We start from the raw sequence: 230,686 nt of genomic DNA, 5'->3' as shown, positions 1-230,686 counted from the left end.
CGTCCCGCACGGGGACGACCTTGCGGAGCAGCCGCAGGGCGAAGCTCTTGCCGGGGTCGAACGTCTCCTCGTCGCCCTTGAGGAGCTTGTAGGTGCTGTAGAAGAGGACCGCGGCGAAGGCGAACAGCACCGCGGTGAAGCGGCTGACGACGGCGACGCCGAGGGAGAGGAAGATCCCGCGGAAGATCAGGGCACCCATCACGCCGAAGAACAGCACACGGTGTTGGTAGGCGCGGGGCACCTTGAAGTAGGCGAAGATCACCGCGAAGACGAAGAGGTTGTCCACCGACAGGCTCTTCTCCAGCAGCCATGCGGTGGTGTACTCGGTGCCGGCTGTTGTACCGAGGACGAGGAAGACGACGCCGGCGAAAACCAGAGCGAGACCCACCCAGAGCCCGCTCCAGGCGGCAGCTTCCTTGAAACCGATGACGTGCGCGGTGCGGTGGGCCAGCAAGTCGACCGCCAGCGACACCACCACCGTCGCGGCGAACGCTCCCCACAGCCAGAGCGGGACCTCAAGCACGCCGGTCACCCTCTCCGCGGCCCGCGCCGATACGCAGACCCTCATACAGGAGTCTGCGGCATCTCACCGCACCGGTCGACTCAGGCCGTCCAGCGCGGTGGCCGGTCGGCGTTCCCCGCGCTCGAGCCCCGTTGAGGGAACTGGATCCGAGTACGTCCAACGCCGAGCCGGGCACAGAGGACCTGTTTGCAGCCCTCGCCGCGCTTCTTAGAAGTCATCTCATTTGGCTGACTCGGTAGGCTGTAGCTCGTGGGGATCGTTGAGCGGCTGGTGCCGGATGAGTTGTGGGATTTGTTCCAGCGAGTGGTGCCAGAGGCTCCCTCGCGGCCTCAAGGAGGTGGCCGACGCCGCCATGGTGACCGGGAAGTGCTGGCCGTGATCGTGTTCGTGGCGACGTCAGGCTGCACGTGGCAGCAGTTGCCGTCCGCGTCGTTCGGGCCGTCGGGAGCGACGGCCCATCGGCGCTTTGCCGAGTGGACGAAGGCCAGGGTGTGGGCCAAGCTCCACCGCCTGGTCCTCGACGAGCTCGGCGCTCGCGGCGAGTTGGACTGGACCCGCTGCGCGATCGACTCCGTGAACATGCGGGCCCTGAAAGGGGGACCTGACGGGTCCGAATCCTGTCGACCGGGGCAAGTACGGGTCGAAGATCCACCTCATCACCGAGCGGACCGGTCTGCCCTTGTCTGTCGGAATCTCGGGGGCGAACCTGCACGACAGCCAGGCCCTGATCCCTCTGGTGAAGGGCATACCGCCAATCCGTTCCCGCCGTGGACGCCGACGTCGCAGGCCGGGCAAGCTCCACGCCGACAAGGGCTACGACTACTCCCACCTGCGTCGATGGTTACGCCAACGTGGCATCACCCACCGCATCGCCCGAAAGGGCATCGAGAGTTCGCAGCGACTGGGCCGCCACCGCTGGACCATCGAACGCACCATGGCCTGGCTCGCCGGCTGCCGCCGCCTCCACCGACGCTACGAGCGCAAAGCCGACCACTTCCTGGCCTTCACCAGCATCGCCTGCACCCTCATCTGCTACCGCAGACTCGCCAAATGAGATGACTTCTTATCCGCTGGTCCACGCCGCTCATGGTGCGTGGGCCCGGCGATGACCGTTTCCGCACCGAGTGGTTCGTCGTCGCCCTCCCCGCCCTGCTCCGCAGCAGGATGGCCGCGGATGCGTCATCGACGATGGGGGGCGAGTCGACGGCCGACCGTTCCAGGTGCGGGCGACCGGCTCGGACGTAGAGGTCAGCCCGCATGACGGCCGAGATCACGTGCCCATGGGAGCTCCGCGCACGCGGAGTTCAAGGCGCCCGACCCTACGATGCGGCTGTTGTGCTGACTCGGTTGTGGGACCTCTGGAGCCCTCACGGTGATTTGCTTCAGCACGTACTGTGAAAAAAGAGCGTCAATCCAGGAATCAGCGGGGAGTGTACTTCTCTTCGAGAAGCCATGATTCGTGATTGATTTCGGGTTCGACTCCCCTAGGTTCATTGGGCGGTCGGGTGGCGGGGAGCCAGGCCCCGCCACCCGACCATTGGACTTGGTTCGCCATCCAGACTCCATCGGCGTGAGCGGTGTTCCCTGTCGTGTTCCCATCGGAACAGGACAGGGGGTTCAGGCCGCTCCGGCGCGTTTCGTGAGCGCGGTGTGCATGCAAGCGGACGGAGGCACTGCGCTGCTTATCGAGCCAGGCGTACGTCTCGCATCGGATAGCGGACGGCGCCGCCGTCGAGCTTGATGTAAGCCGGGCCCTTGCCGTAATTCCGCCAGTTGCGCAGCGTCATGTCCGACACTGCGAGCAGCTCGGCTAGCTGCGAAGGTGCCAGCAATTGCCAAATTGTCGCGTGTTCGGTCACAGGTGTGGACCCGCCCAATCCAAGAGCCTCCAGAGGTGTCTGTATATCCTTTTGAAGGAGATCGTTTGAGTGGCTGCCTTCGAAAAAGACATAGTGGGTTGTGTCGGTGTACGTGTGGCAGGATTTTCGGGCGAGGAAGCCTGATAACCCCAGGACGGAGCCGTCGCGCGAGCTCGGCTTCCATGCCCTGCGCCACACCTGTGCCGGCGTCCAGCTCGAAGCCGGCGAGTCGATCGTCTCCCTCGCCCGCTGGCTTGGGCACGCCGACCCTGGCTTTACTCTGCGTACATACACGCACTTCATGCCCGACGCAGGCACGCGAGGTCGCGCCGCCATGGATGCTTGGTTCAGCGGGGAGGCGAACTCCCTGGAAACCCCCTGACGGTCATGCGGGGGTGTGAGGGGCAGGAAACGTGCAGGTCATTGCGGGTATGGAGCGGAATTCATGCGGTTGACGGTCTTCTGGGAGCGGATGGCGGATCACTTCGGTCAGGGATACGCCGACACCTTCGCGCGCGACCATGTGATGGCGGACCTCGGCGGGCGGACGGTGCACGAGGCGCTGGACGCCGGCTGGGAGGCCAAGGACGTGTGGCGTGTGGTGTGCGCCGTCATGAACGTTCCGGGGGAGAAGCGCTGACCGGTCACGAAGATCACCGGACGGCAGCCGGTTGTCGGTGGCGTGGGCGACACTTGCTCCGTGGCACGCACTGACGAGACCGGGCAGCTCGCCCGGCACGGATCCCCCTTCGGCACGACGCCGCCCATCCAGCCTCCGGGCGAGGGCGCCGCCGGGCCGAGCAGTCGCATGCCGCGCTGGCTGCCGCGGGCCATGGTGCTCGCGCTGGCGCTCGTCGGCGCGTTCCAACTGGGCAGCTGGGCCTTTCACCAGCTCACCGGGCTGCTGATCAACATCCTCATCGCATTCTTCCTGGCCCTGGCCATCGAGCCGGCGGTGAGCTGGATGGCCTCGCGTGGCATGCGTCGGGGCCTGGCCACCGGCATCGTCTTCCTCGCCGTGATCACCGTGTCCGCCGGGTTCGTGACGCTGCTGGGGTCGATGCTGGCGGGCCAGATCATCAAGATCGTCGAGGACTTCCCGAACTACCTCGACTCCGTCATCAACTGGATCAACACACACTTCAACACCGAGCTGCGCCGCGTGGACATCCAGGAAGGCCTGCTCCGTTCCGACTGGCTGCGCAACTACGTGCAGAACAGCGCCACCGGCGTCCTGGACGTGTCCGCCCAGGTCCTCGGCGGTCTCTTCCAGCTGCTGACGATCACGCTGTTCTCGTTCTACTTCGCCGCGGACGGCCCACGACTGCGCCGCGCGCTGTGCTCCGTACTGCCGCCCGCCAGGCAGGCCGAGGTGCTGCGCGCGTGGGAGATCGCCGTCATCAAGACCGGCGGCTACATCTACTCGCGCGGCCTGATGGCGCTCATCTCGGGCATAGCCCACTACATCCTGCTGGCGAGCGTGGACGTGCCGTACGCGCCCGTGCTCGCCGTGTGGGTCGGCCTGGTCTCGCAGTTCATCCCCACCATCGGCACGTATCTCGCGGGCGCCCTGCCCATGCTGATCGCCTTCGCGGTCGATCCCTGGTACGCGCTGTGGGTGCTGATCTTCGTCGTGGTCTATCAGCAGTTCGAGAACTATGTGCTGCAGCCCAAGCTGACCGCGAAGACCGTCGACATCCATCCCGCGGTCGCCTTCGGATCGGTCATCGCGGGCACCGCCCTCCTCGGCGCGGTGGGCGCCCTGGTCGCGATCCCGGCGATTGCCACGCTGCAGGCGTTCCTCGGTGCCTACGTGAAGCGGTACGACGTCACGGACGACCCGCGCGTCCACGGGCACCGGGGACGGGGCACAGGCGGCAGGCTGTTCACGCGCGCGCATGAGGTGTGGGCACGACGGCCGGGGAAGCGACCCCCGGCCGAGAAGGGGAGCTCCGGGGAGGGCTCCTCCGCCTGAGCCCGGCTGCGGGTGACGGAATCCGGGGTTGCAGGGGGGATGCGGTGGTGGGTCGCCGTGTCTCAGCTCGTCGGTCGCAGCGCTTCTGCTCGTTCTGTTGCTGGGGCTCGGGCACGAATGTGCCCGCTGGGCTGCCCGGTGCTCCGAGTGCCGGGGTCTCGTGCGTGAACGCCGCACTCGACCATCACCTTCGAGGACACGGGACACGTAGCCTCGAAGGTGCCCCGTGGTGCGCTTGACACGAAAATCGAACATCCATTCTCATGGAGGTTCCGGCGGGGCGCTCGGCGGGCAGTTCGCCACGGTTTCGATGGAGATGCGCCCGAGTTATCCACAGGCCGGACGGGCGTCGGGGCGCATTGTCAGTGGCAGGCGTTAGCGTCTTTGACGTGAAGCGATCGACTCAAGCAAACCGGGTGGAACCCATGGCAGGAACCGACCGCGAGAAGGCGCTCGACGCCGCGCTCGCACAGATTGAACGGCAATTCGGCAAGGGCGCGGTCATGCGCATGGGCGAGCGGCCGAACGAGCCCATCGAGGTCATCCCCACCGGGTCGACCGCACTCGACGTCGCCCTCGGCGTCGGCGGCCTGCCGCGTGGCCGTGTGGTGGAGGTGTACGGTCCGGAGTCCTCCGGTAAGACGACCCTGACCCTGCACGCGGTGGCGAACGCCCAGAAGGCCGGCGGCCAAGTCGCCTTCGTGGACGCGGAGCACGCCCTCGACCCCGAGTACGCGAAGAAGCTCGGCGTCGACATCGACAACCTGATCCTGTCCCAGCCGGACAACGGCGAGCAGGCGCTGGAGATCGTGGACATGCTGGTCCGCTCCGGCGCCCTCGACCTCATCGTCATCGACTCCGTCGCGGCGCTCGTCCCGCGCGCGGAGATCGAGGGCGAGATGGGCGACAGCCACGTCGGTCTGCAGGCGCGTCTGATGAGCCAGGCCCTGCGGAAGATCACCAGTGCGCTCAACCAGTCCAAGACCACCGCGATCTTCATCAACCAGCTCCGCGAGAAGATCGGCGTGATGTTCGGCTCCCCGGAGACCACGACCGGTGGCCGGGCGCTGAAGTTCTACGCCTCGGTGCGTATCGACATCCGTCGCATCGAGACCCTGAAGGACGGCACGGAGGCGGTCGGTAACCGCACCCGCTGCAAGGTCGTCAAGAACAAGGTCGCGCCGCCCTTCAAGCAGGCCGAGTTCGACATCCTCTACGGCCATGGCATCAGCCGTGAGGGCGGCCTGATCGACATGGGCGTGGAGCACGGCTTCGTCCGCAAGGCCGGCGCCTGGTACACGTACGAAGGCGACCAGCTCGGCCAGGGCAAGGAGAACGCCCGCAACTTCCTCAAGGACAACCCCGACCTGGCCAACGAGATCGAGAAGAAGATCAAGGAGAAGCTGGGCGTCGGCGTGCGTCCCCAGGAGCCGGCCGCCGAGCCGGGCGCGGACGCCGCGGTCTCCGCCACCCCCGACGACGCCGCGAAGACGGTGCCGGCGGCGGCCAAGGCGGCCAAGACCAAGGCCGTGGCAGCCAAGAGCTGACCCGTGACACGACGCACGGACTGGGCCGAGTACGCCGCCTACCCGGACGCTCCGCGTGAGCGGGCGAGAGGCGGCGACAGGGCCTCCTCCGGGACGGGCGGTCACGCCTACGGAGGGGACGCGGCCCATGACATGGACGGGGGGAACGACGGCATGGCGCCGTACGGCACGAGCGGGTCGTACGGGAGCTACGGGGGGCGCCGCAATGAGTCGGCCCCGGCGTATGGCGACGAGTCGGGCCTGAGGTACGGCAATGATCCGGGCCTGGCGTACGGCGATGCTCCGGGGCATGGCGCGGTGGACGGCGAAGCGTGGCCGGAGGGCGCAGGAGCGCCCGGCGGCGGCTCGCGCCGTAGCCGTGGTGGGGCCCGGGGCGCGGATGGCTCGGGCGGCTCACGCGGGCGTCGTCGGCGCGGCCACACAGACCAGTCCGGTGAGGACGGAGGCGCCTCTTCCTCGTCGAGGGCCGAGAAGGGGGCGCCCCCGGGGGACCCGGTGGAGCAGGCGCGGGCGATCTGTCTGCGTCTGCTCACCGGGACCCCGCGTACGCGCAAGCAACTCGCGGACGCCCTGCGCAAGCGGGAGATCCCGGACGACGCTGCCGAGGAGGTGCTGTCGCGGTTCGAGGAGGTCGGTCTCATCAACGACAGTGCGTTCGCGGACGCCTGGGTGGAGTCCCGGCACCACGGCCGGGGACTGGCTCGACGTGCGCTTGCCCAGGAACTGCGCACCAAGGGCGTCGACTCCACGCTGATCGACGCGGCCGTCGCCCAGCTCGATTCCGAGCAGGAGGAGACGACCGCACGCGAACTCGTCGCCCGCAAACTGCGCTCCACCCGTGGCCTCGACCGCGACAAACGCCTGCGCCGCCTCGCGGGCATGCTCGCCCGCAAGGGCTACCCCGAGGGCATGGCCCTGCGGGTGGTCCGACAGGCCCTGGAGGAAGAGGGGGAGGACACGGAGTTTCTCGGGGACGAGGGGTTCTGATCCCGGCGGCCTGCGGCCACGGCACCGTATAGGCGCTGGGTGGGCGAATAGGCCCTGAGGTGGGCGAGGGAGCCAGGAGCCGGGAGTCGGGAGCCAGGAGTCGGGGGCCGGGAATGCAGGATTCCGGCCCCGGACACGGTGGACGCGCGGGGGCGCCCATCGCGTTTGGGGCCGGGCAGTGATCACGCGGGCCTGTTGAGGCCGTCCGAGGTGGTCGACAAGGTCGTGAGTGAAGGGCGCGGCCCCGCTTCACTGCCCGCGAGCAACTGCTGGGCTAAGCCCCCGCTCCCGCCCCCGGCGTCACCGGAAGCCCCTCCGCCCGCCAAGCCTGGAACCCCCCGACCAGATCGGTCGCCCGGTGCAGCCCAAGTCGCCGTAGTGACTCGACCGCCAGGCTCGATGCGTAGCCCTCGTTGCAGATGACCACGGCCCGCAGGCCGTGACTCGTTGCCTCGGGGGCGCGATGGCTGCCCTGCGGGTCGAGCCGCCACTCGAGTTCGTTGCGCTCGACGACGAGGGCGCCGGGGATCAGTCCGTCCCGCTCGCGCAGGGCCGCGTACCGGATGTCGACCAGCAGAGCCTCACCGGCCTGGGCGGCCTCGTACGCCTCCCGTGGCTCGATCCGCGTGTACCCCGCGCGCACCCGCTCCAGCAGTTCGTCGATGCCGACCGGCCGGTCGGCATCGCCCTCCACGCCGCCCACGCCCACCTTCGACTCACTCCCGCCGACCGGCGGCTCACTCACGCCGCTCACCTTCGACTCGCCCCGCCGACCGACGGCTCCTCGGTCGACTGCTCCTCGCTCACGCCGTTCACACCGCTCGCCGTCAACTCACCCCCGCCGACCGGCCGTTGCCTCAAGCCGTACACCGAAGGATCCTCCGCTCCGCTCACTGCCAGTCCTCCGGACGCTCCACCTGCTCCAGGCGCAGGATCGGTCCGCTCCGGCTGAAGCGGCGGATCCGTGGCAGGGGCGGGTAGTAGACGTGAACGGAGATCGCATGCCGGTCGGCCGACTCGTTGAGGACCTCGTGCACATGGTGGCGGCCGAAGGAGCGGCCCTTTCCCGCCGGCAGCCGGCGTTCCCGGTCCACGTCGTCCGTCAGTTCCAACGTCTTCCAGCCGTCGGCGGGCAGCCGGACGGCGAGTGCGTTCTCCTTGAGCTCACCGGCCGCCGTAACGAAGGCCCCGACCGAGTCGGCGTGGTCGTGCCAGCCGGTGCCCGTCCCGGGCGGCCAGCCGATCAGCCAGGCCTCGCTGCCGCCGGGGCCCTCGAGCCGTACCCAGGTACGGCCCTCGGGGTCGAGCGGGAGCGAGGCGATCAAGTCGGCGTCGGCGGCAGTACGCCGTACGAAGTCGAAAAGGTCCGCCTGCGTCGGCGTGGAAACCGGCGTGGAGGTGGAGAGGGCCGCGGAAACCTGTTGAGAAGCGGCAACGGCGGCAGGGAATACAGACACGGGGACCGTCCTGATGAGAGTTCGCCAAGAGCGCGCGACAGCAGAGGCGACAAGGCGGCAGGCGTGGCGCGCGCGGAAGAAAAGGGGTGCGAGTTCAGCAGGACGGGCGACACACGCAGCCCGCATAGCGGACGAGGTCCATATGGACCCTCCGCCACAGGCGCACACAGGTGTCGGTCATGGTCGGGAGTACACCATGACGGTGCGAACCGGTCAACTCACTGTCACTATGCGGACCGCAGAGTGACAGTGAGTGTGCTGCCAGGGGAGTTCCCAGGTGGGTCCCCCGGTGAATTCCCACGCGGATTCCCAGGTGAGGACGGCCTCCGTACGACGGCATCAGCGGCATCAGCGTGAGCCGGCCGCAGCCCCGGCCTCCTCCGCCGTCGCCCCGGCCTGTGCCTTGACCGGGCCGCCCAGTGCTGCCTCGGCCGCCGCGTACAGCTCGGCCGGCCGCACCCCGCTCAACGCCGTCACCAGGTGCCCGTCGGGCCGCACCAGCAGGACCGAATGCGCCGCCGCCCCCGGATAGCTCTCCGCGACCAGCAACTCGGCCGGATACGGCAGTGCCGTCACCGCGGCGGCCAGCCGGGGCATGATCCCGGCGGTGGCCCAGTGCTTGCGGTCCCACACGCCCGTGCCCGGCGCGATCAGCACGACCAGCAGCGCGCCGCGCCCGAGCCGGTCCCGCAGTTGCACGAAGGAGCCGTCCTCCGCGGTGACCCGCACGTCCATGACCGGCGCCCCGCGCGGCGTGTCCACGGGGACCTCGCCCTCCAGGGACCGGGGCGCGAGCGGGGAGTCGGCGTACGTCCTCGGCGCACCGATCGCTCCCTGCCCGAGGTGGCCGTCCATCAGCAGCGCGTCATGGCCCCGGGCGGTGCCGGGGACGACCGCGCGCAGCCCTCCGCCACCGCGCAGCAGCGGCAGCGCCTGGTCGGCGGCGCGCAGCCGGGCGGCGACGGCCGCGCGCCGCTCCGCCTGGTAGCTGTCGAGCAGCGCCTCGTGCGGCCCGTGGTGCCAGGCCGGTGCCAGCTTCCAGGCGAGGTTGTCGGCGTCCCGCAGCCCCTCGTCCAGTCCGTGCGTGCCGAGCGTGCCGAGGCAGTGCGCCGCGTCCCCGGCGAGAAAGACGCGGCCCACGCGCCAGCGGCGGGCCAGGCGGTGGTGGACCGTGTGAACCCCGGTGTCGAGGAGTTCGTACGGCGGTGTCGTCCCGCCGGTCCATCCGGCGAGCGTCTCCCGGACGCGGGCCACCAGCATCTCGGGCGTGACCAGGTCCTTGCCCGGCGGCAGCAGCCAGTCGAGGCGCCACACCCCGTCCGGGAGCGGCCGTCCGGTGACCTCCCCGCCCGAAGGACCGGACGTCCGCCACGGCGGCATCCGATGGAGCAACGCTTTACCGTCCCAGGGAAGTTCCGCGCGCAGCGCGGCCACGGCGTGTCGCTCCACCGCTGTACGGCCGGGAAAGCGGATGTCCTCCAGCTTTCGTACGGTCGAGCGCTGGCCGTCGCAGCCCACCAGGTAACTGCCCCGCCACCAGGTGCCCTTGGGGCCGCGAGTGTGGGCGGTGACGCCCGAGGGCTCCTGCTCGATCGCGTCCAGGCGGCTGTCCACGACGACCTTGACGAGCCGTTCGCCGGTGAGGGCCGCGCGCAGGGCGTTGGTCAGCACGTGCTGGGGGATGTGCAGGGGGGCGGGGTTCCTGACGCTCCCAGGGCCCGTGAGGCCCCCAGGGTTCGTGACGTCCTCGCCCTCTTCCCTGGCGGCGTCGAACCTGACCTCGCGCATCACCTGCTTGCGCCGCATCGCCCGCCATCCGGCCCAGCGCGCCCCGGCCTCGGCGACCGGCACACCCGTGAGGCGCTCCATGAGGGCGGTGGTGTCCTCGCGCAGGACGGCGGTGCGGGCGAGGCGGGGTTCGTCCTTGCCGGGGCCCTCGTCGAGTACGACGGACGGCACCTCCTGACGGGCCAGCGCCAGGGCGAGCGTGAGCCCGACGGGCCCCGCTCCGACGATGATCACCGGATCCACGGCGCGGCGCCCCCTGCCCGCAGCGGTGTCCCGAAAGACGCAAGTGAACAGAAAGTTGGAGCAGGGTGCACGATCACAGAACGTATGCAACCCATTGCCGGTGCTTGCGTCAAGTGACGGAGGGCAGTGGCGATCATGCCACTGCCCTCCGTGTCGCTCATGTCACTTGACGGATCGTCAGGTGATGCCTCCGCCGGGAGCCGCGCCGCCGGCGCCCGTCCCGTAGGTGCCGCCCGTCGCCGCCGGGTTCAGCTCCTCCATGTCCTCGGCGCTGAGCACCGCGCCCGTGCTCTTCTTGCTGCGCCGCAGCCGCTTCTCCAGCCAGCTCGCGAAGCTGGTGAGGATGAAGTTGAGCACGATGTAGATGATCGCCACCACGACGAAGCTGGCGATGGGGTTGCCGTAGGCGGCCGCCAGGGTGGCGCGCGTGCTGAGCAGCTCGGTGAACCCGATCATCACGCCGCCCAGGGCGGTGTCCTTCACGATGACCACGAGCTGGCTGACGATGGCCGGCAACATGGCGGTGACGGCCTGCGGCAGCAGGATGATCCGCATCGTCTGGCTCTTGCGCAGGCCGATCGCCTTGGCGGCCTCCGACTGCCCCTTGGGCAGGGCGAGGATGCCGGCCCGGACGACCTCGGCGAGGACGCACGCGTTGTAGAGCACCAGGCCGGTGACGACCGCGTAGAGCTGCCGCTGTTCAGTGGTGAGGTTCGCCCAGCGGTCGTAGGCCTCGTTGGCGAACAGCATCAGCAGCAGGACCGGGATGGCCCGGAAGAACTCGACCACCCAGGCGGCCGGAAGCCGCACCCACAGATGGTCGGAGAGGCGTGAGATGCCGAAGACCGCGCCGAGCGGAAGGGCGATCACCATGGCCAGCGCTGCGGCCTTGAGCGTGTCGGCCAGACCCGGCAACAGGTAGGTCGTCCAGGCCTGGGACTCGGTGAACGGCTTCCACAGGGCCCACTCCAGCTGGTTCTTCTCGTTCATGGCGTCATAGACGAACCACACGAGGAGGGCCAGCAGGGCGAAGAAGGCCACCGAGATGAGCACATTGCGCCGCTTGGCGCGAGGGCCCGGGGCGTCATAGAGAACGGAGCTCATCGCTTCACCGCCAGTCGCTTGCTCAGCCAGCCGAGGACGAGGCCGGTGGGCAGGGTCAGTACCACGAAACCGAAGGCGAAGACGGCGCCGATGAGCAGCACCTGAGCCTCGTTCTCGATCATCTTCTTCATCAGGTAGGCGGCTTCGGCCACGCCGATCGCGGCCGCCACCGTGGTGTTCTTGGTCAGGGCGATCAACACGTTGGCCAGCGGGCCGATGACCGCACGGAAGGCCTGCGGCAGGATGATCAGCCGGAGGGTTTGACTGAAGGTCAGCCCGATGGCGCGGGCCGCCTCGGCCTGGCCGAGCGGCACGGTGTTGATGCCGGAACGAATCGCCTCGCAGACGAAGGCCGCGGTGTAGGCGACAAGACCGAGGATCGCCAGGCGGAAGCCCTGGACCTTGAAGTCGGTGGCGCCCATCGTCACGCCGAAGACATCGGCGAGGCCGAGCGAGGTGAAGATGATGATGACCGTCAGGGGGATGTTCCGGACGATGTTCACATAGGCCGTGCCGAACCCACGCATGAGCGGGACCGGACTGACCCGCATCGCGGCCAGAAGGGTTCCCCAGATCAGGGAACCGAGGCCGGAGATGACGGTGAGTTTCACCGTCATCCCGAAGGCACCCAACAGGGTTGGGTTGTCATAGTCAGAAAGAAAGTCGAACACGATCTCCCGCGCTTCCGGGTGGGTGGCGTATGTGGATAGCGCGGCGCGCCGCCGCCCTGATCGCGGTGGACGGCGGCGCGCCGGTGGATCCTTGCGCTACTGGACGATGACGCCGATCTTCGGCGCGGGCTCGTTCTTGTATTTGGCCGGACCGAAGTTGTCCTTGACCGCCTTGTCCCAGGCCTTCGAGCTGACCATCTTCTCGAGGGCGGCGTTGATCTTGTTCAGGGTCTCGGTGTCACCCTTCTGCACACCGATGCCATAGTTCTCGTTGCTCAGCTTGAGGCCGGCGAGCTTGAACTGGCCCTTGTACTGCTCCTGCGAGGCGAAGCCGGCGAGGATCGAGTCGTCCGTGGTCAGGGCGTCCACGGCACCGCTCTGCAGCGAGGAGATGCACTCCGAGTAGCCGCTCCGCTCCTGCAGATTGGCCTTCGGGGCGAAGTCGTCTTGGACGTTCTGCGCCGAGGTGGAGCCGACGACCGAGCACAGGTTCTTGCCATTGAGGTCGGTAGCCTCGGTGATGTCCGAGTCCGCCTTGACCAGCAGGTCCTGGTGGGCCAGCAGGTACGGTCCGGCGAAGTCGACCGACTTCTTGCGCTCGTCGGTGATCGAGTACGTGGCCGCGATGAACTTCACGTCACCGCGCTTGAGCGCGTTCTCGCGGTCCGGCGTCTTGGTCTCGACGAACTCGATCTGGTCGGCGTCGTAGCCCAGCTCCTTCGCCACGTACGTCGCCACGTCGACATCGAAGCCGGAGAAGGTGCCGTCCGGCTCCTTCAGGCCAAGACCCGGCTGGTCGTACTTGATGCCGATCTTGATCTTGTCGCCCCCACCGGAGCCCGAGCCGCCCTCGTTGTCCCCGTCACCGCCACCACAAGCAGTAGCAGTGATCGAGAGTACGAGCGCAGCGGCGGCCGCCGCGGAGACCTTGCGGAGCTTCATGGTGAACATCCTTTGCGTGATGATAGAGATGCGTGCCGTCAGGAACGGCGGGTGACGCAGGTCGTCGGGTGCGCGAAGCGGTCCATCAGTGGTGCAGGACCGCACCCCGTCAGTGGTGCAGGATCTTGGACAGGAAGTCCTTTGCGCGATCGCTGCGCGGGTTGCTGAAGAACTGATCCGGCACAGCTTCTTCGACGATCTTGCCGTCCGCCATGAACACCACCCGGTTGGCGGCCGAACGGGCGAAGCCCATCTCGTGGGTGACGACGATCATGGTCATGCCGTCGCGGGCGAGCTGCTGCATGACCTCGAGTACCTCGTTGATCATCTCCGGGTCGAGAGCCGACGTCGGCTCGTCGAAGAGCATGACCTTGGGGTCCATGGCCAGCGCACGGGCGATGGCCACACGCTGCTGCTGGCCGCCGGAGAGCTGTGCGGGGTACTTGTCCGCCTGGCTGGCCACTCCCACCCGGTCGAGCAGGGAGCGGGCCTTCTCCTCGGCCTTCTTCTTGTCAATCTTGCGGACCTTGATCTGGCCCAGCATCACGTTCTCGAGCACGGTCTTGTGCGCGAAAAGGTTGAAGGACTGGAAGACCATTCCGACGTCGGCACGCAGCTTGGCCAGCGCCTTGCCCTCCGCGGGCAGGGGCTTGCCGTCGATCGCGATCGTGCCGGAGTCGATCGTCTCCAGGCGGTTGATGGTGCGGCACAGGGTGGACTTCCCGGACCCGGAGGGTCCGATGACCACGACGACCTCGCCGCGGGCGATCGTCAGGTCGATGTCCTGGAGCACGTGCAACGCGCCGAAGTGCTTGTTCACGTTCTTCAGGACGACCAGCTCGCCGGTCGCGGCCACATCTTCCTTGGCCACCGATACTTCGGTCATCGCTCTCAGGCTCCGTCCTCCTCGGTTTCGGAGGACAGTAATAACCGTATCCGACCTGCGTCATTAGTTCTGAGGGGAATCTGAGCATCACGATCCGATAGCAATCGGACACGTGTCGTAGCACTTGAGACCTGGGCGCGTACCGGCTGGATAACGGAAGCTGTGCGCGACCGGAACCCACTTGACGGCGTCGTCGTCCATCAGCGTGACTGCCATGGTGCACGCGCGCGTGTGCACCCACTGTGTACCTACCTGAATCGTACGGCCGATGAACCAAAGGAGGCCGGGGTGAGACTGCTCCTCGTCGAGGACGACAACCACGTCGCCGCCGCGCTGTCCGCGGTGCTGGCGCGACACGGTTTCGACGTCACGCACGCGCGCAGCGGCGAGGAGGCCCTCCAGGCGCTCGTCCCCGAGGGCAACGGCTTCGGCGTCGTCCTTCTCGACCTCGGCCTGCCCGACCAGGACGGATACGAGGTCTGCGGCAAGATCCGCAAGCGCACCAGCACTCCGGTGATCATGGTCACCGCGCGCTCCGACGTCCGCTCCCGCATCCACGGCCTCAACCTCGGGGCCGACGACTATGTGGTGAAGCCGTACGACACCGGAGAGCTGCTCGCCCGGATCCACGCCGTCAGCCGGCGCAACGTGCCGGAGGACGCCGGGGCGGGCGGCGACGGCGTGCTGCGCCTGGGCGCCGTACACATCGAACTGCCCACCCGCCAGGTCAGCGTCGACGGTTCGGTGGTCCAACTGACCCGCAAGGAGTTCGATCTCCTCGCCCTGCTCGCCCAGCGCCCCGGAGTGGTCTTCCGCCGCGAGCAGATCATCAGCGAGGTGTGGCGCACGAGTTGGGAGGGGACCGGGCGCACCCTTGAGGTGCATGTGGCGTCCCTGCGCGCCAAGCTGCGCATGCCGGCGCTGATCGAGACCGTACGCGGCGTCGGCTACCGACTCGTCGCCCCGGCCTCGTAGCGGGCAAGGGTGCGCACTCGTCTCCTCCCGCTACTCATCGTCCTGATGGCGGCCGTGCTGCTCGCCCTGGGCGTCCCGCTCGCCGTCAGCCTGGCCGCGGCCCAGCAGCAGAAGGTGGTCGTCGACCGGATCGACGACACGGCGTACTTCGCGGCCATCGCACGGCCCGCTGCCGACACCACCTCCGGGTCCCGTGACGAGCGGCGCATCCTGAGCCGGGAACTCGAGAGCTACGACGACGTCTACGGCATCCGGGCCGGCGTGTTCCTGCCTAACGCCACGTCCTTGGCCAAGGGGCCGAAGACCTGGCACCTCCCCGCGACCGGCGAAGTGCGCGACGCCTTCGAGGAGTCGCTGCTCAGCCGGCGCAGCCACGACCCCAAGCAGGTGTGGCCCTGGCAGCGAGGCCGCCTCGTCATCGCCTCACCGGTCATCCGGGACGGTGACGTCGTCGCGGTCGTCGTCACCGACTCGCCGACCGGGCAGATGCGTTCGCGGATCCTGTACGGCTGGCTGATCATCGGCTCGGGTCTGACGGCCGCGATGCTGGTGGCCGTCGGGGCCGCGCTCCGGCTCACCGGCTGGGTGCTCAGGCCGGTTCGGGTGCTGGACGCCACCACACACGCCATCGCCAGCGGTCGCCTGAAGTCACGGGTCGCGGTGGCCAGCGGTCCGCCGGAACTTCGGCGGCTGGCCCGGGCGTTCAACGAGATGGCGGACAACGTCGAGGACGTGCTGGAGCAGCAGCGCGCCTTCGTCGCCGACGCCTCGCACCAGCTGCGCAATCCCCTCGCGGCGCTGCTGCTGCGCATCGAACTGCTCGCCTTCGAACTTCCCGAGGGCAATGCGGAGATCGCTTCGGTGCAGGCCGAGGGCAAGCGCCTGGCGCAGGTCCTGGACGACCTGCTCGACCTGGCCCTGGCCGAGCACACCGAGGCCGATCTCCGGCTCACCGACGTGGGCGCGCTGGCCGCCGAGCGTGTCGCGGCCTGGTCGCCGACGGCCGAGGCGAAGGGCGTACGGCTGGTGGGGGACTGCCCGCCCACCACCGCCTGGGCCGACCCGGTGGCCCTGTCCAGCGCCCTGGACGCGGTGATCGACAACGCGGTCAAGTTCACGCCGAAGGACGAGCGGGTCGAGGTGACCGTCACCTCCAACGGCAGTACGTCGACGATCGTCGTGACCGACAACGGCCCCGGCCTCACCGACGAGGAACTCGCCCGCATCGGCGACCGCTTCTGGCGCAGCGGCCGGCACCAGAACATCAAGGGCTCGGGTCTGGGGCTGTCGATCTCGCGCGTGCTGCTCGCGGCGGGCGGGGGCTCCATCTCGTACGGCCGTCATGAGCCGCAGGGGTTGCGGGTGACGGTGACGGTGCCCAGGTCGGGACCGACGTCCTGACGCCGGTCGGCAGGGTTCGGTTCGTACGGCGGGGGCGTTCCTACGGTTTGACCGAGCGGTAGTAGTTCCGGGCGCCGTCGTGCAGGGGCAGGGGGTCGGTGTAGATCGCCGTGCGCAGGTCGACCAGTTGCGCGGAGTGGACGTGGGCGCCGATGCCGTCGCGGCTCTTGATCACCGTACGGGTGAGCCATTCGGTGAGGCGGGGGTCCATGTCCTTGCGGGTGATCAGCAGGTTGGAGACGGCGATCGTCGGCACCGTGTCCCCGTTCTGGATGGTGGGGTAGGCCGACTCCGGCATGTTGGTCGCGCGGTAGAACTGGGCCGCGTCGCCCTGCGCGTGCACCTTGGCGACGAGGTCGGCGTCGATCGGCACGAACCGGAACGCGGAGGTCTCGGCGATGTCCTCCAGCCCGTCCGTCGGCACCCCGCTCGACCAGAAGAACGCGTCGAGCTCGTGCCCCAGCCGCTTGGGCCCGGTGTCGATGCCGTCCGAGCGGGGCGTGATGTCCTTCTCCGGGTCGATGCCGGCGGCCTCGAGCACGCGCGTGGCGATCAGCCGCACACCGGAGTTGGGCAGCCCTATGGCTACCCGCTTGCCTTTCAGGTCCGCCACGGAGCGGATGTCCGAGTCGGGCGGGACGACGAGCTGTACGTAGTCGTCGTACAGGCGTGCGACACCGCGCAGTCGGTCGGTGACGCGCTGGTTGCCGATCTTGAACGTGTCCACCGCGTCGGCGGCGGCGATCGTGAAGTCGGCCTGACCCGTCGCCACGCGCTCGACGTTCTCCTGTGACCCGTCACTCGTCAGCAGCCGTACCTTCAGCTGCGGCATGTCCTTGGCCAGCTCGTTGCGCAGGCGCGCACCGTACTCCTGATAGACCCCCGCGCGCGTGCCCGTACTGAAGGTGATCGTCCCGCTCGGTGGCTCCTCGCCCAGGGGCAGCAGCCACCACAGCAGCAACCCGAGGGCGACGAACCCGGCGGCCGAGCCCTCCAGGGCCCGGCGCCTGCTGATGCGGGAGAGTGCCTTGGACATGGCCGCGATCCTGCCAGCCTACATGTGGTCCTGACCAGGGCAGGGGTCACAGGGGAGTGGGGGAGAGGGGGAGGGGGCGGCGGCTGCCGGAGCCGGGCGCATCCGCGAGGAGGACTGTCGGACCCGGTCGCTACAGTCGCGGTATGAGTTCGTCGCCCGCTGACCTGGTCCGTGCCTTTCACCTCGCCTTCGGGCTCGACGCCCGCAGTACACCGACCGAGGTCTCCCCGGAACTCGCCGCACACCGTGGCGAGCTGCTCGCCGAGGAGGCCGCGGAGGTCGCCGAGGTCTCCGTCACCGGACCGCTCGACAGACTCGCGCACGAGCTGGCGGACGTCGTCTATGTCGCGTACGGCACGGCCCTGGTGCACGGCATCGACCTCGACGCCGTACTGGACGAGATCCACCGCTCCAACATGACCAAGCTGGGCCCCGACGGCCAGGTCGCCCGACGGGCCGACGGCAAGGTGCTCAAGGGTGAGCACTACGAGGCGCCGGATGTGTCGGGTGTGCTGCGCCGCCAGGGGTGGGTGGTCGACGGGGCGTGACCGCCCGGGGGTGAGGGGTAGCGGGGGCTCGCCGACGAGCCGGTCTCCTCGCCGGTGTGGTTCAGGGCAGGATGACCGTCTTGCCGCGGGAGCCGCCGGCGCGGGCGCGGGCCACGGCGGTGGGGGCGTCGGCCAGGGGGACCTCGGCGTCGATCGTGATCCGGAGCTTCCCGGCGTCGGCAAGGGCGGCGAGTGACTCCAGCTCTGCCCGGCTGGGGTCGTTGACGAGGTTGATGCCGTGGATCTCGCGGGCGGCCAGCGCGTCCGGGTCGGCGGCCCGGTTGGTGCTGATGAGCCTGCCGCCGGGCTTGAGCAGGCCGGCCAGGGCGTCGATGTCGCCGCCGGGCTGGGTGACCAGGTCGAGGACGGCGTCGATGCCGTCGGGGTGGGCGGCGAGGACCTGCTCGGCCGTGGGTGCGGCGGCGAAGTCGATGACCCGGTCGGCGCCGAGTTCGCGGAGGTGGCCCGCTATGTCGCCGGTGCCGGTGGCCAGTACGTGGGCCCCCTGGAGGGCGGCGAACTGGATCGCGGACTGGCCCACGCCACCGGATGCCCCGTTGACGAGGATCACGTGGCCGGTGTCGAGGCGGGCGGCCTCGATGGCCTGGTAGGCGGTGACACCGGCCGTGGGCAGCGCGGCCGCGACGGCGAACGGCAGGTCGTCGGGCATGCGGGCGATCGTGCCGTCCTCGTAGGCCAGGACGTACTCGGCGTAGGAGCCCCGACCGTACGGGAGGTTCATGAACTGGCCGTAGACGGTGTCGCCGGGCCGGAAGCGGTTCACTCCGGGGCCGATGCGTTCGACCACGCCGGCGCCGTCCGAGCCCATGACGAGGGGAAAGTCGTGTTCGACCACGCCCTTGAGGGCTCCGGCGGCGACCTTCCAGTCGAACGGGTTGAGCGAGGCGGCGTGCAGGCGGACCAGCAGCTCACCCGGGCCCGGTTCCGGTACGGGCAGGTCGGTGACGAGTGGCTCGGCCCCGAAGTCGGTGATGACGACGGCCTTCATCGCGGTGCCTTTCTCCTGTCTCCCGGGTGTGTCGTCAGTCCTGAGCGGGCTCGTCCCACATGACGGTCAGTTCGTTGCGGTGGCCGAAGCGTTCGAGGTGGCTGCCCACGACGTGCTGGATGGCGGCGAGCGCGGTCGTGTCGGGTGCGGTGACCCGAATCAGCAGGTGGTCGTCCAGGGCTTCGAGTACGACGTCGGTGTGCTCGAAAGTGAGGCGGTGCCCGCCGTCGGGTGTCTCCTCGACCGGGATCTTCCGGCCGAAGTGCGAGGCGAGCTGCTTGGCGTAGCGCGGGGCGGCGTCGGTGGTGACGTGGGCGAGGGAAGAAGGCACGGGAGAACTCCAGAACTCCAGGGGATGGGTGCCGAGGGGGTGCCGACGGGCCGGTCAGCCGGCCGGCGCGGCCAGGCCCACCGGTTCGGGCAGGGCGATGGTGTGGTGGGTGTGCTGGGCCTTGGCGTGCAGGTAGCGGACGTTGCTGTCGGTGGCGAAGACGCCGGTGGGCCGGACGAAGCGCACGGGGATGCCCAGGTCGCGCAACTGCCCGGCCTTGTCGGGGTTGTTGGTGAGCAGGTCCAGCTCGTCGATGCCGAGGGCGGTCAGCATCTGGGCGGCGGCGGTGTAGTCGCGGCCGTCCTCGGGCAGGCCGAGCGCGGTGTTGGCCTCGTAGGTGTCCAGGCCCGCCTCTTGCAGGGCGTAGGCGTCCAGCTTGTTGTAGAGGCCGATGCCGCGGCCCTCCTGGCGGAGGTAGAGCAGGACGCCGCCGGTGGTGGCGATGCGCTCCACGGCCTCGCGCAGCTGCGGACCGCAGTCGCAGCGGGCCGAGCCGAACACGTCCCCGGTCAGGCACTCGGAGTGCAGCCGCACCAGCGGTGCGGGCGCCGCCGTGGGATCGCCGAGGGTGAGTGCCACGTGCTCCTTGCCGTCGGCCAGGCCGTGGAACGTGACTGCCTCGGCGGTGACCTCGTAACCGTCGGCGAAGCGCAGCGGGATGGTGACGCGGGTGCGTACCGAAGCGGCGGCGAGGCGGGTGCGACCTGTGTGGCTCGCGGGACCTGCATGACCCACGGGGCCCGCATGACCTGCGGGACCGGCGTGACCTGTGTGGCCTGCGGAAGTGGCGACGTCCACGAGTACTCCTTCGACGGCTGGACGGACCGGAAGGTTCAAATTTGAACCGCGATGCCTCGACGATAGCGTGAAGTTTCAAATTTTTAACAACGCCGCCTGTGTTGCGCCAGTCACATCGCACCGACGGGGGCCGCGCCGCCCGCCTCCGCGAGCAGCACATGTTCGAATTTGAACCACCGCGATAACCTGGACACATGGCCGCACCGCAGTGGTTGAACGAGGAAGAGCTGCGCGCCTGGTACGCCTTCGTGGCCGCCGGTGCGCTCATCAATCGCCGTCTGGATCAACAGCTCAAGGACGACGTGGGGATCACGCACCTTCAGTACGAGATCCTGGTGCGCCTCAACGCGGCCCCGGACCGGGAGATGCGCATGAGCGCGCTCGCCGATGCGCTCCTCAACACCAAGAGTGGTCTGACGTACCAGATCACCCAGCTGGAAAAGGCCGGGCTGGTGATCCGACGCTCCTGCCCCAGCGACCCGCGCGCGGTCTACGCCGTCCTCACCGACGCGGGCACGCGCATGCTGGAGCGGGCGGCCCCGGGCCATGTCGCACAGGTGCGCAGGCTACTCATCGACGTCCTGACGCCACAGCAGCTCGCGACCATCGCCGACGGCCTGACCGAGGTGACTCACCGCATACAGAACAGCGAAGCCGGCCCCGCGCGATAGCCCTCTCCCGCCGACCTGTCCGTCCTGCCGAGAGCCGGAACCGCGGACTGATCAAGCCTGGGCCGCGGCCGCCGTGTCCACGGCTACGCCGTCGGCCCGGTTGGCTCGCTGTGCCTGCTGCATCCGCCATCCGTACCGGGTGAGGCCGCGCGGCTTGTAGATCGACAGGGCCGTGTTCGTGAGCAGGACGACGACGGCGGCAGCGGCGTCGAACACGAGCTGGTCCCTCATCCCGCCGAGGTCGCCGCCGGACAGGCTCGTCCGCGCGGCCGTGTCCGCCACGTGGTCGACCACCTGCATGTGCAGCAGGAGGAGGAGGGTGGCCACGACGGTCAGCGCGAGTTTCGCCAGCACCCAGTAATGGCGGGACAACCCCCAGGTGGTGCCGAGGGACTGGACGAGGCCGGTCAGCAGCGAGGCGAACGCCAGCGGGACGATCACGTACCAGCCCCTGACATCCGAGGGCTGCTGGCCGAGGGGGCGCAGGCGCGCGAGGTGCGGGACGACGTCTCGCCGGACGAGCTGGCGCGCTATTGCCTGCACGCCCTCGCCGGAGCCGGAGCGCTGGCGTCCAAGGCCGCGGTGCGGCGGCTCGTCACGGTGACCCTGGCCGGGTTGCGTCCGCAGGGCTGACGTCTCGTCCGATGCGCTGTGCCCGGTCCCGGCATCGGGCTCCAGGCGTATGTCCAGCGCGAGCGGGGGCGCGAGCCGTCCCCCGGGCCCCGGGGGCGGCGTGGCGGTCGCCGCAGGGCGCCGAAGCGGGCACCCCTGCTCGGCAACCACCTCGGCTACGCCGCAACGTTCGTCGGCGCCGGCTTGATCAGCGGCGCCGGCGTGCACCACCCGCTGGACCCCGCCCGTCACACCGTCATCGCGGTCATCGGAGCGGTGGTCTCACGGCCACTGACAGCTGGCCACCTTCGCGGAGCGGCGCGCGGCCCAGGAAGGCGGATCAGTGTGATGCGCCCTCAAGCAGGTCGGTTCCATGTCCGGACAGCAGCGGTGGGGCGTCGCGTCTCGGTTCCGTCCACGCCGATCGGTCGGCTTCCGCGGATTCGTCTCTCACCTTTCGCCTACGCACCGACGGTTCCGTGACATGTTGGATTGACGTGGGCGACCGCAGGGGGACTGCATCCGTGCGCCCGTCAGTGTCCGCCACTCGATTCGACGGCGAGACGCTTGCGAAAGGTCTTGCCGCCGTCCTTCGACTCATACACGCCGCTCTGGGTGGCGGCCAGGATGTGCCCGGCGCCGACCGCGGTGAGCGCCTGGGGCCGGCCGCCCGGCACGCTGGAGACCTTCTTCCAGGTGGCGCCGCTGTCGCTGCTGCGGTTGAGGCCGCCGGCGGGGTCGATGCCGTAGAGGGCGTCCTCAACCTTCCAGGAGAGGAACGCCAGCACCGGCTCCTTGCCGTCGGCGAACGTCCTGCCGCCGTCGGTGCTGCGGGCGACGCCCTCGGTGGTGGTGGCGAGGAGAAGGCCGGGGTCGTTCGGGCTGACGGCGATGTCGAGTGCCTCGAGGGTCGCCCCGTTCTTCCAGGCGGTGCCGTTCTTGGTGGTGCGCATCAGGGCGTTGGTGGCGTCGTACCCGTAGACCGTGCCGTGCGCGTAGTCCAGCGCGTGGAAGTCGGATTCGCCGGACAGGGACAGCGACGTCCAGGTCTGGCCGGCGTCGGTGCTCCTGATCAGCCCTTTGTTGCCGCCGGAGGTGGGGTGGCCGCTGGCGTAGAAGGTCTTGTCCTCGGCCACGGTGAAGCCCATGAAGTCGTCCTTGTTGTCGCCGACGAGTTGGGGCTCTCCTTTGGCGTCGGGGGTGTAGAGGCCCTCGTGGGTGGCGACGTACAGGCGCTGGTCGGAGGGGTCCAGGCCGAGGCCGTGGATATGGCTCACCGTTGTTGCGGAGGAGGTGGATGGGTTCGCGCCGGCTGTGTCATCGGAGCAGGCGGCCAGGGGCAGGGCGAGAGTCAGGGCAGCGGCGGTCGCGGCGCCATGGCGCTTGTGCATGGTTCCTCGGAGTCATCGGGCGCGCGTCGGCGCGGGAGGCCGTGCGGGTGCGGTCGAGGGGATGGGCAGCGGGCCGGCCGCCCCGGGCTCCGCGGCGAGCGTGCCGCGGAGCCCGGGGCGGCCCGGTGAGTGACCTGGCTCAGAGTCGGTCGAGGATGCTCTGGAGCTGCTTGACCTCGGCGGACTGGCCCTTGACGATGTCGCCGGCCATCTTCTTGGCGTCGGCGTTCTTGCCGTTCTTCTGCTCGTCCTTGGCCATGGTGATCGCGCCGTTGTGGTGCTCGATCATCATCTCCGCGAACATCTTGTCGAACTCGGTGCCCTTCATGGCCTTGAGTTCTTCCATGTCCGCGTCGGACATCATGCCGTCGCCACCGTGACCCGTTCCGTGGTCCATGCCGGGCACGGACTCCATGGCGGTCGGCTTGTTCCAGGACTCCAGCCAGCCCTTCATCGTCTTGATCTCCGGGTCCTGGGCCTGCTCGATCTTCCCGGCGAGGTCCTTGATCTCCGAGTCGGAGGCGCGGCCGTCGGCGAGCTTGGCCATCTCCAGGGCCTGCTCGTGGTGGGGGATCATCATCTGCGCGAACGTGACGTCCGCGTCGTTGAAGTCCCCGGCCTTGGCCCCGGCCTCGGCGGTCGCCGTCGCCGTCGCTGTCGCCGACGACGAGTCACTGCCGTGCTCCATGCCGCTCATGCCGTCGCCACCGCAGGCAGAGAGCAGCAGGGCTCCCGTCGCGACGACACCGACGGCCGCGATGCGGCGGGCGGACTTGCGGCGCAGGGCACGCGTGAAGGCAGTCATGGTCGATTTCACCTCAAGTGTCTGGTTCTTCTGGCTGTTTGTGGGTGTACGAGACAGCGGGATCGCGCGTGGTGCGCGCCCGCGAGGGTGTCTCGGCCTACAGCCGAAGAACCGACAACTGGGTGAGATCGGGGCCGCGGGGCGGAGGGTCGGGGTGCCGTACGGCGGCGACCTGGGCACGGAGGTTCGCCGGCCAGTCGGGGTGGCGGGCGAGCGCCGAACGGACGAGCGCGGTGAGCAACCATGCGGCGAGCAGGACGGCCACGCAGAGGGAGAGCATGTCCATCGCCATGGCGGGCATGTCGGTGGACGGTGAGTGCTCGGGGGCGGCCGCGTGCTCCGATTCCGCCGAGGCCACGGGAGCGGCAGGCCCCTGCGTCGCGGAGTCCGCATGGGCCGCCGACGCCGACACGTGGGAGGCCGGGCCCATCTCAGCGGCATGCGAGTCAGTGGGATGCCCGACGGTGTGCATGACGAACACGCCGAGCGCGAGCACAACGACGATCAGCAGGTGCCCGAGGGCGCCTCCTGTTCGTACGTACCGGCTCACGGTCACTCCCAAGACCTCCGTCGCGAGCCGCCGTGGCCCGTCGCTCCTCGACCTTACCGAAGGGGGAGGAGGCCATGCCGTGCGCGGCGAACTTCCACTGCCCTACTAGGCCGTTTCTTTCGGATCACCTTGCTGGCCAGATGACGATGGCGCCGCGGTGATCCGAAAGAAGCACCCTACGAGTCGTTCCAGATCCCGGTGGATTCTCCGCTGCGGGCGAGGCACAATCCCCGGGGAACCGGGGCGAGGGGGAGCTTGTTTGGACGTGTTCGCGTGTGCCGAGTGCGGCACGGAGCTGACGGCGCCGGTGTTCCGGGTCGCCCTCCCGGTCCACACCCACCACGGGGGGTGGGAGGAACTCCACCCTCCGCTGATGGAGCCCGCGACGTACGCCGTCGACCCCCAGCCCACCGGACCGCCCTGGCGGCTGTGGAAGGAGGTCGGAGCGGACGCGGCTGCTGGGCAGGGCGTGTTCGCGCCGGTGTACTCCGTCTCCTTCGGGGCACGGAACAGGATCGTCATCGCCCCCGGCGACTCCCGGTCCATGATCCTGATCCCCGACAAGTGCGAAGGGTACTGCCAGGGTGTGGATGGCCGGGCCGGCCCCAACCTGGCGTGCGAGGGGTGCGGGCGGGCCGTGGCAACCCGCATGGACGACTGCGGAATGTGGCAGACGGTGTGGCTTGAGCCCGACGCGGTCGTACGCCGCCCCTCGGGACTCTCGGCCGGCCCGCCTCCCGACTGGGACGATCTGGAACGCGCTGAGCATCGCGTCCCACCCGTCGAACCCGACGGGTCGTGGAGCCGTCGCTGGGAGGCGGCGGTCGGAGTCGCACTGGCCCATCTCGTGGCGGTCACCGAGGACGGCCCGGTAAACCTCCCCGTCGGTCCCGTCGCCGAATTGCTCGGCCACGCCGTCGGCCGGTATCTCCCCGCCGGGCCCGGGGCCCGGTCCGTGGGGCTAGCCGGCCCGGGGATCCACCTGCCCCGACCTCGTCCCGACGTCCTTCTCGTCCCCCGCCACCCCCTCACGGGGGCGCCCTGGCGTCCGCCGGGCGATGAGGGGACTGTGGTGCCGCTGGACAGCGGGGTCTGGGCGTACCTCGCCCACCCGGGCGAGACCTCGCCGATGCCCGCGACCGGGGTCCTCCCGGAGGGCGTCCTGCGCGACGACTACCCCCCGACGCCGCGCCCCTGGTGCCCGCTGACCCCCCACCACCGCGCCTTCGAGGACACTCTGGTCCGGCTACCCGCAGTACGCCTCCCCCGGCTCCGCAGGTATCGCGACGCGTACCGCCAGGCCGTTTCGCCTCCATCAGCGGGCTGACCAGAGGAAGATGCCCGCGACGTGGAGGCCGGCCAGGTAGATGGTGGCGGTCTTGTAGATGGTGGCGGTCTTTTCGTAGCGGGTGGTGATCCCTCGCCATTGCTTGAGGCGGTTGATGCACCGCTCGACCGTGTTGCGCTTCTTGTACGCCTCACGGTCGAAAGCGGGAGGGCGCCCGCCCCGGCTGCCTCGCCGCAAGCGGTGGGTGTTCTGATCCGCCCGGATCGGGATGCCCGCCCAGACACGACGGCTGCGCAGGTGCTCGCGGATCGCGCGCGACGAATAAGCCTTGTCCGCCAGGACCACATCCGGCCGGGTGCGGGGCCTGCCCCCGTCGACGGGGCACACGCAGACGTGCCATCACCTCGGTGAAGGCGGGCGCGTCGCCGGCCTGCCCGCCGGTCAGGACGAACGCCAGCGGGCGGCAGCGGCCGTCGGCCGCCAGGTGGATCTTCGTGGTCAGCCCTCCGCGGGACCGACCGATGGCATGGTCGGCCGGCTCGCCTGCCGGGGCCCCTTTTTCAACGATCGGATGAACCGAACGAAATGGCCTAGTGGTGCACGTCTGCTGCCTGCTGGGGGGGGGCTTCGCCGAGCAGCTCGTGCTGAAGGAAGCGGACGCCCTACGCTCGGCCGTACGAGCGACGAGGGAGCGGAGCGAGGGATGACCGCGGCCGTGGTGCTGGCCGGCCGGATACGCGGCCCAGGTGGGCGGCGTGGTGCCTGCGCTGCGGCGGCCGTCGCCGCGGTGGGCGGGATCGTGACGCTGCTGGTGATGCGTACGGAGAAGTCGGTCGCCCTCCGGTGAGCCCGTCGGCGTTGACGGAGGAACCTCGGTCGCGCAGACGCGGCGGCTCCAGGGGAACCGACTGCCGGGGAGTCGAGCACCCGGAGGTGGGCAGGCCGCGATGAGAGTGGGGAAACGGCCCGGGCGCAGCCGGTTCGTGACGCCGAACCGGCCTGGCATGCCCAACCGACACCGAAGACTGCCTAGGGGGTGTGAGCCCTGCGCGGTCGCACCGTCAGCACGCGGAGTGTGGCGGTGCGAAGGTGGGCCGCCGCCTCGGCCACGCTCATGCGGCCGGCCCCGACTTCGTCGCCGGCGGCGTGTCCCAGGGCGACAACCGCCGCGACCAGCCAAGCGGCGGGCGGGTCGGGGTCGAACTCCCCCGCGGTTTGCCCCTTCTGGATCAACCGGGTCAGTCGGGCCGCGACGGGCTCGTGCCGCGCGCGGTCGGCTTCGGCATGTGCGGGGGCGGTGCCGAGCTGGAGCAGCACGGGATGTCGCTCGAACAGCCGCCACCCGATCTCCTGCAGCCGCAGGAGTGCTTCGAGGGCAGGCCCGTCCTCGACCTCCGCCGCGTCCATCGCCGCCATGGCTTCTTGCGTGACGCGGTCGGCCACGGCCTCCAGCAGTGCGTCGCGGGTGCCGAAGTGGGCGTAGATGGTCTGGCGGGTGACGCCGGCTGCTGTGGCGATGGCGGCCATGCCCGCGTCGGGCCGCTCGGCGAGCAGTCGGACCGCGGCGTCGAGTACGGCCTCCCTGCTCCGTTCGGCGTCGGCCCGACGGCGACGCCGAACGGCCGGGGTGCCGTCGGGGCCTTCTGAAGCAGACAACTCTTACAACCTTGTCAAAGTTACTTGGCGCGCATATCTTACAGAGATGTAAGAGATAGTAGCGGGGTGCGGCCCTGCCCGCCTGCCTGGCCGGAGCGACATGCAACCTCTGGAAACCAAGACACCCCAGCAGTTCGTCGCCGACTTCTTCACCTCCTTCACCGAGGCTGTCGTCCGCGGCTCGGAGGACCCCGCCGACCTCATGGCGAGGTTCTACACCCGGGACGTCGTACAGATCGCCGACGGCGTACGACTCGACTGGGACCGGCTCGCCGCCCACCTGCGCCCCGTGCGCAGGAATCTGACCTGGTTCCGGTTCGAGGTGCACGAGGCGCTGGCGGACGGCAACCGGATCGCGGCCCGGTTCACGATCCACGCCCGGATGCGTAAGAGCGGGCTGGTCACCACGCAGGTGCACATGTTCGCGGACTTCACCACCGAGGGCTTGCTGCGGCGGGCCGAGCAGCTCAGCAGGACCCTCGACCCATCCGAACCACAGCGCGGGGGGTAGTGCAGATGCGTGTCCGATTCGCCGTCCGACTCGCCCAGGGGATTGCCCTGTTGTCCACCGGCGCCCTCGCGGGCGCCTTCGGCTACGGAGCGGCCAACCTGGTTCCCACGTTCAACGCCGTACCGCTCGAGACGAGGCTGTCCTTCCACACCGAGCTGATGCAGATGAACGGCATCACCATGCAGGCGGCCATGGGGATGTCGGCGCTCAGCGCCATGACGCTCGCCATCATGACCCGCGGCACCACACGGCGGCTCGCCGGCGGAGCGGCACTGCTGGCGCTGACGTCCTTCCTGATCACCCGGCTCGGCAATGTCCCCATCAACGGCCGGATCAAGAAGTGGGCCGCTACCTCGGCTCCCCCCGACCACGCGGAGATCCTCGCTCGCTGGGAAGCCTTCAACTACGCACGCACAGGCGCCGCGTTCGCCGCTTTCATCCTGCTGATCCTCCTCACCAGTGAGGCAGCCCGTACCCGACGCCGGAGAAGCTCCGGTCCGACACGGCACCGGAATGTGACCGCCCCTTCGGTAGCCCCCCCATCGCAGCGCCGAGCGCGAGGAGGCCGCCGCGACGGTGAGCGCGAGTGATAAGCGCATCCGATGTCGCGTACGAAGCCCAGGCTTCAGGTGATCCGGCTTGCCGAAGGCCTCGTCGTGGTCAGTGACTTGGGAGGTGAGCAGCTCGGAGTGCAGCTGTGGGCCGAGCAGGTCGCGCACCGGTCCGTCCTCGCTGGTGAGGCGTGTGCTCCGTGTCCAGGGCCCCGGCGGGGATCCGCGAACCACGCCTTCGACAGCGAGTACGGCATCACCAGGGTGCCGCCGCGCCAGGGGCGGCTGCGCCCCGCATCGGCCCATCCGCCGCCCAGTCGGACGACTTCGCGGCCGTCCCGCCAGACCGACAGCCCCGCTCATGTTTCCCGGCCGTCGTCCACCAGGCGTTGAAAAAGAGACCTGACGCACGGCGTCATATCCGTCCTCGACGAACCCTTCGACCTGCGTCGCGCCCGCGGGTAACGGGACGCAACGCAGTAGGGCCCTGCCTTCCGGCAGGGCCCTACTGACCAACTGGGATGTCGACGCGCCTACTTGAAGGAACGCAGGCGCAGGCTGTTCGTCACGACGAACACCGAGGAGAACGCCATCGCGGCGCCCGCGATCATCGGGTTGAGCAGGCCGGCCGCGGCCAGCGGCAGGGCGGCGACGTTGTAGCCGAACGCCCAGAAGAGGTTGCCCTTGATGGTGGCCAGCGTCCGGCGGGAGAGGCGGATCGCGTCGGCCGCCACCCGCAGGTCGCCCCGTACGAGGGTCAGGTCGCCCGCCTCGATGGCCGCGTCCGTGCCGGTGCCCATCGCCAGTCCCAGGTCGGCGGTGGCCAGGGCGGCCGCGTCGTTGACGCCGTCGCCGACCATCGCGACCGAACGGCCCTCGGCCCGCAGCCGCTTGATCACGTCCACCTTGTCCTGGGGGAGGACCTCGGCGATGACCTCGTCGATGCCGACCGCCCGTGCCACGGACTCGGCGACGAGCCGGTTGTCGCCGGTCAGGAGGACGGGCGTGAGGCCCAGCCGCCGCAGCTCGGCGACGGCTTCGGCGCTGGTCTCCTTGATCGCGTCGGCCACCGTGATGACGCCGCGTGCCTTGCCGTCCCAGGCGACGGCGACCGCCGTACGCCCCTCGGCCTCCGCCGCGGCCTTGGCCTCGGCCAGCTCCCGTGGCAGTTCGATGGCCCACTCGGCGAGTAGCTGCTCGCGTCCGACGAGTACGGCGTGGCCGTCGACGGCGCCCTGGACGCCGAGGCCGGCGACGTTCTCGAAGTTCTCCGGCACCGGCAAGCCGCCGGCCCGCTCGCTCGCACCGGCGGCGATCGCCTGGGCGATCGGATGCTCGGAGGCGTGCTCCAGCGAGCCCGCCAACCGCAGCAGTTCAGCCTCGTCGACTCCCTCGGCGACGTACACGTCCTGGAGGGCCATCCGACCCGTGGTGACGGTGCCGGTCTTGTCCAGGACGACCGTGTCGACGCGGCGCGTGGACTCCAGGACCTCTGGGCCCTTGATGAGGATGCCGAGTTGGGCTCCGCGTCCGGTGCCGACCATGAGAGCGGTCGGGGTGGCGAGGCCCAGGGCGCACGGGCAGGCGATGATCAGGACGGCGACGGCGGCGGTGAACGCGGCGGTGGCGTCGCCGGTGGCGCCGAGCCAGCCGCCGAGGGTGGCGACGGCGATGAGGAGGACGGCCGGGACGAAGACGGCGGAGATCCGGTCGGCGAGGCGCTGCACCTCGGCCTTGCCGTTCTGCGCGTCCTCGACGAGCTTCGCCATGTGGGCGAGCTGGGTGTCGGCGCCGACCCGGGTGGCCTCGACGACCAGTCGGCCACCGGCGTTCACCGTGGCACCGGTGACCGCGTCCCCGACGCTCACGTCGACCGGTACGGACTCGCCGGTCAGCATGGAGGCGTCGACAGCGGAGGAGCCCTCGACGACGGTCCCGTCGGTGGCGACCTTCTCTCCAGGCCGTACGACGAACCGGTCGCCCACCGCCAACTGCCCGACCGGTATGCGGACTTCCTTGCCGCCGCGCAGCACGGAGACGTCCTTCGCGCCGAGCTCCATCAGTGCCCGCAGCGCCGCGCCCGCCTTGCGCTTGGACTTCGCCTCCAGATACCGCCCGGCCAGGATGAACGCGGTCACACCGGCCGCGGCTTCCAGGTAGATGGCGGAGGAGCCGTCCGTACGGGAGACGGTGAACTCGAAGCCGTGCCGCATGCCCGGCATGCCGGCGTGCCCGAAGAACAGCGCCCAGAGCGACCAGCCGAGTGCGGCGAGCGTGCCGATGGACACCAGCGTGTCCATGGTCGCGGCGCCGTGCCGGGCGTTGGTGAACGCGGCCTTGTGGAAGGGCAGCGCCCCCCAGACGACGACCGGGGCCGCCAGAGTCAGCGACAGCCACTGCCAGTTGTCGAACTGAAGGGCCGGAACCATTGCCATCAGTACGACGGGCACGGACAGGGTCAGCGACACGAACAGCCGCTGCCGCAGGGAGAGCAACTCGCCGTCCGCTGTCGCGGGGGTCTCGGCGGCCCGCTCCTCGGCGGCCGGTGGCGGCGGCTCCTCGGCGGTGTAGCCGGTCTTCTCGACGGTGGCGATGAGGTCCGTGACCTCGATGTCCTCCGGGTACGAGATCTTCGCCTTCTCGGTGGCGTAGTTGACGGTCGCGGTGACGCCGTCCATCCGGTTGAGCTTCTTCTCGATGCGGGCGGCGCAGGAGGCGCACGTCATGCCGCCGATGGAGAGCTCGACCTCGGAGGCGGGTGCGGGCTCCGCACCGCCGAGTGTCTTCTCGGGAGCCGTGCTGGTCATGCGTATCTCCTGGGAGAGGCCGGGACGCGCGGCGTCCGTATCAGCGGAGCGGTGCGTCCCGGCGGGGGAGGGAAACTCGCGTTGCTCGACCCGGGGCGGGTGCCCCGGCAGGGCCCTCAGGCCCGGCCGACGAGCTCGTAGCCGGCCTCGTCGACGGCGGCGCGGACGGCCTCCTCGTCGAGCGGGGTGGCGGAGGCGACGGTGACCTCGCCGGTCTTGGCCACGGCCGTCACCGCCGTGACGCCCTCCAGGGCGGAGATCTCCTGGCTGACTGCGCCTTCGCAGTGGCCGCAGGTCATGCCCGAAACCTTGTAGACGGTCGTGATGCCAGTGTCCTGCGCCTCGGCCGCGGCGCCCGAACCGCAGGAGCCGTCGGAGGAGCAGCAGGATCCGGAGGTGGTCTGGGTGGTCATGGGTGCTCCCTCAGGGTGTGGATGCGCGGGTCTGCCGTCGAGAGGGGGGAGTCTTCCGCAACCTCTCTCGACGATGCTAACACTATACCCCCCAGGGGTATTCCTGCCCCTGTGATGACCCCCACATCCGAACGGGCCCCGTGAGTACGTGCGCGCAGCGTCCGCGCGGCGTTGGGAACGGGCTGACGGCGCCGGCCTCCAGGAGGGCGTCGGCGCCGCCCCGCTGTCCCCCTCCGTCCTGTCGATCGTCACGACCACCTTCCACGGCGGTGGAGCGCAACAAGGCCCTCGACGTGTGGGCGGCGATCGGCGGGTCAGGTGCCGCCGCCGGGGTGCTGCTCGACGGGGTGCTCACCGACGGGCCGGGCTGGCAGTGGGTCTTCTACGTCAACGTGCCCGTCGGTCTCCTCGTCCTTGCCGCCGTCCCCACGGTCGTGGGGGCCCGTGCCCCGCGGCCCGTCCGGGTCGACGCCCCGGTGCCGACTCGGGATGGACAGCTCCGGCCACGCAGCTGCCGCTGGCCGGCGCGGCGGTGGCGTACGTCCTGTTCGCCGTCGCCGAGCGGGCGAGCCTGGCCCCGCTGATGGATCTGCGCATGTTCACCCGGCGCCCCGTCCTCGCCGGGGCGTTCCTGATGCTGATGGCCACCGCCCTGCTGATCGCCTTCTTCTTCCTCGGGTCCGTCAACCTCCAGCACCTGCGCGACCTCAACCCGCTGAAGACCGGCCTGTTCATCCTCCCGGTGGCCGTCGCCACCGGCATCGGCGCGCACCAGGGCTCCCGCCTCGTAGGCAGGATCGGCAACCGTGCAACGGCCGTCGCCGGCATGGTGATCGCGGCCGCAGGGACCGTGCCGCTGACCGGGCTGTCGGACACCGGCAGCCTGTACGCCGTTCTGCTGCCGGGCTTCTCGGTCGCCTCCCTCGGCATCGGCGCGGTCTTCGTCACCGCCACCACCACCGCGCTCGCCATGGTCGAACACCGGGAGGCGGGGCCGGCGTCGGTGTCGGTGTCGGTGTCGTCAAACCCTTCCACGCGGTGGGCGGTTCCCTCGGCGTCGCGGTCGTCTCCCCGTCGCGGCCTCCGGCATCGAGCGCGGTACGGTCGGCGGCTTCACCGACGCGTTCATGGCGTGCGCGGTGGCACCCGCCGTCAGCGCGGCGGTGGCCCCGGTGCTCGTACCGCGCGGCAAGCCGCAGATGACCGGCGGACCGCACGTGCGCTGAACCGACGCTCACCGCCCGGCACGCCGACCGGGCAACGATTCCGGATGTGCGTGAGGGCCGCCGGATCGCCGTTCCGACGGCCCTGTCGGTGCGGCCGGCTGGTCAGCCGAGGGCCTGGATGAGGTCGTTGCACGCCTGCTCGCAGGAGCGGCAGGCTTCCGCGCACAGGCGGCAGTGCTCGTGCGTGTCGGCATGCGCGGAGCATTCGTCGGCGCAGGCTTTGCAGGCGGTGGCGCACGCGGTGAGGATCGCGCGGGTGACGTTCGCGTCGTAGCCGGTGTGCCGGGACAGCACGGACGCGGTGGCGTTGCAGACGTCCGCGCAGTCCATGTCGGTGCGGATGCACTTGGTGAGTTCACCGACCATGCCCTCGGACAGGCAGGCGTCCGCACACGCCGTACACGCCTGGGCGCAGGCGAGGCACTCCTCGATACAGCGCGTGAGCTTGTCGCGGTCCACCTGGCCCAGGTCGGCAGGGTAGGTGGCAAGCATGTCCTTGACCGTGGTCATCACCGGTCGCCTCCTTCGGGTCGATGCCGGACGGGCGGCGGGCCGGGACGGCCGCGCCTCTCCCTCTCCCGGCCCCTGCCGGGTTGGCCCGGCCCGGTGACGCAAACGCGGTCGGGGCACCCCTGTTCCGCCAGGGGAGCCCCGACCGCGTGGGCCTGTGCGTTCGGTTCGTCAGTGGTAGGCGTGGACGACGGCGTGGCCCTTGCCGCGGCCGATCATCCACTTGTTGATCGGCGTGGTGACCAGGAAGGCGACCCCGAACCCGCCCAGCAGCGCCCCCCAGAACAGCCCGTCGGACAGATGGGCGTCCATCGCACCCGGGGTGAGGGCGATGATCGCGTTGTCGACGAACTCCATCACGGCGATCGACACGGTGTCGGCGGCCAGTGCGACCTTGATCGCGGACTTGAGGCCCAGACCGGCCCGGACCACCGCGAACAGGGTGAACGAGTAGCCGAAGAGGAACGCCAGGCTGATCGCCAGCACCATGGTGGGTACGTTGCCCCACAGCAGCGCGGTGCCGATGACCATGCCGAGGATCTCACCGATGGCGCACCCGGTCAGGCAGTGCAGCGTCGCCTTCACCGCCGTGCCCCAGGACGCCCCCGCATGGGCGCCGTGGGGAGCCGTATGACCGGCGTGACCATGACTTTCGTGCGTGGTGTGGTCCATGACCTTCATCCCCTGTTTCCGTCCGGTGCGGTGGCCCGTTCTCGGCGGCCACATCGACAACCCTATACCCCTAGGGGGTATTCCTCCAGTGGGGTTGGGTCCTGGGCGAGACCAGATTCCGAGGGTGGCCTCGCATTCCTCCGGGACGAGGTTGAACCCGTCCACTTCGCTGGACGCGGGCCACGACCAGCCCGCCACAGCCGCTCGCAGACGCTGTGCCGGCAGCGCCATGCACCGGGCACGAGGGCCGGACCTGTGACCTTCGGGAACCGCCTACCCTTGACCCATGACCAGCAGCAGCGACCGGAGCCCGGCAGTGGACGTTCAAGGATCCAAGAGTTACGAAATCCGCACCTACGGGTGCCAGATGAACGTCCACGATTCCGAGCGATTGTCCGGGCTGCTCGAAGACGCCGGTTACGTACGCGCACCCGAGGGCTCGAACGGCGACGCGGACGTCGTCGTCTTCAACACCTGCGCGGTCCGCGAGAACGCCGACAACAAGCTGTACGGCAACCTCGGCCACCTCGCCCCGATGAAGACCAAGCGGCCCGGCATGCAGATCGCGGTCGGCGGCTGCCTCGCGCAGAAGGACCGCGACACCATCGTGAAGCGGGCGCCCTGGGTGGACGTCGTCTTCGGCACGCACAACATCGGCAAGCTGCCCGTCCTGCTGGAACGCGCGCGCGTGCAGGAGGAGGCGCAGGTCGAGATCGCCGAGTCGCTGGAGGCGTTCCCGTCGACGCTGCCGACCCGTCGCGAGAGCGCCTACGCGGCCTGGGTGTCGATCTCCGTCGGCTGCAACAACACCTGCACCTTCTGCATCGTCCCGGCCCTGCGCGGCAAGGAGAAGGACCGCCGCACCGGCGACATCCTCGCCGAGATCGAGGCCCTGGTCGCCGAGGGCGTCAGCGAGATCACGCTGCTCGGCCAGAACGTCAACGCGTACGGCTCCGACATCGGCGACCGCGAGGCGTTCAGCAAGCTGCTGCGGGCCTGCGGGAACATCGAGGGCCTGGAGCGCGTCCGCTTCACCTCCCCGCACCCGCGCGACTTCACCGACGACGTCATCGCCGCCATGGCCGAGACGCCGAACGTGATGCCGCAGCTGCACATGCCGCTCCAGTCCGGCTCGGACACGGTCCTGAAGGCGATGCGCCGCTCCTACCGCCAGGAGCGCTACCTCGGGATCATCGAGAAGGTCCGCGCCGCCATCCCGCACGCCGCGATCACCACCGACATCATCGTGGGCTTCCCCGGCGAGACCGAGGAGGACTTCGAGCAGACCCTGCACGTCGTCCGCGAGGCCCGCTTCGCCCAGGCCTTCACCTTCCAGTACTCCAAGCGGCCCGGCACCCCGGCGGCCACCATGGAGAACCAGATCCCCAAGCAGGTCGTCCAGGCGCGCTACGAGCGTCTCGTCGCCCTCCAGGAGGAGATCTCCTGGGAGGAGAACAAGAAGCAGATCGGCCGCAAGCTGGACCTGATGGTCGCCGAGGGCGAGGGCCGCAAGGACGGCACCACCCACCGCCTCTCCGGCCGCGCCCCCGACAACCGCCTGGTCCACTTCACCAAGCCGGAGCAGGAGGTCCGCCCCGGCGACGTGGTGACGGTCGAGATCACGTACGCCGCCCCGCACCACCTTCTCGCCGAGGGTGCCGTCCTCGACGTCCGCCGCACGCGCGCGGGCGACGCCTGGGAGAAGCGGAACGCTGCCGAGCAGCCCAAGCCGGCCGGTGTCCTGCTCGGCCTTCCCAAGGTGGGCGTGCCGGACCCGCTGCCGGTGGTCACCGGGGGCTGCGCCGTCGACTGACCGAACCGTGAGGGGGCGCAGGCATGGCTCATTGGGTGGTCGTCGAGGAGTTGCCGGACAGGTTCCGGCCGATCGCGCGTTTCGAAGGCACCCGTGAGGAGGCGCGGCGCAAGCTGTACGAGACGGCGTGCACGCACAAGTTCACCGAGGGGCTGCAACAGCGTCGTCGCGAGGTCTACCGCGTGGACGACGACACGTACTACGTGGAGGTCAAGGGCGGGCTGGGCACGTACCGCCTGCGGTACTCGCTCGCGGAGCGCGTGTGGAATACGGACGCCCCATGACCCGCGGACGCCGTCCCGGGCCGTCCCGGGGCGCCGCAGTAGGCTGCCGATCATGCTTGTCGCCGCCGCCGTCTGTCCTTGCCCGCCGCTCCTCGTCCCCGAGCTCGCCGCGGGCGCCGCACCCGAGCTGGATGCCGCGCGTGCTGCCTGCACGGACGTGCTCGGCGTGCTCGCGGCCGCCCGGCCGGACCGGCTCGTGGTCGTGGGGCCCGGCGAGGAGAGCGGGCACGCGGCGTATCCGCAAGGGGCCTGGGGTTCCTTCCGCGGCTTCGGCGTGGACATCGACGTACGGCTGGGCAGGGCCGAGGACGACGCGGCCGCTCCGGCGCCGTCGGAACGCCGGCTTCCGTCCTCGCTGGCCGTCGCCGCGTGGCTGCTGGAGCGGACCCGGTGGTCGGACGCTCCGATCGAGGGACTCGGAGTGGGGGAACCTCTGGAGGCCGAGCGGTGTATTGAAATCGGAAGGGACATCGCTGCCCGGGCCGAGCGGGTGGCACTGCTGGTGATGGGCGACGCCAGCGCCTGCCGCACGCTCAAGGCTCCCGGCTACCTCGACGAGCGGGCGGCCCCCTTCGACGCGTCCGTCGCGCGTGCGCTGGGCAAGGCGGACGTGGCGGCGCTCAAGACGCTGGACACCGAACTCGCGCGTGACCTGATGGCCTCGGGCCGGGCCCCGTGGCAGGTCCTCGCGGGAGCTGCCGAGGAGGCGGACCTTTCGGGCGCCCTGCTGTACGAGGACGCGCCGTACGGGGTGGGGTACCTGGTCGCGACCTGGTCGTAGGGCACGCCGACCCCAAACGGCGGACGGCCGGGAGCCCGCAAGCTCCACGGCCGTCCGTCGATGTGCCGTTCAGGTGGTCGGCGGGGGTGCGTCCGGCGGCGGCGTACTGCTGCCCGTCGCCGTGTCGTCGCCCTTGTGCGCGAGTCGGTCCACGGCGCCCTTGGCCTTGTCCGTGCCCGTGTGGATCTTGTCGCTGTACTTGCCCTTGGTCCTCTCGTCGACGACCTTCGCAGCCTTGTCGAGGCCGTGTTGGACCTTTTCCTCGTGCCGCTGCGCGAAGTCGGAGACCTTGTCCTTGGCCGGGGCGAGTTTGGCTTTCAAATTGTGCATCAGACCCATGCTTCACCTTCCCGCGCGGGGCAGTTACGTGCGGGCGCCCTCGTCGGCCTCACGATCGGCCGCCTCGTCGGCGGACTGCTGCTTGGGGATCTCGACGCCTTCGTCGGTATCGGCCTCGACAGGCTCCGCCGCCGTCGACCGGGCCCCGTCCTCGGCCCCGTCCTCGACCTGGACCTCGGCCGACCCCTTCGCCTCTGCCGCCTCCTCCGCCGCGGGTTCGGCCGTTGGTGTGCCGGCCTGCGCCTCGGCGGTTGACGCCTCCTCCGTAGCCTTCGACCTCCGGAGAAGTCGTGCGAAAACGCCCATATCCACTCCATACGTTACTCGTGCGGGCGAAATCCCGCGTCGTCCGGTGCGCCCGTTTGCGTCGCCCGGTCGCCGCCCCCGCGAAACCGGCGGCGAAAACCTCGCAACTGGCAACGACCCCGCGCGCGTGCCGTCACGTAACTCGTTCGAGGCCACCCCCTGAGGTTTGCGAGACTGGGTCGGTGAGCAGCGCATCCTCCGCCCCCCGAGTCATCGCCGTCGTCGGACCGACCGCGGCCGGAAAGTCCGATCTGGGCGTGTTCCTGGCCCAGCGACTCGGCGGTGAGGTCGTCAACGCCGACTCCATGCAGCTCTACCGAGGGATGGACATCGGCACCGCCAAGCTGACGCTCGAGGAGCGCGCCGATGTCCCGCACCACCTGCTGGACATCTGGGACGTGACGGTCACGGCGTCCGTCGCCGAGTACCAGCGGCTCGCGCGCGAGCGGATCGACGCCCTGCTGGCCGAGGGGCGCTGGCCGATCCTGGTCGGCGGCTCGGGGCTGTACGTCCGTGGAGCCGTCGACAACCTGGAGTTCCCCGGCACCGACCCCGAGGTCAGGGCCCGGCTGGAGGAGGAGCTCGCGCTGCGCGGCTCCGGCGCGCTGCACGCCCGCCTGGCCGCCGCCGACCCCGAGGCCGCGCAGGCCATCCTGCCCAGCAACGGGCGCCGTATCGTCCGGGCCCTCGAGGTGATCGAAATCACCGGGCAGCCCTTCACCGCCAACCTCCCCGGCCACGACTCGGTCTACGACACGGTCCAGATCGGCGTCGACGTGGCCCGCCCCGAGCTCGACGAGCGCATCGCGCGCCGGGTCGACCGGATGTGGGACGCCGGCCTGGTGGAGGAGGTCCGCGCGCTGGAAGCGCAAGGGTTGCGAGAGGGGCGTACGGCCTCGCGTGCGCTCGGCTACCAGCAGGTACTCGCGGCGCTCGCCGGAGAGTGCACCCTCGAAGAGGCGCGCGCCGAGACCGTACGTGCCACCAAGCGCTTCGCGCGCCGCCAGGATTCATGGTTCAGGCGCGACCCGCGGGTGCACTGGTTGAGTGGGGCTGCGGCGGATCTCACAGAACTTCCGCATCTCGCGCTGGCGTTGGTCGAACGACCGGTTACAGCCTGATCACGTGATGGCATCGGGACGCTCCGGCCGCCGTCCGGGCCTCCGGCGCCATGCCATCATCGAGCTTCGATCGACCAAGTGGAGTCCGAGTTGGGAGGGCGCGTGGCGATGGAGGCCGGCCCTCGCGACACCGCACAAAGCACCGAGAACGTCACCACCGACAGGGGCGAACCGGAGCAGGACGGCGACCGTCTGAGCCCCGACGGTCCCGACGAAGCGGAAGGTGGCGTCACCGACGACGGCCCCGAGCCCGAGGAGATGTACGCCAGCGGCCCGGAGGTCGAGGTCGAGCTGCGCCCGCAGCGCCGACTGCGTATCTGGCAGCTCGCGCCCATCGTGTCCCTCGCCGCGGTCGGCTCCCTGATGTTCGCGTTCCCGCTGGCCTTCGACTTCGGCGACAGCGGGGCCGTGATCGCCATGCTGGGGCTGCTGATCTGTTCCTGCGCGGCCGGCTGGGGCATGATGGCCGCCCGCCGGGTGGGCTACACCTGGCCGGGTCTGCCGCCGCGGGGCGCCGGACGCAGGCCCGACTGGCGGGTCGTAGGCGCCTACGTCCTGCTCGTGGCCGCGGTGGTCGTGCTCGCCGTGTGGCGCGTGGCCCGGCTGCGCTGACCTCCACGTGCGCGTGGATCGGCGTACGACCACGCGCGCGCGTGGTCTGGCGTGGGACCCCGCGACCCCGCACGTGCATGGCTTGTCGTACCGACCCCTTACGATCGAGGAATGAGCACGCGGATCGCCTTCCTCAAGGGGCACGGCACCGAGAACGACTTCGTGATCGTCCCGGACCCCGAGAACGCCATCGACCTGCCCCCGGCCGCCGTCGCCGCGCTGTGCGACCGCCGCGCGGGCATCGGCGGTGACGGGCTGCTGCATGTGGTGCGGTCCGCGGCGCACCCCGAGGCCCAGGACATGGCGGCCGAGGCCGAGTGGTTCATGGACTACCGCAACGGCGACGGCTCGATCGCGGAGATGTGCGGCAACGGCGTGCGCGTGTTCGCGCGCTACCTCCAGCGCGCCGGACACGTCGCCGAGGGCGACCTCGCCGTCGCCACGCGCGGGGGCGTGAAGACGGTGCACATCGCCAAGGACGGTGACGTCACGGTCGGCATGGGCAAGGCGCGGCTCCCCGAAGGGGACGTCACGGTCAGCGTCGGCGAGCGCAGCTGGCCCGCGCGCAACGTGAACATGGGCAACCCGCACGCCGTCGCCTTCGTGGACGACCTCGCGCACGCCGGTGACCTGTACTCTCCGCCGCCGTTCAGCCCTGCCGCCGCCTACCCGGACGGCGTCAACGTCGAGTTCGTGGTCGACCGCGGGCCCGGGCATGTCGCCCTGCGCGTGCACGAGCGCGGTGCCGGCGAGACCCGTTCGTGCGGCACGGGCGCGTGTGCCGTCGCCGTGGCCGCCGCGCGGCGGGACGGCGCCGACCCGGCGGTCACCGGTGCCCCCGCGACGTACACCGTCGATGTGCCGGGCGGCACCCTGGTGATCACCGAGCGGCCGGACGGCGAGATCGAGATGACCGGCCCCGCGGTGATCGTCGCCGAGGGTGAGATCGACGCGGACTGGCTGGAAAACGCGGCCAGTTGAGGGGTAGGGGCGGCTTGGGGCGGCTTGGTATCCCAGCCCCGACCGCTCCGGCGCCTGTCAGCTGCCCCTTCCGGGGGACGGCCGCATTCGAAAACATGGCCGGTCGTCTGCCAGGTGGCGGAAAATCGTAAACCTGTGAACCCTCGCTCGAATGGGTGATCCGTTTCACGCTCGGCGAGAGGCGGTCAGCCGCACGTGATGGGCTCGGTAGCATCAAGCACCGGCCCGGACGGGGGAGATGTCGCCATCCCCTGAGCCGTGTCCGCCATGGGGCACCCCGTCCGCCGGTCCACGCAGCCGGAGGTGCCCATGAGTGCGGAGGCAACGAATTCCGCGACGCCAGGCCCGGTAGCAGGCCCTGTGACGCCCGCGGTGTCCCGCAGGAAGGCCCGCGCCCGGATCGATCTGCGCCGCCTCGGCCGGGCCGCGCTGCTCGGCCCCGCCGCACGCGGCCGGCTGCCCGACGCCATCAGCCATGTCGTCGACGCCCACCGCGCCCACCACCCCGACGCCGATCTCGAACCACTGCGCCGCGCCTATGTGCTGGCCGAGTCCTCGCACCGCGGCCAGATGCGCAAGAGCGGTGAGCCGTACATCACGCACCCGCTCGCGGTGACCCTGATCCTCGCCGAACTCGGCGCCGAGACCACGACCTTGACGGCCTCTCTGCTCCACGACACCGTCGAGGACACGGACGTGACGCTCGATCAGGTCGGCGAGCAGTTCGGCGCGGAGGTCCGCTTCCTCGTCGACGGCGTGACCAAGCTGGAGAAGGTCGACTACGGCGCCGCCGCCGAGCCCGAGACCTTCCGCAAGATGCTCGTCGCCACCGGCAACGACGTCCGGGTGATGTCGATCAAACTCGCCGACCGGCTGCACAACATGCGCACCCTCGGTGTGATGCGCCCCGAGAAACAGGCCCGCATCGCCAAGGTGACCCGCGACGTCCTCATCCCGCTCGCCGAACGGCTCGGCGTCCAGGCGCTCAAGACCGAACTGGAAGACCTGGTCTTCGCGATCCTGCACCCCGACGAGTACAAGCACACCCGGGAGTTGATCGTCGACAACGCCTCCCGCGCCGACGATCCGCTCGCCGAGACGGCCGACGCGGTGCGCAAGGTCCTGCGCGAAGCCGGCATCCAGGCCGAAGTGCTCATCCGGCCACGGCACTTCGTCTCCGTGCACCGGGTGTCCCGCAAACGCGGCAGGCTGCGCGGCGCCGACTTCGGACGGCTGCTGGTGCTGGTGAACGAGGACGCGGACTGCTACGGCGTCCTGGGCGAACTGCACACCTGTATGACGCCCGTCGTCTCGGAGTTCAAGGACTTCATCGCCGTCCCCAAGTTCAACCTGTACCAGTCGCTGCACACCGCCGTCGCCCGCGAGGACGGCCAGGTCACCGAAGTCCTCATCCGGACCCACCAGATGCACAAGGTCGCCGAGGCCGGTGTCGTCGCGCTCGGCAATCCCTACGCTCCTCCTTCGGAGGAGCAGGTCGCCGCCAGCGACGGTGAGCGCGCCGACCCCACGCGTCCCGGCTGGCTGTCCCGGCTCCTCGACTGGCAGGAGGCCGCGCCCGACCCGGACACCTTCTGGTCGACGCTCCGCGAGGACCTCGCCCAGGACCGCGAGATCACCGTCTTCCGGCCCGACGGCGGCACCCTGGGCCTGCCCGAGGGCGCGACCTGTGTGGACGCGGCGTACGCGCAGTACGGCGAGGACGCGCACGCGTGCATCGGTGCCCGGGTCAACGGACGCCTGGCGACGCTCAGCACGGTTCTGCGGGACGGGGACACCGTCCAGCTCCTCATGGGCCAGGATCCGGCCTCGGAGCCCTCCAGGGAGTGGCTGGAGCACGCCCACACGCCCGCCGCCCGGATCGCCATCCAGCGGTGGCTGGCCGCCCATCCGTCGCAGGGCGATGCTCCCGGGGCGGAGGAGACCCGGGTGCTTTTCCGGCCCACGGCGGACGGATCGGCGGGTCAGGAGGCCGGCGCGGAGGGGCAGGCCGTCCGCCCTGCCGTCGAGGGCCCGGCCGGCCGTTCCGCCAACGCCGACGTCCTGGTCGACCAGCCGGGCGCGACCGTACGCCTCGCCGGCTGCTGCACCCCCGTACCGCCCGACGAGGTCACCGGATTCTCCGTGCGTGGGGGAGTGGTGACCGTCCACCGCGTCGAGTGCGCCGCCGTGGGCCGTATGAAGGGCGCGGGGCGCGCGGAGGTGGGCGTGCGCTGGGGTGACACCACCGAGTGCCGGGTCACGCTGGTCGCCGAATCGTTCGTCCGCCCGCACCTGCTGGCCGACCTCACGGAAGCGATGGCCCTGGAGGGCGCCGAAATCGTCTCGGCGACGGTCGAGCCACCGAGCCAGCAGCGCGTGCGCCACACCTACACGGTCCAGCTACCGGACGCGGCGCTGCTCCCGGGGCTGATGCGGGCGATGCGCAATGTGGGGGGCGTGTATGACGTGAGCAGGGCGCAGCCACAGACGCAGGGAGCGTGAGGCTGGGCGGGGCGCGCAGCACAGGAAGCCCTCACACCAACGCCTTCCAGCAACGACCGCACCCCCAGCGCCCCCGCCAGCACCCACCCGAGACCCCCGTTCGAGTGTGCCGGTCGCGCGTCGTCGACGTCCCGCACGCGCGCGCTGATAGCCGTGGTCCATGCTGCTCACCCCCCGCACCGAGGCCCAGCGACCAGTCCCTGGCGCTCCTCGCCCCCGTCCCCGCACCCGTCGGCGTCTCAAGGCCCCCGCGCTGTTCGCCCTCGCCCTCTCCTCCTGCCTGCTCGCCGCGAGCGCCCCTGCCGAACCCCTGGGTGTCGGCGACCGCCTCTTCCCGCACCTGGGCAACCCCGGCTACGACGTGGCGTCGTACGACCTCTCCTTCACCTATCCCGGCACCAACGCCAAGCCACTCAAGGCCGTCACCACGATCAACGCCTGGGCGACCACGGATCTGGAACGCTTCAATCTGGACTTCGCCCACGGCAAGGTCGAGTCCGTCGAGGTCGACGGGGAGCCCGCGTCGTTCAGCAGTGCCGGTGAGGATCTCGTGATCACGCCCGAGGAGCCGTTGTCCGAGGGCAGCTGGATGCAGGTCACCGTGCGGCACACCAGCGATCCCAAGTACGGCAAGAGCCGGGACGGCGGCTGGGTACGGACGGCTGACGGCCTCGCCATGGCCAACCAGGCCGACGCCGCCCATGTCGTGTTCCCGTGCAACGACCACCCCTCCGACAAGGCGATGTTCACCATCCGGGTCACCGCGCCCAACGGCTACACCGCCGTCGCCAACGGTCTGCGGACCGACGTGGACCGGTCGGGCAGGACGACGACCTGGACGTATCGCACGCGCCACCCCATGGCCACCGAACTCGCCCAGGTGTCCGTCGGCCGTTCCACGGTGCTGCACCGCACCGGCCCGCACGGACTGCCCGTACGGGACGTCGTGCCCACCAAGGACCGCGAGCGACTCGAACCGTGGCTGAAGAAGACCCCCGGCCAGATCGCCTGGATGGAGCGGAAGGTCGGGCGGTATCCCTTCGAGACGTACGGCCTGCTCATGGCCGAGGCCGCCACCGGCTTCGAACTCGAGACCCAGACGCTCTCGCTCTTCGAGAAGGAGCTCTTCACCGAGTCGGCCTACCCGAAGTGGTACATCGAGTCGATCATGGTGCATGAGCTGGCGCACCAGTGGTTCGGCGACAGCGTCAGCCCGCGCACCTGGTCCGACCTGTGGCTCAGCGAAGGGCACGCCACCTGGTACGAGGCCCTCTTCGCGGCGGAGAAGACCGGCCGGCCGCTGGAGGCACGGATGAAGGCCGCGTACGCCGCCTCCGACCGCTGGCGCGCGGCCGGCGGACCCCCGGCCGCCCCCAAGGCCGGCGCCCCCGGCAAGAAGAACGGCATCTTCCGGCCGAACGTCTATGACGGCGCGGCACTGGTCCTGTACGCCCTCCGCCAGGAGATCGGCGCCTCGGCCTTCGAGCGTCTGGAACGTACCTGGGTGAGCCGCCACCAGGACGGTTCCGCCACGACGGCGGACTTCGTCGCGCTCGCGGAGGAGATCTCCGGACGCCACCTCGACGGGTTCCTGCATGCCTGGCTGTACGGGAAGAAGACCCCGCCGATGCCCGGGCAGCCGGAGTGGAAGGCCGTGGACCCCGACAAGGCGCCCGCGAAGAAGAGCACCGCGAAGCCTGCGGCGAAGAAGCCCACCGCTAAGAAGCTCACCGCGAAGAAGGCCACTGCGAAGAAGCCGAGCCTCAAGAAGGCGACCGTCAACAAGGTGACCGTCAACAAGGTGACCGTCAACAAGGCGATCGCGAAATAAGGCGGTGACGAGACGGCCCGTGCCGTGCGACCATTTTCGGGTCGGCGCGGCACGGGTCGCGGGAATCTCCCGGGGCACTGGTGCGTTGAGAGCAGTGAAGGCGCCGCAAACGGCTTCCCCATCGACGTAAGGACCCAATGACCTCCTCTTCTTCCTTTTCCCAGGACACGCAGCGCTTCGTGCACACCTATCCCGAAGGTCTTCGGGCCGATGCCCTGATGGAAGAGGACGTCGCCTGGAGCCACGAGATCGACGGAGAGCGGGACGGCGACCAGTTCGACCGCTCCGAGCGCGCGGCTCTGCGCCGTGTGGCGGGCCTCTCCACCGAGCTCGAGGACGTCACCGAGGTCGAGTACCGCCAGCTCCGCCTGGAGCGGGTCGTGCTCGTCGGCGTCTGGACCACGGGGACCGTGCAGGACTCGGAGAACTCCCTCGCGGAGCTCGCCGCCCTCGCGGAGACCGCGGGCGCGCTCGTGCTCGACGGCGTGATCCAGCGCCGCGACAAGCCCGACGCGGCCACCTACATCGGCTCCGGCAAGGCCGAGGAGCTGCGGGACATCGTGCTCGAGACGGGCGCCGACACCGTCATCTGCGACGGTGAGCTCAGCCCGGGCCAGCTCATCCATCTCGAAGACGTCGTCAAGGTCAAGGTCATCGACCGTACGGCCCTGATCCTCGACATCTTCGCCCAGCACGCCAAGTCCCGAGAGGGCAAGGCGCAGGTCGCGCTCGCGCAGATGCAGTACATGCTGCCGAGGCTGCGAGGCTGGGGTCAGTCGCTGTCCCGGCAGATGGGCGGCGGCAAGGGCGGCGGCCTCGCCACCCGTGGTCCCGGTGAGACCAAGATCGAGACGGACCGGCGACGGATCCGCGAGAAGATGGCGAAGATGCGCCGGGAGATCGCGGAGATGAAGACCGGCCGCGAGATCAAGCGCCAGGAGCGCAAGCGCCACAAGGTGCCGTCGGTCGCCATCGCGGGCTACACCAACGCCGGCAAGTCCTCCCTGCTCAACCGCCTCACGGGCGCGGGCGTGCTGGTCGAGAACGCCCTGTTCGCGACCCTCGACCCGACCGTGCGCCGGGCCGAGACCCCGGGCGGACGGCTGTACACGCTGGCCGACACGGTCGGCTTCGTACGGCACCTGCCGCACCACTTGGTCGAGGCGTTCCGCTCCACCATGGAGGAGGTCGGCGAGTCCGACCTGATCCTGCACGTGGTGGACGGCTCGCACCCGAACCCGGAGGAGCAGCTGGCCGCCGTGCGCGAGGTGATCAGGGACGTCGGCGCGACCGACGTACCGGAGATCGTCGTGATCAACAAGGCGGACGCGGCCGACCCGCTGACGCTGCAGCGGCTCATGCGGATCGAGAAGCGTTCCATCGCCGTGTCGGCCCGCACCGGCAAGGGCATCGACGAACTGCTCGCGCTGATCGACGACGAGCTGCCCCGCCCGTCCGTCGAGATCGAGGCGCTCGTGCCGTACACCCACGGCAAGCTGGTCGCCCGCGCCCACACCGAGGGCGAGGTGATCTCCGAGGAGCACACCCCGGAGGGCACGTTGCTCAAGGCGCTGGTGCACGAGGAGCTGGCGGCGGATCTCGCGCCGTACGTTCCGGCGGCGACCGCCTGAGCTGCCGTAGGCCGGCCGCCTGAGCCGTCGTTCGTGACGGAAAGGCGGCCCGAGTCGCCGTGGAAACGCCGAAGGCCCGTCCCCCTCTCGCAGGGTGGGCGGGCCTTCCGTACGTGTCGGTGGGCGTGTGTCACCGGCCGCCGTATGTCTTGCTCATGTGCTGGTACACCGACTCGGCGCCCGCGCCCAGCTGCGGGCCCGCGAGCCAGGTGTTGTCCTGCGGGCCGATCGACGTGTTCGACACGAGCGTGGTCTCGCCGTTCACCACGCGGAACCAGCCGCCGCCCGACGAACCGCCCGTCATGGTGCAGCCGATGCGGTACATCGTCGGCAGAGCCGGGCTCAGCGACAAGCGACCCGGACGGTCGAGGCACTTGAACATCTGCAGGCCGTTGTACGGCGGTGCCGCCGGGTAGCCCCAGGCGCCCATCGTGGCGACCTCGCTCGCGGGCGGAGCGGAGAAGTCGACGTCAAGGGCGCCGGTGGTCTCCTCCAGGGACTTCGCGCCGGCCTCCGGCGACACATGCAGCACGGCGTAGTCGTACGCGGCACCCGCGCCGCCTGTGTCCGAGCCGCCCTGGATCCACTCGTTCGACGTCGAGGCCCAGTCGGCCCACCAGTTGCCGTAGGGAGCGATCTCGGTGGCCGTCGCGTTGCCCAGCTGTGCCTCGGACTTGCCGAGGTCGTTGTAGGCCGGGACGAAGACGAGGTTGCGGTACCAGCCGCCGCTCTTGCCGGCGTGCACACAGTGGCCGGCCGTCCAGACGAGGTTGGACTTGCCGGGGTGGTTGACGTCCTTGACGACCGTGCCGGAGCAGACGGCCGGGCCGTCCGGGGTGTCGAAGAAGACCTTGCCGACGGGTGCCGCGTTCTCGTGGTACGGCGTCTTCTCGGCCGTGGCCCGCACGGGCGCCGGCTCGGGCTCGCTCACGCCCTGGTCGGCCGAGGCGTCCTGCGTGGTGACCGTCTTGTTGGCCTCCTTCGCGGACTGCATCCGGTCAGGCTTCCAGAGGCCCTCGATCACCGGGTTGACGAAGTCCTTGGCCTCGCTGAGCCACTGGTCCTTGTCCCAGTTCTTCCAGGCCCCGTCCTTCCATTGGTCGAGGTCGATCCCGTGTTCCTTGAGCTTGTCCGCGAGCTCGGCCGGGAGCTGGATCTTGCCGTCACCGGCGGCGGCGTCGGCGGCCTGCGAGGCGGCGGCCTCGGCCTGGTCGCTCGCCGAGTCCGCGGTCGAGCCGCCACAGGCGGTCGCGGTCAGCGCCAGCGCGGCGACGAGCCCGGTGGCGGCGAGGACGGAGCGCCGCCCGCGGCGTGGCACTGCGGGCGTAGGTGTGGAACGCATGGTGCGATGACCCCCGTTGAAGCGTGTTGCTGCTGTGGCGCCTTGATGGCGGGCGCGTGTCGCGGAGGGGTGGTGCGCTCATGGGCGCGAGCCCCTCGGACTCGACACCCCACTATGCCCGGGGAGTTGAGGTCGAACGGCGGTGGGGCGGTGAAGGTTTCTCCCCACCGCCCCACTGCCCCACCTCAGCCGGTGCCTACGCCGCAGCCACCGACCGGCGTCCGGTGAACGTCACCGACCGGCGTCCGGTGAACGTCACCGACCGGCGTCCGGTGAACGTCACTGACCGGCGAACTTCTCGCTCACGTCGTCGTATACGCCCTTGGCTCCCTCACCCAGCCGCGGACCCGCAAGCCAGCCCGAATCCACCGGGCCGATCGAAGTGTTGGAGACCAGCGCGGGCTTGCCGTCCGAGCCCGTCGCGACCCAGCCGCCACCGGACGAACCGCCGGTCATGGTGCAGCCGATGCGGTACATCGTCGGGGTCGACTTGTTGAGCGACAGCCGACCAGGCTTGTCCTGGCACTGGAACAGCTTCTGGCCGTCGAACGGCGCGGCGGCCGGGTAACCGATCGCCTTGAGGCTGTCCATTTGCGGGACCGCGGGGGCGTTGAAGTCCACCGGGAGGGCCGAACCGACCGTCTCCTCCAGGGACTTGCCGCTGCCGCCCTCCTCCGGCTTCACATGGAGCACGGCGAAGTCGTACGGGGCGCCGTCCCCGCCGGTCGGGCCGCCCTGCGCGATCCACTGGTCCGAGGTCTGCGCCCAGTCGGCCCACCACACGCCGTACGGAGCGACCTCCTCCTTGGTCGCGCTCTCCAGCTCCGCCGTCGCCTTGCCCGCGTTGTTGTACGACGGCACGAAGGCGATGTTGCGGTACCAGCCGCCGCTCTTGCCCGCGTGCACACAGTGGCCCGCGGTCCACACCATGTTGGACTTGCCGGGGTTGGCCGGGTCCTGCACGACCGTCGCCGAGCAGACCATCGTGCCTTCGGGGGAGTCGAAGAACACCTTGCCCGCCTCGGGGGCGTTGACGTGGTACGCAGGCGGCACGGCCCGCGCGTCCACCGGCTCCGGCGTCGGGTCGGTCACCCCCTGGTCACCGGAGAGGTCGCTGTCGTCGACACCCCGGTCCGGGTCCTCGGCCTCCCGCATGCGGTCCGGGTCCCACAGGCCCTCGATGATCGGGTTGATGTAGTCCTTGGCCTCGCGGAGCCAGTCGTCCCTGTCCCAGTTCTTCCAGGCGCCGCCCTTCCACTTGTCGATGTCGATCCCGTGCTCTTTGAGCTTGTCCTTGATGTCGTCCGGGATCGTGATCTTGCCTTCACCTCCGGCCGCCGCGGACGCGGTGGCCTCCCCGCCCGCCTCGGCGTCGCCCGACTCACAGGCCGTGACGGTGAGGGCCAGCGCCGCGGCGAGCGCGACCACGGGCAGCGGGGAGGTGCGGCGGGCAGTCGGCCGGGGCCGGCGCGCGCTCCCTCCTCGGCGAGCGGTGAACGACGGCCGTATCGATCGCATGAGCTGACTCCCCCTGAGGTGACGGTACTTGGTGCGGCGGCCGTGAACTCCCGCTGATCGCTTGTCGATCGCTTGCTGACGCTTGCGAACGCCGGCGAACTCTTGCTGGTCGGGCGTGATGTCACGGCGCGTTGGGACGGCATCACACACTATGCGGTCGCTGTGGGGGAGTGCTGGCGGGTCGGCAACGGTTTCGCTACGGGCTGTCTGATCTGGCAATTCATCCGGGGAGGTGCCTGCCTCCGGGTCCGCCTTCCCGCCAGGGCCTGGCCGGGCTGCTGGATGGCATGGGCGCGCGCTCCGTGGTGAGGTGATGCCGAGAGGTGGAGTCACGGGTGACGGGAGCGGCTTGGGCATGGTGGGCATGGACGAGTTCGTCGGACGGCTGAACCCCGACATGTGTGTGGTCACGGCTGCGGCGGGCGGCGAACGGGCCGGCTGTCTGGTCGGATTCGCCTCGCAGTGCTCCATCCGGCCGGTGCGGTTCGTGGTGTGGCTCTCGGAGGTCAACCACACCTTTCGGGTGGCACGGTCCGCGCAGGTCCTGGCCGTGCACCTGCTGGCTCGCGATCAGCGTGCCCTGGCGGAGCTGTTCGGCGGGCGCACGGGCGACCGGGAGGACAAGCTCCGGCACGTCCGCTGGCGGGAGGGGTACGGCGGGGCCGTCATTCTTCAGGACGCGCCGGCGTGGTTCGTCGGCCGGATCGTCACGCGCGTCGGCGGCGGTGACCACATCGGCTTCGTCCTCGACCCGGTCGAGTGGGGCGAGCGCGAGGCGTACGACGGGCCGCTGCTGCGCCTTGACGACGCCCGCACCATCTCGCCCGGTCATCCGGTGGACTGACCGAGTCGGTGGGATTCGAACGCCGGGTAGCGCACTGGGAAAGGCTCGCCGGCTGGGAGAGCCGTCCAGCCAAGCCCCGACGACAAGCCGGCCCAACTGGTCGAACTCTGCTGCGGTCCCCGGGTCGAGGAGCAACGAACTACTCTGCAGGAGTGACGACTCGGTAGCCGACCCCGTGCACCGTCTCGATGAGCGCAGGCATGCGAAGCTTGGCGCGCAGGGACGCGATGTGCGTTCCCAGGGTGTTTCCGCCCCCCTCCCCGCCGGTGCGCCACACTTCGCCCATGATCTGTTCTCGGGTGACGACCACACCGGGGCGCCGCGCGAGCAGGGCGAGGAGGTCGAATTCCTTGGGAGTCAGATGGATGAACGAGTGGTCCAAGCTGACCTGACGCGTCGGCAGATCGATGATCACGGGGCCGAGATACAGCACGGTTCTGACCCGTTCCGCGACGTCCTTGGCGACGGTGCGTCGGCTGACGGCGTGGATGCGTGCGAGTAGCTCTCCTGTGTCGTACGGCTTCACCACGTAGTCGGCGGCGCCGAGGTTGAGGCCGTGGATGAGGGAACGTACGTCTCCGCGCGCGGTGACCATGATGATCGGGGTGTCGGTGCGCTTGCGGATCTCGCCACAGACCTCGTAGCCGTCCATGTCGGGCAACCCCAGGTCGAGGAGGACGAGGTCGAAGCCGGCGCCCTTCGAGGCGAGCGCATCCAGGGCCGCTCCGCCACTTCGGGCGTTCGTGACCGTGAAACCGTGCCGTACAAGGACCGCGGACAGAGTGGCGACCTGGTGGCTGTCGTCCTCGACGAGCAGCAGTCTCAAACCAGCCTCCGGTTCATGGGCCGTAGGGCCTCGGTGCGTCCGAACCCCGTCCTCGCGTGTGCGCGTGCGTGCGCCAGGGGCAGTCACGCTGATGAACTGGTGCGCCGTCAAGAGGGTTCCGGCAAGGCACGATCGTGATGCTCGGTTTCCCTTCAGATGTAATGACGCCGGTCGGCGCGGCGGCGGGCCGCCGTCGCGTCAGGTGCGCGTGACGCCAGCGGCGGGCGAGAGTGCCGCCGGCGACGTCGTGCACGTGGTCGCCGACCGTTTCCGCGGCTTCGCCGGCAACGCCGGCGTGATCACACTCGGCGCGCTGCGGCGCGTGCCGGCATCGACGCGGCCCGCCGCCGACTCGACGGGCCGGGCTCCCGCCGCGTGGCGAGCGGCGCCTCCAAGGACGCAACCGGCAGCTGCCTGACCATGGACGGCGGCCAGACCGCGTTCACGGGCGGCTCGGCCATGACCGACATGCTCCGACTCGGCCGGGTCAGCAGCAGCGAGTCACGCGGTGGGCCGGTCGAGAAGACGTACGGCGAAGTCGAGCGCGCGGTCTGCCCGCTCCCGGTCCCCGGAGACGAGGAGGTCGAGCTGGAGGCCCCGTACCTGGGCGAGCAGGAGCGTGGCCAGGGCGGTGCTGTCCTCCGGAGACCAGCCGTCCCGACCGAGGCGGTCGGCCAGGACGGCGATCCAGTCCTCGACGACCGACTCCACGAGATCCCGGTCCCGGTCGGGCTTCCAGCCGTAGTGGCCGACGAGTTCGAAAAGCAGCAGGAACTGGCGCTGCTGCTTCGGCTCGCACAGCCGCTTCCACCCGGCTTTGACGAGTTCGGCCGTCGAGCGCGCTCCGCTGAGTTCCGTGTCCGAGGCCCACTGCGCGGCCAGGTCCGTCCGGATGTTCTCCAGGACGGCCATGATCAGCCCGTCCTTCGAGGAGAAGTGCCGCAGCAGCGTCGCATGGGTGACCCCGAGCGCCTGGGCCACCGGCCGCAAGGACAGGTCGGTGACGCCGTGCTCGAGGACATACTCGGTCGCCGCGGCCAGCAGCTCCGGGCGCCGGTGCTGGAAGCGCAAGCTGCGTCCGTCGACGCGGGGAGAACTCATCGGACCTTCTCCTGCTCTGCCTCTTGCTCTGCGGGACGGAAAATTAAGCGTACCACTCGGTTATCCTAACCGGCTGGTACTGCTACTTTTTCAGTGCCCCGAGGCAGGATCGCCCGTTTCGACCGAAGGACGACCGTGACTGACCAGCAGCAACTGACCATGGCTGACCTCGGCCTCTTCACCGGCGCGCCGCAGCACGACCACTTCTGCCGGATGAAGGACCTCCTCAGCGCCCGCGAGATGGCCCCGGCCGCGCAGCCGTATGTCTGGCCGGAGGGGGAGGCGATCGACCTGCCGGAGACGTACGTCTTCGACGGCACCCCGCGGTCGGGCAAGGGGTTCCTGGCCGACACGGACACGGCGGCCCTGCTCGTGCTCGTCGACGGAGTCGTCCGGCACGAGAGCTACTACCTGACCGGCGGCCCGGACGTGCAGTGGCTGTCCATGTCGGTGGCCAAGAGCTTCGTCTCCGCGCTCGTCGGTATCGCGGTGGCGGAGGGACACATCGCCGGAGTCGACGAGCCGATCAGCTCCTACGTACCGGTGCGGCCCGGCTCGGCGTACGACGGCGTATCCATCAGGGACGTCCTCCAGATGTCGTCCGGCGCCCGCTGGAACGAGGACTACAGCGACGTGACCTCTGACGTCTTCCGGCTCAGCGCCGCCACGATGGGCGTCGGCGGCACTCTCGACGACTTCGTCGCCCGCATGGTCCGCGAGAGCGAGCCCAGCACGGTCTGCCGTTACAACTCCGGCGAGACCCAGGCGCTGGGTGCCCTGGTGGCCCGGGCCACCGGCCGCCCGGTCGCCGAGTACATGCGGGAGAAGCTCTGTGAGCCGCTGGGCATGACGTCGGCGGGATACTGGCTGCTCGACCCCGCCGGGACGGAGTTCGCCTTCGGCGGGCTCAATCTGACCGCCCGCGACTACGCCAGGATCGGCGAGCTGTACCGGGGCGGCGGCAGGTGGCAGGGCCGGCAGATCGTCCCGGCCGAGTGGGTGCGCGACTCCGTCACCGTGACCGCGCCGCACCTGAAGCCCGGTCGGCCCGTGATCGGCGGGCAGCACCCCGGCCTGGGCTACGGCTACCAGTGGTGGATCCCTGACGGGGACCGCGGCGAGTTCACCGCGATCGGCGTGTACAACCAGTTCGTCCACGTCGATCCGGCGGCCCGCACCACCATCGTGAAGCTGTCCGCCAACCGCAGGTACGGGACCTCTGCCGAGGAGTCCACCAACCGCGAGAGGGAGACCATCGCCTTCCTGCGCGCGATCGCCCGGCACGACGACCGCTGACCCCGCGGCTCTCTCCGACGCGCAACCGTCGCGCGCCGACCACGCGCCGTACGTGCACCCTCTGCACCCTTTCCTCCGAGCCGGGGTGCACCCGGCCCGCGTTGGGAGAGGGGAAGGTCACATGGACGGGTGCGGGACCGAGGCGGGGCGTGCATGCCCGTCCTGGTCCTGCTGGAGGTGTTCGTCCCGCAGGGGGACTATGACCGGTTGTGGGACACGGGCGGCCCGTCGGTGTTCCCGGCCGTCAAGATTCCCTGGATCGTGGCGTTCAGCCTGGGGGCGGTCCTGCTCACGGAGCTTCGCCCCGGCGGCGACGAACGGGACCGGAAGCGGTTCGTACGACGCCGACGGACGATCACCGTGCTGGCCGCGCTGGGCGTGGCGTGCTTCACCACCTGGATGGGCGGTGACGGGTGGCGGTCGTGCTGGCACTGGGTCAGCCCCGCCGGCCGTGAAGTGGTCTGGCGGGGAACCGCGATTCAAGAGGGCTATCAGGTGGCTTTCGGGCTCACCACGGCGCTGCTCTTCGGCTTCTACGGACTGCGCCGGACCCAGCCGCCGGGGCTCCTGCCGCGCTTGGCTACGCGGAGCGGGCGGGCGCTTGCCCCGGGGTCTGCCCTGTTGAGCGGTAGCGCGACCGGAGCTGCGGCGGGTGCTGTCCTGTTCTGGTTCGGCGCTCGAGCCGACGGGCTGTTCACGGCGCCGGACCTGCCACTGTGGCGGGCTGTGGTGCCGGGAGCCGTCGGCGGCGGCTTCATCGGCACGGTCGCGGTGATCGCGGGCCTGATCCTGCGCACACCGGACGACCCGGGTGAACGCCCCCTGGTGCTGACTCCGGAGCGCAGCCTGGCCCAGGACCGATCGGCAGCACTCGTACGGAGCGCACTGCTCACCGCGGTGACCTCCGTGCTCCTGCTGACCGTCGCGCTCCCCATGCCCCATGCCAACAACGTCGTCGGAATCGCCGGGCAGTTGTGGCTGATGACCGGCCCGACCGCCCTGGCGCTCAGCGCCTGGGGGAAGGTTCGTGACCGTTCGGGTGTGGTTCACCGTGACCGGGGAACTGCCTTGGCGGCTCATGGCGTTCCTCCGAGACGCGCACGTCCGGGGAGTGCTCCGGCAGGTGGGAGCCGTCTACCAGTTCCGGCATCTGCGGCTGCAGGAACGCCTTGCTCCGCCTGCCCCGGACGAGCGTGGCCCCGGGCACCCTCCGGTACCGGGGCCACGCGGTCAATCCTCAAGCCCCGGCGATGGCGGGTGACCGCGCACCCTCGCCGTGTCCCAGGAGCCGCCACCCGTCTCCCTCAGGGAGCGGGGTCCGGCCAGTCCGTCATCCGGAAGACGCCCAGCATGTCGTCATCCCGTTTACCGGCCGGCGAGAAGGACGCCTCCACTCCGACCCATCCCCGGAAGGCCCCGGAGTCGTCGAGGACGTACAGCATCGGCTTCACATGCGAGTTGCCCCGATAGCAGGCGGAGGGCTCGCTGGGAGCCAGGCATGTGCACCAGTGCCAGTAGGTGTCGCGGCGATCGTGGGCGCCGACCCGCGTCAGGTAGTACTGGATGGACGTGTCCCCCGAGGCCTGCCCGCACCCCCGCCCGCAGGCGCCCTTTCTCGGCGGCTGCAGGTACGTCATGCAGTACGTGGCACTGCCGCCGCACACAGTGAACAGCCGCGGCCGGAACGGGCGCTCTTTCCTCGGCTGGGGCTTGCCGTGTTCCCAGGCGTCCGACTCGAGCCGGATCGGGCGCTCATGGTTCCGCACCGTCTTCATCGCCCGGCGCTCGCTGAGCGGGGCGTTGCTTCCGTAGCCGTACCCCGACGTCGCCTTCGTCGAGTACAGAAACCCCAGGCGGGCGATTCCCGATCCCGACCACACCCTCCACTTCTCCGTCCACGGCGTGTCCGTGCCTCACTTGATCCACACGGTCCGGGCCCGCTCACCGTCGATCTCCTCGGTGGCCGGCCGGTAGACGCCCGCTCGCTGCTCGGGGGCGCTGCCGCCGAAGCCCGCGACGGTCATGACCGGGCACCGGCGCACCCCTGGAGGGCTCGCCTTCTCACCGGGAGCGCAGTCCGTACCCGGAGTGGTGCCCGAGGAGACCCTCCTGGCCGGGTCCCGCTGGTTCCAGAAGTAACTCCGCGCCGACACCGTGCCGGAGCCGGCATCGAATCGGTACCAGCCAAGACGCACCCAGTTCCGCGGAGACGCGCCTGTGAGGAACCCGGTGGACACGACGAAGTGTCTGCTTCCACCACGACGGAGGGCCACCGGCATGTTCCGTCACCGCAAGGATCTTGAAGCAACCCGTAACCCCGTGAACGGTCCGAGGTTGGTAGCGGTGGGGGGCCAGCTGCCCGTGGGCCGTCCCCCGTGCCCAGTTCCCCGGAGCTTCGAGTCGACGCTCGCGGGGCTTCGTATGTCGGGTGGGGCGAGGATGCGAGAGACCTCCTCGCCCCTGGACAGCGGGAGGGCAGGGAGCCATGGCAGTGACCGAATCTTTGCGCGGGGGGACATCCGAGTCGACGGGGGCGCGTGCCGTGCACGAGGGGATCCTGCGGCGGCAGTCGGCGCGCGAGTCGGCGGCGCGCACCTACGCGCGTGCCCTGCCGATCGTGCCCGTACGGGCACGCGGGCTCACCATCGAGGGCGCGGACGGCCGCCGCTACCTGGACTGCCTCTCCGGCGCCGGGACGCTGGCGCTCGGACACAACCACCCCGTGGTCCTGGAGGCCATCCGCGAGGTTCTCGACTCGGGCGCGCCACTGCACGTCCTCGACCTGGCGACCCCCGTCAAGGACGCCTTCATCACCGAGCTCTTCCACACCCTGCCGCCCGGTCTCGCCGACCGCGCGCGTGTGCAGTTCTGCGGACCGGCCGGTACCGACGCGGTGGAGGCCGCCTTCAAACTCGTCCGGGCCGCGACCGGACGTACCGGAATCCTCGCTTTCAGCGGCGCCTACCACGGCATGACAGCCGGAGCGCTCGAAGCATCCGGGGGCGCCTTCGACGTACGGGTCGCCCGCCTGCCCTACCCGCAGGACTACCGCTGCCCCTTCGGCATCGGCGGCGACCGCGGCGCCGAACTCGCCGCCCGCTGGACCGAGTCCGTCCTCGACGACCCCAAGTCGGGCGTGCCGCGCCCCGCCGGGATGATCCTCGAACCCGTCCAGGGCGAGGGCGGAGTGATCCCCGCGCCGGAGGAGTGGATGCGGCGCATGCGGCAGATCACGGCCGACCGCGCGATCCCACTGATCGCCGACGAGGTCCAGACGGGGGTCGGGCGCACCGGCTCCTTCTGGGCGGTGGAGCACAGCGGCGTCACCCCCGACGTGATGGTCCTCTCCAAGGCCATCGGGGGCAGCCTGCCGCTGGCGGTCATCGTCTATCGCGACGACCTCGACGCCTGGCAACCCGGCGCGCACGCCGGCACTTTCCGCGGCAACCAGCTCGCCATGGCCGCCGGCACGGCGACGCTCGCCTACGTCCGCGAGAACCGTCTCGCCGAGCGCGCGGCCGAACTGGGCTCGCGGATGCTGAACCAACTTCGGCAACTGGCAGGGGAGTTCGCGTGCATCGGGGATGTGCGGGGGAGGGGCTTGATGATCGGGGTCGAGGTGGTTGAGCCCGAGGCCGATGCCGAGTACGGCGAGGGGCGGTCGGTGCCATGGGCGGCGATGGAGGGGGCCGAAGGCGAACCGAGCCTTCTGACCGCTCTGGAAGGAAACAGGGGTGCTGCTGATGAGGCCGAGTCGGATGCTTCGGCCGACATCGGCCGGCCCGGAGGCGGGGCGGGCGTTCTGGTGGGTCTCGACCCTGCCCGGAGCCGGGGTGGCTCCTCGGCGGACGCCAACCCCACTGGTGGAGGAGCCGCTGTGGCGGCAGTGCAGAACTCGGATCGCCACCCTCGCCCCGCCGCTCCCGAACTCGCGGCCGCCATCCAGCGCGAATGCCTGCGACGTGGCCTGATCGTCGAACTCGGCGGCCGGCATGCCAGCGTCGTACGCCTGCTTCCGCCCCTGACCATCAGCGACGAGCAGGCGGCCGCAGTGCTGGACCGACTGGCCGACGCGGTGGCCGCGGTCTCGCGCAGCCACCCCCATGACGACGCGTTCGGTGCGGACCGGATGCGCCAGCGGTCCCCGGGCCCCCGGCGGCGCGGCGACCGTGCCGACCGGGCGGGTTAGCGCGGCGGTCGATGGGGCGCGCCGTAACGCACTCCTACCGGCGCCCTCGCGTCGGCGTCCGTCGACCGACCCGCTCCCGAGCAACGGCTCACCTTCGAACGACACATCACTTGCCATCGGGAACCTCGCCTCCGACCGAGATTGCCCTCACCGCAGTACGGCGGCCGTCGCCGCATGCGTCAGAACCAGTTCAAGAGGACCAGCCTTGACCACGACCCCCGCACCCGACGGCCGCCCCGACGCTCGCGCGCGACGCCACGCCGGCCCACACCTGTTTCAGCCGGAGCTGCTTGCGTCTTCGACCGCCTTGGCTCCTCGCGGGCGAGGGCTTGTTCCCGCCCAGGCAGGCACTTCCCCGGAGGGGGGAGGCATGCAGGGTGCACTTCAAGGAGGGGGCGCACCTCAGGGAGGGGACACGTCGCAGCACGCCCCGGACCTCGAGCGGCTGCCCGGTGCCGCCTCCGACCTCCTGGAGCACCCCGACCCTCATACCGCAGCCCAGGCCGCCGCCGTGGAGAACTTGCTCCGCTGCTGGGTGCGTGAGACCAACGTCCCGACCCCCGACTACGGGACCCTCCGCATCCCCTTGCCCGCCACAGGCACGGCCCTGCTGATCCCGGTCCACTACTGGTCCCCGACGGGATGGCACCGCTTCGGCCTCCCACATCTGGCCGACGCCCCGGCGCAGTCCCCGCCGATTGACGCGGTCACCCTGGCTGCCCTGCTCACCAGGGAGGCGCTGGGGGGAAGCAACCCTGTCGCCATGGCTTCGGCCGCCGACCCGTCGGCTGCGAGCAGCGGGCCCTCGACCAGCCCTCGGTCCGTAGCGGCTCGCCCGATTTCCGCGAGCGTCCGCCCTTCGCCCGCGTCTGATACGTCGGCTGCCTCGACTGACGCGACGCGGCGTTCCCGAACCGCGACTGCTCCTCGCCCCGGGTCGTCCCCAGATTCCGTGCCCGCTGCCTCAGACTCCGTAGCCGCTGCCTCCTCTGCCTCTGGACCTTCCTGCTCCAACCCTTCCCCCGCCCGATCTGCCCCCGCGTCCTACACGGTCGCTGACTCCGCTGCCCTCCCCTTCCTCTCTGACACGGCTTCCTCCTACGTCCCTGGACCCTCCGTCTGCGCGCCCGCTGCCGTTTCCCCGTCCTCCGCGGCTCCGAGGCCCGCCGCCCTGACCGTGTCCGGCATCTCCGCGGCCACTGACCTCGTTGCCCGCGTCGCCGACTCCGTCCGACGAACCGCCACCTTCATCAGCGAGCGCCGTGCTGCCCCGGCTGACGGCTCCGACGGCTCCGACGTCTTCCTCGCGGCCGAGCAGGCGCTCACGCTCGGGCACCCCCTCCACCCGACGCCGAAGAGCCGCGAGGGTCTCTCCGAGTCCGAAGCGCAGCTGTATTCGCCCGAGTTGCGCGGCTCCTTCCCGTTGCACTGGATGGCGGTCGCCCCCTCGCTGCTTGCCACTGACTCGGCATGGACCGAGCGCGGCCGTATCGTCCCCGCGGCCCAGCTCATGATCCGCCTCGCCGGGCCCGAGTTGCCGTTGCCGGACGGATACACGGCCCTGCCCATGCACCCTTGGCAGCTGCGAGAGATCCAGCACCGACCCGAGATCGAGTCCCTGCTCGATGCCGGACTTCTCCGGGACCTCGGCGCCCACGGCGCCCCTTGGTACCCCACCTCCTCCGTACGGACCCTCCACAGATCTGACGCCGCCGCCATGCTCAAACTCTCGCTGGGTCTGCGCATCACCAACTCCCGTCGTGAGAACCTCCGGAAGGAGCTGCACCGGGGCGTCGAGATCCACCGACTCCTGCGCAGCGGCCTCACGACGCAGTGGCAGGCCGCGCACCCGGGATTCGACATCGTTCGCGATCCGGCGTGGCTCGCCGTCGACGGGCCGGACGGCGTCCCTGTCGCCGGCGTCGACGTGATGATCCGGCACAACCCGTTCAGGCCCTCCGACGACGTGTCCTGCGTAGCCGGACTCGTCTCGCCCCGACCGCACGCCCAAACCGGCACCGCCGCCGGCCATCACCCGTGGGGCACCACGCCTCCCCGGTCCCGCCTGGCCGAGCTCGTCACGCGTCTCGCCGACCGAACGGGCCGCCCTCTCAGCGCCGTTGCCGCCGAGTGGTTCCTGCGCTACCTCGAACAGGTTGTCCGCCCCGTGCTGTGGCTCGATGCCGAGGCGGGAATCGCTCTGGAAGCACACCAGCAGAACACGTTGCTCCTGCTGTGCGGCGACGGCTGGCCTTCGGGCGGCCGTTACCGCGACAACCAGGGCTACTACTTCCGTGAGTCCCGGCGCGCGGCACTCGACGCCCGGCTGCCCGGCATCGGCGAGCACAGCGACACCTTCGTCTCGGACGAGGTCGCCGACGAACGCTTTGCCTACTACCTCGCGATCAACAACGTGCTCGGTCTCATCGGAGCGTTCGGCTCGCAGCGTCTCGCGGACGAACAGCTGCTGCTCGCCGCCTTCCGCCGCTTTCTCGGCGAGGTGGCCTCCGGCGCAGCCCGGCTGCGCACATCACTGCCTGCCCACCTGCTCGACTCGCCTGTCCTGCGCTGCAAGGCCAATCTGCTGACCCGGCTGCACGGCCTCGACGAACTCGTCGGCCCGGTCGACACCCAGTCCGTGTACGTCACCATCGCCAACCCCCTGCATTCCTGACCGTCACGGTCCGCCCCTTGTCACGCCGCGCTGCGCCCCTCACGCCGGTCGACCACCACCGATCGCCTCCGGCGCCGCCGACCGTCGTCTCCGGCTTCGCCAACTCCCTTCATCCCTGAGGAACATGACCCACCCCGCCTCTTGAGAGGAGCGTCGCCGTGCCTCCCACCGACGCGAGTGCCCACGCCGGTACCGCCCCCGTCACCGATATCGGCACCGCCGCGAGCCCGAGTGCGCGCGATTGCCGTATCGACCCGGCGGCCGGCTCGGACGCAGACAGTGAGGACACGCTTGACCTGCACCTCCCCGATGAGCTCATCGGGCTCGTCGCGGACGGCACCGCAGCCGATGGGGAACGGAGCCCGGGCACCGCAAGGACGGCAGTACCTCCCTCACTCCTCCTGGGCGGCGACGATCTACTCGACCGTGTTGCCGACTGGGGGCCCGTCAGTACACCTGCAGGAGCCCTTCACCTAGTCTCGGTGCGGATCGAACGAGACCTTCCGATCATCAGCCGGTGGATGAACGACCCCGCTGTCGCAGCGTTCTGGGGGCTCGCCGGACCCCAGAACGCGATTGAAGAGCATCTGCGGTCCCAGCTTTCCGGGGACGGACGCAGCGTGCCCTGTCTGGGCATGCTGGACGGCACGCCGATGAGCTACTGGGAGATCTACCGAGCCGACCTCGACCCGCTGGCCAGGTACTACGCGGCTCGGCCCCATGACACCGGAGTCCATCTCCTCATGGGTGCCGTCGGCGATCGCGGCCGAGGACTCGGAGGGACCCTGCTCCGAGCCGTCGCCGACCTCGTGCTCGACAAGCGGCCCGTCTGCGCTCGCATCGTTGCCGAACCCGACATTCGCAACACCCCTTCCGTCGCCGCTTTCCTGAGCGCCGGTTTCCGCTTCTCCGCCGAGATCGACCTGCCCGCCAAGAGGGCCGCCCTCATGGTGAGAGACCGGAGCCTGCGCCATCTGCTGTGACGCCGTGTCGCAACGTCATCACATTCGGTAATGCCTCTCGAGCCGATCCGGTTCCCACTCCCGAGGAACTCGATTCAGGCCGAGTCGATCTCTCCCATGCACCAACCTCGACCCCACGCGAACCGCCCCGACCTCCAATCGAACCGATCTCTCACACACCCGAACCCATCCCGCACACACCCGAACCGATCCGATTCCCACCTGAGGAACCCCCGGTCTTGATCCCGCCCCTCGTCCCCACCGCGAGCGCCCGTTTGTCAGTGCCGGGCCGTAGGGTGGTCGCGCTATGACAAAGCCCTCACTCCCCGAACTCCTGCATGCTGCCGTCACTGCCGTCGGCGGTACGGAGCGCCCTGGCCAGGTGACCATGGCCGAATCCGTCGCGGAGGCGATCGACGGCGGCTCCCATCTGCTGGTCCAGGCCGGCACCGGCACCGGAAAGTCGCTGGGCTACCTCGTGCCCGCGCTCGCGCACGGGGAGCGCGTCGTCGTCGCGACGGCCACCCTGGCCCTGCAGCGCCAGCTCGTGGAGCGGGACCTGCCGCGCACCGTCGAGGCCATGCACCCCCTGCTGCGCCGTCGGCCCGAGTTCGCGATGCTCAAGGGCAGGTCGAACTACCTGTGCCTGCACCGCCTGCATGAGGGTGTCCCGCAGGACGAGGAGGAGGGCCTCTTCGACCAGTTCGAGGCGGCCGCGCCCACCAGCAAGTTGGGGCAGGACCTGCTGCGGCTGCGTGACTGGGCGGACGAGACGGAGACGGGCGATCGCGACAACCTGACTCCCGGCGTGTCCGACCGGGCCTGGGCGCAGGTGTCGGTGTCGTCCCGGGAATGCCTGGGCGCATCGAAGTGCGCGTACGGCGCCGAATGCTTCGCCGAGATGGCCCGTGAGCGCGCCAAGCTCTCTGAGGTCGTCGTCACCAACCACGCGCTGCTCGCGATCGATGCCATCGAAGGCGCTCCGGTCCTCCCACAGCACGAGGTCCTGATCGTCGACGAGGCGCACGAACTGGTCTCCAGGGTCACCGGTGTCGCCACCGGTGAACTCACTCCCGGCCAGGTCAACCGCGCGGTGCGCCGCGCCGCGAAACTTGTCAACGAGAAGGCCGCCGACCAGCTCCAGACCGCCGCCGAGGGCTTCGAACGGCTGATGGAGCTGGCCCTGCCGGGACGCCTGGAGGAGATTCCCGAGGACCTCGCCTACGCGCTCATGGCGCTGCGTGACGCCTGCCGCACCGTCATCTCAGGGATCGGCGCCACCCGCGACAAGTCCGTGCAGGACGAGGACGCGGTCCGCAAACAGGCGCTGGCCTCGGTCGAGACCGTGCACGACGTGGCGGAGCGGATCACCAATGGCTCCGAGTGGGATGTCGTCTGGTACGAGCGTCACGACCGCTTCGGAGCGTCCCTGCGGGTGGCCCCGATGTCCGTGTCGGGTCTCCTGAGGGAGAAGCTCTTCGCTGACCGTTCAGTAGTCCTGACCTCCGCGACCTTGAAGCTGGGCGGCGACTTCAACGGCGTCGGTGCATCCCTTGGCCTCGCCCCCGAGGGCACGGAGGGGGACGACCTCCCGCAGTGGAAGGGGGTGGATGTGGGCTCGCCCTTCGAATACCGCAAGCAGGGCATCCTGTATGTCGCCAAGCACCTCTCACGCCCCGCGCGTGACGGCGACCGTGCGGACATGCTCGACGAGCTGACCGAACTGATCCAGGCGGCGGGCGGCCGCACGCTCGGCCTGTTCTCCTCGATGCGGGCCGCCCAACTGGCCGCCGAGGAACTTCGCTCCCGCATCCCCGAGTTCCCGATTCTCCTTCAGGGCGAGGAAACGCTTGGCGAGCTGATCAAGAACTTCGCGGCCGACCCGAAGACCTGCCTCTTCGGCACGCTGTCCCTGTGGCAGGGCGTCGACGTACCCGGCCCCAGCTGTCAGCTGGTCGTCATGGACAAGATCCCCTTCCCGCGCCCGGACGACCCCTTGATGAGCGCCCGCCAGAAGGCGGTGGAGGACGCCGGCGGCAACGGCTTCATGGCGGTCGCCGCCACGCACGCCGCGCTGCTCATGGCCCAGGGCGCCGGCCGCCTCGTACGGGCATCCGGGGACCGCGGCGTGGTCGCCGTACTGGACCAGAGGCTGGCCACTGCCCGGTACGGAAGCTATCTGAAGGCGTCACTGCCTGACTTCTGGTACACAACGGACCGTAATCAGGTCCGGAAATCCCTGGCCGCGATCGATGCGGCAGCGCAGAAGGCGGAGGCGGAGGCGGAACAGCCCCAGTAATCGGGTGTGGGCCTGTCGCGGCGCCGCGACAGGCCCACACCCGATCCGGAAATTCGGTTACGTGGGGCCCGCGCAGCGTCAGCGGGGCCGCAAAGCTCAGGGCCACACGCAGCCCACAGGCCACGCACAGCACAGGGCCCCGGAACCGGCGCAGGGGTCCCGGGGCCCGGTCAGGGGGCGACGCCCTTCGGCTTCGCCCGCCGCAGCCGTCACACGCGCCGCAGCACTGCCACCACCTTGCCCAGGATGGTCGCGTCGTCACCGGGGATCGGCTCGTACGCGGAGTTGTGCGGGAGCAGCCAGACGTGGCCGTCCTCGCGCTTGAAACGCTTGACCGTGGCCTCGCCGTCGAGCATCGCGGCCACGATGTCTCCGTTCTCGGCGACCGGCTGGCGCCGGACCGTGACCCAGTCGCCGTCGCAGATCGCGGCCTCGATCATCGAGTCACCGACGACCTTAAGGACGAACAGCTCGCCGTCGCCGACCAGCTGTCGGGGAAGGGGGAAGACATCCTCGACCGACTCCTCCGCGAGGATCGGGCCACCGGCGGCGATGCGGCCGACGAGCGGGACGTACGACGCTGCGGGCTTGCCGGTGGTGTCCGTGGGCTGCACGGCGGCCTGGTCGGAGCCGCGCACCTCGTATGCGCGCGGTCGGTGCGGGTCGCGGCGGAGGAAGCCCTTGCGCTCCAGTGCCATCAGCTGGTGTGCGACAGAGGACGTGCTGGACAGGCCGACCGCTTGGCCGATCTCCCGCATCGACGGCGGGTACCCACGCCGCTGCACCGAATCCCTGATGACCTCGATCACACGGCGCTGTCGGTCGGTGAGCCCCGAGCTGTCCGCCCGGATGCCCGGAGGTCGGCCCGGGAGGGACCGCTTGTGTCCCTCGGGATTCATGGCTTCGTTCATCGCATGCACCGGCTCGAAGTCGGCCCTGGGAGCGGTCCTGGGCGGTGATGGTGGCACTGTCTGCGGTGGTGGTCACGTCGGCCCCTCTCGATGGTCTCCCTGCTGCACAACGGTAGTTGCTTTCGAAAGGTTGCGCCAAACACACGTTCGAGTGAAAAATCGCGAATCCCCAGACGTGATCATGAGTCTGGGTGTATGGCTGACGCGCTGCCCGGCGGGCAAAAGGGCCCATTGTTGTACTCTTCACCGCCAGGGTGGCGACCTCGTGGGTTGTCGCCCCAGTCTGCCATCCGGCATCAGTTCAGACGGTGACCGACCCCCATCTGTGCGGGAGTCCCACGCCCCCTCCGTGTGGCGCTCACCGTATCTCCGTATGTGTCGCGGCGATACGGCTGTGCGCTCAGGTGTGCGGCGCGCCGGTGCGGCCGTACGGTGCGTGTCCCTCCAGGCGCGACACGCGCGTACAGCGTGGGTGTATGCGCCAATCCCCACATGTAGTGGTTGGATTGCGGCAGCGACCCAGAAGTTGTGGTCCCCCGGGTCTTCGGACGCTCGGAGATCGCCTATGCTTGGGGCTGCTTCGAGGGGCCCGTGAGGCCCAGCGAGGCTATTGAGTCTGCTGTGAGGAGGGTTGGAAGTATGCACTGCCCCTTCTGCAGGCACCCCGACAGCCGCGTCGTCGACAGTCGTACGACCGACGACGGCACGTCGATCCGCAGGCGCCGCCAGTGTCCTGATTGCTCCCGTCGTTTCACGACCGTGGAGACGTGCTCACTGATGGTGATCAAGCGGTCCGGAGTCACTGAGCCATTCAGCCGTACCAAGGTCATCAACGGTGTGCGCAAGGCATGCCAGGGACGACCTGTCACCGAGGACGCGCTCGCGCAGCTCGGCCAGCGGGTCGAGGAGGCGGTGCGGGCCACCGGAAGCGCCGAGCTGACCACCCACGACGTGGGGCTGGCCATACTCGGCCCGTTGCAGGAGCTCGACCTCGTCGCCTATCTGCGATTCGCCTCCGTCTACCGGGCGTTCGACTCGCTCGAGGACTTCGAGGCCGCGATCGCGGAGCTCAGGGAGGCGACGGGACGCCCCGCTGCGGACGACGACGACCGCGAAGACGGCGCAGGCGCAGGCGTGGTCGCGGGGGGCCAGGAAGACGACCGCGGGTCCGGTGGGGCTGCACAGGTCCCCGTGCCCGCCAACGCCGCCGACTGAGGGCGGGCCGGACCCGGTTCGGACTCCGGATCCGGTCGAGCGGCGGCGACCAAAGACCTGTTGCGGGCGGCAATCAGAGGGTGCCCGCAACACCAGACAGAACACCGTGCCACGGGGAACATCGGGGCACTTCAGGGCGTTTTAGCCCGTACAGGGAGGCGGCATGACAGAGACGGCGAGCGGTCCGGCACGGAGTTCCCGCGCCAAGGGCACCAAGGCGGCCAAGGGACTGCGTATCGAGCGCATCCACACCACCCCCGGCGTGCACCCGTACGACGAGGTGGCCTGGGAGCGCCGTGACGTCGTCATGACCAACTGGCGCGACGGCTCGGTCAACTTCGAGCAGCGCGGCGTCGAGTTCCCCGACTTCTGGTCGGTGAACGCGGTCAACATCGTCACCAGCAAGTACTTCCGCGGTGCCGTCGGCACTCCGCAGCGCGAGGTGAGCCTGAAGCAGCTCATCGACCGCATCGTGAAGACGTACCGGAAGGCCGGCGAGGACTACAAGTACTTCGCCTCGCCCGCCGACGCCGAGATCTTCGAGCACGAGCTGGCCTACGCCCTCCTGCACCAGATCTTCAGCTTCAACAGCCCGGTTTGGTTCAACGTCGGTACGCCCCAGCCGCAGCAGGTCTCCGCCTGCTTCATCCTGGCCGTCGACGACTCCATGGAGTCGATTCTCGACTGGTACAAGGAAGAGGGCATGATCTTCAAGGGCGGCTCCGGCGCCGGCCTGAACCTCTCCCGCATCCGCTCCTCCAAGGAGCTGCTGTCCTCCGGCGGCAACGCCTCCGGCCCCGTCTCCTTCATGCGCGGCGCCGACGCCTCCGCAGGAACGATCAAGTCGGGCGGTGCCACCCGCCGCGCCGCCAAGATGGTCATCCTCGATGTCGACCACCCCGACATCGAGGACTTCATCGAGACCAAGGTGAAGGAAGAGGAGAAGATCCGCGCCCTGCGTGACGCGGGCTTCGACATGGACCTGGGCGGCGACGACATCACGTCCGTCCAGTACCAGAACGCCAACAACTCGGTGCGCGTGAACGACGAGTTCATGAAGGCGGTCGAGGAGGGCGGCAAGTTCGGCCTCCGCGCGCGGATGACCGGCGAGGTCATCGAAGAGGTCGACGCCAAGGCGCTGTTCCGCAAGATGGCCGAGGCCGCCTGGGCCTGCGCCGACCCGGGCATCCAGTACGACGACACCATCAACCACTGGCACACCTGCCCGGAGTCCGGCCGTATCAACGGCTCGAACCCCTGCAGCGAGTACATGCACCTGGACAACACGTCCTGCAACCTGGCCTCGCTGAACCTGATGAAGTTCCTGAAGGACGACGGCAAGGGAAACCAGTCCTTCGAGGTCGAGCGCTTCGCGAAGGTCGTCGAGCTCGTCATCACCGCGATGGACATCTCCATCTGCTTCGCGGACTTCCCGACGCAGAAGATCGGCGAGAACACGCGCGCGTTCCGCCAGCTCGGCATCGGCTACGCCAACCTCGGCGCCCTGCTGATGGCGACCGGCCACGCGTACGACTCGGACGGCGGACGTGCCCTCGCCGGTGCCATCACCTCCCTGATGACCGGCACGTCGTATCGCCGCTCCGCCGAACTCGCCGCGGTCGTCGGCCCGTACGACGGCTACGCCCGCAACGCCCAGCCGCACCTGCGCGTCATGAAGCAGCACGCCGACGCCAACGGCGTGGCCGTCCGCATGGACGACCTGGACACGCCGATCTGGGCCGCCGCCACGGAGGCCTGGCAGGACGTGCTGCGCCTCGGTGAGAAGAACGGTTTCCGTAACTCCCAGGCGTCCGTCATCGCCCCGACCGGCACCATCGGTCTCGCGATGTCCTGCGACACCACCGGCCTCGAGCCCGACCTCGCCCTGGTCAAGTTCAAGAAGCTGGTCGGCGGCGGCTCGATGCAGATCGTCAACGGCACCGTCCCGCAGGCCCTGCGCCGCCTGGGCTACCAGGAGGAGCAGATCGAGGCGATCGTCGCCCACATCGCCGACCACGGCAATGTCGTCGACGCCCCCGGCCTCAAGCACGAGCACTACGAGGTCTTCGACTGCGCCATGGGCGAGCGCTCCATCTCCGCGATGGGCCACGTCCGCATGATGGCCGCGATCCAGCCCTGGATCTCCGGCGCGCTCTCCAAGACGGTCAACATGCCGGAGTCGGCGACCGTCGAGGAGGTCGAGGAGATCTACTTCGAGGCCTGGAAGCTCGGCGTCAAGGCGCTCGCGATCTACCGCGACAACTGCAAGGTCGGCCAGCCCCTCTCCGCCAAGACCAAGGAGAAGGAGAAGACCGAGATCACGGAGAAGGCCGAGGCCACCATCCGTGAGACGGTCGAGAAGGTCGTCGAGTACCGCCCGGTCCGCAAGCGCCTCCCGAAGGGCCGCCCCGGCATCACCACGTCCTTCACGGTCGGTGGCGCCGAGGGCTACATGACCGCCAACTCCTACCCCGACGACGGTCTCGGCGAGGTCTTCCTGAAGATGTCCAAGCAGGGCTCGACCCTCGCGGGCATGATGGACGCCTTCTCCATCGCGGTCTCCGTCGGCCTTCAGTACGGCGTGCCGCTGGAGACGTACGTCTCGAAGTTCACCAACATGCGCTTCGAGCCGGCCGGCATGACGGACGACCCGGACGTGCGGATGGCGCAGTCGATCGTCGACTACATCTTCCGTCGCCTGGCGCTCGACTTCCTGCCCTTCGAGACGCGTTCCGCGCTCGGCATCCACTCCGCCGAGGAGCGTCAGCGTCACCTGGAGACCGGTTCGTACGAGCCGTCCGAGGACGAGGTCGACGTGGAGGGCCTGGCCCAGTCGGCGCCGCGCGCCCAGGAGCTGAAGGCCGTCGCCACGCCGAAGGCCGAGGTCGAGGCGGCCAAGCCCGCTCCGCAGCAGGCGCACACCAGCGCCGAGCTGGTGGAGATGCAGCTGGGTATCCAGGCCGACGCTCCGCTGTGCTTCTCCTGCGGCACGAAGATGCAGCGGGCCGGTTCCTGCTACATCTGCGAGGGCTGCGGCTCGACCAGCGGCTGCAGCTGACGCCGCGGGGCTCGTCCCCGAACGTCGGGTAGCCCTTGAGAGGCCCTGACGAAAGTCACGCGAGAGGGGCGCCGACCACATGCCGGCGCCCCTCTTCGTCGTACTGTCCCCGCGAGCCTGCGAAGCGATTGTCAGGGCTGGCGGGTCCTGCCCATGGTCGCTGTGAACGTCACCGGGTCGTCCTCGAAACCGTGGATGCCCGGATGGAAGTCCCAGGTGCCCGACCCTTGGCGTACGAACTCCGCGACCGTGGCCGCCGTCGACCCGAGGACGCCACCGAAGTCGTCCTCGGCCATGACGGTGTAGCCCTCGCGGATGCGCAGGGCCGGCTTGATGACGCTGACGAAGGTGCGCGTCGAGGGGCGCTGCTGGATCACGACTCCGACCAGCACGCGCGCGTACCGGCTGTCGAGCCGGTCGAGCTCCACGGTCAGGACCTCGTCCCAGCCGAAGCCCTTGCCGTCCTTGCTGTCCCGGTTGAGATAGATGGTGCCGTCGGGCGAGCGGCTGTCGAAGTGCACCACATAGGCGGGATCGCCGTACGGATCGCTCGCCAGGTAGGTCGCGGCGACGAGGTCCAGGTCGGTGGGCGGCTGCCCAGCCGGACTCGGGTCCCACTTGACTGAGATCTCGACCTTCCGGATCCCCTTGTTGATGGCGTTCACCAGGCTCCCCTTCCCCGTTCCGCGTATGCCCTCTGCCCTAACTGCCCAGCAGACAAGGCCGGTTGTCCATCCTGCCACGCGCGCGGGAGCGTGTGCCGGGGAGCTCTCCTGTCGAGCGTGACCGACGCCACGCTCCGTGGCCTTACCATGGCGCGGTGCTGGTCAAGTGGATTCGCTGCACCGTGGTGGACCGCCGCGGTTTCGAGCGGGGGCAGCGAAAATGGGCGGGGCTTCTGGGGGAGCCGGGGTTTCGGGGGCAGGGTGGTGGCTGGAGTCGGGGGCGGCAGGGGGTCGTGCACATCTTCTCGTTCTGGGAGAGCCGATCTTTCTACGACTCCTTCATGGCCCGCTCCCACGACAGGCTGGCGGCGGCCCAGTCGGGCACCTACAAGGACATACAGGTCAAACTCTTCGACTACCGCTTCGACGTGAAGACCGGGTTCGAGCCGCGCTTCACCGACGCGGACCTCGTCCGAGTGGCTCACTGCCGTGTCCACGAGGACCGTGCAGAGCACTTCACGCTCATGCAGGAGAAGGTCTGGAACCCTGCGATGGCCGGCTCCCCGGGCATGATCCGCGGCCTCTTCGGCGAGGCGCCGGGCCATGAGTTCCTGGTGCTGTCGATGTGGCGGTCGGCCGCGGAGCACGGCAAGTACCGCACCGAGCGCGTGGAGCGACTGGCGTTGCGAGCCCAGACGGAGGCGGACGTCGCGGCGCTCACAGGCGACATCGTGGAACTCGAATCGACCTGGACAGTTTGAATTCCGAACCCGTTAGCCGTGCGCCTTAATGTGGCTCGTGGTGCAGGAAATGTGTGACCTGCGCCGTATAGGGCCCGTACGAGTGCTCGATCGGCCGTCACCCGATCTAGGGTTTTGGCATGGCACGACCACGGCGCATCGTCCTTGTCCGGCACGGCGAGTCAACGGGCAATGTTGATGACGCCGTGTACGAGCGTGAACCCGACCACGCCCTGGCCCTGACCGAGCGGGGCTGGCGGCAGGCCGAGGAGACGGGTAAACGGCTGCGGGAGGTGTTCGGACGCGAGCGCGTCAGCGTCTACGTCTCGCCCTACCGTCGTACGCACGAAACACTGCGGGCCTTCCACCTGGATCCCGAGCTCATACGGGTGCGTGAGGAGCCCCGGCTGCGTGAGCAGGACTGGGGGAACTGGCAGGACCGCGACGACGTACGCCTCCAGAAGTCCTACCGGGACGCCTACGGCCACTTCTTCTACCGCTTCGCCCAGGGCGAGTCCGGCGCCGACGTGTACGACCGGGTCGGCAACTTCCTGGAGAGCCTGTACCGCAGCTTCGAGGCCCCCGACCATCCGCCGAACGTGCTGCTCGTGACCCATGGCCTGGCGATGCGGCTGTTCTCTATGCGCTGGTTCCACTGGACGGTCGCGGAATTCGAGTCGCTGTCGAACCCGGGGAACGCGGAGATGCGGATGCTCGTTCTCGGGGACGACGGCAAGTACACGCTTGACCGGCCTTTCGAACGCTGGCGTGAGCCGGAACCGTACGGGATCACCGGATAGAGTGGCAGGGCGATGACCGCTGACTCCTCTCCCGAAGGGCGCCTGGACCGCGCCCTCGCCAGCCTGCGCGGGCTCGCGGTGGGGGACGCACTGGGCTCGCAGTTCTTCGTGCCGGCGAACTATCCGCTGCTGAAGCGTCGCGAGCTGCCGTCCGGCCCCTGGCAGTGGACGGACGACACGGAGATGGCCTGCTCCGTGGTCGCAGTCCTGGCCACCCATCACCGCATCGACCAGGACGCTCTGGCTCGCTCATTCGCCGAGCACCACGACTTCGACCGGGGCTACGGCCCTGCGGTCAACCGGTTGCTGCGCCTGATCCGGGAAGGCGGGGACTGGCGCGAGCTCTCGGCCGCCCTCTTCAACGGGCAAGGCTCCTGGGGCAACGGCGCCGCGATGCGGATCGCGCCCCTGGGTGCCTGGTACGCGGACGACCCCGAGCAGGCGACCCACCAGGCCGAGATCTCGGCCTACCCCACCCATCAGCACCGCGAGGCCGTCGTCGGCGCCATGGCCGTCGCCGCGGCTGCCGCGCTGGCCGCCGCCCCCGGTGGCCCGCCGAGCCCTGAATCACTTCTCGACGATGTCGTCGCTCTCGTCCCGAAGAGTGCGGTGGGCGCGGGCCTGCGGCGCGCCAGGGACATGCTCGACTACGCTGACGCGGCCACTGTCGCGGCCGTTCTGGGCTGCGGGCGCCGTACGACCGCCCACGACACGGTGCCCTTCGCGCTCTGGTCGGCCGCGCGGGCTCTCGGTGACTACGAGCAGGCCTTCTGGACGACCGCGCAGGTCGGCGGTGACGTGGACACCACATGCGCCATCGTGGGCGGCGTGATCGGCTCCGGGAAGGCCGGGTCGGTGCCGGCCGAGTGGGTGGAGCGTGTCGAGGCACTCCCGACGTGGATGCCGACCTCGGCGTAGCGCGGGATTCTTGCCCTGCCGGAGTCCGCTCCTGTTGTAATCCCCCATAACTTTCTGTGCCTGCCGGGAACTCTGCGTAATCACACCTGCGTTGTCGTGGCAGTGGGTGTGCGACCGCTGGGGCCGCACGCGCAGGTGACGGACGACGGGCGCAGGGGGTGGAGCTGTGGAGCTCATGTTGGTGTCGGCCCTGTTGTTCTTCGCGGTCGCGGTCGCGGTCGCCGTCGCCGTCGCCGTCGCTGCCGCGGCGAGCGGGCTTCGGCTTTCCCGCGCCACCGGAGCCTGCCGGACGTCGGCCTCTGTGGCGGTGGTGCGGGTGGCCGGCTCGTCGTCCTCCCTGTCGGTCCCCCGGAGGCGATCCGGCCACCCGCGGCCTTTCGCGGGTCCGGCCGGTTCAGCCGGCCATCGGACCCGAGGTTCCGGCGAGGGCGTCCAGATCGCTCTTGCGGACCCGGATCACCAACCACGCGGTGGCGAGGGCGAGTACGGCCATCGCGGCGGCCGCCACAAAGCCGGTCGAGATGCCTTGCGTGAGCACCTCGTGTCCCCACGGTCCGGGCAGCTGCTGGGTCTTGGCGAACTCCGCCTTCTGCTCGGCGGATCCCTCCGCCATGAACTTCGGCAGCTGCTTCTCCGCCTCGTCCTTGCTGGCCGAGCCGAACACCGTCGTCAGGATGGACAGGCCGAGCGAACCACCCACCTGCTGCGTGGCGTTGAGCAGCCCGGACGCGGCACCGGCCTCGTGCTGGGCGACGCCGGAGACCGCGGTGACCGTCAGCGTCACGAAGTTCAGGCCCATGCCGAAGCCGAACAACAGCATCGGCCCGAGTACTCCGCCGGCGTACGAGCTGCTGGCGCTGATCAGGGTCTGCCAGGCCAGCCCGATCGCCGTGAGGGCCGAGCCCACGAGCATGAACGGCTTGGGGCCGAGCACCGGCAGGAAGCGCTGCGACAGGCCCGCGCCGAGTGCGATCACGACCGTCACCGGCAGGAAGGCGAGACCGGCCTCGATCGGGCTGTACTGCAGCACGTTCTGCACGAAGAGCACGATGTAGAAGAACATCCCGAACATCGCCGCAGCCAGGCTCAGCATGATCACATACGTGCCCGAGCGGTTGCGGTCGGCGAACATCCTGAGCGGGGTTATGGGCTCCTTGGCCCGCGACTCGATGAACGCGAAGGCCAGCAGCAGGACCACCGCGGCTGCGAAGGACCCGATGGTCAGGTTATCCCGCCAGCCTTCGTCCGCCGCGCGGATGAAGCCGTAGACCAGGGATGCCATGCCTGCCGTGGAGGTCAGTGCGCCCGCTATGTCGAAGCGGCCGCTGTGCCGTTCGGACTCGCTGATGTACAGCGGCGCGAGCACCGCGATCAGGATGCCGATCGGCACGTTGACGAAGAGCACCCACCGCCAGTCGAGCCACTCGGTGAGCATGCCGCCCGTGAGCAGACCGATGGCGCCACCGCCTGCGGAGACGGCGGCGAAGACGCCGAACGCGCGGTTGCGTTCCGGGCCTTCGGGGAACGTGGTGGTGATGAGCGCCAGCGAAGTGGGCGAGGCAATCGCGCCACCCATGCCCTGGAGCACGCGCGCGGCCAGCAACTGCCAGGGTTCCTGGGCGAGTCCGCCGAGCAGCGAGGCGAGGGTGAACAGCAGGATGCCGGCCATGAACACCCGGCGGCGGCCCAGGATGTCACCAGCGCGGCCGCCGAGAAGCAGCAGACCGCCGAAGGTGAGTGTGTAGGCGCTGACGACCCAGGTGAGGTCGGTGGTGCTGAACTTGAGCGCGTCTTGAATGTGCGGGAGTGCAATGTTCACAATCGTCGCGTCGAGTGCCACCATGAGTTGGCAGGCCGCGATGACGGTGAGCGCGATGCCGGGATGCCCCTCCCGGCGGGCCGCACCTGGTTTCTGGTCCTTGATCAACTGAGAGGTTGTCACTATGGGTCCCCCACAAGTGCCTTAGTGAACGCTTGCGTTCACTGTCGCGTCAACCGTAGTGAGCCCCCAGTAGTGAACGCAAGCGTTCACTGATGTCGTCATCGCGCGCTGAATCCCCCGCAGTTGCCGCGCGATGTACCCGTGCCCCCGGAATCCCCGCTTCCCTTGTTCGTTGGAGACGCTCAGATGGTTACCTCGCGCTGGACGGCCGCCCCCGCTCGGACCGCCTCCCTCCGTCGGCGCGGCGCCGTACTCGAACGCGCGATCCTCGATGCCGCGCTGGAACAGCTCAGTACGGTCGGCTGGAACGGCCTCACCATGGAGGGCGTCGCCGCCGGCGCCCAGACCGGAAAGGCCGCGGTCTATCGCCGCTGGCCGTCCAAGGAGGACCTCGTCGCCGATGCGCTGCGTGCCGGGCTGCCGCGCTTCGAGTCTGCTCCCGACCTGGGGAGCGTGCGCGAGGATCTGCTCGAGCTGTGCCGACAGGCGCGAGAGGCGATGTTCTCGCGCCCCGGTTTCGCCCTGCGATCGGTGATTCACGAATGCGACAGCCTCCAGGCCGAACGCTTCCATGGAGTGATCTTCGAGGGCGTCGTGGAGCCGACCATCAGGTTGCTCCGTGAGGTCATCACCCGTGGGATTGAGCGGGAAGAAGTGCGGGCCGACGCAGCGAACAGTTACGTCTTCGATGCCATTCCGGCGATGATGATGTACCGATCAAAGATGTGCGCAAGCGAATGGAATGATCGGGATCTGGAGGAGATGATCGACCAGTTGATGGTTCCTCTGCTCCGTCCGACAGGTCTCTGAACCATCGCCGTACCGGCCTGGAGGTTGCTTCGGTGAACCAGGGTGTCGAAGCAGGTTCCGGGCGGCGTACGCTAAGGGCGCCATGCCGTACGAACCGCCTACTCACACCGTCGAGCGCTCCCTTCGAGCCACGACCGGAGCGAAGATCATTGCCGGTGTCGACGAGGTCGGGCGCGGTGCCTGGGCCGGCCCCGTCACCGTCTGCGCGGCGGTCACCGGACTGCGCCGGCCCCCCACGGGTCTCACCGACTCCAAGCTGCTCACCGTCAAACGGCGCACCGAGCTCGCCGAGGAGCTGCGGACGTGGGTGACATCGTTCGCCCTCGGGCACGCCTCGCCGGAGGAGATCGACGACCTGGGGATGACGGCCGCGCTGCGGCTCGCGGCGATGCGCGCTCTGGAGACCTTGCCGGTTCGCCCTGACGCCGTGATCCTCGACGGGAAGCACAACTATCTCGGTGCTCCCTGGAAGGTGCGCACGGTGATCAAGGGCGACCGGTCGTGCGTGGCGGTCGCAGCGGCCTCGGTGATCGCCAAGGTTCAGCGCGACAAAATGATGGCCGAACTGGGTATCGACCATGCAGACTTCGGTTTTGCGGACAACGCCGGGTATCCGTCGCCCGTGCACAAGGCCGCACTGGCGGAGCGGGGGCCCACCCCGTACCACCGGTTGTCGTGGGCGTATCTTGATGCGCTGCCCCAGTGGCGGCACCTCAAGAAGGTCCGCAGCTGGGTGGAAGGAAGCGTTCCGGAGATCGAAGGGCAGCTCGGCTTCGATTTCTGACGATTCCGCTCGCACTTGTGTGCCACCCGCCGACGCGAGCCGTACCAGCGTTTGATAAACATCAGCTCATGCCTCTCATTCCCGAGGAGCCTCAGATTCACGAGAGTGCCCAGGGTCCCCGCGCCACTCCGGCCAGCGGCCGCACCGCGCCGACCCCCCGCCCCGTACCCGGCCCCCGCTCCGCGGCTCCGTCGCGTCCCGGCCGCCCCGGGCCCCCGCGGCCCGTGCCGCCGGCGCAACGTGCGCCACGTGACGTGGCCGTGGCCAAGCCCGGACCGTCGGGCCCTGTTGCCCCCGCCCCCTCAGCCCCGGCTGCGGCGACCCCGCAGATCCAGCTGATCCCGGCCTTGCCCGAGGGAGCGCTCGACGCTGCCGAGGAAGCCGTCGACCTGCTCCTGGAGTCGGGCCGTGCCCCCGGCGACGTGCTGGTGATCACCACGGGTGAACAGCACCCATGGGCCGCCCACGAGCTGTCCTTCGGTGAAAGCTCCTACTGGGCGCAGCACGACGCGGGTGACGACGTCTTCTACGCCGATGCCTCCGTTGCGGGCCGTGCCACGGCGCGTCCCGTGGTCGTGGTCGCCGTCAACGGCGGTCCCGACACCGCTGCCGCCACCGCCCTGCCCCTGGCCCTCGGCCAAGCAGGCGCCCTGCTGATCGTCTGCGGCGACCCGCAGCGCATCAACTCGGTGCTGGGCGCGGGCGTCTGAGTCGGTTCCGGCTCGTGTGGGGGGACACTCCGCAGGACACCGGCGGACGGAGCGCCGCTGAGGTGGCGTCTGCACGGCGGGTCTTTCGGCGTACGCGGACACGTGGAGCGCTCGCCGTGCGCCGCCCCCGTTGGTGCGGGGTGCAGGTCCACGGCGTACCGATGCGTGGTCGTGGGGCGTCAGGACACGCCGGCAGCGCGACTTGCCTGACGTACAACGCTGCGGAGGTGCCTGTGAGGGAACAGCCGGACCGGTTCATCAGGTGAGCTGTCCCGGTCGCCGTCGCCGTCCCCTTCGGCGGCTAGGAGGTTAGGCGGCTCGGCGGTGCTCGGGGTGGGCTCGGGCGCGGCGGACTTGCCGTCGTACCCGGACCGTCGTATCGCGTACGCAGTACGGCGCCACTGTGCGGTCGGCCGAGAGCTCCTGTCAGTGCCCTCAGCGAGCCGCCGCGCGCCGCAGGACCTCCGAGGCGGCGCCGCCGGTGCGTGGCAGTGGGGGCGGTGACTCGGATGTGGCGAAGGGCTCCGGCGGCGAGTCGGCGTTGGGTCGGCGGCCGCCACGACCCTCGCCGAGGACCTGCCAGCCGTCACGGGTCAGCGTGATGTACGCCCCGCAGCGCAGGCCGTGCAGGGTGCAGGCGTCACGCAGTCCCCACATCCACGCGCCGTCCTCCTCCGTCCAACGGGCGTCGCCCTCGCGGCAGTAGAGGAGCACCGCGGTGCGTACCGGAGTTCGGCGCCGCAGGTCGTGCGGGATGACGCGGCGCAACTGGGCAAGCAGTGCGTTGCGGAACATCCAGCCGTCGGCCGGAGCCGGGCGGCGGGTGAAGGAGGCGCTCGCCCGCAGCCGCTCGTCCGCGTCGAGGACGGCCACGATCGCGGTCGCCGGCCCGGGGCGGTGCCGTGAGTGCAGACCGCTGACGACCTCGCGAGGGTTGCGCAGCAGTGGGATTCCCGCGGCAGCCCACTCCGCGGGTTCGAGCATGCGGGCCAGGGGGTTGGCGGATGCGGCGGACAGGTCGGCTGACGTCGACATGGATGCCGCGGAGGACGGAGCGAATCCGAAGGTCACGGTCCTCCCTTCGGCTACGCGCCCACACTGCGGGCGAGGTCGGATTAGGGGGAGCGCACACCGCAGCAGAGCCCTACCGGATCACGGACGAGCCGTGCGGGGAGCGGACTTCAATTCTTCCTGTCGAACCTGAATGCGGCAACGAGCAATTGGGGCCACCGACCGATATCTGGTGGTGCGCGGGTTATATCCCTACCCACCGCGTCACCGTGCGACGCACGGGACGACCGTGCACCACCAGGTCGCACCGCGTTGATGCATGAGGCGTCCCGAGTACGACCCGGTGTGGGCTGGGATTCGTGCAGCGCGGATGTCTCGGACGGGCATCTCGTGCGACGTGCGCGCGATGGGCATGCGATCAACCGTGCACGGCCAGGACCATCACTCCGGCACGGCCAACACCGTCACTCCGGCCTGGCCAGGCTAATCAACCCTGCACGGCCAGGACCAGCGGCATAACCCCCTGCGCACCGGCGCGTCGGAGCATGCGGGCCGTGACCGCCAGGGTCCAGCCGGTCTCGGTGAAGTCGTCCACCAACAGCACTGGGCCCGGGGTCTCGGTGAGGGCCGATGCCAGGGCGGGCGGCACGGTCAGCGCGCCGTCGAGTGCTTTGAGGCGCTGGGCGCTGTTGCTTCGCGAGGCCTGTGGTGCCTCGCCGGTGTATTGGAGGGAACCCAGTAGGGGGAGTCTGCCGACCTCTGCGATGCGTGCGCTCAGTGAGTTGATCAGTTGCGGACGCGTGCGCGAGGCGACCATGACGACGCCGACCGGGCGCGGTGGGGCGTCCTGAGCCCCGGAGGCCCAGCCGCCCGGTCCCTTGGCCCAGTCGACCAGTACATCCACGATCGCCTTGGCCACGTCGTCGGGCACGGGGCCGTCCGGGGCGTGGGGTGCGAGCATCGGTCGCAGCCGGTTGCCCCAGCCGATGTCCGACAGTCGTCCCAACGCCCGTCCCGGTGCGGCCTGTTCACCGGCCGGGATGCGTCCCTTGAGGTCGACGCCGATCGACGGCAGACCGGTCGGCCACATACGGCGCGGCTCGACCTCCACTCCCGCCCGGCCGAGGTCGACGCGCGCGGCGTCCAACGCGACCGTGGAAGTATCGGCAGTGAAGCGCGCCCCCGCACAGTTGTCGCAGCGACCGCAGGCCTTGGCCCCCTCGTCGTCGAGCTGACGCTGCAGGAACTCCATCCGGCAGCCCGTCGTCGAGGCGTACTCGCGCATCGCCTGTTGCTCGGCCTTGCGCTGCTGGGCGACCCAGTCGTACCGGTCGGTCTCGTACGTCCACGGCTGTCCGGTCGCGATCCATCCGCCCTTGACCCGCCGGACCGCTCCGTCCACGTCGAGGACCTTGAGCATGGTCTCCAGGCGGGAGCGGCGAAGCTCCACCAGGGGCTCCAGGGCGGGCAGCGACAGTGGCCTCTCCGCCCGCGCGAGGACGTCGAGAGTACGGCGCACCAGGTCCTCCGAGGGGAAGGCGAGCGAGGCGAAGTAATGCCAGATCGCCTCGTCCTCCTGGCCTGGAAGGAGGAGTACCTCGGCGTGCTCCACGCCGCGGCCCGCGCGGCCGACCTGCTGGTAGTAGGCGATGGGGGAGGAGGGCGAGCCGAGGTGCACGACGAAGCCGAGGTCGGGCTTGTCGAAGCCCATGCCGAGTGCGGAGGTGGCGACCAGGGCCTTGACCTTGTTGCCGAGCAGGTCGTCCTCGGCCTGCTGACGGTCGGCGTTCTCCGTCTTGCCGGTGTAGGAGGCGACCGTGTGGCCGCGATGCCGCAGGAAGGCCGTGACCTCCTCGGCGGCGGCCACCGTGAGCGTGTAGATGATGCCCGAGCCCGGTAGTTCATCGAGGTGGTCGGCGAGCCATGCCATACGGTGCGCGGCGTCCGGCAGCCGCAACACACTCAGACTCAGGCTGTCCCGGTCCAGTGGACCGCGCAGCACCAGGGCGTCCGTGGTGCCCCCGGTACCGAGTTGCTCGGCGACATCGGCGGTCACGCGGGCGTTGGCGGTGGCGGTCGTCGCGAGTACGGGCACTCCGGGCGGGAGATCGGAGAGCATGGTGCGCAGTCGCCGGTAGTCGGGCCGGAAGTCGTGGCCCCAGTCCGAGATGCAGTGCGCCTCGTCCACCACGAGAAGACCGGTCGCCGCGGCCAGCTTGGGCAGGACCTGATCGCGGAAGTCCGGGTTGTTGAGGCGTTCCGGGGAGACCAGCAGCACATCGACCTCGCCCGCGGCGATCTCGTCCTGAATGGTGTCCCATTCCTCGGTGTTGGAGGAGTTGATGGTCCGTGCGTGGATGCCGGCGCGGGCCGCGGCCTCGACCTGGTTGCGCATCAGCGCGAGCAACGGGGAGACGATCACGGTCGGTCCGCTGCCCCTGGCCCGCAGCAGCGACGTGGCCACGAAGTAGACCGCGGACTTGCCCCACCCCGTGCGCTGCACGACCAGGGCCCGGCGTTTGTCGGCGACCAGCGCCTCGATTGCCCGCCACTGGTCCTCACGCAGCCGGGCCGCGCCGGTGGCGTCCCCGACGAGGCGTGCGAGGACCGCGTCGGCGGCCGCCCGGAGATCCGCGTTGCTCGTGTGCTCCATGCGTCCCATACAACAGGACGCCACTGACAGAAGGGGGCCGGGCGGGGGCGGGATGTGGATTTCGGGCCCGGCGGTGTGCGGCGGATCCGAGGTTGCGGAGTCGGGGTATTGGCGTGTGGGGTGTCGGGCCCAGCTATCGCGGTACTGCGGCTGACCCTTGCTGGGCTGGGCTGGGCTGGGCTGGGCTGGGCCGGGGCCGGGGCCGGGGCCGGGGCGGGGGCCGGGCGGGGAGCGGGATCGGCCCTCGCCGTAGCCATGCTGTCGTGTCCCTGATCGGACTTATCCACAGGGCAAAGCGGAGCCTCGCGATCCGCGAGATCGTCTGCGCATGACGAACCACAGCGAAGCGACTGGATCGCCCGAAAACGACGGCAACGGGGGCGGTGAGCAGCACCTCGCCCCACGGGCAACCGAACCGAACGACGTACCCGCCGTGCCGGGCGTGCACGACGTGCCTGAAACGCGCGATATGCGCGAGGTGCAGGAGGTCCAGCGAAGGCGTGAGGTGCGGGCTGGACATGACAAGCACCCAGGGCTCGCGCAACAAGCGGACCAACCCGACTGCACCCCTTACGAAGGGCACCCGGCCGAGCACCAGGTCACGCTGCGCACCCCGGCAGAACTGGCCGACGCATTGCCGTATCTCCTCGGGTACCGCCCCGAGGACAGCATCGTGCTCGTCGCTCTGCACGACAGGGATGGCCGCGGCCGGTTCGGTGGCCGGGCCCGGCTCGGCATTCCCGCGAGTACGGACGACTGGGACGCCGCGGCCAGGCAGCTGGCCCACGGGCTGGTGAGCGGCAGCGAGCGCAGGGGAGCCCGTGCCGAGCAGATGGTCGCCTTCCTCTGCCAGGAACCGGCAAAGGGCGAGACGGGCCGACAGGTCATGGAACGGCTGCGGCCACTGGCCCAGAAGATGCGCGTCGCCTGCGGCAACCTGGACGTCCCGGTGATCGAGGCCCTGTGCATCTCCGACGGTCGCTTCTGGTCGTACTGCTGCGACAAGGGGGAGTGCTGCCCGCCCGAGGGCCAGGCGATGGGCTTGCCCGGCACATCCGTGTTGGCCGCCGCGGCCACGTACGCCGGACTTCAGGTGCGCGGCACGCTGCGTGAGTTGCAGGCCAGGCTGTTGCCCTGGGAGACCGCAGCGGCCCTGGAACAGGAGATCGTCCTGGACACCGTCGGTATGGCGCTGGTCCCCAGGATCCTCGACGACGCGACCCGCGCGGGCGTGGCGGAGGAGACTCTGGAGCTCGCCGAGCGGCTCCTGGACCGGTTCGCCGCGGCCCCGTCCGTGTCCGGAACGCTCACCGCGGATCTCCGCGACGACGAACTGCTCGGACACGACGAAGCCGCGAGGCTCATTCTGGGCCTGCAGGACCGCTCGACCCGCGACCGCGCGGCCGAGTGGATGGAGGGGGACGAGGCCGGCCCAGCCCTCCGGCTCTGGCGAGCGCTGGCCCGCCGCTGCGTCGGACCGTACCGCGAGTACGCCGCGCCGCCCCTCACCCTCGCCGGGTGGGTCGCCTGGTCCACCGGCGACGATCTGGAGGCCCGAGAGGCCCTTGCCATGGCACTCGGCGCCGACACCGACTACCTCTTCGCGCGCCTCCTGCACCAGGCCTGCAACGAGGGACTGGACCCCGAGTCGATTCGCCGTTGCCTGCGCGCCGAACGTGTGGGCCGTGGGGGGACGCGTGCCGGGCGGCTCGACGGGCCGGAGGCCGCCGAAGAACCGGATCAGGCGGCGGCAGCTGAGTCCAAGCCGATGTCTGGCCCGGATGATCGCCGCCGGTCTCGGCACGTTGCGGGTCCCAGCGGCAGTTTCCCGCGCTCCTCACGGGGCGCCGGGCGAGAGCGAGCTACAAGCGTCTCGCGCCCGCGTACCCCGGCAGGCACGCATCCCGGTGCCCCGCGGCCGGGTGGCACGGCCGCGGGTATCTCGAAGCGCACGGCTGCGCGCACGCCGAAGAGCGCGGCTCCGCACACCCCAAGGAAGGGAACTGCGCGTCGGAGCGGGCCCCGTCCGGACGGTGTGCGTCCCGGAAACGCCGCCGCCGAGGGGGAGGCGTGAGCCGTTACGGGCAGAGCACTCACCGATGGTGTGGAGGCGGCGGACGTAGCGGGCAGAGCACCGATCGATGCCGTGGAGGTGACGGCAGTCGCGGTGGGAGGCGCGGGCACCAACAAGGGAGCGGCGTCCGTTGTCCGGGTATCCACGAGTTGCTCCGTGCTCCGGGTGCCCACGAGTTGCTCCGTGCTCCGGGTATCCACGAGCTGCTACGGGCTCCAGGTTTCCACGAGCAGCTCCGTGTTCCGGGCCCACACGAGCAACTCCGCGATCCGGGTCGCCACAACCACCTGAGGCCGGCCGAAGGCTCATGCCGAGAACGGCGCCGACCTCGTGGGCGCTTCGGCACCCCGAAGGACCTCAGCCTGCCAGGCGACCTCGGTGAACGCGATGACCATTCAGCGCGGTTACCCCATCACGGGCGTGACCCCGAGGAGTCCCTCCCCGTTCACCTGAGTGGCGGAACGCCTGGACTGGCTGTGCCGCCGCACCGCCCCTGTCTCCCCGGGTCCCCCAGCCGGCGCCGTACACGCCCGAGGCGCAACGAGCACAGAGGAAGCCGCCCCATGCCACAGCCGCCCCCCGCCTCCCCGGGGCCTGCCTCTCCGGCCCCCGCCTTCCCGGCCGCCGACGATCGCTCGACAGCCGGTGGGCTCGTACCGTCACCCAGGCTGGATACGGAGCTGTCCCCCATCGGGACCGGTGCGGAGCGGCACACGTCCCGGTTTCCGAGCGAGGCCACCGGCAGTTCCCCGCAGGTCGGCGACGGCTGGTCCCCGGCGGCCTCGGTGGGCCAGGGGCGGGTCTCTGCCCGATCGGCGGACCGGAGCCCTCCCCCTATCTGGCGGCCGACGGGAGGCCAGGACAGTCGCCCCTACCGGTGGGAAGGACAGGCCGGGCTCCCTGTTCAGCCGACGAGACCGACAAGGCAGAGTCCCGCATCGTCGTGGCCCGCGGGGCCGGACCGGACGCCGCCGGCTGCCGACCACGCACGACGCTCCCGTCCGCCTCAAGACACCCCGTCCGCTCAGCCATCGACCGCTCGCCGGTCGGCCGACCTGCCCTCCACTCACGACGCCATGATCTGCGTGGCCCTCCCGGGCCTCGCCATCTCCACGGACCAGGGGCAGTTGACGGGCCGGGGGCTCGAGGGGTTCTACCGTGCGGGCCGGCGCGTGCTCTCGCGCTGTCAGATCCGGGTAGCCGGACGCGAACCGCTCCCGATCCAAGCCCGGATGACGGCGGCCGACCGTGCCCGCTTCGTGGGCACGCTGCGTACTTCCCCGCAGGCGGGCCCGGACCCGGACGTCGTCGTCGAGCGAACCCGTCACGCGGACGGCACCGAGCGGATCACGCTGCACAGTGCGGCCGTCCGCCCGCTGCGTGTGCCGGTCGAGGTTGCTTTGGGTACGGACTTGGCCGACCTCGGTGCGATCGCGTGGGGCAAGCCCGGACCGGAACTGTCGGCCACGGTCCACGATTCCGGCCTGCGCTGGTCATCCGCCCATGGGAACTCGACCGTGACGGCCGACCCGTCGCCCGCCGACGCGCTGGCCTCCGCGGGGCTGCTGCGTTGGGAGTTCGTACTGCCTCCGGGCGGCAGCGCGAGCATCGAACTGCGGGTGCGTCCGGACGGGGCGGGACCCGTGCGGGCCGTGGGCCGAGCGGCGACGAGCCCGCTGGCTCCCGCGCGGGCGGCCGGTGACGATCCCAGGGCGGAGGCCCTGCTGCGGACGAGCATCGAGGACCTCCAGGCCCTCCTGCTGCGGGACGCCGCGCACCCCGCCGACACACACCTGGCCGCCGGAGTGCCCTGGCGCTGCGGCCTGGCCCCGGCCGAGGCCCTCGCCGCGGCCAGGATGACCCTGTCCCTGGGCACCCGGCTCGCCGTGGGCACGCTGCGCACCCTCGCCCGCACCCAACTCCGAGGCCAGGGACCGCAGTCCGGCATGATCCCCGGGCCGATACGGGACGCGGGCCCGCATCTGCCACCGGGTTGCACAGGCACGGAGGCCACGCTGCTCTTCCCCGTGCTGCTCGCGGAGGCCCGGCGCTGGGGGCTGCCCGAACCCGATACCGAGGAACTCCTCCCGGCGGCCGAGCGGTGTCTCACCTGGCTGCGGAGGACTGCAGGCGACGGCACCTATCTGCGCGACCCGCGCCCCGGCGGGCCCGTCCGCTGCGAGACCCAGGCGCACGCCCACCGTGCCGCACTGCTCGGTGCCGATCTCCTCGATACCTGCGGAAGACCCGGCGGCGGCGAACTGCGGCAGTGGGCCAGGGCCCTGCGGACGACGTTCCGTGCGGACTTCTGGATCGACGACGTGGGCGGCGGCCGTCCCGCGGCTGCCCGAGCACCGGACGGACGCCAGGTGCCGCATCTCGGCGCCGCCGCCGTCCACCTCCTCGACACGGGCCTGCTGGGCGGGGGAGAGCAGGCCCCCGGTCTGCTCGACAAGGTGCAGACCGAACAGCTCGCCCGGCTGCTCGGCGGGCCCGCCATGGACTCGGGGTGGGGGCTTCGCGGGCTGAGCGCGAAGGAGGCGGGGCACAACCCCTTCGGTCATCGCAGTGGAGCCGTGAGAGTCCACGAGACGGCGCTCGCCGTCGCGGGCCTGGCCGCAGCCGACTACGAGAAGGAGGCGAGCACGCTGCTGCGGGGCCTGCTGGGCGCGGCAGAGGCGTTCGGACACCGGCTGCCCGAGATGTACGCGGGGGAGCGGCGCACCGACCAAGGCGCTCCCCTCCCGCATCCGGCGGCCTGTCGCCCCGCGGCTACGGCAGCGGCAGCCGGGGTGCTGCTGTTGACCGCGCTCGCGGGCATCCGCCCGGACGCCCCCGCGGGGACGGTCACACTGCGGCCCGTGCGCAGTGCGCCGCTGGGCGAGATCGTCCTGACGGGCCTTCGGGTCGCCGGCGCCCCCTTCTCCGTACGCGTCAGCCGACTGGGCCTCGCCATGGTCGAGGAGGCGGCCGAAGGTCTGCAATTGCGAGCCTGACCTCGTACGACGCCACCCGGCACGACAAGTGACCGGGGTGGTCGGGCTGATTTCGGGCCGAATTGGATCAACCGCCGATGGGGCTGACGAAGTGGAGTGTTTATCGTCAAGGAGACGACTATGATCGCCGCATGCCCTACGACCCGTCAGCCTTTCCGCCCTTTGCCGTCACCGTGGACCTGGTCGTGCTGACCGTGCGCCGCCACGCCCTGTGCGCGCTGGCGGTGCGCAGGGGCGAACCGCCGTTCCAGGGGCGTTGGGCACTGCCCGGCGGGTTCGTACGGGCCGACGAGGACCTGGCGCAGGCCGCCGCGCGTGAGCTGGCCGAGGAGACCGGGCTGCGCGCCCACGACCCCTCCGTTCCCGCGCAGGACAACGGCGCACACCTGGAGCAGCTCGCGACATACGGCGACCCCAAGCGCGACCCCCGGATGCGGGTGGTCAGCGTCGCTCACCTGGCGTTGGCCCCCGATCTGCCCGCCCCCCGCGCGGGAGGCGATGCCAGCAACGCCCGCTGGGCGCCGGTCGACGAGTTGCTGCAGCAGGGCGGTTACGGCCGTGACGGCGAACCGTCCGCGCCGCTCGCCTTCGATCACGCGCAGATCCTGGCCGACGGGGTGGAACGCGCCCGCTCCAAGATCGAGTACTCGTCACTGGCCACGGCGTTCTGCCCCACCGAGTTCACCGTCGGCGAGCTTCGCCGTGTCTACGAGGCGGTGTGGGGCGTGGCGCTCGACCCCCGCAACTTCCACCGCAAGGTGACGGGCACGCCGGGCTTCCTCGTGCCCACCGGAGGCACCACCACACGCCAGGGCGGCCGCCCCGCCCAGCTCTTCCGGGCCGGCGGAGCCACGCTGCTCAACCCTCCGATGCTGCGCCCGGAGGTCTGACGCGAAAGTCCCGGCCGGATGCCGCGCCGGGATGCCGGGCCGGGTCGGACGACACCGACCGTGCTCGCGGACGAAGGGCGAACAGGGGGCCGAGCGAGCCGATCTGCGCCGGGAGCGGGCCGTGCGCTGCCCGAAAAAACGGACATAGCGCGCTATCTTGCTTTGAGTGATCCAGGCCATCGGACTGACCAGCAACCCTCGCAAGGAGCTTCCCCCCGCCGTCGACGACGTTTCCTTCGAGGCGCACGCGGGACGTGTCACCGCGCTGCTCGGGGCGCCGGGAGCAGGCAAGACAACGGCGCTCAGACTCATGCTCGAACTCCAACAGGGCCGTGGGATCACCTACTTCAGAGGCCGTCCCCTGCATCGCATCGCCCATCCGTCGCGCGAGGTCGGTGTGCTCCTCGGCGAGGTTCCCGGGCACCCGGCCCGCACTGTCCGCGGCCATCTGCGCATGCTGTGCGCCGCCGCCGGTGTTCCGGCTCGGCGCGCCGACGAGGTCCTGGAGGTCGTCGGCCTCGTCAGCCTGCGCGACGAACGCCTGGACACCCTCTCTCGCGGCATGGACCGCCGCCTCGGTCTGGCCTGTGTGCTGCTGGCCGACCCGCACACACTCGTGCTCGACGATCCCGCGGAAGGGCTCTCGGCCCGCGAGTGCCGCTGGCTGTACGGCATGCTGCGCGCGCACGCGACCCAGGGCGGCACGGTCCTGCTGACCACGGCTGATCCCAAGGCGGCCGCGCGCACCGCCGACCGGGTCGTCACCCTGGAGCAGGGCAGGCTCGTGGCCGACCTGGACGCCGCCGACTTCTCCCGCACCCGGCTGCGCCCCCGAGTCGCTGTCCGCACTCCGCACGCCTCCCGCCTCGCCGCGCTGCTCACCAAGGAGGCACGCACGGCACAGCGCTCCATCGAGGTCGTGCGCGAGAGCGGCAACTGCCTCTCGGTGTACGGCAGCACATGTGCCGACGTCGGCGAGACCGCGTTCCGCCACGGCATCCTCGTGCACCAACTCGCCGACGAAATCGGCGACATGGGACCCGGTGTCGAGCGGGACCCCTCGATCGAGCTGCGTTCAGACCAGGTGCGGCAGACACCGAACGGCAAGTTGGTCGCAGCCCACGGTGGTCATGGGCACGCAGGCATCACACCGTCGGCGCCGGACGACGGGGTGACCCCGGCCGGCGATCGCCCGGCAGCCCCCGAGGCGCCGCCGACGCCGGACGGAGACCCGGTCACGGCCGCTGGGCAGGAGGCCTCGGCAGAGGCTCCACAGGCACCCACGGGCGAGCCGCGACCCGCCGACGCACTCCCAGACGATCGGCCTCCGTCCCAGGCCGCCGGTTCGCGCGCGGCAACCTCCGCCCTCGACGTCCTCCCCGATCTCCCGCCCCCCATCTCCGTCCGCCCCGCCCCCAGCCCCCTCCGCCCCCTCCGCTACGAACTCCGTCGCGCCGCCGGCGTCGGCACGGGGTTCCTCACCGGCGCCGCCGTGCTGGTGGTGTCCGCCCTCACCGCCGTACTGCTGGCCCGTATCGGACACACTCCGCAGCCGCGCCTGCTGGTCGCGTGGCCGCAGGAGCTCCCGTTGCCGCCCGCGGCGCTCGGTGCCGGGCTGCTCGGCGCGATCGCGTTCGGCGACGAGTTCCGTCACCCCGCCCTGGCCGCGGATCGCGGCACCGTCCCCCGTCGGCTGGGGCTGCTGGCCGCGAAACTCCTCGTCGCCTCCGCCACCGCGCTGGTCCTGGCCTTCCTCACCGTGGGCTGCAATGCCGAAGTGCTCTATCTCGTCTACGGACGGGAGCTCGCGGAAGTTCCGACCGACTGGCTTTCGCTGAGCGCGAGTTGGATCGGCCTCGTGGTCGGGTGTGCCTGGGCCGGCGTGCTGGCCGCGGGCCTGTTCCGGTCGACCACGGCCGGGCTCGCGGCGGTGGTCGCCGTACCCATCGTCGTCGTACCCCTCGTACAAAAGGCGCTGGAGGGTCCGTCTGTGCGGACGGCGGCCGGTTTTCCCCTGCGGCTGCGTGAGGTCCTCCTGTCGCAGTGGCCGTTCGGGGGAGAGCGCTATCTGGCCGCCGTCGCGCGCGTGATCGCCCAACCCGTCGGCGGCGCACTGACGTTGTCGCTGGCCGCGCTGCTCTGCGCCTATCTGCTCACGACCCTGCGGAGCAGGGTCCGATGACGACCATCCCTGAGCTTCCCGGATCCGTCGTGTGCGCAACTCCCCGAGGAGAGGCCATTTCTTTCCGATAAGGCGTCAATTGCGACGGGGTGAGCGATCACCCTTTCGTGTGCTTTTCACCAAAGACCTCAAGGGAGTTGGGGACGGCGCCGACAAAGGATCCGTGAGTACCCTTGCGCACACCATGATGACCGCCGCCCGCGCCGCCGACTCCGGTCTCGCCGGCCCGGGCGATCTCGACCGCTACCCCTACGCCGAGGCCCCCGTCACCGACCGCGTCGGAGCCTCCCCCTGGGAGACCGCGGACCCGGAGCTGGGCCGTGTCGGCCGACGCGCCGCGGGCAGCCGCGGACGCGGGCTGCACGGCCAACTCGTCCAACAGCTCGGCCAGATGATCGTCTCCGGCGACCTCGGCGCCGACCGTCCGCTCGTGCCAGAGGAGATCGGCCAGCGCTTCGAGGTCTCCCGCACCGTCGTCCGCGAGTCGCTCCGCGTCCTGGAGGCCAAGGGCCTGGTCAGCGCCCGCCCGAACGTCGGCACGCGCGTGCGCCCCGTCAGTGACTGGAATCTCCTCGACCCGGACATCATCGAGTGGCGGGCATTCGGACCGCAGCGCGACGATCAACGTCGGGAGCTGAGCGAGCTGCGCTGGACGATCGAGCCGCTCGCCGCCCGCCTCGCCGCCGGGCACGGGCGCGACGACGTCCAGCAGCGGCTCGCCGACATGGTCGAGATCATGAGTCATGCGATGGGGCAGGGCGACGTCCTCACCTTCTCCCGTGCCGACACCGAGTTCCACAGCGTGCTCATCCAGGTCGCGGGCAACCGCATGCTGGAGCACCTGTCGGGGATCGTCTCGGCCGCCCTCCAGGTCTCCGGCGGCCCCGTCACGGGCTGTGACCGGCCGAACGAGACGTCGCTGGCGCAGCACAGCAGGATCGTCGACGCCCTGGCCACCGGCGACGGCGCGGCCGCCGAAACGGCCATGCGTCACCTGCTCACCGTCCACCCCGAGGTGGAGCGCGTGGTGCCCGCACCCCGCGAGCACTGACCGCGCCCCTGGGTCGCGCGGCTGAGGATGCCTCCCCCTCCTGTGGCATCTCCCGGTCTGCGCACCCCCTCCCGTCGGACCCGCAGGATCCAGTACGGATCCTGCGGGTCCGACGGTGCAATGGGGCGACGGAATCGCCGTACAGTGCATCATCGAAGCTATGGGCGACCGCTTCTGTTGTCATCTGCCCGCTTTTGATCGGTTACGGGATGTGACTCGGGCCACGCAGATTGGGCGTAACACTCGGGGAAACAACGCGATGACCTAAGAGGTGACAGCCGAGGAGGGAATACGGACGCCGCTCAAGGCGCTGTGCATCTTCCCGGCCCCCGCCCGCACCGTCGGCCCAATCCCCAGGTCGGTGGTCGGCTCCTGTCCGCCGTGGACGGGGCCGGAAGCCGTTTTCCAACGTTCCGAGAGGTTGTTCGTGTCGGCCAGCACATCCCGTACGCTCCCGCCGGAGATCGCCGAGTCCGTCTCTGTCATGGCTCTCATTGAGCGGGGAAAGGCTGAGGGGCAGATCGCCGGCGACGATGTGCGTCGGGCCTTCGAAGCTGACCAGATCCCGGCCACTCAGTGGAAGAACGTACTGCGCAGCCTCAACCAGATCCTCGAGGAAGAGGGTGTGACGCTGATGGTCAGTGCCGCGGAGCCCAAGCGCACCCGAAAGAGCGTCGCAGCGAAGAGTCCGGCCAAGCGCACCGCCACCAAGACGGTCGCGGCGAAGACGGTGACCGCCAAGAAGGCCACCGCCACCGCCACGCCGGCGGCGCCCGCCGCCGACTCCGCCGTCGAGGACGAGGCCCCCGCGAAGAAGGCCGCTGCCAAGAAGACGACCGCCAAGAAGGCGGCCGCGAAGAAGACCGTCGCCAAGAAGACGGCGGCCAAGAAGACCACCGCCAAGAAGGACGACGCCGAGCTGATCGAGGACGAGGTCCTCGAGGACACCAAGCCCGGCGACGAGCCCGAGGGTGCCGAGAGCGCCGGTTTCGTCCTCTCCGACGAGGACGAGGACGACGCGCCCGCGCAGCAGGTCGCCGCGGCCGGCGCCACCGCCGACCCGGTCAAGGACTACCTGAAGCAGATCGGCAAGGTCCCCCTGCTCAATGCCGAGCAGGAGGTCGAGCTCGCCAAGCGCATCGAGGCCGGTCTCTTCGCCGAGGACAAGCTGGCCAACGCCGACAAGCTCGCCCCCAAGCTCAAGCGTGAGCTGGAGATCATCGCCGAGGACGGCCGCCGCGCCAAGAACCACCTCCTGGAGGCCAACCTCCGTCTGGTGGTCTCCCTGGCCAAGCGGTACACCGGCCGCGGCATGCTCTTCCTGGACCTCATCCAGGAGGGCAACCTCGGTCTGATCCGCGCGGTCGAGAAGTTCGACTACACCAAGGGCTACAAGTTCTCCACGTACGCCACCTGGTGGATCCGTCAGGCGATCACCCGCGCCATGGCCGATCAGGCCCGCACCATCCGTATCCCGGTGCACATGGTCGAGGTCATCAACAAGCTCGCGCGCGTCCAGCGCCAGATGCTCCAGGACCTGGGCCGCGAGCCCACCCCGGAGGAGCTGGCCAAGGAACTCGACATGACCCCCGAGAAGGTCATCGAGGTCCAGAAGTACGGCCGCGAGCCCATCTCCCTGCACACGCCGCTGGGCGAGGACGGCGACAGCGAGTTCGGTGACCTCATCGAGGACTCCGAGGCTGTCGTCCCGGCCGACGCGGTCAGCTTCACGCTGCTGCAGGAGCAGCTGCACTCGGTCCTCGACACCCTGTCCGAGCGCGAGGCGGGCGTCGTCTCCATGCGCTTCGGTCTCACCGACGGTCAGCCAAAGACCCTCGACGAGATCGGCAAGGTGTACGGCGTCACGCGCGAGCGCATCCGCCAGATCGAGTCCAAGACGATGTCGAAGCTGCGCCACCCGTCGCGGTCCCAGGTGCTGCGCGACTACCTCGACTGAGCCCAGCCCCTACAGAACGCCCCTGACCTGCGGATTCGCGGGCCAGGGGCGTTTTTCATGGCAAGCGCAGCGCTCCTAGCCCAGATATCACACGCCGCGGTCTGGCATATGCTTCAGGCATGGACCAATCAGACATGCGTGCCCTTCTGGGCTCCTGGGTGCTTCATCTCGCCGCCGAACGGAAGTCCGCCCAGACCCTGAAAACGTACGGCGACGGCGTCCGTTCCTTCCTGCGTTGGACGGCGTTGACCGGTATTCCCCCGGCCCTGGACCGGCCCACGGTGAATGCCTTCACGGCGCACCTGATCGACAGTGGAGCGCAGGCGTCCACCGCCCGCTCACGGCAGCTGGCGGTCCGCCGGTTCTCGGCCTGGCTGGCCGACGAGGGGGAGATCAGCGACGATCAGCTCGTCAACCTGCGCCCGCCGAAGCTGGACGTGAAGGTCGTCGAATCCCTGGATGATGACCAGCTGAAGACGCTGATAAAGGCGTGCAAGGGGAACGATCTCCGCGACCGCCGCGACGAGGCGATTATCCGGCTCATGATCGAGACCGGAGCCCGCGCCGGAGAGGTCGTGTCAATGGCGCTGGACGACGTCAACCTCAGAGAGGGCGGCGCGGTGATCCGAAAGGGCAAGGGCGGAAAAGGCCGGACTGTGCCGTTCGGTGCCCAGACCGGGCGGGCCATCGACCGGTATCTGCGCATACGCAAGGCACACCGGTTGGCGTCCACGCCGGACCTCTGGCTCGGAGACCGTGGCAAGGGCTTCAGCTACGACGGCCTGTACGCCGCCCTGAAGGGCCGTGCCGAGCTGGCCGGCATCGATGGCTTCCACCCCCACCTGATGCGGCACACGGCGGCGTGCAGGTGGCTGGCGGCCGGTGGCAGCGAGGGCGGGCTGATGGCCGTTGCGGGGTGGACGCGCAGGGACATGCTGGACCGCTACACGCGGGCGTCATCGGAGCGACGGGCTGCGGAGGAAGCCCGCAGGCTGGGACTGGGGGACCTGTAATGCAGTACTTCGCCCCCATCAGCGGCACGCCGCCTGACAGCCCGTTTTCGCCGCCGCTTGCGGTCGCCGTGCCACTTCGCTGCACGGTGTGCCACCGCATCGTGGCCTACGTGCTGTCGAACGGCGCTCTTCAGCTGAGCGGTAGCCATGACAACTGCGGCGTCTTCGACACCAGGGTCTTCGAGGCCGCCAAGGGGCGGGTGGCGCCGAAGTATCGCGCGTACAGGAGAACGCGTGTGAAGCAGACCGCAGTCCTGATCACACCTAGCGCAGCGCATGACGTACACTTGTGAGTCCGGCGTCTGTAAGGGGCACCGAGGAACCGTCTGTCGATCGAGCTGCACGCGGCAGTGACTTGAACCGGCGGCCCAAGCGGGCCGGTCGACGGGCCGGGAAGAACCCTTCGAAGGGCTTCCCTAGCTATGCCCCTTACGCCTGAACAGCGCCGTCTTCGCGCCCAGATCGCAGCCCACGAGATGTGGGCCAGCTGCGAAGACCCCATCGCGCACACCTTGCCCGCCCGTACGGCTTCCCTCGCCAGGTTCGAGCGCGATGTGGACCCGGAGGGCACCCTGCCCCCCGAGGAGCGCGCACGCCGCGCCGAGCACGCCCGTAAGGCCCACTTCCGCCGGCTCGCCCTCAAGTCCTCTCAGGCTCGCGCCGCGAAGGCCCGCGCCAGCCGCAACGGGGGTGGCCACGGTGTCGCATAACAGCCGCGACCTCCGGGGCGCGAATACCGGGGGGCCACAAGAGCTACGACGTCAGTTTGGCCATGTTCGACGGAGACCGGGCCCTGGTCATCCAGCCGGCCATTCCCGACTCCGCCCCCGACACGCTCAAGAACGGGCTTGCTGTCCGCCGCGCTGCCAACCTGCACGGGAAGTGCCCTGACTGCGAGGCACGCCCCCAGATGCCCAACCGCCAGCAGCGCCGAGCCTTGACCCGGGCAGGGATGGTAATCCCGGCGCTGTTCCTCCACGAGGACGAGTGCGGGTGCCTCACTGACGACGAGGGCGGTGCCGCATGAGTCCTGCATGGGGTACTCCGACCCCGAGACCGTCGAGATCAAGTGGGAGGGCTGAGCCCCATGGGCACGATTCTGGACATCATCAAGTCCCTCCGGCGACGGGAAGCCGCCGTACGCGCGCTCGCCGGGGCACATCTCCCTGGCGGCAAGCCTCTGGTGCGCGTCCGCTGCGGTAAGTGCGGTGCGCGGGTCGCAACGGTCGAAGAAAACGCGGATGGGGAGATCGTCACCTACTGGGCAGCACGCGACCGTAGGTTTCCTGGCGTCGTCCCTCGACTTCTCGACTGCCCCGAAGACGGGGACCTGCCTCTCGACGAAGCAGCAGTGAGGGCGAAGCTGCGGGCGGCCCGCAGGACGGGGAGGGTCCAGACGCTCAAGCTGTTCAGACCCTGAGCTTATGGCCTAAGCTGGTCGGCAAGCCTGACCGGGTGCTCCGGCTCCCCGGTCACATCAGCGCAAGAGGGCACTTGCGACACGACTCCGATATCGGAGGTGTTGTCGTGGTGCCCTCTCCTTCTGCGCCCGACCCTCAGGCTCTCAAGCGCCAGCTCGGTGGCTACGTCCGGCGCGGCAATCATGCCGCCGCCGCGGAGACTCGTCGCGAACTCGAAGCCGCGAAGCTCGAACAGCACATCCGCCGCGCGGTCGCTGCCGCGCCGCCGCTCACCGATGCGCAGCGGTCGAAGCTCGCCGTGCTGCTGCTCGCGGTCCCGCAGCCCGTGGACGGCGGTGATGGCGATGCCGCCTAACAGCACCGGAGCCGCGACCCCCGGCAAGGGCAGCGGCTCCGAACAGATCAACAACCAGGCGGCGGCATCGATCACCACCAGTATGCCCCTAGTCGCCGCCGTCGCCTATGCCCAGCGTGGCTGGCGGGTGATCCCGGCACCGTACGGCAGCAAGTACCCCACGATGAAGGGGTGGCCGAACGAGGCCACCCACGACGACTGGAACAAGATCGTCTCGTGGTTCCCCGCCGGACCCCAGACCAACGTGTGCATCGTGACGGGCGAGGCGTCCAACCTCTGGGTCCTGGACGTCGATGACGGCCCCGGCAAGATCGGCAGTGCCACCCTGGCGGCCCTCGAAGCCAAGATCGGACAGTTCCCCGCCACCTACACCGTGAAGACCCGTACCGGCGGGCTCCACTTCTACTGGACGTGGGACGGCGTGGACTTCGACCTCCGCAACTCCGCCGGGAAGCTCGGGCCGGACCTCGACACCCGTGGCAACGGTGGCCAGGTGGTGGCCCCTCCGTCCTGGGCGGCGGCCGACGACTCCGGGCCTGCGGGCTTCTACGAGGTATGCGCCGACGACGCCCCCGTGGCGGCGCCGGCCAAGCTCGTCGACATGCTCCGGCCGAAGGTGTACGTGCCGACGCCGAAGACCGCCGCTGACTCGTGGATGGATGACTGCCCGTTCAGTCAGCCCTGCACCGGCAACTACGAGCAGCACGACACCCCGGGTGGCACCACCGCCTACGCCCTCGCGGCGCTCGCGTCGGAGTGTGACGGCATCATCTCCGCACTGAACGGAACCCAGAACGACACCATCAACAAGGCCGCGTTCAGCATCGCCGGACTCTTCAAGGGCGGACAACTCGGCTCCGACGAGGAATGGGTAAAGGCCCAGCTCCTCGAAGCATGCATCCAGGGAAATCACCCTGAATGGCGTGCGCGCCGCACCATCGAATCCGGATGGGAAAAGGCGACACCGAGGGCCGCAAAGCCCCGCCCGAACATGAACTACAGGAGGGTCTAACGGTGGCCAAGCACACGCGGAATGACTTCGGAAACGCGGAGCGCGTCATCGCCAAGTTCGGTGACCGTATCCGCTTCGTCCGGGACGAAAAGGAGGGGCGCTTCACCGTCTACGACGACCGGAAGTGGGAAATGTTCGGCGCGGACACCACCGTACGCGGATTCATCTGGGAAACTCTCCGCTACATGGTGGAAGATGAAGCCGGGGAATACGACGACACCCCTGCCGCAAAGGGACTGTCCGAGCGGGAAACGTTCGAGAAGTGGGCTAATGGACAGCAGTCCTCCGGTGCCATCAACGGATGCTTCCGTGCCCTCCAGGCCCACCCGTCAGTCGTGGTGTGGCCCGGCGAATTCGACCGTGACCGGTTCCTCGTGAACTTCGCCAACGGCACCATGGACACCAACACTATGGAGTTCGCGGACCACGACGCCGGGGACTCTCAGACTCGGATGCTCCCCGTGAACTACAACCCCGAGGCAACGTGTCCTCGGTGGGATTCCTTCCTTGAGGAGAACGTCCCCGACCAGGCCACCCGTGAGTACCTTCAGAAGGTCGTCGGCTACACCCTCACCGGGCGCTCCAGCGAGAAAATCATGATGTGGCTGTACGGCCCGGCGAACACCGGCAAGTCCATCGTCGTGAACACCCTCGCCAAGATGTTCGGGCAGGATTATGGCGTCACCGCCAACGATGGGGCACTCCGGCCGAAGAAGGGCGCTGGCGGCCCTTCCAACGAGCTGCACTCTATGAAGGGCAAGCGGTACGTGTCCGCTTCCGAGACGGGCCACGGACAGGAACTGGACGAAGCCCTCGTGAAGCGGCTCACTGGCGGCGACACGCAGAACAGCCGGGCGAACTACGGCTTCGAGACGAACTGGAACCCCGAGTGCGTCATCTGGGTCGCCTCCAACCAGTTCCCGCAGCCGCGCGGCGACGACGACGCGATCTGGGGTCGTTTCCGGCCTGTCGAGTTCGGCGTGACGTACGGCCCCGACAACCCCCGGCGTGACCCGCGGCTCGCGGAGAAGATGGAGGACGAGCTGGAGGGCATCGCCGCGTGGGCCGTGGAGGGTCTGCGGCAGTACCTCGCCGAGGGCATCACCACGCTGCCCCACACGATGACGATGGCCGCCAACCGGTTCCGCTCCGAAGCCGACTCGGTCCGACAGTTCATGGACGACGCCGTGGAGCTGGGCAAGGTCACCATCGGCCTCGGCAAGCGGTGCAACAGGGTCGAGCTGTACAAGCTCTACCGCGGATGGGCCGTTGATAGTGGCCGCAAGCCTTACGCTAACCGCCGCTTCTACGAGCGACTGGTCGCGGTGCCAGGGATAGAAGGAGTGACGGAGAAGTCCAACGGCGTCCAGTACGTCACCGGGGCGGACCTGGCGTCTACCTCGTGGCACGGCACGCCCGGATGGAGCGGTACGCGCTGAGGGACGCGCCGGCACCGACAGGGACGGTTCTACGGACGCCGTCCCTGTCGCCGTCCCTGCCGCTGACCTGCGAAGACGGGGTGTTAGGGGTGGAAGGGACGGCTTTTCTGAACCTTACACATGAGGAAGTAAGAGGAGATACGGGAGCCAACAATAGTGGAATTCCGTCCCTTCCGTCCCTGCCCTGTGGCGTGTTGGTACTGGATTGTGCATCGGGAAGGGGCCAACCATCCGTGCTCGACTCGGTCCGATGATTGGGCCGCTGCTTGCACCTTTGCTTCCCGAACTGCTTCTCACACTCCGCACCCTCAGTTTCCCGAGTCACCCTCACCCATGCCGGCGTGCGTACTCAGTACACAGCCCACTTGTTGGTGTGAGTACCTTACCTCGCAGCGGCATCACCACCAACGAATAGGCCTACCACTAGCGCGATGATTATTAGCATACTGTAACAGTCATATCCTTGATACTCTTCCCCATGCCCTAATTCCTTGCGACTTTGCACCATGTTCGTTGAGCTTCGAGCTTCTCTCATTGCAATAAAGAACAGCTTCAACTTTCACACCTTGTGAATCGAATTGATTAGCATCGATCGAGACTCAACTCTTCGTTGTATGATTTCACGTCTTGCGTAAATGATGAAGGTCATTGCCTCTGCCTGGCTAGTGGCTTGAATCGCTCATGAAGTCTTAGCTACTTCGTCCATCGGTTCTAGCGCTTCTTGGTATGGATTAGCCACCGCCCTGATTCGCAGTTGCCAGACGCACTACGGATGAGGCTCCCGTTGAACTTCTAGATCGCCCCGGAAATGCAACATTAGATGATGAGGTCAGGTGCGGAGCTGGCCGGATATGAGACCGAACCGATGACGGATACGAGACCGCACTCGTCCTGTGGAAGGGTCTGGTGTGCAGCTGCCGGGTGATCGTGGTCCGCCAGCGATCTTGCAGGGCTGACCTGTCTCCGCATGATGACAAGCAACCGTGTCGAGCGGGTCGCCCGCCACCTGTCTCCCAAGACAAACATCTTCTCGACCCTGCCTTGGGCGGTCGCCCCCGACACCCGTACGCGAAGACCAACGTCTTCTCGGGTCGCAGAAGACCTAGCATCTTCTCGGCCCTGTGGCTGCGCGGGTAGGGGGGTGGGGCATCGACGTAGTCGCGTTGAGGCGGTCGACTTTTCCCCCGTCTCCCGCGTTTCTCCCCGTTGTGAAATTTCCGCGTGGTCTTCACGTTTGCGCAGGTTAGGGGCTTGTAGCGTGGCAACGGGTCTTGCGCACTAGAGGTGCGGAGTGTGCAGCGCCTTCTGGTTCTCTTCGACCTCGACAAACACTCGTGGCCTGGCTGGGAATAGCTCGTCAGCTGGGCCGCCTTGTTCGCCACTCGCCCCGGGCCAGGAGTAGCGCACGTCCTGGGCGGAGGAGGCGTACAGCAGGAAGTGCGCCGCGCGGGCTGCTGGCCGACAGCTGTGAGGATGTCGTACTCGTCGACCATGCCGATGCGGGGCCCGGCGCGTGGACAGGGCGGCGCCCCTCTGGATGGACTTCACACCGTGAGCGGGCGTCCAGCCAGGACCTTGAACACTGGCTTGGATCGATCCTCGACCATGTCCAGCAGCCGCGCCGGGCCCGGGCCGTCGCGCACCGGGGTCAAGTCGATGATCACGGTGACGTACTTGTCCCCGCGGCGGGTGTGGCGCCGTACGTGCTAGTCGACCCCGATCGCACGCACGTCGTCGAACCGGGTCGGCTCGTCGATCAGCACGCGCTTGCCCTCGGCCAGGACCGCGTCATTGGCCGTCGCCCAGGACACCGCCAGGCTCTCGGCGACCCTGCTGGACCACGATCCCTTCCAACACACAGCGCAGACCCCGGCGCGAGAGCTTGGCCCGCGGCTCGGCCGCCCTGTGCGTGTCCTGCCACCACACGTGCCCGCACCCGATGCACCGGTAGCGGCGGAACGTGACCAGCAACGTCGTCGGGCGCCGGCTCAGCGGCTCATGCGCAAGACGCCGTGTGACCGTTTCCCGTGGCACTCCTTCACAGCCGCAGCGGCGGCACCAGCCGTCGGTCTCGACGTCCACGACGCGGCAGTCAAGAACTGCCCGATCCGGCTCCACCCGCTGTGCGGTTACCTCCAAGCCGAGCTCATCGAGGCGACAGAACGTAGTCAGGTCAGGGCAGGCGAAGGTGGCCACCGCCGCGCACACCGCCCACGCCCTCAATTGCGAAGAGCCACTTCAGGAGCCGACGATGGATGACGACATTCAGCGACCGCGTGCTGGATGCGTCTCCGGGTGAGCTGGACCGGCATCGCCTCGCATTTTCGGGCTGCCCGGCAGAACCGGATGGAACTCATCTCACGTAGCACCGAGCGTCTGATGGCCCGCGTGGATGCGGCTGTCGGCACGGCCAACACGAAGGTGTCCCTCACCTCCGCGGCCCGCGTCCACCCATCGTCTCGCGTCCAATGACTGTCGACCGTGCTCGATCCCGAGCCGCCCGTGGAAGTCACAACGACGGCGATCGCGACAGGCAGCGAGACCCTCGACCGAGCCAGATCATCGGTGACGGGCAAGCTCTCCAGCGGGACTGCCGAGCGAGTGCTCCGTCGGCGCGGGGACGACGAGGAGGGCTGAGACGCTGGCACAAATGCGCCGGTGGCGGGCCGGTCGCTGCCGGAGGCCGACGCTCGCCGAAGATGCTCTGCGGCCGACATGGATGGGGGGAGAGTCGCTGTCGGAGCCTGGCCTCCCATCCGCTCACGCAAACGGCGCGGATGAGGAGCCCGAGGCGGAACAGAACGGCTACCTGGGTGGAGAAACGCCAGGTCAGTTGCATAATGCGTGATGCCCCCCGGCGGGCATCAGGCAGATGAGAACGGGGGCGGGCGATGGTCTCCGAGATCACGGATCACCGTGGAGTCCACTCTGTACCTGTGACACGGCGCGGCTGTTGGCCGCAGGTCCGAGTCCTGGGCAGGAGCCACAAAACATGGCTGGTCGTGCGCACGGCGCTGACCTGCGCATTTGCGCCACCGTGGCGGTTGAGGGGCGGGCGCGGCTGGTGCCGCTACCGCCGGGAGCGGTCCGCGCGGCTGCGGAACCCCCGCCCACGATGGACAAGTCGTCCGACACGGGCTGATGATCCCTCGATGGCTTCAGTTGTTAGTCAGGAAGACCTGAGCGGGGCCCATCGGGCCGGTCTCGGCGCTGGTGCTGATGGGGTGGCTGACTACCTGTGTGGGGCACCTTCGTGTGATCGACGGGCTATCGGCAGGCCCCCCTTACAGGTCTTCGTCGTCGATGGGTTCGGGTTCGCGGGTGTAGGCGAGGTCGAGGACGTAGCGTTCGGTGACGGGGCAGTTGTTCCAGGCTTCGGTGAGCTGGTCTTCGGGGGCGTCGTCGGTGAGCTGGTCGAGGGTGGTGTTGTAGTAGTCGCCTGCTGCTTGGCGGTGTTGCCACCAGGCGTGGCCTTCGTAGACGCCGGGGCGGGGCAGGGTGATCTCGTCGGCGGGTCCGCGGTCGAGTTGGCCGATGACCAGGATGCCTGTTTCGGATTCGAGGCTGACGTCGGTGTGGCCTTCGGCCTCGGTGGGCGGGGTGGGTGGTGTGTCCCAGATGCGGATCGTCATCTGGACTTTCATGTCCGGTTGCAGGCTGAGGAGGTACAGGTGGTAGCCGTTGCCGGCCACCACCTGTGTCTCTGCGGCGTCCATGGCTGCTTCGTCGCCGAGGTAGGCGTCCGCGTCGTAGACCTCCAGCACGCGGCGGCCGGGGGTGGCGGTGACGTTGTGTTCGGCGAGAAGCGCCATGGTCAGTGGTGTCTTCCTGCTAGTTGGTGATCTTCACGTAGAAGGGGTCGCCGTCCAGGATGCGGTTGAGGGTGTACATCTCGTTGAGGCGCTCTCCGCCCTTGCGGTTGTCCGGGCCGTCGATCAGCCGGACGGAGAAGCGGTTGTCGCCCTTGGTGGACCCTTCCTTGGTGGAGGCGAAGGGGTACTCGTCGCACTCCAGGCCGCTGCCGGCGTAGTCGCCCCAGACCTTCTTGCATTCCTTGATGGACTTCTTGCGATTGTCTTCGATCTTCTTCGGATCGACGACTCGGCGCAGGGGTTCCTTCGCTCCTGGGACGCTCTTTCCGGGCCAGGAGGGGAAGGTGCGCTCGGGGCGGTTCAGGGCGTCGTAGATGTGCACGGCGCTTTCGTTGACCGCGGGGTCCTTCTGGCTCATCACGAGTTCCACACGGGCCTTGGTGAAGACGGTGCCTTTGTGCTTGCCCGCGACCGGTCCGGCGTAGTCGTAGCGGACGCTGGAGTTGTAGACGTTGCTTCCCCCGGTGAAGGGGGCGGAGTTGGGGGAGCTGGCGCTCAGGTCCATCGCGACGGTCGAGAAGACGCGCTGCTGGTTGCCCTGGTCGAACAGGGCGCCCTTGTCCGGGGAGGTGTAGGTGAGGCTCCAGTGGGGATTGGTGTCCCACACGCCGAGTAGTTCGTCACGGTTCACGGTCTGCGGCGCGGTCATCTGAGGGTCTGGATCGCTGCTGGAGGCGTTGACGCTGTGGTGGAAGTGTTGGCCGATCCGCCACTTGGTGGCGTCCTCGGTGGGTATCGGCTGGACCCATATGTTCTCGATGCTGGCGACGTAGTCGACGCGCCGGCTGCCGTCGTAGGCGAAGCCGAGGACCCATTGGTCGAACTTGAGGCGGCCGAGCGTGGTGGTGCCCCTGACGTCTCGCAGGACCAGGTCGAAGGGGCGCTTCTGGCAGCTTTCGAAGCGGGACTTGAGCCAGCCGGTGGCGGTTTTGGCCTGCGCGGCGTGGTTGGCGCACTGCTGGCGCAGATCCTGTTGGTCGCCGGGGGCGGGGTCGGCCGCTGCCCGTGGAGCCGCGGACTTAGGTCCGTGGGATCGGGCGTAGTCGGCGTATGGGATGGGCTGGTCGAGGCCGCGCAGTTCGTCGGCGGGGAGAGAGGCGGCGTCGACGAACACCGTGGCCTCGGGGGCCGGGTCGTTCGTGGTCGCCGCGGCGTGGGTGGCTGCGGTGGTGGCCGCGGTGAGCAGTGTCAGGGCCGCGGTGGTGGCGGTGGCGCGGGCGAGACGTATGAGTGCGGTGCGTATGTTCACCAGTGGACTCCTTGCGGGCGTGCGGAAGCGGCGGGGTATCTGCGGCACGTGGTGATCACGAGGCATCGCAGAGGTCGCCCCAGCACGCCTCCAGCAGTGCGCCGGTGTGTGCGGAGTAGCGGGCGGTGAACCCGTCGAAGCGGCGGTCGGTGCGCTGCAGTCCGGGCGTGGAGCTGGAGGAGGTCACGGTCCAGGCGGAGTCGCCGCTGCTGTCGACCGCGTTCGGGTGAGCCTTCAGCGCGGAGGGTGAGGTGGGCGGCTCGACGGCGAGGGCGTCACTGGGGACGTCGAAGGCGGCTGCGGCCCGGGCCCGGATGTCGGCGACCGATACGTCCGCGTCGGCCGCGGCGTTTTCCGAAGTTCCGCCCGACGGCAGGGCGGCGGCGTTGCAGACCCGTACGGTGACCACGCACTCGGACAGGCCGGGCACCGTGGCCAGGCAGTTGTCGGGGTCGTTCTCCAGGCAGGCTTGCAAAGCCTGCTGGTCCACGCCGTTGAACGTGGCAGGCAGGCCCGCCGCGACGGCGTCCCGGGGGTGCGTCGGGGCAGCAGGCTCGGCGACCGCGGAGGCCGCGGCGGCGGCCTGCCGACGCGGCTTGCTCACTGTCCACTGGGTGAACTTGCTGCTGTCGGTCAGCTTGGTGGTGAAGCAGTTCGGCGGCTTGTGGCTCGTGCTGCACACGGGGAGCGTGACGGACTTGGCCACGTTGGGCGTCGCAACTTGCTGCCACACCTTGTTCCCGGTCATGAACTGCATACGGTTCGCGATCGAGGGGACATTGATGTACTTCGGTCCCATCACCTCGAGACCGACGTCGATACGGTTGGTGTTGCCGCCCAGCACCTTGAGCTGTTTGGTGGTGGAGCCGACCTTGTTGAAGTCGTAGAGCACGTCCCACTGGTTGCCGCTGTCCTGGCGGACGGTCATGTAGGTGTGATTGCGCTTGTCCGGCTTGGTCGGATTGACCCCCGCCTTGATGGCTGTCGTGCGACCACCGCTGGTGGTCAGCTCCGACCAGCGCGGCCCGTAGGTGTGAGTGGTCTTCCCCGTCTTCTCCGCGTACAGGCCGATCTCGATGTTGGGAGCCAGCGGACTGCTCGACGTGTTCGGGCTGACGCGCAGGTAGTTGGCCACCTGCACAGTCGTAGACCCGGTGTCGACCTGATCAAAAGTGATCGGTATGTTGCGCCAGGTGGCGAAACCGCCGATCATCGGCTCGCCCGGCTGGCTACACGTCATCGCCCAGAAGGTGATGCGGGCGTTGTAGAGGCCGGTACAGGCTTCCTTGGGCGCGGCGGCACTCGCCGATGGGGCGGTGCCGAGAACGGTGAGTGCGGTGACCCCGGCGCATGCCGAGGCCAAGAATCTCGCGCGTGAACGCGACAAGGTTCCCCCTAGGAACGATCAAGAATGGTCACAGGGGAACGTACAGTCACACCTTTCCCAACCTGTCCGTTAATAAGATGAGTTGACTCAATCTCGACGCGTGATTCGCGTCATGCAGTCACAGCAAACGCCCAGGACTCCGGACGGTTCCCGGTCTCCACGTGCTCCTTCTTGGCGATCCCTTCTCGGACCCCGGAGCGGTTGACCGCTCCGGCTTGTGCCTTGCTGAGCGCGGGTGGGGCGTCGGCCCTGCCTCCTGGGGGCGCAATCCGGGAAGGCGAGTGCACTGCGACGGCCTGCCGTGGCCGGGCGGGGGACTCAGAGCGCGGGAGCGAGGGAATCCGCCGGTTGGGGGTGGGCAGCTGGTGATTCATCCCGTCGTCCAGTTGAAGCGGTACGCCAATGTCGCTTGGCCGCAGATGCCAGTCCTGGGCAGGAGCCGCAATCAAGGGCTGGTCGTGCCGTACCCCTGTGACCTGCGGAGATTCGCTCGTCGTGACCATGTCGGCGTATCTGCCGAAGATGCGTGTCGGCTGATTCAGCGATCATGCATCTCCGAATCACTCTGCGGCGCGCAGGTCGGTGCCCTCGGCGGGGGACCCAACAGATGGGAACGGGGGTGACCAGCGGTTTTGCGGAGGGCGGGTCACTGTGGCGGCAACTTACAACTTGCCGTAGTGGGCTTGGCCACAGATTGGAGTCTCCGGCCGGCAGGATTCGAACGGGACCGAGATTGTGTAGGAATCCGGCCGACCCGCCGGGATCGCTCTGCTGCGTGGAGGCGGGGTTCCTGACTGTCGGTTGGCATGTCACCGTGGCGGTATGGAGGCCCGCTTAGAGGTTCGCCTCGTTGAGGGACGCGTAGTCACAGAGCCCGGGACAGTGCCAGTGGCGATGGTGTGGCTCCCGCTGGACGGGCAGGTTGTCGCCAAGCTCCCGGCTCGCAAGGGCAACCGCCGATGGCTGCACGAGACGTTGCGCGTCCGTTCCCCGGAGTTCGAGGGTGACCGATGGCTTTTGCCGCGCAGTTGTCTTACGCGGCTGGTGACGGCGGCGATTGACCGCTATGGGTTCGTCGTGCTCTGCCGGGATATGTCGAGACTGTCGCGCTGCACCAGGGCGTGTCTGGAGGCGACGGGTGCGGAATGCCAGTGCTCGTGCCTGGGGGTGCACCACGGACAGGATTCCGATGGCTGGTTCGAGCGTGTGGGGGACGCGATGGTGGCCGACCTCGGCGAGTACAAGCGCACCGCCGTCGGCTACGGCCCGAGAGGCAGTGCCGCAGACGCCGTGGTGTATGACTGCGAGCTGGAGGGCGAGCGCTACAGCGTGGATCGCGCCGGGCGCCGGGGCTGGTCGGCGGCTGCGCGGTTCATGTGCGCGGGCTGTTTGAGTGCGCGGGCGAGTGTGTGGGACCACTGCCACACACACGGGTTTGTGCGCGCGCCGCTGTGTAATCGCTGCAACACCCGGCACTGGGGCGGATGACATCCCCAGTACGGCCGGGCGGCGCCCAGCCGTAACCTCGACGACAGCTACTACCGCTGGTGCCCCGGGCACGCCGACGAGCGGAGACCGTGCAGCGCATAGCCGCCTGGAGCTGGATACGGCACGCCGCCGTGACTGCCTTGCGCGCCACGGAGGTTTCCGCCAGACGGAGCCTGTTGCAGCGCTCACGATGGCTCCGCCCCGCCTGCCGCAGGTCCTCTCGGCAGCGGTTCAGCCCAAGCCCTTCGTCATCATGGGGCAATGAGCGAGCCGTACCGGCGGTGGAGGGCGACGTGACCGCGTCGGGCGGTCCTCATGGCCTTCATCGAGTTGCTGGGTGCGCTCGCCGCACAGCACTCGCATGTCCTAGGAGCGGCGGCCGGCGCGGGCCGCAAAAGCCTCTACCCTGTTGCAGTATGTACGGGTATGAGCACTCTGCGTATCGAGTCCCTACGAATCGCCCCTTCCTGATGCGGGAGCTGCGTGACAAGCTGCCCGGTGTCGATGACCGGATGATCTATCTGCCCGACCCGGCTGATCCGACGGAGTACGAGGACATTGCCGACGCGTTGTGGGACGTCTTCGTGACGGCCCGGAACCTGGCTCCATTCCGCAGCGCGACCGGCTGCGGGCGGCATCCGCAAGGCCCCGTGGACACGGAGGCACCCGACGGGTGGGGCCACTGCCTCCTGTGCAACCGGCACCGTCGGGTCAGCCGACCACACGTCAAGGCGGCGAAGAACGGCAGGGGGACCCTATGGGCCGTGCCGGATCCTCCCCACGACCACGCTGCCCTCATGAACACCCGGTTGGACCTCAACCATGCGGTGCAGGATCTTGACTACCGCTCTCCTGATGAGGCGTTCTGGCGCGTCGCGGATCTGGTTCACTCGGCCTTCGTCATCGCCCGGGAACTCTCACGCCCCCGCAGTACCGGATGCCGGATCCACCCCGGTGCACCCATTGATCCGGCCGCCGCCGGCGGACCCCAGTGCATCTTCTGCCTTGCCTTGGAACGTCGTCGGCGGCAGGGGCCGCCCACCGTATCTGTCCGTCCCAGCCGACCGGTCCCGCGTATTCGTCCCAGGGTCCGTCGCTGCTGGGACACCCCGTCTCAGCCCGCATCCTGACCGGAAGGTACTGCGCACCGTATGCCCATGCCCAGCGAACACCTCGCCACAGCAGAAAACCTCGGTTCCCAGGCCCGCAGTTGGCTTGCCGACGGCCAGTTGGAACTCGCCCGCGCTTACCGGGACATGGCCGCGTTCCATCTCGATCTCGCCCGATCGCGGCACGCCATCATCGGCGACGTCCCGCCTCCCCCGCGCCCGGCCCAAGAACTGCCCGTGTGGTGTGGTCAGTGCGAAGGCCCCGACCTCGGCACGCGGTGGGTCGTCGTCACCGGACCCGACGGCTCCGACACGATGCGCCGCTGCGTGGACTGCAATCCTTACGCTGACAGCACCGAACTCCCGCGGCAGCCAGAGCACACGCCAGCATCTGAAGCGCACAACAGCCATGCGGCCGTTGACGGGCCCTGACAACCCCGCCTGTTCCAGAGTCGGACTACGGACGGACATGGTCATCGCGCAATTTCTCGTGACGGCGTCACCTTGGGAGTCTGCGACGCAGCGTTGATCCTGGCACCAAGTCCGCCTGCGCGGAAACGGCATGGCCCGCCCGCAATGACGGCCATCCCACCGGAGCGGCACGTCAGAGGACACGCGGCGCGGCGAACAGCGGACGCTGGCTGGAGCGTTCGCTATGCTCATGAGCGATGGCCGTCGTCGTGGTGTCGGCCCGGCGAGTCCCTGAGCGGTCCTGCGGACGGTAAGGGGCGTTGAGCCCCAGGTGCCCGCGCATCAACACCAGCACCCCCGAGCGGTCGACTCTGCGAGCGTCTGCGCGTGTGGGACCGCGGGCTCGCACGCGCGGAACGGAAGCATTGTGGTCCGTAACCACGCCCGTAAAGCCGATGCCCGCCGCCGTACGGCAGCCGGCGAAGGCAGCCACCGCCGCACCGTGACCCTCACCCCGGCCCGGCCCCGGGTCGCGACCGGCCTGTCCGACTTGGACGGCTTGCTCGATGGCGGGCTGCGTCCCGGCAGGCTCACGGTGATCGCCGCCCGCACGGCCATGGGCAAATCGATGCTGGCCCTCACCGTCGCCCGCCACTGCGCCCTGCGTGCGGGCCGCCCGGCCCTGGTCGCCTCGCTGGAGATGGCCAATGCCGGTCTCTTCGAACGGACTCTGGCCGCGGAGAGCGGCGTGCCGACGAGGAAGATCAGCAGTAGGCAACTGAGCCCAGAAGAGTTCGAACTACTGCGTGAGACTGCCCGGGAGCTGGACACCGCGGCCCTGCTGAGTTTCGGCGGCGACCGGAGCACGCCCGCAGTCGCCGACATCGAGCGGGAGTGTGCCCGGATGGTGGAGCGCCATGGGCGCCTGGATCTTGTCGTCGTGGACTACCTCGGCTTGATGGAGGGCACTCTGCAGCAGCGTGCCCTCCGGGACCGGCAGGGCGAGGTCGCTGCCGTGGTGGCCGCCCTCGATGACCTGGCGGATCGACTGCAGGCAGCCGTTGTGGTCGTGGAACAGCTCGACCGGGACCCCGAGTTCCGTGACGATCATCGGCCGCGGCTGAGTGACCTCTGGCACGGCGATGCCCTCCTCCGCCGCGCACAAGCAGTGATCCTGCTGTACCGGCAGGCTTACTACGACCCGCAGTATGGCACCGCCGTGTACTACGAGCAGTCCCCCGACCCGACGTTGTACCCCGCGGAGCTGTTCCCCAGGCACGGTCTGCCGGAGCCAGCTGTGCAGCGCGCCGAGTTGCACGTGCCGCACAACCGGCACGGTCGCACGGGCGTGGTCAGCGTCGGCGTGGAACTCGCCCGCGCCCGCTTCTTCGATCTGCGCTGAAGGGCTGGCGCCCGCGTGGCAGCGAACTGCACTCGCGTCAGGGCGCAGCCGTACGCGGCTCGGTGTCCGAAGAACCAGCGGGTGCAGAAGGGCCGCACGGGCGCCTACGCAAAGTCATGATTGGCTACAGTGTGCTACGTGAGTGAGGTTATTCGGGTGCCGGATTTCCCGGCTCAATTCGGCCAGCCGCGATTCTCCGTCGACCGGACGGGCTGGGTGACAGTCAAGGCATCCCCCCACTGGTGGCGTACGACGGCTCAGGGCGATGTGTGGGCGGACATCGCTGAGCAACTGGCTGCTGCCGGTGAAGACTGCATGGACCCGACGTTGTGCCACGTCATCGGCGCCACCACCAGGACACCATGCAAGTTCGACACAAGCCGGGAGCCCTGTCCGCATCACGGGGAGGGCAATGAGGCGAACCGCTGCGGTGCCCCGAAGGCCAAAGGCGGCCGATGCCGGTGGAACCTCGTGGTGCATGGCGAGTGCCCCAACCACCCGCAGACGTGGGAGCGGATCCTGGAGGAGCGCCGTAAGCAGGAGGAAGAAGAGCAGCAGAGGCGAGCGGACATAGCGGAGCGTAGGGCCGCCGAGCAAGCCCAACGGGAGCGCGGCGCCAGGGCGTTGCCGTGCTCGTATTGCGGCGCCGAGCCTGAGGCGCAGTGCACCCGGCCCGGCACCGACGTGCCCGCCCCCCGTCTCCATACCCCGCGGTTCAAGCTCCTGGATCACCGCCATGTCGCCGCCCTGACGGAATGCGCCAACTGCGGAGCGGAACCCGGGGCGCTGTGTCGCACCTCTTCCGGAAAGGACGCCGCCGATGCCCACGCAGCCCGCGTACGGGACGCAGCCGAATGAGACCCTGACGGTCCAGCAGTGCCTGGCGTACGAGGAAAGCATCGTCTGGACCGAGGACATCACCGATCTGGACTACATCCGCCAGTCCATCGAGTTCTTCGCTCCCACGAGACGAGGCCCGGTTGCCTGGAGGGGCACGGGCCGCAGAGTTGGTTACTCCGTACTCCGTGGCGATGCCCCCGGCGATGACGAGATGCCGGGCCGGTTCGTTCGCCGCGTCTTCTGGGTCAAGCACAATGACCGTTCGGAGCAGCCCCAGGGAGAGTGCGAGACTACGGCTCCCAGCGAGGCCGTTGATCCCCGGACCGTTGCTCCCGGGGTATGGGGTGATCTCACAGAGCGTGCCTGGGGTGCACCCCTTCCCGATGCCAGTCAACTTGATCGACCGGCCCATGGAGTTGCCGGTCTCAGCGGTGACACGGTCCCTGTCCAGGACCCGCCGCAGATCCGCCGCGAACTCGGCGAGCGCCGGCCTTGTGCCCGGCCCGAGGCGAAGGTCGAGTTCCCCCGCACGGTGGCATGTCCGACGTGCCGCTCGGCGGCGGGCCGGCCTTGCAGATCGCGGCTGGAGGAGAAGGTGCGCCGCTCTCATACAGCCCGCCAGGACCTCGCGATCTGGCAAGAGCAAGAGGCCAAGCGGCATGCTTGAGGCCGCTGCATGTGCAAGTGCTCTGGCGTGGGAGGCGGTCAGGCCCTTGTTTGCGTGTTCACTGCGAGTGCGTATGACAGAGCTGAACGGCCTGGCTGTTGACACCGCGGCGACCGCGGCCACCGCCCGGCTAGACGTGCTGCCCAAGCCCCGAAACAGCGCTGAATCCCACCCCAATTCGAAGATCGGAATTCACGAGGTGGGTCGAAGTGACGCGTGGCGCGACTCGCGAACGATCACTTACCGTAGTTGGTCGAATGCGCTGCGATGGTAAAGGTGGTTCGGTATGCCGGACGTGCACGGCCGTGACGTGGTTCCTCCCTCGGAAGGGAGGGCGTGAGAGCTGACCGTTGCCGACCTGATGGCTGAGCGTTGGAAGGCGACCCTTAGCGGCCTGCTGGAACGGTTCGAGCAGCCCGGCTGGACCTACGAGGAGGCGGTGAAGCTCCCGTGCCCTGCCTGCGAAGGCGAGATGCATGTGCTGCGCAAGCCGTACGAGTCCGCCGGGAAGACCTTCCGGTATGTAGCGGTGGTGTGTCCGGGGTGCCCACTCGTGTACACCCTGGCCGACCTGGGTCTGAAGAACGTCGAGCAGCTACGGAAGGCCACGCATGCCGTGCCATCCAAGGCATCTGTGACGGTCCCACCGTCCAGTCGTGCCGTGAAACTCGTCGCGAAGCCTGAACGGTGGGACCTTGCGCCGGTCGCTCCGGTTGACTGGGGAGTGCCGGCCCAGCGTGCGCGCAAGGAACGTGGCTGGCCGCCCGGTCTGCCCGAGCCATCGGGGCCGGAGACCCGGGCGTTGCGCTGGTTCAAGGTCTCCGACCCTTCCTGGACGCTCGATACCGTGTCCGAAGGCGTCGATATGCGCGTCATCCTGCCGGAGTCGGAGGAGTTCGCGGGTCTCCAGCGGCGCCTTGCCGAGGCGTCCATCGCCTGTCGCAGCGTGCCGTACTGGATCGAGCACGAGGAAGTCACCACTGTCGGCAATGACGGGCAGGCCACAGACCTGGTGGCTTACCCGCGGCTGTGCCAAGTGACCGGGGAAGCAGCGGCAGGCAGCGCCCCGGTTGGAGGCAGGGCCGCCTATGCGGCGCGTGACAGTTTCGAACGGATCTGGGATGCCCTGGCGCCCGTTGAGGAAGATCCGCCAGCGCCGCAACCTGTCGCCGAACTGGTGCCGGAATCCTGGGCTGCGCTGTTGCCGTATCCGACCTTCAATCCGGCCCAGATCGCGGCGGTGCCGGTCGTCTGCGAAAGCGATCAACATGTTGTGGTCGTCGCTCCCACCGGTGCCGGCAAGACGCCGATCGGGATGGTCGCCGCGCTACGGGCGTACTTCGAGGGCCGAAAGGCAGCCTGGCTGGTGCCGCAGCGGTCCCTCACGGACGAACTTGACCGCGATCTGGACTTCTGGCGCAGCCACGGACTCAGGGTCGTGCGCCTGTCCGGGGAGCATGCCACCGACCGGGTCATGATCCAGCAGGCTGACGTGTGGGTGACCACCACCGAAAAGTTCGAGGCGCTCTGCCGGGCTGCGAGTATGCGTGAGGCCCTGGCGGACGTGGGCTGTCTCGTGGTCGATGAAATCCACCTGCTTGGCGACCCGGTGCGCGGTCCGGTACTGGAGGCGCTGCTCGCGCGGGTGCGGGAGTCGGTGGCGGACGTGCGCATCGTGGGGCTGTCGGCCACCGTCTCCAATGCCGAGGACATCGCGCAATGGCTCAACGCTCAGTTGGTCCGTGTGTCGTGGCGGCCCACGCGCTTGGCGTGGCAGCTGCCGATGATCGCGACTTCTTCGGACCGTACTACCCAGCAACTGACGCGTACTCAGGCGGCGGTTCGTATCGCGTCGGCCTTCACCGCGGAGGGCGGCAGCGTGCTCGTCTTCTGCGGCAGTAAACGCAGTGTGCGGACCACCGCGCTGGCGATCTCCGAATCGCGGGGGGCGACCACGCGTGGAGTCGACCCGGACGACGCCGACCGCGTCCAGCAGGTGTGCCAGAAAGTCGGCGTGGGCCTGCACTACCGCGACTGGCCGTACAAACGCGAGGCCGTGACCGGGTTCCGACAGCGCGAACTGGACGTCGTGGTGGCCACCTCCACGCTGGCCGCCGGGGTGAATCTGCCCGCCCGGGCTGTTGTCGTCCGGGACACGCAAGTGGGCCTGGACGAGATCGAGGTGTCCATGGTGCAGCAGATGTTCGGCCGGGCCGGCCGCGTCGGTGCCGGAGAACGGGAGGGCTGGGCGTTCTTGATCACGGATGAAGCCGAACGGGCCATCTGGCAGGCCAAACTGGCTGCCGGGTACACCGTCGCCTCACAGATCCGCAGCAGTCTGCCCGACCATGTCCTCGCCGAGGTCGTCCAGGGGCGGATCTCGACGGTGGGGGAGGCCGAAGCCTGGTGGAAGCAGACGCTCGCCTACCACCAGGGGGATCACCGCATGGAACCCCTCCACGAAGCGCTGGACTTCCTCGTCGGCGCCGACTTTCTCACTTGCCTGTCCGTCGGACAGGACGGCGACCTCCAGGCCACCGAACTGGGACGCCTGACCACTCGTTTGATGGTCTCGACCCACCTGGCCGATCAGCTGCGCGTCGCCGCGCGGGGGGTCGCGCTGCCCAGCGGGCCGGACGAGGCCGAGGAGCTGCTGATCGACATCGTCAGCCTCACCCTCCCCGATCTCGCCCAGGCACCCGTCAGCGAACAGATCCGCGCCGCAACCGCACGGCTGCTCCAGTCCCATGGCCACACCGACCCCACCGTGCCGGGCGACACCTTCGTACGCGGCGGGCTGGCGGCCTCGCCAGGGCTCGCCCCGGGGGACTTCGCCCGCGCCGTCCTGCTCACCCTCGCCAACAGCCCGCGCCAATTCCGTAAAGGAACTCGTTACATCACGGGCATTCCCGTGGAGGCGATGTATCCGATCCTGGAGGAAGCCGAGCGGTACCTGTACTGGCTCGGCGCCCAGGGGGCGCTCGGGACGCTCCACCCATGGACCGTGATCGTGGCCGGCGACCTGGCGCGGCGGATCCGGTGGCGGCACTGTGCACCACGGCGGGGAGCTGGCCGGTTGCTGTGGATGCTTGAGCAGATGGCCACCGCCCCACAAGCGTCCACCCTGGTCCCGAGGATGTGGCGCGCTGCCACCGGCAAACAGATCACCGACCCCGACTGGCCCACCACAGCCCGCCCGAGCCACTGCCAACTCCCGGACACGGCCTACATGGCGCTTCTTCGGGACCGCGTCACCGGAAGCATCGTTGACATCGATGGTGACCACGCCACCTGGAGCGTGCCCGCCGGTCTGTCAAGAACCACGTGGACTGGCACGGCCTTCGACCAAGACGTCAGCGACGGCACCGAGCAAGCGACCGCGTTCCCCAAGGCCCTGGCCGACGACCCATCCGGAGAACAGCGCGGCTGTGCCGTCTTCAGCCGCCGAGGCGACGGCATCGCCACCGGCTGGCTCGCCCGCTACGCCAAAACCGCGACCATCTGAGGCATACAGCGCCGCGGAGTCGCACACAGCAGGAGAGTGCGTCCGGCGAATGCCCCGTGTGCGCCCGGACGAACGGGTGAAGGGCCGCAGTCCGCAGTGCAGCAGATCGCTAGCGTCGAGAAAAAGGCCAGTCGGTTACCCGTATTTGCCCACCCCGATGCGCCGGAGTTTGCGAGGGGCATGAGGCATCCGTGTACACAAGGAGCCACTCGTGACGGAAACAGAGCAACCGGCGGTCATCGAGGGCACGGTCGACCGGCTGATCTACATCGGCCCCAACGGGCACACCGTCGCACTCCTGGATTCGGGCTCCGCCCCCGCCCCTATCGTGATCATCGGACCTGAGCCCTCTATCCCGCTGGCAGGCGTCCAGCCAGGAGAGTATCTGCGCCTTGAGGGGCGGTGGAGCCAGCATCCACGCCACGGCCCTCAACTCCGGGTCACTGTCTGCGAACGTGTCTGGCCGGCCGCCATCCAGACCATCCGCCGCTACCTCGGCTCCGGACTTATCCGCGGCATCGGAGCGAAGATCGCCGCCTCCATCGTCGGAAAATTCGGCGACCAGTCCCTCAAAGTCATCGACGCAGAACCCGACCGGCTGCTCAACGTCCACCTCATCGGCCCGGAACGGCTCCGCAAGATCAAAGAAGCCTGGACGGGACAGAAGAACGTACACGAACTCATGGCGCTGCTGGCCAGTCTGGGACTGCCTGCTACTCTCGCGCTCCAGATCCACCAGGCATTCGGCCAGGACTCCCTCACCGTGGTACGGGAAGACCCGTATCGCCTGATCGACGAGGTCAAGGGCTTCGGATTCCTCCGGGCCGACAAGATTGCCCTGGCCTCCGGGGTCCCAGAGCGTAGCGAGGAACGCATCCGGGCCGCGCTCCTGTACGTCCTCGACGACCAAACGTACGCCAGGGGTCACTGCCACATCTCCCAGAAAGTACTCTTCCACAACACCGCCAGGGTCCTGCGTCTCAGCGACGAGCTCATCCGCCGCGCGGCGCCTGTACTCGACGTGCTGCGCGCGGACGGACGGATCGTCATCGAGGATCTGCCCGGTCCCGCGAACACGCTGCGTCGGGCAGTTTCCCCACGCCGCCTCCACCAGGCCGAGGTCACCCTTGCTGATCACGCGCGCCGGCTTCTGCAGACTCCCTCGCGCATCGCTCCCCGCGTACGGAACGCGCCCCAAGACAGCCGCGAGGCGGCACAGCTTCACCGCTCCCAGCAACAAGCCGTACACATGGCCCTCACCTCAACCCTGTCTGTCCTCACCGGCGGGCCCGGCTGCGGCAAGACCTTCACCGTGCGCGTCATCGTCGAACGCGCCCGCGCCGCCAACCTGCGACTGGCACTCGCCGCCCCCACCGGCCGAGCGGCCAAACGCCTCGCCCAGGCAACGGGGCTGCCGGCAACCACTGTGCACCGGCTCCTGCGGGACCGAGCCGCGGACAACGACGTCCTCTTCGACCCCGACGACCTCACCGGCACCGACCTGATCGTGGTCGACGAAGCGTCCATGCTCGACACCCACCTGGCGTCAAAGCTGTTCAAGGCAGTCCCCGACGGCGCTCACCTGCTGCTCGTCGGCGACATCGACCAGCTCCCCAGCATCGGCCCCGGACGGGTGCTGGCCGATCTGCTCGCTGTCCTGGAAGTCCCGCGGGTCCGCCTGACCCAGATCTTCCGCCAAGCCGAAGGCAGCCCCATCATCACCAACGCACACGCCGTCCGCCACGGCCGCCGTCCCGCCACCGCCGAGGGCGTCTTCCACTTCCTCAGAATGGGACACCCCCGAGAGATCGCGGACACGATCGTCGGTCTCGTCGCCGAACGCCTCCCTAACTACTACGGCGCGAAACCTCTCACCGACATCCAAGTGCTCTCTCCCGGGAGACGCACCGAAGTCGGGACCGAGGAGCTCAATACTCGACTGCGTGACCGGCTCAATCCGGCGCACGAGAGTAAACCGGAACGAGCGGACGCCAACCGCCTGTTCCGCCTCGGCGACCGGATCACCACGGTGACAAACAACTACGACAAGGGCAGCGCCGGCATCTTCAACGGCTCCCTCGGCACTGTCACCGCGATCGACCACGAAGCCGGAACCTTGACCGTATCCATCGAGAACGAAGCCATCCCGTACGACTTCAACGAGCTGGACCAGCTCCTCCACGCGTACGCGATCACCGTTCACCGCTCGCAGGGCAGCGAGTACCCCATTGTGGTGATGCCTTTGACGACGTCGCACAGCAACATGCTGGAACGTAACCTGCTCTACACCGCCATCACACGCGCCCAACGCGCCGTCGTCCTCGTAGGGCAGGACGAAGCACTGACCAGAGCTCTTGAAACCGCCCGCGCATGGCAGCGCAGCACGGCGCTGACCCACCGAATCGCCTACAGCAACGGGCACGCCGACACCTCCGGACAGCTCTCCTTCGCCGGATAACTGATGCCCAGTCCTTGTGAATGCCGGGATTCACTGCTTCTTCTGCGCAGTCGGCGCGTCGGTCGCTGTGGACGCTTGGCGTTCTGCCAGCATGCGCAGATAGCTCTGATATGCGGGGCAGAAATCGGCGCTGGGCTGTTGGCGTAGCAGCAGCGCCCGGACGCCTACCTGCACACCAACGTCCCCACCCGCCTCCTCGCGGCACTCCACCTCGCCAACCTCGCCGCCCGCTACATCCAGCGACGCACGGAGCGTGGTAGGTGAGTCACCTGCGCGAACGGCGAGCTCTCGGACCTCTCCCGAACAGCTCGCGGAGGGCACCCGGCATGTGAGGAACGACGGCCGGGATCGTGGCACAGCTCGGACCCAGAAGAGCGGGCGTGGCTATGTAATGACTCAGGACTTCCTTGACCGTTTGTCGTCAGATGACGCGTGACCTCTCTCAGCTGTTGATGTGATTCGGTCTCAGCACATCCGTGACATTCTCTTCCCTGTTGACTTGCGTTGGAGGGGGGAGGCATGGATCCGGAGGCGATGGCGCAGTACCAGTAACCGCGGTGTCCGGCTATCGCTCGTCTGGTGGCAGTTCAGTGAGGAGATCGACGCCGGTTAGTTCCGCGAGCCGGGTAGCGATCCGCGTGAGGGGAAGGCGAAGCCGGTCGAGGTCCGCGCGCATCTGGGCGGCGCGCTCCCAGGCGTGCTCATGCGCCGCAGGACTGGTGCCGTCGGGGCGTTGGGCCTCGTGTTGCTGGAGCGCGGGGTGCCAGGTGGAGAGGAACGGGCGGAGGTGCACGTTCGCGAGGGTGGCGGCGATGTGGGGCAGGACGAGCGGTGTGGCGGTTTCGTCGGCGACACGGTGAAGGACGTCCCGGGCAGTGCCGAAGAGGGCGTGCATGGAGGTGAGGGCTTCGCGCAGAGAGCCTTGGTCCGGGGCGAGTGGCTGGACGCCGACCCGGGTGACCAGTTCGACTTGGAGGTCGAACGCCGCGGCGCGCTCGACGGGACCTGGACCGCGGTGCTTGGCTGACGGGCTGGTGAGGGCCTGCGTGGTGGGAAGCGGGGGACGGACGGTTGTGGCGGGGACAGCCGCCAGGGCGTGGAGGAGCAGCCGTCGGAGGTCCTCTTGGCGGGCGGTGTCGGCGTCGTGTCGCCGAACGGCGCGGGCCAGCAAAGGGTGGATGGTCCAGGTACGTGAGAGGGCGGGCTCGGGGTGTAGGGCGCCGGAGCCGAGAAGGGATTCGACGGCTTCCGTCACCAGGGGACCGGCCTCCCAGGGATCGTACGAGGAGACTGCCGCGAGCACGTTCTCCAGGATGGACTGGTGCAGCGGCGCCGGGCAGGCCAGCGCCAGCAGGCGCAGGACGTCGTCGATCGGACCGTGCCCGGTCAGTGGACGGGTGAGGAGGGACGTCGCGAGCTGCCCGTTGGATCGACCGCGGGACGGCGGGCTGGTGAGCACATCGACGCCTGGGGCGTGAAGTCTTTCGCGTGCATGACCGAACCCGGTCGATGCCGCAAGGTCGGCGAGTACGTCGAGTGCGTGCGGATGGCCGCCGACATCGTGGACCAGGGCGAGGGCGGCGTGCTGTTCGGATGCGTCGGCGGGGGTGCGTCGCGAGGTGATCAGAGTGAGGCCGTCGTCGTCCGGAAGCGGGGCTACGTCGATGGGTTCGGCGAAGGTGGAGTAGCGCGGGGAGCGCGTGGTGACGAGGGTGGCGGCCAGCAGGTGGGGCCCGCGCAGATGGTGGAACTGGGTGTCCGTGAGTCCGTCCGGGACCCCGTCCACGACCCACAGGCAGGGGGCGTTCTGTTCGCCGAGGTGCACGGCGAGTCGGCTGAGCAGCCGGGGGAGGGATGGGTCAGACGCGTCGAGGCCGAGAGCCGCCAGGACAGTGGCAACTTGGTTGGCGTAGGCGTCCATGGCGTGGGCCACGGCACCGGGGCCGTCGGGTTGGTCGGTGTGCAGATCGAACCAGAAGACGCCGCCGGGGAAGGCGGAGCTGAAGCGCAGGGCGTATTCCTGGGCGAGGAGGGACTTGCCGATTCCGGGCATGCCGCGTAGCTGCGCGGTGCGTCCGCTGCCGCCCTGGGAGACGAGGGGCGCCTGGTGGCGGTGCAGGGCGGTGTGGATCTGCCACTGCTCGGGGATCCGGCCGGTGAAACGGGTCGATCCCGTGCGGGCGGGGGCGGGCAGCCATGGGACGACGGGGGAGGCGGTGTGGACGCCCATGGGCTCGGAGAGGCCGGCGGCATGGGCGAGGACACGCTCGGCGAGCCGGTTGGCCTCCTCGGCCCCGGCGCGCCACGGCCAGTATCGGGCGTCCCTGAGTTCGACCGGGTGGATGTGGTCGGCGGAGGATTCGGGGTTGACCACGAGGATGCGTCGACGGGGGTCACCGTCTCGTTGGCCCGCCAGGTAGGCGTAGGTGAGTTCCCACTGGCAAGCACGCCGCTGCGGGTAGTCGGACGAGTACAGAGCCAGCAGCACCTTGGCGTGTGCCAGGGCCCGGGTGATGGTGGTGGTGATTGAGGCGAAGTCCTCCACGGCGGTGTCGTCGACGAACACCCTCAGCCCCTGCGCACGCAGGGCGACGACCACTTCCTCGGCCTGACTGGTCGCGGAGCGGCTGTAGCTGACGAACACATCCCACTCGGAGGGGGGCCGCTCGGGCGAGGCGCTCACGAGCACGGTCTCCCGCTCTCTTTCTCAGCACGCCCCCAGGCCGCGCACACCCGTGACGGGATCAGCCCCGAATTCAGCGGGGGGGGGGTGCCCCTATGGGTTTCGTCAAGCTGATGGGGCGGGTTGGGGGTCGTAGAAGGTGCCGTCGCGGAGCATCGCGAAGAGTACGTCGGCTCGTCGTCTCGCGAGGCAGAGGAGGGCTTGGGTGTGGTGTTTTCCCTGGCTGATCTTCTTGTCGTAGTAGGTCCGGGAGGCCGGGTCGGCCAGAGCCGCGAACGCGGACAGGAAGAAGGCCCGTTTGAGCTGCTTGTTTCCGCGGCGGGATGGTTGTTCGCCGCGGATCGAGGAGCCAGAACTGCGGGTTGTGGGGGCGAGGCCGGCGTAGGCGGCGAGGTGGGCGGCGGTCGGGAACGAACGGCCGTCGCCGACGTCGATGAGGATGCGGGCTCCGGTCCTGACGCCGATCCCCGGCATGGACGTCAGGACCTTGGAAAGAGGGTGGTTCTCCAGCAGTTCCTTCGATCCGGGTGGCCAAGAGTTTCCGCTGGTCAAGCACCGCTCGGAGCGAGTTGGCGAGGCTGGGGACGATCAGAGCGGCCGCGTCGGTGCCCGGGACGACGACGGTCTGTTCGTCCAGTGCGGTGAAGATGTCCTCGACGAGCCGCTCGGCCATCCGCGGTGCCTTCGGGCGTATCAACGCAATGAGCCGTCGGCGTCCGGCTTTGCGGATCTGGGCCGGGGAGCCGAACTGGTCGAGGAGCTTGAGCACGGCCGGGTGTTGGACGCGTGGGCCCAGGATCCGTTCCAGCGACGGGTGGATCTGGGTGAGCAGGCCCCGCAGGCGGTTGCTGATGCGGGTTGCTTCGCCGGCCAGGTCGTCGTCGAAGCCGACGATCATCTCCAGCTCGGCGATGGTCTCGTCCTGGAGGTCGACCGAGCGGAGCGTGTGAGGCATGACGCGGGCCGCGTCTGCGATGACGAACGCGTCGCGGGCATCTGTCTTGGCCTCGCCGGGATAGAGGTCGGCGATCCGCCGCATCGTCAGGCCGGGCAGATAGGCGACCGGGCAGCCCATGTCCCGGGCCACCGCCAGCGGCAGAGCCCCGATCGAGGCCGGCTGGTCGACCACCACGAGCACGGTCCCGTGCTTGGCCTGCAGTTTGCCGAACACTTCGCGGAGCTTCGGCTCGCTGTTGGGCAGCCGCTTGTCGAAGGCCTTCTTCCCGGCCGGGGTGACGGCGGTGGCGTGGTGTTCGCCCTTGCCGACGTCCAGGCCGAGGAAAGCGCCGATGTCACTGACGTCGATCACGTGCGTCCTTCGGTCGTCCTCGCCCGGCCGTCCCACGGCACCGATCGCCACATCCACATTACGAAGAGCCTCCCGACCTGCGAAGAAGCCGGTGGTCATGCCCCTAATCAGCGGTCTGTCGATGCCTCCGGAGCCGGTGACACCACCCCCCAAGACATGCGATCGACAGGGGGAGAAAGTCATGCCAACTCCGAAGGCCGGGCGCCCCATTGCGGGGCTACCAAAAAGGTAATGGGGGGGGCGTCGGATGCGAGGAATGTGCAGGTGCACGTAGGCCCATTCCATGGCACCGTGTGGCTCGTTTCGGTGGTGATCATCAGACCATCATCGGTCATCCGTGTCGGCGGCGGGGGCCGGTTCGGCTGGGCATGTCCCGTCCGGTGCATCAGGGCGTTGGCCGGGCAAGGGGTGGAGGGGTTCGGACGGTGGCTGATCCGTGCGGCGAGCTGACGGGCGCAGGTGGCGCTCGGGATCGCGGAGTCCTGCGATCTCGCCAAGGGCCACGAAGTAGGGGCGCAGGTTCTGTTGCAGGGTTCGCAGCTCCTGCCGGAAGACGGCGTTGTCTGCCCATGCGGACTCGTCCAGGTCGGGGTGTGCCTGTTCGAAGGCCCGGAGCCGGGGGTGCCATTTGGACAGGAAGGGCGCCAGCTCGAAGTTGAGGATGTCCAGGACCAGTTCGTGCACCGAGTCGCCGTGCGGCGGAGGGGGCGGTGCCTCGCCCGACTCCAGTGGCTCGCGGTACAGGTCGAACAGCGTCTTGAGCGACGTGAGCGCTTCGCGCAGGTTGCCGCTGCCGTCCTCCAGCGGTCGGGTGGCGATGCGGGTCGAGGCCTGAAAGAACATCCGCTGGGCGGCCTGGCGCATGTCGGTGTTCGCCTTGAACGTCATTTCGCTGCCGGGTAGGACCAGGCGGACCTCCGTCAATTGTACGGAGCGGCGGTACAGGTCGGCACCGAGAGCGGCGGCGACGCCCAGGAGGCCTCCGACCACAACGGACAGCTTCTGCCCGCCTGTCTGGCTGACGGAGTAGGCGACAATGCCGGCGACAGCGCCGAGCACCCCCGCCAACACCGCTCGTGCCGTCGCACGCAGCGCCGTTCGCACCCGCACCGACGCAGTCCCGCCGTCCGTCATGACCCCTCCTGCTCCATGCCGGTTTCCGCCCGTACGGCAGTTCGTGTGTTCTACGACGCACGTGGCATGCGCATGAACACGATAGTGATCAACACCATTGACCCGCACAGGCCCCCCGGGGAGCGGCGACGGGAGGAGAGATCAGGGACGGTCCAGGCGGCCTTCCTGTCGGAGACGCCCCAGCCCCAATGCGACCAACGCCGCGATTTCCTGCGGGTAGCGCGAGGTTGTAAGCGTCAGGTTCTCTTCTGTGGTCAGCCCGTTGTTCAGCCCAGTCCAGTGCGGTGTGGCGGCGATCGCACGGAGTCGTTCGAGGGCGGCGGTGTGCCGGGGGTCCGGTGCGGGTGCGTCGGGCCAGGGCGGCAGGAGCGGGCCGTCCATGATCCCGAGTGCCTCAGCGACATCCGCGGTCATCCCTCCGGACCCGGCGGCGAGATAGAGCGGGCGGCCGGCGTCCAGGGATAGCATCACCTCCTCGGCGATGCCGGGGAATCTGCCGGAGAAGCCCCTGCGCTTGCCGCCGGTCACCAGATGGGCATCGATGAAGTCGGACAGACGTCGACGCATGGCGGTCAGGCACACGGCCCGTTCCTGCTTGTTGGTGACAGGTGCAGGTGCCTCGGTTCGACCCTGTTCGGGATCCGTGTCGTGGCCGTCCGGGTCAAGGTAGACGATCTCGCCGTATCCGCCCAGCTCATGGCGCTGTCGCCGCAGTTCGGACAGCCGGAGCTTGCGATGCGATGGCCAGGCCAGGAGGTTGTAGAACCGCAGGGCGGGGGCGCTGCAGGTGCGCAGCCGCTCGATGAGGAGACGGGTGTATCCGTCCTCGCGCAGGTCACCGCCGTAGACGAGATCGCCCCCGGACAGGACGACCACCTGCGCGAGCTCGCCGAGGACTTCCCGGAAGTGGTTTTCGAGCAGGCCACGCCGGTCGAGGTCCTCGCTCTCGGCGACCGAGATACCGATACGGGTTCCGCGAAGGGCATCGGACGGGAGTGGCTGCGGCACCGTCAGAACACCTCCGTCGTGGGGCCGGATCATTCCGCTTGCCACGAACTGCTGGGCTGTCATGGGGCGGACCAGAAGCTCGTCGTCCGTCGCATCCTCGATCAGGGAGGACGCCGTGCCCGGCAGGAGCGGATCTCCGTGATGGAGTACGAAGAACGAGCCTGACACGGGAAGGGTCCCTCGCGCACGACGATCGCGCAACGCCCGTCGCACGGTGGACAGCTCAGGTGGCCGAGGGAGAGCGCAGACTCGCGACTGGTCCGCGTGCTGCAGAAGCGTTGGACTCTGCCACTGCCATATGGCCTGGGCGAGACATTCGTCGGTGAGCTGGTTCAGGGCGCAGAAGATGTCTTCGTTCGACCAGTTGCCCCCGTCCCGGGAGACGGGGAGCCTGCGGACATTGCCCGTCTCGGGGGAGTGGCTTTCCTCGCCGAGCTGCAGAGCGGTCAGCGCCAGTATCGCCGCACCCTGCTGCTTCGCGGTGCGCAACTCGGTCGTGCACCACTCGCTGCTGGAGTACAAGTCGGTCTCCAGCATCAGGAAGGCGCTGTGACCGGCATACTCGAGGAGAGCCGCCGCAAAGTCCACGCCGGGCTGGAGATCGCTGGCGTCCAGGAAGTGGTCGAGCCGCGTGCTCGCTATCACTTCGCGGACCTGGTCGCGCAAGGCGGCGACTTCGGCGGCATGCTCAGGCGGGGCGTGGAGCGTGTGGCTGATGAATACGGTGATCGGGCGCTTCCCTTCGCCCCTCAAGAGCTGCGCGATGCCCTGGGCGAGCTCACGGCAGCGCGCCGAGGACGACGGCTCGGCGTAGCTCCCGACCCGGGCGGGCGACATGCCGATGGCCTGGAATCGGAGGACGGATTCCAGACGGGAAGCCCGCCCCCGTGCGCGTTCGTCCTGACCGTCATACACGGCGAAGACGCCGACCCGATCCGGAGCACGCTCACGTGCCGCAGCTATGGAGTGGAGATAGTCGGTCCACGGGCCGGAACCTCGCTCGACCAACGCCATCCAGTGCTCGCCCACCACCGGGACCACGATGACGGACCGACGGGGCACGGACCCGGGGTCGGGGAACGGAATGGGCTCCGGCGCGTCCTGAGGTCCGGCGAACCCGATGGACCGCACATACGTCTCCACAGGGCTGTTGACGAGCCTGACGCTGCCACGGAAATGTTCGCTGATCTCCTGCGCGACCATCTCGCCGAAGACGTCTCTTGGATGCCAGACGACATAGATCTCGATAACCGGCCTCAGCATCTCTTGTGGTGCCCTTTCTGCGTCTTCTTCGTCACTCCCGTGACGAATGTGCTGGCGGGTCGTTCTGTGGCACAGAGAGCACTCCGGCTTTCTCCCGTGCTCCTGAGCCGCCCTCGCCGATGGCTACCGTTCACCAATGTTGGTGGCGCCATCGGCACAGGTGACGTCGGCCTTGTTAGGTCAGCGCTCGACGTTCGGCGGCAGCGTACGTTCTACCCCGGCTCCACCAACCCGGTCTGCACCAGCAGGTTCCCCCGCCTCCGTGAGACGAATATCCCCCGCCCCGCTGGCATCGGGCGGGGGCGTACGTTGCCGAGGATGTCGCCCTCGTTCGGGTCGCCGGAGAGGACGACGCCTTGCGCGCCCAGTTCCTTGATCCGTTGCATGAAGGGTTCGTAGGAGGAGCGGCCGGCACCTGCGGTGTTGCGGGCGACGATGAAGCGGATGCCGACGTCGCGGGCGAACGGGAGGAGTTCTGTGAGAGGGGCGAGCGGGTTGCCGCTGGATGTGGACACCAGGTCGTAGTCGTCGACGATCACGTAGATCGTCGGGCCGCTCCACCAGTTGCGTGCCCGCAGCTGGTCGGCGGTGACGTCGGGCGAAGGTGTGCGTCGGCGCATGAGGTCGGCCAGGGCCTGAACGTGGTGATCCATGGCGTTGGACATGGGCACGTACTCGGCCAGGTGGGTTGCCGGGGCCGCGTCCAGGAGCGAGCGTCGGTTGTCGATGACGAAGAGTTTGCAGGAGTCCCCGTCATGCAGGTCGGTGATCTGCTTGATGAGGAGGCGCAGCAGGTTGGACTTACCGGACTCGCTCTCGCCGAAGACGACGAAGAACGGGTCCTGATCGAAGTTGACGAAGACGGGTCCCAGGCTGTTCTCGTCGAGGGCGAAAGCGACGCCCCGGTCCGGCTCCGCGAGCGCCGCGGGCAGTTCTGCGACGGGCAGTCGGAGCGGCAGGAGACGGACTTCCGGCGCACCGGGTGCTGTCCAGTGGCGGGCCACGTCCCGGCCCATGGCCGCGGTCGCCTCGGACAGATTGTCGTCGGAGTGGATGCCGTCGATGCGGGGAACCGCCGCCATGAAGTGCAGTGCTTCGGGAGTGACTCCCCGGCCGGGGACACCTGCCGGGACGTTTCCGGCTGCCTTGCGGTCCAGTTCGGAGTCCATGGGGTCGCCGAGACGCAGCTCAAGGCGGTTCATCAGCAGGTCCTTGAGGTTGGCGCGGACCTCCATGGCGCGGGAGGCGGTGAGGATCAGGTGGATGCCGTAGCCGAGGCCTCGCGCGGCGATATCGAGGACGGCTGATTCCAGGGCTTCGTACTCGGTGCGGAAGTTTCCCCAGCCGTCGATGGCCAGGAAGACGTCGCCCCAGGGCTGGTCCGCCACCGAGATGTCACCGCGGGCCCGCATCTTGCGGAAGGAGGCGATGGAGTCGATACCGGCGCTGCGGAAGTACTCCTCACGGCGCGTCATGATGCCGTACACCTCGGCGACCGTGCGGCGCACGCGCTCCGGGTCCAGGCGCGAGGCAACCCCGCCGACATGTGGCAGCCCGGAGACAGCCGACATGCCGCCACCGCCGAAGTCCAGGCCGTAGAACTGAACCTCGTGCGGAGTGTGGGTCAGCGCGAACGCGGAGATGATCGTCCGCAGCAGCGTCGACTTGCCCGACTGCGGACCGCCGACGATCTGCATGTGTCCGGCGGCACCGGAGAAGTCCCGGTAGAGGGTGTCGCGCCGCTGCTCGAAGGGCTTGTCGACGACACCGAGCGGCACGATGAGGCGCCCGGCGCCCTCGTAGCCAGGCTGGGTCAGGCCTCGGCCCTGCTCGGCGGCGAGTCCGGGGAGCAGGGCGTCCAGCGACGGTGGGTTGTCCAAGGGCGGCAGCCACACCTGGTGTGCGGCCGGGCCCTGCCCGGTGAGGCGGCGGACGATGACGTCGAGCACGGTGTCGGCCAGCGCGTCGCCCCCGCTCGCCCGTGGGTCGGGCACCTGGGTGCGGGGGGCGGGCTGTAGGTACTGGACCGGCACGGGGGCGGCGGTGAAGGGCACGGGACGGCGGTCCACCGGCAGCGGGCTGTCCGCTGACGTTGCCCGGGCGGAGGCGGGCCGGTATGCACCCGAGACGTAGGCTGCCTTGAAGCGGACCATTTCGTCGGTGCCGTACTTCAGATAGCCCGAGCCGGGGATGTTCGGCAGGTGGTAGGCGTCGGGAACGCCGAGGGCGGCGCGCGACTCGGACTCGGAGAACGTCCGCAGTCCGACGCGGTACGACAGATAGGTCTCCAGACCGCGCAGCCGGCCTTCCTCCAGGCGCTGCGAGGCGAGCAGCAGGTGGACGCCCAGGGAGCGGCCGATGCGGCCGATCTGGACGAACATGTCGATGAAGTCTGGTTTGGCGGCGAGGAGTTCGCTGAACTCGTCGATGACCAGGACGAGGGAGGGGATGGGCTCCAGGGCGGCGCCGGCCGAGCGGGCCTTCTCGTAGTCGTGGATGTTGGCGTAGTTGCCCGTCTTGCGGAGCAGTTCCTGGCGGCGGTTGAGTTCGCCGCGGATCGAGTCGCCCATGCGGTCGACGAGGGTGAGGTCGTCGGCGAGGTTGGTGATCACCGCGGCGACATGCGGGAGGTCCGCCATGCCGGCGAAGGTGGCACCGCCCTTGAAGTCCGCGAGGACGAAATTGAGGGTCTCCGAGGAGTGGGTCACCGCGAGGCCGAGCACGAGGGTGCGCAGCAGTTCGGACTTGCCGGATCCGGTGGCGCCGACGCACAGGCCGTGCGGGCCCATGCCGTCCTGGGCGGCCTCCTTCAGGTCCAGCATCACCGGGGTACCGTCCTCGCCGACACCGATCGGCACCCGGAGACGCTCGGCGCGGGAGCGCGGGCGCCAGGTGCGGCCGACATCGACGGATTCCGCGTCGTCCAGGTCGAGCAGGTCGGTGAACTCCAGATTGGCGAGCAGCGGCTCGTCGGAGTCGCCGCCGGACGCCATGTACAGGGGTGCGAGTTGCAGTGCGAGCGCCTCGGCGGCCTCGTGACTGAGGCGGTCGGGCGTCCCTTCGTAGACGAGGCCGTCGCTGGACTCCAGGCGCAGCGCATGGGGGTGCACCACCACCGAGAGACCGCCGCGTGCCCCGGCGAGCCTGCCCGGCACGACTTCGACAATCGTGACACCTTGCAGCCCTTCGGCTGCCGCCAGCGCCGACAATGGCGACAGCGCCTCCCCGTCGAGCACCACGACGATATGCGGCTGCTCCAATTGGGGCTGGCCGCCGGCCTGGAACCGGGGACGGCCTTCGAGCTGCTCCTTGAGTAGCAGCTCCAGGTCCTGCGCATTGGTCGTGATCAGTCGGCGGCTGCCCGCTCCATCACTGCCGTCGCTTTGGACATGCGGCAGCCACTTGGCCCACTCCCAGCGCGGAGCTGCGTCCTGCCCGGCCGCAATGGCGACGACCAGGTCGTCCGGTGAGTGCAGGGAGACCAGGGATGCCACCATGGCGCGCGCCGTCGCGCGGACGTGGCTCTCGTCGCCGCTGAGGGTGAGGTGGTAGAAGGCCCGCAGCGAGATCGCCATGGGCAGGCCCTCGATCGTGCTGTGCGCGGTGAGGAACTGCTTCATGGCCCCGGCGGTGAGCGGCTCCAGCTCGTCCACCGGAGCGGTCTCGGGCGCGACCAGCGGCGTGGCGAGCTGCTGGCTACCCAGCCCGATCCGGACCTGCCCGAAGTCGTCGTCGCTGATCCGCCGCTCCCAGATGCGACTGCCCTCGGCGACCAGGGCCCACAACTGCTCGGGCGCTGGATGCAGATAGAACTGTGCGTCGCGCTGCAGCCGGGAAGTGCGAAGAACCGTACGACGGGTTTTGGCCAGGTATTTCAGGTAGTCCCGTCGCATATCGGCGAGTTGGCCCTGAGTACCGCGCCGGTAGCGGACGAGCATGGCGATGGCCATGGCGATCGTCGACGCGATCATGACCATGCCCATGATGCGCATGACCGGGTTCGGCGTCATGAAGAAGAACACGACGGAACCGCCCATGCCCAGCATGGGCAGCAGCTGCATCAGCGCGCCCTCCTGCTGCCCTCTGGGCAACTCAGGTGGGGATTGCAACTGCACTGGATCGGCGGGCACCTCGGTGGGCAAGGTCCTCGGTGGCCGTTTGACGACGATCTGGCTCAAAGCTGACCCGTCCCCCTCGCGGACTGAAGAGCCCTTGTCCGCACCCCCGTGGCGCCGACTTCATTCGGATCGGATCCTACTGGCGGGGCCTGACATTGCGGGCGGTAGGGTGGCGCCACGCGTGTGCGCACCCGCGAATAATCAATGGATTCAGGGTTATTCAGGTCATTCGGAGCCGGAATGAGAGCAGACGCGCGAACGGACACACGGACGGGGACAGGGGCGCGGCCCGCGAGTTGAGAAGCACCGCGAGGGGGAGAAGTACGTGCCTACGACAGTTCGAGCGGCAGGGAACGTGGGAACCACCGGCGGTCACCCGGGGCCAGGGGGCCATCCGGGACCGGGGCAGCATTGGGGACCGGGGATACCGACCGCTCGCAGCACCGGCTTCCGCCGGATCATCGTGGCTGCACCCGACAGCCGTATCGATGTGGCACTGCCCGACGACATTCCGCTCGCCCACCTCTACCCGGAGATCCTGCGCCTGTCCGGTCAGACTCCGCCCCCCGGCGCCCCGGTCGGATACCACCTGGTGCGCCGGGACGGGACAGTCCTCGACGAGTCACGCTCACTCGCCTCACAGCGCATCGCCGACGGCGACTTTCTCCTGCTGCGCCCCTTCTCCGACTCTCTCCCGCCCGCGGTGTTCGACGACGTCACGCACGCCACGGCCAGCGCCGTCACTCGCGACCGCACGCTGTGGAACGACGAACTCCTGCGCACCGCAGGACTCTTCGGTAGCTGTGTACTGCTGATGCTGCTCGCCTTCGTGGCCTGGAGTTCCGACGTACGCCACGACATGAACGGCCTCCCCGGCGTCGTGGCCGCGGTCTCGGGCGTGGTGCTGCTGGCGATCGCGGTAGTACGCGCTCGGGTGTATGGCGATCGCGGCTCGTCCGTGGCCTTCGGCACAGGCGGCCTTGCGAACCTGGGAGTCGCCGGCAGCGGACTGGTTGCGCTGCCGGCCGGGGAGGGCATCGGCAGGCTGCAGTTCCTGCTCGCCTGCGCCGTGGTGCTGGTGGGATCGGTGGTGCTGGTGTTTCTCACACCGAGCGGCGACGGCCCCTTCGTCGCTTTCGCATTCGCCTCGGCCATCGGCATGCTGCTGACGTTCGTGTCGATCCTCGCCGAGATGAGGCCGGTCGAGACCGCGGCGGTCTGCTCTCCGCTCGCCCTGGGCATCCTCGCCTTCCTACCGGGCCTCGCCACGCGTTTCGCCCGCCTTCCCATCGGTTTCGACCCGCCACGCACCGCAATCGGCAGCGGCTACGACGACACCGATGACGAGGGCGACGGCACTGCGGCACCGGCCGCGATCGACGCCGAACGCATCGCCGCTCAGGCACGGCGTGGCCACGAGCTGCTGCTCGGCCTGGTCGGCGGTTGTGCGCTGGTCGCGACGGGTGCGGCCGCGGTGCTTGGGTTCTCCGACAACCTGTGGGCTCAGCTGCTCGCGCTCGCCACGGGCCTGGCCTTGCTGATGCGCGCCCATCTGTTCCGGCACACCGCCCAGGTAGCCTGCACGCTCGCGGCGGGCCTTGCCTCGCTGGTGCTCCTGGGACTCGGCCTATCCCTCAACCCGCCCACGGGGATGGTCCTGGAGGCCCTACGGGGCGACGGCGCGGCCCTCGACATCAGGCTGGTGTGGCTGTCGGTCGCGGTCGCCGTGGTCGCCGGGGCGCTCGCCGCGATCGCGCTGGTTGTGCCGAGCAAGGGGGTTACCCCGTTCTGGGGCCGGTTCCTGGAGATCGCCGAGAGTTGCGTGCTTCTGACACTGCTCCCGCTGTGCCTGGCAGTGTTCGGCGCGTACCAGCAGATGCGCTCGCTCTCATCGTGAGAGCCAACGGGGCCTTGATGAGCTGAGCGAGGCCACATCGACGTACGGGATCGGTTCCTCGTACGAGACCAGAACAACCAGATCAACCAGCGGGGGAAAGAGGCAGCAGAACGATGGCATCACGGCGGGACGAACTCAACGCCTACACCTTCGCGCGACGGCGCCTGGTCGGGCAGTTCCTCCAGCCCAACCCGAACGGCACAGAAGAGGGCTGGCCACGCCCAATGCGCGCGGTCGTACCGGGTGCGATCGTCGCGACGGTAGTCCTCGCGGCCTTCGGAGCCTGGGGCATGTTCAGACCTGCGGCACCGCAGGGCTGGGACACACCCGGGGAGAACATCATCATCTCCAGCAAGTCGACCACCCGGTACGTGATTCTCAAGACCGACGGCAAGACACAGCTGCACCCGGTGCTGAACATGTCCTCGGCGAAGCTGCTGCTGCTCCCCGACAAGGGCAAGGTCATCAACGTCGACGAGTCGGCCCTCGACAACGGCAAGATCCCGCACGGCCCCACCCTCGGCATCCCCTACGCCCCCGACCGGCTGCCCGACGCAGACGAAGCCGGGTCGAAGAAGCGCTGGGTGGTCTGCGAGCGACCCGGTGAAGGCGGCCGTGCCATCCAGAAGGCAGCGTTCATCCTGGCCCAGCGTGACATGGACCGGACTGAAGGCTCGGAGCGGCTGCGCGGCGGCGAGCTGATGTACGTGGAAGGCCCGGGTCCGGACCGTACGCGCTACGTCGTCGACGCCCAGGGAACGGCGTACCCCGTGGAAAACGAGGAACTCCTGCTGCGCCAGGTTGTCGGCGAGGGCCGGAAGCCCCAGCGGGTGTCGGCCGGCTGGCTGAAGACCTTGCACGAGGGCGACCCCATCGCCTTCCCGGAGATCCCGGACGCCCCCGGCACCGCCGCCGGGATCCATGGCCAGCTGTCGGCTGAGGCGGACAAGGTCGGCATGGTCCTGGAGGCGCCGTCCGGTACCAGGATCCAGAAGTACGTCGTCCTGCGCGGGCGGGTCGCGCCGGTCTCCGACTTCATGGCGAAGCTGCTGCTCAGCAGCAAGGACCTGATCAGACTGGGGCAGGCGGGCCGAGCCATGCCTGTCAGCGCCGGCAGCTTCACGCCCGGGGAGCCCTTCGGCGCGGAGAAGACCTGGCCGCAGCAGGAGCCGAAGCCGGTCAACTCGGCGAGCACCGACGAGGGCAACCGCAACACGGTCTGCAACGTCCTGCGCGACGTGGACGAGGACCAGGGCGCCACGACCCTGAGTACCTGGGCGGGCAGGGACTTCCCGGCCACGCTTCCCACCGGTTCGAGCAGTGCGTACGTCACACCCGGCTCGGGCCAGTTCTTCCGCCAGTTCACGGGCTCGTCGACTCGCTCCGGCTTCTTCTTTCTGGTCACCGACACCGGCCTGCGCTATGCGATGCAATCCAATGGAGACAGCGAGACGGACGACGCGGGTATCGGCTCCTCGGGCTCGGCCGCCGAGCGGCGGGAACAGCGTGCAGCGGCGCTGGAGGAGGCCCAGCAGGCGCAGAACCGCTTGGGCTACAACGACGTGACACCGGCGCCGATTCCGGCCGCGTGGTCGGCGTTCCTGCCGACGGGGCCGCGGCTGTCGACAGGGGCGGCGCGGCAGCCGCAGGGCTCGTGAGCGGGTGGGCCGAGTAATGCGTACGCATCGCCGCTTGCGCCGGCTCGTCGGAGCGGCTGCCGCTCTCGCCTTTGTAGGGGGGTCCCCTGTGCCTATGGCCACCGCCGCCGTGCCCTCCGCCGGCGCGGCCGATCAGTGCACCTTCCCGGGCAAGACGTACGAGGGCCGCCCCTGGGCACTGCAGCGGGTCCTGCTGGACGAGCTGTGGAAGCAGTCCAGGGGCAAAGGTGTCCGTGTCGCGGTGATCGACACAGGTGTGGACGTCAAGAACCACCAGCTCGCCCCGGCGGTGGACGTCAGGAGCGGCCGCAACCTCCTGCCGCCCAACCTCAAGGACGACAACGGCAACAAGATCGAGCGCGGCCGCGAGAACGGCACCACGGACGTGGTGGGCCACGGCACGAAGGTCGCCGGAATCATCGCCGCCAGGCCGACAAAAGGCACGGGCTTCGTCGGCCTCGCCCCCGAGGCGACGATCATCCCCATTCAGCAGAACGACGCAGAAGGCCACGGCGACACAACGAGCCTGGCCAGGGCCATCAACTACGCGGCCAACGAGGCCGAGGCCGACATCATCAACATCTCCCAGGACACGGTCAACCCGATCGCAGCCACCTCCGAACTGAAACGCGCGGTGGACAACGCCCTGGCCAAAGAGATCGTCATCGTGGCCTCGGCGGGCAACGACGGCCTCGATGGCAACGTAAAGAAGACCTACCCGGCCTCGTACGAAGGCGTCCTGGCGGTAGCCGCATCAGACCGCAACAACGAACGCGCCGCCTTCTCCCAGTCCGGCGACTTCGTCGACGTCGCCGCCCCCGGCGTCGACATGGTCTCCACCGTCCCCGCTGGCGGGCACTGCGCTGACAACGGCACCAGCTTCTCCGCCCCCTACGTCGCCGGAGTCGCCGCCCTCATCAAAGCCAAGCACCAAGACTGGACGCAGAAACAGATCACCGCCCAGATCATGCAGACCGCGGAACGCTCCATCCCCGGCCACGACCGTCTCGTCGGCTGGGGCGTCGTCGACCCCGTACGCGCCCTGACGGAGGACGACAAACCGATCGAGCACCCGGTGCCCAGCAACGAAGGCGCCGGGCAGGCCGAGGCCCCCACCGTGGCCCAACTCCCGCTCGGAGAAACCCCGCAGGAGCGGGCCATCCGTCTGGGGACCTATGTGGTGGTGGGCAGCTTGGTGCTGGTGGCGGTGATCGCGGGCGGGACGGTGGCGATGCGGGACAGCCGGAGGAGGGCCGGGGCTCGCGGTATCAGCCTCTGAGCTGGCGGACACAGTGAGCCTCCGCCAACTTGAAGTCGCAGGTCAAAGGGCTGCAGTGACGGCCTTCATGGCAGCGCAGCACCACGAGAGACAAACGGGCGCCTGGCGTCGTGGTGAACTGGCCATTGATCACCAGTGAACGGGGAGAGAGATGACAGTCGACATAGAAAAGTTCCGCCGGGACGCGCATCGGATCGAGAAGTGGTCGATCGGGTGGATGCTTCTGGCGTTGGCGCTGTGGGGGTGGTTCGGCTATCGGTGGCTGATGGACGACGACCGGGGATACGGCAGATTCGGCAGATACGCCGAAGACAGCCACGCACTAGTGGGCATACTCGCGCTCGCGGTCATCCCGACGATCATCGGGGCAACGACCATCGTGTACTCCCAGGTCCTGTTCCGCCTGGCCCGCCAAATCAAGCCAGAGGTCAAGTGAGGGGACTCCCGGGACGCGTAGTCATGAACAACCCCGCCGATGGTCCTGCTCGGCGATCAGCGCGACCGTACTCGAACCCCTGTCGACGTCGCCGCGGCGCTTGACACGGCGTGCAACTGGTGCAACTCCCAGCCGAGGGCATCGACGTTGTCGCCCCGTAGCGCCTCCAGGTGTCCTGCCCGGCGGCGATGACACCGCGCGCCGAGGCCACGACGCCCGGGGAGGTCGTGCGCCCGGGTCAGTCGCTCTGGGGTGCGGTCAGCCGGTCTAGGGCCAGGTCAGGATCGCGAGGCAGGTGGGCACCGGGCATGTCAGGGCGCCCAGGAGGAGCAGACGGGTTGCCGGCGCGAGACGGCGAATGCGGGGGGCGAAGGCGAGGGCGATCAGCGTGGCGGCAGCGGCGGCGACGGTCAGGAAGAACGGCCGCAGGAGGTACCCGATCGGTTGCCCTGCTGCCGCGCCCCAGACCGTCACCACGCCCACTAGAAATGTCAGCCAGGCAAGTGACGCGAGAGTGAGCGCCCACAGTCCGCCGGCCAGCAGCGCGACGACGGTCTCGCCCCGGCTGGGTTGGTGTGTCGGCCGATAGGGGCTGTACAAGGCGGCGTAGGCCTTGGGGCTCAGATTCACCGTCGGTCCTTCCACATGAGGTGTGCACGATCTTCGTCGGGAAGACAGCGCCACGGCATGGGGGCGGATACTCACCTCAAGCGGCCCCGTACTCAACTGGACATGTTGTCACTCACGGATTCCTGGAACAGGGTTCAGCCCCGCTCGTCCACACCGGGGGTCGCGGGCCCGAGGACCGGTGGCGTCTGGCGGTCGTCGGAAGGGTCGGTGTCGCCGGTCTGCCACCCGGGGTCGTAGGCGCAGGGCATGGCAGTGCCGCCGGTGAAGTACTCCCGGTCCGGGTACCAGATGAAGGACATCCGCTCGTCCCCGTCGTCCCGCTGGACGTACAGGTCCCACGACTTGCTCTTTCCGCCCTCACGGTAGGACGAGACCTCCCAACCGTCGTCCTTCAGGTGCTGGTGCAGTCGGCGCAGGCCGGAGACGGCCTGGCTCGCGGGCACGTGGTCCAGCGCCCAGTCGTGGCTCATCTCGTAGGCGCCGTCGACGGTCTCGTCCTCCAGCCCCAGCGGGCCGCTGGTCCAGCAAAGAGCGGAGCTGAACTTGTTCTCCGTGCCGACGCCGATGCCCGGTTCCACGGTGCGCTTGAACCCCATGACGTCGTACGCCTCCTGGGAGCGCTGGAAGACACGGCTCGCCATGTCCTCGGGCGCGACGCGGGGGAAATCGGTCGATCCACGGTTGTCCCAGGCGAGCGTGCCGATCAGAACGAGTATGGCCACAAGGGGTATGCCGATGAGCGCGGCGCAGCCGCATCCGAGGGCAGTGAGGACAGAAGAGGGGGAGCTGGACCCCGTCGGTGCGGGGGTGGTGCTGGTCGGAACGGTCTGCTCAGGCATAGGGGGACGGTATGACAGCGGGGAGCGCGCTGGATGGGCGCGGCTACCCACGCGGGAGTCGGTGCGCGTACTCAACCGAAGCCACTCAGGGTGGGTACCTCCCGTGCGTACCCACCCTGAACGAAGTCAGCCGCTTCAGTAGTTGGCGGCAGCCTTCCTGTCCGCAGCGCTGTACGCCGCGCTCGCCTCGCGGACCGCATTCGCGATGGCGTTCAGAGCCTGGTGGATCTCCCTGGCCTTGATGTCCCACTCGCGGTGGAGGCCGTCCGCCGCGGTCTTGGCCTCACCCTCGAAGAAGGCCGAGAGGTCCTTCATCCGCTGCTGGAGGGCCTCCAGGTCCGTGTCCAGCTTCTTGGCCTGGGAGGTGATGTCCCCTGCGGCCCGCTCAAGTTCCGCGTAGGTGACGAGCATCGTGCCGTTGTCTACTGCCATGGCGTCTCCAACTGCCTTCCGTGGCTGCTGTGCTGAAGGTTTGAACTGAAGGTTTGCTGCGGCCTTGGGCGGGCCGCCGCCCGATCGCGCACGAGCTACATGCCGGAGAAGGCCGAGGTCTTTCCGGTCGGGGCACTGCCGGCCGAGCCGGAGCCGCCCGCGTCGATGCCCGCCAGGGCCTGGTACATCTCTTCGTCGGTGCTGCCGGCGATCCGGCGGTTGTCGTTGACCGCGTTCTGGAACCGGACGAGCAGGTTGCCGATGTGGGCCATGCGCTCGTTGATTTCGGTCTGCTTACGGTCGAAGGACACGGCACCCTGGCCCTGCCACTTGCCTTCCACGCCATCGATCACAGCGTGCAACTGCTGCAGCTGCTGCTTCACCGATCCGAAGCGTTCGTTGAGTTCCTGCTCGAACTGCCGCAGTACGTCATCTGTGACCTTCTGGGTTCCTGCCATTTGTTTTCCTTTCCGGTCATTCCGGTGCTGGTGCTGTGGTGGGTTTGACGGCTGGCGCGTCCGGTGCGATCCGCCGTCGGGCGGGTGCAGACGAAGCTTTGACATGCACGGCGAACACCCCGTAAGAGGCAGGACCGTTCGGCCTCGTCCGCGCGGTGGTTAAGTTTTCGAGGACAGCGTTGTTAGCCTTGCGCATGTTCCCTGAGTCACGTCCGACTCGGGGAGGAGGAAGGGATTGGTTCGCTGGCCGACCAGAAGTCCGAATGGACGTTGGGATCCGGGATATCGCCTCCCGCGTAGTTAGGGCCGACCGTATCGGCTGAAGGCGGCGACACAGAGGATTTGGTAACGCAGGGTGTAGCAACCTCGAAGAACGCTTGTCCGTTGCCGCCGATGAGAAGACGTACGCGGAACTCGTCGGGCGTCTCGAAATATGTCGCAGGACTGTTGGTGCTCCGGTTCACACCAAGCTGTCGGTACCCTTCGGCCTTCCAGTAGCGTTCCACCACCCCGAAGAAACTGCCCCTGCGTTCCGCGGAGATGATGGTCATCACTGCGCGACGCCGCGAGACATCACAGCTTCCCTCGGTGGACTCCCCGTGGGTCCAGTGGACTGCAGGCTTGATCGCGGCGAACGTCCCGTCCAGGATCTTGTCGGCGTGTTCCGCCGCTTCCTGCATGTTCATATCCGGCTTCCCTTCAGCCGACTGCTCCGAAGTGCCGCATGCCGTCAAGATAAGCATCCCTGCCAGGATTGCGGCGCTGACGCCCCTCATCGCGGCTGCTCCAAGACGACGCCGTCGGGCTTCCCAACCACGATATGTGCAATGTTGTCGGCTGACATTAGATCCTTTGTGCGGTTGAAATAATTCGAGTGCGCGTCGAATCCGCCCTCGGTCACGGTGGGGCCATCGTCGACCAGGAAGCGTGTGGCGCCAAACGCCTTGTTCGCCGGGTCGGTTCCGAACCAGATCTGGCTGGGATCGGTCTGCTGGTCCTGAGCCATGTAACCGGCGGTGCCGCCCACGACAGTGCCGGCCACACCACCAGCCAGTGCTCCTAGGGGACCGCCCATCCCCAGTCCCAACACAAGCCCAGCCGAGCCGCCACCGGCAGCCCCGGATCCCATGCCACTGGCTTCGTTGTGATTGGGGAGCTTGGTGACGATGTCGTTGTCTGCGGCACCTACGAATACGTGGCCCTTACCGACGTTCAGCTCCTCGGCGGTCTTCGCCTCAGTACCAGGGCTACCGACGAGGACGATGTCGTCGGCTCCAGGGATCCCGCCCTTCTCTTGAGCCGCCAAACCGACGGTGAGCGAACCGTAGGAGTGCCCGATGGCCGTGATGTGCGGCTCCGGGCTCTCGTTCGTCGCTGAGATTCCAGCCATGAAGCTGTTGTAAGCGGGTGCTCCGGCCGCGGCATTGTCCCGGAACATGACGTCTGTGTTGGCGGCGAGATCTGAGGGAGAGAGCAGAGGCGCGTCATAGCCGAGCCAGACAATCGACGCGGTCGAACTGTGGGGGTCGGCTTCGCTGGCACCAATGGCAGTGTCCTGGGCCCGTTTCATCGTGCCGCCGGCGAACTCGGCGTCCAGCTTCGTCTCAAGCCCCGGGACATAAGCCGAGACGTTCTTTGCCGTGTCGGGATTTCCGTAGGACACAATCGCGCGGCCGTTGCCTTCGTCTCCGATACCAAGGAGATACATCGGGGGCACGCTTCGGTCCTGTAGTTTTTCTTGAATCCCCTTCAACCCGTCCAGCATCGTCTTCGACTTCTCGTCGTCCTGGCCCGAGAGTTTCCCGATGAGGAACTGGATGTTCTCCCGGTTCGCCTCGTCCCGCACCGTGGCCGGGATGCCGTCCAGGTTCCCGATCACGTCGGGGTAGACCGTCAGGTACTCCTCCCGCTGTTCCTGTGTGAGGCTGTCCCACCACTCCTTGCGATCGGCGGGCGACTTGTCCATCGGGATGCTGTCTCGAAGGTACTCACTTGCGGCAGAGCCGACGGCATCGACATCGGACGCCACATTCGCCCACGTCTTGGTGCTGACACTCAGTCCCGGCGCAGCCTTGAGCTTCTCCAGCGCCCTGCTGTACCGGTCGTCGATCTCCGTGGCTTCCTGTACCGCGTGGGCGATGAGGTCGGCGATGTACTGGGCCTTCGCGTGGTGGGGGTTGGGGCTGTGCAGGCCAGAGGTGTCCGGGCCCAGTCCGGGGGTGTACCGGCCGACGGCCCGGTCAGCGTTGCCTGTGGTCGTTCCGCCGGGGATCTCGTCATCGGTCAGCTCGTTCTTCCCCCCGGCGGGATACGCGACGCCCCCGTCTGTGCTGACGGTGTACGACAGTGCCTCGGCGTCCTCCAGGGCCTCTAGCAGGCGCCGTCTCGGGCTGGCGATCTCGGATGAGAAGCCGTTGAGAGCCCCGCTTACCAAGCCACACTCGACCTGGGCGTAGTGGAAGTTCTCGGACAGCTTCTTCAACTGCTTGAGTGCTGCGTCGGCCGCCTCGCCCTCGTTGGCCTTTTGCATAGCCGCGGTGATCTGCTTGTCGATGCGGTCCCTGGCCGCATCAGCCATGTCGCTTACCGCGCGGTACCCGCCCGCCGCTTCGGCGTACTCCGACGGCTTGATGGCCTTGAGCGTCTTGAGGTCCATACTTCCGGATCACCAGCCCTTGCCCGTGCCGCCAGCAGCCGGCGCATCCTCAGAGCGGACCTTCAGGCCGGCGATCTCGTCCTTAATTGCCTCGTCGGTCCTCAGCTGGTCGTTGCCCGTCTTCTCCAGCACGTCAGCGAGCCCGCCGCACAGCTCACGGATGTCCCTGATCCGGCGCTCCCAGGAGTCGTACACGCCCTGCTGGGCCGCCGCGGTCAGGCATCCGGGATCCTTGCCAAGCCCCGTCTGGCCGTCCTTCAGCTTGGTCAGCGCCTTCCCGGTGTTGTCTCGCAGGTCGCCGACGTCCTTTCCCGCCTTGGACCACGCGGCCTTGTCGGACCTCACCTTGCCGATAGCGCCGCCACCGCTTGAGCCGCCGCCTCCTGGATCAGCCGGCAGCTGGTTGAGCCGCATCTGCGTGGCGTGCCGCTCGGCCACCGCAGCCTTGAGCTGCTCCCACTCCTCCCACGCCATGCGTGGCCCCTCCCCGTGTTGTGTCGTATGCCGTCGAACGGTTGTGAACGTGCGACCGCGACGCTGCGGTGGTCGCGAAGTACGTTAGTGCCACGGCATCACGTGCCCCATCCGCATCTGCCACCAGCGCGTCTAAGTACCTGTACTCATTGAGCGATGGACGTCGTGTTGCGGCGCCGGGCACGCACTATAGGGATGGCGATTGCGGCACCCAGCAGAGCGGCAGCACCTACGCCCAGCGTGATCCAGAGAGCCGTGTCGCTGTCATCCTCACGTGCAAGGGCGGCGGCAGACTGCTTGTCCTCGTTCTTGGTCCCAGCGGACTCGGAGGCCTTCGGAGACGGCGACTTGGGCTCCGCGGCGGCCAGGTCGGGGAGCGGGTATTCGTCGGCTGCACCGGGATCGCCTGGGGTCTTCAGGGCGATCCGGGGACGCACAACCCCATAGCCAATGTAGTCGTTTCGCTTGGCGCCGCTAGTGGGGCCGGCTGCTGTGTTGAGCATGACCCTGAGGACCTGGTTGTTGGTCCAGTCAGGGTGGTGCGACCAGATGAGGGCTGCGCTGGCGGAGGTGATTGCGGTGGCATCGCTCGTGCCATGGGCGGTGCACAGGCCCGTCTCGGTTGTGCATGCGGCCACCATGTCGGCGCCCGGTGCCGCCAGGTCTACCTGGGGGCCGTACTGTGACTCGGCGGTCTTGCGGAGATCTTTGCCGACCGCTCCAACTCCGACGACGCCTGGAGTGGCGGCGGGGGTTACGAGAGACGAGTCCCCGTCGTTGCCGACGGCTGCGAAGATCAAAGCTCCTTTATCCAGGGCGTACTTCACAGCCTCGCTCTCTTCCTGCAATGGGGCGCCGCCGCCCACTCCCATGGAAATGTTGATGACCTTGGCCCCAGTGTCGACGGCGTACCTGATCGCTTTGGCGAATACGGTGGCTTTCAGGGGAACCCGAATGGGCAGGATCTTCGCCCTCGGGGCGAGGCCGAAGGCACCGTCGCCTCCTCCGCTCTCGCCGGTTCCGGCAATCAATCCAGCCATGCCCGTGCCATGGCCGCTGACGTCAGTGTCCTGATCGCCCGGGGCGTCCGGCGCGAAGTCCTTCCCCTCCAGCACCTGGCCGCGGAGGTCGGGGTTCGTGTCGTCGACCCCGCTGTCGATGACTGCGACGGTGACGCCCTCGCCCCTGGTGGTCTTCCACATCTCTTCCGCCTTCATGGCGGTCAGGTGCCACTGCTGGGAACGGACGGACTCCGCATGGGACGGCGTCGTGGCGATGCCCACTAGCAGGGCTGCCATTACTCCCGGCAGCAGGGTCCTGTGAGCGAGACGCTGCATGTTGCTGGTGGGCATCGGCATTCCTTGCGGTCCTAACGAGTTCAGTCCACGACGGGCGGTGTCGCGCGACGTACGCCCTGCTGCCAGGTCTCTTCGTCTTCAGTGAGGTAGTCGGGGCGCTGGCCTCGGCGATCCTCAGGACGAGACTCCCCCGGGCGAGAGCCCGGCGGCACCACGGATCCCCTATGCCCAACCGGTCCGGCACCGTGCTGCGGCTCACCAGCCCGGCGCACCGGGCCTGAGGCCGAGGGTCCGCCGCGCGTGCCGCTTTGAGCTGCAGGGCCCGCGGGGCGCCCGCTGCGGCCCGAAACACCGTGTACCGCTCCTGAGCCGCCTGAGGTGAAGGGGCGTGCACTCCCCGTACCAGCCTGCTGGGGACGGCCGCCGACGATGCCTCCGGTTTCCGAGGCGAAGCGACGACCACCCGTCCCACCGCCTGGCGCGGAGGGAGCCGTGCCACGTGCCGTGGCGGAGCCGCCGGCACTGATGGGACGGGCATTCACCCCTCCCGGCCCCTGCGGGCGACCACCAACAATGCCCTCGGGCTGTCCTGCGATGCGCCGGCCACTCCCCGTTCCGCTCTGGACAGCCCCAGGCCTTCCAGTACCGACCGGCTGGCCCGCTGGGCCACGGCCGTACACACCCTCACCACCGATCACAGTGCCCCGAGGGATACCCCCGGTGCCCCGTCCCGGAGACGGAGACACGGGCCTTCCGCCCGTGATCCCTCCTCCTGCGGTGGGACGCTGGGCGGAAGGTCCGGTGCCCATCGGAGTCTGCCCAGGGGCTACCGGGGGCCGGAATCCAGGGGAAGGGCGGCCTGCCCCTGTCGGAAGGCCGGTCGGCCTTTGGGCGCCTCCCGCCACAGGGGGTACCACCCCGGGAGGCATCGTCGCAGTTCCCTCAGGCCGTCCCCCCACCATCGGCGGGCCACTCGCCGGCCCCGACGGTGCAGTCGGCGCCTCGGGCAAGGTAGCCACGCTGTCGATCTCCACCCCCGTGGGCGGCTGCGGACGCACAGTTCCTCCGGTAGGGGCTCCGGGAGTATCACCGGAGGTCTCGGGAGTGCCAACCGGCCCACTGGCTCCATTTCCTTCGCTCACCGAGCCATAGGTACGTCCACCAGCCGCAGCCGATCCGGCCGGGCCGTTTACGCCTCCGTCGCTGGCACCACCAGAGCGTTCGATACCTTCCCTTGTGTCGAGGCCCTTCGGCGGCATCACATCCTTTGGCGGCGGCGGAAACGCCGGCTTCTCCAACGCGTCCATCTGCTCCGCGGACAGCGTGTAGGACTCCCCGAGCTTCTTCATCTGCCGAGCCGCCTCTTGCCGCTCCGCCTCCCGCTTGGCCATGACCGTCTGAATATCCCGGGTGGAGTCACGGGTGACAGAGGCCGAATCGGGGTCCTTGGGCGTGGCCCTGGCTGCTTCCAGGTTCGCCTGCGCCGTGCTCAGGGTGGACTGTCCGTACTTCGTGTCTCGGGGGATCGACGCCTGGACACTCCCGATCGTGCCAGCCGCCTCGGTGAGCCACTTCGACGCACCTCGGCTGTAGTCCGCCAGCCTCAGCGTCGCGTTCGCGAGGTCCGCGCTCCAGGTGCGGAACGCATCAGCGCCCTCCCCCTTCCAACTCACCCACTGCGGGCGCGTCTTCAGCTCCTCGCCGGCCTTCTTGATCTCCTCGGCCACCAACACGAGCTTGGCCGCGGAGGCGAGCACCATGCCGGCGTCGGCCTGATCCAGCCAGGCGAGCATCTCCTCGTGGCTCATGCTCTCGAACGACGTCTTCCCGCCACCCTTACCCTTGTCGCCCATCTCGTCTCCCGTTATCCCCGTTATCCCCGTGATGCGTGACCAGCCGTGATCAGAAGCCCGATGCGCCGGATGTGTCGCCGCTGCCGGAGGTGCCGCCGGGCTTCGTGGTCTGCCCACCCGGCGCACCCGGAACCTGCGGCTCGTAGCTTCCGCCGTAGTGCTCGGTCGTGTCCTTGCTGATGGCCAGCATGCGCTGGCTGACGTCCGCGTCCACGTTCTCGTAGCCCTTGTGCGAGGCCAGAACCGCGATGCTCATGCCCTCGATGGAGTCGGTCAGGAGCTTGGAGAGCTTTTCCAACTCGGTCATCACCGTCTCGTACGAGCCGAAGAGGTTGGTTGCCTCGGACCAACCACCGCCGCCGAAGTTGGCCCGCGACGCCACGTTCTGTCCCACCCGCTTCGGGCTGGCCTCGCTTTCCCGCAGGTCACGCAGGAGGGCATCGATGCGGTCGCGGAACTTCGTGAAGGACTGCAACTCGGTGATGACGTCACCAACAGCCGAAACCGCTGCCTGGAGGCCTGACCCGACGCCGAATACATCTGCGGCCGCCGATGCTACTGGTCCCCCCAAAAAACCCTCCGCCCATGCGGCTGGGTCCGCCACAGGTGCGTCGATCGGCACGTCGTCCGCCACAGCATCCCTCCCCGTTAGCCAAAGCGTCAGGTTTCACTTTAGCTGCGGGTACTGACAAAACGCCTACCGCCTTTGCGGAGGCAAGTAAGCGCACAAGTGGGCAAGTTGGGTACAGTCGGTCGCAACCGAACGTCACGAATCCGTGACAGACACTCCCGTCGCCGGTGCCGCCGATGGCCGAAAAACGTTGCTGTGGGCCGGTGGCCTCGCAGGCAGATGGGGCCCATCGAACCGCGGCTAGTGGAGCCGACCAACAGCACAAGGGGCGCGGTCTGCCTCCCAATTGAGGGCGTCGCCGCCCCTCTCAGCCTCAGGTTTTGTGATGCGAATACCCGCTGCGTCCTCCGCAATCGCCGTCCAGTTACAGCCTGTTGTAGATCAAGTACCCGCGATAACCTGTCCTCTGCCCTGTACGGCACAACCGGCGGCACGCGAGGGGGATCGTGGAAGGGCGCGACGTGCGTGGGCACTACGAGGGGCTGGCAGCCGAATACGACGAGCACTGGGTCTACGGTCCGGACTACGTTCCCTGGATGTCCAGCCGGATCGCTGAGGCCCTGCGGCTCGGCCCCATGGACCGGATCGCCGACATCGGCTCCGGTACGGGTCTGTTCGCCGGGGAAGTGGCCCAGCAGCTGCAGCCTCGCCATCCCATTCTGTGCGTCGATCCGTCCGAGGCGATGCTCGGCCAGCTCGGCGCGCCCCTCCGTCCGATCTGACGCCAGTCGTTGCTTCTGCCGAGGACATCGCCGAGGGACGTACACGTCTGCCGTACGAGCGGCTCGATGCGATGTGGCTGAAGGAGTCGGTGCATCACGTGGCCGATCGGCGTACACGCTGCGCGGCCTGGCCGAGCGGCTGGCTTGCGTGGGAGGGTTCCTGATGCTTCCCTTCGCGACGGCTGGCAGCGTGATGCTTTCGGGTTCTCGCGGGTGCTAGATCACAGCAGGCAGGCATCCGTTGGTGCGCGCTGCTTGGTGCCTGCGCTTCGCGGATCCGCGATCTGGTCGCTCAGCTGCGGTCCTGAGGGTGATGGTCGGTAAGCCGCGGGGGCGCCGCCGTCCGGATGCTGCTAAGTCGCCTGTCTGTCAGGGCCGGGACACGTGCAGGGTCCAGGTCCCGTCTGCGGTGATGTTGAGGTAGTAGGGCCCGTCGCTGATCATCTGGGTGACGGTGGATCCGCGGAATGTGCCGATCTCATTGAAGGCGAGGTCCTGCAGGTCCCCGTCTGTGTCGAGCACGGTGACGGCGAAGTTTTCCTGACCGTGGTGCTCGCCGCGCAGGGTGGCGGCGTGGTCGGCGGTGAAGGGACCTTCGACCTGGTCGCCTTTGCCCTGGTAGGTATGCGGAAGGCCGTCCGCGCTCTCGTGACGTGGCTGGGTGATGGTGACCGTCCAGGCCGCATCCGCCTGGATGCTCAGGCGGTAGCGGCCCGCGCTCAGCCCTTGTGCCCGGGAGCCGTCGTACGCGCCGATGGTGTTGACCAGGAGGTCTTTGAGCTGACCGGAGGAATCGAGCAGTTCGACGATGAAATTGGCCCCACAGCCGGAACAGGTTGAGTGAAAGACGGCCAAGCCGTCGGTCACGGTGAAGGTCTCGGTCGCCTGTTGACCCTTGCCGCTCAGGCGGATAGCCGCGGGCTCGCTCGGAGTCGGTGCGGCCGCCGACAGAGTCGGGCGGAACGCCGCCTGGGCATCAGGGGTGGCGTGCACGCGGGTGGGCTTGGTCGCGTCGCCAACTGATACGACGATGATCACGATGATGGTGAGGACGGCAACCAAGGCGCTCAGGCAGCCCACAAGACAGCCGCGGCCACGACTCTTGCGGGGCGGAGAGCCGAAGCCCGGCGGGTGCAACCAGTCCCTGCCCGGCAGCCTGCCCTCATCGGGGGGAGCATTGCGCGCACCCCACGGCGTGCCTGTCCATCCCGAAGGCTGGTCCGGGGGAGGCTGTGGTTGAGTCCCGGTCATGGGGAACCTCTGCGATGTCCGGTGACAAACCCAACGCTAGTACGGCACTGCACACGGTGCGAGTGGAGCCTGGTCAAGGGACGACGGTCGAACGAGGCGCCGGAGTCCCTCGATGATCTTCGCGACCTCCTGCGGGTCACGCCGGACGGGTAGGCCGCGCCGTGGTCGCCCGATGCGGCTGCGCTTTACGTCACTGCTCGGCGTATTCGCGGAAGGTGATCCGCAGCTCGCTGGGATGGACGTAGCTCGTACACAAGGCCCTTTGTCAGGGAGCCGCTCCCTCGAATCCGTGGCCTGAAGTTGCTCAGGACGACGTGGGCTCGGATGAGGGGGACCCGGATCGCGCTGTTGCAGGGCGAGGCCCCGGAATTCGGGTCTGAGCGGCGAGGCGCTGCTGAAGGCGGGCGTGACGGAACTGGTACACGGGCCCGACCTGGCGCAGGATGCCCAGGCGGTGCGCGTCGGCGAGGAACGCCTGGAGCCGCCACGGAAGTAGGCCCCGGGCAGCCAACGACAGACGTGCGGCGGTGTAATGCGGCCACGAGCACGCGGCCAGGGCGAGCACCAGCCCGGTCGGCCCCACGCCCAGGAGCATGACCGCCAGTTCCCGGATCACGTCGTCGGCCACCTGGCCTTGGGGGGTGACGTTCCCCAGGGCGACGAGGATGCCGTAGGGAAGAGTGACAAGGAGAACTCCGGCACCACCGCAGACGAGAGTGACGAGTCGGTCGGCCCGCACAGCGGATGCCGGGGCCGTGAGATCGTGGGCGGTCGTCGTGCCACGCAGCCAGTAGAACAGGATCTGCACCACGCCGACGGCGGCGCCGAGAGTGAGGCCGTATGCCCAGGGCAGCTCTGCTCTCTGGGACGAGTGGACTTTGGACGCTCCGGGCATCGGCCTCACGACCAGGGCGTAGACGTAGAGAGCGGCTGCGGTGAGGACGGTGGTTCCGCAGAACATGGCTACCGCGCGCGGTAGCCGGTGATGCCAGCGCCACAGGGTGATCGAGCCCCGGCTCGGCATGGAAGGCGGAACAGGGAGCTCGGTGGTGTAGAGGACCAGCAGGAAGGCGAACCCGGTGACGGCTTCGCAACCCACTACGTACCAGCCGGGCGCCACATTCACGGGGTTGAATGTCATGCCCGGAACGGCGAACGCGGCGCCGCCGCACAGGGCGGTCAGCACTGCGCTCGAGAACCGGTGGGTGCCGAGGCGGGGGCGGACGGCGGCCCATGCCGCGAACCAGCACATGCAGGGCAGGGCAGCAGTCATGCCCTGCAGGTACCAGACCATGACCCCCCGCTCGCGTGGAGGGAGCCCGGGAATGGCGCCGTGCGCTGCGTAGCCCAGCAGCGTGAGGGTGATCAGGAGCGCGGTCCAAGCGGCGGGGCGGGACCAGGTATGGGCCAGGGTTGGCACCCAGCGGTGAAGCTGCCACCACGACAGGTCGTACGTGTCCTGTCGCCGCATGCCGGCGGCGACGTGGATCAGGTAGCGGTGGGCCTGCTGCGGGCTCCAGCGGCGTCCGGAAGGGTCTTGCTGGTGGGCGCGGGCGTAGAGGGTCGGGACAAGGCTGTCGAGCAGGTGGTGCTCGACCATTGCAGGGGTGGGGAAGCGGCCGGTGTCGGCGAGTTCGGCGGGATCACCAGGGGCATCGGCGTACACGGCCCGGGCGAGTGCGACCATCAGCGGGCTGGCCAGGGCCTGGGCAGCTGACCCGCCTGGGTTCTGGCTCATGTGCTCGACCAGGGCGTCCCAGTGTGTCTGGCGGGGTCCGGGTGGGGCGGCCAGGCGCAGCAAGGTGAGGGCGTCGTCGGGGAGAACGGGCGAGGGTGCGATGACTGCCGCGCCAGTCAGGACGCCGGCGTCGGCCACGACGGTGGTGTAGTTGGCAGTGCGGCAGGTGAGCACCACGGGAGTGTGCGGATCGAGGGTGTCGTTGAGAGCTCTGAGCACGGCGGCGCGGCCGGCCTCAGGGCGCTCGTCGAGAGCGTCGAGCACAGGCAGGATTCTGCCTTCTGCAAGCAAGTCCTCGATCGCGCTGGGCCCGTAGGTGTCGATGTCGGCCAGTACGGCGTAGTCGGCGGTGATCTGGCGTCGCAGCCATGCCGGGACACTGTCCCGGGACGGGTCGAACGAGGCCAGCGAGAGCAGCACCGGGACCGGCTCGTCCGGGTCACGCCGGCCCAGCAGAGCGAGGGTGAGCAGCACCGCGAGGGTGGTCTTGCCCGATCCGGCTGGCCCCAGGACGACAAGACGGCGCCGAGGCAGGCTACGGAAGGTGGCTGCCAGTTCCTGCGGTGCGTCGGCCCGGCAGGTGACTGGGGCACCGATGAGCTGTCGATGGTCGCTGACGTCAGGCAGTGGGCAGTCGGACCACAGAACCGGAAGCGGCGCCGGATCAAAAAGCTGCCGGAGCACCGCCTCGTCCTGCCACTGCTGGCGGACCTGCCGGGCGAGCATCTGCGCGGCCTCCGCCACTTGTCCGGACGTCGACCGGCCGTGCCGCGGGTTGCGGCGCCATGCCCACACCGCCAGCACGCCGAACAGGCCGATCACGGCCGCCACGACCGAGGCGGCGTCGCCGATGTCCTTGGGTCTGACTTTCCACACAGTGATCAGGCCGACGGTCAAGGCTGCACACAGCAGCCACGTCAGCACCCAACGCCATCGCACCCAGCCCCACCCCACCGTTTCTCCGGTCTCTGCTCGGATCAACGGCTGGACCAGGCGAAGGGGCACTGTTGTGACCGGACGTCCGGTTGCGAGGAGGCGCGTTTCGGCGCCACAGAGGTGATGCCCAACTTCCGCTCCGAGCCCCGGCGTTCGGCGGTTGAGGTACGGGGGTGTGGGCCATGATGCTCGGCGTGAAGCCGAAGAAGACGAACCGGATAGACCGCGTACGAAGCCGCAGCAGATCAGTAGTGCTTGAGTTGTGAGCAGAGCACTCGGCCGTGACGGCTGCCCCCTCGTCACCGTCCAGGCCGCCTACCTCGTCGGCATGAAGCCGGACCGTTCCGCGCCTGGGGCATCCCGTCACTACGTGCGTCCAGCCCAGCACCAGCCCGACCCCAAGCGCGGCCAGGCGCTGGCAAACCTCCGCGGCGACAGTTCGTGACCGTGAGGACACTGGCCGACGGCTGCCGCTTCAGCAGCGACCCGCGCGTCCTGCCCAACCGGGCGGCTATCAGCAACACGCCCTCTGCCGACATGTGAAGGAGTGGTGACCGGGGAGAGACGGCGCGGGAATCGACTCTGGGCCGGTGCAGGCCAGGGCTTCGTCAAAGTGCAGCCTTGGTCGACTTGTCCGGTTCTATGGTGTGGTGATGCTGTAGACGCTGCCCTGGACGGAGAACGCCGTGCGACGCCACCACGCCCTGTGCACTCAGCTCAGACGTGCTGCATCCAGATATTGGGCTCCGTATAGATGCCCTGGTCAGCGGACTGGTCGACCCGTAGCAGGCTCAGCCCGCCCGGGATGACGTAGTCACCCGTCTCTGGGAACACCATGCCGGTCCACTGCTCCCACTCGGCGATCGTGCCGGTCATGGTCTGCGACTGGGGAGCCGCCGCGAGAATTCGGGCGCCCAGACGCTGGTGGGTGCGGATCCATGGATCGAGGGCCATGCCGTCCTCGCGGGTCCATCCCATGAACGCCTCGACCGACGCCAGCGGATAGCGTGCCTTCAACGTTGGGCGCACCGGCGCGATGACCCGTGGCCATCCGGCGTCCTCGGCGAGCCGACGCAGTGCGTTGAGCATCTCCCCGGCAAGGCCGCGTCCCTTGAGTGACGGCGTAACGATCGCCCCACAGATCACCAGAGTGTCGGGTTCGACGCCCTGCTCTCGGCCCTCGACGGCGCGGATGGTGGCCTGGGTGTAGCCGGTAGGGAGCGTTTCGGTCCGCCCGTCCCACCGGATCGGTATACCCCAGCCGGACGCGACCGGCAGCCCGCGCTCATCCACCAGCGTGAGATCAAGGTCGGCGAACCACTCCCGGATCCTGCCGATGTACTGCTTGGCCAGCCGATCGGCTGTGATGAACTCCGGGAAACCCTCACTGAAGAGCTCGCGCAACTGCTCATCAGGCCACGTACGTGCGTCTGTTCGCTCAACGATCAATGTCACGGCCCGTTTATAGCGCACCCTCCACAGGCCGAGCGAGGAAGTTCAGCTCCCAGGGCTTCGGCAGATTCGCCTGACGATTCGTGATCATGTGAGTCTGAGGAGCGCGAGGGGCCGGCGGGGTTCGCGGGCGTTGTGGCGGAGAGCTGCAGCTATGTTCGTGGCTCCGGTCAGCCGCAGTGCCCCGACGGCGAGGTTGCGCCAGGCCGCCATCGCACGGGGTGCGTTGCCTGTTCGCAGTTGGGAGGCGTCCTCGGTAAAGGTGGTGTCCCGGATGTGGTGCAGGGCTTCCACCTTCCAGTGGTTACGCACGAGTGAGGAAAGTTGCGCGGGGGTGGCCTGCTCGGCGGTGAGGCTGGTGACGGCGTAGATGGTCTTCACGGTGGTCTTGCCGGTCTTGCGGTAAGTGCGGCGGCGCTTGATCTGGACGGCTTGACGGGCACCGGGAAAGAGCAGGTTGTTCACGGTGGCCACCTTGATCCGGCGGATTTCGGAGCGTCCGTGGCCGGCGTTCCGGGTGCGTCCTTGGAGCGGGATCTGCTTCCAGGGCAGGGACTTCAGCTGCCTGCGCAGCTTCTTCTGGTTACGCTTGACGATCACGATGTCGTGGGCGCCGCGGCCCTGCAGGTAGTCGGCCGTGCTCACGCTGGGTGTGCATCGCGTCGCTGGTGACCACGGTGCCGGCCAGGTCGGCAATGCTCTCCAGCAGCGGCTGGAAGCACGTGATCTCGTTCGTTTTCTCCCGCACGTCCAGCTGGGCCAGGACCAAGCCCGTTGTATGGTCCAGGGCGGCGAGCAGGTGGATCTTCCGGCCTTTGGCCTTGGCCGCCCCGCGCAGGCTCTTGCCGTCGACCGCCAGGGCGCGCAAACCGCCTGCGGTGCCGGAGCGGCGGTCGGCGAGCCAGCGGCCCACGGCCTGGTCCAGGGTATCGCCGTTGATCCGGGCCAACAGGCGGCGGACCGCGATTCCGCAGGAAGAGCCGTTGGGGAAGCAGCGGATCGCACCGCACGCCGACGGCTTGCAGCACCTGTGGCGGGGCGTCGGCGATCCACTCACCGACCGCCAGCAGCGATCTCGCCCCGGCCAGTACCGCGCACGCGGTGAGCGCGAGCACGACGACGAGGGCGTGTCGCACTCCGCGCGGATCGCACGGGTCGGGCACCTCGGCCAGCCGCTCCAACAGGCCCGGCACTTCTGCGGGTACAACCCGTGGACGATCGCGGAGTTGGTCAAGGGCGGATGGGATCGGCGATGATGCGTCGGCAGGCACGGTCCTCCACTCGGATCACGGGGCGTAGAGAACCCCATGATCGTGGGAGCCCGTGCCTGTCTCGTCCCTGGATGACCGTTGAACTGGCAGATCGTCACGAACCGGACGACCTGCAACTACGCCGAAGCCCTGCGGTGCAGGCCACATCAAAGGCGGCGGCGCGCGAAATGGGTGCCACCTCAAGTCTTGCTCTGAAAACCTCCGTTGACGTCTGCCGGGCCTCAACGATGGGGCACAGTCCCAGCATGCGAATGTCATCCAAGGCGCTGCGATGGCGTCAGCTGCTAGGTGCAATGGCTGTTGCCGCTCTAGCGCTAGCCCTCCTCATTGCCATCGGCAAGGGATTCGCTGTTGCGTGGCGAAATTTCTATCCACCATCGAGTGGGTATTGGAATTCACTCGATGCGGGCGAGCGATCTGTCGCAATGGGGCAATTCAGATTGGCTCTTGTTCAGGCGCTTGCCGCCGTTGGAGCGGCGGTCGCACTGCTTTACACGGCCCGAAACTATCGACTCAGCCATAGAGGTCAAGTCACAGAGCGTTTTAGTAAGGCGTTAGAGCGCCTCGGGTCTGAAGAGCCATATGTCAGACTCGGAGGGATTTTGGCGCTGGAGCAGATTCTTCAGGATTCGCCGACCCAGGCCAATCATGCGGTCCAGGTGCTCAACGGTTTCGTCAGGGAAAAGTCGCCTAAGGTCGGAGAGCGTAAGGAACGGCAGCGCGCGGTGGTTGCCCGGCGCGCCGCGAAGCGGAGCGGCAGACGGAAGACACCCAGTGCAGCGGATCGACTCGGGCTCCCCTCTGACATCCATGCGGCGTTGGTGGCCCTCGCGGGCTGGTCAGATCGGAAGTCTCCAGGGATGGATCAAGTCCCGCACCTGGGCGGACTCGATCTTTCGGGCGCATTCATCCCTGAAATCGATCTTCATAGAGCCGAGATGAGGGGCGCGAGCGTCTCCCGTGCGAATCTCATCGGTGCAGACTTGAGGCTCGCCCGACTCGATAATGCTCTCCTGATCGCCGCACTGTTGGAAGGTGCTGACCTAACAAGCGCCGACCTGGAAGGAGCGAATCTTTCGCAGGCAAGTATTCGTGATGCTATCTTCGAAAAGGCGAACCTGAGAGGGGTTAATTTGTCGTCGGTTCGAGGTAAGGGGGTGATTATGTCCAAGGTGAGTCTTGAGAGTGCTTACATGCGTAGCGCAATGCTTCAAGGGGCGGATCTTTCGGGCTCCTCCCTGAGGAAGGCAGATCTTTCTGATGCCACTCTCGTTTGCGCTGGTCTCGAAGGTGTGCAGTTGTCAGGCAGTCGCCTGATCGGTGCCTCATTGGAACAGGCGACGCTGAGCGGTGCTTGGCTTGGCGGTGCGGACCTGACACGCTGCGATCTCAGCGATGCGGACCTGGCGGACTGTGGACTCCACGATGCAGACCTCTCGGAGGCGGAGGGACTGACGGTGCAGCAGCTCCTAAGGGCGCGTCCCACCCTGACCACAAAGTTGCCGGAGGCGCTGCGTAAAGACCCTCGCGTCATCGCGCGAATCTCGGAGGTCGAGAGGCAGGACCGGAGCCATGTCCCATCGACCTTCGGCATGACTCGGGGACTACTCAGGTTGAACTCGTGATGTCCGGTGCTCTGATCGCTTCGTGATCCATCCAGGAGGTGAAGGAGACGGTGCCTCGGTGCTCTGGTGAGTGGTCCTCATCCCCACCCGGCCGACGGGTCCATCTCCTCGTCGTCTTCGTCGTCTTCCCCGAAGGGGTCGGCGAAGATCGAGGGGAGGCTGTCATCGACCTTGTTGCCGACTTCATCCTCCGTGAGGAGGATCCTCCGGATTGCGTTGAGCGGGTACACGTAGCTGTCCGGGTCGCCGGGGGCGCCGACGCAGGGGTGATCGAGGGCGGAGGTCTCCGCGCCCGCGATGAAGAACGGCTCAAGCTGTCCGCTGACGAGGTCCGGGATGTACTTCCACACCATGCCCTTGTGGCGGCAGAACACTTCCCCGACGTACCAGATCGCGCCCTGAACGAAGGGTGTCATGCGCCGGTCGGTGATCTCCTCCATGCTGTTCGCGGTTTCCCGGATCAGGTCGTCCAGGATCGCCAGGGAGGCCGGTGAGAAGTCGAGGACGTCGGCGAAGGAGGTCTGTGCAGCCCACGCGGCGTGAGCGCCCTCGCGTTCGGCGAGCCACGCGAGCAGGTCGGGGTGCCGGGCCGGGTCGTACGTCTCGTCAGCTTCGGTCATGCAGGCGACGGTACTCAGGTGGAACTCGTGATGTCCGGCGCCTGGTGACGTTCCTTGATCCCTGTAGTACGAGGAGATCATGCGATATGCGCAAGGGGGCGGGCTGACGCCCAGGGAGCAGGAGAAGCGGGAACGGCTGCGGCTGGATGCCGCCGAGCGGTTCGCACGTGGGGAGAAGGCCGAGGCCATCGCGCGGGAGCTACGGGTGACGGCGCGGTCGGCGCGGCGCTGGCGGCGGGCATGGGAACAAGGCGGCGCGGACGCGCTGAGGCCGAGGGGACCGGTCTCCGTGGAGCGGCTGAGCCCTGCGCAGTGGGAGCGGCTGGAACAGGAACTGGGGCGTGGCCCACTCGCCCACGGCTGGGACGATGAGTTCCAGGGCTGGACGCTGAAGCGGGTCAAGCTGCTGATCGGGCGGATGTTCCACGTCGGGTACACGATCCAGGGGGTGTGGAAGCTGCTGCGCCGGCACGGCTGGTCCGCGCAGGTGCCGCTGCGGCGGGCGATCGAGCGGGACGATGAGACGATCGAGGTGTGGAAGGCAAAGGTGTGGCCGGAGGTAAAAGGACGGCGGCGGACCTGGGCGCCCACATCTGCTTCGAGGACGAGGCAGGTCAGGGGCTGAGGCCGCCGAAGGGACACACCTGGGCGCCGCGCGGAGCCCGGCCGGTGGTGCGGGTGCGCGGCCGCAACCGCGGGCGGGTCAACATCGCCGGAGTGGTCTGCTACCGCACCGGGCACCGCTCCCGCTTCTTCTACACCCTGCACATCTGGCACGGGCGTCGCGGCGAGCCGAAGTCGTTCTCCTGGCGCCAGTACCGGGACCTGATCACCATGACTCACCTGCAGCTCGGTACCCCGGTGGCGTGGTGCTGGGACAACCTGAACGTGCATCTGGTCAAAGAGCTGAAGGACTTCGCCACCGAACACAAGGAGTGGTTACGGATCTACCAGATGCCTTCCTACGCACCGGAGTTGAACCCGGCCGAAGGTATCTGGTCGCTGCTCAAGCGGCACCTGGCCGACTTCGCCGCTGCCGACCTCACCCACCTCACCCGTGTCGTCAAGCGAAAGCTGAAGAAGATCCAGTACCGGCCCCACCTGATCGACGGCTGCCTCCCGCCCACCGGCCTGGCCATGGATCACGAAGCGATCAGAGCACCGGACATCACGAGTTCAACCTGAGTAGGTGCTTCAGCCAGCTCACGAGACAGCTTCTAGCTGGCAGAGCGAGCCAAGCGACGCGAAGGCTGCCGAAGCCCAGATGGGCTGCCACCCTCGTCACGAGGCCGGGCGTGTGCGCACGTATGTACGCACCGCGGGCCTAAACCGCACGGACGCCCTCGCATGCCGACGCCAAGCGGCCTGCTGCCGCGCCGGGCTCTTACCTCTGGCCGCTCTGCGACACGTACGCTGCGGTCCGGGAGCTACGACTCGGGAGGGACTCGTATGGCCAAGACCACTCAGCTGCGCACCTACACCGTCCGGGAGGGCATGCTCGATGAGTGGGTGGAGAGGTGGCGTGCCGAAATCGTGCCGCTGCGCCTGGAGTTGGGCTTCGCCATCGGTGGCGCCTGGGTGGACCGGGAGCGTAACCAGTTCGTCTGGCTCATCGCGTATGACGGCCCGGAGACGTTCGCCGAACGGAACGCGCTCTACTGGGCCTCGCCGGAGCGCAAGGCGATGAACCTCGACCCGGACGAGTACCTGGTGCACACCGAGGACCGCACGGTCGAGACCGTCGACCTGCAGTTGTGATCACGGGCTCAGCGGCAGCATGTGGTGGCGTCGCTCGTCGTCGCTGAGGACGCGGAAGACCCGGCCGCGTGCTTCCGCTTCAAGGCGGTCGAAGTCGGGCTCGGCGGCCCACACTCGGGCGGTGCCGTCGAAGGAGCCGGTGAGCAGGCGCGTGCTGTCCCGGGACCAGGCGATCGAGGCGACTTTGTCTTGGTGCACGCCGATGATCGCGACCTCCTCGAAGGTGGTGGACGACCAGAGGCGCACCGTGCGGTCGTCGGAGCCGGTGGCGATGAGCCGGCCGTCCGGAGACCAGGCGACGGCGCGGACGCGCCCCTCGTGGCCATTGAGGACCTCGATCCGGCGGCCTGTGGCGGTGTCCCACACCGCCGCCGTCCAGTCCCCGGACGCGGTGGCGACGCGGTCCTCGTCGGGCGACCAGGCGACGTCGTCGACGTAGTTGTCGTGCCCGCGTAGCACGGTGAGCTGCCGGCACTCGGTAACGTCCCAGAGCCGGCACGTACGGTCGTCCGAGGCGCTGGCCAGAAGGCGTCCGCTGGAGGACCAGGCGATGCGGCTGACCCAGTCCTGGTGTCCCGCCAGAGATGTGAGTTCGACTCCGGCTTGGGCCGACCAGACCCTCACGGTGCCGTCGTGGTCACCGGTGGCGATGCGGCTGCCGTCGGGGGACCAGGCGACCGACTCGACCACGGGGCCGCGGTGGTCGAAGGCACTGACCTGGTTGTCGAGGAGGAGGCGGAACACGCCGTCGTTGGTGCTGATGGCCAGGCGGTCGTCGCGCGGTGACCAGGCGGCGCTCCACACGCGGTCTGCTTGCTCGATGACATGGTTCGAGAAGGTGCCTGTGGTGGCGTCCCATACGCGGACCGTTCCGTCGTCCGAGGCGGTGGCGATGTGGGTGTCGTCGTGCGACCAGGCCGCTTGGTTCACGGGCCCGTGGTGTCCGTCGAGGAGCAGGCGTTCGGCGCCCCTGGGGCGTAGGTCCCACATGCGGCCTGTGCCATCGGTGGAGCTGGTGGCGAGCCGGCCGCCGTCGGGGGACCAGGTCACACCCCACACCGTGTCGGAGTGTCCGCGCAGGACGGCGATGACCTTCGCATCGTGGGCGTCGACGATCCGTACGCTCTGGTCGGAGGAGGCCGAGGCGAGCATCTGCCCGTCGGGCGACCAGGCGATGTTCCAGACGTAGTCCGTGTGGCCGCGGACCAGGAGCCGCTGCGCGCCGCTCTCGGCGTCGAAGATGCGCACCGTGTGGTCACCGGAGCCGGTGGCGATGAGGCGTCCGTCCGGGGACCAGGCGATTCCTTCGACGAAGTCGGAGTGGCCGGACAGCGTCGTCACCGAGGTGCCGGTGGCCAGGTCCCACACGAGGGCGGTCTGATCGTGTGAGGCCGAGGCCAGGCGCGCGCTGTCCGGGGACCAGGCGAGGCCCCACACGTCGCCGCGGTGTCCGTGCAGCTCGTGGATAAGGTCGCCCGTCTCGGCGTCCCATACACGCACTGTCTGGTCGCGTGTGCTGCTGGCTATCCACCGGCCGTCGGGTGACCAGGCAACCTGTCGCCCGATGTCGGAGGCGCCGGTGAGTACGCGCAGGGGCTCTCCGGACGCGGCGTCCCAGATCCGTACGACGCAGTCGCGGCCCACGCTGGCGATCCGGGCGGAGTCCGGCGACCAGGCCACGCCCTCGACCATCACGCCCTCGGACGGCAGAACCCGCACCGAGCGGCCCGACCGGGCGTCGAAGACCCTGGCTGTGCCGTCTCTGGACGCGGTGGCCAGAAGCAGCCCGTCCGGGGACCAGGCGATGTGCCGGACGGTGTCGGTGTGTCCGTCGAGCTGGGTGCGCAGGTGACTGAACGCCAGAGCCGTCATAAGGCCACGCCGGGCGGTCGGCGTCGGCGTGCATTCGCCCAGCGCGGCCAGGGTCAGCAGGAGAGACTGCTCGGGCTGCTGTTCCACGGCGCCGAGCGCGTACTGGCCGATGCTGTCCGAAACGCGGCGCAGGAACGCGAGATCACGCCGTTGCGAGGACTCGACGAGCGACTGGGCCGCCTCCGAGGCCTGCCCGCTCTCCTGCAGCGCGAGCAGCCAGCGCTGGGCAAGGGCCAGCCTCTCGCCGGTGAGCAGGTAGTCCGCGCCGCGCCCGGAGCGCTCCCAGTCCTCCGCCCACCGTTCGAGTTCCGCGCGTTGGCGCAGTTGTTCTGCGCGCGCCTCGACCTCCTGGCGCAAGGGGGCCCACTGGCGGAACAGCGCCTCGTGCGTGACCTGGGCGTAGGGCTCCTGGTGACCGGTGCGTACGTCGGACATCAGCAGGCGTGCCTCGACAAAGGCGTCCACGACGCGTCGTTCTTGTGCCATCAGCTCGGCGAGCGGCACGCGGCGCCGGGCCACCTCCTGGCCCTGGACGGTGACGAACCGCAGCAGCACCCGCAGCACAAAGTCGATGCCGTCATCCCCAGAGCCAAGCTCTGCCACGGTGTGGTCGGCCTGCCGGGCGAGGGCGCCGGCCACGCCGCCGTGGCTGCGGTACAGCTCCTCGGTGACCGTCCCGCCGGGGCCGGAAGCGAAGTACAGCTCCTGCAGCAGGTAAGCGAGCAGCGGCAGGGCGTCGTCCGTACCCGCGTCGTTGACGATGGCTTCCACGACACCGGGCGCGAAGGACAGGCCAACAAGAGCGCCCGGCCGCTCGACCACCTGGGCGAGCTGGCTCCTGTCGAGCGCGCCGATGGCGACCGGGTGCTGGAAGAGGTCGGCGTGGCCAGTGGCAAGGAGCGGTCCCAGGAAGTCCACGCGCAGGGTGGCGAGTATCCGGATCTTCGTATCGCGGGTCACGCAGGTGTGGAGGGCGTCGAGGAACTGGGTGCGTTCCCGTGCGCCGGCGAGAGTGACGAGCTCTTCGAACTGGTCGACCACGACAAGCATGCGACGGAACCTGCCCCCACGCAGCCGGGACAACTCCGCGAGCAGTGAGGCGGGATCCTGCCGAAGGCGCCGTAACACCGCGCTCACCGGTTCGCGCTCCCCATCGGCCGCAGAGATCGCGGAGGCCAGGGACGCCAGGGGGTTGGGGCCCGGGGAGAAGGCGGGGAGGATCGACCACCGCCGCCCGCGCAGCCGCGGCATCACCCCCGCTCGCACCAGCGACGACTTCCCGCTCCCCGAGGCCCCCACGAGAACGAGGAACCTGTCCGCGGGCCGGTCCTGCACTTCGTGCAGCCGACGTGTCAGATCCTCGGACTGGGCCTCCCTGCCGAAGAAGACCGCGGCCTCGTCCTCCACGAACGCGTCCAACCCGGGATACGGAACCCGGTCGCGAGGCCAGTCCGTCGGCGGAGGCGCCGGGTTCTCCAACCGATAGACAACGACCTGCACCACCACCATGGTGACGATCAGCAGTCCGATGGCCGGTATCGCGACCCGCTGGAGCACATGCAGGAGCCACGGCACATCGTTCTCGCTGGTGGCGTAGTTGGTGACAATCCCCAGCAGACTTGCGACGAGCACCAACAGGACCTGAAGCAACAGCTGCAAACGGTTCCTCATGACGCACCAGTCAGCACGCCGCTACGTCGCCGCAGCACTCAACGCCCCCGCTCCGCCGCCACCGATTACCAAGCATCGGGTCACCGACGCCCTGTGAACATCATCTGCGGCCAGCGACGTGATCTCAACAGCGCCCGAGAAAACCAGTCACGGCGCCCTTGCCGCTCTCTCCGCTGGCCCAGGCTCGCCGGTTGTCTGAAGGGATGGTGTCCTGAATGGCGGTGCCGCGTTCGCCGGCTGCTTGATCCTCTGCCTGACGGTGCTGTCGGCCCTCGGCGTGCTGTGACCATGCGGGAGCCCCGGAGAGCCACAGCCACTGATGTTGACTCTGTCGGGGATCTTGGTGTCGTCTGCTCAGTCTCTGGCGGACCGCCAAGACCTCGGCCGGGGGATCCCGTGCTGGTCCAGGAAGTTCTGGAAGGCGGTCGGCGGCCGGGACGGGGGTGCTTCTCCGGTCGGCGGCCGTCGGCTGAGGCGCTCGATGTTTGCGGCGATGGCTGTGAACACGTGCTGTAGGTGGGCTTTCTGCTGTCCCCGGTAGCGACAACGGCGCATGCCGTGTCCGTGAGCGAGTTCGCTGATAGTGCCTTCCACTCCGGAGCGGACCGCATAGCGGGCCTGCCATTCGGATGTCTGTTGCTCGGCGCGGACGCGGAGTTGCAGATCGCGGAGTTCTCGCGGGGGAAAGCCCACGGTTCGGGCGCTGTCGGCGGTGGTCGTGCAGCGGGTGCGGACCGGGCAGGGACGGCACTGGCTCTTGGTGAACCGTGCCACGATCAGAGGTGCCGCGGTGGGTGAGGAGGTCGGATAGGGGCCGTGCCATCCCCGGCTGGTCTCGCCCTGCGGACAGGTCACCTGCCGGCGGTCGAAGTCGATGTGGAAGTCGTCGCGGCCGAAGCCGTCGTTCTTGCGTGCTGGCGGGTGGAGTTGACCGGCAGCGGTCCGGTGACCGTGACCTGGTGCTCCCGGGCCGCCTGCTCCAGATGGACCAGGGAGGTGTAGCCGCCGTCGACCAGATGCTCGGCGGGCAGCAGCCCGCGGCGCTTCAGCCGGGTGTGGATGCCGGGCAGAGCCTTCGCGTCATAGCCGGTGGCGTCGGTGGTGGCCACATCCGTGATCACGTTAACGGCGTCAGGATCGCAGGTCTCGGTGAGATGTGCGACGAACCCTTTCCAACGGGTGACGTGTCCGCGGCGCGCGTAGCGGGCCGTCGGGTCGTAGGGCGAGACGACTGCGACGGCCGAGGGCGGCAGCCCGCCGTCCTCAGCGGTGCGCCAGCGCAGGCGGCCGACCCCGTCGCGGTAGTAGTTCTGCACCATGATCTGCCGCAGGGCCTGGACCCGGGGACCGGACAGGCGATCCGCCCCATGCTCCCCGACAGCCTCCAGCAGCCGGACGGCGTCACCGCCTGTGGCAAGGATCCTGGTCTTGGGGCGGGTGGGGTTCTTGCCCAGACGGACCGGACGGCCGTAGCGGCGCCCCCACTCCTCGTCGGCCAGGCCGGCCAGCAGGTGCGGAGCTGTGCCGGCCAGCTCTTCCAGCGCGGCGCGGACGGCCTCGGTGACCAGTTCCAGCCGGGTCAGGTCGCGCACCGCGGCCAGGACGTGGGTGGAGTCCGTATGCTGGGTGGTGCGCTCACGGACGAGACCGGCCTCCTTCAGGCGCGCGAGCGCGAGGTCGAGGAGACGGTCGGCACGATCGTCCTGGGCGAGGCGCTCGCGGAAGTCGGCCAGCACGCTGTGGTGGAAGCCGGGATCGTCCAGTTCCATGGCCAGCGCGTACTTGAAATCGATGCGGCAGCGCACCGCCTCGGCCGCCTGCCGGTCCGACAGACCGAGCAGGAACTGCAGCACACGGACGGTGGCCAGCTGGGCGGGCGAGAGCCCGGGGCGGCCGTCGCGCGGGTACCAGTCGGCGAAGTCTTCGTCACGCCACAGCCCGCCCAGGCGGTCTCTCACCCACATCGCCGTTGTACCGCCCGGGTTGCTCGCTCGCGCCATCCGCACGGTCAGAGAAGGGACTTGCTCGCCAGAACGGGCGTGGAGCGACAACGGGCACCTCGACAGCTGCATCGGTCCTTGAACAGAGCCGAGCATGCCCGTTGATCAGGCTGCCCCGCCGGGGATCCCCAAGATCCCCGACAGAGTCAGCATCAGTCACAGCCACTCTCCGGGGCTTCGGGCTTCACCGATCGGCCGCGCCGCTGTCCAGCCGCCCCAGGTCGCGGCAGACTGACACGACCATCCTGCACTTGTCGATCAGGTCGAGAGCGTCCTCTGGCGGCATGGTGTCGCAGTACTGGCGGATCTCCGCGAGGATCTGTGCCAGGTCGGGGTCGATCTCCTCTGCGAACGCGAGTTCTTCGTCGCTGGTCATGATGATCACTACTTCGCGGGTGCTGTACCTCCAGTGTGACCCGCATGGGCATGGTTGCGGCTCGGTTTCATGCATGGATGCATCGCCTTGTTCTCGTGCATGGATGCACGCTGCTGGCGGCCAACGGTGACCCATCGATGCAGTTCAGCGGCCGTTTGGGGGCATCGCCGCAGGCGCGAAAGGTACTCAGTCCCGGAGGTAGGGCCGGTGCCAGTGGCGTTCGCTGAGGACCTTGGTCCACTCGGCGGCGAGCCGTTCCTGCTTGTCGTCGGGAAGCTCGTCCAGGGTGGGGCGGAGTCCCTCGATGATCTTTGCGACCTCCTGCGGGTCGCGTCGGACGGGCAGACCGAGGTGATGGGCGATGGTGCGCAGAGTCATCGTGATCAGCTTCTTCGGGGTTGTGATTCCAGTGTGCGCCCCGCTCCGCGGGCATCCAGCCGAGGGCACATCCGATGCGGCGGAGGCCATCTGGGCGGCCCTGGCCGGTCTCGGCCTCCCCGAGCGTGTATGGGGTTCTGTGCGTCCGATGGTGACCCACAGCGGCACGTTCCACGCGGACGCGGCCGAGGAGATGGCCGAGGCCATGCAGGCTCCGGGTTCTACGTAACTACCTTGCGGGCGCTCTCCGTTGTCAGTGGTTAGTGCGACAATCTCGCCCATGGGTGAAGAGCTGCGCTCGCTGGACGACATCTTGGCGAATCCGAACCTCCCAGAAGAAGAGCGCCAACGCCTCCACCGCGAGAAGGTGCTTGGGGCGAGTGGCTTGCTTCTGCACGAGCAAGGCGATCTTGAGACAGCAGCGTTGGCCGCGGAAGCAGAGCTGGCAGAACTGATTCTCTGGAACACGTTCGATAACGAGGTGGGCTTCAAAGCCGTTCTCATGGTGGAGCCCTATCTCCTTGCTCAGTACACCCAGGAAGTACTGGACAAGATCGCTGGTGCCATGCGGGCGACCATGCCACATGACGAGACCATCGACGAGATCGAAGTCCGCCCGTCAGTTCCCCGCGTCTCTGTGGACTGGCGGAAGCGCCTCAAGGCCGCCAATGGTCAGCAGCCGACCAATCAGGCCCGCCGCGTGCGGCTGGAGCCCCAGCACCCGACCGAAGACGGCCTTCACTTCACCAATGAGTGGGAGTGGAAGGTGTACAGGGTGCTGAAGGAGCGGCAGGCGGCTCTGCCGGACAACGACACCATTGGGATCCTGCCGCTTCCCGCGATGAAGGTCCTCAAGTCAGTCCCGGTCGAACCCGACTTCTTGATCACTTACCGTGGGCGGGCTGGGGTCATTGAGGTGGACGGCCCTTACCACAAAGGGATGCGCTCGGATGATCACAGTCGCGAGCGGCTGCTGCGCAACGCTGGCGTCAAGCAGATTGATCGCATCGACGTGCGAGACACCACCAAGAAGGAAGACGTCGAGAAGTTTGTGATCGACTTCCTGAAGCACCTGGTTGGCTGACGGGAGGCTTCTACACCCATGGAGGCGGTTGTCAGCGGTCACCACCAGCGACGGCGGATCTTGCCTGTCTTGCGGATCTGTCGAGCAAAGATCTTGCCCGACTCAATGAGGTACCGCGCGCCGTCGGACGTGCTGACCTCGATCTCCAAGAGCCGTCGCTGAAGACTCGGTGCCATGCCCGGGTGATCAGAACGTCTCTGACGCCAGTGGGTGATCGACATGAGAGGCAGCAGGTACACGTTGCCGCGAGGGTCGCGGTAGTACAACGTCCGATCGGTGAGGACGAAATCCCCGTCGGGAGCAGGGAAATGGGCCTTGACTTCGTCGACTGACGAACCCTGGGGAGGTGAAGGTTCCTGGAGGACGAGGTCGCCAGCGCTGCTTGCGATGGGTGTCTCTCCATGCTGAAGGCGATGTCCAAGTGCCCGAGTCCTGTCGGCGAGACTCTGAGCGAGGTGTGCCCTGGCTGCTTCCCGCATGTCCACTGGCGCCGGTCCTCCGTGTGGTGAGACAAGTTGCGGCATCTTCTCGCGATTGGAGTAGCCGTGTCACGGTCTCGGTGTTTTCCCGTCCACCGCCGTTCACTGATCCGAGAACGGACGACGCTGGACACAGCCAGGACACGAGCCATCGAAGAGCGATGGGAATCGACCAGAACCAACGGTTACTTATCTGCCCAGGTCAGATGCACTTTCGCGGCATTGCCACAGGTAGTCCAAGACACGGGATAGGTACTGGTCCTGCTGTTGTTCTGTGGTCTCTGGCCAGGGCGGGGAGCACGGCCAAGTCGCCGTTGCGCGTACCGTTGACCATATATCGGCAGTGGAGATTGCCTCGCCTCGTCAAGGAGGTCGGGCTGATGACTGATACCCCGTCCCCGCAATGGGGGCCACGCCCTGAGGGCTCCCCGCCCCCCGCTGAGGGGCCAAGAGGAAGCCCCGCAGGATCTTCCTGTGGATATTCCTCGCGGTGCAGGCGCTGTTCTTGATCTGGATCATCGTAGGGGTGAACGAAGCCGGCGACGACCCTTCCTGTGAAGGCCTCACTGGCGAAGCGCTAGAGCTATGTCGGGATGCTGGCGACGTTGGAACCGCCATCGGCGTTGGCCTTGTGATCGGCCTATGGGCGGCCGTGGACATCATCCTCGGGATCACCTACGCCATCTTCCGGCTCAGTCGAAGGCAGCGATCGTGACGGCTTTCCTCAATCCAGGATATTTCGCCCCTAACGCTCGCTCTTGACCTGCATCTATGCAGGTCAAGCACAGCGTTCACCCGTCCATACTGCGCGACTACCTCGACTAGGTCGCATCCGTACGACACGCAGGGCCCGGTCTCCCGAGTGGGGGCCGGGCCTTCGTGCTGTCGCGCGGGTGCGGGGTGCGGCGAGCTGAATCACTCTGGGTTTCCCATGACCACCCGAGAGTGAGGAGCGTCATGCGCCGTCCCTTTACCCGGGCGCTGACCCGGCCGCTTGCTCTGGCGGCTGTGGCAGCCGCCATACCGTTGATGTCCGCCACCCCCGTGGCTGCCGACAGTGTCGTCGTCGGCGGGTTTCCGGTCGATGTTTCCCAGAGTCCGTGGACCGTGGCGCTGGCCAGTCGTGACCGGTTCGGGGGTACGCGGGCGGGTCAGTTCTGCGTCGGTGTGGCGGTCGGCCGGTCCACTGTGCTCACCGCGGCCCACTGCATGAGCGAGGAGGTCCTGGGCTCGCCGCCGAACCGGGTGCGCGACCTCACGGTCATCGCCGGCCGTACGGATCTGTTGTCGAACCGGGGCCAGGAGATCCGCGTCCGTGACACCTGGGTGAACCCTGCTTACGACGGTGTGACCAATGCGGGGGACTTCGCCGTGGTCACCCTCGCCCAGCCGCTTCCCTCGAGCTCGGTCATCAGGATGGCGCGCGCCGGCGATCCCGCCTATGTGCCGGGCACGGCGGCCCTCGTCTACGGGTGGGGGGACATCACGGGTGCGGGTGACTACGCGCGCAGTCTGCGCGCCGCGCGCGTGCATGTGCTGCCCGATGCTCTGTGCAGGGCGGCGTATCCGGGCGGGGGCAGCGGAAGGTACCTGGCCGACAGCATGGTCTGTGCCGGGGAACAGGAGGGAGGCCGGGACGCCTGCCAGGGGGACAGCGGAGGGCCGCTGATCGCCCACGGGAAGCTGATCGGACTCGTTTCCTGGGGGAGCGGCTGCGGTCGTGGGGGAACGCCTGGCGTCTACACGCGTGTGTCCGACGCCGTGCGGACGCTGGGGTGGCGCGCCGCAGGGGCACACGATCACCAAGCGGGCGGCTGAGGGGGCCCTGGGGCCCGAGGCGCATGAGGAGGGCCCGAAGGGTATGAGCGCGGGCGGCCGCCCCTGCTGTCAGGGGCGGCCGCCCGTCAACCGGCCTGTGCCGGAAGCTGGCTCGTCGTGAATGCGAGGTGTCAGCGCTCTTCTTCGGACGTCGATGCGGGAACGGACGTCAGCCGCTCCGTCTCGTCCTGTATCTCAGCGGCGATCTTCTTGAGTTCCGGCTCGAACTTGCGGCCGTGGTGGGCGCAGAAGAGCAGTTCTCCGCCGCTGAGCAGGACAACGCGCACGTACGCCTGTGCGCCGCAGCGGTCGCAGCGGTCAGCGGCCGTCAGCGGGCTCGCGGGGGTCAGAACAGTAGTCACGTCGCCTCTTCTCTAGCTCGACGAGCTGTCGTACCAGGGTCAACATCCAACCAGCCCCAAAACGTTCCCGCTCGCGGCTTCTCCCAGAGAGAAATTTTTTTCCGGGGCGGCTGGCTGCTGCCGGTTTGGCGGCGAATGTGCCGTATCGCGCATCTGTCGTGCTTACGGTTTCGCGCTGTCGGTCAAGGTCGGTCCTCCCGGCTGGCTTGCCGGTTTGTTCATGAGGACGTGCCCGGAGCCTAAATGGTTCATGCCTGGAAGGGAACGTGATATGTACTTCACCCCATCGAGGGATCGAACACGCATGCGACTCTGGATTAGTCTGTGTTCCACACGAGGGTGGCGTTACAACGGCTCTACCAGGCCTCGGTACCCTCTTGACGGCGACCGAAGCCGCGCCCTTACCCACTGGGGCCCCATATGAAATTCAGCGAGGAGCGAACCGCGTGACCGCCGAGACGTCCGTGCCGTCCACAGCGCTGCTGGCAGGAGCAGACCGGGACGGGTCCAACTACACCGCGCGGCACCTGCTCGTCCTCGAGGGGCTCGAGGCCGTACGCAAGCGCCCGGGTATGTACATCGGGTCGACCGACAGCCGCGGTCTCATGCACTGCCTCTGGGAGATCATCGACAACTCTGTCGACGAGGCCCTCGGCGGGTACTGCGACCACATCGAGGTGATCCTCCACGACGACGGGTCCGTGGAGGTCCGGGACAACGGCCGGGGCATCCCGGTCGACGTCGAGCCCAAGACCGGCCTGTCCGGCGTCGAGGTCGTCATGACCAAGCTGCACGCCGGCGGAAAGTTCGGCGGCGGTTCGTACGCCGCGTCCGGTGGTCTGCACGGCGTGGGCGCCTCCGTGGTGAACGCCCTGTCCGCGCGGCTGGACGTCGAGGTGGACCGGAGCGGTCACACCCACGCCATCAGCTTCCGGCGTGGCGTACCCGGGGCCTTCGCCGCGGACGGTGCGAACGCCAAGTTCGAGGCCAAGAGTGGCCTGCGCAAGACCAAGAAGATCCCCAAGACGCGCAACGGCACGCGCGTGCGGTACTGGGCCGACCGCCAGATCTTTCTCAAGGACGCCAAGCTCTCCCTGGAGAATCTGCACCAGCGCGCCCGCCAGACCGCGTTCCTGGTGCCCGGTCTCACCCTCGTCGTCCGTGACGAGCTCGGCCTCGGCGAGGGCGGCAGCAAGGGCGAGGAGTCCTTCCGCTTCGACGGCGGCATCAGCGAGTTCTGCGAGTACCTCGCCACCGACAAGCCGGTCTGCGACGTCCTCCGCTTCGGCGGCCAGGGCACCTTCAAGGAGACGGTCCCGGTCCTGGACGAGCACGGCCAGATGACCCCCACCCAGGTCACCCGCGAGCTCGACGTCGACGTCGCCATGCGGTGGGGCACCGGGTACGACACGACCCTGAAGTCGTTCGTGAACATCATCGCCACGCCCAAGGGCGGCACGCACGTCGCGGGCTTCGAGACGGCCGTGACCAGCACGATGAACGAGGTGCTGCGCGCCAAGAAGCTGCTGCGTGTCGCCGAGGACGACATCGTCAAGGACGACGCCCTGGAGGGCCTCACCGCGGTCGTCACGGTCCGTCTCGCCGAGCCGCAGTTCGAGGGCCAGACCAAGGAGGTCCTGGGCACCTCGGCGGCCCGACGCATCGTGAACACCGTGATCTCCAGGGAGCTCAAGGCGTTCCTCACGTCCACGAAGCGGGACGCCGCAGCCCAGGCCCGGGTCGTCATGGAGAAGGCCGTCGCCGCCGCACGCACGCGTATCGCGGCCCGCCAGCACAAGGACGCGCAGCGCCGGAAGACGGCGCTGGAGTCCTCGTCGCTGCCCGCCAAGCTCGCGGACTGCCGCAGTGACGACGTCGACCGCAGCGAGCTGTTCATCGTCGAGGGAGACTCCGCGCTCGGCACCGCCAAGCTCGCCCGGAACTCCGAGTTCCAGGCGCTGCTGCCGATCCGCGGCAAGATCCTCAACGTCCAGAAGTCGTCCGTGACCGACATGCTCAAGAACGCCGAGTGCGGGGCGATCATCCAGGTCATAGGAGCGGGTTCCGGCCGGACCTTCGACATCGACGCGGCGCGCTACGGCAAGATCATCATGATGACCGACGCCGATGTGGACGGCTCCCACATCCGGACCCTGCTGCTGACGCTGTTCCAGCGCTACATGCGGCCGATGATCGAGGCCGGCCGGGTGTTCGCGGCGGTGCCGCCGCTGCACCGGATCGAGCTCATCCAGCCCAAGAAGGGGCAGGACAAGTACGTCTACACATACTCGGACCGTGAACTGCGCGACAAGCTCATGGAGTTCCAGAGCAAGGGCATCCGCTACAAGGACTCCATCCAGCGGTACAAGGGTCTCGGTGAGATGGACGCCGACCAGCTGGCCGAGACGACGATGGACCCGCGCCATCGCACCCTGCGCCGGATCAGCCTCACCGACCTGGAGGCCGCCGAGCGGGTCTTCGATCTGCTGATGGGCAATGACGTGGCGCCGCGTAAGGAGTTCATCTCCAGCTCGGCGGCGACGCTGGATCGGTCGCGTATCGACGCGTAGCCGCTGCGCTGGGCTTGGGCCGGCTATTCGGCCTCGGCTTCGCCTTCGGCCCCTCATTTGGGTTCCCACCCGCATCGCCCGTGCGGCTTTCGTCGTCGGGTGCGGGTGGCCCCCGTGGGGCGTACTCGCCGTTGGCGGCTTGCGGGCGCGTACGACATATGCGGCTTCGGCGGGTGAATCACCTGATGGGGTGAAGCGCGCGGAGAAAAAGAGCCGGGGATCTTTCCGTTCTGTCCATGCTTGGGCATGTACTCAAGCGACGGTCGTCCCCGCGACGCCAGAAGTGCGCGGTACGACGATCCCTGGTACGACGCGCTCGCCTCCGGGTGGGGGGAGTCGGACGTCACGGATGCTCCTGACGCCGCTCCGCCGGCAGCGGCCGACGTGTACCTAGAGGTACAGCGCAGCGCCGCCTTCCAGGAAGTGCGCAGCCGCTACCACAGGTTCGTGGTGCCGGCGGTCGCCGTGTTCCTCTCCTGGTACGTGGTGTACGTCGTCGCCGCCACGACCGCGCCGGGATTGATGGCCCGGCCCGTGGCGGGCGCTGTGAACGTCGCGATGCTCGCCGGGCTCGGGCAGTTCCTCAGCACCTTCCTGCTCACCTGGGCCTACGCCCGCCATGCGCGGCTGCGCCGAGACCGGGCCGCGCTCGAACTGCGCTGGGACACCCAGGAGTTGACGCGCGTCGCAAGGGACGGTGTCGCGTGACGGGTGACCATCAGACTCTGGCGCTGCTCCTGTTCAGCGTATTCGTCGCGATCACATTGGCGATCACGACGTGGGTGAGCCGCAACCGGCGTGGTTCGGCGGAGGAGTTCTATGCGGGCGGCCGGCTCTTCTCGCCCATGGAGAATGGTTTTGCCATCGCCGGTGACTACATGTCGGCCGCCTCCTTCCTCGGCATCTCCGGGCTCATCGCTCTCTTCGGCTACGACGGGATGCTGTACTCGGTGGGCTTCCTCGTGGCCTGGCTGGTGGTGCTGTTCCTCGTCGCCGAACTGGTGCGCAACTGCGGGCGGTTCACGCTCGCCGACGTGGTCGCCGCGCGGGTGAGCGAGCGCCCGGTGCGGATCGCGCTGGGAACTTCCTCGGTCACCGTGTCCGTTCTGTATCTGGTGGCGCAGATGGTGGGCGCGGGCACCCTGGTCGCGCTGCTGCTCGGGGGCAAGGGCGAGGCGGCGCAGGCCTGGACCGTCATCTGCGTCGGTGCGCTCATGGTGATCTATGTGTCGTGGGGAGGGATGCGGGCCACCACCTGGATCCAGATCGTCAAGTCGGTCCTGCTGCTCGGCGGCACCATCGCGTTGACCGCGCTCGTCCTGGTGCGCTTCCACGGCGACTTCGACCGGCTGCTGCTCACGGCGGCCGAGCGCAGTGGTCACGGCGAGGCGTTCCTGGCACCCGGGCTGAAGTACGGCGGGGACTGGACGGCCCGGTTCGACTTCATCAGCCTCGGGCTCGCGCTGGTGCTGGGGACCGCCGGGCTGCCGCACATCCTCTCCCGCTTCTACACGGTGCCCACCGCCCGCGCGGCCCGGCGCTCGGTGGTCTGGGCGATCGGTCTCATCGGCGGCTTCTACCTCATGACGATCGTTCTGGGCTTCGGCGCCGCCGCCATCGTCGGGCCCGAGGCCGTGCGCGGGTCGAACGCGGCCGGGAACACCGCGGTTCCGCTGCTCGCCCTCGATCTCGGCGGCGGCGCGCATTCCACCGGAGGAACGGTTCTCTTCGCCGTGGTCGCCGCCATCGCCTTCGCCACGATCCTCGCGGTGGTCGCCGGCATCACGCTGTCCTCCTCGGCCTCCGTGGCCCACGACCTGTACACGTCGCTACGCCGCCGACGCGCCAAGCCCCGCAGCGAGGTGGCCGTGGCGCGGGCCGCCGCGGTCGGCATCGGCGTGGTCGCGATCGCCCTCGGGTTGCTGGCCCGCGACCTGAACGTCGCCTTCCTGGTCGGCCTCGCCTTCGCCGTCGCCGCGTCCGCCAATCTGCCGGTGCTGCTCTACACGCTGTTCTGGCGGGACTTCACCACGCGCGGCGGCGTATGGGCGGTGTACGGGGGCCTGATCCCGGCCGTGGTTCTCGTGCTGCTGTCGCCGGTGGTGTCGGGCAGCCCCGAATCGCTGTTCCCCCGCGTCGACTTCCAGTACTTCCCCCTGCAGAACCCCGGCCTCGTCTCGATCCCGCTGGGCTTCGTCGCGGGCTGGCTCGGCACGGTCACCTCGGCCGAGATGCCGGACGAGGCCAAGCACGCGGAGACCGAGGTGCGGTCGCTGACGGGGGCGGGAGCGGTTTAGGCCGGGGGCGGTTTGGGTCGGCGCCGCCTTCACCGCCGTACGACGCTCCCCTCCGCCGCAGGACGGAGGAGACGCGCGCAGGATGCCGAGCAGTCGGCTGATAAATGGGCGGCCGGCATCCGTATGAAGAAGCGGCACGGTTCCTTCCCCCGCCCCCACGGGCCGTGCCTCAGGCGCGGGTCGCCCACACGTAACGGTGTTCCGGGCGGCCCGCGTCGCCGTACTTGAGGGTGAGGCGGGCCCGGCCCGTGCGTTCCAGGAGCTTGAGATAGCGCTGGGCGGTCTGGCGGCTCACCCCCGTCCGATCGGCGATCTCCTGGGCCGACAGCGGGCCTTCGGCGTTCATCAGGGACTGGCGTACGAGTTCCGCGGTGGTGGGGGAGTGGCCCTTCGGCAGGTCGGGCTCCGATGACGCGGACAGGGCGCCGAAGATGCGGTCCACCTCGGCCTGTTCCGCCTCGCCGCCGCCGTCGAGGGTGCGACGCAGCTCCGCGTACGCCTCCAGCTTGGCGCGCAGGCCCGCGAAGGCGAACGGCTTGACCAGGTACTGCAGCGCCCCGTGCCGCATCGCCGCCTGCACCGTCGACACGTCCCGGGCCGCCGTGACCATGATCACATCGGTCTGGAGGCCGCGTCGGCGCATCTCCTGGACGACCGACAGGCCCGTCCCGTCGGGCAGATAGTGATCCATGAGGACCAGGTCCAGGCGGGGCAGCTCCTCCACCTGGCGAAGCGCCTCGGCCGCGCTGTGCGCCTCGCCGGCGACATGGAAGCCCGGCACCTTCTCGACGTAGGCGGCGTTGACCCGCGCCACGCGCGTGTCGTCGTCCACGACCAGGACCTCGATCATCGCGACTCCTCCTCGGCGGTGCGCTGCGCGGCTGATGGCACGGTGAGGGCGGCCGGTTCCAGGTCGGGCTCGGCCAGCGCCTCGGGCAGGAGCACGGTGAACTCCGCGCCGCCGCCCGCCGCTTCGCCCACGGTCGCGGTGCCGCCCTGCCGTTCGGCGAGCCTGCGCACCAGGGAGAGCCCGATACCGCGTTCGCGGTGGGCCGGCGGCTTCTTGGTGGACCATCCCTCGGTGAAGATCAACTCGCGGTGCTCCTCGGGGATTCCCGGCCCTGTGTCGCGCACCCTGAGGATCGCGGTGCGCCCCTCGGCGCGCGATTCGACCTCCACGCGCGCGTGCGGCGTGCCCGCGACGGCGTCCAGTGCGTTGTCCACCAGGTTGCCGACGATCGTGACGAGCCCTCGGGGGTCCACCAGCCGGTCCGGCAGCCGGGTACGGTCCGACAGGTGCAGCGCGACGCCGCGCTCGGCGGCCACGGTCGCCTTGCCGACCAGGAGGGCGGCTAGCAGCGGGTCCTGGATCTTCTCGGCGACCTGCTCCGCGGTGGCCCGGTGATCGCCGACCACCTCGCCGACGAACTCCACGGCGTCGTCGTACATCTCCAGTTCGAGCAGCCCGAGGAGCGTGTGCATACGGTTGGCGTGTTCGTGGTCCTGGGCGCGCAGGGCGTCGATCAGGCCGCGCGTGGAGTCGAGCTCCCGGCCGAGCTGCTCCAGCTCGGTGCGGTCGCGCAGGGTCGCGACGGCGCCGTCGTCGGTGGGCATGCGGTTGGTGACCAGGACGCGCTGGCCGCGGACCGTGAGCAGATCGGTGCCGGTCACCCGGCCGGCCAGCACGTCGGTCGTACGGCCCTCGCCGAGCGCCTCGTCGAGGGACCGGCCGACGGCCTCGTCCCCGATGCCCAGCAGGCGTTGAGCCTCATCGTTGAGGAGACGGATACGGCCGCCGCGGTCCAGGGCGACGACGCCCTCCCGGATGCCGTGCAGCATGGCCTCGCGCTCCGCGAGCAGCGCCGAGATGTCGGAGAAGGCCAGGTCCCGTGTCTGCCGCTGCAGTCGGCGGGAGATGAGCCAGGCGGCCAGCGAGCCGACCGCGAGGGCACCGCCCGCGTACGCGAGCAGCCCGGGGATCGCGTGCAGCAGCCGGGCCCGCACGCTGTCGTACGCGATACCGACCGAGACCGCCCCGACGATCTTGCCGTCGCCGTCGCGCAGCGGCACCTTGCCGCGGGTGCTGCGGCCCAGGGTGCCGTCGTCGATCTGCATGACCTCGTGGCCGGCGAGGGCCTGACCCGGGTCCGTCGACACGATCCTGCCGATCTCGCCCGGGGTGGGATGGGACCAGCGCACGCCGCGCCGGTCCATCACGACGACATACTCGGCGTGGGTGGCCCGGCGGATCCGCTCCGCCTCCCGCTGGACGGGCCCGTCGGCCGTCGCGCGCGTGCTCACCAGATCCTCGGCGATCTGCGGCTGGGCCGCCGTGGTCTGCGCGATCGACAGCGCACGGCGCATCGCCTGATCGTCCAGCTGGTCGCTGAGCGGAGCGAGGAACAGCCCGGTCGCGAGCACCGCGACTCCCGCGGCGATCGCCACCTGCATCAGCAGCACCTGCGCGAACATCCGCCGGGGCAGGCCGAGGCGCAGGCGACGTGCGGGGGGAGTGGGGCTCATACCCATGACGGTACGTGGGCGGGCGGGAAGTCCCGTAGTGGGGTGTGACGTGGATCTCTTGATCGATGTCGGGCGCTCGGTCCATGTGGGGTGGCTCCGTGCACCTGGTCAACTCGTGCGCCAATGCCTGTATCCGATCAACTCGCGAGCCCAGGCCGTGCGCCTGATCCACCTGCGAGCCAGGCCGTGGATCTGATCAACTCACCGGTCACCCAGTGCACCTGATCAAGACGAGAACCACTCCGTGCACCTGATCAACTCGCGAGTGCCGTCGCCACCGTGAGCTCGCGCACCGCCACCACGTCCATCCGCGCGGGCGAGCCGAGCACCGACGTGCCGCAGCTCTCGGGGCGGGGTGGCAGGGACGCGCCCTGCGCCACGACGACCCGCCAGTGGCGCCCGTCCACGTGGGCGACCGTCACTTCCCATCGCGGGGCCGCGCCGTCCGTCCGTACGACGCGCAGCGCTTCCGCGGCGTACTCGCCCGCAGCCGAGCGCACGGCCAGCTCGGCCGCCTGGCCCGGTCGCTCCCAGGCGGAGTTCCCGCGGCACCCCTCGACGGTGATCCGTCCCTCCTGGACGCTGTGCAGGACCTCCTTGACGGCGTGGGCCTGCGCCCGGCCGTAGGCGTAGCCGTACGGCAGCACCAGCAACGTCGGTGAGAACCGATGTCCACCCAGATGGGTGACCTCCCAGACGCCCTCCACGCCGGATGCGGCGAGCTCGGCCGCGAGAGGCCGGCCGAGGAGCGCGCAGCAGCGGTCCCGCTTGCCGTTCGTGCAGACGAGCGCGAGCGGGTCGCCTGTGTGGGGCCGCCCCTGGAGTGCCGAGTCGAAGGTGTGGTGGAAACCCATGCCGAGGGCGGCGAAGTCCAGGTCGAGCAACTGCTCCGGGTCGTTCGTCGTGGCGGCGTGCAGCCAGACGTTTCCGGGCACGGTGTGGGCCGCGTAGACCCGGCGCTCGGCGGGGGGCCCGCAGTCGGCGTGCCGGCCCGGACGGCGAATCAGTGCCACGCGTACGCCCGTGCCCTTCGCGGCAGTCTCCAGGGCGCGGCCCAGCGCGGGATCCAGGTGGCTCTGCGTGAGCGCCTTGGCACCCCACGGACCGGGCTGCTCCAGCAGCAGCCAGGTCGTCGCGGTCGCCGCGGTCCCCGCGATGGGCTCGTCGAGGTCCTGCGAGACGGTTGAGCACGTACTCACAGAGGTGAGCCTAACCTGACTTGAGTCGGGCGACTTCTTGAGGGGCTGTGTCCTGCTCGGGCAAGGGCCGAGTGTTCTGCTCAGGACTCAGGCAGGGGCTGAGGCGGCTTGGGACCCGTGTAGTGCCCGCTCGGCCGCATGCGCAGCGGTCGCTCCCCGTACTCCTCGAGCGCATGGGCGATCCAGCCCGCGGTACGTGCCACGGCGAAGATCGTCTCGCCTGCCGTGGCGGGCATGGCGGAGGACGCCGTGAACACGGCCAGGGCCAGGTCGACGTTGGCGTGCAGCGGGGTGTGGCGGGCGGCCGTGGCGACGATGTCGCGGGCCGCGGCGAGGGCGGGCGCGGAGCGGGGGATCTCCTCCAGGAGCTCGAACAGGACACGCGCGCGTGGGTCCTCGCCGGCGTAGAGCCGGTGACCGAGCCCCGGAATGCGTCGGCCGGCCCGCAGCTCCTCGGCGATGACGGGCCCGGCGTCGCCCCGGTCGAGCACCTCCATGATCAGCTTGTGGGCGAGGCCGCTGGCCGCCCCGTGCAGAGGGCCCTCGATCACACCGAGCCCGGCGGAGACGGCCGCGTAGGCGTGGGCGCGGGCCGACGCGGCGACCCGCACCGCGAGGGTCGAGGCGGCCAGGTCGTGGTCGACGAGCAGGGCGAGTGCCGTGTCCAGTACCCGTAGCGCGGCCTCGTCGGCGGACCGTGCGCTCAGCTGCCCCCACAGGCGGAGGGCGAGTGAACCCTCGTCGCGATAGGCGTAGCGCGCAGGCGTGAGGGCGGCCACGAGAGTCGGGATGAGGGTGCGCGCGGTGCCGAGTACGGCTTCCTCGGACAGGTCGAAGCGCAGGGGATCCGTGGCCGCGGCGGCGATCGCCGCGACCCGCAACCGGTCGGTGGGACCGGCGTGTTCGGGCAGGCCGTCGGCGGCGCTACGGGCGGCGGCGACGGAGGCCTCGGGGGCGGTGAAAGTGACGCCTCGGCGCAACCGGCCGGTCCACAGCCACTCGGCGACCTCTTCGTAGGAGTGCCGGGCGGCCAGTTGGGTCGCGTCCACGCCCCGGAAGTAGTAGCGGTCGGTGTCGATGAAGGTCAGACGGGTCCGCACGGACAGCTCACCGCCCGATCCCGAACCGCCTGCACCCTCCCGCTTGTTGCGCCGGGCGAGCGTCTCCACCTCCTGCGCGTCGAAGGTGCTGCCCCGGCCGCCGGGCACGCGGCGGCTGCTGAGGTGACCGCGGCTCACGTACGCGTACACGGTCTCGGGCTTCACGCCGAGCAGCTCGGCGGCCTCCTGGGTGGTCAGCCGCCGCACCGCGGGGCCGGGGTCGGGTTCTTGATCGCGCATGGGGTCACCGTATCCAGGACGCGGCATATTGATCCGTGGGTTGATTCAATCAATATTGACAGAGAAATAGTCAAGCATGGACAGTCAAATCAAGTCCAGGGAGGAATCATGTCCGTCAACAGGTCAGCAGCCGCGCTCGTCGATGTGCCACGTGGGCTCGCGGGCGTCGTCGTCACCGACACCGAGATCGGTGATGTGCGTGGGCTCGAGGGCTTTTACCACTACCGCCAGTACTCGGCCGTCGAACTCGCGCAGACCCGCCCCTTCGAGGACGTCTGGCATCTCCTGGTCCACGGTGAACTGCCGGACACCGGACGCGCCGCCGCCTTCGCCGCCGAGACCGCCGCGCTGCGGCGGCTGCCCGACGAGGTGCGGGCGGCCCTGCCTGCGATCGCGGCGGCCAGCGGACGGTCCGGTGCACTGGCCGGCCTGCGCACGGCGCTGTCGCTGCTCGGCGCGGCGAAGGGCTTCCGCCCGGTGTACGACATCGATGCCGACCAGCGCCGCCAGGACGGCCTCGTCGCGGCGGCGGTCGTACCGACGCTGCTCACCGCACTGCACCGACTGGACAGGGGACTTGATCCTGTTGAGCCGCGTGAGGATCTGTCGTACGCGGCGAACTACCTGTACATGTTGACGGGGGCGGAGCCTGATCCGGCGCGCACGCGAGCGATCGAGCAATACTTGATCTCAACCATTGATCACGGATTCAATGCGTCAACCTTCACGGCTCGCGTCATCACCTCAACCGGCGCCGACGTCGCGGCCTGCCTCGTCGGAGCCGTGGGCGCGCTGTCCGGGCCGCTTCACGGCGGTGCGCCCAGTCGCGCGCTGGACACGCTGGACGCGATCGGCACCCCCGACCGCATCGACTCCTGGATCCGAGAACGAGTTCTCGCCGGCGACCGCATCATGGGCTTCGGTCACCCCGTCTACCGCACCGAGGACCCGCGGTCCCGGATGCTCCGCGAACTCGCCCAGCGCTTCGGCGGCCCGCGCGTCGAGTTCGCCGTGGAGGTGGAACGCCGCGTGGAGGTGATACTCGCCGAGCTGAAGCCGGGGCGCGAGCTGCATACGAACGTCGAGTTCTACGCCGGCGTGGTCATGGAACTCTGTGGTCTGCCGCGGGAGATGTTCACACCGACGTTCGCCGCTGCGCGGGTCGTGGGCTGGAGCGCCAACATCCTGGAACAGGCACAGGACTCGAAGATCATCAGGCCGGCGGCGCGGTACGTGGGGCCGGGGGCGCCGGTGAAGGTGCCGACGGCTGCCTGACGCAGGCCCTGGCATACGTGTGGCCTGGTGCTTCTGGCGCCAGGCCTCAGGTGGGGATCGAGCAGTGACGGGGTGCCGGCTGCTCGCCGGGTCGGTGGCCCGGCTCGCTCAACGGTTGCGCGCGGCCGGGGGAGCGTGACGGTACGGGTCGGGGGTGGACGCGTGCTCGTGCGGTGGGCTCAGGCGTCGGGGATGTCTGCCTTGGCGCGGATGAGGGTCTCCCGGCTGACGATGACGATGCGCTCGTAGTCGGCACGGGCGGCATCGGCGGGCAGTTCCGGGTCAAGCGCCTCGGTGGCCTCGGTGCCGATGACGGCGAAGTTGCCGTCGCTGAGTTCGAACACATCCGGGCAGGTAGCTCCTGAACTACTGCCTCGGGCGCTGGGAGGCACACCGATGCGGCGCACGATCTTCAAAGGTACCGGTCCTTAGGAACAAAGAGCTGGCCATACTGGTGGGGAGCAGGTTACTGGTGTTTCTCAGGCCCTCGCGGCTCGTTGGCGAAATGTCACCCGGTCGTACCCTGGCCGCCGTGGCGATTGACCTCGGCGATGAGTTGGTTCGTTGTCGCTGGTCTCCTGACAAGGCGTCTGTGTTGCTCCGCAGAGATGCAGGAAGGGCCTCGCTCTCGCTCAGCTGGGGCTCAGGGGCTTCCGATCCACGGGCAGTGCTCGATGAGCCCCGCGATCACGAGGAAGATCGCGCAAGCCGCGCACACGCGCTCCGAGGAGACGTGCCGCCGTACCGTGGATCCGCCACCGATATTTCGCGGCGGGAAAAATCGCCCAGTCGCGTTGTCGACCGCTCCCGCGTCGCACACCCCGGTCGTCAGTCCGTCGGCGGATCGCCGACAACCCACCACTCATCCGTGTCGGATTCGTCGAGGTCCCGGACGAGCCCATCCACCATGTGTCCGAGCTGGGCCTCCACGGACGACTCGTCCAGGCTGGCCCGCATGTGCCGCGACGCCTCCCAGTACGCGCGGAAGACCGGGCTCTGGAAGAACTCCCGCAGACGCGTGTACAGCTCCTCCCGGTCCAGAAGCTCCGCCTGGTAGAGGTGGTAGAGGTGGACGTACCAAGCGTTGGCATAGAAGAACTGACGACGCCTCTCCGCCGGGATGCTCTGGTCGTACGTGTCGATCACGGCAGCGAGGGAGGGATCGTCGATCGCCCTCGCCAGCAACTCCCAGTGCATGCGCTGCTGATGGGCCAGGGCCGTTCGCCGGATGGCCAGTTCCTCGAGCTCCAGCTGCCTCTCGTGCAGGCGAGCCTTCTCCGACCGCCATTGATGCGCAGCCAGCGTCACACCGGTGGCAGCCAGGAAAGTGAGCGTGGCGGAACCCAGCCTCCGTGCAAAACGTTTCTGTGTGGCCATGTCAACCCCCGAATCAGGCGGCCGTCCGCCGGTCGTCGGGGTGCGGGTCGACGGGAGGGGACCGGCGAGCGGTGGGCGGCGCTTGCCGTCTCCCAGAGTGCCGAGCGGCTCTGATCGGCGGGGAGGCGGAGAGGAGGCGCACGGAGGGAAGCGAGGGTCGCACACTCCGGCGCCATGCCCAACGTCTGCCCGGCAAGTGCTGCTAACAATCGTTCACTTCGCGGTGTTTCTTCCGGCTCGTATCCTGGGTCGGCATTCAATCCTCGTACGTGCGCCGCCCCGCGAGCCGGTGCACCCGTCGGCGTGAGAAAGGTCGCACGTTGAGTCAGCCGAGCACCGGTCCGCAGCAGATTCCGGTCGTCGTACTCGCCGGATTCCTCGGTTCCGGCAAGACGACTGTCCTCAACCACCTCCTCCACCGCAGCGGCGGCACCCGCATCGGCGCCATCGTGAACGACTTCGGCGCCATCGAGATCGACGCCATGGCCGTCGCCGGCGCGCTCGGCGACTCCACCGTCTCCCTCGGCAACGGCTGTCTGTGCTGTGCGGTCGACGCAAGTGAGCTGGACGTCTACCTGGAGCGGCTCGCCCGGCCGTCCACCGGCATCGACGTCATCGTCATCGAGGCCAGCGGACTCGCCGAACCCCAGGAACTCGTGCGCATGGTGCTCGCGAGTGAACATCCGGGCATCGTGTACGGCGGGCTCGTCGAGGTCGTCGACGCCGCCGAGTTCGACGGCACGCGCGCGAAGCACCCCGAGATCGACCGGCACCTCGCCCTCGCCGACCTCGTCGTGGTCAACAAGCTCGACCGGGCGGCCGACGGTGAGCGCGTCCTCGGGACGGTCCGCGGCCTCACCGACCGCGCCGCCGTGGTCCCCGCCACCTACGGCCGTGTCGACCCCGAGTTCCTCTTCGACTGCAGGCCCAGCGAAGAGCGCATCGGGCAGCTGTCCTTCGACGACCTGCATGAGCACGACGAGGATCACAGCGACCACCTGCACGCCGGCTACGACAGCATGTCCTTCGTCTCCGAAGTCCCCCTCGACCCGCGCCGGTTGATGGGGTTCCTGGACAGCAGGCCTGAGGGGCTGTACCGGATCAAGGGGTACGTCGACTTCGGCCCGCACGACGCCGCGAACCGTTACGCCGTGCACGCCGTCGGGCGGTTCCTGCGCTTCTACCCGGAGCCGTGGGCCGACGGGGACGCGCGCCTGACCCAGCTCGTCCTCATCGGCTCCGGCATCGATGCCGCCTCCCTGGCCAAGGAGCTCGACTCGTGCAAGAGCGACGCCCCACGCGCCGACGAGCACGGCATGTGGGGCGTCCTCCGCTACGTACGAGACCCTGAGGACCAGGACCTCGACGTCCCGCAGGTCTAGACCGGACCCGCCACCACGGCCACCGTCTTCGGCAGCGACACACCGGAGCCGTCGCGGCGCGGGTCCATGTCCGGGAGGTCGGCCGGAGTGCCGTTCTTCTGCGCGGCCCGTGCCGGTGCGGCGCCCGCCCAGGCCACGGACAGACAGTCCTCGCCCTTCAGGAACCGCTGGCAGCGGACGCCGCCGGTGGCGCGGCCCTTGCGGGGGTACTGGTCGAACGGGGTCAGCTTGGCCGTCGTCTGGACCGAGTCGTCCAGCGTGCCGCGCGAGCCCGCGACCGTGAAGACGACCGCGTCGGCCGCCGGGTCCACCGCCGTGAAGGAGATGACCTTCGCGCCCTCCGTGAGCTTGATGCCCGCCATGCCGCCGGCGGCGCGGCCCTGCGGGCGGACCTGCGAGGCCTGGTAACGCAGCAGCTGTGCGTCGTCCGTGATGAAGACCAGGTCCTCCTCTCCGGTGCGCAGCTCGACCGCGCCGACGATCCGGTCGCCCTCCTTCAGAGTGATGACCTCCAACTCGTCCTTGTTGGTCGGATAGTCGGGCACCACACGCTTGACCACGCCCTGTTCCGTGCCGAGCGCCAGGCCCGGGGAGGACTCGTCGAGCGTGGTCAGGCAGACCAGGGTCTCGTCGCCCTCCAGGGAGACGAACTCCGACAGTGGCGCGCCGCCCGCGAGGTTCGGCCTCGACGCCGTCTCCGGCAGCTGGGGCAGGTCGATGACGTTGATCCGCAGCAGACGGCCCGTGGACGTCACCGCGCCCACCTCGCCGCGGGCCGTGGCCGGCACCGCCGAGATGATCACGTCGTGCCTGGAGCGCTTCGCGTCGCCGTCCTCCGCGAAGGGGTCGCCGTTCGCCGTACGGGCCAGCAGACCCGTCGAGGACAGCAGCACCCGGCACGGGTCGTCCGCCACCTGAAGCGGCACCGCCGAGACCGTGCTGCCCGCCGACTCCAGCAGGACCGTACGCCGTTCGGTGCCGAACTTCTTGGCCACCGCGGCCAGTTCGGAAGAGACCAGCTTGCGCAGCTCCGCGTCCGAGTCGAGGATCCGGGTCAGCTCCGCGATCTCCGCGTTGAGCCTGTCCTTCTCCGCCTCCAGCTCGATACGGTCGAACTTGGTGAGGCGGCGCAGCGGGGTGTCCAGGATGTACTGCGTCTGGACCTCGCTCAGCGAGAAGCGCTCCATCAGGCGCTCCTTGGCCTGCGCGGAGTTCTCGCTGGACCGGATCAGCCGGATGACCTCGTCGATGTCCAGCAGCGCCGTGAGCAGGCCCTCGACCAGGTGCAGTCGATCGCGCTTCTTGCCGCGGCGGAACTCGCTGCGGCGCCGCACGACCTCGAAGCGGTGGTCGAGGTAGACCTCCAGGAGCTCCTTGAGGCCCAGGGTGAGGGGCTGGCCGTCGACCAGCGCGACGTTGTTGATGCCGAAGGACTCCTCCATCGGCGTCAGCTTGTAGAGCTGCTCAAGGACCGCCTCGGGCACGAAGCCGTTCTTGATCTCGATGACCAGGCGCAGGCCGTGCGCCCGGTCGGTGAGGTCCTTGACGTCGGCGATGCCCTGGATCTTCTTCGAGCCGACCAGGTCCTTGATCTTGGCGATGACCTTCTCCGGGCCGACCGCGAAGGGCAGCTCGGTGATCACGAGGCCCTTGCGGCGCGCCGTCACGGTCTCCACCGACACCGTGGCACGGATCTTGAACGTGCCGCGGCCCGTCTCGTAGGCGTCCCGGATGCCGGAGAGGCCGACGATACGGCCGCCGGTGGGCAGGTCGGGGCCGGGGACGTGCTTCATCAGGGCGTCCAGATCCGCGTTCGGGTAGCGGATCAGGTGGCGGGCGGCCGAGATGACCTCGGCGAGGTTGTGCGGCGGCATGTTGGTGGCCATGCCGACCGCGATGCCCGACGAGCCGTTCACCAGGAGGTTCGGGAAGGCGGCGGGCAGTGCCACCGGCTCCCGCTCCTGGCCGTCGTAATTCGGGTTGAAGTCGACGGTGTCCTCGTCGATGGACTCCGTCATCAGGCTCGCGGGCTCGGCGGCACGGCACTCGGTGTACCGCATGGCGGCCGGCGGGTCGTCATTGCCCAGTGAGCCGAAGTTGCCATGGCCGTCGACCAGCGGGACGCGCATCGAGAAGGGCTGGGCCATGCGCACCAGGGCGTCGTAGATCGACGCGTCGCCGTGCGGGTGCAACTTACCCATGACCTCGCCGACGACGCGGGCGCACTTCACATAGCCGCGGTCGGGGCGCAGGCCCATCTCGTTCATCTGGTAGACGATGCGGCGGTGCACCGGCTTGAGGCCGTCGCGGGCGTCCGGCAGGGCGCGCGAGTAGATGACCGAGTACGCGTACTCGAGGAAGGAGCCCTGCATCTCGTCGACGACGTCGATGTCGAGGATCTTCTCCTCGTACGAGTCGTCGGGCGGCGGGGTCTTCGTGCTGCGGCGGGCCATCGCTGCCGGCTCCTCTGGTTCTGGTCGCTCGAGCGTTTGCGGGATCTGACGCGGACCATTGTGGACCGCGGCACTGACAACCACCGACCAGGACCCGATGTTGGGCTCCCGCCCGGCGTGCGAGAAGTGTCGCCGACGCCGGGCCCTCCCTGCGACAGAGGGGAGGGACGGGGCGCCAACCGCCCTGGTCGAGGCCCCGCTTGCGCGAAGGCAAGCGCGTGCCGCGAGACCGTTCACTCGCCGGAGTGATCGGCGGGCACTGTCCGAAGTCGTGCGGCAGCGGGCAGGCGGGAGGGGATGGCGAGCTGTGCCCGAGCGCTGTCCTGTCCGGTGTTCCCGGCCCACATTCACCGCCGTACGGACACGGCGTTCCGACCGGGAACTTCGTCGGCCCTTCGGACGCTGCATACAGTGGCAGGAACTGAGCACGAACTGCTCGACACAACGCAGTGCACGCGACCGGAAGGACACCTTGCCCATGGGTCACACGGCCACACCGGAGGCACAATCCGGCGGCCTCACCGCGACGGAGCACCGCCTGGCCAACGGCCTGCGCGTGGTGCTCTCCGAGGACCACCTCACGCCGGTCGCCGCGGTCTGTCTCTGGTACGACGTCGGCTCCCGTCACGAGGTCAAGGGCCGTACCGGACTCGCCCACCTCTTCGAGCACCTGATGTTCCAGGGCTCGGGGAGCGTGAAGGGCACGGGCCACTTCGAGCTCGTCCAGGGCGCGGGCGGCTCGCCGAACGGCACCACCAGCTTCGAGCGCACCAACTACTTCGAGACCATGCCCGCCCACCAGCTGGAGCTCGCGCTGTGGCTGGAGGCCGACCGCATGGGCAGCCTCCTGGTGGCGCTCGACGAGGAGGGCCTGGAAAACCAGCGCGACGTCGTCAAGAACGAGCGCCGCCAGCGCTACGACAACGTCCCGTACGGCACCGCCTTCGAGAAGCTGACCGCCCTGACGTACCCGGACGGACACCCCTACCACCACACCCCGATCGGCTCGATGGCCGACCTGGACGCGGCCAGCCTGGAGGACGCGCGCGCGTTCTTCCGCACCTACTACGCGCCCAACAACGCCGTCCTGTCCATCGTCGGCGACATCGACCCGCAGCAGACGCTCGCCTGGGTCGAGAAGTACTTCGGCTCGATCCCGGCCCACGACGGCAAGCCAGAGCCGCGCGACGGCTCGCTGCCCGAGATCATCGGCGAGCAGCTGCGCGAGGTCGTCGAGGAGAACGTCCCCGCGCGCGCGATGATGGCCGCCTACCGGCTCCCGGTGGACGGCACGCGCGAGTGCGACGCGGCCGACCTGGCGCTGACCGTCCTCGGCGGCGGCGAGTCCTCCCGCCTCTACAACCGGCTGGTCCGCCGCGACCGTACGGCCGTGGCGGCCGGGTTCGGACTGCTGCGCCTGGCCGGGGCGCCTTCCCTGGGCTGGCTGGACGTGAAGACGTCCGGCGACGTCGAGGTCCCCGTCATCGAGGCCGCCGTCGACGAGGAGCTCGCCCGCTTCGCCGCGGAGGGCCCCACCGCCGAGGAGATGGAGCGCGCGCAGGCCCAGCTGGAGCGCGAGTGGCTGGACCGGCTCGGCACCGTCGCGGGCCGCGCCGACGAACTGTGCCGCTACGCCGTCCTGTTCGGCGACCCGCAGCTCGCCTTCACCGCCGTACAGCGCGTCCTCGACGTCACCGCCGAGGAGGTCCAGGCGGTCGCCAAGGCCCGCCTGCGCCCCGACAACCGCGCGGTGCTCGTGTACGAGCCGACCGCAGCCGAGGCCGACGACCTCCAGGCCGCCGAGACCACCGACGAGAACGAGGAGTCGGCGCAGTGACCGAGCTCGCCAGCATGGAGTTCCACCCGCAGCCCCAGGCCGGCGAGGCCCGGCCCTGGGCGTTCCCGGCGCCCGAGCGCGGCAAGCTGGACAACGGCCTGACGGTCCTGCGCTGCCACCGCCCCGGCCAGCAGGTCATCGCCGTCGAGGTGCTCCTGGACACGCCCCTGGAGGCCGAGCCGAAGGGGCTCGACGGCATCGCCACGATCATGGCGCGTGCCTTCTCCGAGGGCACCGACAAGCACACGGCCGAGGAGTTCGCCGCCGAACTGGAGCGCTGCGGCGCCACGCTCGACGCCTACGCCGACCACCCCGGCATCCGCGTCAGCCTCGAGGTGCCGGTCTCCCGCCTGGCCAAGGCGCTCGGCCTGCTCGCCGACGCCCTCAGGGCGCCCCTGTTCGACGACGCCGAGGTCGAGCGCCTGGTGCGCAACCGCCTCGACGAGATCCCGCACGAGCTGGCCAACCCCTCGCGCCGCGCCGCCAAGGAGCTCTCGAAGCAGCTGTTCCCGGCGACCTCGCGCATGTCCCGCCCACGCCAGGGCACCGAGGACACCGTCGCGGGCATCGACTCCGCGGCCGTGCGCGCCTTCTACGAGCGGCACGTGCGCCCCGCCACCTCCACCGTCGTGGTCGTCGGCGACCTCACGGGCGTGGACCTCGACGCCCTGCTGGGCGACACCCTGGGCGCCTGGACCGGCTCCCCGGCCCAGCCCCGGCCCGTTCCGCCGGTCACCGCGGACGACACCGGACGCGTCGTCATCGTGGACCGCCCCGGCGCCGTCCAGACGCAGCTGCTGATCGGCCGCATCGGTCCCGACCGGCACGACCGCGTGTGGCCCGCGCAGGTCCTCGGCACGTACTGCCTCGGCGGCACCCTCACCTCCCGCCTGGACAAGGTCCTGCGCGAGGAGAAGGGCTACACCTACGGTGTGCGCGCGTTCGGGCAGGTCCTGCGCTCGGCTCCGGACGGCACGGGCGCGGCCATGCTCGCCATCAGCGGCTCCGTCGACACCCCGAACACCGGCCCGGCGCTGGACGACCTCTGGAAGGTCCTGCGCGGGGTGGCCGACGAGGGGCTCACCGACGCCGAGCGGGACTTCGCGGTGCAGAACCTCGTCGGGGTGGCGCCGCTGAAGTACGAGACCGCCGCCTCCGTGGCGAACACGCTGGCCGATCAGGTCGAGCAGCACCTGCCCGACGACTACCAGGCGACGCTGTACCAGCGGCTCGCCGCGACCGGCACCGTCGAGGCCACCGCGGCGGCCGTGAGCGCCTTCCCGGTGGACCGTCTGGTGACGATCCTCGTCGGCGACGCGGCCGAGATCCGGGAGCCCGTCGAGGCCCTCGGCATCGGCGAAGTCACCGTAGTGGCAGCCGAGTAGCAGGCGGACACCGCGCCGGGCGACGGCACGCGCGCGTGGAAGGGGCCCTGGTGACTTCCAAGCCACCAGGGCCCCTTTATGCCCGAATTGAGGGAAAGGTTGCCTGTCTGGCCTGTGGGATGCGCTACAAAAGTCGCGATCCGTTTGGGGATTGAAAGTGGCGCCCCTTAGCGTCTTCCGGGCTGTCCGTCAGGCAGTGCGCCGCGCCCGCGGCACCGGACAGTCATCGCCGAGTCCCCGTACGGCGCGAGCCAGGGGAGCCGGGGACCCACCCGTAGTCCCTGGGGTGAATCGGACGCCCGCGCAGCCGCGAGGGGGTCCGTAGGAGACCTTCCTGCTCCGAACCCGTCAGCTAACCCGGTAGGCGAGAAGGAAGGAAAGGACCAGCCACTACATGGCGTTCACCTGCGCCACCGGGAAGAACCGCCCCACCGGGAAGCACCGTCGCCCCAGCCGGTTCGAACGCACCACCGCCCGCGCTGCGGGCGTCGCCGCTCTCACCGCCACCGGTGTCATGGGCACCCTCGCCGCCCCGGCGCTCGCCGCCGAACCCGCCGTCGAGCAGACCGGCCTCATCCCCGTCGTCACGATCGGGGACTCGATCGCCGCCCAGATCGCCGCCCAGGCCGCCGCCCAGGAGCAGGCCGCCGAGGAGGCCGCGGCCCGGAAGAAGGCCGCCGAGGAGGCAGCGCGCAAGAAGGCGGCCGAGAAGGCCAAGCAGGAGCGCGAGGCCAAGGAGCGCGCCGCCCGCGAGGCCGAGCGCAAGCGCCTGCTGTCCTACGTCGCCCCGATCTCCGGCTCGTACATCTCCACCGGCTACAAGGCCGGCGGCGCCGTCTGGTCCTCCGGCAGCCACACGGGCGTCGACTTCCACGCCGCCAGCGGCACCTCCGTCCACGCGGTCGGCTCCGGCACCGTCGTGGAGGCCGGCTGGGGCGGGTCGTACGGCAACAGCATCGTGATCAAGATGAACGACGGCACGTACACCCAGTACGGCCACCTGTCGTCCATAGGCGTCTCGGTGGGCCAGACCGTCACCCCCGGCCAGCAGATAGGCCTGTCCGGCGCCACCGGCAACGTCACCGGACCGCACCTGCACTTCGAGGCCCGCACGACGGCGGAGTACGGCTCCGACATCGACCCCGTCGCCTACCTCCGCTCGCACGGCGTGAACATCTGACGCCTCCACCGCGCCTCCCCGAGGCCGGTCACTCCGAGGACGGTCCCCCCGAAGCCCCGGCTCCCCGAGCCGGGGCTTTCGGCGTTCCCGACGACCGACTTGTCCAAAAAATATCCATGGATTCCGACCCGCCATCGGAAATTCCAGCCGGTTGCAATAGAGTCACTGAACACACGTCATTCGTCGACGTTTCACGGGGATTAAAGCGGAGGTCGGACATGCGTATTCCGGCGCACTCGGTATGCACGGCGATCCGGGACGACATCGTCGCCGGTGTCTACGAGCGTGGCAGCCGGCTCACCGAGGAACTCCTCGCGCGCCGCTACGGTGTCTCCCGCGTCCCCGTGCGGGAGGCACTGCGCACCCTGGAGGCGGAGGGCTTCGTGGTGACCCGGCGGCACGCGGGCGCGTGCGTCGCCGAACCGACCGAGCAGGAGGCCGCCGACCTGCTGGAGATGCGCACCCTGCTGGAGCCGCTCGGCGCCTCCCGGGCCGCTCAGCGGCGCACCGAGGCCCATCTGAAGGTCCTGCGCGGCCTGGTCAGGCTGGGCCAGGAGCGGGCCAGGCGGGGCAACAGCGAGGATCTGCGCTCCCTGGGCGGCTGGTTCCACGAGACGCTGGCCCAGGCCTGCGGCAGCCCCGCCCTCACCTCGATGCTGACCCAGCTGCGGCACAAGATCGCCTGGATGTACGCGGTGGAGGCGCCGGTCAACCCCGTGGAGTCCTGGACCGAGCACGGCGCGATCGTGGACGCGGTGGCGCGCGGCGACAGTGATCGCGCCCGCGCGATCACGGCACTGCACACCGAGCGCGCACTCTCCGCGCACCGACTGCGGTTCGGTTCCACCGGTGATCGCGCGGAGCGTGTGAGGAATTCGCAACATCCCGTAAACATGTCGAGCCTGCGACATTAACACGGGCGCCGTATACAAAGAGGTGATATTCGGTGGCGGGGAATTTCCGCTGCCCTTTTTCGGGTGCCGCCGTTAATTCTCGCGGCTGCCCACCTCGAAAACGTGGCCGCCTGCCCGGAAACAGCGAAGCCGCGTCGGCCGGAAAGGCAGACGCGGCTTCACGGTTTGCTCCGCAGACCCGCTCAGGTCGTTCAGACCGTCTCGGGGAGCTCCTCGAGGCCCTCGGAGACCAGCTTCGCCAGACGGTCGAGGGCGGCGTCCGCACCCTCGGCGTCGGAGGCGAGGACGATCTCCTCGCCGCCCTGGGCGCCCAGGCCCAGAACGGCCAGCATGGAGGCCGCGTTGACGGGGTTGCCGTCGGCCTTGGCGATCGTCACCGGGATACCTGCGGCCGTGGCGGCCCGGACGAAGATGGAAGCGGGGCGGGCGTGAAGGCCCTCGGCCCAGCCGACGTTGACGCGGCGCTCAGCCATGTGATGCTGCCCTTCGGTGTTCAGGGTTGTCTAGACCAGTTTCCCACACCCGTGAAGCATGCCGGGAGGGACAAAACGCCCCTCCCGAGGCGACCGTCGGGTCGCGGCCTCGACCCGACATACGTCCTCCACAGACTGCCTCGCGCCGTTGTCGTACGCGAGCCGTACTCTGGGCCCCATGCAGAGCGCCTCGGACCGGCACGAGTACCCCGCCCACTGGGAAGCCGACGTGGTGCTGCGCGACGGCGGCACCGCACGCATCCGCCCCATCACCGTTGATGACGCCGAGCGTCTGGTCAGCTTCTACGAGCAGGTGTCGGACGAGTCGAAGTACTACCGCTTCTTCGCGCCCTACCCGCGTCTGTCCGCGAAGGACGTCCACCGCTTCACGCACCACGACTTTGTGGACCGGGTGGGACTCGCGGCCACGGTGGGCGGCGAGTTCATCGCAACCGTACGCTACGACCGGATCGGCGCCGACGGAATGCCCGCGTCGGCACCCGCCGACGAGGCCGAGGTCGCTTTCCTGGTCCAGGACGCCCACCAGGGGCGCGGCGTCGCCTCCGCCCTCCTCGAACACATCGGCGCGGTCGCGCGCGAGCGCGGCATCCGCCGGTTCGCCGCCGAGGTGCTGCCCGCCAACAGCAAGATGATCAAGGTGTTCACCGACGCCGGGTACACCCAGAAGCGCAGCTTCGAGGACGGCGTCGTACGCCTGGAGTTCGACCTGGAGCCGACGGACCGCTCCCTCGCCGTGCAGTACGCGCGCGAACAGCGCGCCGAGGCGCGGTCCGTGCGGCGGCTGCTGGTGCCCGGCTCCGTCGCCGTCATCGGCACCGGCCGCACGCCCGGCGGGGTGGGCCGCAGCGTCCTCGGCAACATCAGGGACGCCGGTTTCACGGGGGCGCTGTACGCCGTGAACAAGGCGTTCCCGGAGGATCTCAAGGAGCTCGACGGCGTGCCCGCGCACCGGTCCGTGCGGGACATCGAGGGGCCCGTCGACCTCGCGGTGGTCGCCGTACCGGCCGAGTACGTCCCCGAGGTGGTCACCGAGTGCGGCGAACACGGCGTGCAGGGGCTGGTCGTGGTCTCCGCCGGGTATGCCGAGAGCGGGCCCGACGGGCGCGAGCGGCAGCGCGCACTCGTACGGCACGCGCGCGCGTACGGCATGCGCATCATCGGCCCGAACGCGTTCGGGATCATCAACACCTCCGCCGACGTACGGCTGAACGCCTCCCTGGCACCCGAGATGCCCCGCCCGGGCCGGATCGGGCTGTTCGCGCAGTCCGGCGCCATCGGGATCGCGCTGCTGTCCCGGCTGCACCGGCGCGGCGGTGGGGTCACCGGGGTCACAGGTGTGTCGACCCTCGTCTCGTCCGGCAACCGGGCCGACGTCTCCGGCAACGACGTCCTCCAGTACTGGTACGACGACCCGGACACCGACGTCGTGCTGATGTACCTGGAGTCCATCGGCAACCCGCGCAAGTTCACCCGCCTCGCCCGGCGTACGGCGGCTGCGAAGCCGCTGGTCGTGGTGCAGGGGGCGCGGCACGGTGGCGCGGCGCCGCAGGGGCACGCGGTACGGGCCACGCGCTTGCCGCACGCCACGGTGTCCGCGCTGCTGCGGCAGGCCGGGGTGATCCGGGTGGACACGATCACCGAGCTGGTGGACGCGGGGCTGCTGCTCGCGCGCCAGCCGCTGCCGGCCGGCCCGCGCGTGGCGATCCTGGGCAACTCCGAGTCGCTCGGGCTGCTGACGTACGACGCGTGCCTGTCCGAGGGACTGCGGCCGTTGCCGCCGCTGGATCTGACGACGGGGGCGTCGGCCGCGGACTTCCGGGCGGCGTTGTCGCGCACGTTGGCGGACGACACCTGCGACGCGGTGGTGGTGACGGCGATCCCGGCGATCGGGGAGGTGTCGCCGGGGGACGCCGAGCTGGCGGAGGCACTGCGGTCGGCTGCCGAGGGCGTGCCGGGCAAGCCGGTGCTGGTGGTGCACGTGGAGCTGGGCGGTCTCGCGGAGGCCCTGTCCGCCGCGGCGAGCACCGCACCACAGGCGGGCAGGACGGCGCCCCGCGTCGGGCTCCGCGCCACCCACCCGTTCCGCCCACTGGACTTCCCGGCCGAGACACCGCCCGAGCGGCCGGACCCCTCGGAGAACGCCCCGCGCCTCATCCCCGCCTACCCCGCGGCCGAACGCGCCGTCCGCGCCCTCGCCGAAGCCGTCAAGTACTCACAGTGGCGGCGTGAGGCGGCCGACCCCGGGAAGGTGCCGGAGTACGAGGACATCGACGAGAAGGGCGCCGCCCGGCTGATCGACGGGCTGCTCGCGCGCGGGCAAGGGCTCACGCTCGGCACGGACGAGACCTGTGACCTGCTCGGCAAGTACGGCATCCACGTGCAACGCGCCCTGCACGCCCCCACCCCCGACGCCGCCGCAGACGGCGCCCGCACCCTCGGCTACCCCGTCGCCCTCAAGGCCATCGCCCCGCATCTGCGCCACCGCGCCGACCTCGGCGGCGTACGGCTCGATCTGGCCGACGAAGAACAACTGCGGCGAGCCTACGCCGAGTTGACCGAGCTGTTCGGCAGACCGGAGGAGCTGCGGCCGGTCGTGCAGAGCATGGCACCGCGCGGCGTCGACACCGTCGTACGGGCCGTGATCGACCCGGCGGCCGGCGCCGTACTGTCCTTCGGGCTCGCCGGAGCCGCCTCGCAGCTGCTCGGTGACACCGCGCACCGGCTGATCCCGGTCACCGACCGCGACGCGACCTCGATCGTCCGCTCGATCCGGACGGCACCGCTCCTGTTCGGCTGGCGCGGCTCCGCGCCGGTGGACACGCCTGCCCTGGAGGAACTGCTGCTGAGGGTGTCGCGGCTGGTCGACGACCACCCGGAGGTCGTCGCGGTCACCCTGGAGCCGGTCGTCGTCGCCACGCACGGCGTGAGCGTGCTCGGCGCCTCCGTACGCCTCGCGCCACCGCCCGCCCGCGACGACCTCGGGCCGAGGACCCTCCCGACGTACTGAGACCGCGGCGAGCGGTGCCTCGCAGTCAGTGGGCCCCCGTAGGATGGGCGTCATGGCCAAGACCAGTACGACGACCCAGGGGCTGCGTGCGGCGATCGAGCGCAGCGGCTACTACCCGGCCCTCGTGGCCGAGGCGGTGGAGGCCGCTGTGGGCGGCGAGCCCATCCGGTCGTACCTGGTCCATCAGGAGACGACGTTCGACCAGAACGAGGTGCGGCGGCACGTGACCGTGCTCGTCCTCACCGGCAACCGCTTCATCGTCAGCCACACCGACGAACAGGCCGCCGAGGGCACCTCCCCGACGCCGTACGCCACGACGTCCACGGAGTCCGTGAAGCTCGGCCGGATCTCATCGGTCGTGGTCAGCCGGGTGGTCGCCAATCCGGAGCAGTACCAGCCGGGCACGCTGCCCCGCGAGGTCGTGCTGACCATCGGCTGGGGCGCCGTCTCCCGTATCGACCTGGAGCCGGCTGCTTGCGGCGACCCCAACTGCGAGGCCGACCACGGCTACACGGGCAACTCGACGGCGGACGACCTCAGCCTGCGGGTCAGCGAGGCCGGTGACGGCCCGGAGACGGTGCGCCAGGCGCTCGCCTTCGCGCAGTCGCTCTCCGAGGCGACGGCGGACGTCGCGCACTGAGATGATCCAGCCCACCACCTGGGACTCCCACCCGGAACCCCTCGCCGTCGACTCCGCGCCCGCCCCCCAGTACGGCAGCGGCTCGCTCGCCGATCTGCTGCCCACGCTGGCCGCCGGCATGGCCGTACCGGAGATGACCGCGACGATCCCCGAGCTGACCGCCACCGACCGCAACTGCGTGTTCCTGGTGGACGGACTCGGCTGGGAGCAGCTCAAGGCGCACCCCGACGAGGCGCCGTTCCTGACCTCGCTCCTGAGCAGTTCGCGCGGCGGCACCGGACGCCCGATCACCGCCGGCTACCCGGCGACCACCGCGACCTCCCTCGCCTCGGTCGGCACCGGCCTGCCGCCGGGCGCGCACGGCCTGCCCGGGTACACCGTGCGCAACCCCGAGACCGGCGAGCTGATGAACCAGCTGCGCTGGAACCCGTGGACGTCACCGCGTGTCTGGCAGCCGTATCCCACGGTCTTCCAGCTGGCGCACCAGGCGGGCGTGCACGCGGCCCAGGTGTCGTCGCCCACCTTCGAGAACACCCCGCTGACCAAGGTCGCGCTCAGCGGCGGAACGTTCCACGGGCGGCTGACCGGCGAGGAGCGCATGGACCTCGCCGCCCAGCAACTGGCCGCAGGCGACCGCTCCTTGATCTACACGTACTACGCCGAGCTGGACGGCGCCGGTCACCGCTTCGGCGTCGACTCGGACACGTGGCGCGGCCAGCTCATGTACGTCGACCGGCTCGCCCAGCGCCTCGCCGAGCAGCTGCCGCCGCGCAGCGCGCTCTACGTCACCGCCGACCACGGCATGATCGACGTGCCCTTCGACGAGCAGCACCGCATCGACTTCGACGAGGACTGGGAACTGCGTGCCGGTGTCGCCCTGCTGGGCGGCGAGGGCCGGGCGCGGCACGTCTACGCGGTGCCCGGCGCCGCGAACGACGTCCTGACCTGCTGGCGCGAGGTGCTGGGCGAACAGTTCTGGGTGGCCTCCCGGGACGAGGCGATCGCGGCGGGCTGGTTCGGGCCGCAGATCGACGAGCGGGTGTACGACCGCATCGGCGACGTGGTCGCGGCCGCGCGGGACGACGTCCTGATCATCGCGTCCGAGCGGGAGCCGAAGGAGTCGGCGATGGTCGGCAACCACGGTTCGATGACCCCCGCCGAGCAGTTGGTCCCTCTGCTCGAAGTACGCTCCTGAAACCCTCGTAGCGCTCCCGTAGACCGCACTCTCCGCCGAAAGGTGCTCAACTCCACATGCCCGAGCTGGTGTTCTTCTCCGGAACGATGGACTGCGGGAAGTCGACGCTGGCTCTCCAGATCGAGCACAACCGTTCGGCGCGTGGTCTGCAGGGCGTGATCTTCACGCGTGACGACCGCGCGGGCGAGGGCAAGCTGTCCTCCCGGCTCGGTCTGGTCACGAACGCGGTGGAGGTCGAGGACGGCACGGACCTGTACGCGTACCTCGTCGACCGCCTCTCCCAGGGCGGCCGCGCGGACTACGTCATCGCCGACGAGGCCCAGTTCCTCGCACCGAACCAGATCGACCAACTCGCGCGCGTGGTCGACGACCTGGGCCTGGACGTCTACGCCTTCGGCATCACGACCGACTTCCGCAGCAAGCTGTTCCCCGGCTCGCAGCGCCTGGTGGAACTGGCCGACCGGGTCGAGGTGCTCCAGGTCGAGGCCCTGTGCTGGTGCGGCGCCCGCGCCACGCACAACGCCCGCACGATAGGCGGCGAGATGGTCGTCGAGGGCGCCCAGGTGGTCGTCGGCGACGTCAACCAGGCGGACGCGGTCGGCTACGAGGTCCTGTGCCGCCGCCACCACCGCCGCCGCATGACGGCGGCCAGCGCCCATGCGGCGGCGCTGTCCCCGGACGTCCTGCCGGTGCAGCCGGCCTGAGCCGCGATCCATTCGGGCCCTCCAGGCCGCCCTCAAGCGACCCCGAACCACCCGCGAATGCCGTCAGCGCGGACCCTGGATCAGGGAGAACCGGGCCCCCTCCGGGTCCGCCGCCGTCGCCACGCGGCCGTGGGCGCTGTCGTGGGCCGCTTTGAGGACGTGGCCGCCGAGGTCGACGATCCGCTCCAGCGCCTCGTCCGTGTCGGCCACTTCGAAGTACGTCACCCAGTGCGGGCCCCGGTCGCGGGGCAGGGCGTTGCCGACGCCGTGGATGCCGGCGACCGGGCGGCCGTCGATGTGCAGGGTGACGTAGTCGAGGTCGGCGGAGACCACAGGCTCCTCCTCGTAGGCGAACATGCTCTCGTAGAACTTGGCGACGTTCACGGACTCGAAGGTCAGCAGCTCGTTCCAGGCGGGGGTGCCGGGCACGCCCGTGACGGCGGTGCCGAGGTGGGCCGCCGTCTGCCAGATGCCGAACACGGCGCCGGCGGGGTCGGAGCAGATCGCCATCCGGCCGGCCTCGCCGGCGTCCAGCGGGCCCACCCCGACGGTGCCGCCGCACAGCCGTACCGTCTCGGCGGTCAGGTCCACGTCGTTCGAGGCGAGGTAGGGCGTCCAGGCGATGGGGAGGTGGCGGTCGGGCGGCAGCTGGCCGATGCCGGCCACCTCATGGCCGTCGAGCAGGGCCCGCGCATAGGGGCCGAGTTGCTGGGGGCCGGGCTGGAACTCCCAGCCGAACAGCGCTCCGTAGAACTCCTGGGTCGCGGCCAGCCCGTGCACCATCAGGCTCACCCAGCAGGGCGTGCCGGGCGCGTGCCGGGCATGCGTCGCGCCGTTCGGGCCGGCCGACCCCCGTGCCTCGGTCATCGTCACTCTCTCCTCGGCCTCTCGTGGTGGCCGCGTCGCGTCCGTGGTCCGGACCCCCGAGCCGATGCTCGCACCACCCGTGGCCGCGCGCGCTGCGGGCACGCCGCCGCACGACGGCCGGCGCCCGGAGGATGCCCGGTGTGCGATTTACCGCCCGTTTTCGTGCGATTGCCGACGGATGTCGATCGGCTGTACAGCATGTGCCCGATCCCGTACGCCTCGTGATCGAGCCTGTCCGGCGGGCAGAGTAACCGGAGCCGGGCGATGCGGCCACCCCGTGCGCAAGGATGGTGGCCATGAACGCCATCATCACCGCATCCGAACTCGCGAGCGAACTGACGGGCGAGAACCCGCCGGTGCTGCTCGACGTCCGCTGGCAGCTGACCGTGGCCAAGGCGGCCGGTGAGCCGCCGTTCGACGGCCGGGCCGCGTACGAGGCCGGGCACATCCCGGGCGCGGTCTACGTCGACCTGGACCGGGAACTGGCCTCCGCGCCCGGTACGCGCGGCCGTCACCCGCTGCCGGACTTGGCCGAATTCGGCGCGGCGATGCGCCGGTCGGGCGTGTCGTCGTCGGCGCCGGTGGTCGTGTACGACGGCGGGCAGGGCTGGGCGGCGGCCCGGGCGTGGTGGCTGCTGCGCTGGACAGGTCACCCGGACGTGCGGGTCCTCGACGGCGGGTTGCCGACCTGGCAGAGGTCACTGGAGACGTCGGTGCCGACTCCGACGGAGGGTGACTTCGAGCCGGAGCCGGGGGCGACGGGCCTTCTCGACGCCGACGGCGCCGCGGCGCTCGCTCGGTCGGGCGTACTTCTGGACGCCCGAGCGGGGGAGCGGTACCGCGGAGAGGTCGAGCCGATCGATCCGGTCGGCGGCCACATCCCGGGCGCCGTGTCCGCCCCCACGAACGAGAACGTCGGCGCGGACGGCCGCTTCCTGTCCGCCGGGGAACTCGGGGCGCGCTTCAAGTCGCTGGGCGCGTCCGAGGGCACGGAGGTCGGCGTGTACTGCGGCTCGGGCGTCTCCGCCGCGCATGAGGTGCTGGCGCTGGCGGTCGCGGGTATTCCGGCCGCGCTGTATGTCGGTTCGTGGTCGGAGTGGTCGTCGGATCCGTCGCGGCCGGTGGCTGTGGGGCCGGATCCGCAGTAGGCGGGCGCAGCACGAGGGCCACGCTGCAACCAGCGCGGCCCTCGTCCTCGTACGGTCGCATGCGCAGTCGTACGACCGACTGCTCCTGCTGCCCTACTCCCGCCTGCCTACTCCTGCTTCTTCCTGCGTGTCCCGAACACGATCTCGTCCCAGCTCGGGACGGCGGCCCGGCGACCGGGGCGGACACCGTCCGCTTCGGCTTGGCGGTCCGTGGCGCCGATGAGGCGGTCGCGGTGGCTGCCGACGGAGCGGGGCATGAGGACGTCCGCGTAGGCGGAGCCGGCACCGGCCGAGGCGGCGGGGGCGGGAGGTTCCTCCGCGTCCGGTTCGGCGGGAGGTTCCTCCGTGTCCGGCTCCGACGGGCGCTCCGGGACCACCAGGTCGCCCCGGAAGCTGGGCACCGCCTCCAGCAGGCTGGTCAGCGAGTCCCGTTCCTCCGTGGTCTCCTCGGCAGGCTCGGAGGCCTGGGCCGGCAGGCTCGGCCGCGCACCCTCGAGGGCACGGTCCATCCCACGCTCGCGCGGAAGCCGGGCGATACGCGGCACGAACGGGAAGCTGGGCTCCGGCGCGGCGAGATCCTCGGATTCGCCGATCAGCGAGCGCGCCTCCTCGTCGACGGCCTGTACGAGCCGCCGGGGCGGGTCGTACGTCCAGCTCGCCGAGTGCGGTTCGCCCGCCACCATGTAGACCAGCAGCACTTCCCAGGTGCCGTCGTCGCGGCGCCACGAGTCCCACTGGACGGTGTCCTTGTCGGCGCCGCGTAGCAGCAGCCGCTCCTGGACGGCCTCGCCGAGCTGCGGCCCCGCGGCGTTCTCGCCGGGGCGGCGGACGGGAGTCTTGCGGGCCCGTTCGGCCATGAAGGCGCGCTCGGCGAGCACGGGGCCTTCGAAGCGCCGTACGCGGTCGACGGGGATGCCGGCGAGTTGGGCGACCTCTTCCGCGGTCGCACCAGCGCGTATACGCGCCTGGATGTCGCGGGGGCGGAGATGGCTCTCCACCTCGATCTCGATCTGGCCGAGGCGAGGACGGTCGCCGCGCACGGCGGCGCGCAGGCGTTCGTCGATCGGAAGCGTGTACTCCGTTGCGTCGGCAGCCTTCAGCACCAGCCGTGTGCCGTCATTTGAGACGGCCACGACACGCAGTTCGGGCATGGGGACCTCCCGGGTGGTGCCTGCCGACGTCACGTGCGTCGCTGCTTCCGCTAGTCGAGTGTGGCCTGCCCGGGTGCAGCCTGCCACAACCTTGCCGAGTTGCCCGGCGTGTCGGGCACGGGCCCTGGATCGCCGTTATGGCACGGTTACCTGTTCGCAACGCTAAGTGACCAACTCCGTCACCCTGTGCAACTAGCCCCCTCCCGGCGGTCCTTGAAGGCCACGGACGCCCTGGCGGGAGACCGGACCCAGGGCTCGCAACAGTACTCCATTTGGGCCACGTGCGTGGATTGGCGCGCCGCTCAACTTCTGGCAAGGGGTGCGACTCGGCCGTCCGTTGAGCGGTTCTCCGATCTTGAACGTGGCGTACTTCACGCAAACGTCGGAAACGGAACTATTGCTTTCACCCGCACCTCTCCTGGCTGCGCAGTTGGCCGACAGGGTGGCTCGAGCCGATCGCGGACTAAGCCCCCAACACCCGCCGCAAGTAGTCGTTCTGGAACCGGCGGTCCGGATCGAGTCGGTCCCGCAGCGCCGTGAACTCACCGAAGCGCGGGTACACCTGGGCGAAGTACTCGGCGTCCCGCGTGTGCACCTTCCCCCAGTGCGGCCGCCCCTCGTGCGCGGTGAAGATGCGCTCGGCGGCGCTGAAGTACCGCTGGTACGGCGTGCCCTTGACCATGTGGACGGCGATGTACGCGCTGTCGCGGCCCGACGCGGTGGACAGCGTGATGTCGTCGGCCGGGGCGGTGCGCACCTCGACCGGGAAGCTGACCCTGAGGCCGGAGCGGTCGAGCATGGCCTTCAGTTCGCGCAGCGTCTCGACGACGGCCGCGCGCGGGACGGCGTACTCCATCTCCACGAAGCGCACCCGGCGCGGTGATGTGAAGACCTTGTAGGGGATGTCCGTGTAGGTCCGCGCGGACAGCGCCTTGCTGGAGATCTGGGCGATCGCCGGGACGGCGGCGGGTACCGCACGGCCGACCCACTGGGCCGCCTGGAAGACGCCGTTGGAGAGGAACTCGTCCTCGAACCAGCCCTGGAGTTGCGGCACCGGCTTCTCGGGACCCGCGCTGCGGTTGTTGCGCTTGGTGTTGGTGTTGCCGGTGTGCGGGAACCAGTAGAACTCGAAGTGCTCGTTCTCCGCCCACAGTTCGTCGAAGTCGGCCAGGACCTTGTCGAACGGCATCGGCTCCTCGCGTGCGGAGAGCAGGAAGATCGGCTCCACGGCGAAGGTGATCGCGGTGACGATGCCCAGGGCGCCGAGGCCGATGCGGGCCGCCGCGAAGACTTCCGGGTTCTCCTTTTCGGAGCAGCTGAGCACCGAACCGTCGGCCGTGACCAGTTCCAGGCCCTTGATCTGGGCGGCGATCGAGGCCGACTCGCGGCCTGTGCCGTGCGTGCCGGTGCTGGTGGCGCCCGAGACCGTCTGCTCCATGATGTCGCCCATGTTGGTGAGCGACAGGCCCTCGCGCGCCAGGGCCATGTTGAGCCTCTTGAGCGGGGTACCGGCCTCGACGGTGACAGTCATGGCATCCCGGTCAATGTTGCGGATGCCGGTCAACAGTTGAGGGCGGATCAACACGCCGTCGGTGGCGGCGATGGACGTGAACGAGTGTCCGCTGCCGACCGCTTTCACCTTCAGGCCGTCTTCGGCGGCCCGGCGTATCGCCGCGGACAGCTCATCGACCGAGGCCGGAGTGACCTCCCGCGCGGGGCGGGCGGCGATGTTGCCGCCCCAGTTACGCCACGTGCCGTTCCTGCCGCTCGCTGTGCTGCTCAACGGTGCCTCCCCGACGCGGAGCCGGCCTGCTGAGCCGGCGGTACCCCAGGAAACCGACCGTGACCGCGACGGCCCCGGACACCGCCGGAACCCCGTACCCGGCGTCCGCACCGGCCGCGTCGATCACCCAGCCGGCCGCGGAGGAGCCGAGCGCGACCCCGACCGCGAGCCCGGTGCTCACCCAGGTCATGCCCTCGGTCAGTTGCGCGCGTGGTACGTGCTCTTCGATCAGGGACATGGTGGTGATCATCGTGGGAGCGACCGCCATGCCCGAGACGAAGAGCGCCACGGCCAGAAACGGCAAGTTTCCGACCAGTAGGAGGGGGATCATACTCACGGCCATCGCGCATATGCCCAGCAGCCAGCGAGGTTCGGGCGCCCCCTTGAAGCGCAACAGCCCGAAGACCAGCCCCGCCGCGCAGGAGCCCGCCGCGTACAGCGCGAGGACCACGCTCGCGGCGCCCTTGTGCCCCTGCTCGTCCGCGAAGGCCACCGTGACCACGTCGACGGACCCGAAGATCGCTCCGGTCGCCACGAAGGTGGCCACCAGGACCTGCAGCCCCGGGGCGCGCAGGGCCGAGCTGACACCCCGTTTCTCGCGCGGATGCGGCGCGGGCTCGGTGGCCCGCTGGGCGGTCAGCCAGAAGACGCCGACGGCCAGGAAGCATCCGGCGAGCAGCGGCCCCGCCTCGGGGAACCACGCCGTGGACAGGCCGATGGAGATGATCGGCCCGAAGATGAAACACACCTCGTCGATCACGGACTCGAAGGAGTACGCGGTGTGCAGCTGTGGCGTCTCCCGGTACAGCGCGGCCCAGCGGGCGCGGGTCATCGCCCCGACGCTGGGCACGCAGCCGATGCCGACGCAGGCCACGAACAGCACCCAGTCCGGCCAGCCGTAGTGCGCGGCGAACAGCAGCCCGGCCCCCGCCACGAGCGAGATCAGCGTCGCCGGGCGCAGCACCCGCCGTTGCCCGTACTGGTCGACCAGCCGTGAGACCTGCGGGCCCGCCACCGCCGCGGCGAGCGCGATCGTGGCCGACAGGGCGCCGGCGAGGCCGTAGCGCCCGGTCAGCTGGGAGACCATCGTGACCACGCCGATGCCCATCATCGACAGCGGCATCCGGCCGAGGAAGCCCGCGGCGGTGAAGCCCTTGGTGCCGGGGGCGGCGAACAGGGCGCGGTAGGGGCTCGGCACGAGGGTCTCCGGTCAGGCGGAAGGGGCGGGACTGCGGCGGGTGGGGCAACTCGGGGCGGCTCAGGGCGACTCAGTAAGGCGCGTGGGCGGCCGATACAGCTTACGAGTTAGGTGACCCTAACGCACCTGGCCGGACGAACCGGGAACCCGGGTGGTCACCCCGCCGTTTCCCGGCTGTCAGTACCGAATGACAGGATCGACCCATGCCAGACGCGCGCGATGCCACCCCCTACGACGCCCTGCTCCTGCTCTCCTTCGGCGGCCCCGAGGGCCCGGACGACGTGATCCCGTTCCTGGAGAACGTGACCCGTGGGCGGGGCATCCCCCAGGAACGCCTGAAGGAAGTCGGCGAACACTACTTCCTGTTCGGCGGGGTCAGCCCCATCAACGACCAGAACCGCGCCCTGCTCGACGCCCTCCGCAAGGACTTCGCCGAGCACGGCCTGGACCTGCCGATCTACTGGGGCAACCGCAACTGGGCGCCGTACCTGACGGACACCCTGCGCGAGATGGTCGCCGACGGCCGCCGCCGGATCATCGTCCTCGCCACCAGCGCCTACGCCTCCTACTCGGGCTGCCGCCAGTACCGCGAGAACCTCGCCGACTCGCTCGCCGCCCTCGAGGCCGAGGGCCTGGAGCTGCCGAAGGTCGACAAGCTGCGGCACTACTTCAACCACCCGGGCTTCCTGGAGCCGATGATCGACGGTGTCGTCGAGTCCCTCGCCTACCTTCCCGAGGACATCCGGGACGGCGCGCACATCGCCTTCTCGACCCACTCGATCCCGACCGCGGCCGCGGACACCTCCGGCCCGGTCGAGGAGCAGGGCGACGGCGGCGCGTACGTCGAGCAGCACCTGGACGTCGCGCGGCTGATCGCCGACGCCGTACGCGAGCGCACCGGCGTCGACCACCCCTGGCAGCTCGTCTACCAGTCCCGCTCCGGCGCCCCGCACATCCCGTGGCTGGAGCCCGACATCTGCGACCACCTCGAGGAGCGGCACGAGGCCGGGGTCCCGGCGGTCGTGATCTCGCCCATCGGCTTCGTCTCCGACCACATGGAGGTCCTCTACGACCTCGACACGGAGGCCAAGGCCAAGGCCGAGGAGCTCGGCCTGCCGATGCGCCGCTCGGCCACCGTCGGCGACGACCCGCGGTTCGCCGCCGCGATCCGCGACCTCGTCCTGGAGCGTGCCGCCGTGGAGCGCGGCCAGGAGGTCACGCCCTGCGCCCTCGGTGCGCTCGGCGCCGACCACAACCTCTGCCCGATCGGCTGCTGCCCGGCCCGCGCCCCCAGGCCGGCCGCCGCGGGCGCCGACAGCCCGTACGCGTGAGGAGCCCCGTGACCGACCCCCTGCACTCGGAACTGCTCCGGCTGGCCCGCGAGGCCGCCCGTCGCGCGGGCGAGCTGCTGCGCGACGGCCGCCCGGCCGACCTCGCGGTCGCCGCGACCAAGTCGAGCCCGATCGACGTGGTCACGGAGATGGACATCGCGGCGGAGAAGCTGATCACCGATCTGATCTCCGAGCACCGCCCGGACGACGGCTTCCTCGGCGAGGAGGGCGCCTCCACCGAGGGCACGAGCGGCATCCGCTGGGTGATCGATCCGCTCGACGGCACGGTCAACTACCTGTACGGACTGCCCACTTGGTCCGTCTCCATCGCCGCCGAGCAGGACGGTGAAGCGGTCGTCGGCGTCGTGGCGGCCCCGATGCGCGGCGAGACCTACCACGCGGTCCGCGGCACCGGCGCCTGGGCCACGGGGCCCTGGGACGGCGAGCGCAGGCTCAGCTGCCGGCCCACCGCGCCCCTGGACCAGGCCCTGGTCTCGACCGGCTTCAACTACGTCACCGAGGTCCGCGCCCACCAGGCCGACGTCGCGCAGCGGCTGATCCCCCTCCTGCGTGACATCCGGCGCGGTGGCTCGGCCGCGATCGACCTGTGCGACCTGGCCGCGGGCCGCCTCGACGGCTACTACGAGCGCGGCCTCAACGCCTGGGACGTGGCCGCGGGCGACCTGATCGCACGGGAAGCGGGCGCCCTGACCGGCGGGCGCCCCGGAGAGCGCCCGTCACGCGACCTCGCGGTGGCGGCCACGCCGGGAGTCTTCGAGCCCCTCCAGCGGCTCCTGGAGGACTTCGGCGCTTGGCACGACTGATCGCGGGAGGACGCGAAGGGGCCCCGGCGCTGGATTCGCCGGGGCCCCTTCGTCGTGCTGGTCAGACGCGTGACGCGCCGACTTCCACACCGTGCTCGGCGGCGAGGCGGCGCAGGTCGTCGAGCTCGCCCTGCTCCACCTCGACGAGGAAGTCGTCGCCCTCGTCACGAGCCCGCGTCAGGTCGGACTCGGTCGCCCTTATGCGCTGCAGAAGTCCTGCGGTGAATGCGTCCATGCTGCGCCCCCTCGTCCTGGGTCGTGGGTCGGTGGCACGGGGGTGTGCCGTTCGGAAGGGGCGATCACGTCTCCGATAGGTGCCCAGCGCTGCCCTGGCCGGGCGGCGACGGTGCCGGACACCCACGCCCGCTCTGCGGAAAGCGGATCGATTCGTACCGCATGGTGGTGCGGCACGAGCAGAGCGTGATCGCGGGGTGTAAAGCCGTCCTCCCCCCGGTCCCTTCCGCGGAAACCTCAACCGCAAGAGAAAATCTCGCATTCCCGGGCTTCACACCCGTCCTTCATGGTCCGCACACCCGCCTTACCGCCGACTTATGGCGGAAAAGTGCAGGATGGAGGCCAAGACACCCGACCAACACCCCTGCTCGCGGGCGAGACAAGCGCTACGCGGGTGGACACAGGAAGGACAAGCGACGTGCGCGTACTCGTCGTCGAGGACGAGCAACTGCTCGCCGATGCGGTGGCCACCGGACTGCGCCGGGAGGCCATGGCCGTCGACGTCGTGTACGACGGTGCGGCCGCCCTGGAGCGCATCGGCGTCAACGACTACGACGTGGTCGTCCTCGACCGCGACCTCCCGCTGGTGCACGGCGACGACGTCTGCCGCAAGATCGTCGAACTCGGCATGCCCACGCGCGTGCTGATGCTCACGGCCTCCGGCGACGTCAGCGACCGCGTGGAGGGGCTGGAGATCGGCGCCGACGACTATCTCCCCAAGCCCTTCGCCTTCAGTGAGCTGACGGCACGCGTGCGTGCCCTCGGCCGCCGTACGAGCGTGCCGCTGCCGCCCGTCCTGGAGCGTGCCGGCATCAAGCTCGACCCCAATCGCCGCGAGGTCTTCCGCGACGGCAAGGAGGTGCAGCTCGCGCCGAAGGAGTTCGCCGTCCTGGAAGTGCTGATGCGCAGCGAGGGGGCGGTGGTCTCCGCCGAGCAGTTGCTGGAGAAGGCCTGGGACGAGAACACCGACCCCTTCACGAACGTGGTGCGGGTGACCGTCATGACACTGCGCCGCAAGCTGGGGGAGCCTCCGGTGATCGTCACCGTGCCCGGCTCCGGCTACCGGATCTGATCGGCCATGGCCGCGACTCCCGCGCCTCCGCAGGCGCCCCCGAAGCCCACCTGGGACCCCCGGAGGGTGGAGCCCCCCTTCCCGTGGCTGCGTCCCACCATCCGGATAAGGCTCACGCTGCTGTACGGCGGCATGTTCCTGATCGCCGGCATCCTGCTGCTGTCGATCATCTACCTGCTGGCCGCACAGGCGATCAACACGGGCAACGAACCGCTGTTCAAGATCGTGGACGCCACCCAGCTCCAGGTCACGAGCGACAACTGCCCCGCGATCAAGTCCGACAACCTCACGTTCTCCCAGTTCAACGAGGCGATCAGCGCCTGCATCGACGACCAGCGCCGGCACGCCCTGGACAATCTGCTCAGCCGCTCCCTCCTCGCCCTCCTCGGCCTCGCCGTCATCGCCTTCGCCTTCGGCTACGCCATGGCCGGCCGGGTCCTGTCGCCGCTGGGCCGGATCACCCGGACCGCGCGCGCGGTGGCGGGCTCGGACCTGTCCCGCCGTATCGAACTGGACGGCCCGGACGACGAGCTGAAGGAACTCGCCGACACCTTCGACGAGATGCTGGAGCGGCTGCAGCGGGCGTTCACCGCACAGCAGCGCTTCGTCGGCAATGCCTCGCACGAGCTGCGCACCCCGCTGGCGATCAACCGCACGCTCCTCGAGGTGCACCTGTCGGACCCGAACGCACCGATGGAACTCCAGCAGCTCGGCAAGACGCTGCTGGCCACCAACGAGCGCAGCGAGCAACTCGTGGAGGGGCTGCTGCTGCTCGCCCGCAGCGACAACCAGATCGTCGAGCGCAAACCGGTGGACCTCGCGGAGGTGGCCGAGCAGGCCGTCGACCAGGTGCACGCGGATGCCGAGGGCAAGGGCGTGGTGATCCGCGGCGAGCAGAAGCCCGCGGTCGTCCAGGGCAACGGCGTGCTGCTGGAGCGGATCGCGCTGAACCTGGTGCAGAACGCCGTCCGCTACAACATCCCGGAGGGCGGCTGGGTCGAGGTGACCACCGACGTCCAGCACGGGCAGGCGGTCCTGCTCGTGTCGAACACCGGGCCGGTGGTGCCGGCGTACGAGATCGACAATCTCTTCGAGCCGTTCAGACGGCTGCGTACGGAGCGCACGGGCAGCGACAAGGGCGTCGGCCTGGGGCTGTCCATCGTGCGGTCCGTGGCCCGAGCACACGGCGGGCACATCACGGCGCAGCCGCGTGAGGGCGGAGGACTCGTGATGCGGGTGACTCTGCCGATCTGAGACCATGTGCGCCGACACCCGACGGAGATACGGGGGATGTTCGCTTTGCGCGGAATTTTCTGGGCACTCGGCGAGCGGCCCCGTGTGTGATCGATCACAAGGGCGATTTTCTGGCCATCTACTGAAAGTGATCATGCGGACCGTCGGAAAGCCGGGAAAATCCGGGTTTTCGGGGGTCTTGATCACGGGAAGTACACGGTGAGACGCCTTTGAACTGCGGCATTAGGACCGTGTACGGTCCCGTTCGCCATCCAAGCCGATCACTCTTGAGGAGTCCGGTTGGGTGTCGATTGAGTAACAGACCTTGATGTGAGGCAAAATCTCCGCCTCGGGTCGGGCACAAGTCCGGCCTCTCACGCGTTACGTGCGCTGGAGACACCGCAGACACCCAGAGGGGGAGAGCGACATGGCAACGGATTACGACACCCCACGCAAGACCGACGACGACGTCGACTCGGACAGCCTTGAAGAGCTCAAGGCCAGGCGGAACGACAAGTCGACTTCCTCTGTGGACGTCGACGAGTTCGAGGCCGCAGAAGGCCTTGAGCTGCCCGGCGCGGACCTCTCCAATGAGGAGCTGGCCGTCCGGGTGCTGCCGAAGCAGCAGGATGAGTTCACCTGCATGAGCTGCTTCCTGGTGCACCACCGCAGCCAGCTGGCCCGGGAGAAGAACGGTCAGCCGATCTGCCGCGACTGCGACTGAGGTCGGGTCGGGCATGACTGGCTCGACCCCACCTTGGAAGCGCCGCTCCCGACGGTCGGGAGCGGACGAAGGGCCGTCCGACGGCCCGTACGGCGCGCGTGACGACGGGCGGGGCTCATCCGGTACGGGGGCCTCGCTCGAACCGACGTCGGGGCCGGTCTCCCGGCACCGGCGGAGGTTGCCGCGCCCGTCGTTCGGCGGCGGGCCGCGGTGATCCGGGAGAAGGCCCGGGAAGGCGTCCGTAAGGGCGGCAGCCGCGCCAGAGCCGGACTTGGGTACCTCGCCGACCGCATCATCGAGAACGCCCCGCGGATCCCCGTACGCGACCTCGCGACCCTTCGCCGACAATTCCCGGGCCTGGGGCCCGAGCAGATCGCGGACAAGCTCGTGGCAGGCGCGGCGAACGCGAGCTCGACGGTCGGCGCGGGAGTCGGTGCGGCGGCGATGCTGCCGGTGCCGCCCGCGATGCCGATGGAGCTGGCCGCCGAGATCACCGGTGTGGCGGCGATCGAACTGAAGCTGATCGCCGAGCTGCACGAGGTGTACGGCGTACGCCCGCCCGGCAATCTGAAGAACCGCAGTACCGCGTATCTGTCCTCGTGGTCCGAGGAGCGCGGCATCGACCCGATGAAGCCGGCGACGGTCAACGCCGCTCTCGGTGGGCAGATGAAGCGGGAGCTGCGTCAGCAGATCATGAAGCGGATGGTCCGGAATCTGCCGAACCTCATGCCCTTCATGGTGGGAGCCGCGGTGGGCGCGGTCATGAACCGCCGGGACACCAAGAAGCTCGCGGCCCGGATTCGGGCGGACCTGCGCAAGATCCAGGTGCCGTGGGACGAGTTGCCGGAACTGCCCCCGCTGGAGCGCCCGGCGGAACCGCTGGAGATGGGTGACATCGGGCGGGTACGCGGGCGCAAGAGGCTCGGGGGCCGCTGAGATCTCCCAGGGGGAGGCGGTACGGCGGCCGCGCAGAGGCCGTTCGGCGTGGCCGCGGCGAAGTTTTGCCACGGCGAGCACAAGCCTTGACCAGGCCGGTGAAGGCCCGCTCCGGTGTTCTAGACCGAGGCCTTCGCGGCCCTGATCGCCTCCGCCAACCGCTCCGGCTCCCGAGTCGACAGGTACAGGTACGGGGTCGGGTCCTCGGGGTCCGTGACCTCCACGCGCAGTGCCGTGGGGATGTAGGCGCGCAGGAGGAGGAAGGCCCGGGTGTCGGCCTTGTGGGTGCGCCAGGCGCGGGCCTCCTCGGGGTCCAGGACGTGTGCCTCGCCGAGGGCACGCACCGGGATCTTCGCCTCGCCCGCGATCAGCGAGTCGCCCACCAGACGGATGCGGACCGAGCCGTACGAGCTCGCCATGACGGCTGCCGCGGCGGTCCCGCCGGCGAGGCCCGCGAGCATGGGCAGCGTGCCGAAGGGCAGGAGGATCAGGGCCAGGGAGACCCCGACCAGGAACGAGATCAGCCACCAGGTGCGGGGGGCGGTCAGGCGTTCTTCGTACGGGGCGGCGGAGAGCTGCATGAAGCCAAGCTTGGCACGGTGTCCGGAACCCGCCGACGCGCGGGTAAGGTCTGCGGCTGTGAGTGGTACTTCCGCAACTCTCAAGCCTCCGGCCGACGCCGTGAAACCGGCCCGGCACCCCGATGCTCCCGCGCCCGGTGAGCTTCTCGGTGCGCACTACGGCGAGTGTTTCGGCTGCGGCGGCGAGCAGGCCCACGGGCTGCACCTGCAGGCGCGTGCCGGTGACGGCGTCAGCATCACCGCCGAGTTCACCGTGCAGCCCGCCCATCAGGGCGCCCCCGGACTCGCGCACGGCGGTGTGCTCGCGAGCGCCCTCGACGAGACCCTCGGCTCGCTCAACTGGCTGCTGCGCACGATCGCCGTGACCGGGCGGCTGGAGACCGACTTCGTGCGGCCCGTTCCGGTGGGCACGGTGCTGTATCTGGAGGCGGAGGTGACGGCGGTGGCGGACCGCAAGATCTACTCGACCGCCACCGGACGGATCGGTGGTCCCGACGGGCCCGTCGCCGTCCGCGCCGACGCCCTCTTCATCGAGGTGAAGGTCGACCACTTCATCGACAACGGCCGCCCGGAGGAGATCCGGGCCGCCATGAACGACCCGGACCAGGTCCGCCGTGCCCGTGCCTTCGAGGTGAACCCGTGAGCCGTGAGCCCCGTCGAGAACTCGACGTGCTGATCCGGCGCGTCGACCCCGACGTACCGCTGCCGACGTACGCGCACCCCGGTGACGCGGGAGCCGATCTGCGCACCACCGTCAGCCGCGAACTGAAGCCGGGGGAGCGGGCCGTACTGCCCACCGGGGTGTCAGTCGCCCTGCCGGAGGGGTACGCGGCCTTCGTGCACCCACGTTCCGGTCTCGCCGCCCGCCTCGGTGTCGCCCTGGTGAATGCCCCAGGGACGGTTGATGCCGGGTACCGTGGGGAGATCAAGGTGATCGTGGTGAATCTCGACCCGCATGAGACCGTGCGGTTCGAGCGCTTCGACCGGATTGCCCAACTGGTCGTCCAGCAGGTCGAGAAGGTTCGCTTCCAGGAGGTCGCGGAGCTTCCCGATTCGGCACGGGCCGAAGGGGGCTTCGGGTCCACCGGCGGCCATGCCGCGGTGGGCGGCACAAGCAGCACAAGCGGTCAGGCCGCCGACGGCGGCGCAACGGGTGGGAATCGATACGCTTCGGTCGTATCCGACCGGGAAGGACAGTGACGTGTTCGGACGTCGCAAGAAGAAGGGTGCCGCCGAGGACGCGGCCGGCGAGCCCGAGCAGGTCGTCGACATCGACACTGAGGCGGACGACGACGGCACGCGCGAGCGCGTACGGCTCGAACCGGAGCCGCGGCCCGACGGGCCCTGGGACAGCTCCGAGGTCCGTGACCCCGGCGAGGGCCGGGTGGACCTGGGCGGCCTGTTGGTGCCGGGCGTCGACGGCATGGAGCTGCGCGTCGAGGTCGCGGGTGACGCGATCGTCGCGGCGACCGTCGTGCTGCGCGACAGCGCCATCCAGCTGCAGGCCTTCGCCGCGCCCAAGCGCGAGGGCATCTGGGGCGAGGTGCGCGAGGAGATCGGCTCCGGCATCACCCAGCAGGGTGGCATCATCGACGAGGTCGAGGGCCCCCTGGGCTGGGAGCTGCGGGCCCAGGTGCCGGTTCAGCTGCCGGACGGCACGGGCGGTTTCCAGGTGGTGCGGTTCGTCGGCGTGGACGGTCCCCGCTGGTTCCTGCGCGGGGTGATCTCGGGCCAGGGCGCGGTGCAGCCGCAGGCGGCCGGTCTGCTCGAGCAGATCTTCCGGGACACGGTCGTGGTCCGCGGCGAGGGCCCGATGGCGCCCCGCGACCCGATCGTCCTGAAGCTGCCGAACGACGCCCAGATGGTCCCCGAGGGCGTCCAGCAGGAGGAGGCCGGTTCGCGCTTCGGCGGCGGCATGGGCCAGCTCCAGCGCGGGCCGGAGATCACCGAGGTCCGGTAGTCGTACGGCTTCGAGGGCCGCACCCCGTCACGGGGTGCGGCCCTGTCGTGTTCGTGGGCGGTCCATGCGTGGTGGCGCGGCGGCGGAGCGTCAGAGTTGCGTCAAAGACGTTCCGAGCGCCGTACCCGGCCCCATTTGTCGCGATTATTGGCCGTAAGGTCGACGCTGCGCAGACAGCAGTGGGACCGGAAGACAATAGGGCCATGGGACGCGGCAAGCTTCGGATCTACCTCGGTGCGGCACCGGGCGTCGGCAAGACGTACGCGATGCTGTCCGAGGCGCACCGCCGTGTAGAGCGGGGTACGGACTGCGTGGTGGCGTTCGTGGAGCACCATGACCGGGCCCGCACCGAGGTGATGCTGCACGGGCTGGAGCAGATCGCCCGTAACGAGCTGGGGTACCGAGGGGCCGTTTTCACCGAGATGGACGTCGACGCCGTACTGGCGCGGCGTCCGCAGGTGGCGCTCGTCGACGAGCTGGCCCACACCAACATCCCCGGCTCGCGCAACGCCAAACGCTGGCAGGACGTGGAGGAGCTGCTGGCGGCCGGGATCGACGTGATAACGACCGTCAACATCCAGCATCTGGAGTCGCTCGGGGACGTCGTCGAGTCGATCACCGGCGTACGGCAGCAGGAGACCGTCCCCGACGAGGTGGTGCGGCGGGCCGACCAGATAGAGCTGGTCGACATGTCGCCGCAGGCGCTGCGGCGGCGGATGGCGCACGGGAACATCTACCGGCCCGACAAGGTCGACGCCGCCCTGTCGAACTACTTCCGGCCCGGGAACCTGACCGCCCTGCGGGAGCTGGCGTTGCTGTGGGTGGCGGACCGGGTCGACGAGTATCTGAAGCAGTACCGCAGCGATCACCGGGTGTCGACGATCTGGGGCTCCCGGGAGCGGATCGTGGTCGGGCTGACCGGCGGTCCGGAGGGACGGACGCTGATCCGCCGGGCCGCGCGGCTCGCGGAGAAGGGCGCCGGCGGCGAGGTGCTGGCCGTGTACATCGCCCGCAGCGACGGCCTCACCTCCGCCTCACCCAAGGAACTCACCGTCCAGCGCACCCTCGTCGAGGACCTGGGCGGCACCTTCCACCACGTCGTCGGCGACGACATCCCGGCGGCGCTGCTGGCCTTCGCGCGTGGCGTGAACGCCACTCAGATCGTGCTCGGCTCCTCACGCCGCAAGAGCTGGCAGTACGTCCTCGGGCCGGGGGTCGGCGCCACGGTCGCCCGGGACTCGGGCCCCGACCTCGACGTCCACATCGTCACGCACGAGGAGGCCGCCAAGGGACGCGGACTGCCCGTGGCCCGGGGCGCGAGCCTCGGTCGGTCCCGGATCGTGTGGGGCTGGCTCATCGGCGTCGGCGGTCCGGCGCTGCTCACCCTGCTGCTCACCCACATCGACGCCGACCTCGGCCTCGCGAACGACATGCTGTTGTTCCTGACCCTGACGGTGGCATCGGCCCTGCTCGGCGGCCTCTACCCCGCGCTGGCCTCGGCCGCGGTCGGCTCGCTGCTGCTCAACTGGTTCTTCACACCGCCGCTGCACCACATCTCCATCGCCGACCCGAAGAACCTGCTCGCGCTCGTGATCTTCGTCTTCGTGGCGGTGGCGGTGGCCTCCGTGGTGGACCTCGCCGCCCGCCGCACCCATCAGGCGGCTCGACTGCGGGCCGAGTCGGAGATCCTGTCCTTCCTCGCCGGGAACGTGCTGCGCGGCGAGACCGGCCTGGAGGAGCTGCTGGAGCGGGTCCGCGAGACGTTCGGCATGGAGGCGGCGGCGCTGCTGGAGCGGCAGAGCGACGTCGACCCGTGGACGTGTGCGGGCCGGGTGGGCTCGGGGCGGGCGCCGGAGCGGCCGGAGGACGCGGACGTGGACGTGCCGGTCGGCGATCACATGGCCCTCGCGCTGGCCGGCCGGGTGCTGCCCGCCGAGGACCGTCGGGTGCTGGCCGCCTTCGCCGCGCAGGCCGCGGTGGTCCTGGACCGTCAGCGCCTGCAGAGCGAGGCCGAGCAGGCCAAGGAGCTGGCGGAGGGCAACCGGATCCGTACGGCGCTGCTGGCCGCCGTCAGCCATGACCTGCGTACGCCTCTCGCGGCCATCAAGGCGGCGGTGTCCTCGCTGCGGTCCGACGACGTGGCGTGGTCGGAGGAGGACGAGGCCGAGCTGCTGGAGGGGATCGAGGAGGGCGCCGACCGGCTCGACCATCTGGTCGGCAATCTGCTGGACATGTCGCGGCTGCAGACGGGCACGGTGACGCCGTTGATCCGGGAGATCGACCTCGACGAGGTGGTGCCGATGGCGCTCGGCGGGGTGCCGGAGGACAGCGTCGAGCTGGACATTCCGGAGACGCTGCCCATGGTCGCCGTGGACCCCGGGCTGCTGGAGCGGTCGGTGGCCAACCTGGTCGAGAACGCCGTCAAGTACAGCCCGGACGGCAGGGCCGTCCTCGTCTCCGCGAGCGCCATCGCCGAACGGGTCGAGGTGCGCGTCGTCGACCGCGGGCCCGGCGTCCCCGACGAGGCCAAGGAACGTATCTTCGCGCCCTTCCAGCGCTACGGCGACGCCCCGCGCGGTGCCGGAGTGGGCCTCGGGCTCGCGGTCGCGCGCGGCTTCGCCGAGGCCATGAACGGCACCCTCAACGCCGAGGACACGCCCGGCGGCGGCCTCACCATGGTCCTCACCCTCCGGGCGGCGGGAGCGCGCGCGGAGCTTCTCGAAGAGGGGGCCGCGTCTGTGGAGCGCCCCGCGGAACCTGAAAGGCAGGCCACATGCTGAGCCCGACCGGGGGGACCCCCCAGGCCCCCACGAGGGTGCTGGTGATCGACGACGAGCCGCAGATCGTGCGCGCCCTCGTGATCAACCTCAAGGCCCGCAAATACGAGGTGGACGCGGCCCACGACGGCACCACCGCCCTCGAACTCGCCGCCACACGCCACCCCGACGTGGTCGTCCTCGACCTCGGTCTGCCCGACATGGACGGCGTCGAGGTGATCCGGGGGCTGCGCGGCTGGACCCGGGTGCCGATCCTGGTGCTGTCCGCCCGGCACTCCTCCGACGAGAAGGTCGAGGCGCTGGACGCGGGCGCCGACGACTACGTCACCAAGCCCTTCGGCATGGACGAGCTGCTGGCCCGGCTGCGGGCCGCCGTCCGCCGGGCCGAACCGACCGGGGGCGGTGAGGACGACGTGATGGTGGAGACCGAGGAGTTCACCGTCGACCTGGCCGCGAAGAAGGTCAACCGGGCCGGCAAGGACGTACGGCTGACCCCGACGGAGTGGCATCTGCTGGAGGTGCTGGTCCGCAACACCGGGCGGCTCGTCAGCCAGAAGCAGCTGCTGCAGGAGGTGTGGGGGCCGTCGTACGGGACGGAGACGAACTATCTGCGGGTGTACATGGCCCAGTTGCGCAGGAAGCTGGAGGCCGATCCTTCGCATCCCAGGCACTTCATCACGGAGCCGGGGATGGGCTACCGATTTGAGAAGTGAGCTGGTCACAGGGGGCTGATTCCGGGGTTGGCACCAGGGGTACGAGAGTGTCGGTGCACCCCGGTAGGCTTCAAGACATGAGTGCTGTTCCTCGTTCCGAAAAGTCGGTGGGCCGGTTCCGGCGCATGCTCGACCGGCTCTCCTCGTCGCAGGAGGACCTGGAGTCCGAGGAGCTGCGGGAGGACGCCGAGACGGCCGGATGCATCAAGATCTGTGACTGCCATGACCGACAGATCGTGACGGTTACTGGTACCTTGCGCACGGTCACCCTGCGGCCGCGTGCGGGAGTCCCGGCCCTGGAGGCCGAGCTGTTCGACGGCTCCGCCGCCCTCGACGTGGTGTGGCTCGGCAGGCGCTCCATAGTCGGGATAGAGCCCGGGCGCCGGCTGATCGCATCGGGCCGGGTCTCGATGAGCCGAGGCCGCCGGGTGCTGTTCAACCCGAAATACGAACTGAGACCCCTCGGACGGGAGTAGCCGGTGACGTCGCTCGACAAGCCGACTGAAGACACCACCGACACCGGCGCAGACGCCGAGCAGGATGCCCGGGCGGTGACCGAGGCCGCGCTGTTCGAGGCCTTCGGCGGCATGCGCGGCATGATCGAGACGGTGCTGCCCGGTCTGCTCTTCGTCACCATCTACACGGTCAACAAGGACCTGCACCTGTCGGCCATCGCCGCGCTCGGGGTGTCCCTGTTGCTCGTGGTGGTGCGCCTGGTGATGCGGGACACCGTCAAGCACGCGTTCAGTGGTGTCTTCGGCGTCGCCTTCGGTGTCGTGTTCGCGATGATGACCGGCAACGCGAAGGACTTCTATCTGCCCGGCATGCTCTACACGCTGGGGCTGGGGCTCGCGTACATCATCACGACCTTGTGCGGTGTGCCGTTGATCGGGCTGATCCTCGGGCCGGTGTTCAAGGAGAACCTCTCCTGGCGCAAGCGCAACCCCGGGCGCAAGAAGGCGTATGCCAAGGCCAGTTGGGCGTGGGGGCTGATCCTTCTCGCCAAGTGCGCGATTCTCTTCCCGCTGTACTGGTGGGCGGACACGACGCAGCTGGGGTGGGTGCTGGTCGCGCTGAAGATTCCGCCGTTCCTGCTGGCCGTGTGGCTGACGTGGGTGTTCCTGGCGAAGGCGCCGGCGCCGATCGATGTGTTCGCGGAGATGGAGGCGGAGGAGAAGGCCGAGCGGGAGCGGAAGGCTGCGGCGGCCGAGTAGGCGCCGGGCGCCGCAATTGCCGTCGACGGGTTTCGCCCCCGCCGCCCCTACCCGTCCCATCCTGAAGGGGCTCCGCCCCTTCCACCCGCCAGGGGGCGGAGCCCCCTGGACCCCCGTCGGCCGTGAACGGGCCTCGTCCTCAAACGCCGGACGGGCTGGTAGGCAAGGGCGCCCCGAGATTCGGGGCGCCCTTCGTCGTCGTATCGCGCGAAGCGGCTAGCCCGCCGTGTCCTCGCGTCGCACCGACAGCAGATCCTCCAGCTGCTCCTCCCGCGCCTGCGCGGCCACGAACAGAAGCTCGTCGCCCGCCTCCAGGGAGTCCTCGCGGGACGGGGTCAGGACCCGGTTGCCGCGGATGATGGTGACCAGGGACGTGTCCTGGGGCCACTCCACGTCGCCGACCCGGGTGCCGGCCAGGGCCGACTCCTCCGGCAGGGTCAGCTCCACGAGGTTCGCGTCGCCGTGGCTGAAGCGGAGCAGGCGGACCAGGTCGCCGACGCTCACCGCTTCCTCGACCAGGGCCGACATCAGGCGGGGGGTCGAGACCGCCACGTCCACGCCCCAGGACTCGTTGAACAGCCACTCGTTCTTGGGGTTGTTCACGCGGGCCACGACGCGCGGGACGCCGTACTCCGTCTTCGCCAGCAGGGACACGACCAGGTTGACCTTGTCGTCTCCCGTCGCGGCGATCACCACGTTGCAGCGCTGCAGGGCCGCCTCGTCCAGCGACGTGATCTCGCAGGCGTCGGCGAGCAGCCACTCCGCCTGCGGGACGCGCTCGACCGAGATGGCGGTCGGCGCCTTGTCGACGAGCAGGACCTCGTGGCCGTTCTCCAGCAGTTCGCCCGCGATGGAGCGACCCACCGCGCCGGCACCGGCAATGGCGACCCTCATCAGTGACCGCCCTCCTCTTCGGGACCCTTGGCGAACGCCGCCTCGACCTTGTCGACCTCGTCGGTGCGCATCATCACGTGCACCAGGTCGCCCTCCTGCAGCACCGTCTGCGAGGTGGGCAGGATCGCCTCGCCGAGGCGGGTGAGGAACGCGACGCGCACGCCGGTCTCCTCCTGCAGCTTGCTGATCTTGTGGCCGACCCAGGCCGCGGAGGCGTGCACCTCGGCGAGCTGGACGCCTCCGGTGGGGTCCCGCCACAGCGGCTCGGCACCCGAGGGCAGCAGGCGGCGCAGCATCTGGTCGGCCGTCCAGCGGACGGTGGCCACGGTGGGGATGCCCAGGCGCTGGTAGACCTCGGCGCGACGGGGGTCGTAGATACGGGCCGCGACGTTCTCCACGCCGAACATCTCGCGGGCCACGCGCGCGGAGATGATGTTCGAGTTGTCACCGCTGGAGACGGCGGCGAAGGCGCCCGCCTCCTCGATACCCGCCTCGCGCAGCGTGTCCTGGTCGAAGCCGACGCCGGTGACCCGGCGGCCTCCGAACCCGGGGCCCAGCCGGCGGAAGGCGGTGGGGTCCTGGTCGATCACTGCGACCGTGTGCCCTTGTTGCTCCAGGGTCTGGGCCAGAGCGGAGCCCACCCTTCCGCAACCCATGATCACGATGTGCACGGCGCTTACCCCGCACTCCTCGTTAGGCGTCTGACTTGCGTGAACGTGGCGCTCATATCCTTCTCTCGGTTCGCCGGGCAACAGGCGCGGGCCGGTCGCGGACCGCTGGGCAACATCATGCCGGGGAATCCCGTCGATGATCCCTCGCGGGATGGGTCGCGGGCTCGCCTGTGCCTTGAGTCCACCGTAACGTCAGGGTCGGACACACATGGCAGGGCGTCCGGTGAGGGGCGTGAGCCCTCCCTCAGCAGCCTTCTCTCAGCGGCGGTTGAAGCTGCGGAGGCTGGCCAGTGCCAGGGCGGCGAGTCCGGCGAGCGAGGCGAGGGCACCGACGAGCTGAGCGGTCGTCTGCGACATGAGGGCTCCCGGATGTGATGAGCGTACTGACGCAGGTCATGGAGGCATGGGGACGCCCGGGAGGCCGGCGCCCGGCGCGTGCGTGGCCCGGAATTCACCCCCGCGCCGCGCGCGATTTCACCCGGATGTGCTCCGGCCCAGGCAGGGGGCCTACGATTCTCTGTTGTGTCCAAACTGACCGACGTGCCCAAGCGGATTCTGATCGGGCGCGCGCTGCGCAGCGACCGGCTCGCGGAAACGCTCCTGCCGAAGCGCATCGCACTCCCCGTCTTCGCCTCCGACCCGCTGTCCTCCGTGGCGTACGCGCCCGGAGAAGTACTGCTGGTCCTCTCCATCGCGGGCGTGTCGGCGTACCACTTCAGCCCCTGGATCGCGGTGGCGGTCGTGGTGCTGATGTTCACGGTCGTCGCCTCCTACCGGCAGAACGTGCACGCCTACCCCAGCGGTGGCGGGGACTACGAGGTGGCCACCACCAACCTCGGCCCCAAGGCCGGTCTGACGGTCGCGAGCGCCCTGCTGGTCGACTACGTCCTGACCGTCGCCGTCTCGATCTCCTCAGGCATCGAGAACCTGGGCTCCGCGGTCCCGTTCGTCGTCGAGCACAAGGTCGAGTGCGCGGTCGGCGTGATCGTGCTGCTGACGCTGATGAACCTGCGCGGCGTCAAGGAGTCCGGCAGCCTCTTCGCGATCCCGACGTACGTCTTCGTCGCGGGCGTCTTCATCATGATCGCGTGGGGTGCGTTCCGCGGGCTGGTCCTGGACGACACCATGCGGGCGCCCACGGCGTCGTACGAGATCAAACCGGAGCACGAGGGACTGGCCGGCTTCGCGCTGGTCTTCCTCCTGCTGCGCGCCTTCTCCTCCGGCTGTGCCGCGCTCACCGGTGTCGAGGCGATCTCCAACGGTGTCCCGGCCTTCCGCAAGCCCAAGTCGAAGAACGCCGCGACCACGCTCGCGGCGATGGGCCTGCTGGCCGTCACGATGTTCTGCGGCATCATCGGGCTCGCCATGGTGACCAAGGTCCGCATGGCCGAGAACCCGGCCGTCGACCTGCTGAAGGACGGTGTCGCGGTCGGCGCCGGCTACGTCCAGAACCCGGTGATCACCCAGGTCGCCGAGGCCGTCTTCGGCAAGGGCAGCTTCTTCTTCATCGTGCTCGCCGCGGCCACCGCCCTGGTGCTGTTCCTCGCCGCGAACACCGCCTACAACGGCTTCCCGGTGCTCGGCTCGATCCTCGCCCAGGACCGCTATCTGCCGCGCCAGCTGCACACCCGCGGCGACCGGCTCGCCTTCTCCAACGGCATCGTGCTCCTGGCGGGCGCGGCCATCCTGCTGGTGTGGATCTACGGCGCCGACTCCACCCGGCTGATCCAGCTGTACATCGTCGGTGTGTTCGTCTCCTTCACGCTCAGCCAGACCGGCATGGTCCGCCACTGGAACCGCCTCCTGGTCACGGAGACGGACCAGGCCAAGCGCCGCCACATGATCCGCTCCCGCGCGATCAACACCTTCGGCGCCTTCTTCACCGGCCTCGTCCTGATCGTCGTTCTCGTCACGAAGTTCACGCACGGCGCCTGGGTGGCCCTGCTCGGCATGGTGATCTTCTACGGCACGATGACGGCGATCCGCCGCCACTACGACCACGTCTCCGAGGAACTCGCCGCCCCCGAGGGACCGAGCGACGACAGCGTACGACCGTCCCGCGTGCACTCCGTCGTCCTCATCTCCAAGATCCACCGCCCCGCCCTGCGCGCCCTGGCCTACGCCAAGCTGATGCGCTCGGACACCCTGGAGGCGCTCAGCGTCAACGTGGACCCGGTGGAGACCAAGGCGCTGCGCGAGGAGTGGGAGCGGCGCGGCATCGACGTACCGCTGAAGGTGCTCGACTCGCCCTACCGCGAGATCACGCGGCCGATCATCGAGTACGTGAAGAGCGTGCGCAAGGAGTCCCCGCGCGACGCCGTGTCGGTGATCATCCCCGAGTACGTGGTCGGCCACTGGTACGAGCATCTGCTGCACAACCAGAGCGCGCTGCGGCTGAAGGGCCGGCTGCTGTTCACGCCGGGCATCATGGTGACCTCGGTGCCGTACCAGCTCCAGTCCTCCGAGGCGGCCAAGGTCCGGGCCCGCAAGCGGCAGGAGTGGAACGCGCCGGGTGCGGTGCGGCGGGGGCCGGCCGAGGAGCGGGCGAAGGAGCCGGACGCCCAGCGCTGACGGCCGGACGCCCAGCGCTGACGGCCGGACGCCCAGCGCGGACGGAAGGACCGGGGCGCGGCAAGCAGCACGTAGAGTGGTGGGCTGTTGTCAGGCCCTGAGGGACCGCCGGTCGGACCGTGCTCATGCCCGTCCTTCGACCGCTGTTTCAGGGCCGTACCCCTTCTCGATCTGGAGTCACCCCACCATGCAGGCAGAACCGAAGAAGTCGCTGGTGGGGGAGGAGTACGAGGTCGAGATCGGCCCCGTCGCCCACGGCGGGCACTGCATCGCCCGCACCGACGCCGGCCAGGTGCTGTTCGTCCGCCACACGCTGCCCGGCGAGCGGGTCGTGGCCCAAGTGACCGACGGCGAGGAGGGCGACCGCTTCCTGCGCGCGGATGCGGTGGAGGTCCTGTCGGCCTCCAAGGACCGCATCGAGGCGCCCTGTCCCTTCGCCGGCCCCGGCCGCTGCGGTGGCTGCGACTGGCAGCACGCCAAGCCGGGGGCGCAGCGCCGGATGAAGGGCGAGGTCATCGTCGAGCAGCTGCAGCGGCTCGCGGGGCTGACGCCGGAGGACGTCGGCTGGGACGGCACGGTGATGCCGGCCGAGGGCGACAAGCTGCCGGCGGGGCAGGTGCCGCAGTGGCGGACGCGGGTGCAGTACGCGGTGGACGCCGACGGCCACGCCGGACTGCGCCGGCACCGCTCGCACGAGGTGGAGCCGATCGACCACTGCATGATCGCCGCCGAGGGCGTCAGCGAGCTGGGCATCGAGAAGCGTGACTGGACGGGCATGGCCGGGGTCGAGGCGATCGCGGCGACGGGTTCGCAGGACCGGCAGGTGATCCTGACGCCGAGGCCTGGCGGGCGCCTGCCGATCGTGGAGTTGGACAAGCCGGTCTCCGTGATGCGGGTCGGCGAGAAGGACGGCGGAACCCACCGCGTTCACGGCCGCCCCTTCGTCCGCGAGCGTGCGGACGGCCGTACGTACCGCGTGGGCAGCGGCGGCTTCTGGCAGGTCCACCCGAAGGCGGCGGACACCCTCGTGACGGCGGTCATGCAGGGCCTGCTGCCCCGCAAGGGCGAGATGGCGCTCGACCTGTACTGCGGTGTGGGGTTGTTCGCGGGCGCGCTCGCCGACCGGCTCGGCGACAAGGGCGCGGTCCTCGGCATCGAGTCCGGCAAGCGCGCGGTGGAGGACGCCCGGCACAACCTGGCCGACTTCGACCGGGTACGCATCGAGCAGGGCAAGGTGGAGGCGGTGCTGCCGCGTACCGGTATCACCGAGGTGGACCTGATCGTGCTGGACCCGCCGAGGGCTGGGGCTGGACGGAAGACGGTGGCGCATCTTGCGTCGTTGGGGGCGCGGAGGATCGCCTATGTGGCGTGCGATCCGGCGGCGTTGGCGCGGGATTTGGGGTACTTCCGGGATGGGGGTATCGGGTGCGGATGTTGCGGGCGTTTGATCTGTTTCCGATGACTCATCATGTGGAGTGCGTGGCGATTCTGGAGCCGGTGGCTAAGGGGTCCTGACCTGCGGTTTTGTGCATGCGCATTATGTGCGGTATGCGCGTTACGGGCGATATCTTGACGCTGAAATGACGCTCGTGACGCTCATTTGACGCTCGTTCTGATGGGGTGTCAGGTGCCTTGTCGGGCAGGTCAGACCCTGTCGAGGTGGCGAGCACCGATGGGACGACGAGGGCAGGCGACGCTGAGTGCAGACCGACTGAGTCCTGCTGGTCAGATGTCCCGGAACAGACCAGCCAGCGCGGTGACCTGCCACGATGAGGGGGATTTGACCGCTGACCTGCGCGAATGGTCTTTCAGTTGTTCCATGCTCGTGCCGGTCGATGAAGCCGGAAGCCCCAGAAGAGTCCCAGAGGACTCCCACGACTGGCGGATGCCCTTTCGGTTCTACTCGACGTAGGGCAGGGTGGCGGTGGCGGTCAGCGGTGGCCGATGGATCACGCCTCATGCTTCCTGCGGCACGAGAAGTGCTCGGGCAACCCTTCGGGTCCTTGAAGGCTTGCGGGCTGACCGCAGCCGAAGCGGCAGAGCGGGATCGTTTGACCCGACGCGTCGACCGGAACTCTGGCGGCCTCGGTTTCCCGGGGGCGGGACTCAAGGACGATCGCGCGGCTGCCACGTGGATGCTTCGGTTCAGCCCGCACCTCCGAAGCCGGACGGTCCTCAGTGCACCTGTCGCGCCGGTCCCCCTGTCGTACGGATGGCTGGCGCTCCTTGTCGTCTAGGGCGGGCCCGTTCGCCTCTAGGTACTGCTGCCACTGTTGTGCGGGGAGCCAACCGTGGTGGCCGCCCCGCTGGAACGGGATCCGCTCACCTGCCGCAGCTTCCACGATGAACCGGGTGAGGGTCAGGCCGCCTTCCCCTGTGAAGGTGCTCGACTGATGGGCGGGCATGAGGACGCGGTGCCAGCCCCCGCAGTACCCGGCGTCGGTGGGGTTCTCCGGGTCGTAGGGCTTCTCCGGGCAACGGGTGAGCGCGCCGTTTTGGCTGCACTGCCCCTCCTCCAGGACGAAGTTGCCGTCCTGGACCGCGATGGGGTTCTTCTGCACGAGGATGACGGAGGCCGGCAGGTTGGGCGTGCGGACGTAAGGGACGGTGCCGATGCCTGCGTGGTCGGGGTCAGCGAAGTCCCAGACCGACTGAATACCGCCGCGGCGCCGGAACCGCTCCCGTGCACGCATTCCGCGGGCTGTCTGGGCGCTCAGCTGAGGCTAGCCCAGGACGATGCCGTTGGCGCCGTTGATGCGTACATCGAGGCGTACGTGCCCGTCGGCGGTCTGCGACTCGATGTCGGCGTGGAAGCCGTGATCTTCGGAGTCCTTCGCGACGCGTTCCTTGCGGGCGAGGTGTTCGTCGGACTCGTGGCTGATGGGCTTCTCCCCGGGTTTCCGGTAGTGGGAGGCAAGCCATACGCCGTCACGCTGGGCGAGGTACATGGGGACGCGTCGGCCGCGGAGGTCCCGGCAGTCGGGGCAGATGAGCCCGCGCTTCGCGACGGGGACACGTCCTCGCATGCGCAGGAGCACATTCAGGAGGTCTCGGCCCTGCGGAACGCCGAGGTCGGGGCGGTCCAGGTCGAGGTTACGGCCGGCCGGTTCGTAGTAGACGGGGTTACGGAAGAGGTCTTCGTCCCTGTCGATCTGAAGGTCGTCCTCCATTGGTACTCCCCGCAGCCGCCACGAGTAGGACTCACAACGCTACGGGGAGGGTCTGACAATCGGGGCTGAACTGCGAAAACAGGGCGCACTGAGAGACACAGGGGGGCAGTGGGCCTGCAGCGGGTCGGCTCCAGACAACTCGCAGTGCTTCGCCGCGATGAAGCGGTGGGGACGGGCGCCATCAGTTCGCGAGGGGTCGAAACTAGACGGAGCCTCGGCGGTGACCGCGACCTAGTAGTGCTTCGTTACGTTGAGTGATCTCGGCTGATCGTGGGCAGCTTCCCGGAGTGAGGTTGGGGGAAGTGGAACGGCTCCGGGGCGAGTTGGCGGAGTTCGTTGCCGATGTGTTCGGGTCGTTTCCGCGGCGGGATCAGCGGCGGTGGGGCGAGTGTTATCTGCGGGGCCTGATGCTCGACGGCCGGCGCAAGTCGATCCAGCCGATGGCCGAGCGTCTGCCGGACGGGAACATGCAGGCCCTGCAGCAGTTCGTGAACCAGTCGCCGTGGGATCCGCTGCCGGTCAGGCAGCGGATCGCCGAGCGGCTGTCCGGAGTTGTCAGGCCCGAGGTGTGGGTGATCGACGATGTCTCGTTCCCCAAGTGCGGCAAGGCGTCGGTCGGGGTGGCCCGCCAGTACTGCGGAGCGGTCGGCAAGCGGGCGAACTGCCAGGTCGCGGTCAGTGTCCATGCCGCCACCGACACTGCCTCGTGCCCGTTGGAGTGGCAGTTGTATCTGCCGCGTGAGTGGACGGACGAGCCGGACCGATGCCGCAGGGCAGGAGTCCCCGACGACGTGGTGCACCGGGAGAAGTGGCGTCTCGCGCTCGGTCTCCTGGACACACTCGCCCAGTGGCAGTTGAAGGCGCCGGTCGTGGTCGCCGACGCCGGCTACGGCGTCAGCACCCCCTTCCGGCTCGGTCTCCAGGAGCGAGGGCTGTCCTATGTCCTGGCCCTGAACGGGAAGGAAGTCGCCCACCCGGAGGATGCTGAGCCGCACCAGCCTGCGTATGGCGGGCTCGGACCGCCCACCCTTGCCCGCTACCGCACCCCACCGCGAGCCGTCTGCGTCCTCGCCGGGGAGGCGGGTGCGGAGCGGTTCACCGAGGTGACCTGGAGGCAGGGCAGCAAAGGCGCGATGACTTCGCGGTTCGCGGTGCTGACAGTGCGGCCCGCGGGCAAGCAGTCCCTGGCCGCAGCGCAGGAGGCGGGCGGCGGCCGCAACCGGTGGGACGGCGTCCTGCCCGTCCAGACACTCCTCGTCGAATGGCCGGACGGCCAGGACGCTCCGACGGACTACTGGATATCGAACCTGCCTGCCGCCACACCGGCCGCTGACCTGGTGCGGTGGGCCAAGATGCGCTGGCGGATCGAGCACGATTACCGCGAGCTCAAGCATGGCCTCGGACTGGACCACTTCGAGGGCCGCACCTGGCGCGGCTGGCACCACCACGTCACCCTCGTCACCGCCGCCCAGGCATTCCTCACCCTCAGGCGGCTCGACCCAAAAGTCCACACACCGGCCTGACCCTCTACCAGGTCCTCGACGTTCTTCAGGACCTGCTGAGGTGCTGGACCGGTACCTGCACCACCTGCGGACGCCCCCTGCCCAGCCCTCGGAGCAGCCACAGACAGCCCACAACCTAACGAAGCACTACTAGTACTGCAACGGTGTTTGTGCTGATTGCTGGGCAGTTTTCAGGGGGTCTGTCAAACGAACGGTGTAACTGGGGTGGTTGGGTTAGTGGCGGGCCGCTGAGAGCCGGCCGTCGAAGGTGATGTCGAAGGCGTTCAACGCGGTCTTCCAGCGCATGGTCCATCGGGCTTGGCCCTTGCCGGTGGGATCGAGGGACATGATGGCCATGTAGACGCACTTCAAGGCGGCCTGCTCGTTCGGGAAGTGTCCGCGGGCCTTGACTGCCCGCCGGATGCGGGCGTTGACCGACTCGATCGCGTTCGTGGTGCAGACGATGCGGCGGATCTCGGTGTCGAAGCGCAGGAACGGAGTGAACTCCTCCCACGCGTTCTCCCAGAGTTTGACGATCGCCGGATACTTCCTGCCCCAGGCGTCGGCGAACTCCGCGAACCGGTCCAGGGCGGCCTCCTCGGTCGGCGCGGTGTAGACGGGCTTGAGGAGCCTGGCGATCTTGTCCCAGTCCTGGCGGGCGGCATAGCGGAAGGAGTTCCGCAGCAGGTGGACCACGCAGGTCTGCACGATGGTGCGGGGCCAGACCGTCTCCACCGCCTCGGGCAGTCCCTTGAGCCCGTCGCAGACGAGCATCAGCACGTCAGCGACGCCGCGGTTCTTGATCTCGGTGAGGATGTGCAGCCAGTGCTTGGCACCCTCCCCGCCGTCGCCGGCCCACAGGCCCAGAATCTCGCGCCGGCCCTCGACGGTCACGGCCAGGGCCACGTAGATGGGCCGGTTGGCGACTGCGCCGTCGCGGATCTTCACGTGGATGGCGTCGATGAAGACCACCGGGTAGACGGCGTCGAGTGGGCGGCTTTGCCATTCGGCCATGCCCTCGAGGACCTTGTCGGTGATGGTGGAGATGGTCTGCCGCGAGACCTCGGCGCCGTAGACCTCGGCCAGGTGGGCCTGGACCTCGCCGGTGGTCAGGCCCTTCGCGGCAAGCGAGATCACCATCTCGTCGACGCCGGTCAGGCGCTTCTGCCGCTTCTTGACGATCTTCGGCTCGAACGAGCCGTCCCGGTCTCGGGGCACGGCTATCTCCACCGGCCCAACCTCGGTCAGCACGGTCTTGGAGCGTTTGCCGTTGCGGGAGTTGCCGCCGTCCTTGCCCGCCGGATCGTGCTTGTCATAGCCGAGGTGGTCGGTGATCTCGCCCTCCAGGGCGGACTCCAGCAGCCGCTTGGTCAGCTGCTGGAGCAGCCCGCCCTCACCGGTCAGCTGCAGACCCTCTGCCTGCGCCCGGCTCACCAACTCGTCGATCAGCTGGTCGTCGACGGCCTTCGCCGACACAGCCGCCGCCGACTCGCCGACCTCGTGCTCGGCCACGTTCTCACTGGTCATCGGTGCATCTTCCATGATCGGGAGTTACACCGAACGATTTACAGTCCCTTTTCAGGGGCTGTGTCCGCGTCGCTTGTAGTGGCTGACGCGGGCTTGGTGTTGGCGTCGTCGACGCCAGTGTGACCAGTGCAGGATGTGGTCGGCAGTGACGGGCCGGCGGTCGGTGAGGCGGGTGATCAGTCGTCTGATCTCGGCAAGGCTGAGATGGATGAGCTGGGAGGATCCGTTTCTGCTTTGTCGGTGTCCAGCTCGCGGGCTCGCAGGATGGTCAAGCAGGCGTGGGCGGCCATGGCCAGGGTCATGTGGCGGTGCCAGCCGGGATAGCGGCGGACCTGGTAGTCGTCCAGGCCGCATTCCTGCTTCGCGCTCTGGAAGCATTTTTCGATGGCCCACCTGCTGCCCGCGATGCGGATCAGGTCGTCGAGGGTGGTTTCGGTGGGGCAGTAGGCGATGTAGTAGGAGACCTCCCCGGGTCGGCTGACGCTGCGGCGGGCGATGACCCAGTGGCGGCGATCGGGCCGGTGCCAGGGCCGCACCTCGACGCGAGCCCATTCGTAGATCCGCAGGCCGTGAGCCCCGGTGCCGCAGGAACGGCGCTTCCACTTCTGCCGCGGCAGGCCGTTGAACAGGTCGTGGATGGGGTGGTCGATCGCCCAGCGGGTCACGACGGTGTCGTGCCGGGTGGTGGCCATGACGTGGAAGACATCGGCCTGCTCCAGCTCGAAGCGCCAGCCCTTGGAAAAGCCATAGGCGGCATCAGCAGTCACCCACCGAAACGGGATCCGGTCCGCGATCGCGCGACGGACCATCGCCTTCGCCATGGTCACCTTCGTCTCGAAGGCGACGTCGTCACCGATGCCGGCCCGGCGGCACCGCTCGCGGTCCTCCATCCAGGACGTGGGCAGATACAACCGTCGGTCGATCAGTGTCCGTCCACGTGGGGTCGCATAGGCGAGGAAGACGCCAATCTGGCAGTTCTCCGTCCGCCCGGCGGTTCCGGAGTACTGCCGCTGCACCCCGGCCGACCGCATGCCCTTCTTCAGGAAGCCCGTGTCGTCCACGATCAGGACTGCCTCATGGTCACCGAGGTGCTCGACGACGTAGTCACGCACGTCATCGAGCACCTCGTCGGCGTCCCACTCGATCCGGTTCAGCATCCGGTGGATGCGGTCCGGGCCTGAATGGCCGGCCTGCTCGGCCAGCGTCCAGCCGTTCTTCCGTCCCAACGGAGCGATCAACCCGCGCATATAGGCCAGCGCCGACTCCCTCGGCTCCGACCTGCTGAACCGGTGTACGAAACGCTCGTGCAGAGCGGTCAGTTCACCGGCCCACAACCTGACATCAGCAAGGTCCCCACCCATCACCACACCAACGACCAACCTGGCCAGCAGTCACGACAAGCACCGTTGCAGTACTAGGCGGTGTCTTCAAATGTCACGCCCACATCAGGAGCGATGCGAGGGTGACGGCTGCTTGGTAGGACTCGGCGGTCTTCTCGTAGCGGGTGGCGATGCCTCGCCACTGCTTCAAGCGGTTGAAGCATCGTTCGACCACGTTGCGCCGCTTGTAGAGCTGCTTGTCGAAGGCGGGCGGGCGCCCGCCGCGGTGGCCGCGCCGGAGCCGGTTGCGGATCTGGTCGGAACGTTCCGGAATGGTGTGGCCGACGCCCCGCCGCCTGAGCCAGGCCCGGATCGCTTTGGAGCTGTAGCCCTTGTCGCCGATGACGTGGTCGGGCCGGACACGGGGCCGTCCCGGCCCGAGGCGAGGCACCCGTATCGCGTCCATCACGGCGGTGAACTGGGTGCAGTCGTTGGTGTTCCCGCCTGTGACGGTGAAGGCGAGCGGGCGTCCCAGGGCATCGCATGCCAGGTGAATCTTGCTGGTCAGGCCGCCTCGGGACCGACCGAGTCCGGGGCTGCGGAGCCCCCTTTCGGGCCCCGGCAGCGTGCTGGTGGGCACGGACCACGGTTGAGTCGATCGACACGAGCCAGTCGATGTCGCCGCTCGCGTCCGCCCTCGACTGGGCGGCCTGGAGCATCCGCTCGAACGTGCCGTCCAGGGCCCACCGGCGAAACCGGGTGTGCAGCGTGGCCCACGGACCGTACCGCTCGGGCACGTCCCGCCAGGCCGTCCCGGTACGGAACTTCCACACGATCCCGTTGAGCACGGTGCGGTCGTCCAGCCGCTTCCTGCCCCGCAACGATGCGGGCAGCAGCGGCCGGACGAACTCCCATTCGGCATCCGACAGTTCATGTCGACGTATCACCCGACCATGATCCACCACTCAAGATCATTTGAAGACACCGCCTAGGCCGCTCCGAAGCCGCAGAGCCCGGCGAGGGTGCCCGGGGACAGGCTGCTCGCGAAGCCCGTGTCGGGTAGTCGGCGCAGGATTGCCTGCCAGAGTTCCGGCTGCAGGCGGGAGTGGGGTCCTTCTGTTGTGGCCCGGAGATCGAGGATGGCCGTCTTGCCGACGTCACCCAGGACGAACTGCTGGTCGCCGCCGTAGGTTTCGTCGGTGTCACCGCGGAACCTCGTGAGGTGCAGAGGCAGTCCGAATGTCGGGTACGTCAGGGCGGCGACGATGTTGTGCGGCCCGGGCCCCTGTCCGCGCACGTGGGAGGATCGCAGGACCAGCCGTGCCACGTCGGAAGCGCCGCCGTAGCCGTCAATGAGGAACGTGTTGGACACGGTGTGCAGAAGGGCGGCTCGGCGCAGCAACCCACTGCCGAGCCAGGCACCACGCTGCTGCACCTGCGTGAAGTGGTCGCTGGGGCCCTCCCATTGAGCCTGATGCCCACGCTCGGCATCTGTCCATGCCTTCGGTGAGGACTTCCAGCACAGGAGCTTGACGTCCGGGTCGATCCACTTGTCGAGCATCCTCGCGATGGCGCTGCGCCAGAGTCTCGCCGGCAGGCCGGTCAGTCGCAGTCGGGTGGGCTCGCCGAGCACGCCCAGTTCAATTGCCGTGCGATCTCGCCGCGTGATGCGAAGCCCCGGCACACCGTGGACCTCGTGGTCCGATACGTACGTGGGGAGGAGGTTGAAGAGGATCTCGGCCGCCCGCTCTTCACCCTCTACGCACAAGGCAATGCCGTCCGGCTCTGGGTGCACCCCGGTGATGCCGAGGGGGTAACGGGTGTAGACGTTCCGGAACTCCAGGAGGCCGAGAAGCACGCGAGCCTCGAAGTACTGCTGAGCCGACGAGGCGGCCGAGGGGATCGGGGGCGCATCGGGCTCAAGCGAATCAATCGCCCGGCGTGCCTGTTGGACGCTCTCCCCCGTGTAGAGGCGCCGGCGCAAGGAAACGTCTTGGTGCATCGCGCTCATGGGTCTCCTGAACGTCTCGGCCCAGGACGTGCGGAATTGAGATCCAAACGGATGCGCAGGGGGGCTGCTGAGGACCGGTTCACCCGAGCGTGGAGAGAAGAAGGGCCGATGCATCTCCGGGGAGCGGTGGTCAGCCGCAGCAGAAATCTAGCTGGTCTCGTACTCGACGGGTACCTGACTGGTGATTCCGGCGGCGCCGTTCACTCGGACGGGGGTGAATGCTTGCATTGTCCGCTACGGCTCCTCTACGGTCCGGTCCGGGTTGAGGGAACCCTCGTCGTGCGCCTGTCCGGATCAATGGCGCAGCGTGTCGAAAGCCCCAGGCACCCTCGAGTGCTCCGTCCATGCCGTGCATGATCGTCGTTCTCGCTGGCAGCAACTCTTTCCCGCGCTGGGATCCGGCAGCGCACGAAGGAGACCGTCGTGCCCAAGAGCGACGTGGTCGACCTGTGCCGCCGCTACACCGGGGAAACCTGGGCCGGCGCCAAGGAACGCATTGCTCGGCTTCCGGAAGGAAGCCCTCTCATCCCCTCCGCCCGAGGCGATCAGGCGTTCCTCGAAGGGCAGGTCCTGCGTGCATTGCTGGAGTACCCCACCACGTACACCACCCGACCGCTTCGCATCGTGCGGGTCATCCCGGACGAGCCGCGTCCCGTCATCCGCTTCGCGGCCGACTCCGACCCTGAAGGCTTGGCCGAGCTGATCGCCTGGGGACTGTTCTCGTCCGGCGGCAAGGACGACCTGCGAGGGGTCGGCGGCCTACGCCTGGTCGGCGCCGGCCACGGCAGGCTCGACGTCGGACTCCACGGAACGACGGCAAGCCTCCGGCTCGAAGGTGTTCCCGATCGGGCCTGGAGTCAGGCGGAGGAGATCAGGCACCTGACCGCGGCCGAGTGCGGAGAGTCGTCCCCCTGCAGATACCCCGGTCTGACGCCGGGCGAACGGGCCTTCGCACGCGAACACCGCTGGCTTGAAGAAGGCTGGCGGGAGACAGCAGCCCTCGGAAGCGCCCTGCTGCGGCGGCTGCCGATGTTCCGTTCCGCAGCCGGCTGGCTGGACATGGCCGGCTTCACCAAGGACACCAACACTTACGGGTTTCGTCTGACCTTTGCCCGTGCACGCTGGACGGACCACGACGTGATCATCGAGCGCCTGACACACCCGCTCTGTGGAATCGCGGTCAAGGAGGATATGCGCACCTGTACCTGCGCGTACGGGGAGCGAGGATGCCGAATCTGGTTCGATGGCCCTGAAGGGGCACCAGGGCGCCTTGACTTGCAGATGACGGACGCCGGCGACGACTGCGAGATCGCCGAGCACAATCAGGCCCTCGCCTTTACGGGCAGCCCGAGCGACGAGATCGCACAAGTAACCGGCAGCCTGCCTGGTATGACCGCCGAGTGCACCCCGAACTGCCACCAACACCACGACACAGTCGCACACCTACGCCGGGTGGCCGCGAGCCGCCGGGAAGAGCTCAACCGCCTCCGGCGGAGAAGACTTTGACGCCGACGTGCCGCAGCGGCGGATTCGCCATGGTTCGGCCGGGCCGTGCTTGTTAGCTGTTCATGCCGTAGCGCTGGAAGAGCTCGGGGAGGAATCTGCCCAGGAGATTAAGGGCCGAGGCTTCGTCCCGGAGCTCGTCGTGCCCGAAGCGGTAGACCTCGTAGCCTCTGAGCTTGAGGTCCCGGTCGCCAGCCATCATCTCCGCGTACTTGGCGGTGTCGGGGGTCCGGCCGTGGTCGCGGGTGTAGTGCTGGGATCCGTCGACTTCGAGGACAATCCGCTGGCCGTGGGGTAGCAGGAGCAGGAAGTCCATGCGGAAACGCAGAAGGGCTTGGGCGCCTCGTTCCTTGACCGTCTTGGGATCCCAGTGAACCGCTCCGGGTCTGATGGAGGCTCGATTCCTTGAGAGGATCGAGTCATGGCACGTCCGTCCCCCTACCCGCCCGAGCTTCGTGAGCGTGCGGTACGCATGGTCGCGGAGATCCGCCCCAACTACCCGACCGAGTGGGCCGCGATGAAGGCAGTCGCAGCCAAGCTGGGCATCGGTGCGGCTGAGACGGTGCGGACCTGGGTCCGCAAGGCCGAAGTTGACGCCGGTCATCGGCCCGGCACGACGTCCGAGGAGGCCGCGGAGATCAAGCGGCTACGGGCCGAGAACGCCGAACTGCGGCGGGCCAACGAGATCTTGAAAGCGGCGTCGGCTTTCTTCGCGGCCGAGCTCGACCGGCCGTCGAAACGCTCGTAGCGTTCATCGACGCACACCGCCAGGTGTTCGGAGTCGAGCCGATCTGCCGAGTCCTGACCAGCCACGGACTGAAGATCGCAACGAGCACCTACTACGCGGCGAAGAACCGCACCCCCAGCGCCCGGTCGGTCCGCGACGCCGAGCTGAAAACGCAGATCAGCCGCGTCCACACGGACAACTTCAGCGTCTACGGGGTACGGAAAGTCTGGCGGCAACTGCACCGCGAAGGCATAACGGCGGCCCGCTGCACCGTCGCCCGATTGATGCGTGATCTCGGTCTGGAGGGCGCCCGCCGCGGGAAGAAGATCCGCACCACCATCCGGGACGACGGCCAGGAACGGGCTGGTGACCTGCTGCAACGCGACTTCACCGCGTCACGTCCGAACGAGCGGTGGGTGGCCGACTTCACCTACGTTGCCACCTGGTCCGGGGTCGTCTACGTCGCGTTCGTTGTGGACGTGTTCTCCCGCGCGATCGTGGGCTGGTCCGCCGCCACCAGCAAACGGGCCAAGCTCGTCCTCGATGCCCTCGACATGGCGCTGTGGCGTCGAGACCGTGCCGGAACTCCTGCTGGACCGGGCCTGGTTCACCATTCGGATGCGGGCAGTCAATACACATCTTTCGCGTTCACCGCCCACCTCCTCGACGCCGGCATCGACGCCTCGATCGGCACCGTCGGCGACGCCCTGGACAACGCGCTCATGGAATCCCAGATCGGCCTCTACAAGACGGAGCTGATCAAGCCCCGCAAGCCCTGGCAGGGCCTCTCCGACATCGAACTTGCCACCGCGGAATGGGTCGACTGGTTCAACAACCAACGCCTCCACACCGCGATCGGAGACATCCCGCCCCACGAGCACGAGACCAACTACTACGCTCAACACCAGCCCCAACCGGCGGCTGGAGTCAACGCATAGAGCCTCCACCGATCCCGGAGCGGTTCACAACGGGGCCGCACTGGAGTCTCTCGTGGTGGGTGAGCCACGGCCCGAGCTGCCGACCCCGTCGAACGCCCATCCCCCGGCTGAGCCGCAGGCGTCACGGCCCGGGGCGTGGGGCGCGTCGATGCTGGACCAGCACCTGGGCACCGATCTCCTCGCGCGCCTTATGGCAGACTTCGTGACAGCCTGGGCGCTCGGCCATGACGTGCTCTGGCGCGGCCTCTACGACGATGTCGTGACCGTGCATCTGCCCGGCTCCCCGTTCGCCCTCAGCCGCTACTGGCACGACGACGTTCGGCCCCCCGCTATGGTTCGGGCCGCCCTTGCAGGCCCCATCCGACCCGGCGCCAGCCCGATCGGCACCGGCCTTGCGGACGAGCCGGTCACCGGCGCGATGCCAAGCACCGGTGCCGCCACCGGGACCGCGACCGTGCCCGACGAGAGATTCCTGACCGCGATCCTGACGATAATGACCGCGGTCCTCGGTGACCGACCCGACGACGCCGAAGCGGACTTCTATGCCATGGGCGGCGACTCGCTCGCCGCTCTGGAGCTTGTGTCGCGGATCGAGGACGAGTTCGGGGTGCGACTCGAGGTCGACGACGTCTTCGCGAACCCGACAGCCGGCGGGCTCGTCACGCTCGTCTCGTCGAGGACTGCCGAGGAGATCTGACGTGGATCGCTTCGTGGTGGTGGTGAACGCTGAGGGTCATCACAGCTTGTGGGCTGCCGACGAACCCCTGCCGGGTGGGTGGCGTACGGTGCACGGGCCCGACAGCAGGCAGGGTGCCCTGGCCTACGTCGAGGCAGAGTGGAAGGACCAGACTCCGGCGTCCGTGCGGGCGTGGTTGGGCGCCTCCTCCACGCTGCCGCTGGAGGGGCATCGCCGTGCGAACTGACGGATGGACGCCGTGGCAGGAGATACAGCCGTGACCGAAACGCAATTTGACGCTCAGTTGCAGAGTCGTCAGACGAGACCACCCCGACACACTTGGGCGGACCGTCGAGACCTGCTCGGCCTCTTCCGCGACGTGCCGCGAGGCCGCACCGTGCTGCTGGCAGTCGTGCTCCTGATCCGTTGCACGACCCCACCGCTGGTCGGTGTCTCCCTCGGACTGACGGTCCGCGGGGTACAGCGCGCCGACGCCATCGGCTCGCTTGACCCGGTGATCGGCCCTCTGGCGCTGTTCGGCGTGCTTCTGATAGCGGGGCACCTGGCGGACGCATGGACCCCGAGCCTCACCTTCGCGGCATCGGCCGCCATCGACGGGGCACACCGCACCGAGGTTGCGAGGCTGGCCTCGTCCACCCTGGACGTGGTCGCCCTCGAGGCATCCGGGACCCACACGCTGCTGCGCGAGGTCGCGGCCGATCCCATGCTTGGGTTCGAGGCCACTCCCGCCAAGGGCGCGACGGCAGAACTCAGGTGGTTGGTCAACGTGGCCGCTGCGGCCACGGCGGCTCTCGCGCTGTGCTGGTACGCGTGGTGGTTGGTGCCCATCGTGGCTGTGCCGGCACTGATCAACCGGTTCCTGCGCAAGCGGGAGGCATTCGGCGTTGCCGCCCGCTGGAAGTGGGCCGCCGGTGGCGAGGCACCAGCCGACGTGTGGCGGCGCGCCACAGTGGGACCGGAGGCCAAGGAAATCCGACTGTTCGGCCTGGCCGACTGGACCGTCAAGACCATGCACTCGCACATTCTCAAGGCGAACCTCCCGCTGTGGACCTACGCCATCCGGTTGGTCAGATCCGAGTGGACTCAGTTCGCGCTCATCGTCGCCGGCCTGGTGCCTGCGTACGTCCTGGCGGCGCACTCGACCGCACTTGGCGAGACGTCCGTAGGGGTGCTGACCGCGGTGCTGATGGGCAGCTGGTCGCTTCACCAGGCGACCTCGTCGAGCTGGGACCTCATCGAGATGTCGGGCTCGACGAATCTCCGAAACGCCACGCAGGAACTGCGGACGCTTTTGGCGGACCCTGACGACCGCAGCCTTCCCCAACCCCCGGACACTGCGGTTCCGTCGTTGCCCGCAGCTCGGCGCCCTATCGGCGGGCCCCCTCACATCGTGTTCGAGGACGTGTCGTTCGCCTATGCCCCGCACCTGCCGCCCGTACTGGCAGACGTCTCCTTCGAGATCCCGGCGGGGGCCACCGTTGCACTGGTGGGACTCAACGGCGCTGGCAAGTCCACCCTCGTCAAGCTACTGACCCAGCTCTACCGCCCGAGCTCTGGTCGCATCCTCGTCGACGGGGTTGACCTGGCAAGCATCCCGCAGTCCGTCTGGCAAAGCCGGATCTCCGCCGTATTCCAGGACTTCATCAAGTACGAGTCCACGCTCGAGGACAACATCGTGCTCGGGCAGTCCAAACTGCCGGCGGACCGCGATGCCCTGGTAGCGGCTATCGCGGAGTCCGGACTGCAGCCGGTCATCGACCGGCTGCCTAGCGGGTTGGCTTCCATGGTGTCGCGTAACCGTGAGGGCGGAGTCGACCTGTCCGGTGGGCAGTGGCAACAGGTGGTGCTGGCCAGGGCCCTGATGGGGCTGGGCGGGGCGCCGGGTCTGCTGGTCCTCGACGAGCCCACGGCCCATCTCGACGTGGACACCGAGCGGCAGACGTTTATGCGCCTCAACGCTCGACGCGGGACCACGACGACGCTCCTCATCACCCACAGACTGTCCACGATCCGCGATGCCGACCGCATCCTTCTTCTCCGCGAAGGCAGGATCGAGGAGGCAGGGACGCACGAGCACCTTATGCGGCTCGACGGGCACTACGCGCACATGTTCAGGATTCAAGCCGAGCGTTTCAACAAGGGCTTCACCATGCTCGAGGAGGACGCGTGACCAAGCGACTGGCGATCAGGTGGGAGATGCTGAGGCGGTGTGGCCGGCTGATGCCGGGCTACACGGCCGCCTCGCTGGCGGCCCTGACGATCTCCACATTCGTCGTGGCTGCCACGGCACTGTCGGTGTGGGCAGCCGTTAACGCCAGCACGGAGGGCGACGTTACGCGGGCGGTAACCGCTGCGGCACTGGCGGCCGTAGCGTATGCGCTCAGCATCTCCTGCCAGGACGCGACGGACGCGCTCGTGCGCACGACGTCCGACCGTTTCGGACGGCTCGTGCTCCACCCTGAGATCCATCGCGACATCTCGGCCATGGAAGGGATGGAGCACCTTGAGAGAAGCGACTATCTCGACCGAGTGACCCTCGTCAGAGGCGGGACCACACCGTTGGCAGCCAGCCTGTGGACCTTCCTCACGGCATGCTCCAACATGCTGAAGGTACTCATCATGGTGGTCCTCCTGGGCGCTGTCACCCCGTGGCTGGGGCTGCTTGCGCTGCTCGCGACCGTTCCTGTCTGGTGTGACGCCCGAGGGCAGCGTGTCGTTCAGGCCACGGATCTGGAGACGGCGGAAATGTACCGTCATCAGCAGCACCTCTACGGGATCCTCACCAACGCTCGATACGTGAAGGAGATCCGCACCGCCGGGGTAGCGGACGAGTTGCTCCAGCGACAGCGGTCGACCTGGGACTCGCTCATGTCCCGCCGTTCCCGCGCGCAGTTTCGCGCGAGCGTGTGGAGCACCGCTGGGTGGGCGTGCTACGCCAGCGGCTTCTTGGCGGGACTGATTTGGACCGTCTCGCAGGCGGTCAACGGCAGTGTCAACCTCGGAGACATCACGCTCACCGTGGTCGTCGCCACGACGCTGCGGCAGTCGATCGCAACAACCGTCGACAGCTTCGCCACGGTGTCCAGCGCTTCCCGAATGATCGAGCCGTATTTGTGGCTCCGCGAAACACGACAGGCCGCGACGAGAAGGCCGGCCGACCGGCTACCGCCCGAACGGCTCGTGGACGGCATTGAACTGCGAAACGTCAGCTTCGCCTACGCCGGCGCGCAGTCGCCGAGCCTCCGGAACATCTCGCTGTCACTGCGAGCAGGCTCGACCGTGGCACTCGTCGGTGAGTACGGATCGGGCAAGACGACCTTGGTGAAGCTGCTCTGCAAGTTCTACGAACCCACCTCGGGCGCCATCCTGGTGGATGGTGAGGACCTGGACGAGGTGGACACCGTCGCCTGGCGCGCGCGCATGTCCGGAGCCTTCCAGGACTTCGGCCGGTTCCATGTGCCGGTCCGGGTCGGGATCGGGCTGGGGGATCTGTCGAGCATGGACGATGACGCCGCGATCGACCGTGCGCTCGGTGGCGCACAGGCCGGCGACATGCTGTCGAAACTACCTGCGGGGCTCGACACGGTGGTGGGATCGGAGGTCGGTGGCATCGAGCTTTCCGAGGGGCAGTGGCAACGCATCGCTCTCGCGCGAGCCAGCATGCGCCAGAATCCGCTCCTGGCCGTCTTCGACGAACCCACGGCATCTATCGACGCGCCTAGCGAGCACGCCATCTTTGAGCAGTTCAGCACCGCCTCACGGGCAATCGCCACACGCAGCGGGGCGATCACCCTCCTGGTCTCCCACCGATTTTCCACGGTCACTTCGGCGGATGTGATCGTAGTAATGGATCATGGACAGGTTGTGGAGGTCGGCAGCCACGCCGATCTCATGGACAAGGGCGGACGCTATGCCGAGCTTTACGGCATCCAAGAGAAGGGCTACGCAACCTCTTGAGTGCCGTGTGCCGCGCTGAGCTGCCGGCAGGGCACACGGCACCCGCCGCAGCGTGCAGCGCGAGGTCCGATTCCCCAACACGACGGCGAGCCAGTGGGTCATTGCGTAGTCGGGTAGCTCCTGGTCACGGGTCGATAAGGTCAGCGGAACGGTGATTGCATGCAGCTCATTCTCGTCCGTCACGGTCAGTCCACCAATAACGTCCGGCTCGCAGAGGCAATG

Annotated in this window: 195 protein-coding genes, 7 pseudogenes and 1 riboswitch (2 of these 203 running past the window's edge); of the genes and pseudogenes, 110 read left to right on the top strand and 92 right to left on the bottom strand. The window is 69.1% G+C overall.

Going from position 1 to position 230,686, the window contains the following annotated elements; translation table 11 throughout:
- A protein-coding gene (locus tag QQM39_RS10360; protein WP_301996403.1) for a TerC family protein crosses the window boundary here: on the bottom strand, nucleotides 1-523 show its 5' portion. The gene continues 560 nt to the left of window position 1, outside the view; only the first 523 of its 1,083 coding nucleotides appear in the window; its start codon is at nucleotides 521-523; the stop codon falls past the left edge of the window.
- A gap of 255 nt (nucleotides 524-778) precedes the next feature.
- Here QQM39_RS10360 and QQM39_RS10355 point away from each other — a divergent pair.
- From QQM39_RS10355 to recX, 5 genes are all read left to right on the top strand, one after another.
- Nucleotides 779-1,577, top strand: a protein-coding gene (locus QQM39_RS10355; protein ID WP_302003541.1) for an IS5 family transposase whose coding sequence is annotated in 2 segments (ribosomal slippage) — nucleotides 779-1,119 and nucleotides 1,118-1,577 — 801 coding nt in all. Because the reading frame shifts where the segments join, the coding sequence is not laid out codon by codon here.
- Between the two features lie 1,250 nt (nucleotides 1,578-2,827).
- Complete coding sequence (locus tag QQM39_RS10350) at nucleotides 2,828-3,022, top strand: DUF3046 domain-containing protein (protein WP_301996402.1); 195 nt, start codon at nucleotides 2,828-2,830, stop codon at nucleotides 3,020-3,022.
- Nucleotides 3,023-3,082: 60 nt separating this feature from the next.
- Nucleotides 3,083-4,357 carry an AI-2E family transporter gene (locus QQM39_RS10345; RefSeq protein WP_301996401.1) on the top strand — a complete coding sequence of 425 codons (1,275 nt, stop codon included), beginning with the start codon at nucleotides 3,083-3,085 and terminating at the stop codon, nucleotides 4,355-4,357.
- 425 nt (nucleotides 4,358-4,782) lie between these two features.
- On the top strand, nucleotides 4,783-5,904 hold the full coding sequence (gene recA / locus QQM39_RS10340) for a recombinase RecA (protein ID WP_301996400.1): 1,122 nt from the start codon (nucleotides 4,783-4,785) through the stop codon (nucleotides 5,902-5,904).
- 3 nt (nucleotides 5,905-5,907) lie between these two features.
- Nucleotides 5,908-6,891, top strand: coding sequence for a recombination regulator RecX (gene recX, locus QQM39_RS10335; protein WP_301996399.1), 984 nt, complete (start codon nucleotides 5,908-5,910; stop codon nucleotides 6,889-6,891).
- 274 nt (nucleotides 6,892-7,165) lie between these two features.
- Here the strand turns inward: recX and QQM39_RS10330 are convergent, their stop codons facing one another.
- The 8 genes from QQM39_RS10330 to QQM39_RS10300 form a co-directional block, all read right to left on the bottom strand.
- The gene (locus QQM39_RS10330; protein WP_367669686.1) at nucleotides 7,166-7,600 is read right to left on the bottom strand and encodes a rhodanese-like domain-containing protein; all 435 of its coding nucleotides are present in this window, start codon (nucleotides 7,598-7,600) and stop codon (nucleotides 7,166-7,168) included.
- 181 nt (nucleotides 7,601-7,781) lie between these two features.
- On the bottom strand, nucleotides 7,782-8,348 hold the full coding sequence (locus tag QQM39_RS10325) for a cysteine dioxygenase (RefSeq protein WP_301996398.1): 567 nt from the start codon (nucleotides 8,346-8,348) through the stop codon (nucleotides 7,782-7,784).
- A gap of 94 nt (nucleotides 8,349-8,442) precedes the next feature.
- Nucleotides 8,443-8,529: a putative leader peptide gene (locus QQM39_RS46135; protein WP_313960178.1), complete on the bottom strand. Its 87-nt coding sequence runs from the start codon at nucleotides 8,527-8,529 to the stop codon at nucleotides 8,443-8,445.
- 167 nt (nucleotides 8,530-8,696) lie between these two features.
- Nucleotides 8,697-10,379 carry an FAD-dependent monooxygenase gene (locus tag QQM39_RS10320; protein WP_301996397.1) on the bottom strand — a complete coding sequence of 561 codons (1,683 nt, stop codon included), beginning with the start codon at nucleotides 10,377-10,379 and terminating at the stop codon, nucleotides 8,697-8,699.
- 177 nt (nucleotides 10,380-10,556) lie between these two features.
- Nucleotides 10,557-11,483 carry an amino acid ABC transporter permease gene (locus QQM39_RS10315; protein WP_301996396.1) on the bottom strand — a complete coding sequence of 309 codons (927 nt, stop codon included), beginning with the start codon at nucleotides 11,481-11,483 and terminating at the stop codon, nucleotides 10,557-10,559.
- A complete protein-coding gene (locus QQM39_RS10310) occupies nucleotides 11,480-12,154 on the bottom strand; it encodes an amino acid ABC transporter permease (RefSeq protein ID WP_301996395.1) in 675 nt (224 codons plus the stop codon). Before QQM39_RS10310 ends, QQM39_RS10315 begins: the two co-directional genes overlap by 4 nt.
- 96 nt (nucleotides 12,155-12,250) lie before the next feature.
- Nucleotides 12,251-13,096 carry a glutamate ABC transporter substrate-binding protein gene (locus QQM39_RS10305; RefSeq protein ID WP_301996394.1) on the bottom strand — a complete coding sequence of 282 codons (846 nt, stop codon included), beginning with the start codon at nucleotides 13,094-13,096 and terminating at the stop codon, nucleotides 12,251-12,253.
- 109 nt (nucleotides 13,097-13,205) lie between these two features.
- Nucleotides 13,206-13,982, bottom strand: a complete 777-nt coding sequence (locus tag QQM39_RS10300) for an amino acid ABC transporter ATP-binding protein (RefSeq protein ID WP_301996393.1) — start codon at nucleotides 13,980-13,982, stop codon at nucleotides 13,206-13,208.
- Between the two features lie 288 nt (nucleotides 13,983-14,270).
- Between QQM39_RS10300 and QQM39_RS10295 the strand changes: the two genes are divergently transcribed.
- Entirely contained in the window at nucleotides 14,271-14,957 is a 687-nt protein-coding gene (locus QQM39_RS10295; protein ID WP_301996392.1) for a response regulator transcription factor, read from the top strand.
- Nucleotides 14,958-14,966: 9 nt separating this feature from the next.
- Nucleotides 14,967-16,358, top strand: coding sequence for a HAMP domain-containing sensor histidine kinase (locus QQM39_RS10290; protein ID WP_301996391.1), 1,392 nt, complete (start codon nucleotides 14,967-14,969; stop codon nucleotides 16,356-16,358).
- Nucleotides 16,359-16,398: 40 nt separating this feature from the next.
- Here the strand turns inward: QQM39_RS10290 and QQM39_RS10285 are convergent, their stop codons facing one another.
- Nucleotides 16,399-17,394: a TAXI family TRAP transporter solute-binding subunit gene (locus QQM39_RS10285; protein ID WP_301996390.1), complete on the bottom strand. Its 996-nt coding sequence runs from the start codon at nucleotides 17,392-17,394 to the stop codon at nucleotides 16,399-16,401.
- Nucleotides 17,395-17,537: 143 nt separating this feature from the next.
- Between QQM39_RS10285 and QQM39_RS10280 the strand changes: the two genes are divergently transcribed.
- A complete protein-coding gene (locus QQM39_RS10280) occupies nucleotides 17,538-17,942 on the top strand; it encodes a MazG nucleotide pyrophosphohydrolase domain-containing protein (RefSeq protein WP_301996389.1) in 405 nt (134 codons plus the stop codon).
- Between the two features lie 61 nt (nucleotides 17,943-18,003).
- Here QQM39_RS10280 and QQM39_RS10275 read toward each other — a convergent pair whose 3' ends face one another.
- Genes QQM39_RS10275 through ribA form a run of 3 tightly spaced genes read right to left on the bottom strand, consistent with a single transcriptional unit; the run spans nucleotide 18,004 to nucleotide 20,017 of the window.
- Entirely contained in the window at nucleotides 18,004-18,951 is a 948-nt protein-coding gene (locus tag QQM39_RS10275) for an NADP-dependent oxidoreductase (protein WP_301996388.1), read from the bottom strand.
- A gap of 34 nt (nucleotides 18,952-18,985) precedes the next feature.
- Nucleotides 18,986-19,282 (bottom strand): DUF2218 domain-containing protein, encoded by a 297-nt coding sequence (locus tag QQM39_RS10270; RefSeq protein WP_301996387.1) that lies wholly within the window; start codon nucleotides 19,280-19,282, stop codon nucleotides 18,986-18,988.
- Nucleotides 19,283-19,336: 54 nt separating this feature from the next.
- Entirely contained in the window at nucleotides 19,337-20,017 is a 681-nt protein-coding gene (gene ribA / locus QQM39_RS10265; RefSeq protein WP_301996386.1) for a GTP cyclohydrolase II, read from the bottom strand.
- Nucleotides 20,018-20,274: 257 nt separating this feature from the next.
- On the opposite strand from ribA, the gene QQM39_RS10260 reads away from it, so the two are divergent.
- The gene (locus tag QQM39_RS10260; RefSeq protein WP_301996385.1) at nucleotides 20,275-20,751 is read left to right on the top strand and encodes a MarR family winged helix-turn-helix transcriptional regulator; all 477 of its coding nucleotides are present in this window, start codon (nucleotides 20,275-20,277) and stop codon (nucleotides 20,749-20,751) included.
- A 51-nt stretch (nucleotides 20,752-20,802) separates the two neighbouring features.
- On the opposite strand, the gene QQM39_RS10255 is transcribed toward QQM39_RS10260, so the two are convergent.
- The gene (locus tag QQM39_RS10255) at nucleotides 20,803-21,192 is read right to left on the bottom strand and encodes a hypothetical protein (protein WP_301996384.1); all 390 of its coding nucleotides are present in this window, start codon (nucleotides 21,190-21,192) and stop codon (nucleotides 20,803-20,805) included.
- Between the two features lie 54 nt (nucleotides 21,193-21,246).
- Here QQM39_RS10255 and QQM39_RS10250 point away from each other — a divergent pair, with 54 nt between their 5' ends.
- Entirely contained in the window at nucleotides 21,247-21,384 is a 138-nt protein-coding gene (locus QQM39_RS10250) for a hypothetical protein (RefSeq protein ID WP_301996383.1), read from the top strand.
- Nucleotides 21,385-21,896: 512 nt separating this feature from the next.
- On the opposite strand, the gene QQM39_RS10245 is transcribed toward QQM39_RS10250, so the two are convergent.
- From QQM39_RS10245 to QQM39_RS10235, 3 genes are all read right to left on the bottom strand, one after another.
- Nucleotides 21,897-22,754, bottom strand: coding sequence for a F510_1955 family glycosylhydrolase (locus QQM39_RS10245; RefSeq protein WP_301996382.1), 858 nt, complete (start codon nucleotides 22,752-22,754; stop codon nucleotides 21,897-21,899).
- A gap of 139 nt (nucleotides 22,755-22,893) precedes the next feature.
- The gene (locus QQM39_RS10240) at nucleotides 22,894-23,559 is read right to left on the bottom strand and encodes a DUF305 domain-containing protein (protein ID WP_301996381.1); all 666 of its coding nucleotides are present in this window, start codon (nucleotides 23,557-23,559) and stop codon (nucleotides 22,894-22,896) included.
- A gap of 97 nt (nucleotides 23,560-23,656) precedes the next feature.
- Nucleotides 23,657-24,115, bottom strand: a complete 459-nt coding sequence (locus QQM39_RS10235) for a DUF6153 family protein (RefSeq protein WP_301996380.1) — start codon at nucleotides 24,113-24,115, stop codon at nucleotides 23,657-23,659.
- Nucleotides 24,116-24,368: 253 nt separating this feature from the next.
- Between QQM39_RS10235 and QQM39_RS10230 the strand changes: the two genes are divergently transcribed.
- On the top strand, nucleotides 24,369-25,436 hold the full coding sequence (locus QQM39_RS10230; RefSeq protein ID WP_301996379.1) for a hypothetical protein: 1,068 nt from the start codon (nucleotides 24,369-24,371) through the stop codon (nucleotides 25,434-25,436).
- Here the strand turns inward: QQM39_RS10230 and QQM39_RS10225 are convergent.
- Nucleotides 25,425-25,923, bottom strand: a pseudogene (locus QQM39_RS10225) (IS5 family transposase); the annotation flags it as partial. The gene QQM39_RS10230 and the pseudogene QQM39_RS10225 overlap by 12 nt on opposite strands.
- 177 nt (nucleotides 25,924-26,100) lie before the next feature.
- Here QQM39_RS10225 and QQM39_RS10220 point away from each other — a divergent pair.
- Nucleotides 26,101-26,244 carry a hypothetical protein gene (locus tag QQM39_RS10220; RefSeq protein WP_302003952.1) on the top strand — a complete coding sequence of 48 codons (144 nt, stop codon included), beginning with the start codon at nucleotides 26,101-26,103 and terminating at the stop codon, nucleotides 26,242-26,244.
- Between the two features lie 182 nt (nucleotides 26,245-26,426).
- Here the strand turns inward: QQM39_RS10220 and QQM39_RS10215 are convergent, their stop codons facing one another.
- Nucleotides 26,427-27,053 (bottom strand): TetR/AcrR family transcriptional regulator, encoded by a 627-nt coding sequence (locus QQM39_RS10215; RefSeq protein ID WP_301996378.1) that lies wholly within the window; start codon nucleotides 27,051-27,053, stop codon nucleotides 26,427-26,429.
- Between the two features lie 100 nt (nucleotides 27,054-27,153).
- Between QQM39_RS10215 and QQM39_RS10210 the strand changes: the two genes are divergently transcribed.
- A complete protein-coding gene (locus tag QQM39_RS10210) occupies nucleotides 27,154-27,564 on the top strand; it encodes a nuclear transport factor 2 family protein (RefSeq protein ID WP_301996377.1) in 411 nt (136 codons plus the stop codon).
- A gap of 5 nt (nucleotides 27,565-27,569) precedes the next feature.
- Nucleotides 27,570-28,154 carry a DUF1772 domain-containing protein gene (locus QQM39_RS10205; protein ID WP_301996376.1) on the top strand — a complete coding sequence of 195 codons (585 nt, stop codon included), beginning with the start codon at nucleotides 27,570-27,572 and terminating at the stop codon, nucleotides 28,152-28,154.
- A 35-nt stretch (nucleotides 28,155-28,189) separates the two neighbouring features.
- Here QQM39_RS10205 and QQM39_RS10200 read toward each other — a convergent pair whose 3' ends face one another.
- From QQM39_RS10200 to QQM39_RS10190, 3 genes are all read right to left on the bottom strand, one after another.
- Nucleotides 28,190-28,432, bottom strand: a complete 243-nt coding sequence (locus tag QQM39_RS10200; protein ID WP_302003539.1) for a hypothetical protein — start codon at nucleotides 28,430-28,432, stop codon at nucleotides 28,190-28,192.
- A gap of 216 nt (nucleotides 28,433-28,648) precedes the next feature.
- On the bottom strand, nucleotides 28,649-30,922 hold the full coding sequence (locus QQM39_RS10195; protein ID WP_301996375.1) for a cation-translocating P-type ATPase: 2,274 nt from the start codon (nucleotides 30,920-30,922) through the stop codon (nucleotides 28,649-28,651).
- Nucleotides 30,923-31,038: 116 nt separating this feature from the next.
- Nucleotides 31,039-31,335 carry a heavy-metal-associated domain-containing protein gene (locus QQM39_RS10190; protein ID WP_301996374.1) on the bottom strand — a complete coding sequence of 99 codons (297 nt, stop codon included), beginning with the start codon at nucleotides 31,333-31,335 and terminating at the stop codon, nucleotides 31,039-31,041.
- Nucleotides 31,336-31,604: 269 nt separating this feature from the next.
- On the opposite strand from QQM39_RS10190, the gene QQM39_RS10185 reads away from it, so the two are divergent.
- Nucleotides 31,605-31,919 carry an MFS transporter gene (locus QQM39_RS10185; RefSeq protein ID WP_301996373.1) on the top strand — a complete coding sequence of 105 codons (315 nt, stop codon included), beginning with the start codon at nucleotides 31,605-31,607 and terminating at the stop codon, nucleotides 31,917-31,919.
- Nucleotides 31,868-32,683 (top strand): MFS transporter, encoded by an 816-nt coding sequence (locus QQM39_RS10180; protein WP_301996372.1) that lies wholly within the window; start codon nucleotides 31,868-31,870, stop codon nucleotides 32,681-32,683. The genes QQM39_RS10185 and QQM39_RS10180 overlap by 52 nt, the downstream gene beginning before the upstream one ends.
- Here the strand turns inward: QQM39_RS10180 and QQM39_RS10175 are convergent.
- Together QQM39_RS10175 and QQM39_RS10170 are read right to left on the bottom strand one after the other, a co-directional pair.
- Nucleotides 32,664-33,071: a four-helix bundle copper-binding protein gene (locus QQM39_RS10175; protein WP_301996371.1), complete on the bottom strand. Its 408-nt coding sequence runs from the start codon at nucleotides 33,069-33,071 to the stop codon at nucleotides 32,664-32,666. The two genes, QQM39_RS10180 and QQM39_RS10175, sit on opposite strands and share 20 nt — an antisense overlap.
- A 171-nt stretch (nucleotides 33,072-33,242) precedes the next feature.
- Nucleotides 33,243-33,743 (bottom strand): DUF4396 domain-containing protein, encoded by a 501-nt coding sequence (locus QQM39_RS10170; RefSeq protein ID WP_301996370.1) that lies wholly within the window; start codon nucleotides 33,741-33,743, stop codon nucleotides 33,243-33,245.
- Nucleotides 33,744-34,029: 286 nt separating this feature from the next.
- Between QQM39_RS10170 and miaB the strand changes: the two genes are divergently transcribed.
- Genes miaB through QQM39_RS10155 form a run of 3 tightly spaced genes read left to right on the top strand, consistent with a single transcriptional unit; the run spans nucleotide 34,030 to nucleotide 36,621 of the window.
- Nucleotides 34,030-35,556 (top strand): tRNA (N6-isopentenyl adenosine(37)-C2)-methylthiotransferase MiaB, encoded by a 1,527-nt coding sequence (miaB, locus tag QQM39_RS10165; protein ID WP_301996369.1) that lies wholly within the window; start codon nucleotides 34,030-34,032, stop codon nucleotides 35,554-35,556.
- A gap of 23 nt (nucleotides 35,557-35,579) precedes the next feature.
- Entirely contained in the window at nucleotides 35,580-35,840 is a 261-nt protein-coding gene (locus tag QQM39_RS10160) for a hypothetical protein (RefSeq protein ID WP_301996368.1), read from the top strand.
- Between the two features lie 52 nt (nucleotides 35,841-35,892).
- A complete protein-coding gene (locus tag QQM39_RS10155; protein WP_301996367.1) occupies nucleotides 35,893-36,621 on the top strand; it encodes a class III extradiol dioxygenase subunit B-like domain-containing protein in 729 nt (242 codons plus the stop codon).
- A 69-nt stretch (nucleotides 36,622-36,690) separates the two neighbouring features.
- Here the strand turns inward: QQM39_RS10155 and QQM39_RS10150 are convergent, their stop codons facing one another.
- Together QQM39_RS10150 and QQM39_RS10145 are read right to left on the bottom strand one after the other, a co-directional pair.
- Nucleotides 36,691-36,960, bottom strand: coding sequence for an antitoxin (locus tag QQM39_RS10150; protein WP_301996366.1), 270 nt, complete (start codon nucleotides 36,958-36,960; stop codon nucleotides 36,691-36,693).
- A 24-nt stretch (nucleotides 36,961-36,984) separates the two neighbouring features.
- On the bottom strand, nucleotides 36,985-37,266 hold the full coding sequence (locus tag QQM39_RS10145; protein ID WP_301996365.1) for a hypothetical protein: 282 nt from the start codon (nucleotides 37,264-37,266) through the stop codon (nucleotides 36,985-36,987).
- Nucleotides 37,267-37,448: 182 nt separating this feature from the next.
- Here QQM39_RS10145 and miaA point away from each other — a divergent pair, with 182 nt between their 5' ends.
- From miaA to hflX, 6 genes are all read left to right on the top strand, one after another.
- Nucleotides 37,449-38,387, top strand: a complete 939-nt coding sequence (gene miaA, locus QQM39_RS10140; RefSeq protein WP_301996364.1) for a tRNA (adenosine(37)-N6)-dimethylallyltransferase MiaA — start codon at nucleotides 37,449-37,451, stop codon at nucleotides 38,385-38,387.
- 108 nt (nucleotides 38,388-38,495) lie between these two features.
- Nucleotides 38,496-38,999, top strand: coding sequence for a hypothetical protein (locus QQM39_RS10135; protein WP_302003538.1), 504 nt, complete (start codon nucleotides 38,496-38,498; stop codon nucleotides 38,997-38,999).
- Nucleotides 39,000-39,110: 111 nt separating this feature from the next.
- On the top strand, nucleotides 39,111-39,980 hold the full coding sequence (gene dapF / locus QQM39_RS10130) for a diaminopimelate epimerase (RefSeq protein ID WP_301996363.1): 870 nt from the start codon (nucleotides 39,111-39,113) through the stop codon (nucleotides 39,978-39,980).
- Nucleotides 39,981-40,289: 309 nt separating this feature from the next.
- Nucleotides 40,290-42,482 (top strand): bifunctional (p)ppGpp synthetase/guanosine-3',5'-bis(diphosphate) 3'-pyrophosphohydrolase, encoded by a 2,193-nt coding sequence (locus QQM39_RS10125; protein ID WP_301996362.1) that lies wholly within the window; start codon nucleotides 40,290-40,292, stop codon nucleotides 42,480-42,482.
- Nucleotides 42,483-42,642: 160 nt separating this feature from the next.
- Nucleotides 42,643-44,313 (top strand): M1 family metallopeptidase, encoded by a 1,671-nt coding sequence (locus QQM39_RS10120; protein ID WP_301996361.1) that lies wholly within the window; start codon nucleotides 42,643-42,645, stop codon nucleotides 44,311-44,313.
- Nucleotides 44,314-44,450: 137 nt separating this feature from the next.
- On the top strand, nucleotides 44,451-45,944 hold the full coding sequence (hflX, locus tag QQM39_RS10115; protein WP_301996360.1) for a GTPase HflX: 1,494 nt from the start codon (nucleotides 44,451-44,453) through the stop codon (nucleotides 45,942-45,944).
- Nucleotides 45,945-46,074: 130 nt separating this feature from the next.
- On the opposite strand, the gene QQM39_RS10110 is transcribed toward hflX, so the two are convergent.
- Together QQM39_RS10110 and QQM39_RS10105 are read right to left on the bottom strand one after the other, a co-directional pair.
- The gene (locus QQM39_RS10110; protein WP_301996359.1) at nucleotides 46,075-47,286 is read right to left on the bottom strand and encodes a serine protease; all 1,212 of its coding nucleotides are present in this window, start codon (nucleotides 47,284-47,286) and stop codon (nucleotides 46,075-46,077) included.
- 279 nt (nucleotides 47,287-47,565) lie between these two features.
- A complete protein-coding gene (locus QQM39_RS10105) occupies nucleotides 47,566-48,804 on the bottom strand; it encodes a serine protease (protein ID WP_301996358.1) in 1,239 nt (412 codons plus the stop codon).
- Nucleotides 48,805-49,159: 355 nt separating this feature from the next.
- Here QQM39_RS10105 and QQM39_RS10100 point away from each other — a divergent pair, with 355 nt between their 5' ends.
- Nucleotides 49,160-49,648 carry a flavin reductase family protein gene (locus QQM39_RS10100; protein WP_301996357.1) on the top strand — a complete coding sequence of 163 codons (489 nt, stop codon included), beginning with the start codon at nucleotides 49,160-49,162 and terminating at the stop codon, nucleotides 49,646-49,648.
- Between the two features lie 139 nt (nucleotides 49,649-49,787).
- On the opposite strand, the gene QQM39_RS10095 is transcribed toward QQM39_RS10100, so the two are convergent.
- Entirely contained in the window at nucleotides 49,788-50,474 is a 687-nt protein-coding gene (locus tag QQM39_RS10095; protein WP_301996356.1) for a response regulator transcription factor, read from the bottom strand.
- 208 nt (nucleotides 50,475-50,682) lie between these two features.
- Between QQM39_RS10095 and QQM39_RS10090 the strand changes: the two genes are divergently transcribed.
- On the top strand, nucleotides 50,683-50,892 hold the full coding sequence (locus QQM39_RS10090) for a hypothetical protein (RefSeq protein WP_301996355.1): 210 nt from the start codon (nucleotides 50,683-50,685) through the stop codon (nucleotides 50,890-50,892).
- An 83-nt stretch (nucleotides 50,893-50,975) separates the two neighbouring features.
- Here QQM39_RS10090 and QQM39_RS10085 read toward each other — a convergent pair whose 3' ends face one another.
- Nucleotides 50,976-51,575: a TetR/AcrR family transcriptional regulator gene (locus QQM39_RS10085; RefSeq protein ID WP_301996354.1), complete on the bottom strand. Its 600-nt coding sequence runs from the start codon at nucleotides 51,573-51,575 to the stop codon at nucleotides 50,976-50,978.
- Between the two features lie 135 nt (nucleotides 51,576-51,710).
- On the opposite strand from QQM39_RS10085, the gene QQM39_RS10080 reads away from it, so the two are divergent.
- Entirely contained in the window at nucleotides 51,711-52,871 is a 1,161-nt protein-coding gene (locus tag QQM39_RS10080) for a serine hydrolase (protein WP_301996353.1), read from the top strand.
- Nucleotides 52,872-54,175: 1,304 nt separating this feature from the next.
- Here QQM39_RS10080 and QQM39_RS10075 read toward each other — a convergent pair.
- Nucleotides 54,176-54,751 carry a hypothetical protein gene (locus QQM39_RS10075; RefSeq protein WP_301996352.1) on the bottom strand — a complete coding sequence of 192 codons (576 nt, stop codon included), beginning with the start codon at nucleotides 54,749-54,751 and terminating at the stop codon, nucleotides 54,176-54,178.
- Between the two features lie 605 nt (nucleotides 54,752-55,356).
- On the opposite strand from QQM39_RS10075, the gene QQM39_RS10070 reads away from it, so the two are divergent.
- The 4 genes from QQM39_RS10070 (at nucleotide 55,357) to QQM39_RS10055 (ending at nucleotide 62,995) form a co-directional block, all read left to right on the top strand.
- Nucleotides 55,357-57,060, top strand: a complete 1,704-nt coding sequence (locus tag QQM39_RS10070) for a diaminobutyrate--2-oxoglutarate transaminase family protein (protein ID WP_301996351.1) — start codon at nucleotides 55,357-55,359, stop codon at nucleotides 57,058-57,060.
- A 445-nt stretch (nucleotides 57,061-57,505) separates the two neighbouring features.
- Nucleotides 57,506-59,734, top strand: a complete 2,229-nt coding sequence (locus QQM39_RS10065; protein WP_302003537.1) for an IucA/IucC family protein — start codon at nucleotides 57,506-57,508, stop codon at nucleotides 59,732-59,734.
- 158 nt (nucleotides 59,735-59,892) lie between these two features.
- Nucleotides 59,893-60,717 carry a GNAT family N-acetyltransferase gene (locus QQM39_RS10060; protein ID WP_301996350.1) on the top strand — a complete coding sequence of 275 codons (825 nt, stop codon included), beginning with the start codon at nucleotides 59,893-59,895 and terminating at the stop codon, nucleotides 60,715-60,717.
- A 286-nt stretch (nucleotides 60,718-61,003) separates the two neighbouring features.
- Nucleotides 61,004-62,995 carry an ATP-dependent DNA helicase gene (locus QQM39_RS10055; protein ID WP_301996349.1) on the top strand — a complete coding sequence of 664 codons (1,992 nt, stop codon included), beginning with the start codon at nucleotides 61,004-61,006 and terminating at the stop codon, nucleotides 62,993-62,995.
- Nucleotides 62,996-63,204: 209 nt separating this feature from the next.
- Here the strand turns inward: QQM39_RS10055 and lexA are convergent.
- Nucleotides 63,205-63,982: pseudogene (lexA, locus tag QQM39_RS10050) on the bottom strand (transcriptional repressor LexA).
- Between the two features lie 563 nt (nucleotides 63,983-64,545).
- Here lexA and nrdR point away from each other — a divergent pair.
- Together nrdR and QQM39_RS10040 are read left to right on the top strand one after the other, a co-directional pair.
- Nucleotides 64,546-65,121 carry a transcriptional regulator NrdR gene (gene nrdR / locus QQM39_RS10045; RefSeq protein ID WP_301996348.1) on the top strand — a complete coding sequence of 192 codons (576 nt, stop codon included), beginning with the start codon at nucleotides 64,546-64,548 and terminating at the stop codon, nucleotides 65,119-65,121.
- Nucleotides 65,122-65,284: 163 nt separating this feature from the next.
- On the top strand, nucleotides 65,285-68,179 hold the full coding sequence (locus QQM39_RS10040) for a vitamin B12-dependent ribonucleotide reductase (RefSeq protein ID WP_301996347.1): 2,895 nt from the start codon (nucleotides 65,285-65,287) through the stop codon (nucleotides 68,177-68,179).
- 131 nt (nucleotides 68,180-68,310) lie between these two features.
- On the opposite strand, the gene QQM39_RS10035 is transcribed toward QQM39_RS10040, so the two are convergent.
- Nucleotides 68,311-68,844 (bottom strand): TerD family protein, encoded by a 534-nt coding sequence (locus QQM39_RS10035; RefSeq protein WP_301996346.1) that lies wholly within the window; start codon nucleotides 68,842-68,844, stop codon nucleotides 68,311-68,313.
- A gap of 155 nt (nucleotides 68,845-68,999) precedes the next feature.
- Between QQM39_RS10035 and QQM39_RS10030 the strand changes: the two genes are divergently transcribed.
- The 3 genes from QQM39_RS10030 to QQM39_RS10020 all read left to right on the top strand — a co-directional run bounded on the left by QQM39_RS10030 (nucleotide 69,000) and on the right by QQM39_RS10020 (nucleotide 71,302).
- Nucleotides 69,000-69,605, top strand: coding sequence for a YdbC family protein (locus QQM39_RS10030; protein WP_301996345.1), 606 nt, complete (start codon nucleotides 69,000-69,002; stop codon nucleotides 69,603-69,605).
- A gap of 119 nt (nucleotides 69,606-69,724) precedes the next feature.
- A complete protein-coding gene (locus tag QQM39_RS10025; protein ID WP_301996344.1) occupies nucleotides 69,725-70,384 on the top strand; it encodes a histidine phosphatase family protein in 660 nt (219 codons plus the stop codon).
- A 12-nt stretch (nucleotides 70,385-70,396) separates the two neighbouring features.
- Entirely contained in the window at nucleotides 70,397-71,302 is a 906-nt protein-coding gene (locus tag QQM39_RS10020; protein WP_301996343.1) for an ADP-ribosylglycohydrolase family protein, read from the top strand.
- Nucleotides 71,303-71,696: 394 nt separating this feature from the next.
- Here the strand turns inward: QQM39_RS10020 and QQM39_RS10015 are convergent, their stop codons facing one another.
- Nucleotides 71,697-73,244 (bottom strand): MFS transporter, encoded by a 1,548-nt coding sequence (locus tag QQM39_RS10015; protein ID WP_301996342.1) that lies wholly within the window; start codon nucleotides 73,242-73,244, stop codon nucleotides 71,697-71,699.
- A gap of 186 nt (nucleotides 73,245-73,430) precedes the next feature.
- On the opposite strand from QQM39_RS10015, the gene QQM39_RS10010 reads away from it, so the two are divergent.
- The 3 genes from QQM39_RS10010 to QQM39_RS10000 all read left to right on the top strand — a co-directional run bounded on the left by QQM39_RS10010 (nucleotide 73,431) and on the right by QQM39_RS10000 (nucleotide 75,548).
- Complete coding sequence (locus QQM39_RS10010; protein WP_301996341.1) at nucleotides 73,431-74,054, top strand: TetR/AcrR family transcriptional regulator; 624 nt, start codon at nucleotides 73,431-73,433, stop codon at nucleotides 74,052-74,054.
- Nucleotides 74,055-74,136: 82 nt separating this feature from the next.
- Nucleotides 74,137-74,838 carry a ribonuclease HII gene (locus QQM39_RS10005; RefSeq protein ID WP_301996340.1) on the top strand — a complete coding sequence of 234 codons (702 nt, stop codon included), beginning with the start codon at nucleotides 74,137-74,139 and terminating at the stop codon, nucleotides 74,836-74,838.
- 68 nt (nucleotides 74,839-74,906) lie between these two features.
- The gene (locus tag QQM39_RS10000) at nucleotides 74,907-75,548 is read left to right on the top strand and encodes a hypothetical protein (protein WP_301996339.1); all 642 of its coding nucleotides are present in this window, start codon (nucleotides 74,907-74,909) and stop codon (nucleotides 75,546-75,548) included.
- A gap of 435 nt (nucleotides 75,549-75,983) precedes the next feature.
- On the opposite strand, the gene QQM39_RS09995 is transcribed toward QQM39_RS10000, so the two are convergent.
- Together QQM39_RS09995 and QQM39_RS09990 are read right to left on the bottom strand one after the other, a co-directional pair.
- Nucleotides 75,984-76,619, bottom strand: coding sequence for a hypothetical protein (locus QQM39_RS09995; RefSeq protein WP_301996338.1), 636 nt, complete (start codon nucleotides 76,617-76,619; stop codon nucleotides 75,984-75,986).
- A 427-nt stretch (nucleotides 76,620-77,046) separates the two neighbouring features.
- Nucleotides 77,047-79,212, bottom strand: coding sequence for a RecQ family ATP-dependent DNA helicase (locus QQM39_RS09990; RefSeq protein ID WP_301996337.1), 2,166 nt, complete (start codon nucleotides 79,210-79,212; stop codon nucleotides 77,047-77,049).
- 328 nt (nucleotides 79,213-79,540) lie between these two features.
- Here QQM39_RS09990 and QQM39_RS09985 point away from each other — a divergent pair, with 328 nt between their 5' ends.
- The 5 genes from QQM39_RS09985 to QQM39_RS09965 all read left to right on the top strand — a co-directional run bounded on the left by QQM39_RS09985 (nucleotide 79,541) and on the right by QQM39_RS09965 (nucleotide 88,405).
- Nucleotides 79,541-81,286 (top strand): DUF4192 family protein, encoded by a 1,746-nt coding sequence (locus tag QQM39_RS09985; RefSeq protein WP_301996336.1) that lies wholly within the window; start codon nucleotides 79,541-79,543, stop codon nucleotides 81,284-81,286.
- A gap of 1,076 nt (nucleotides 81,287-82,362) precedes the next feature.
- Complete coding sequence (locus tag QQM39_RS09980) at nucleotides 82,363-84,282, top strand: glycogen debranching N-terminal domain-containing protein (RefSeq protein ID WP_301996335.1); 1,920 nt, start codon at nucleotides 82,363-82,365, stop codon at nucleotides 84,280-84,282.
- A 131-nt stretch (nucleotides 84,283-84,413) separates the two neighbouring features.
- On the top strand, nucleotides 84,414-85,172 hold the full coding sequence (locus QQM39_RS09975; protein ID WP_301996334.1) for an NUDIX hydrolase: 759 nt from the start codon (nucleotides 84,414-84,416) through the stop codon (nucleotides 85,170-85,172).
- Nucleotides 85,173-85,338: 166 nt separating this feature from the next.
- Nucleotides 85,339-87,354: an ATP-binding cassette domain-containing protein gene (locus QQM39_RS09970; protein WP_301996333.1), complete on the top strand. Its 2,016-nt coding sequence runs from the start codon at nucleotides 85,339-85,341 to the stop codon at nucleotides 87,352-87,354.
- Between the two features lie 163 nt (nucleotides 87,355-87,517).
- Entirely contained in the window at nucleotides 87,518-88,405 is an 888-nt protein-coding gene (locus QQM39_RS09965; RefSeq protein ID WP_301996332.1) for a FadR/GntR family transcriptional regulator, read from the top strand.
- 264 nt (nucleotides 88,406-88,669) lie between these two features.
- Here QQM39_RS09965 and QQM39_RS09960 read toward each other — a convergent pair whose 3' ends face one another.
- Complete coding sequence (locus QQM39_RS09960) at nucleotides 88,670-88,891, bottom strand: hypothetical protein (protein WP_164904851.1); 222 nt, start codon at nucleotides 88,889-88,891, stop codon at nucleotides 88,670-88,672.
- Here QQM39_RS09960 and QQM39_RS09955 point away from each other — a divergent pair.
- The 5 genes from QQM39_RS09955 (at nucleotide 88,833) to QQM39_RS09935 (ending at nucleotide 92,795) form a co-directional block, all read left to right on the top strand.
- Nucleotides 88,833-90,362 (top strand): RNA polymerase sigma factor, encoded by a 1,530-nt coding sequence (locus QQM39_RS09955; RefSeq protein ID WP_301996331.1) that lies wholly within the window; start codon nucleotides 88,833-88,835, stop codon nucleotides 90,360-90,362. The genes QQM39_RS09960 and QQM39_RS09955 overlap by 59 nt on opposite strands.
- A 119-nt stretch (nucleotides 90,363-90,481) precedes the next feature.
- The gene (locus tag QQM39_RS09950; protein WP_301996330.1) at nucleotides 90,482-91,375 is read left to right on the top strand and encodes a tyrosine-type recombinase/integrase; all 894 of its coding nucleotides are present in this window, start codon (nucleotides 90,482-90,484) and stop codon (nucleotides 91,373-91,375) included.
- Nucleotides 91,375-91,668, top strand: coding sequence for a hypothetical protein (locus QQM39_RS09945; RefSeq protein WP_301996329.1), 294 nt, complete (start codon nucleotides 91,375-91,377; stop codon nucleotides 91,666-91,668). Before QQM39_RS09950 ends, QQM39_RS09945 begins: the two co-directional genes overlap by 1 nt.
- Before the next feature lie 129 nt (nucleotides 91,669-91,797).
- Nucleotides 91,798-92,085, top strand: a complete 288-nt coding sequence (locus QQM39_RS09940) for a hypothetical protein (protein WP_301996328.1) — start codon at nucleotides 91,798-91,800, stop codon at nucleotides 92,083-92,085.
- Between the two features lie 377 nt (nucleotides 92,086-92,462).
- On the top strand, nucleotides 92,463-92,795 hold the full coding sequence (locus QQM39_RS09935; protein ID WP_301996327.1) for a hypothetical protein: 333 nt from the start codon (nucleotides 92,463-92,465) through the stop codon (nucleotides 92,793-92,795).
- Nucleotides 92,796-92,797: 2 nt separating this feature from the next.
- On the opposite strand, the gene QQM39_RS09930 is transcribed toward QQM39_RS09935, so the two are convergent.
- Nucleotides 92,798-93,229 (bottom strand): hypothetical protein, encoded by a 432-nt coding sequence (locus QQM39_RS09930; RefSeq protein WP_301996326.1) that lies wholly within the window; start codon nucleotides 93,227-93,229, stop codon nucleotides 92,798-92,800.
- 4 nt (nucleotides 93,230-93,233) lie between these two features.
- Between QQM39_RS09930 and QQM39_RS09925 the strand changes: the two genes are divergently transcribed.
- Both QQM39_RS09925 and QQM39_RS09920 read left to right on the top strand, forming a co-directional pair.
- The gene (locus QQM39_RS09925) at nucleotides 93,234-94,163 is read left to right on the top strand and encodes a bifunctional DNA primase/polymerase (RefSeq protein WP_301996325.1); all 930 of its coding nucleotides are present in this window, start codon (nucleotides 93,234-93,236) and stop codon (nucleotides 94,161-94,163) included.
- 2 nt (nucleotides 94,164-94,165) lie between these two features.
- Nucleotides 94,166-95,602 carry a phage/plasmid primase, P4 family gene (locus QQM39_RS09920; protein WP_301996324.1) on the top strand — a complete coding sequence of 479 codons (1,437 nt, stop codon included), beginning with the start codon at nucleotides 94,166-94,168 and terminating at the stop codon, nucleotides 95,600-95,602.
- 1,556 nt (nucleotides 95,603-97,158) lie between these two features.
- Here the strand turns inward: QQM39_RS09920 and QQM39_RS09915 are convergent.
- Nucleotides 97,159-97,810, bottom strand: a pseudogene (locus tag QQM39_RS09915) (ISL3 family transposase); the annotation flags it as partial.
- A 294-nt stretch (nucleotides 97,811-98,104) separates the two neighbouring features.
- Here QQM39_RS09915 and QQM39_RS09910 point away from each other — a divergent pair.
- Entirely contained in the window at nucleotides 98,105-98,239 is a 135-nt protein-coding gene (locus tag QQM39_RS09910) for a hypothetical protein (RefSeq protein ID WP_301996323.1), read from the top strand.
- 647 nt (nucleotides 98,240-98,886) lie between these two features.
- On the opposite strand, the gene QQM39_RS09905 is transcribed toward QQM39_RS09910, so the two are convergent.
- From QQM39_RS09905 to QQM39_RS09895, 3 genes are read right to left on the bottom strand one after another with little or no spacing between them, the layout of a single operon-like run.
- Complete coding sequence (locus tag QQM39_RS09905; protein ID WP_301996322.1) at nucleotides 98,887-99,414, bottom strand: hypothetical protein; 528 nt, start codon at nucleotides 99,412-99,414, stop codon at nucleotides 98,887-98,889.
- Between the two features lie 19 nt (nucleotides 99,415-99,433).
- Nucleotides 99,434-100,723, bottom strand: a complete 1,290-nt coding sequence (locus QQM39_RS09900) for a NucA/NucB deoxyribonuclease domain-containing protein (protein ID WP_301996321.1) — start codon at nucleotides 100,721-100,723, stop codon at nucleotides 99,434-99,436.
- A gap of 55 nt (nucleotides 100,724-100,778) precedes the next feature.
- The gene (locus tag QQM39_RS09895) at nucleotides 100,779-102,086 is read right to left on the bottom strand and encodes a hypothetical protein (RefSeq protein ID WP_301996320.1); all 1,308 of its coding nucleotides are present in this window, start codon (nucleotides 102,084-102,086) and stop codon (nucleotides 100,779-100,781) included.
- 918 nt (nucleotides 102,087-103,004) lie between these two features.
- On the opposite strand from QQM39_RS09895, the gene QQM39_RS09890 reads away from it, so the two are divergent.
- The 6 genes from QQM39_RS09890 to QQM39_RS09865 all read left to right on the top strand — a co-directional run bounded on the left by QQM39_RS09890 (nucleotide 103,005) and on the right by QQM39_RS09865 (nucleotide 113,990).
- Entirely contained in the window at nucleotides 103,005-103,598 is a 594-nt protein-coding gene (locus QQM39_RS09890; RefSeq protein ID WP_301996319.1) for an endonuclease domain-containing protein, read from the top strand.
- A gap of 1,157 nt (nucleotides 103,599-104,755) precedes the next feature.
- Nucleotides 104,756-105,139: a hypothetical protein gene (locus QQM39_RS09885; protein WP_301996318.1), complete on the top strand. Its 384-nt coding sequence runs from the start codon at nucleotides 104,756-104,758 to the stop codon at nucleotides 105,137-105,139.
- 481 nt (nucleotides 105,140-105,620) lie between these two features.
- Nucleotides 105,621-106,520: a DnaB-like helicase C-terminal domain-containing protein gene (locus QQM39_RS09880; protein ID WP_301996317.1), complete on the top strand. Its 900-nt coding sequence runs from the start codon at nucleotides 105,621-105,623 to the stop codon at nucleotides 106,518-106,520.
- 820 nt (nucleotides 106,521-107,340) lie between these two features.
- On the top strand, nucleotides 107,341-108,027 hold the full coding sequence (locus QQM39_RS09875) for a DUF6009 family protein (RefSeq protein ID WP_301996316.1): 687 nt from the start codon (nucleotides 107,341-107,343) through the stop codon (nucleotides 108,025-108,027).
- Nucleotides 108,028-108,388: 361 nt separating this feature from the next.
- Nucleotides 108,389-111,532: a DEAD/DEAH box helicase gene (locus tag QQM39_RS09870; protein ID WP_301996315.1), complete on the top strand. Its 3,144-nt coding sequence runs from the start codon at nucleotides 108,389-108,391 to the stop codon at nucleotides 111,530-111,532.
- A 211-nt stretch (nucleotides 111,533-111,743) separates the two neighbouring features.
- Nucleotides 111,744-113,990 (top strand): ATP-dependent RecD-like DNA helicase, encoded by a 2,247-nt coding sequence (locus QQM39_RS09865; protein WP_301996314.1) that lies wholly within the window; start codon nucleotides 111,744-111,746, stop codon nucleotides 113,988-113,990.
- A gap of 565 nt (nucleotides 113,991-114,555) precedes the next feature.
- Here QQM39_RS09865 and QQM39_RS09860 read toward each other — a convergent pair.
- The 5 genes and pseudogenes from QQM39_RS09860 to eccCa form a co-directional block, all read right to left on the bottom strand.
- Nucleotides 114,556-116,673, bottom strand: a complete 2,118-nt coding sequence (locus QQM39_RS09860) for a TIR domain-containing protein (protein WP_301996313.1) — start codon at nucleotides 116,671-116,673, stop codon at nucleotides 114,556-114,558.
- 105 nt (nucleotides 116,674-116,778) lie between these two features.
- Nucleotides 116,779-117,982 (bottom strand): annotated as a pseudogene (locus QQM39_RS09855) (IS110 family transposase).
- Between the two features lie 324 nt (nucleotides 117,983-118,306).
- Nucleotides 118,307-119,116, bottom strand: a complete 810-nt coding sequence (locus QQM39_RS09850) for a hypothetical protein (protein WP_301996312.1) — start codon at nucleotides 119,114-119,116, stop codon at nucleotides 118,307-118,309.
- A 141-nt stretch (nucleotides 119,117-119,257) separates the two neighbouring features.
- Nucleotides 119,258-121,387, bottom strand: a complete 2,130-nt coding sequence (locus tag QQM39_RS09845; RefSeq protein WP_301996311.1) for a hypothetical protein — start codon at nucleotides 121,385-121,387, stop codon at nucleotides 119,258-119,260.
- Between the two features lie 212 nt (nucleotides 121,388-121,599).
- Nucleotides 121,600-125,565, bottom strand: coding sequence for a type VII secretion protein EccCa (eccCa, locus tag QQM39_RS09840; protein ID WP_301996310.1), 3,966 nt, complete (start codon nucleotides 125,563-125,565; stop codon nucleotides 121,600-121,602).
- 364 nt (nucleotides 125,566-125,929) lie between these two features.
- Here eccCa and eccD point away from each other — a divergent pair, with 364 nt between their 5' ends.
- From eccD to QQM39_RS09820, 4 genes are all read left to right on the top strand, one after another.
- Entirely contained in the window at nucleotides 125,930-127,402 is a 1,473-nt protein-coding gene (eccD, locus tag QQM39_RS09835; RefSeq protein ID WP_302003535.1) for a type VII secretion integral membrane protein EccD, read from the top strand.
- A 113-nt stretch (nucleotides 127,403-127,515) separates the two neighbouring features.
- On the top strand, nucleotides 127,516-129,060 hold the full coding sequence (eccB, locus tag QQM39_RS09830) for a type VII secretion protein EccB (protein WP_301996309.1): 1,545 nt from the start codon (nucleotides 127,516-127,518) through the stop codon (nucleotides 129,058-129,060).
- A gap of 94 nt (nucleotides 129,061-129,154) precedes the next feature.
- Nucleotides 129,155-130,339: a type VII secretion-associated serine protease mycosin gene (gene mycP / locus QQM39_RS09825; protein WP_301996308.1), complete on the top strand. Its 1,185-nt coding sequence runs from the start codon at nucleotides 129,155-129,157 to the stop codon at nucleotides 130,337-130,339.
- 151 nt (nucleotides 130,340-130,490) lie between these two features.
- Complete coding sequence (locus QQM39_RS09820; protein WP_301996307.1) at nucleotides 130,491-130,775, top strand: hypothetical protein; 285 nt, start codon at nucleotides 130,491-130,493, stop codon at nucleotides 130,773-130,775.
- A 267-nt stretch (nucleotides 130,776-131,042) separates the two neighbouring features.
- Here QQM39_RS09820 and QQM39_RS09815 read toward each other — a convergent pair whose 3' ends face one another.
- From QQM39_RS09815 to QQM39_RS09775, 9 genes are all read right to left on the bottom strand, one after another.
- Nucleotides 131,043-131,405, bottom strand: coding sequence for a hypothetical protein (locus tag QQM39_RS09815; protein WP_301996306.1), 363 nt, complete (start codon nucleotides 131,403-131,405; stop codon nucleotides 131,043-131,045).
- 134 nt (nucleotides 131,406-131,539) lie between these two features.
- Nucleotides 131,540-132,244: a hypothetical protein gene (locus QQM39_RS09810; protein ID WP_301996305.1), complete on the bottom strand. Its 705-nt coding sequence runs from the start codon at nucleotides 132,242-132,244 to the stop codon at nucleotides 131,540-131,542.
- A gap of 135 nt (nucleotides 132,245-132,379) precedes the next feature.
- Entirely contained in the window at nucleotides 132,380-132,676 is a 297-nt protein-coding gene (locus tag QQM39_RS09805; RefSeq protein ID WP_062720929.1) for a WXG100 family type VII secretion target, read from the bottom strand.
- Nucleotides 132,677-132,771: 95 nt separating this feature from the next.
- Complete coding sequence (locus tag QQM39_RS09800; protein WP_301996304.1) at nucleotides 132,772-133,134, bottom strand: WXG100 family type VII secretion target; 363 nt, start codon at nucleotides 133,132-133,134, stop codon at nucleotides 132,772-132,774.
- A 206-nt stretch (nucleotides 133,135-133,340) separates the two neighbouring features.
- Entirely contained in the window at nucleotides 133,341-133,820 is a 480-nt protein-coding gene (locus tag QQM39_RS09795) for a hypothetical protein (protein WP_301996303.1), read from the bottom strand.
- 86 nt (nucleotides 133,821-133,906) lie between these two features.
- Nucleotides 133,907-135,790, bottom strand: coding sequence for an alpha/beta hydrolase (locus QQM39_RS09790; protein WP_301996302.1), 1,884 nt, complete (start codon nucleotides 135,788-135,790; stop codon nucleotides 133,907-133,909).
- 9 nt (nucleotides 135,791-135,799) lie between these two features.
- A complete protein-coding gene (locus QQM39_RS09785) occupies nucleotides 135,800-136,264 on the bottom strand; it encodes a hypothetical protein (protein ID WP_301996301.1) in 465 nt (154 codons plus the stop codon).
- A gap of 146 nt (nucleotides 136,265-136,410) precedes the next feature.
- The gene (gene mycP, locus QQM39_RS09780) at nucleotides 136,411-137,616 is read right to left on the bottom strand and encodes a type VII secretion-associated serine protease mycosin (protein ID WP_301996300.1); all 1,206 of its coding nucleotides are present in this window, start codon (nucleotides 137,614-137,616) and stop codon (nucleotides 136,411-136,413) included.
- Nucleotides 137,617-139,464: 1,848 nt separating this feature from the next.
- Complete coding sequence (locus tag QQM39_RS09775) at nucleotides 139,465-140,049, bottom strand: hypothetical protein (protein ID WP_301996299.1); 585 nt, start codon at nucleotides 140,047-140,049, stop codon at nucleotides 139,465-139,467.
- A gap of 443 nt (nucleotides 140,050-140,492) precedes the next feature.
- Here QQM39_RS09775 and QQM39_RS09770 point away from each other — a divergent pair, with 443 nt between their 5' ends.
- Complete coding sequence (locus QQM39_RS09770) at nucleotides 140,493-140,768, top strand: hypothetical protein (RefSeq protein ID WP_301996298.1); 276 nt, start codon at nucleotides 140,493-140,495, stop codon at nucleotides 140,766-140,768.
- A 369-nt stretch (nucleotides 140,769-141,137) separates the two neighbouring features.
- Here QQM39_RS09770 and QQM39_RS09765 read toward each other — a convergent pair whose 3' ends face one another.
- Both QQM39_RS09765 and QQM39_RS09760 read right to left on the bottom strand, forming a co-directional pair.
- Nucleotides 141,138-141,830, bottom strand: a complete 693-nt coding sequence (locus QQM39_RS09765) for a hypothetical protein (protein WP_301996297.1) — start codon at nucleotides 141,828-141,830, stop codon at nucleotides 141,138-141,140.
- A gap of 493 nt (nucleotides 141,831-142,323) precedes the next feature.
- Nucleotides 142,324-144,696: an NACHT domain-containing NTPase gene (locus QQM39_RS09760; RefSeq protein WP_301996296.1), complete on the bottom strand. Its 2,373-nt coding sequence runs from the start codon at nucleotides 144,694-144,696 to the stop codon at nucleotides 142,324-142,326.
- Between the two features lie 259 nt (nucleotides 144,697-144,955).
- Between QQM39_RS09760 and QQM39_RS09755 the strand changes: the two genes are divergently transcribed.
- Nucleotides 144,956-145,138, top strand: a complete 183-nt coding sequence (locus QQM39_RS09755; RefSeq protein ID WP_301996295.1) for a hypothetical protein — start codon at nucleotides 144,956-144,958, stop codon at nucleotides 145,136-145,138.
- Nucleotides 145,139-145,410: 272 nt separating this feature from the next.
- Here the strand turns inward: QQM39_RS09755 and QQM39_RS09750 are convergent, their stop codons facing one another.
- The 4 genes and pseudogenes from QQM39_RS09750 to QQM39_RS09735 form a co-directional block, all read right to left on the bottom strand.
- A complete protein-coding gene (locus QQM39_RS09750) occupies nucleotides 145,411-146,148 on the bottom strand; it encodes a hypothetical protein (RefSeq protein ID WP_301996294.1) in 738 nt (245 codons plus the stop codon).
- Between the two features lie 84 nt (nucleotides 146,149-146,232).
- Entirely contained in the window at nucleotides 146,233-146,790 is a 558-nt protein-coding gene (locus QQM39_RS09745) for an ISAs1 family transposase (protein ID WP_301996293.1), read from the bottom strand.
- Nucleotides 146,729-147,094: an ISAs1 family transposase gene (locus tag QQM39_RS09740; RefSeq protein WP_301996292.1), complete on the bottom strand. Its 366-nt coding sequence runs from the start codon at nucleotides 147,092-147,094 to the stop codon at nucleotides 146,729-146,731. The genes QQM39_RS09745 and QQM39_RS09740 overlap by 62 nt, the downstream gene beginning before the upstream one ends.
- A gap of 94 nt (nucleotides 147,095-147,188) precedes the next feature.
- Nucleotides 147,189-147,281: pseudogene (locus QQM39_RS09735) on the bottom strand (hypothetical protein); the annotation flags it as partial.
- Nucleotides 147,282-147,487: 206 nt separating this feature from the next.
- On the opposite strand from QQM39_RS09735, the gene QQM39_RS09730 reads away from it, so the two are divergent.
- Nucleotides 147,488-149,041, top strand: coding sequence for a pentapeptide repeat-containing protein (locus tag QQM39_RS09730; protein ID WP_301996291.1), 1,554 nt, complete (start codon nucleotides 147,488-147,490; stop codon nucleotides 149,039-149,041).
- Between the two features lie 77 nt (nucleotides 149,042-149,118).
- Here the strand turns inward: QQM39_RS09730 and QQM39_RS09725 are convergent, their stop codons facing one another.
- Nucleotides 149,119-149,661 (bottom strand): hypothetical protein, encoded by a 543-nt coding sequence (locus QQM39_RS09725; RefSeq protein WP_301996290.1) that lies wholly within the window; start codon nucleotides 149,659-149,661, stop codon nucleotides 149,119-149,121.
- A gap of 79 nt (nucleotides 149,662-149,740) precedes the next feature.
- Here QQM39_RS09725 and QQM39_RS09720 point away from each other — a divergent pair, with 79 nt between their 5' ends.
- The 3 genes from QQM39_RS09720 (at nucleotide 149,741) to QQM39_RS09710 (ending at nucleotide 151,419) form a co-directional block, all read left to right on the top strand.
- A complete protein-coding gene (locus QQM39_RS09720) occupies nucleotides 149,741-150,286 on the top strand; it encodes a winged helix-turn-helix domain-containing protein (protein WP_301996289.1) in 546 nt (181 codons plus the stop codon).
- Entirely contained in the window at nucleotides 150,211-150,846 is a 636-nt protein-coding gene (locus QQM39_RS09715) for a transposase (protein ID WP_301996288.1), read from the top strand. Before QQM39_RS09720 ends, QQM39_RS09715 begins: the two co-directional genes overlap by 76 nt.
- 264 nt (nucleotides 150,847-151,110) lie before the next feature.
- Nucleotides 151,111-151,419 carry an NIPSNAP family protein gene (locus QQM39_RS09710; RefSeq protein ID WP_301996287.1) on the top strand — a complete coding sequence of 103 codons (309 nt, stop codon included), beginning with the start codon at nucleotides 151,111-151,113 and terminating at the stop codon, nucleotides 151,417-151,419.
- Here QQM39_RS09710 and QQM39_RS09705 read toward each other — a convergent pair whose 3' ends face one another.
- The 5 genes from QQM39_RS09705 to QQM39_RS09685 all read right to left on the bottom strand — a co-directional run bounded on the left by QQM39_RS09705 (nucleotide 151,420) and on the right by QQM39_RS09685 (nucleotide 157,716).
- Nucleotides 151,420-154,962: a WD40 repeat domain-containing protein gene (locus QQM39_RS09705; protein ID WP_301996286.1), complete on the bottom strand. Its 3,543-nt coding sequence runs from the start codon at nucleotides 154,960-154,962 to the stop codon at nucleotides 151,420-151,422.
- 354 nt (nucleotides 154,963-155,316) lie between these two features.
- A complete protein-coding gene (locus tag QQM39_RS09700) occupies nucleotides 155,317-155,817 on the bottom strand; it encodes a transposase (protein WP_301996285.1) in 501 nt (166 codons plus the stop codon).
- The gene (locus QQM39_RS09695) at nucleotides 155,814-156,920 is read right to left on the bottom strand and encodes a transposase (protein ID WP_301996284.1); all 1,107 of its coding nucleotides are present in this window, start codon (nucleotides 156,918-156,920) and stop codon (nucleotides 155,814-155,816) included. Before QQM39_RS09695 ends, QQM39_RS09700 begins: the two co-directional genes overlap by 4 nt.
- A gap of 226 nt (nucleotides 156,921-157,146) precedes the next feature.
- On the bottom strand, nucleotides 157,147-157,338 hold the full coding sequence (locus QQM39_RS09690; protein WP_301996283.1) for a hypothetical protein: 192 nt from the start codon (nucleotides 157,336-157,338) through the stop codon (nucleotides 157,147-157,149).
- 186 nt (nucleotides 157,339-157,524) lie between these two features.
- A complete protein-coding gene (locus QQM39_RS09685; protein ID WP_301996282.1) occupies nucleotides 157,525-157,716 on the bottom strand; it encodes a hypothetical protein in 192 nt (63 codons plus the stop codon).
- Here QQM39_RS09685 and QQM39_RS09680 point away from each other — a divergent pair.
- The 4 genes from QQM39_RS09680 to QQM39_RS09665 all read left to right on the top strand — a co-directional run bounded on the left by QQM39_RS09680 (nucleotide 157,700) and on the right by QQM39_RS09665 (nucleotide 161,097).
- Nucleotides 157,700-157,945, top strand: a complete 246-nt coding sequence (locus QQM39_RS09680; protein ID WP_301996281.1) for a hypothetical protein — start codon at nucleotides 157,700-157,702, stop codon at nucleotides 157,943-157,945. The two genes, QQM39_RS09685 and QQM39_RS09680, sit on opposite strands and share 17 nt — an antisense overlap.
- Before the next feature lie 51 nt (nucleotides 157,946-157,996).
- A complete protein-coding gene (locus QQM39_RS09675) occupies nucleotides 157,997-158,800 on the top strand; it encodes a hypothetical protein (protein WP_301996280.1) in 804 nt (267 codons plus the stop codon).
- Nucleotides 158,801-159,769: 969 nt separating this feature from the next.
- On the top strand, nucleotides 159,770-159,994 hold the full coding sequence (locus QQM39_RS09670) for a hypothetical protein (protein WP_301996279.1): 225 nt from the start codon (nucleotides 159,770-159,772) through the stop codon (nucleotides 159,992-159,994).
- A 242-nt stretch (nucleotides 159,995-160,236) separates the two neighbouring features.
- Nucleotides 160,237-161,097 carry a serine protease gene (locus QQM39_RS09665; protein WP_301996278.1) on the top strand — a complete coding sequence of 287 codons (861 nt, stop codon included), beginning with the start codon at nucleotides 160,237-160,239 and terminating at the stop codon, nucleotides 161,095-161,097.
- Nucleotides 161,098-161,228: 131 nt separating this feature from the next.
- On the opposite strand, the gene QQM39_RS09660 is transcribed toward QQM39_RS09665, so the two are convergent.
- Complete coding sequence (locus tag QQM39_RS09660) at nucleotides 161,229-161,459, bottom strand: hypothetical protein (protein ID WP_301996277.1); 231 nt, start codon at nucleotides 161,457-161,459, stop codon at nucleotides 161,229-161,231.
- A 446-nt stretch (nucleotides 161,460-161,905) separates the two neighbouring features.
- On the opposite strand from QQM39_RS09660, the gene QQM39_RS09655 reads away from it, so the two are divergent.
- From QQM39_RS09655 to QQM39_RS09645, 3 genes are all read left to right on the top strand, one after another.
- The gene (locus tag QQM39_RS09655; protein ID WP_301996276.1) at nucleotides 161,906-164,029 is read left to right on the top strand and encodes a type IIA DNA topoisomerase subunit B; all 2,124 of its coding nucleotides are present in this window, start codon (nucleotides 161,906-161,908) and stop codon (nucleotides 164,027-164,029) included.
- Between the two features lie 246 nt (nucleotides 164,030-164,275).
- Nucleotides 164,276-164,737, top strand: coding sequence for a DUF485 domain-containing protein (locus QQM39_RS09650; protein ID WP_301996275.1), 462 nt, complete (start codon nucleotides 164,276-164,278; stop codon nucleotides 164,735-164,737).
- Nucleotides 164,734-166,326 (top strand): cation acetate symporter, encoded by a 1,593-nt coding sequence (locus QQM39_RS09645; protein WP_301996274.1) that lies wholly within the window; start codon nucleotides 164,734-164,736, stop codon nucleotides 166,324-166,326. Before QQM39_RS09650 ends, QQM39_RS09645 begins: the two co-directional genes overlap by 4 nt.
- Nucleotides 166,327-166,495: 169 nt before the next feature.
- On the opposite strand, the gene QQM39_RS09640 is transcribed toward QQM39_RS09645, so the two are convergent.
- From QQM39_RS09640 to QQM39_RS09625, 4 genes are all read right to left on the bottom strand, one after another.
- Nucleotides 166,496-167,176: a response regulator gene (locus QQM39_RS09640; protein ID WP_301996273.1), complete on the bottom strand. Its 681-nt coding sequence runs from the start codon at nucleotides 167,174-167,176 to the stop codon at nucleotides 166,496-166,498.
- On the bottom strand, nucleotides 167,173-168,849 hold the full coding sequence (locus QQM39_RS09635) for a sensor histidine kinase (RefSeq protein ID WP_301996272.1): 1,677 nt from the start codon (nucleotides 168,847-168,849) through the stop codon (nucleotides 167,173-167,175). The genes QQM39_RS09640 and QQM39_RS09635 overlap by 4 nt, the downstream gene beginning before the upstream one ends.
- 254 nt (nucleotides 168,850-169,103) lie before the next feature.
- Nucleotides 169,104-170,048 (bottom strand): sucrase ferredoxin, encoded by a 945-nt coding sequence (locus QQM39_RS09630; RefSeq protein WP_301996271.1) that lies wholly within the window; start codon nucleotides 170,046-170,048, stop codon nucleotides 169,104-169,106.
- A gap of 80 nt (nucleotides 170,049-170,128) precedes the next feature.
- Nucleotides 170,129-171,388, bottom strand: coding sequence for a citrate synthase (locus QQM39_RS09625; RefSeq protein WP_301996270.1), 1,260 nt, complete (start codon nucleotides 171,386-171,388; stop codon nucleotides 170,129-170,131).
- A gap of 108 nt (nucleotides 171,389-171,496) precedes the next feature.
- Here QQM39_RS09625 and QQM39_RS09620 point away from each other — a divergent pair, with 108 nt between their 5' ends.
- A complete protein-coding gene (locus tag QQM39_RS09620) occupies nucleotides 171,497-172,663 on the top strand; it encodes a citrate synthase/methylcitrate synthase (protein ID WP_301996269.1) in 1,167 nt (388 codons plus the stop codon).
- A gap of 179 nt (nucleotides 172,664-172,842) precedes the next feature.
- On the opposite strand, the gene QQM39_RS09615 is transcribed toward QQM39_RS09620, so the two are convergent.
- Both QQM39_RS09615 and QQM39_RS09610 read right to left on the bottom strand, forming a co-directional pair.
- Nucleotides 172,843-173,079, bottom strand: coding sequence for a hypothetical protein (locus QQM39_RS09615; RefSeq protein WP_128430880.1), 237 nt, complete (start codon nucleotides 173,077-173,079; stop codon nucleotides 172,843-172,845).
- Nucleotides 173,080-173,491: 412 nt separating this feature from the next.
- Nucleotides 173,492-174,040, bottom strand: a complete 549-nt coding sequence (locus QQM39_RS09610; RefSeq protein ID WP_301996268.1) for a DUF6082 family protein — start codon at nucleotides 174,038-174,040, stop codon at nucleotides 173,492-173,494.
- A 320-nt stretch (nucleotides 174,041-174,360) separates the two neighbouring features.
- On the opposite strand from QQM39_RS09610, the gene QQM39_RS09605 reads away from it, so the two are divergent.
- Nucleotides 174,361-175,422 carry a GTP-binding protein gene (locus QQM39_RS09605; RefSeq protein WP_301996267.1) on the top strand — a complete coding sequence of 354 codons (1,062 nt, stop codon included), beginning with the start codon at nucleotides 174,361-174,363 and terminating at the stop codon, nucleotides 175,420-175,422.
- Here the strand turns inward: QQM39_RS09605 and QQM39_RS09600 are convergent.
- Entirely contained in the window at nucleotides 175,419-177,875 is a 2,457-nt protein-coding gene (locus tag QQM39_RS09600; protein WP_301996266.1) for a DNA topoisomerase (ATP-hydrolyzing) subunit A, read from the bottom strand. The genes QQM39_RS09605 and QQM39_RS09600 overlap by 4 nt on opposite strands.
- Before the next feature lie 478 nt (nucleotides 177,876-178,353).
- Between QQM39_RS09600 and QQM39_RS09595 the strand changes: the two genes are divergently transcribed.
- The 4 genes from QQM39_RS09595 to QQM39_RS09580 all read left to right on the top strand — a co-directional run bounded on the left by QQM39_RS09595 (nucleotide 178,354) and on the right by QQM39_RS09580 (nucleotide 183,191).
- Nucleotides 178,354-179,712: a pitrilysin family protein gene (locus QQM39_RS09595; RefSeq protein WP_301996265.1), complete on the top strand. Its 1,359-nt coding sequence runs from the start codon at nucleotides 178,354-178,356 to the stop codon at nucleotides 179,710-179,712.
- Nucleotides 179,709-181,097 carry a pitrilysin family protein gene (locus tag QQM39_RS09590; RefSeq protein WP_301996264.1) on the top strand — a complete coding sequence of 463 codons (1,389 nt, stop codon included), beginning with the start codon at nucleotides 179,709-179,711 and terminating at the stop codon, nucleotides 181,095-181,097. The genes QQM39_RS09595 and QQM39_RS09590 overlap by 4 nt, the downstream gene beginning before the upstream one ends.
- Before the next feature lie 217 nt (nucleotides 181,098-181,314).
- A riboswitch (cyclic di-AMP (ydaO/yuaA leader) is annotated at nucleotides 181,315-181,478 on the top strand.
- A 13-nt stretch (nucleotides 181,479-181,491) separates the two neighbouring features.
- A complete protein-coding gene (locus tag QQM39_RS09585; RefSeq protein ID WP_301996263.1) occupies nucleotides 181,492-182,277 on the top strand; it encodes a M23 family metallopeptidase in 786 nt (261 codons plus the stop codon).
- Between the two features lie 218 nt (nucleotides 182,278-182,495).
- Nucleotides 182,496-183,191, top strand: a complete 696-nt coding sequence (locus QQM39_RS09580; protein WP_301996262.1) for a GntR family transcriptional regulator — start codon at nucleotides 182,496-182,498, stop codon at nucleotides 183,189-183,191.
- A 191-nt stretch (nucleotides 183,192-183,382) separates the two neighbouring features.
- Here QQM39_RS09580 and QQM39_RS09575 read toward each other — a convergent pair whose 3' ends face one another.
- On the bottom strand, nucleotides 183,383-183,664 hold the full coding sequence (locus tag QQM39_RS09575; protein ID WP_016432192.1) for an HPr family phosphocarrier protein: 282 nt from the start codon (nucleotides 183,662-183,664) through the stop codon (nucleotides 183,383-183,385).
- Between the two features lie 178 nt (nucleotides 183,665-183,842).
- Here QQM39_RS09575 and QQM39_RS09570 point away from each other — a divergent pair, with 178 nt between their 5' ends.
- From QQM39_RS09570 to QQM39_RS09555, 4 genes are read left to right on the top strand one after another with little or no spacing between them, the layout of a single operon-like run.
- Nucleotides 183,843-186,692, top strand: a complete 2,850-nt coding sequence (locus QQM39_RS09570) for a bifunctional GNAT family N-acetyltransferase/acetate--CoA ligase family protein (RefSeq protein WP_301996261.1) — start codon at nucleotides 183,843-183,845, stop codon at nucleotides 186,690-186,692.
- A 43-nt stretch (nucleotides 186,693-186,735) separates the two neighbouring features.
- On the top strand, nucleotides 186,736-187,332 hold the full coding sequence (locus QQM39_RS09565; RefSeq protein ID WP_302003534.1) for a DUF5998 family protein: 597 nt from the start codon (nucleotides 186,736-186,738) through the stop codon (nucleotides 187,330-187,332).
- A 1-nt stretch (nucleotide 187,333) separates the two neighbouring features.
- Nucleotides 187,334-188,527, top strand: a complete 1,194-nt coding sequence (locus QQM39_RS09560) for an alkaline phosphatase family protein (protein WP_301996260.1) — start codon at nucleotides 187,334-187,336, stop codon at nucleotides 188,525-188,527.
- A 56-nt stretch (nucleotides 188,528-188,583) separates the two neighbouring features.
- Nucleotides 188,584-189,231 (top strand): thymidine kinase, encoded by a 648-nt coding sequence (locus tag QQM39_RS09555; RefSeq protein WP_301996259.1) that lies wholly within the window; start codon nucleotides 188,584-188,586, stop codon nucleotides 189,229-189,231.
- Nucleotides 189,232-189,294: 63 nt separating this feature from the next.
- Here the strand turns inward: QQM39_RS09555 and QQM39_RS09550 are convergent, their stop codons facing one another.
- Entirely contained in the window at nucleotides 189,295-190,098 is an 804-nt protein-coding gene (locus QQM39_RS09550) for a VOC family protein (RefSeq protein ID WP_301996258.1), read from the bottom strand.
- A 296-nt stretch (nucleotides 190,099-190,394) separates the two neighbouring features.
- Between QQM39_RS09550 and QQM39_RS09545 the strand changes: the two genes are divergently transcribed.
- Nucleotides 190,395-191,246: a sulfurtransferase gene (locus tag QQM39_RS09545; protein ID WP_301996257.1), complete on the top strand. Its 852-nt coding sequence runs from the start codon at nucleotides 190,395-190,397 to the stop codon at nucleotides 191,244-191,246.
- Between the two features lie 107 nt (nucleotides 191,247-191,353).
- Here QQM39_RS09545 and sepH read toward each other — a convergent pair whose 3' ends face one another.
- The 3 genes from sepH to QQM39_RS09530 form a co-directional block, all read right to left on the bottom strand.
- Nucleotides 191,354-192,397 carry a septation protein SepH gene (gene sepH / locus QQM39_RS09540; protein ID WP_301996256.1) on the bottom strand — a complete coding sequence of 348 codons (1,044 nt, stop codon included), beginning with the start codon at nucleotides 192,395-192,397 and terminating at the stop codon, nucleotides 191,354-191,356.
- A gap of 463 nt (nucleotides 192,398-192,860) precedes the next feature.
- On the bottom strand, nucleotides 192,861-194,180 hold the full coding sequence (locus tag QQM39_RS09535) for a D-arabinono-1,4-lactone oxidase (protein ID WP_301996255.1): 1,320 nt from the start codon (nucleotides 194,178-194,180) through the stop codon (nucleotides 192,861-192,863).
- Nucleotides 194,140-195,378 (bottom strand): MFS transporter, encoded by a 1,239-nt coding sequence (locus QQM39_RS09530; RefSeq protein WP_301996254.1) that lies wholly within the window; start codon nucleotides 195,376-195,378, stop codon nucleotides 194,140-194,142. The genes QQM39_RS09535 and QQM39_RS09530 overlap by 41 nt, the downstream gene beginning before the upstream one ends.
- 203 nt (nucleotides 195,379-195,581) lie before the next feature.
- On the opposite strand from QQM39_RS09530, the gene QQM39_RS09525 reads away from it, so the two are divergent.
- Entirely contained in the window at nucleotides 195,582-196,709 is a 1,128-nt protein-coding gene (locus QQM39_RS09525; protein ID WP_301996253.1) for a ferrochelatase, read from the top strand.
- Between the two features lie 8 nt (nucleotides 196,710-196,717).
- Nucleotides 196,718-197,533, top strand: a complete 816-nt coding sequence (locus QQM39_RS09520; protein ID WP_301996252.1) for an inositol monophosphatase family protein — start codon at nucleotides 196,718-196,720, stop codon at nucleotides 197,531-197,533.
- Between the two features lie 61 nt (nucleotides 197,534-197,594).
- On the opposite strand, the gene QQM39_RS09515 is transcribed toward QQM39_RS09520, so the two are convergent.
- Complete coding sequence (locus tag QQM39_RS09515; protein WP_164904867.1) at nucleotides 197,595-197,768, bottom strand: hypothetical protein; 174 nt, start codon at nucleotides 197,766-197,768, stop codon at nucleotides 197,595-197,597.
- A gap of 417 nt (nucleotides 197,769-198,185) precedes the next feature.
- Between QQM39_RS09515 and QQM39_RS09510 the strand changes: the two genes are divergently transcribed.
- From QQM39_RS09510 to QQM39_RS09495, 4 genes and pseudogenes are all read left to right on the top strand, one after another.
- Complete coding sequence (locus QQM39_RS09510; protein ID WP_007385219.1) at nucleotides 198,186-198,839, top strand: response regulator transcription factor; 654 nt, start codon at nucleotides 198,186-198,188, stop codon at nucleotides 198,837-198,839.
- A gap of 6 nt (nucleotides 198,840-198,845) precedes the next feature.
- On the top strand, nucleotides 198,846-200,093 hold the full coding sequence (locus QQM39_RS09505; RefSeq protein WP_301996251.1) for a HAMP domain-containing sensor histidine kinase: 1,248 nt from the start codon (nucleotides 198,846-198,848) through the stop codon (nucleotides 200,091-200,093).
- Nucleotides 200,094-200,499: 406 nt separating this feature from the next.
- Nucleotides 200,500-200,796, top strand: a complete 297-nt coding sequence (locus QQM39_RS09500) for a DUF4193 domain-containing protein (RefSeq protein ID WP_003997302.1) — start codon at nucleotides 200,500-200,502, stop codon at nucleotides 200,794-200,796.
- A 13-nt stretch (nucleotides 200,797-200,809) separates the two neighbouring features.
- A pseudogene (locus QQM39_RS09495) lies at nucleotides 200,810-201,732 on the top strand (hypothetical protein).
- Nucleotides 201,733-201,851: 119 nt separating this feature from the next.
- Here the strand turns inward: QQM39_RS09495 and QQM39_RS09490 are convergent.
- Entirely contained in the window at nucleotides 201,852-202,313 is a 462-nt protein-coding gene (locus QQM39_RS09490; RefSeq protein ID WP_301996250.1) for a DUF3093 domain-containing protein, read from the bottom strand.
- 58 nt (nucleotides 202,314-202,371) lie between these two features.
- Here QQM39_RS09490 and QQM39_RS09485 point away from each other — a divergent pair, with 58 nt between their 5' ends.
- The 7 genes from QQM39_RS09485 (at nucleotide 202,372) to QQM39_RS09455 (ending at nucleotide 208,977) form a co-directional block, all read left to right on the top strand.
- Nucleotides 202,372-202,956 carry a PaaI family thioesterase gene (locus QQM39_RS09485; protein ID WP_301996249.1) on the top strand — a complete coding sequence of 195 codons (585 nt, stop codon included), beginning with the start codon at nucleotides 202,372-202,374 and terminating at the stop codon, nucleotides 202,954-202,956.
- Entirely contained in the window at nucleotides 202,953-203,513 is a 561-nt protein-coding gene (dut, locus tag QQM39_RS09480; RefSeq protein ID WP_301996248.1) for a dUTP diphosphatase, read from the top strand. The genes QQM39_RS09485 and dut overlap by 4 nt, the downstream gene beginning before the upstream one ends.
- Before the next feature lies 1 nt (nucleotide 203,514).
- Entirely contained in the window at nucleotides 203,515-204,273 is a 759-nt protein-coding gene (locus QQM39_RS09475; RefSeq protein ID WP_301996247.1) for a DUF3710 domain-containing protein, read from the top strand.
- 203 nt (nucleotides 204,274-204,476) lie between these two features.
- The gene (locus QQM39_RS09470) at nucleotides 204,477-207,053 is read left to right on the top strand and encodes a sensor histidine kinase KdpD (protein WP_301996246.1); all 2,577 of its coding nucleotides are present in this window, start codon (nucleotides 204,477-204,479) and stop codon (nucleotides 207,051-207,053) included.
- Nucleotides 207,047-207,763, top strand: a complete 717-nt coding sequence (locus QQM39_RS09465; RefSeq protein ID WP_301996245.1) for a response regulator — start codon at nucleotides 207,047-207,049, stop codon at nucleotides 207,761-207,763. Before QQM39_RS09470 ends, QQM39_RS09465 begins: the two co-directional genes overlap by 7 nt.
- A 77-nt stretch (nucleotides 207,764-207,840) precedes the next feature.
- Complete coding sequence (locus tag QQM39_RS09460) at nucleotides 207,841-208,239, top strand: OB-fold nucleic acid binding domain-containing protein (protein WP_301996244.1); 399 nt, start codon at nucleotides 207,841-207,843, stop codon at nucleotides 208,237-208,239.
- Nucleotides 208,240-208,242: 3 nt separating this feature from the next.
- The gene (locus tag QQM39_RS09455; RefSeq protein WP_301996243.1) at nucleotides 208,243-208,977 is read left to right on the top strand and encodes a DUF3159 domain-containing protein; all 735 of its coding nucleotides are present in this window, start codon (nucleotides 208,243-208,245) and stop codon (nucleotides 208,975-208,977) included.
- A 216-nt stretch (nucleotides 208,978-209,193) separates the two neighbouring features.
- Here the strand turns inward: QQM39_RS09455 and QQM39_RS09450 are convergent, their stop codons facing one another.
- Both QQM39_RS09450 and QQM39_RS09445 read right to left on the bottom strand, forming a co-directional pair.
- Nucleotides 209,194-209,871 (bottom strand): TrkA family potassium uptake protein, encoded by a 678-nt coding sequence (locus tag QQM39_RS09450; RefSeq protein ID WP_301996242.1) that lies wholly within the window; start codon nucleotides 209,869-209,871, stop codon nucleotides 209,194-209,196.
- The gene (locus QQM39_RS09445; protein ID WP_274244370.1) at nucleotides 209,871-210,542 is read right to left on the bottom strand and encodes a TrkA family potassium uptake protein; all 672 of its coding nucleotides are present in this window, start codon (nucleotides 210,540-210,542) and stop codon (nucleotides 209,871-209,873) included. Before QQM39_RS09445 ends, QQM39_RS09450 begins: the two co-directional genes overlap by 1 nt.
- A 522-nt stretch (nucleotides 210,543-211,064) precedes the next feature.
- On the opposite strand from QQM39_RS09445, the gene QQM39_RS09440 reads away from it, so the two are divergent.
- Both QQM39_RS09440 and QQM39_RS09435 read left to right on the top strand, forming a co-directional pair.
- On the top strand, nucleotides 211,065-213,113 hold the full coding sequence (locus tag QQM39_RS09440) for an APC family permease (protein WP_301996241.1): 2,049 nt from the start codon (nucleotides 211,065-211,067) through the stop codon (nucleotides 213,111-213,113).
- A gap of 187 nt (nucleotides 213,114-213,300) precedes the next feature.
- Nucleotides 213,301-214,628 (top strand): annotated as a pseudogene (locus tag QQM39_RS09435) (class I SAM-dependent RNA methyltransferase).
- A gap of 434 nt (nucleotides 214,629-215,062) precedes the next feature.
- On the opposite strand, the gene QQM39_RS09430 reads toward QQM39_RS09435, so the two are convergent.
- Complete coding sequence (locus QQM39_RS09430; protein ID WP_301996240.1) at nucleotides 215,063-215,806, bottom strand: hypothetical protein; 744 nt, start codon at nucleotides 215,804-215,806, stop codon at nucleotides 215,063-215,065.
- A gap of 30 nt (nucleotides 215,807-215,836) precedes the next feature.
- Nucleotides 215,837-216,283 carry a hypothetical protein gene (locus QQM39_RS09425; protein WP_301996239.1) on the bottom strand — a complete coding sequence of 149 codons (447 nt, stop codon included), beginning with the start codon at nucleotides 216,281-216,283 and terminating at the stop codon, nucleotides 215,837-215,839.
- Between the two features lie 287 nt (nucleotides 216,284-216,570).
- Here QQM39_RS09425 and QQM39_RS09420 point away from each other — a divergent pair, with 287 nt between their 5' ends.
- Complete coding sequence (locus tag QQM39_RS09420) at nucleotides 216,571-217,806, top strand: IS701 family transposase (RefSeq protein ID WP_301996238.1); 1,236 nt, start codon at nucleotides 216,571-216,573, stop codon at nucleotides 217,804-217,806.
- Nucleotides 217,807-218,019: 213 nt separating this feature from the next.
- Here QQM39_RS09420 and QQM39_RS09415 read toward each other — a convergent pair whose 3' ends face one another.
- The 4 genes from QQM39_RS09415 to QQM39_RS09400 form a co-directional block, all read right to left on the bottom strand.
- Nucleotides 218,020-219,312, bottom strand: a complete 1,293-nt coding sequence (locus QQM39_RS09415; RefSeq protein ID WP_301994513.1) for an IS256 family transposase — start codon at nucleotides 219,310-219,312, stop codon at nucleotides 218,020-218,022.
- Nucleotides 219,313-219,488: 176 nt separating this feature from the next.
- Nucleotides 219,489-220,673 carry an IS701 family transposase gene (locus QQM39_RS09410; RefSeq protein WP_301996237.1) on the bottom strand — a complete coding sequence of 395 codons (1,185 nt, stop codon included), beginning with the start codon at nucleotides 220,671-220,673 and terminating at the stop codon, nucleotides 219,489-219,491.
- A 73-nt stretch (nucleotides 220,674-220,746) separates the two neighbouring features.
- Nucleotides 220,747-221,575, bottom strand: a protein-coding gene (locus QQM39_RS09405) for an IS5 family transposase (RefSeq protein WP_302003470.1) whose coding sequence is annotated in 2 segments (ribosomal slippage) — nucleotides 220,747-221,239 and nucleotides 221,238-221,575 — 831 coding nt in all. Because the reading frame shifts where the segments join, the coding sequence is not laid out codon by codon here.
- A gap of 44 nt (nucleotides 221,576-221,619) precedes the next feature.
- Nucleotides 221,620-222,642 carry a hypothetical protein gene (locus QQM39_RS09400; protein WP_301996236.1) on the bottom strand — a complete coding sequence of 341 codons (1,023 nt, stop codon included), beginning with the start codon at nucleotides 222,640-222,642 and terminating at the stop codon, nucleotides 221,620-221,622.
- A gap of 423 nt (nucleotides 222,643-223,065) precedes the next feature.
- On the opposite strand from QQM39_RS09400, the gene QQM39_RS09395 reads away from it, so the two are divergent.
- A complete protein-coding gene (locus QQM39_RS09395; protein WP_301996235.1) occupies nucleotides 223,066-224,148 on the top strand; it encodes a hypothetical protein in 1,083 nt (360 codons plus the stop codon).
- A 52-nt stretch (nucleotides 224,149-224,200) separates the two neighbouring features.
- Here QQM39_RS09395 and QQM39_RS09390 read toward each other — a convergent pair whose 3' ends face one another.
- On the bottom strand, nucleotides 224,201-224,461 hold the full coding sequence (locus tag QQM39_RS09390; RefSeq protein WP_301996234.1) for a hypothetical protein: 261 nt from the start codon (nucleotides 224,459-224,461) through the stop codon (nucleotides 224,201-224,203).
- Nucleotides 224,462-224,566: 105 nt separating this feature from the next.
- On the opposite strand from QQM39_RS09390, the gene QQM39_RS09385 reads away from it, so the two are divergent.
- The 6 genes from QQM39_RS09385 to QQM39_RS09360 form a co-directional block, all read left to right on the top strand.
- Nucleotides 224,567-225,810, top strand: a protein-coding gene (locus QQM39_RS09385; RefSeq protein ID WP_301996233.1) for an IS3 family transposase whose coding sequence is annotated in 2 segments (ribosomal slippage) — nucleotides 224,567-224,849 and nucleotides 224,849-225,810 — 1,245 coding nt in all. Because the reading frame shifts where the segments join, the coding sequence is not laid out codon by codon here.
- Nucleotides 225,811-225,958: 148 nt separating this feature from the next.
- Nucleotides 225,959-226,507, top strand: coding sequence for an acyl carrier protein (locus QQM39_RS09380; RefSeq protein WP_301996232.1), 549 nt, complete (start codon nucleotides 225,959-225,961; stop codon nucleotides 226,505-226,507).
- 1 nt (nucleotide 226,508) lies between these two features.
- Nucleotides 226,509-226,733 carry an MbtH family protein gene (locus tag QQM39_RS09375; protein ID WP_367668917.1) on the top strand — a complete coding sequence of 75 codons (225 nt, stop codon included), beginning with the start codon at nucleotides 226,509-226,511 and terminating at the stop codon, nucleotides 226,731-226,733.
- Nucleotides 226,734-226,763: 30 nt separating this feature from the next.
- Nucleotides 226,764-228,677: an ABC transporter ATP-binding protein gene (locus QQM39_RS09370; protein ID WP_301996231.1), complete on the top strand. Its 1,914-nt coding sequence runs from the start codon at nucleotides 226,764-226,766 to the stop codon at nucleotides 228,675-228,677.
- Entirely contained in the window at nucleotides 228,674-230,464 is a 1,791-nt protein-coding gene (locus QQM39_RS09365; RefSeq protein WP_301996230.1) for an ABC transporter ATP-binding protein, read from the top strand. The genes QQM39_RS09370 and QQM39_RS09365 overlap by 4 nt, the downstream gene beginning before the upstream one ends.
- Nucleotides 230,465-230,623: 159 nt before the next feature.
- Nucleotides 230,624-230,686, top strand: the 5' end (the start) of a protein-coding gene (locus tag QQM39_RS09360; protein WP_301996229.1) for a histidine phosphatase family protein. It continues 684 nt past the right edge of the window; 63 of the gene's 747 nt are visible here — the first part of the coding sequence; it begins with the start codon at nucleotides 230,624-230,626; its stop codon lies off the right edge, out of view.

It is taken from the genome of Streptomyces sp. DT2A-34 (genome assembly GCF_030499515.1).
Classification (GTDB): Bacteria; Actinomycetota; Actinomycetes; order Streptomycetales; family Streptomycetaceae; genus Streptomyces.
Note: the sequence above shows the minus strand (reverse complement) of the source record. Positions and strands in the feature narration are given on the sequence as shown.

Excerpts from the sequence above, each read along its gene's own strand:
- QQM39_RS10350 (WP_301996402.1), top strand. The coding sequence starts at position 2,828 with ATGCGGTTGACGGTCTTCTGGGAGCGGATGGCGGATCACTTCGGTCAG.
- recA (WP_301996400.1), top strand. The coding sequence starts at position 4,783 with ATGGCAGGAACCGACCGCGAGAAGGCGCTCGACGCCGCGCTCGCACAG.
- QQM39_RS46135 (WP_313960178.1), bottom strand. The coding sequence starts at position 8,529 with ATGACCGACACCTGTGTGCGCCTGTGGCGGAGGGTCCATATGGACCTC.
- QQM39_RS10315 (WP_301996396.1), bottom strand. The coding sequence starts at position 11,483 with ATGAGCTCCGTTCTCTATGACGCCCCGGGCCCTCGCGCCAAGCGGCGC.
- QQM39_RS10305 (WP_301996394.1), bottom strand. The coding sequence starts at position 13,096 with ATGAAGCTCCGCAAGGTCTCCGCGGCGGCCGCCGCTGCGCTCGTACTC.
- QQM39_RS10300 (WP_301996393.1), bottom strand. The coding sequence starts at position 13,982 with ATGACCGAAGTATCGGTGGCCAAGGAAGATGTGGCCGCGACCGGCGAG.
- QQM39_RS10285 (WP_301996390.1), bottom strand. The coding sequence starts at position 17,394 with ATGTCCAAGGCACTCTCCCGCATCAGCAGGCGCCGGGCCCTGGAGGGC.
- QQM39_RS10280 (WP_301996389.1), top strand. The coding sequence starts at position 17,538 with ATGAGTTCGTCGCCCGCTGACCTGGTCCGTGCCTTTCACCTCGCCTTC.
- QQM39_RS10275 (WP_301996388.1), bottom strand. The coding sequence starts at position 18,951 with ATGAAGGCCGTCGTCATCACCGACTTCGGGGCCGAGCCACTCGTCACC.
- QQM39_RS10260 (WP_301996385.1), top strand. The coding sequence starts at position 20,275 with ATGGCCGCACCGCAGTGGTTGAACGAGGAAGAGCTGCGCGCCTGGTAC.
- QQM39_RS10245 (WP_301996382.1), bottom strand. The coding sequence starts at position 22,754 with ATGCACAAGCGCCATGGCGCCGCGACCGCCGCTGCCCTGACTCTCGCC.
- QQM39_RS10240 (WP_301996381.1), bottom strand. The coding sequence starts at position 23,559 with ATGACTGCCTTCACGCGTGCCCTGCGCCGCAAGTCCGCCCGCCGCATC.
- QQM39_RS10220 (WP_302003952.1), top strand. The coding sequence starts at position 26,101 with ATGACCGCGGCCGTGGTGCTGGCCGGCCGGATACGCGGCCCAGGTGGG.
- QQM39_RS10210 (WP_301996377.1), top strand. The coding sequence starts at position 27,154 with ATGCAACCTCTGGAAACCAAGACACCCCAGCAGTTCGTCGCCGACTTC.
- QQM39_RS10205 (WP_301996376.1), top strand. The coding sequence starts at position 27,570 with ATGCGTGTCCGATTCGCCGTCCGACTCGCCCAGGGGATTGCCCTGTTG.
- QQM39_RS10195 (WP_301996375.1), bottom strand. The coding sequence starts at position 30,922 with ATGACCAGCACGGCTCCCGAGAAGACACTCGGCGGTGCGGAGCCCGCA.
- QQM39_RS10190 (WP_301996374.1), bottom strand. The coding sequence starts at position 31,335 with ATGACCACCCAGACCACCTCCGGATCCTGCTGCTCCTCCGACGGCTCC.
- QQM39_RS10175 (WP_301996371.1), bottom strand. The coding sequence starts at position 33,071 with ATGACCACGGTCAAGGACATGCTTGCCACCTACCCTGCCGACCTGGGC.
- QQM39_RS10170 (WP_301996370.1), bottom strand. The coding sequence starts at position 33,743 with ATGGACCACACCACGCACGAAAGTCATGGTCACGCCGGTCATACGGCT.
- miaB (WP_301996369.1), top strand. The coding sequence starts at position 34,030 with ATGACCAGCAGCAGCGACCGGAGCCCGGCAGTGGACGTTCAAGGATCC.
- QQM39_RS10160 (WP_301996368.1), top strand. The coding sequence starts at position 35,580 with ATGGCTCATTGGGTGGTCGTCGAGGAGTTGCCGGACAGGTTCCGGCCG.
- QQM39_RS10155 (WP_301996367.1), top strand. The coding sequence starts at position 35,893 with ATGCTTGTCGCCGCCGCCGTCTGTCCTTGCCCGCCGCTCCTCGTCCCC.
- QQM39_RS10150 (WP_301996366.1), bottom strand. The coding sequence starts at position 36,960 with ATGGGTCTGATGCACAATTTGAAAGCCAAACTCGCCCCGGCCAAGGAC.
- QQM39_RS10145 (WP_301996365.1), bottom strand. The coding sequence starts at position 37,266 with ATGGGCGTTTTCGCACGACTTCTCCGGAGGTCGAAGGCTACGGAGGAG.
- QQM39_RS10135 (WP_302003538.1), top strand. The coding sequence starts at position 38,496 with ATGGAGGCCGGCCCTCGCGACACCGCACAAAGCACCGAGAACGTCACC.
- dapF (WP_301996363.1), top strand. The coding sequence starts at position 39,111 with ATGAGCACGCGGATCGCCTTCCTCAAGGGGCACGGCACCGAGAACGAC.
- QQM39_RS10125 (WP_301996362.1), top strand. The coding sequence starts at position 40,290 with ATGAGTGCGGAGGCAACGAATTCCGCGACGCCAGGCCCGGTAGCAGGC.
- QQM39_RS10120 (WP_301996361.1), top strand. The coding sequence starts at position 42,643 with ATGCTGCTCACCCCCCGCACCGAGGCCCAGCGACCAGTCCCTGGCGCT.
- hflX (WP_301996360.1), top strand. The coding sequence starts at position 44,451 with ATGACCTCCTCTTCTTCCTTTTCCCAGGACACGCAGCGCTTCGTGCAC.
- QQM39_RS10110 (WP_301996359.1), bottom strand. The coding sequence starts at position 47,286 with ATGCGTTCCACACCTACGCCCGCAGTGCCACGCCGCGGGCGGCGCTCC.
- QQM39_RS10105 (WP_301996358.1), bottom strand. The coding sequence starts at position 48,804 with ATGCGATCGATACGGCCGTCGTTCACCGCTCGCCGAGGAGGGAGCGCG.
- QQM39_RS10100 (WP_301996357.1), top strand. The coding sequence starts at position 49,160 with ATGGTGGGCATGGACGAGTTCGTCGGACGGCTGAACCCCGACATGTGT.
- QQM39_RS10085 (WP_301996354.1), bottom strand. The coding sequence starts at position 51,575 with ATGAGTTCTCCCCGCGTCGACGGACGCAGCTTGCGCTTCCAGCACCGG.
- QQM39_RS10070 (WP_301996351.1), top strand. The coding sequence starts at position 55,357 with ATGGCAGTGACCGAATCTTTGCGCGGGGGGACATCCGAGTCGACGGGG.
- QQM39_RS10055 (WP_301996349.1), top strand. The coding sequence starts at position 61,004 with ATGACAAAGCCCTCACTCCCCGAACTCCTGCATGCTGCCGTCACTGCC.
- nrdR (WP_301996348.1), top strand. The coding sequence starts at position 64,546 with ATGCACTGCCCCTTCTGCAGGCACCCCGACAGCCGCGTCGTCGACAGT.
- QQM39_RS10040 (WP_301996347.1), top strand. The coding sequence starts at position 65,285 with ATGACAGAGACGGCGAGCGGTCCGGCACGGAGTTCCCGCGCCAAGGGC.
- QQM39_RS10025 (WP_301996344.1), top strand. The coding sequence starts at position 69,725 with ATGGCACGACCACGGCGCATCGTCCTTGTCCGGCACGGCGAGTCAACG.
- QQM39_RS10020 (WP_301996343.1), top strand. The coding sequence starts at position 70,397 with ATGACCGCTGACTCCTCTCCCGAAGGGCGCCTGGACCGCGCCCTCGCC.
- QQM39_RS10010 (WP_301996341.1), top strand. The coding sequence starts at position 73,431 with ATGGTTACCTCGCGCTGGACGGCCGCCCCCGCTCGGACCGCCTCCCTC.
- QQM39_RS10005 (WP_301996340.1), top strand. The coding sequence starts at position 74,137 with ATGCCGTACGAACCGCCTACTCACACCGTCGAGCGCTCCCTTCGAGCC.
- QQM39_RS10000 (WP_301996339.1), top strand. The coding sequence starts at position 74,907 with ATGCCTCTCATTCCCGAGGAGCCTCAGATTCACGAGAGTGCCCAGGGT.
- QQM39_RS09990 (WP_301996337.1), bottom strand. The coding sequence starts at position 79,212 with ATGGAGCACACGAGCAACGCGGATCTCCGGGCGGCCGCCGACGCGGTC.
- QQM39_RS09985 (WP_301996336.1), top strand. The coding sequence starts at position 79,541 with ATGACGAACCACAGCGAAGCGACTGGATCGCCCGAAAACGACGGCAAC.
- QQM39_RS09980 (WP_301996335.1), top strand. The coding sequence starts at position 82,363 with ATGATCTGCGTGGCCCTCCCGGGCCTCGCCATCTCCACGGACCAGGGG.
- QQM39_RS09975 (WP_301996334.1), top strand. The coding sequence starts at position 84,414 with ATGCCCTACGACCCGTCAGCCTTTCCGCCCTTTGCCGTCACCGTGGAC.
- QQM39_RS09960 (WP_164904851.1), bottom strand. The coding sequence starts at position 88,891 with ATGACAGAGACGGACTCGGCGATCTCCGGCGGGAGCGTACGGGATGTG.
- QQM39_RS09950 (WP_301996330.1), top strand. The coding sequence starts at position 90,482 with ATGGACCAATCAGACATGCGTGCCCTTCTGGGCTCCTGGGTGCTTCAT.
- QQM39_RS09945 (WP_301996329.1), top strand. The coding sequence starts at position 91,375 with ATGCAGTACTTCGCCCCCATCAGCGGCACGCCGCCTGACAGCCCGTTT.
- QQM39_RS09940 (WP_301996328.1), top strand. The coding sequence starts at position 91,798 with ATGCCCCTTACGCCTGAACAGCGCCGTCTTCGCGCCCAGATCGCAGCC.
- QQM39_RS09935 (WP_301996327.1), top strand. The coding sequence starts at position 92,463 with ATGGGCACGATTCTGGACATCATCAAGTCCCTCCGGCGACGGGAAGCC.
- QQM39_RS09925 (WP_301996325.1), top strand. The coding sequence starts at position 93,234 with ATGCCCCTAGTCGCCGCCGTCGCCTATGCCCAGCGTGGCTGGCGGGTG.
- QQM39_RS09905 (WP_301996322.1), bottom strand. The coding sequence starts at position 99,414 with ATGGCGCTTCTCGCCGAACACAACGTCACCGCCACCCCCGGCCGCCGC.
- QQM39_RS09890 (WP_301996319.1), top strand. The coding sequence starts at position 103,005 with ATGGTGTGGCTCCCGCTGGACGGGCAGGTTGTCGCCAAGCTCCCGGCT.
- QQM39_RS09885 (WP_301996318.1), top strand. The coding sequence starts at position 104,756 with ATGCCCAGCGAACACCTCGCCACAGCAGAAAACCTCGGTTCCCAGGCC.
- QQM39_RS09875 (WP_301996316.1), top strand. The coding sequence starts at position 107,341 with ATGCCCACGCAGCCCGCGTACGGGACGCAGCCGAATGAGACCCTGACG.
- QQM39_RS09870 (WP_301996315.1), top strand. The coding sequence starts at position 108,389 with ATGGCTGAGCGTTGGAAGGCGACCCTTAGCGGCCTGCTGGAACGGTTC.
- QQM39_RS09850 (WP_301996312.1), bottom strand. The coding sequence starts at position 119,116 with ATGACGGACGGCGGGACTGCGTCGGTGCGGGTGCGAACGGCGCTGCGT.
- QQM39_RS09845 (WP_301996311.1), bottom strand. The coding sequence starts at position 121,387 with ATGCTGAGGCCGGTTATCGAGATCTATGTCGTCTGGCATCCAAGAGAC.
- eccB (WP_301996309.1), top strand. The coding sequence starts at position 127,516 with ATGGCATCACGGCGGGACGAACTCAACGCCTACACCTTCGCGCGACGG.
- mycP (WP_301996308.1), top strand. The coding sequence starts at position 129,155 with ATGGCCACCGCCGCCGTGCCCTCCGCCGGCGCGGCCGATCAGTGCACC.
- QQM39_RS09820 (WP_301996307.1), top strand. The coding sequence starts at position 130,491 with ATGACAGTCGACATAGAAAAGTTCCGCCGGGACGCGCATCGGATCGAG.
- QQM39_RS09810 (WP_301996305.1), bottom strand. The coding sequence starts at position 132,244 with ATGCCTGAGCAGACCGTTCCGACCAGCACCACCCCCGCACCGACGGGG.
- QQM39_RS09805 (WP_062720929.1), bottom strand. The coding sequence starts at position 132,676 with ATGGCAGTAGACAACGGCACGATGCTCGTCACCTACGCGGAACTTGAG.
- QQM39_RS09800 (WP_301996304.1), bottom strand. The coding sequence starts at position 133,134 with ATGGCAGGAACCCAGAAGGTCACAGATGACGTACTGCGGCAGTTCGAG.
- QQM39_RS09795 (WP_301996303.1), bottom strand. The coding sequence starts at position 133,820 with ATGAACATGCAGGAAGCGGCGGAACACGCCGACAAGATCCTGGACGGG.
- QQM39_RS09790 (WP_301996302.1), bottom strand. The coding sequence starts at position 135,790 with ATGGACCTCAAGACGCTCAAGGCCATCAAGCCGTCGGAGTACGCCGAA.
- QQM39_RS09785 (WP_301996301.1), bottom strand. The coding sequence starts at position 136,264 with ATGGCGTGGGAGGAGTGGGAGCAGCTCAAGGCTGCGGTGGCCGAGCGG.
- mycP (WP_301996300.1), bottom strand. The coding sequence starts at position 137,616 with ATGCCCACCAGCAACATGCAGCGTCTCGCTCACAGGACCCTGCTGCCG.
- QQM39_RS09730 (WP_301996291.1), top strand. The coding sequence starts at position 147,488 with ATGACCGTTGAACTGGCAGATCGTCACGAACCGGACGACCTGCAACTA.
- QQM39_RS09725 (WP_301996290.1), bottom strand. The coding sequence starts at position 149,661 with ATGACCGAAGCTGACGAGACGTACGACCCGGCCCGGCACCCCGACCTG.
- QQM39_RS09720 (WP_301996289.1), top strand. The coding sequence starts at position 149,741 with ATGCGATATGCGCAAGGGGGCGGGCTGACGCCCAGGGAGCAGGAGAAG.
- QQM39_RS09710 (WP_301996287.1), top strand. The coding sequence starts at position 151,111 with ATGGCCAAGACCACTCAGCTGCGCACCTACACCGTCCGGGAGGGCATG.
- QQM39_RS09705 (WP_301996286.1), bottom strand. The coding sequence starts at position 154,962 with ATGAGGAACCGTTTGCAGCTGTTGCTTCAGGTCCTGTTGGTGCTCGTC.
- QQM39_RS09690 (WP_301996283.1), bottom strand. The coding sequence starts at position 157,338 with ATGACCAGCGACGAAGAACTCGCGTTCGCAGAGGAGATCGACCCCGAC.
- QQM39_RS09680 (WP_301996281.1), top strand. The coding sequence starts at position 157,700 with ATGGTGCGCAGAGTCATCGTGATCAGCTTCTTCGGGGTTGTGATTCCA.
- QQM39_RS09685 (WP_301996282.1), bottom strand. The coding sequence starts at position 157,716 with ATGACTCTGCGCACCATCGCCCATCACCTCGGTCTGCCCGTCCGACGC.
- QQM39_RS09675 (WP_301996280.1), top strand. The coding sequence starts at position 157,997 with ATGGGTGAAGAGCTGCGCTCGCTGGACGACATCTTGGCGAATCCGAAC.
- QQM39_RS09665 (WP_301996278.1), top strand. The coding sequence starts at position 160,237 with ATGCGCCGTCCCTTTACCCGGGCGCTGACCCGGCCGCTTGCTCTGGCG.
- QQM39_RS09650 (WP_301996275.1), top strand. The coding sequence starts at position 164,276 with ATGTACTCAAGCGACGGTCGTCCCCGCGACGCCAGAAGTGCGCGGTAC.
- QQM39_RS09640 (WP_301996273.1), bottom strand. The coding sequence starts at position 167,176 with ATGATCGAGGTCCTGGTCGTGGACGACGACACGCGCGTGGCGCGGGTC.
- QQM39_RS09635 (WP_301996272.1), bottom strand. The coding sequence starts at position 168,849 with ATGAGCCCCACTCCCCCCGCACGTCGCCTGCGCCTCGGCCTGCCCCGG.
- QQM39_RS09625 (WP_301996270.1), bottom strand. The coding sequence starts at position 171,388 with ATGCGCGATCAAGAACCCGACCCCGGCCCCGCGGTGCGGCGGCTGACC.
- QQM39_RS09620 (WP_301996269.1), top strand. The coding sequence starts at position 171,497 with ATGTCCGTCAACAGGTCAGCAGCCGCGCTCGTCGATGTGCCACGTGGG.
- QQM39_RS09610 (WP_301996268.1), bottom strand. The coding sequence starts at position 174,040 with ATGGCCACACAGAAACGTTTTGCACGGAGGCTGGGTTCCGCCACGCTC.
- QQM39_RS09600 (WP_301996266.1), bottom strand. The coding sequence starts at position 177,875 with ATGGCCCGCCGCAGCACGAAGACCCCGCCGCCCGACGACTCGTACGAG.
- QQM39_RS09595 (WP_301996265.1), top strand. The coding sequence starts at position 178,354 with ATGGGTCACACGGCCACACCGGAGGCACAATCCGGCGGCCTCACCGCG.
- QQM39_RS09585 (WP_301996263.1), top strand. The coding sequence starts at position 181,492 with ATGGCGTTCACCTGCGCCACCGGGAAGAACCGCCCCACCGGGAAGCAC.
- QQM39_RS09580 (WP_301996262.1), top strand. The coding sequence starts at position 182,496 with ATGCGTATTCCGGCGCACTCGGTATGCACGGCGATCCGGGACGACATC.
- QQM39_RS09575 (WP_016432192.1), bottom strand. The coding sequence starts at position 183,664 with ATGGCTGAGCGCCGCGTCAACGTCGGCTGGGCCGAGGGCCTTCACGCC.
- QQM39_RS09570 (WP_301996261.1), top strand. The coding sequence starts at position 183,843 with ATGCAGAGCGCCTCGGACCGGCACGAGTACCCCGCCCACTGGGAAGCC.
- QQM39_RS09565 (WP_302003534.1), top strand. The coding sequence starts at position 186,736 with ATGGGCGTCATGGCCAAGACCAGTACGACGACCCAGGGGCTGCGTGCG.
- QQM39_RS09560 (WP_301996260.1), top strand. The coding sequence starts at position 187,334 with ATGATCCAGCCCACCACCTGGGACTCCCACCCGGAACCCCTCGCCGTC.
- QQM39_RS09555 (WP_301996259.1), top strand. The coding sequence starts at position 188,584 with ATGCCCGAGCTGGTGTTCTTCTCCGGAACGATGGACTGCGGGAAGTCG.
- QQM39_RS09550 (WP_301996258.1), bottom strand. The coding sequence starts at position 190,098 with ATGACCGAGGCACGGGGGTCGGCCGGCCCGAACGGCGCGACGCATGCC.
- QQM39_RS09545 (WP_301996257.1), top strand. The coding sequence starts at position 190,395 with ATGAACGCCATCATCACCGCATCCGAACTCGCGAGCGAACTGACGGGC.
- sepH (WP_301996256.1), bottom strand. The coding sequence starts at position 192,397 with ATGCCCGAACTGCGTGTCGTGGCCGTCTCAAATGACGGCACACGGCTG.
- QQM39_RS09525 (WP_301996253.1), top strand. The coding sequence starts at position 195,582 with ATGCCAGACGCGCGCGATGCCACCCCCTACGACGCCCTGCTCCTGCTC.
- QQM39_RS09515 (WP_164904867.1), bottom strand. The coding sequence starts at position 197,768 with ATGGACGCATTCACCGCAGGACTTCTGCAGCGCATAAGGGCGACCGAG.
- QQM39_RS09505 (WP_301996251.1), top strand. The coding sequence starts at position 198,846 with ATGGCCGCGACTCCCGCGCCTCCGCAGGCGCCCCCGAAGCCCACCTGG.
- QQM39_RS09500 (WP_003997302.1), top strand. The coding sequence starts at position 200,500 with ATGGCAACGGATTACGACACCCCACGCAAGACCGACGACGACGTCGAC.
- QQM39_RS09490 (WP_301996250.1), bottom strand. The coding sequence starts at position 202,313 with ATGCAGCTCTCCGCCGCCCCGTACGAAGAACGCCTGACCGCCCCCCGC.
- QQM39_RS09470 (WP_301996246.1), top strand. The coding sequence starts at position 204,477 with ATGGGACGCGGCAAGCTTCGGATCTACCTCGGTGCGGCACCGGGCGTC.
- QQM39_RS09465 (WP_301996245.1), top strand. The coding sequence starts at position 207,047 with ATGCTGAGCCCGACCGGGGGGACCCCCCAGGCCCCCACGAGGGTGCTG.
- QQM39_RS09460 (WP_301996244.1), top strand. The coding sequence starts at position 207,841 with ATGAGTGCTGTTCCTCGTTCCGAAAAGTCGGTGGGCCGGTTCCGGCGC.
- QQM39_RS09450 (WP_301996242.1), bottom strand. The coding sequence starts at position 209,871 with ATGAGGGTCGCCATTGCCGGTGCCGGCGCGGTGGGTCGCTCCATCGCG.
- QQM39_RS09430 (WP_301996240.1), bottom strand. The coding sequence starts at position 215,806 with ATGCGTGCACGGGAGCGGTTCCGGCGCCGCGGCGGTATTCAGTCGGTC.
- QQM39_RS09425 (WP_301996239.1), bottom strand. The coding sequence starts at position 216,283 with ATGGAGGACGACCTTCAGATCGACAGGGACGAAGACCTCTTCCGTAAC.
- QQM39_RS09415 (WP_301994513.1), bottom strand. The coding sequence starts at position 219,312 with ATGACCAGTGAGAACGTGGCCGAGCACGAGGTCGGCGAGTCGGCGGCG.
- QQM39_RS09410 (WP_301996237.1), bottom strand. The coding sequence starts at position 220,673 with ATGGGTGGGGACCTTGCTGATGTCAGGTTGTGGGCCGGTGAACTGACC.
- QQM39_RS09400 (WP_301996236.1), bottom strand. The coding sequence starts at position 222,642 with ATGAGCGCGATGCACCAAGACGTTTCCTTGCGCCGGCGCCTCTACACG.
- QQM39_RS09390 (WP_301996234.1), bottom strand. The coding sequence starts at position 224,461 with ATGGACTTCCTGCTCCTGCTACCCCACGGCCAGCGGATTGTCCTCGAA.
- QQM39_RS09380 (WP_301996232.1), top strand. The coding sequence starts at position 225,959 with ATGCTGGACCAGCACCTGGGCACCGATCTCCTCGCGCGCCTTATGGCA.